This is a genomic window from Streptomyces sp. ICC4, from assembly GCF_003287915.1.
GTDB lineage: Bacteria > Actinomycetota > Actinomycetes > Streptomycetales > Streptomycetaceae > Streptomyces > Streptomyces tritrimontium.
This window is the reverse complement of the sequence record NZ_CP030286.1, coordinates 5224121-5451915: the sequence shown is the minus strand read 5'-3', so window position 1 is coordinate 5451915 and position 227795 is coordinate 5224121. Positions and strand designations below refer to the sequence as shown.

Below are 227795 nucleotides of genomic sequence, written 5' to 3'. Positions count from 1 at the left end.
CCGGGCATACCCGGGACGGGCAAGTCCTGGTTCCAGGGGCTGAAGGCCCACGAGATCCTGGAGCCGCTCATGAAGAGCGGCAAGGTGCAGCCGTTCATCCTGGTCTCGCCGCGCGCCATGCTGCTCGGCAACGCCGACACCGGCTGCGCCAACATCCCCGGCAAGGTCAACGCCGACAGCTGGTTCAGCGTCGACGTCCGCAAGATGGTCGCCGACAACTTCCGGGTGTCGCAGGACGCCAGTTCCTGGGGCGTGGCCGGGTACTCGGCCGGCGCGTACTGCGCCGCCAAGCTGGCGATCAACCACCCCGACCGCTACAGCGCGGCCGTCTCCCTGTCCGGATACAACGACCCGGGCCAGGAGCCCTCGTCGCTGGTCGCCCAGGACCCGGAGCTGCGCCGCACCCACAATCTGAAGTACCTGCTCAAGGCCGCGCCCACGCCCCCGGCGGTCTCGCTGTGGATGTCGGGGGCCGAGCAGGACGGCTACCTGTCCGGCACGGACCTCAAGGCGCTCGCGCAGAGCCCGACGGTGGTGCACGCGGAGAAGGTGACCGGGGGCCACAACCTCGACACGTGGTCGAAGCAGCTGCCGCAGACCTTCGAGTGGCTGACCAAGACGGTCAAGGCCCCGTAGCCGCGGCTACGCCGGCCGCGAGGCGCCGGCCCAGGGCATCGAGTCCACCGGGGCGAGGCGGACCGTGGAACCGGGGCGCGGGGCGTGGATCATCTGGCCGTTGCCGATGTACAGGCCCACGTGGGTGACCCCGGAGTAGAAGAACACCAGGTCGCCGGGGGCCAGCTGATCGCGGGAGATCCGCTGTCCGGCATTGATCTGGGTGTACGTGGTGCGCGGCAGCGACACCCCGGCCGCGCGCCAGGCCGCCTGGGTCAGCCCCGAGCAGTCGAAGGATCCCGGCCCCGTCGCGCCCCACACGTACGGCTTGCCGATCGCCCCGTACGCGAACGCCACCGCACGGGCGGCGCGGGAGCCGTCGGAGGGCGGAGCCGGCGTCCGCGCGACGGCCGGGCCGGCCTCGTAGGCCGCGCGCTCCTCGGCGGTGAGCTTGGCCAGCAGCCGCTGGGCGGCGGTCAGTTTCTCCTCGATCTCGGCCTTGTGGCCGGCGAGTTCGCCCTGCCGGGCGCGCAGGTCGGCGAGGCGGCCGGAGGCCTGCTCCTCGAGCTTCCCGACCTCGTCGAGCCTGCGGCGCATCGTCGCGAGCTCGGCGGCGTTGCGGTTCCCGGCGCGGGTGATGAGGGCGGCCCGGTCCAGGTACTCCTGCGGATCGTCGGACATCGCCAGCTGTACGGCGGCGCCCAGGGTCCCGCTGCGGTACTGGGTCGCGGCCATCGAACCGAGCGTGCTGCGCGCGCTGTTGAGCTGGTCCGTCTTGCGGGCGGTCTCGCCCTGCAGCCCGGTGAGGGAGAGCTGCGCCTCGTCCGCCTTCTCCTTCGCCCCGTTGTACCGCTCGGTCGCGGCCTCGGCCTCCTCGTACAGCCGGTCCACATCGGCCTTGACCTGCGAGGGCGTCGGCTGGGGGTCGGCGTGGGAGGTGCCTTCGAGCGCGGTGGCGGTGGCAGCGCCCGCGAGGGCGAGGGTGGCGGCCGTGGTGCGTACGGTGCTCCGTGCGGCGGTGCCGGCGAGCGGGCGCTGCCTGGGCTTTCGATGACTGGCCACGAGGGCCTCACGTCCTTCCTCTGTCGGTGCTTGGAGGAGGACGCTAGACCCGAAGGTAACGGGCAGATGACGGGATGACCGCAAGTGGCCGGACGCGACCGGAGATGGCCGCCCGTTGGCCGCCGATGGTCGTCAGGTGTCGGCGCGTGTCAGCGCCAGAGGACCGCGATGAAGATGTTGACCACGGTGAGCCCGCCGACCGCGCCGAACAGCGCCTTCTCCACCCGCTCCTCGTCGCGCTTGACGTACACGAGGGCCAGGATCACGAAGAGGATCGCGAGCTTCACGCCGACCTTGACGTTGTTGACGGTACCGCCGTCCATCTCGCGGAAGCCGACCAGCAGTACGCCGGTGACGAGCATCGTCAGCGCGCCGTGCAGCATCGCGGGCACGAAGCGGGCGGTGCCCGCGCCCATCGCCTTCATCTGGGTCAGGAAGCCGCCGAGGAGCGAGGCGATCCCGATGATGTGCAGGCAGAGGAAGACGTTGATCAGTACGGTCATGGCGACGAGCCTAGGGGGCGGCCGTCAGCGGATTTCGGTCAGGCGGGCGAAGACGACGACGTTCCCGTCGTACCCCGTCTTCTTCGAGAAGCCGCCGCCGCAGGTGATCACGCGCAGCTCCGGCGCGCCCTTGGGGCCGTAGACGCGCTCGGCGGGGAAGCCGTCCTTCCCGACGACCTCGATGCCGTACACCGTGAACACGGCGGTGCGGCCGTCCTGCCGGTCCACCTCGACGCGCTGGCCCCGTTCGACCGAGCCGAGGCGGTAGAAGACGGCCGGGCCCTGCTCGTTGTCCACGTGGCCGTCGATCACGGTCGTGCCCCGTGCGCCCGGGGCGGGGGAGCCGTCGTACCAGCCGGCCAGGTTCGCGTCCTGCGGCGGCGGGGCGTCCACCCAGCCCTCGGCGTCGAGGCCGACGCGGGTGACGGGGGCGTCGACCCGTACGGAGGGCACCCGGATCCGGGTCGGCGGAGAGGGCTTCAGGGGCTCCGGGGCCGGCGGCAGGCGGCGGGCGGCCGCGTCGTGGACCGGGTCGCTGACCAGGGCGGATGCGCGGGCCGGCTGGGGCGGGCCGCCGCTCGCGTCGAGGCCGTTGGTCAGGAGGAACGTGCCGCTGAGGGCGACCAGGGCGACGACGCCCCAGCCGCCGCGGGGCTTCGTACGCTCCTGGTGGCGGTGCATGACGTGCTCTCCTCGGATGCTCGGATGCTCGGATGGGATCGGACCTGGACCGGGCTCGGCCGACCGCCAAGGGCGGGCCGGCCCAGCCCGGTCCCGGCCCGATCCTCTCTCTCATACACATCTCCGCGCCCCCGACACCGGCCGAAACCTCGTCTGCCGCGCCCGCAACTTCGCGGTGCTCGGCTCGATCATCGGCCACGAGATGTCGCACGCCTTCGACAGCAAGGGCTCGCGCTACGACGGGCGGGGCCGGCTGCGCGACTGGTGGGCGCCGGCCGACCGGGCCGGAATCACCCGGCGCCCCGCGCCCCTGGTCGCGCAGGACGGCGGCGCTCCCGTAGCCGACCCGGCGGGCGATCTCCTCGACGGGCAGGTCCGTGCTCTCCAGGAGCTCCTCGGCGCCGCTCAGTCGCAGGTTGCGCAGCCAGGCGTGCGGGGTGGTGCCGGTGGCGGCGGTGAAGCGGCGGGCGAAGGACCGCTTGCTCATCACGGCGCGCCGGGCCAGTTCCGCGACGGGCAGCGGCTCGTGGAGGTGCTCGCGGGCCCAGGCCAGCACCTCGGAGAGGCGCTCGTCCTCGCAGTCCTCGGGGACGGGGGCGGCCAGGTACTGGGCCTGTCCGCCGTCGCGGTGGGAGGGCAGCACCATGTCCCGGGCGACGGCGTTGGCCATCGCCGCTCCGTGTTCCCGCCGCAGCAGGTGCAGGCACAGGTCGAAGCCGGCGGCGGCTCCGGCACCCGTGATGATCCGTCCTTCGTCGATGTAGAGGGCGTCGGGCTCGACGGTGACCTCCGGGTGGCGGCCGGCCAGCAGTTCGGCGAACCGCCAGTGGGTGGTGGCCCGCCGCCCGTCGAGCAGCCCGGCTTCGGCGAGCGCGAAGGTGCCGACGCAGTGGGCCGCGACGAGCGCGCCGCCCTCGTGCGCGGCCGCCAGCGCGCCGAGTACGGCGGGGCCGGGCGGGGTGCGGAAACCGGCCCCGGGCAGGGCGATCACGAGATCGGCGGCGGCCAGCCGGTCGAGGCCGTGCGCGATGGCGAGCGGCACGCCGATGTCGGTGGGGACCGGCCCGGGCCGGTCGGCGCACAGGGCGAAGTCGAAGCCGGGCAGCCCCTGTCCGTGGGGGCCGAAGACCTCGGTGACGATGCCCACGGCGAGCATGCCGACACCGGGCGGGACGTACGCGGCGACGGTCGTGAAGGGCGGCACGGGGGCAGTCTGACACGGTGGCACGAATCCTGCGATCACTGGCAGGTGTGCCACTCGTGGGCGGTGGACCGGCGCGGAAGGATCGCAGCCATGACGAACACGAAGAACAACACCGCCCCGGCCGCCGCGACGCTCACCGCGCAGGCCACCGCGACGCTCACCGCGCAGGCCACCGCGACGCTCACCGCCCCGGCCGCCGCGACGCTCACCGCCCCGGCCGCCGCGACGCTCACCGCCCCGGCCGCCGCGACGCTCACCGCGCAGCACCTCCGCACCGACGCGCCGCTCGGCCGCAGCGCCGTGTACACGATCCTGACCACCGGCTACGTCGGCTCCACCGGCCCCGGCGTCGCCGCCACCGTCTCCTACGTCTCCGACGGCGGCCGGCACGTGATCTTCGACCCGGGCATGGTGGCCAGCCGCGAGGACATCCTCGGCCCGCTCGCGGAACTCGGCCTCGGCCCCGACGACATCACCGACGTCGTGCTCAGCCACCACCACCCGGACAACACCATGAACGCGGGCCTGTTCACCCGGGCCCGGGTCCACGACCACAAGGTCGAGTACCAGGGCGACCAGTGGGAGAACCGGGACGCGGAGGGCCACGAGCTCACGCCGTCGCTGCGGCTGATCCGCACGCCGGGCCACAGCCTCGAGGACATCACCCTGCTGGCCGGCACGGACACGGGCGTGGTGGCGTTCGCCGGCGACCTGTGGTGGCACTCGGCCGGACCGGCCGACGACCCGGTGGCCCCGGACCGCGATGTGCTGCGCGCTTCCCGGCTGCGGGTGCTGGCCGCGGCGGACCTGATCGTGCCCGGTCACGGCGGCGCGTTCGCGGCCGACGGCAATGTGCCGATCTAGCCGGACATATCCGGGCCGATGATACGGTTTGGCTTCAACCCTGCTTTATTTTTGGCGGGTTGTCGCCGTACTGACCTATGTTCTGGGGCGTACAAGTTCGCTCCAGGAGGTCAGATTGCAGTCCAGGCGCTTCCTCGCCTTTTCCCGCGTGCTACGCCGATCGCGGCTGCTCATAGCCTTCGGCCTCGGCTCGCTCCTCCTCGGCTTCACGCCGTGGCTGGGGGTCGCGAGCCCGGCCGCGGCGGTCCGCGCCCCGGCGCCCCGGCCCACACCCGTGGCCGGCGACGGGAAGGCGGCGGTGCAGTCACCGCACCACGGCATCGCACCGGCGGGTGCGATGGAACCCACGGCTCCGGTTCTCGACCGGGCCGGTTGGACGGCCGCGGCGAGCGACGAGGAGACGGCCGGCGAGAACGGCCGCGCCGTCAACGTGCTCGACGGCGACGTCAACACCATGTGGCACAGCCGGTGGACGGCCCCGGCCGCTCCGCTGCCGCACACCATCACGATCGACATGCACCGCACGGCGGTGGTCTCCGCGCTCGTCTACGTGCCGCGCACCATCGCCTGGGCCAACGGGCGCATCGGTGAGTACAGCATCAGCGTCAGCACGGACGGACAGAACTGGGGCAACCCGGTGGCCACCGGCACGCTCGCGGACGACGCCGCCACCAAGACGCTCGGATTCGCCCCGACCGGCGCCCGGTTCATCCGGCTGACGGCGGCCACCGAGGCCGGCAACCGAGGTCCCTGGACCTCCGCCGCCGAGATCAACCTGCTCGGCGACCCCGGAACCCCGGCGGCCACCGTCGACCTGCCCCGGACCGGCTGGACGGCCGCGGCGAGCGACGAGGAGACGGCCGGCGAGAACGGCCGCGCCGTCAACGTGCTCGACGGCGACGCCAACACCATGTGGCACAGCCGCTATGCGGGCACCCCGGCTCCGCTGCCGCACACCATCACCATCGACATGCACCGCACGGCGGCGGTCTCCGCGCTCGTCTACCACTCCCGCGCGAGCGGGGTCAACGGTCGGGCCGGCGGATACACCATCACCACCAGCACGAACGGCACCACGTTCGGCTCGCCGGTCGCCGTCGGCACCTGGAAGGACGACAACACGGTCAAGACCGCGACGTTCATCCGCACCGAGAACGTCCGCTTCGTCCGCCTGACCGTGACCTCCGAGGCCGGCAACCGCGGCCCGTGGACCTCGGCCGCCGAGATACGGCTGAGCGGACCGGCCAGCCCGGCCCTCCACGGATCCTGGAGCCAGATCACCGGCTTCCCGCTGGTCCCCGTGGCCACCGCCGTCCTGCCGGGCGACAAGCTCCTCGCCTGGTCGGCGTACGCGGTCGACCGCTTCGGCGGCAGCAACGGCTACACCCAGACCGCGATCCTGGACCTGAAGACGGGCAAGGTCACCCAGCGCCGCATCGACAACACCGGCCACGACATGTTCTGCCCCGGCATAGCCATGCTGGCCGACGGCCGCGTCCTCGTCACCGGGGGCAGCAACGCGGAGAAGGCCAGCATCTACGACCCCGCCACCGACGCGTGGTCCTCCACCACCAGCATGAACATCGCCCGCGGCTACCAGGCGATGACGCTCCTCTCCACCGGTGAGGCCTTCGTCCTGGGCGGATCCTGGAGCGGAACCCCGGGCGACAAGGCCGGCGAGGTCTGGTCCCCGGACACCCGCACCTGGCGCAAGCTCCCGGGCGTCTCGGCCGTCACGGCCATGACCGCCGACCCGGCCGGCGCCTACCGCGCCGACAACCACATGTGGCTCTACGCCACCGCGGGCGGCAAGGTGCTCCAGCTCGGCCCGAGCAAGCAGATGAACTGGATCACGACCAGCGGCCAGGGCAGCATCACCGCCGCCGGCACCCGGGCCGACAGCCCGGACGCGATGACCGGCAACGCCGTCGCCTACGACATCGGCAAGCTGCTCACGCTCGGCGGCTCGCCCGCCTACGAGAACACCCCCGCCACGCCGCGCGCCTACACCGTGAACATCACGGGAAGCCAGGTGCAGGCCGCCCGTACCGGCGACATGGGCAACGCCCGCGGCTTCAGCAACAGCGTCGTCATGCCCGACGGCAAGGTGGTCGTCTTCGGCGGCCAGGCCGTCCCGGTGCCGTTCAGCGACGCGACCTCCGTCCTGACCCCCGAGGTCTGGGACCCGGCCACCGGCGTCTTCACCCCGCTCGCCACCATGGCGATCCCGCGCAACTACCACAGCGTGGCCAACCTGCTGCCCGACGGACGGATCTTCTCCGGCGGCGGCGGCCTGTGCGGCGAGTGCGCGACCAACCACGCGGACGGGGCCATCTTCACCCCGCCCTACCTGCTCAACGCGGACGGAACGCCGAAGCCGCGTCCGGTCATCACCGGCAACGTACCCGCCAGGACGGCCCCCGGTACGGCGCTCACGGTGACCACTCAGGCTCCGGTCTCGTCCTTCGTCCTGGTACGGGCGGCGGCCGCGACCCACTCGACCGACAACGACCAGCGACGGGTGCCCCTCGTGTCGACGCCCGCGGGAGCCGGCACGTACACGGTGTCCGTACCCGCCGACACCGGTGTGGTCCTGCCGGGCACCTACATGCTCTTCGCCCTCGACGCCCAGGGCATACCGAGCATCGCCCGCTTCATCACCATCGCCTGACCCGCACCACCTGACACCGCACAACGGTCCCGCCGGTCCTGTGAAGGACCGGCGGGACCTTTTTCATGAGCCGGAGGCGGGGCCCGCGGGCCCGACCAGGGCATGGTGCACGTCCTGGAGGGTCGCCGCGGTCGTGAGCACCTGTCGGATCCCGTCCGCTCGCGCCGTGAGGCCGAGCCTGCCCAGCACGGCGGCGTAGCCGACCAGGACGCCGCGCAGGTCCCCCGCGTACGTCCGCGGCTCGCGCGCGGCCAAGTCCAGGAGGAGGAAGGCCGCTTCCTCCAGCGCCGCCCGCGCGTGGGGAAGCCCGCCGGGATCGGCGGCCCGCCGGCCGGCCATTCCCGCGAGGGCCTTGGCGAGCTCGGCCCGGTGCGCCCCGGGGTCGGTCTGGGCCAGCCGCCTGCGGACCGCGACGGCCTCCTGGAGGGCGGGCAGGACCTCGGGGAGATCCAAGGCGGTGAGCAGGACGACCAGGTTGTCCACCGCGCGGGCGAGGTCGAGGAGGTGGGCGCGCGGATCCGCGGCGGCCAGCCGGCGGCCGATGCCCGTGCCCTCCCGGAGGGCGGACAGGGCCTCGGCCAGCCGTCCCAGGCGGGCGTACCCGGCACTGAGGTTGCCCAGGGCCTTGGCGAGATCGGGCTCGCGGGCACCGGGGTTGGCTTCGGCCAGGCGCCGGAAGAGGGCGACGGCTTCCTCGAACGCCGGGACCGCCTCGTCGGGGCGCTCCGTGCCGATCAGGTACGCGCCGAGGTTGTCGAGCGACGCGGCGAGGTGGGCCTGGTGGGCACCGGGGTTGGAGGCGGCCAGCCGCCTGTCGATGGCGACCGCCTCCCGCACGGCCCGCAGCGCCTCCTCCCGGCGCCCGAGTTGCGACAGCCAGTGCCCCCGGTGGTGCAGCGCCCTGGCGAGGTCGGGCAGGCAGGCGGCGGAGTTCCTCTCGACGATGAGCCGGAAGAGGGTGACGGCCTGCTCGGAGGCCTTCAGGGAATCCTCCGGCCGCCCCAGGTCGGAGAACACGCGGCCGAGGTTGTCCAGGGTCGTGGCCAGGGGGAGCAAGTGGGCCGCCGGTTCGGTGTCGGCCAGCCGCATCAGGATCGCCGTCGCCTCCAGAGTGACCCGCAGAGCCCGTTCCTGCTCTCCCTGTGCGGAGAGCAGGCTGCCCAGATTGACCAGGGCCCCGGACAGACCGGGCAGGTGGCGGGCCGGATCGGCGGCCACCAGCTGCCGGAAGATCCCGGCGGCCTCCTCGGCCGTCGCCAGCGCCTCGGCGCGGCGGCCCCGCGCGGAGAGGTAGCCGCCGAGGTGGGTCAGCGTGCCGCCCAGGCCGGCCAGGTTGGCGTCCGGGTCGACCGCCGCCAGTCGGCGGAAGATCCTGGCGGATTCGTCGGCGGACGCCACGGCCTTGCCGACCAGGCCGGCGTGGTCGTACCGCGTGGCGAGCCGGCTGAGCAGAACGGCCTGGTCGCCGTGGTCATCGGCGTCGGCGAGCCGCCGGGCGGTGAGCCGCTCGGCGACGGAGGCGATGCCCGGGTCGAGGTCGACGTGGCGCAGGCCGGGCAGCACGGTGTCGATCGACTCGAGGACGCCCAGCAGGTCCCCGTCCGCCAACTCCCCTTCCCCGATCCGGGCGAGCGCGGTCAGGGCGGCCGAGCCCGCGTCCAGCGCGAGCCGGGGGTCGGCCCGCACCACGGGGTACAGGTGGCCGTCCCCCACATGGGGCCAGCGGTCGGCGGCGGCCGCGAGGTAGGCGAGCGTACGGGGGGCCCAGGGCGGCGCCGCGCCGTCCTGGCCGCGGCGGAGCAGGGCTGCCGGGACGGCGGCCGCCCACGTGTCCGTCGGATGCCCGGACACCGGGCTGCCGGGCAGCATGAGGGCGAGGAAGTCCTCGGCGAGCCGATCGGGCAGCAGGGGTTCGAGGGTGTTGGCCCGGGCCGGGTCGGTGGGCGGGTAGCAGACGGCGTGGTCGAGGAGGATCCGCTCGGCGGGGGCCCGCGGCATGAGCAGTTCGAGGACCCCGAGGGCGGCCTGGCGGTCGGCGGGCCCGGCGAGGATCGCGGCGAACACCGCGCGCGCCATCACGGCGTCGGACGTGCGGAAATCGAGGCCGCGCCCGGAGTTCTCGTACAGCTGCCGCCAGTTCTCGTGCTCCCGGTCCAGCAGGTAGACGGTGAGGCCGACCACGTCGCCGGGCGGGCGGCGGCCGCGGGCCGCCGCGTCCACGGCGACGAGCGCGGCCATGTGGACCACCAGCGTCAGCCCGAAGCCCGGGGTGTTCAAGGGGCCCGGGGGAGCGATCGCGCGCGGATCGGTGACGTCCGGGTAGTGGACGGCGAAGCAGTCGCGTGCGGCGGTGAACATCCGGTCCCGCGCGCTGCCGTCGTCGGGCAGCGGAGCCAGGTACAGGTCGGAGGTGTCGATGCCCTCCCGGAGCTGGTCGAGCTTGCCCCGCAGCGCGGGCCAGCCGCTCGCCGACCGGCCGATCAGCAGGACCCTCACCGGGACCGGCCGGCGCAGCAGCCGGTTGTGGAACAGCCAGCTCAGGTCCGAGAGGGGCCAGCGGTCCGCGTAGTCCACCAGCAGCAGCACGCCCTCGTGCCCGTCCGGGCGCAGGTCCTGGCTGCCCTCCGCCGGCGGGTGGGCGTCCGAGCCGTGCACGGCGCTCACGACCTTCCACCCCGCGCGCCGGGACTCGGCGGCGAGCAGGTTCGCCAGCCGTGTCTTGCCCTGGCCTCCCTCCCCGTGCAGCCACCGCACCGCGAACCGGGCGTCCGCGTCCCGCCACGCGGCCAGCTCCGCCGACTCGGCGGCGCGGCCGGTGAAGCCGACGACCTCCGTGCGCGCGTCGAGCATCCGGCTGGGCTGCGCCCGCAGCCAGGGCGATCGCGCGTCGGTCGCCGGCCGGTGTCCGAACAGCAGGTACACCGGCCGGCCGTCGCCGAAGACGTGGATGTCCGCGCCGACGCAGCCGTACCCGAAACCGTTCTCGACGTGGACGACCTGCCGGACCCCTGCCGGTTCCGGGGACGCGGACGGAGTCACCCGGCGTCCTCGGTCTCCGTACCGGCGGCGGGCCGAGGGGGAGCCGGCGGTTCCGCGGGTCCCTGGTGCACGATCACGTTGCCGCCCAGCGCGGCGAAGACGCGGCCGTTGTCGCGTGCGGTGTTCGTCTGCTGCCAGACCTGCCGCGCCGGCGGCAGTTCGGCCCGGACCTCGTCCAGCAGCTGCTGCAGTTCCTCCGCCGCGTCGGGGTGTTCGCGCAGGAAGGCGGCGAGTTGCAGCCGCCAGACGGGCACCAGGTCCTGCCGGGCGCCTTCGGTGTCGCCGGACCGGGCCACCAGCGCGGCGTGCCCGTCCATCTGCGCCTCGATGGCCGCCTGTTGATCCGTACCGGCGTGCCGGAACAGGCGGGCCACCCGGGCGCGCGCCGTCGTCCAGGCGTCGGTGGCCATTGCCGCCACCACGGTCGTCGCCCCTGTCATGGCGAGGGCGGCCACGTCTTCGAGCACGAGAACTCCTAGCGGCCAGGAATCTGGATGAGTGCAGCAAATATCCCTTCGGGCCCCGTGCGACATGAGGTACTCGGCCACTTCCGCGGCCGGTCTGGCCGAAAGTGCGGGCGGCGAGGGAGGGCGCTGGCGCGCCCAGAGATACCAAGGCCAACTTGTCAGTCACCCTGTTTGTCCGTTATGGTCGGTTCGTGGGAGCGGAGCGACCGCCTGAGGGCGTGGCCGAGGAACTTCAGCTGGTGATCGGCCTGCTGGTACGGCACCTGCGGATGGCCTCCGCGGGGAGCGGGGTGAGCCTCTCGCAGGCCTCGGTCCTCAAACGCCTCGACCGCGACGGCCCCACCACGGTGACGGCCCTGGCGCAGGCCGAGAGGATCCGCCCCCAGTCGCTGACGGCCACGGTCGGCAGCCTGCGGAACTCCGGACACGTCGTGAGCACCGCACATCCCACCGACGGCCGCCGGAAGGTGATCGCACTGACCGAGCGCGGCCGGGACTTCGTGCGGGAGCGCAAGGAGGCCGGCCACGGACGCCTCGCCGAGCTGATGGCCGAGCGGCTCACGCCCGAGGAGCGGCGGACGGTGGCCGAGGCGATCCCGCTGCTGCGGCGCCTCGCCGAAGCCTGACCGCGGGCCGCCGGAGTCCCGGGGCCGCCGAAAAGAGCAAGGAATGGGGTGCCCATGACCGGCCTGACCCTCGACACCGACACCGCCCTGGTCCTGATCGACCTCCAGAGCGGCATCCTGGCCCTGCCCACGAACCGGCCCGCCGACGAAGTCCTCAAGCGGGGCATCGCGCTCGCCGAGGCCTTCCGCGCCCGGAAGTTGCCCGTGGTCCTCGTACGGGTCGCCTGGTCGCCCGACGGCGGGGACCTGCCGACCACCGATGTCGACCGCCCCGGCCCGGCCGCGGCCCCGCCCGCCGCGTTCTCCGAGATCCCCGCCGAACTCGCGGCCCTCGGCGACGTCGTCGTCACCAAGCGGCACTGGGGTGCCTTCACCGGCACCGAGCTCGACCTCCAGCTCCGCCGGCGCGGCATCCACCGCATCGTCCTGGCCGGCATCTCCACCAGCATCGGCGTCGAGTCCACCGCCCGCACCGCCTGGGAGAACAGCTACCAGCTCGTCTTCGCCGAGGACGCCACGGCCGACACCGATCCGGACTCCCACGCCCACAGCTTCGGCAAGATCTTCCCGCGCATGGGCAAGGTCACCACCACCGAGGAGATCCTCTCCGCCCTCGGCGCGGAGTGAGGCGCCGGAAGCCCTTCGGACCCCTCCCGGGCCGGCGCGTTGCGGTCCGGACCGCTCTCAAGTCACCATGAGCACGGGGACGTTGGCGAAGGAAGCGAGGGCGGCGAGGCGGCGGGGCCGGCGGCTGCCGGCCGCGGCGGGCACGGAGACGGCCCGCCGCCGCAGCCCCCCGCCCGCCGGTCTTCGCCCCGGCGTCCGCCGCCGAAGGGACCCGCACCTTCACCGAGAAGCGCCCGCCCCACTGGAAGTCCTGATCCACGAGAAGTCCTGATCCGCCGGCCCGCGGGCGTCGCGACGCCCGCCGCGATCAAAGGCGTTGTCCGGGGACGGCGGCGGGGGCATGCTCCCCGGATGGACGACACACCGAACCGGTTCCCGGATTCCCTGCCCGCCCTGCGCGCCGCGGCGCACGAGGCGGGCTTCAGCATGTCCTGCGAGGAGCGGACCGGCGGTCTGCTGGCCGTTCTCGCGGCCGCCCGCCCCGGAGGCCGCATCCTCGAACTCGGCACGGGCGCCGGCGAGGGCACCGCCTGGCTCCTCAGCGGGATGGACGGCGCCTCCCGTCTGGTCACGGTCGAGCTGGACGAGACCGTGCAGAAGGTCGGCCGCGAGCAGTTGGGCTCCGACCCCCGGGTGACCTTCGTGGCCGCGGACGGCGGTGACTGGCTGGAGGCGTACGGCGGGGAACCGTTCGACCTGGTCTTCGCGGACACCTGGCCGGGGAAGTTCACCCACCTGGAGCGGGCCCTGGACCTCGTGGCCCCCGGCGGGACGTACCTGATCGACGACCTCCTCCCGCAGCCCGGCTGGCCGCAGGACCACGCGCCGTCGGTCGAGCGCCTGCTCGCCGTCCTGGAGCGACGGGAGGACTTCCGCACGGTCCGCATGGCCTGGGCGAGCGGCCTCCTGATGGCGGTGCGCTCCGCCGCCCCGCGCCCGTGACCGGGGCCTCCATCGGCCGCGAGCAGCGTATCGACGCTCCATCGACCTGGGTCCAGGTCGAGGTGCTCGCCGGCACTGCCCAGGCCGAGCTCGGCGCCGTCCCCTCCGAGGCCTTGGCCGACATCCGCCGGGCCCCGGTTCCCTCCGTCGCCCGGATCCGGGAGCTGGAGGCGGAGCGCGACCACGAGATCCTCGCTTTCCTCGCCGCGCACACCGAGGCGATGCCCGCCGAGTCGGCCCGCTGGGTGCACCACGGAATGACCAGCTACGACCTCGTGGACACCGCCCTCGGCCTCGTGCTGGCCCGCTCGTGCGACCTGGTGCTCGAAGCCGCCCGCGCCCTCGCCCGGCTCCTCGCCCAACGGGCCCTCGAACACTGGGACACGGTGTGCATCGGACGCACCCACGGCATCCACGCCGAGCCCACCACCTTCGGCCAGAAGCTCGCCGTCCACGCCCACGCCGTGCACCGCTGCCTGGGCCGGCTCGCCGACGCCCGCACGGCCGTCGCCGTCGGTACGCTCTCGGGCCCCGTCGGCACGTACTCCCACATCCACCCCCAGATCGAGGAACGGGTCTGCGCGGAACTCGGCCTGGGCGTCGAGCCGATGCCCAGCCAGGTCGTGGCCCGCGACCGGCACGCCCAGTTGCTGTCGGCCCTCGCCATCACCGGAGCGGTCGTCGAGCAGTTCGCCCTGGAGATGCGCCTGCTGCAGCGCACCGAGGTCGCCGAGGTCGAGGAACCCCGATCCCGTGCCTACCAGGGGTCCAGCGCCATGCCCCACAAGCGGAACCCCACCACCAGCGAACGGCTGTGAGGCCTGGCCCGACTCCTGCGGGCCAACGCCGGCGCCTCGTACGAGAACATCGCGCTCTGGCACGAACGCGACCTCGCGCACTCCTCCGTCGAGCGGGTCATCCTGCCCGACAGCCTGGCCGTCTCCCACCACCAGCTGGTCTCCGCGACGGAACTCCTGCGCGGCCTGCGCGTCTTCCCCGCACGGATGTCGTCCCACGTCGACGCGACCCGGGGGCTGGTCTACAGCTCGGAGGTCTTCCTCGACCTCGTCGCCCGGGGAACCGGGCGCGAGGACGCCTACCGGCTGGTGCAGGCGGCGGCCGCCGAAGCGTGGACCACCGGCACCGGACTTCCCGCCGCCCTGGCCGCACGCGGCGTGCAAGTGCGCGAGGAACAGTTCGACCCCCACCGCTTCCTCGGCAACCGCGGTCATCTCAAGACCCGACTCGAAGAACTCGGCAAGGAGTTGCACCAGCATGTGGACATGTGGACATGTGAACAGGTCACCGGCGCCGCCCTCGACGTGCAGGAGGTCCTCGCCCTCTACCGGGCGTCCACCCTCGCCGAGCGGCGCCCCGTCGACGACGTCGAACGGTTCACCAAGATGCTGGCCGGGGCGAACCCGGTCGTCACCGCCCGCACCGCCGACGGCCGCCTCATCGGCATCTCCCGCTCCCTCACCGACGGCGCGTACTCCACGTACCTCGGTGACCTCGCCGTGGACCGGGAGTTCCAGGGCAAGGGCATCGGCCGCGACCTGATCCGCACCACCCAGGCGGCCGCCCCCCAGGCCAAGGTGATCCTCCTCTCCGCCCCCGCGGAGGTCGACTACTACCCCCACACCGGATTCACCCGCCACGAATGCGCCTGGGTCCTCGACAAGCCCATCGGCCGGCCCCTCGCGCGCTGACCTCCGGCCCCGGAGCCGCGCCCCCTCAGCCGCTCGGCCGCCCCGAGCGCGCCGGGCGGGGGCGCGGCTTCCGTGCCGCGAGGGCGAGGGCGAGTGCGACGAGGACCAGGACGCCGGCCACCGCGAACGTGACCCGCATGCCCGTGGCCACGGCCCCAGGGGGCGCCGTGGCGACGTCCGTCGCCGCCGAGGCGGAGGCGAACACGGCGCCCATGACCGACGTACCGGTGATGAGTCCGAGATTGCGCGCCAGGTTGAGCAGGCCGGAGGTGACGCCCCTCCGGTCCGGGCGGACGTCCGCCATGACGGCGGTGTTGTTGGCCGTCTGGAAGACCGCGTAGCCCGCCGTGACGACCGCGATGGGGGCGACGTAGCCGGGGATGCCCAGACTCCCCGCCGTCACCGACAGGGCGAAGGTGCCGACCGCCATCGCGCCGAGTCCGGCGACCGCCATGCGCGGTGCGCCGAACCGGTCAGCGAGGCGCCCGGCCGGTACGCCGGCCAGCGCGGCCACGAGGGGACCGGCCGACAGGACGAGTCCGACCAGCGCCTCGTCGAGCCCGAGGGAGCGGGAGAGGTAGAACGGGCCGACCACCAGCGTCGCCATCATCACCGTCGAGACGAGGGTGCTCATGGCCAGGCTCGCGCGCAGCGCCGGATCGCGGAACGTCGCCGGCCGGATCAGGGGTGACGCCGCCCGCGATTCGGTGCGTACGAAGAGCCCGGCTCCGAGCACGGCGCCCGCCAGGAGGGCCGCGTTGAGCGGGCCGAAACCGCCGTGCCCGGTGGTCATGGCGAGGGCGTAGGCGGCGAGCGTCAGAGCGAGCAGCAGGGTGCCCGCGTGGTCGAAGCGGGCCCGGCCGACCTCCTCAGGCCCCTGCGCCCGCTCCTGCCCCTTCAGACGCTCCAACCCCTCCTGCCCCTTCCGGCGGTCGTCGGGCAGGTGGCGGTGGGCGAGGAAGAGGGCCAGGGCGCCCAGGGGAGCGTTGACGAGGAAGATCGCCCGCCAGCCGGGTCCGGCGATCAGCACGCCTCCCAGCGACGGACCGAGAGCGGTGCCGATCGCGGACATCGTGCCGAGCAGCCCCATGGCCCTGCCGGTCCGCGCCTTCGGCACCGTCCCGCCGACGAACGCCATGGCGAGGGCCATCATGACGGCGGCCCCGAGGCCCTGCGCCGCCCGGGCGGCGATCAGCAGCCACAGCGTGGGCGCGAGGCCGCACAGGACCGAGGCCGCCGTGAACAGCAGGATCCCGGCCAGGAGCAGGCGTCGGCGGCCGATCAGGTCACCGAGCCGTCCGGCGCCGACGATCAGGGTGGTGACGGCGAGGAGATAGGACAGGACGATCCACTGGACCTCCTGGAAGGAGGCGGAGAACGCCTCGGCCAGGGTCGGCAGTGCGACATTGGCGATGCTCGTGCCGAGTGAGGACAGGAGCATCAAGAGTGAGAGGGCGGCGAGCGCCCAGCGGACCGGAGCGGTGCCCCGTCCCGTGGCGGCGGCCGGTGGCGCGTCCTGCTGTCCTGCGGTGCTGGGTCTCACAAGGGACTCCGTTCTCGGGCGACTCCCGCGGCCCCGGCCCACGTTCGGCGGCCCTTGCCGCCGGCGGCCGGATCCCGCTCGTGCCGGGAGCGTGTACCGGCCCGGCCGCCACGGCAACTCTTGTTGCCATTTCCGGGACAGCGGGATGGAATGGCCGGATGGACGACACACCGCCCTACCAAGCGGTTCTCGCGGAGGTGGCACCCCGGCTGCGCCGGCTGCGCGCCCAACGCGGCCTCACCCTTGCCGCCCTCTCCGAGGCCACGGGCATCTCCAAGAGCACCCTCTCCCGGTTGGAGTCGGGGCAGCGCCGCCCCAGCCTGGAACTGCTGCTCCCGCTCGCCGGCGCCTACCGGGTTCCCCTGGACGACCTGGTCGGCGCCCCGGAAGTGGGGGATCCCCGGGTACGGCTGACCGCCCATCCACTGCCGAGCGGCGGCACGTTCGTCCCCCTGACCCGGACCCCCGGGCCCCTCCAGGCATACAAGATGATCATCTCCGACCGCGGTCCCGAGCCGGACCTCCGCACGCACGAGGGCTACGAGTGGCTGTACGTGCTCAACGGCCGGCTGAGGCTCGTCCTCACCGACCACGACCTGGTCCTCGGACCGGGCGAGGCGGCCGAGTTCGACACCCGCCTGCCGCACTGGTTCAGCAGCGCGGACGGCCGGCCGGTCGAGCTCCTCAGCCTGTTCGGACGGCAGGGGGAGCGCATGCACGTCCGCGCGAAGCCCACTCCCGCGTAGCGGTCCCGCACCCGCACCGGCACCCGCACCCGTCACCAGGTGACGGGGAGCTCCCGCAGTCCGTAGACGATGGTGTCCCGCTGGAAGACGAGCCGGTCCTCGGGTGCGGCCAGCCGCAAGCCGGGCAGCCTGCGCAGTAGGGTCTCCAGCACGATCTGCAGCTCGACGCGCGCCAGCGTGTGGCCCAGGCACTGGTGCACGCCGTGCCCGAAGGCCAGGTGGCGGCGTGCGTCCCGGGTCACGTCGAGCTCGGCGGGGCAGGCCGCGACGCCGGCCGGAACACGGTGGGCACTCGGGGTGTCGGCGGTTGCCGGAGCTCCTGCGGCTCCTGCGGCTTCCGAGGCTTCCGAGGCTCCCGGTCCGAAGAGCTCCGGCTGGCGGTTGGCGGTGGACAGCATGCAGATCACCGCGTCACCGGCCCGGATCGGCGCCCCGCCGACGGTGACGTCCGCCGTGGCGGCGCGGCCCAGACCGAGGTGGATGATGGTGAGGTAGCGCAGCAGCTCTTCCACCGCCCCGGGGATCAGCGCCGGGTCGCTCCGCAACAGGCCGGCCTGGTCGGGGCGGCGCAGCAGGGCCAGGACGCTGAGCGCGGCCATGTTGGTGGTGCTCTCGTGCCCGGTGATCAGGAGCATGAAGCCGAGCGAGGCCGTCTCCTGTGCCGTCAGGTCGGGCCGGACGGCGAGCCGGCTGAGGATGTCGTCCCCCGGCGCTTCCCGCTTCCGCTCCGCCAGCGTCGCCAGGTAGTCCATCAGCTCGCGGTGGGCCGCCGCCGCCCGGCCGGGGTCGGTGGTGTTGTCGAGCAGGGTCCGGCTGAGCGACTGGAACAGCGCGTGGTCCTCGTACGGCACCCCCAGCATCAGGCAGATGACCAGCGACGGGACGGGGAGCGCGAAGTCCGCCACGAGGTCGGCGGACCGGCGGCCGCCGGCGGCCATGGCGTCGACGGCGCTCTCCACGACCTCCGCGATGGCCGGGCGCAGCTCCTGGATCCGGCGGGTCAGGAAGTCCTTGGCGACCATGCGCCGCAGGCGGGCGTGCTCGGGGTCGTCCATCCGGATGAAGCTCGGCTGGGCGGTGGCCAGTTGGCGCTGGCCGGGGGAGAGGAAGGGGAAGCCGGGGGTGCGGGCGTCGGCACTGAAGCGGGCGTCGGCGAGCACCGAGCGCACCTCCTGGTGGCCGGTCACCAGCCAGCAGGGCGAGCCGTCGGGCAGCTCGGCGCGGCTGACCGGCGCCTCGGCGGCGGCCGCCGTGTAGCCGGGCGGCGGGTCGTAGGGGCAGGACCCGTAGGCGGCGGGCAGGGCGAGCGCGGGCGCGGCCGCGCCTTCGGTGGAGCTGCCGATGGCGGCGCCGGTGGTGGTCAGGGTCATGGCGGGGATCTCATCCGGAGGGGGTTCGGGCGCCGTCGGGCGGCGTGTGGAGGGCGCCGAGCGTGGCGCACATCGTGGCGCACTGCCCGGCGAGGATCAGGAGTTCGACGAGCTGGTCGGGACGCAGCACGTCCGCGAGCCGGTCCCACAGCGGCTGGGGCAGCGGGTCCCCGGCCGCGAGCGCGTCGGAGGCCTCCAGCAGGGCCAGATCGCCCGCGTCCCAAGGGTGTTCGCCGAGTGCGGCGGCCGTGGCCGCCACCTCCCGGGCGTCCAGGCCGGCTTCGGCGGCGACCTGGCGGTGGCGGTCGTACACGAAGGAGCCGCCACGCCGGTGCGCGGTGCGCAGCACCACCAGTTCACGCTGACGGTCCGTCAAAACCCCTTCGTGGGTCAGGACCCGGGCGAGGGAGAGCCAGGCCCGCGCGAGTTCCGGATGGTGGGCGAGGGTCCCGAAGAGGTTCACGCGGCCGGGGCCGTCCTTGGCGGAGCCGGCCAGCAGTCCGCGCAGCGCGGGCGTCCACCGCTCGGGCGGCAGCGGGGTGATGCGTGCTCGTACGGGGTCGGTGCGCACCGGGTCACCACCTGCAGACGACGACGCCGGCGCTCGCGCCGCTCGCGAACCCGAACATGCCCACCAGGTCGCCCCGGTGGAGCCGGTCCGAGCCCAGAGCGGTGGCCAACTGCAGCGGGATGGTGTTGGTGGCGACGTTGCCGTGCGCCGGGAAGGTGGAGAGGATCCGCTCCGGGTCCACCCCCACCCAGCCGCACGCCACCCGGGTGAAGGGCACGGACGGCTGGTGGACGCAGACGAGGTCGAAGTCCTCGACGCTCACCCCGAGCTCGCGCACCGCCCCGCGCACCTTCGCCGGCATACCGTCGAAGGAGGCCACGAGCTGCGCCGAGTCGATCTCCAACTGCCCCATCCTGCGGTGGTTCGCGTACGGATTGGGCAGCGTCGCCGCCCGCCAGCCCCAGGAGTTGGCGAAGAACCGGCTGCCCACGATCCCCGGCCGGGCGCTCGCGGCGACGAGCACCGCCGAGCCCATGTCCCCGGTGCTCAGGCTCGGCAGGGCGTTCAGCACGTCCTCGGGATCCGTGACGCTCCAGCGGCTCTCGCGGGTGCTGACCTCGGCGCTGGTGATCAGCACCCGCCGGTACTGTCCGGTCCGGATGAGGGAATCGGCCACCTCCAGTGCGTTGAGCACCCCGTTGCAGGCGTTCTTGAGGTCGAACACCGGGCATTCCAGGCCGAGTTTGGCCGCCACCACATGGGCTGTGGCCGGCTCCTCCATATCGGCGAGGATGCCCGCGTACAGCAGCAGGTCCACGTCCCGCGGGAGGGTGTCGCTCTCGTCCAGCAGGCTCCGGGCCGCGTGCACCGCCAGATCGGAGGGCTGCTCCTCGGCCGGCGCCACCGTGCGCTGGGCGAGCCCGTACATGTGCTGGAGCACACCCCGCGACATCGGGATGCCGGGACTGCTCGCCCGGAAGCGGTCCTCGACCGCGGAGACGCTCTGCCGCTCCCGCGGTACGTGGACGGTGGCGTGGACGATGGCGCTGTGAACGGCCAAGGGTACGAAGCCTTCTGCTGGTGAGGGGGGCGCCGGTCGGGGGCGGGCCCGGTGCGGTCAGGGCGCGGTGAGGAGGAGCACCACGTTGTGCCCGCCGAAGCCGAAGGAATGGCTGACGGCGGCGGTCACCCGCTGCTCGCGGACCGCGCCGGTCACGCAGTCGATGCCGAAAGGAGTGTCGGAGCCGGAGCCGGAGCCGGAGCCGAAACCGGAGCCGGAGCCGAAACCGGAAGCGGAGCCGCCCGCACCGAGGTTGGCGATCGGCGCGACCTGGGAGTCCCGGATGGTGAGCGCGGTGAGGGCGGCCTCCACGGCCCCGGCGGCGCCGAGACTGTGGCCGAGGACCCCCTTGGCGGCGGTCACGCTGGGCCCGTGCGGCAGGACGCGGGCGATGAGCTCGCCCTCGGTGCGGTCGTTGAGGGGGGTGGAGGTTCCGTGGGCGTTGACGTGGTCCACGTCCGCCGGGGACAGGCCGGCCTCGGCCAGCGCCGCGCGCAGCGCCGCCTCCGCGTACTCCCCACCGGGGGAGGGCGCCGTCGGGTGGTGGGCGTCCGAGGTGAGGCCGGCTCCGGCGAGGTGCGCGTAGCCGCGCCTCCCGCGGGCCGCGGCGTCCGCCGTCCGTTCCAGTACGAGTACGGCGGCCCCCTCGGCGATGACGAAGCCGTCGCGGTCCGCCGCGAACGGCCGCGAGGCCAGCTCGGGTCGGTCGACCCGGCCGGACAGCGCGCCCATCCGGGCGAAGCCGGTGGTGACGACGGGGGTCACGGCGGCCTCCGCACCCCCCGCCAGCGCGATGTCGCAGGCGCCGGAGAGCAGCAGGTCGCGGGCGACGGCCAGAGCCGTGGCACCGGAGGCGCAGGCCGTCTCGGTGGCCAGGGAGGGCCCGTGGGCTCCGAGGTCGGCGGACACCTCGCCGCAGGCCATGTTGGAGATGAGCATCGGGACGAGGGCGGGCGAGACCAGGTCGGGCCCGCCCTGGTGGTGGCGCAGCGTCTGGGTTTCCAGGTGGGCGGCACCGGCCAGTCCGGAGCCGATGACCACGGCGACGCGGGCACCGTCCCAGGAGGCGGGGTCGAGCCCGGCATCGGCCACGGCTTCCCGGGCGGCCAGGACCGCGAGCTGTGTGAAGCGGCCCATCCGCCAGGCCTTGCCGCCGCCGATGCGCCCCTGCTCGGGGGACATGGCGGGGATCCGGCAGGAGATGTCGACCGGGCAGCCCTTGAGCTCGGGATCGGTGGCCGCCGTCGAGCGGGCCCGCCGTACGCCGGCCCAGGTGGCCTCCCGGCCGATCCCGGCCGGGGTGAGCATCCCCAGACCGGTGACGGCGACGGCGGCGCGCCGGTGCGGGGGAGCCGTCACCGGGCGTCCTGCGCGGTCCGCTTGGAGTGGAGGACGGCGACGAGCTCGGCGATGGTGGTGCGCTTGGCGGCCTCGTGCTCCTCGACCTTGACGCCGAGCTCCTCCTGTAGGGCGAGGGCCAGTTCGGCGAGGGCGAGGGAGTCGAGGTCGAGGCTCTCGAGGGTGGCGTCGGGCAGGACGCTCTCGGGGGCGACCTCGAACTTCTCGGTGAGCACGGTGGTGACGACGTTCTGGACAGGGGGCATGGCGGTGGGTCCTTTCGGGACAGGGGGCATGGCGGTGGGTCCGGTTCCTCGCGACCCGCACGACGTCCTCGCGGAACTCCTGGGGATAAGGCTTGGGCACAGCGACATCCTTCCCACCTGCCATGCAAGGCAAGCCAGTTCAGATGTCACCCGATCGTGCGGCAGACCCAACTGGTCCCGGCGAAGATCGAAGGGGTGCGGTCCAAGACGAAACGCCTGGCCGCACGGGGCTGGCTCGTTGAGGAAACCCCGGGCTTCTTCAGCGTCGCCGCTTCGCGAGGCGGCGGCTCATGACCATGGTCATCGACCACAGCACCATCGCCTCGGCCGTTTTGGTCCGCCTCTCGTAGTCGCGGGCCAGGCGGCGCGAGCGCATCAGCCACCCGAACGTGTGAACTCGCATGACGCGGGCGCGATGCAGCTCAGCGAGCGCCGACATCAATGGCCGAGGCCACGGCCCCCGAGAAGCCGCTCGGCAACGTCATCGCCGACGCCCAGCTCGAAGGTCTCGCCCCTGCCGACAAGGGCGGAGCGGAAGTCACGTTCATGAACCCGGGCGGCATCCGCGCGGACCTGGTGCACAAGGCGTCCGGCAGTGAGGGCGACAGGGTCGTCACCTACGGCGAGGCGTTCACCGTGTAGCCGTTCACCAACATGATGAACGTCGTCGACCTGACCGGTGCCCAACTGGTCACCGCGCTCCAGCAGCAGGTCAGCAGCTCCAACGGGGCCAGCCCGAAGATCCTCCAGGTCTCCGAGGGCCTCACCTACACCCTCGATCTGACGAAGAGCGGCGCGGACCGCGTGGTCGCCGACACCATCAAGCTGAACGGCGAGGCGATCGCCCCGGCGCGCACCTACCGCGTCGCGATGAACGAGTTCCTCGCGGGCGGCGGCGACGGCTTCGCGGCCCTCGGCCAGGGCACGAACAAGCTGGTCGGCGCCTTCGACCTGGACCTGTCCAACGCCTACCCGGCGGCCCACTCCACGGCCGCCGCACCGCTGACCCCGCCGGCGACGGACCGGATCACGATCATCCAGTAACTCCCCCTGGACGAAGGGGCGGTGGGCCTGCGGGCCTGCCGCCCCTTTCTCATCGGCTCCCGCACGGGCCAGCCGACCCGATCCGGCCGACCGACCGACCAGATCCAGCCCATAGAGTAGGCAGCTGATAGCTGGACGCACCCCCTTAGCAGCCCTTGAGGAGCCCGCCGGGTGAGCAACGTACTGAGTATGAACTGCGTCCGGGGAAGGGTCCAGGACCCGGGGACGGTCAGGGATTCGATCGACTTCACCGACGGTTCGGGACCGGCCCGCATGGTCGCGTACCCGGAGCGCGAGCTGCCGCCGGGCGGCATACCCGCCTATCTCGCGGCCCGCAAGAGCGGCGCCCGCGCCTTCGTATTGTGGGCCGACGAACACCGTCGGGAGCGGGTGGCCACGGTGGTGACCCAGTCCGCCGCCGGCGGTGTCGCCACCTTCCAGGTCCTCGGCGCGCACGGCGAGCACATCGGCACGATCGTGCGCGAGAAGACGTTCCGAGGCAGGGGCCTTCGCACGCGCTGGACCGTGACCCCGCCCGGCGCCCCCGATGCGGTGGGCTACAAGGGCCGGATCGTGTGGTGGTTCGTGTGGTGGCTGTGTCTGCCCCTGATGGTGCTGATCGTCCTCTTCTCCATCCTCGACAGCTCCCCGAGCGTGGGCGGTGCCGCGCGCGGCCCCCGGCGCATCCGATGGCGTGCGGGCGGCAGGATGCCCCTGGAGTTCAGGTCCGGCGGCGACAAGCTGCACCTGCACGAACCGGACCTGGACTGGCGGCTCGGGGCCGCACTGGTCGCCCTGGTACGCAGCTTCAGCTCCATCAGGTGGGACGCCATGAAGAAGTGAAGGGTGGTGTTCCGGGGCCGCGCACAGTAGAACTGGTCCCATGTCCGACCAGCAGCCTCCCTCCCACTGGCCCTGGCCGCCCGGTGCGCCCGGCGTGTACGCGCCACCGCAGGCCCGTGAGGTCACCGCTTCCTACCGGCGGTGGGCGGGCGTTCTCACCTGGACCGTCGTCGTCGTCGCCGCCCTCATGGCAGTCGCGCTCGTGGTGAGCATCGTCTTCCTCGTATGGGCGGACCAGGACACGCGGAACGCCGCCTACGGCTACCTCGCGCTCGTTCTCTGGGTCGGGATCGCCGCAGGGGTCCCGGTCCTGATCGGGGTCGCGGTCCCCGCCCGAGGCATGAGGCGTCGGGTGCGGCAGCAGAGCCGGGAGGGGAACGCGCCTTCGTAGGACGCCGCCGGGTGTGCAGGCCGGGGCCGGTGCTCCCGGACCTCCCGGTCAGGTCGCGTGTCCTCGGTTCGGCGCGTGCGGTCCAAGGCGAAGCGTCTGGCCGCGCGGGGCTGGCTTGCCAAGGACACCTCGGGCTCCTTCAGCGTCGCTGTTTCGCGAGGCGGCGGCTCATGACCATGGTCATCGACCACAGCACCATCGCCTCGGCCGTTTCGGTCCGCCTCTCGTAGTCGTGTGTCAGGCGGCGCGAGCGCATCAGCCACCCGTACACCACATCCCCGGACGTGACCCTGGGCCGCGACGAAGGCCCGCCAGCCCGTGAGGGCCGTCAGATGCCTTCGGTGAGAAACCTAGCCCTCACCAACCTTCGATGACAACGCTCAACCTTCGCTGCGAGAGATCACCTGTGCCGAGTCGCTGACCGCTGTCATCCAATCCAGGCGTTTGACAGCGAACCCAGTCGTTTCGCCTTCCTTGCCAGCGAACCTAGGAGCTGTCCGGTCGATCATTGCGCTGCCTCGTGCTCGGGCTCCTGTCTGCGCCGGGTGCGGATTCAGGCAGCGGTGATCGGCCGCAGCTTCTCGCCGACGGCGCGGCCCGCGACAATGTGGGTATGGATGCTGCTGAAGACCCTGTAGCCGTGGTTGCATGCCTGCTGGATGAGCCGTGGGACGGCAGGTGGAACAGCCTTGAGGTGGCGGGCGTCGATCTAGTGTCGATTTACACCAGGATGGAGGGCTGCACGTACACGTGGATCACCAATGGCGGCTCCCTCCACGAGCGGGGGATGGCGACCGTGAGGTTCATCTCTGACGAGATTGAGAGGGTCCTTCCCGAGCTGGCTGAACATGACAGCGTGCACGTATGGCATCGGTTGCACCGGATGGCTCAGCTGATGGTCGCTCACAACAACGCACCGGTTGAGGAGAGTTCCTAGGAACTCTCCGGTCGGTCATGTGCGGAGCCAGATGACGAGGCTTGCCGCCGTGATGGTGCCGAGGAAAACGTAGCCACGCTTGTCATAGCGGGTGGCCACTGCTCGGTGGTTCTTGAGCCTGTTGATGGCTCGTTCGACGGTGTTGCGCTTCTTGTAGCGGTCCTCGTCGAACCCCGGTGGCCGGCCGCCGTGTGCGCCTCTTCGCAGGCGGGCGGCCCGGCTGTCGGCCTTCTCCGGGATCGTGTGCGGGATGCCCCGGCGTCGCAGGTACTCCCGACACGGCCGGTTGCTGTAGGCCTTGTCAGCGGCGATGCTGTCCGGCCTGTTGCGGGGCCTGCCCGGCCCGAGACGGGGAACGCGGATCTTCTCCAGCACCGGTCGGAACTGGGGGCTGTCACTCCGCTGGCCGGCAGTGATGAGCAGGGACAGCGGGCGGCAGCGACCGTCGGCGCTCAGGTGGATCTTGCTGGTGAAGCCACCCCGCGAGCGGCCCAGTCCCTCACCTGCTGCACCACCTCCGCCAGCCGGCCGACCAGGCTCTGCCACGGAGGTTCGGCCAGGTGTTCCGCCGCGTCGCCCCCCTTTGGAGCGGCCGTGGTAGGTGGCGGGTCGTTGCGGGCGCCGGCGGCATGCTGATGAGCGCGCACGCTCGTCGAGTCGACCGAGACGTCCCAGTCCACGTCACCCGCGGCGTCGGCTGCGGCTTGGATCTGCTGCAGCAGATGTTCCCAGGTGCCGTCTGCGGACCACAGCCGGTGGCGCTCGTAGACCGTCTTCCAGGGCCCGAACCGCTCGGGAAGGTCGCGCCACTGCACACCGGTCCGCACTCGGTGCAGAATCCCGTCGATTACCTGCCGATGGTCTCGCCATCGGCCACAACGACCATTGCTCACCGGCAGGAACGGCCAGAGCCGTTCCCACTCGGCATCCGACAAGTCACCACGCTGATCCCGCCCCATACCCCGACCAACGAGTCAGGAGCGAGCCAGTCACATGATCGGCCGGACAGCTCCTAGGTCGTACGAGGTGACATGCTGGGGGTGCTGGGTGGCTGATGGGGCTCGATGAATCTCCCCACCCGACGCTCGGGGGTGGGACAGACCTGCTCGCCCAAGTTTCCCACCATCGGGGCTACGGTCGGGCACCACAGCGGACGGGCTGCCCGATAGCCAGCCATGTCCAGGGGGCAGCCTCGTAGTCCCAGCTTGGACGCAATAAGCGGTGTTGGTGTGAAGGGCACAGGCGAACGAATAGCCGTGCGCCGGCCGTCGTTCCTGGAGATGGGACAAGGCCCCGATCTCAGCCTTGAGACAGGGGCCCTGTGTTCTCGTCGGCCGGTGGGTGGCCGATTTGCCGGTCTACGGGATGCCGTTGACCATCTCGCACCGCAGGGCGGTGTCGCCGTCGCCTGCTTCGCCGTCACAGTCGTCGGTCTGCGGCCCGCCGTCGAGGTGGTCGTCGCCGGGGCCCGCCCGGAGCGTGTCGTCCCCGTTGCCGGCCTTGAGCCGGTCCTTCCCGCCCGCGGTGCCGATGGTCTCCGTGGCGTCGAAGTTGGTGTTGTCGCCAAAGAGCGTGTCGTTGCCCCCGCGGCCTTCGATCAGATCGCGGCCGGCAGTCGTGACGGTGGCGTCGACGACGGCGCTGTCACCGATGAGGACTTCGTCCGCGCTGCCGCCGATGAGCCGGTCGTTGCCTGCGCCGGTGGCGCTCCCCCCTGCAGGGTCAATGATGTTGTGGTCCCCGACCGCGGCGAAACCGCCGTCGGGCCCCAGGTTGGTCAGGTCGTCCCCACCACTGCCCTTTGCATCACGGGCGGCCTCACTGTCGCCGACGATGAATTCCAGACCGGGGCCACCGAGGAGGACGTCATCACCGGCGCCCGTAGCGGATCCTTCGATGGCCAGCGAATCCCCGGTGAGGTGGTCGTCCCCTGCGCCACCTTCCAGTCGGTCATCGCCACCGCCGCTGGCGTCGCCTCCCGCAAAGCTGACGCTGTCGCCGTACAGGCCGTCGTTGCCGTTGCCTCCGAAGACCTGGTCCTTCCCTCCCCCCGTGGCATTGCCCCCGTCAGTGCTGGAGTCGCCCACGAGGTTGTCATCGTCATCACCCCCGAACAAACGATCGTCGCCGCCGCCCACGACGTTGCCGTTGTCGGCCCGCAGGTCGCCACGGATGATGTCGTTACCCGGCCCACCGTCGATCCGGTCGTCGCCGAGTCCACCAAGCAGACGGTCCTCTCCAGCCAGCCCGCAGATGCGGTCGTTGCCGCCCATGCCGTCGATCCTGTCGGCGCCCAGCGAGCCGATGATGACGTCATCTCCCGGTGTCCCATTGATCGTCCCCGAACCCGTGATGGTCGCCGAGCGGCCAAAGCAGTCGGCCTTCACCGGGCCCGCAGCGACCGCGGGAAGCCCGAGCGTGAGCACTGCCGCCGCAGTGAGTCCGGCTGCAAAGGCCTTCCGAAATGCCGGACGGCAGGACCTGCCCAGACGTTGAGGCCGAGGAGCGCGATGTGCAGTCATACAAAACCTCCTGGCTGATGGCTCCCGGTGATGCTGGGCAGGGCCGGATCCAACAGCGTGTGTCTCCCAAGACGGGGCAGAGGACAGCTCTTCATGAAACACATCGAACCGTATGGGCCGCTCTCCACGAGGACCGCCGGGCCCAGCATCCGGGTGAGGCCACTCGCAACCCGCAAGGCGCCAAAAGCTACTGACAGGCCATTTGTTCCCTGGCGTCCGAGCTGCGACTACAAGGCCGGGTCGAGCTGTCGCCGGTTGGCGAGGCCCAGCGCATTGCACCGCCGACGGCGCCCTTGACTGCTCCGCAGCCCGCATACTCCACGAGCGGGCGGCCCCGACCCCCGTTGCCGACAGCAACCGACCGGGGAACGAAGAGCAGCTCTGGGGAAAATTCGGGATCCGCATCATGGCCGTACCGGTTGGGGTGAATCTTGCGGAGCCGTACTCGCCCCTGAGTCTCTCTCGCGCATAGTCACTGAAGGGGCCCTCAGTAACCTCCGTATCTTGGTGCCATGACGGACGAGGATGAACCAAGGCTCTACGTGAACCGCTGGGGCGACACATCAGATCCAGCCCCGGAGCGGCGGGGGCCCCGCCAGGACGCGTGCTCGTGCTTCGATCAGTCCAGGCCTCAACCGCGAGCCCGCGTCGGTTTCCACACCGAACGGCAGGACACCTCCGCCCCGGGCTGGCAGCACCTGCTGGAGCTGGTCGATGAGGCCGAAGCCGACGGGCGCGAAGAGTTCCGTCCCCTCACCGAGCTGAGCCCAGAAGAACGGCGGCAGGTCATCACCCTGCCGCCGAGCATCGCCAGACTTACGGCGGTCAAACACTTGGTTCTCTACGGCAGTAACTTGGTCCGGATCCCGCCCGAGATCGGATCCATGGCCAGCCTGGAGGAGTTCACCCCCTACACCTCCTACCGGCTGCACTGGTTCCCCTACGAGATCACGCGATGCCGGAAGCTGACCCGCAGCACAGTGAGCACACGCGCGTTGTTCGGCAACGAGAAGCAGCGGCCACCCTTCCCGAGGCTTCAGCCTGCCCAGGACTCCGTCGTGGACCTCGATCTGGAGAACCTGGATCCCCGGCGATGGGGAGACACCGCCATCCATCGCTGCAGTGCCTGCAACCATCCGATCGCACAGGGCGGACTCCATCAGGTGTGGATCTCGCTACGCGTGGCCACCGACGTGCTTCCTTTGCTGGTCAGCGCCTGCTCGTCGGCGTGTGTCGCCGACCTCCCCGACGGTGCGAAGGGCTACATCCCCACACCGCACACAGGCGGCCGAGTCGATCAGCCGGCGTCCGACTGAGACTGACCAGCCGACGTGTCGCCAACGCCACGACCGATCTCACGTGATCGTTTGCCAACCAACTTAGTCGTGGCAGGTCAGCGCGACCCAGGCGACTAACTTCAGTGTCAAAGGACAGTCGCACTTCAAAGATCACCTGACAGTCGATTCTACTGGCGGTAGAATCGACTGTATGAGCAGCAGCAAGCCCACGAGCATCAAGACGACGGAAGCGACACGCGACCGCCTGCGGATTCTCGCCCAGGAGCGCGGCACGACCATCACCGAACTCCTGGAGGACCTCGCCGCGGCGCAGCTGACTGTTGCCGAGCAGGAGGAGCGCGCCCTCGAGGCAGCTTCTGAGCTCGGGCTGGAGTACACCGAGCAGCTCCAGCGGACCGGGCAGTCGGCGTGGGAGAAAGTCCGCGCCCATCAGGACGGTGCCGCGGCGTGAGCCTGACGGTGGTCTTCGACCACACGGCCCTGGTCGCCCTGTACAGGGCGGACCCGTTCCTCACCGGGCTCTACATCGAATCGTCTCGGGGCACGGGCCGTGTTTTGATCCCGGCCCTGTCCCTGCTCGCTGCCGAACGTACGACGCCCGGGGCCGGCGCCCACGCCGCGCGCCTGCGGTTCGCCGAGACCGTCGCGTTCACCGGTGCGCACGCACTGGACTCGAGCTCGTGGCCGGCCACCGACTGGGCGATCACGCACCCGGCGGCCATGGCCTGGCAAGCCGCGAAGGACGGGGAGCCCGTCACCGTCCTCTCCCTGAGCCCGCAGGCGTACGAGGGCACCGGTATCTACCCGCTCAACCCCTCCTGACGACTGACCGCAGCGCCCTACAGCAGCCCGCCAAGCGGCAGAACCCGTTCGGTCAGCTGCCCGCGCAGCCTCCCACGGGCGGTGTCGGCTGAGGTCAGCCAGCCGGCGGCGACCAGCAGCGCGGTGTGCTCCGCGATGTCCCCGGGTGCCAGGGCGCAGAACCCGCCGGCCTTGTCGAGTGAGAGCCCGTCGTCGCCGGAGTGTCCGAGGCGGCCGTCGGGCTGCGTGTGGGCGGCGGTGTACACGGCGAGAAGCCTGGTCGCGGCGCCGAGTTTGTTCTTCCGGAGATTCCGGTCTCCGACGGCCCTCTGAGCCCAGCCTGAGACCCTGCCGCGGGCGTCCTTGCCGAAGGAGAAGGGTCGGCCCTGTTCCGGCAGGAGGGCGGGGACGGTGAAGGTGGTGTAGTTCTCGGGCCGGGAGACCAGGGCTTCGGCAACGCTGCCCGGAAGGTGCAGCCAGCCAGCTGCGACCAGTTGGTCGAGTGCCTGGTCGGCTCCGTGCGGGAGCCAGCCGGTGATGTCCTGGCCGGTGATGTTCCCGGTGCCGTCCCGGGCCGCCCGCAGGGTGAGCAGGAGCACCATGAGGTGTACCTGCGGCTCAGGGCGCGGGGCGTGGGCTTGGACGTACTCAAGGACGACGCGGGCGTGCGCAGCGTGGTTACGGGTCAACAGCCTCTCCACCACAGGCACATTCGCGTCGCCGGCGGGGAGCCCGGTGCGGTTGGCATGCATGTCCCGGGTGGTCAGCGCGGCGCTCTCAGCCCGCTGCGCCTCGTGGCGCAGTGAGGCGTCGCCCGTGGCGTCGGCCCACTGGGCAAACGCCCGTGCCTTGCGGTCGTGGAGATCGGCCAGCAAGACGAGGTCGGGTTCGGGGTTGTGCTGGTAGGCGCGAAACGCGTCGCCGAGCTCGATGAGCTCCACACGCAGTGTGTCGGGCTTCAGGTCGTACGGCACGGTCCGCTGAGCGATCTTCCCCCACCGCTTGGCCCGGCGCGGCGCCGTGGTGGCAGTGCGGGCCGCGGGCACGGACGACAGTCCGGCAGCTTCGGGTGCTTCGCCAGCCTCGAGGGTGGCGGGGGAGGAGGTGCGGTCGGAGAACACGGCCACCGCTCCCACGGGGTCGCCGACCGCCGGCTGTCCGGGTACCTGCCGGCCGGCACCGCTTGCAACGGGCTGAGGCGGGGCGGTGTCGAGGACGCGGCAGCCAGCGGTGGCGGCCGCGCAGCGCGCGCACACCTCCGCGATCCGCCACAGCCGTCCGGCACGGTCCGCGGTTACCGCCAGGACCACCGGGCCCCCGCACGTCCCTGGGGCTGTCACCAGCCGCTGTTCGGCCCGCCGGGCCGGGCGGGTGGTGGGGTCGGGGGTGTGCCACGCGCAGTCGGCTGTGCGGCAGGCGCACCAGGCCGTGGGGCGCGGGCCGCCGCCGGTACGGATCTGGGCCAGGTGTGTGTTGACGTGCCTGATGGCGGCCTTGCGTCCGTCGGCAGCACTGGGCAAGCGCTGTTCGCTGCAGGCTGGGCGGGAGCAGGTGAGCCTGACCGTGCCAGCGGAGGGACGGCCGTGGGGATCCAGCCGCACGAGCCACACCCGTCCCGTGACGCGGTGCTCCTCCTGCTGCGTACCGGCATCCACCGCCATGCGTGTGCTCCCCACGTTGGTCGCTCCGTTGCCTGGGCGGCCCCATCATCAGGGATATTCACCGGTCGCCTACGGAAGTAGGCCCAGGTTTCACCCGGCGCGCCGGATGACCAACCGCAAGGCCGGAGAGGTCCGTGAGGACGACGTGGCCAAAGGGGTCAACGGCGGAAGGCTGCGTGTGAAGCCGGCGCCCGGCGGCACGGGAAGCAGTCAAGAACGGACACCGGCTCCGGCCGAGCCGTCCCCGGCGAAGAGATCTCACGCATAGGGGGTGCCAGCACGGGTGGGCGGTCGCCTGGTGAGGATTCTGGTGAGTGAGTGGTGAGTTGCGCCAGTCCTCGACATTCCGGGCCCTGACCACAGCTGGTGACGGGGCTCTACCGATGCCTCCACATGCTCTGACCTGGGATGGGGAGTGGCGCGGCGAGTTCACCAGTTCGTGCTTCCATACGCCCTGGACGGGCCCTGCCGGCGCGCAGGACGATGAAGGCATGAGCGGGCAGGACCAGGGCCAGGACGTCGTCGCTGAACCGCGGCGGCAGCCGCTGACTGCCGAGCAGGCGCGTGCGGTGACGGCTGGGCTGCTTGAGGCGATGGAGGACGTCCGCCGTACGGTCGCGGTGCTCGCTGCCCGGGTCCGTGATGCGCATACCGCCCGCGTCTGGGTCCCGCTGGGAGAAGGCTCGTGGGAGTCGTACTGCGCCACGGAGCTCGGCATCAGCCTGTTGAGCGACGCTGAAGATGAGCATGAGGGCGACGTGCTGGTTGTCGATGGGGCGGGATGAAACGACCCCGGCGGCCGTTAGGCCGCCGGGGTCGTCGTGAACACGGTGTCGGCTTCGTGCTCACTCTGTCGCGTGGGTCTCGGTGATGGCGGTGCGGGTGGAGGACTCGTCGACGATGCCTTTCTCCTCGGTGAAGGCGGCGATGAGGGACTGCCAGGCGATGTTGTTGACCGAGCGGGGCAGGCCGCGGCTGGTGAGGTGGATCAGTTCGACGGCGTCGTCGGAGAACAGGGTGTCCTCTCGTCCGGCGATCGTGAGGTGGTGCTTGATGTAGCTGGCGGTCTCCTCCTTGCTCATCGTGGGCATCTGGTAGCTGATCGAGATCCGCTGGTCCAGGGCCGCCAGGACGCCGTGTTTCATCCGTTTGCGCAGGGTGGGCTGGCCGATCAGCAACACCGCGAACGGCGTCGTGGAGTCCATGTCGTAGTTGGTGAGCATGCGGATCGCGTCCAGCTCCTGGTGGTCGAGGAGGTGCGACTCGTCGATCACCACGGCCGGCGTTCGTCCCCGTTCGTCGACCTCGGCGGCCAGCGCGGCAGACGCCTGGGTGGCGAGAGCGGCCAGGTGGAACTTGGGGGTCCCGCCCAGGCTGGTGACGATGCGGTCATAGAGGCCGCGCATGCCGACCTCGGGATTGGGCTGGTAGATGACCGTGAACCGGGCCGGGTCGAGCGAGGCGACGGCACCTTTGAGAGCGACGGTCTTTCCGGATCCGACCTCGCCAGTGACCACGCCGATCGCCCGGTTGTTGATGCACCACGCGATCCGGGCGGCAGCTTCCCGGTGGGAGTGGTGCTGGTGAAGCATGGACGGAGCCAGGTTCCGGCCGAAGGGGACGCGGGTGAAACCGAAAACCCCTGAACGCGGTCGATCATCGCGGTCCCCGCCCGTCGTCCATCAGGGACGAGTAGTTGATGCCTTTCGCGGTGTTCGCCGTGTGCGTCTCGTCGAGGATCTTCAGGTAGTCGATTCCAGTCGGCGGGGCCGACTCCGGTGGTGTCTCCGGCCTCGCCTTCGGATGGGTGTGCCGGCCCACCCGGTGCGGGACGGCCTTGCCCGCCGTCTTCCCCGAGGCCCTCACCTCGATCTCGGTCAGGTCGAACGGGTCGAAGACCAGCTCGACCTTCATCCCGACCAGCATCGGGTCGGCCTCGTAGCTGTTGCCGTGCAGGCTGACCGTCGCGGTCTTCGTCACGGTCCGGAACTCCGACCACAGAAACGCCTCCCGAAGATCAGCGGGGCTGGGCAGCGGCAGCGGCCGGGGAATCGAACCCAGCCACCGTTCGATCGGAGGCTGCCCCGTCTCCGAGTGCACGGTGCGGTGATAGACCGTCTCCACCCACGCGGTGAAAAGCCTGTTCAGCTCGGTGAGATGCTCAATCTGACCGACACGTTCCTCGTCGAGCTCGACCAGGAACTGATCACGGACCGTGCGGAAGAACCGTTCGATCTTCCCCCTGCCCTGAGGCCGTCCCGGCTTGGAGTGCGTGAGCCGAACGGCCAGAGACGCGCACGCTCGCAAGAGCCACGTGTCGACGAAGGCACTCCCGTTGTCGACGTAGATCGACTCCGGGACCCCGCGGGCAGACAGCGCCGGCCGCAGGGCGGCGGCCAGGCGGACGGTGTCCTCCGCGAACCCGAACCGATGGCCTACGATCGCCCGGCTGTGATCGTCGATGAACGCGAACAAGTACGTCTTGCGCCCTCCGATCTTCGGTCCGTGGAGGGCGTCCCCGGTCCACAGCTCGTTGCCGCGGGTGGCCTCGAACCGGCCGAACACGCTCTTCTCACTGCTGGCGCCGGCGCCGGTGAGGCCGGCGTCCGCGAAGTGCCGCTGCAGCGTCCGGTCGGTCGGCGACCACCCCTGCGTGGTCCGCAGGATCCGCTGGATCTGAGCCGCGGTGCGGGCAGGGTTCTCCTTCTTCAGTGCCGCTGCCAGGTCCAGCACCTCCACCGGCGTCCGCGGGGTGACCTGCCGCTGGGCCGGTACCAGCGCGGGAAACCCGCCCGCGCGGTAGTGACGGGCCCAGCGGTCCAGGGTGCCGCGGGCGACCCTGACCTGCCGGCCGAACGGGTCGGTGTGCTCCTTCGCGGCCAGTTCACGGGCGAGTTTCCCGCGCTGGCGTGTCGTGAGCTTCGTATCGATCAAGTCCTGGATCAGGCCGTAACGGAACAGGCCCACCTGCCGGGCCCGCTCCGCCCGGCGACGGTCCTCGTCCTCACTCGGTGACATAGGCAACCCACCTCGCGTCTCGAACAGAGCCCGCCGCTTCGCCGGCGGACACGATCAAGACTTCCGGCGCCCTCCGATCCCGCCCAGGGGCGGCCCGTGTTGATCAACTAGCTGTAGAAGGTGAGGTCAGAACGCTGCCACTTATCGCCCGGCCGGCGAACTCCCACCGCGACACCGTGAGCATGTGCGGCCACTTCGTCGCGGCCGCCCGATGGGCGACCGCGACCGCAGAGACGGCGTCGGCGAACATCGAAGGCGTCACTTCCGGCATCACCGGGTCGTCCGCGAGCGCGACCAGAGCGATGGTGAAGTGCCGGCGCACGTCCTCGGCTCGCCTGGCGAACGCCCGCAGCCAGCCACGGACCGTGCCCTCGGCCAGGCCCAGACGGACGGCGACTTGGCGGTGCCCCATGCCCAACGCGGCTATCTCCAGACCCGCCCCGATGACCTCGGCCGCATCCGCCCGCCGCGGCCAAAACGCCTCCGCCAGCAGCACGTGGGTAACCTTGCAGGCTGAGCAGCGCGTACGGCGCGGCAGCAGAAACAACCGGGCTCCCAGATCACCCCGGATCGACCGCGGCCGGCCATGACCCCACGGCGCCAAAACCGCCTCACACGCCGGACAAATCAGTCGACCCTGCCGAAGCTGACGCTCCACCAACAGCCCGTCCGAGTCGACAACCAGCACCGACACCTCCACCTGACCTGCAACGATCAGCCGGAATCTCTCCAAACAGGTGGGTGATCATGCCCGGATCAACCGGTCAAGTCGCCTAGGGCCTGTCTCTCAGATCGAACTCGGCCGATTTCAGGTCGCTGTGGGCAGGCCATTTGCCCAGCAGATCTCCAAGGGCCGCGGGTCCGTGCACTGCGCCGAGGTGAGGGGGAAGGCTCCCCGCCTAATGGGGCGGCCGCAGCAATCGCAGAGCAGCGTGGTGCGGGCGCCTACGTCCTCAAGGGTCCGAGCCGCCTCGACAGCGGCTTCGAACCAGCCGGCTGCCTCGACCTCTACGGGTGCGTCGGCAAGCAGAAGCTTGCTGTTCCACAGGCTGAGGCCGGTGATCGTCCGTATCGCACGGACTGCCTCCATTTTCCGGTCTCCTGCTTCTGTCAGCAGCACACGGAATCCTGGCTCTTCCACACACCCTCCCCGGCCGTCCACGAGCTGTGCGGCAAGTGAACCATCATGGCAACTGGTGAGTGCCGTGGGCGGGTGGACGATAGGCGCAGCGGGCTATCGCCGGACCCGGATCAGGATGGCGGCGAGGTGGAGGGCGGCCTGGTAGGCGATGGCGCTTCGTGTTCACCGTGTCGTCGCACACGAAGCGCCATCAGACTGCCCGTCGAGATCAACGTTCGTGTTCACCAGCAACGTCGCGAGCCGTCACGTACGTGCTCACGTTGAGAGTCGCTCAACAGGGGGTGCCCCTATCACTTTGGTCAAGGTGGATGGGTGTTGCTTCGGGGCGTCTGGAACGATGTGACCGTGGATGCTGATGATCAGGCGGTGGCAGTGGGCGGGAACGGACCGGAGTGGACGGGCGGGCTGAGCCAGCGTCTGCGTTGCTGCGTCTGTGGCGGGTCTACTGATGGCTCCGAGGATTACGTGCTCGTTGAGCTGACGGCACAGTTCTCTGGCGCTCGCCAATGGCTGGGTGCGCATGCGGAGCACCTGAACTCCGTTCTTGGAGAAGGGTTCTCCGTGGAGGTCCACTTGATGTAGTGGTTCCGCTCGCAGACGGGATTGTTGCCTTCAGCTGGCGCCCGGCGTCTGGGGTTCGTAGAAGGTCCCATCGCGGAGCATCGCGAAGAGGACGTCGGCCCCTCCCGCACCGTGAACAAGGAACGCGCGCGGTCCGGAGAGAGCAAGACGGCCAGCCGCAGCTCCACACAGGGCAAGTCGGCATCGCAGCGCGGAGGCGAGAAGTCCCACGGGGGCGGCGGCTCTTCCGAGCGCACCAAGGAGGACCTCTACCAGGAGGCGAAGAAGCGCGGCATCGAAGGCCGCTCGTCCATGACGAAGCAGCAGCTCAAAAGCGCCCTCGGCCACTGACCTCGCACCCGGCCGGCTTCATGCGGCAAGCGGGTGTGGGTGTCGGCGCCTTCCGAGGGTGCGCCACTGCCCCACAAACAGAGCCCGGCCGAGACCGTGACCACCCTGCCGGGCTCTCTCACGCCTCCTCGGCCTGGCAGGAACCGAGGGCGCGTCCCGGTCAGACCCACTCGCCCCCCGCGCTGTGCATCCGGTGCGCCTCCCGAAGGGGGCGTGCGTCCATCACCTCCAGGGCATGCCGGTCAGGCACCGGGAAGGAAGAGACAGAGCAGGTGACCGTGCGGGTCATCGTAGGACGCGTACACCCTGTTGAGGCTGGTGCTCCTCCACCGTCGCACCCAGAGCGCGCCTGTCCAACGACGAGATCGCAGACCGCATGGTGATCAGCCCACTGACCGCGAAAACCCACGTCAACCGGGCCATGACCAAACTCCGCGCCCGCGATCGCGCCCAGCTCGTGATCCTCGCCTACGAATCCGGCCTGGTAACCCCACGCAACTCCTGACACCGAGCCTGGTCGGCGGAGGCCGAGCCGTGCGGCCGGATCGGATCGTACGATGACCGCATGACCAGCACGTTGCAGCCGTCGAGCCGTCGCCTTGCCGGGCGTGGCTTCGTGCCGCTGGTGCTGGCGGTGCTGGCCGGTGTGCTGGCGATGCACGGCCTGGGGCCGGGACCTGCGCCCACGAAGGCATCGGCAACTGCCGATGGCCACGTCATGGCAATGGTCCACGACGATGCCGCCCAGCAGGTGGCTGGTGACTGCTCGCACACTGACGGTGGAATGGGCCACGCGGAGCACGCGGATGCCACGTGTGCGGCGGCCGCTGTCGGCGCCGCGTACGCGCCTCCCGTCCTCGCCGCGGCTCTCGATACCGGGCCCGCACCGGTGGTACTGACCGGCAGTGCGGCCGGGACCCCGGAGAGCGGGCGTGCGCCGCCCGATCTCGCTGATCTGCAACTCCTGCGGATATAGGACCGCCCGTACGGCACCCCCTTGTCCCGGCTTGGCCGGCGGGGGGATGCCGCGCTCCGGCACGTCCTCGTTCCGTATCGGCGCCTGCCCGCTCGGGCGGCGCATCAAGGAGTCGCACCACCGTGAACAAGAACCTCATCCGCCGGACCGCCCTCGTCGCCGTCGCGGGCGCCGCCTCCCTCGTGCTCGCCGCGTGCGGATCGAGCAACGACACCTCCGCCGGGCACAACGGCCACAGCCCGTCGCCCTCGGCCTCCCCGTCCGCTCCGACCTCCCAGGGCCAGCACAAGGCGGCCGACGTCGCGTTCGCCAAGGGGATGATCCCCCACCACCGCCAGGCCGTGGAGATGGCCGACCTCGCGCCCACCCGGGCCGAGTCCGCCGAGGTCAAGAAGCTCGCCGACGAGATCAAGAAGGCCCAGGACCCGGAGATCAAGACCCTCTCCGGCTGGCTGACCTCCTGGGGTGAGCAGGTTCCCGCCGACGGCGCCATGGACCACTCCGCGCACGGCGCCGACGGCGGAATGATGACGCCCGAGGAGATGGACAACCTGCAGAAGGCGTCCGGCAAGGCGTTCGACACCGCCTTCATGCAGCTCATGATCAAGCACCACGAGGGCGCGGTGGCGATGGCCAAGACGGAGAAGGCCGACGGTTCCTTCCCCGAGGCCAAGACGATGGCGGACGCCATCATCACCTCGCAGACCGCCGAGATCACCAGGATGAACGACCTGCTCGGCAAGAACTGACCCACCCGGGCGGAGGGATGTGCCGGGGCCGTACGGGCCCGCACACCCCTCCGCCCTTTGCTGGGTTCAACACCGCGGAATACCCTGGGGGGGTATATGGTTGTGGTGTGGGTCCGCGGGAGCGGGGTCACACTTGACGGGATTGGGGATGACGGTCATGGACCACAGCGCACACCACACCGGCACCGCTCACGACCACAGCGCGCACCAGGTGCACGCGGATCATGCCGGGCAGCAGATGGGCGGGGTGACCTGGGGGGCCGCCGTGAAGGCGACGCTGCACTGCCTGACCGGATGTGCGATCGGCGAGATCCTCGGCATGGTCATCGGTACCGCCCTGATGTGGGGCAACGTCCAGACGATGATCCTGGCGATCACGCTGGCGTTCGTCTTCGGCTACTCCTTCACGCTGTTCGCGGTCCGCCGGGCCGGCCTGGACTGGAAGAGCGCGATCAAGGTGGCGCTGGCCGCGGACACCGTCTCGATCGCGGTGATGGAACTCGTCGACAACGGCATCATCGCCCTGACGCCCGGGGCGATGGACGCCCACCTGTCGGACGCGCTGTTCTGGACGGCGCTGATGGGCGGTTTCGCCGTGGCCTTCGTGATCACGACGCCGGTGAACAAGTGGATGATCGGCCGCGGCAAGGGTCACGCCGTCGTCCACGCCTACCACTGACCGCAGTCCCACATCAGGAACGAGGCTGGCCACATCGCGAAGGTGCGGCCGGCCGCGTTCGCGCGGAGGGCGCCGAACTTGGCCCGGCTGAACGGTTCAGCGCGGCGGAGAGTTCTGCTCGCACCGGCGGCGGCGTCCGTGGCGCGTCACTCCACGCGGCTTGAACACCGACAGGGTGACCGCCGTGAGCAGCACCAGCAGGGCGGCGGCCGCGTCCGCGAGGTGGCCGACGGGCTGCATGTGGACCAGCAGCAGCACGGTCGCGGCCACGGTGATCAGCAGTTTCGTGATCACCCAGTAGTGCCGCAGCAGCCCCCACACGGTGCCGAGCGACTGCACCAGGCCGGTCAGCAGGCAGGCGACGCTGAACGGGACGATCACATACCAGCCCAGCACGTCCATGGCCAGATAGGCGCCCCGCACCGTCTGAGGCGCGCTGCTGGTGAGGCCGGCGACGGCGAGGGCGAGGAACGCTGCGACCGCGCCCAGCCAGCCGACCGAGGAGGTGACATGGAGCGTGAGGGTCAGCTTGCGCAGCCGCGGCGGGAACTGGGTCACGGCGCGTGGCCCGCCATGCCGCCGCCGGCCAGGTGCACGATCACGAACACCACGACCAGCACGACGGCGATCGCGGCGGAGACCTTCACCCAGCGCGGCGCGCCCTCGCCGTCGTCATCGTGACGGTCCGGTGAGCCTGCCACGACACCTCCCGTTTTTTCGAGACACTCTGTCTCTATCTGAAACCGAGTGTATGCCCTGTGGACGTCCGTATCCTGGGTGGGTGCCGAAGCTGTGGAACGAGACGATCGACGCGCACCGCGCCGCCGTGCGCGAGGCGATCCTGGACACCACCGCGAAGCTGGTGGCCCAGGGCGGCCTGCGGTCGGTGACCATGTCCCAGATCGCCGAGCAGACCGGGATCGGGCGGGCCACGCTCTACAAGTACTTCTCCGACGTCGAAGCGGTCCTGTCGGGCTGGCATGAGCGCCAGGTCGCCGCCCACTTCCAGCAGCTCGCGGGCATCCGCGACCAGGACGGCACGGCCGTGGAGCGCCTGAGGGCGGTGCTGGAGGCGTACGCGGGCATCGCCCGGCAGCGGCACGGCGGCGAACTCGCCGCCCTCCTGCACCAGGGCGAGCAGGTCACCCACGCCGAGCGGCACCTGCACGGCATGCTCCAGCACCTCCTCGCCGAAGCAGCCGAAGCCGGCGACCTGCGCTCCGACATCCCACCCGCCGAGCTCGCCCAGTACTGCCTCCACGCCCTGACCGCTGCGGCCGCCCTCACCTCGGAGGCCGCGGTGACCCGTCTGGTCGCCGTCACCCTCGACGGCCTGCGCCCGGTTCCCTGAACCCACCCGGACCACCACTTCGTGTGATCAACAACGGGGCCACTGGACAGCGCCTACCGGACGCCGGATAGGGTCACGGCGTGATCACGGCCCGCCCTGCGCTCAGCACCACGCGGACCCGCCACCAGGCGGGCCCGCTGCGACTGCTGTGGCTGACCGCACTGCTGTTTGCATTCCTCTACACCCACGCTGCCGGAGCCGACAGCGCCTCCGCGCACGTCACCGGCGGCGCCGTCCCGGTGTCCCACCTGGCGCTCGCCGACACCGGCGGCGCACATGACCACGATGCCCAGCAGTACGACCGCCGTGACGACGCCGGCGGAGGCGGCGGCCACTCGCACCCAGCGGAAGCGTGCGCCTCCGGCCATCCGAAGCAGAGCTGCGACCTCCCGCACCCGACCGCCATCGCCGTGCGGACTCCCTTCTCCGCCGCGACGGCGCCGCAACCCTGGACCCAGCCCCCGCCCTGCGGCCTTCCTCCCCTGCACAGTTCCCTCAGTTCAGTGGTGCAGCAGGTATAGATCCGGGCTTTTGTCCCGATCCGTCCTGACTCTCATCGCCGATCCCGGACCGATGCCACTGCGGCACGCCGCGAACCCGGACCGGTTGCGCCATCCCGCCTCCCCACGCTGATTGGAGACCTCCTTTCCAACCAGCACCACGAGCAACCCGGCGAACCTTCCCGGTCACAGCACTAGGTCCGGGGGCGGGGGCCGGGGCCGGGGCCCGGGTCCGTCTCCCAGCCGGGGAGGTCGGTCCAGGCCCGCAGGGACAGGGCGCTCCCCAGTCGGTGCGCGATCCCGGTGACGGGGTCGGTGAACTCCAGTGTGCGGGCCAGTAGTTGCAGCGGGCGGCGGTAGTCGTCCGGCGCCGGATCGCGGACCACCGGATAGACCGGGTCGCCCAGGATCGGCAGGCCGAGACTGTTCATGTGCACCCGCAGCTGGTGGGTGCGCCCGGTGTGCGGGGTCAGCCGGTAGCGCCCCAGGCCGCCCTTGACCCCGACGAGTTCGGCCAGCGTCTCGGCATTGGGCTCGGCGCCCTCGACCTCCGAGGCCGCCATCACGCCGCGCACCTTCTCGATGTGGCTGCGCAGCGTCCGGGGGAACTCCACCGCCGGGTCGTGGGGCGCGAGCGCCTCGTACTCCTTCTTGATCCGCCGCTCCTGGAAGAGCAGCTGATAGGCCCCCCGGTCCTCGGGGCGGACGCTGAACAGCACCAGCCCGGCCGTCATCCGGTCCAGCCGGTGCGCCGGGCTCAGCGCGGGCAGGCCGAGCTCCACCCGGAGCCGGGCCAGGGCCGTCTGGAAGACGTGGCTGCCGCGCGGGGTGGTGGCCAGGAAGTGCGGCTTGTCGGCGACCAGCAGGTGCTCGTCGCGGTACACGACCCCGATGGGGAAGGGCACCACCGGCTCGGCGGGCATGTCCCGGTGGTACCAGAGGAAGGCGCCCGGCTCGTACGGGTCCCCGGCGCCCAGCACGCGCCCGCCGGCGCCCAGCACCCGGCCGTCCCGCAGCAGGCGGGCCATCGACTCGGCGCCGCGCGTGCCCTCGTAGCGGGCGGTGAGGTACGAGCCGAGGTCCGGCCAGCTGCCCTCCGGGTCGGGGGGCAGCCGCATGCGGACCGGATCGATGCCGGAGACCTGGGGCAGGGGCGCGGGGGGGATGTTGCGTTTCATCGGTCCCCACCCTAGGCCGACCGGCTACTGCCGGGTGAAGGTCCCCAGGTGGTCGGCGTCCAGGTACTCGACGCGCAGGGTGCCGTCGGCGAAGGTGACCCCGGTGCGCCCGACGGCGTTCTCGCCGGCCGTCTCGAAGCTGAAGACGTCTCCGTCGTAGTGGGTGAGCGGGTAGCGCTGGGGTCCGGGCCCGAGCGCGAGGGTCAGGGCGCCGTCGCGGTCCGCGGTGACGGCGGCCTTGCCGTAGAACGGGTTGTCGTACGTCCCCGTGTACGCGGAGTCGGCCCGGGCCGCCTTGGCGGCGGCGGGCGGGCGCGCGTAGTCGGTGGGGGAGCGGCCCTGGTCGTCGAGCTGCGCGTAGAGGGCCGAGACCAGCGGGAACCAGTCGGTGGTGTTCTTGCCGTGCTCGGCGAAGTCGAAGAAGTCCAGGGCCACCGTGTCGGCGACGCCGATGGGGGCGCCGTTGGTCAGGACGACGATGCCGAGCTTCTCCCGGGGGAGCATGGTGACGTTGGTGTTGGCGCCGAGGTCGAAGGCCCCGGAGTGGCTCAGGCGGACCCGGCCCGCGGAGTCGTAGGAGACGTTCCAGCCCAGTCCGTAGAAGTCGGTCGAGCCCGTGGCGTTCACAGGCTGCGACACGATCTCGGGGAGGTGGGTGCGGGCGAGGGTGTCGGCGGGGACGATGCGCTTGCCGTCGAGCGTGCCGCCGGCCAGCTGGAGCCGCAGCCAGCGGGACATGTCGCGGGCGGTGGAGCTGACCCCGCCGGCCGGTGCCTGGGCGTCCGGATCGCGGACGAAGCGGGGGCTCCAGGTGCCGTCGGGGTTGCGCACGTGGGTGGCGGCGTGGTCGGGCGCCTTGTCGAAGGCGGCGAACTCGGTGCTCGTGCGCGTCATGCCGGCCGGCTTGAAGAGGGTGTCGTCGGCGAGCTTCTGCCAGCTGGTGCCGTGGGCCTTCGCGACGGCCTCGGCGGCGGCGGTGAAGCCGAAGTTGGTGTAGGCGTAGCTCGCGCGGAACGCGCTCAGCGGCTCCAGGCGCAGGTGGTCGAGGATGTACGGCTGGTCGTAGCCGAGGTCTTCGAGCAGGTCGCCGGCGTGGTCGGGCAGGCCGCTGCGGTGCGAGAAGAGGTCGGCGGTGGAGACGTGGCCGGTGACCCAGGGGTCCTTCAGCGCGAAGCCGGGCAGCTCGGCGTGCCGGTCGAAGTCGGCGGGGTCCTTGAGGACGCCGGCGACGACGGTGGAGGAGACCGGTTTGGAGAGGGAGGCGATCTGGAAGACGGTGTCCGGGCCCACGGCGTCCTTCTCGCCGACCCGGCGCAGGCCGAAGCCCTTGAGGTGCAGTACGCGGTCGTCGTGGACGACGGCGACGGAGACGCCCGGGACACCGGTGCGGCGCATGAGGTCCTCGACGGTTGCGTCGAGGTGGCGCACGGCCGCTTCGACCTGCGCGTCGCTGATCTGGGGTTTCGGCGCGGGCGGCGGACCGGGCGCGGCCGCTGCCGTCCCGGTGGTCGCCAGGAGGGCGGCTGCTCCGGCCGCCGTCAGCGCGCGGAGCGTACGCATGCCCCCATTGTGGCGCCGACCGGGCGGCCCCGCCTCGCGGGCCGGGGCACGGCGGTCCGGGGGCTCAGCGCGAGGCGCCGACCGGTTCCTGCTCGGCCTCGACCCCGGCGTTCCAGTCGCGCTTGATCGCGCGCCAGCCCTCGTCCGTCTCGCCCAGGCGCCAGTAGCCGGAGATCGACAGGCGCTCGCGCGGGATCTCGCGCTCGACGCGCAGGTGGCGGCGGAGCTCCTTGACGAAGCCCGCCTCGCCGTGGACGAAGGCGTGGACGTCGCGGGAGGGGAAGGCCAGCGCCCGCACGGCCTCGGTCAGCGCCTCGCCGACGGGGCGGGAGCCGCGGTGGACCCAGATCGGGGTGGTGCCGTCCGGGGTGGCGGTCTTCAGCTCGTCCCGGGGGCCCTCGACCTCGATGAACGCGTGGACCAGGGAGCCGTAGGGCATCCGCTCCATCGCGGCGCCGATCGCCGGCAGGGCGCTCTCGTCACCGACCAGCAGGTGCCAGCCGGCGACCGGGTCCGGGGTGTAGGCGCCGCCCGGTCCCAGGAAGCGCACGAGTTCACCCGGTTGGACGCGGGCCGCCCAGGGGCCGGCCAGGCCCTCGTCGCCGTGGACCACGAAATCGAGGGTCAGCTCGCGGTGCGCCGGGTCCCAGGCGCGGACCGTGTACGCCCGCTGGCGCGGCCATTCCTCACGGGGGTGGGCCGACCGGATCTGCTCCAGGTCCCACGGGGAGGCGTAGCGCACGCCCTCCGGTGCGAACAGGATCTTCACGTAGTGGTCGGTGTACGCGCCCGCTGCGAAGCCGGCCAGCCCGTCACCGCCCAGAACGATCCGCACCATGTGCGGCGTCAACCGCTCGGTGCGCACGACGACTGCGGTGCCGACCTTGCGGGCGCGTCCTTCTGCCACGACGTCTCCCTGACTTTCCGACCCTGACTTTCGTGAAGCTTAGGATTACCTAAGTTAGCACCTCAAGGGCGCAGTGTGCTGCTCAGGCGTTCAACTGCTCCCCCCAGGCCCCAGCGCCGGGCGAGTGCCGCGACCAGGTCGGGCCGGGCCGGAGCGGCCGGGAGCGCCGGATCGAACGGCGGCAGTTGAACATCGGAGGCGACCTGGACGACCTTGGGGGCGACCGCCAGATACGGCCGGGATGCGTCGAGCCGCTTGCGCTGGGTGGGGGTCAGGGCCGACTTCGGGTCGTCGATCGCCGCGATGATCCCGGCCAGGTCCCCGTACGCGTGGAGCAGCTTCGCCGCGGTCTTCTCGCCGATCCCCGGGACGCCCGGCAGGCCGTCGCTCGGATCGCCGCGCAGCAGGGCCAGGTCCGCGTAGCCCGGGCCGTCGACCCCGTACTTCTCCAGCAGCCACGCCTCGTCGGTCACCTGGAGGGTGCCGACCCCCTTCAGCGGGTAGAGCACGCGCCGGTACCGGGAGTCGTCGACCAGCTGGTACAGGTCCCGGTCGCCGGTGACGATGTCCACCGGGCCGGTGGCGCGGGTGGTCAGCGTGCCGATCACGTCGTCCGCCTCGTAGCCGGCGACCCCCACCCGGGCGATCCCGAAGGCGTCCAGGGCCGCCTCGATGATCGGCACCTGCGGGGCCAGGGTGTCCGGGGTCTCCTCGAGGTCGGGGCCGCTCGCGGACTCCTGCGCGACCCGGTGGGCCTTGTAGGAGGGGATCAGCTCCACCCGCCAGTGCGGCCGCCAGTCGGCGTCCATGCAGGCCACGAGATCGTCGGGCCGGTGGTCCTGTACGAGGCGGCCGATGAAGTCGAGCAGGCCGCGCACGGCGTTGACCGGGGTGCCGTCGGGGGCTTTCACGGATTCCGGCACGCCGAAGTACGCGCGGTAGTAGAGGGAGGCGGTGTCCAGGAGCATCAGGCGTCGTGTCGTCGTCACGATCACGATGATGCCTTGGCGCCACGGGCAAAGTGGCGCAGGTGCGGTCTCTCGGCTCTTGAGCGCGAAACCGGGGCCGGTTGCTGCGTAAGGTGCTTACAGCACACCGATGCGCGATGGACCAGGACAAGGGGAGGGCAGCCCCGCCATGGACGACAGGGATGGCACGGACGGCACGAAGAGCGTGAGCGGTACGAGCGGCAGCGGTACGGACGGTACGAGCGGCACCCGCCGTGCGGGCGCCGCGAACGGCGCGGGCGGCCCCGACGAGAAGGACCGCGACCGGGACAAGGACGCCAAGGAGCCGCTCCGGGTGGGCGTCGCCGTGCGCAAGAGACGCCGGGCGCTGCACCTCACGCTCGCCGCCGTGTCCGCGCGCAGCGGCCTGTCGGTCCCCTTCCTCAGCCAGATAGAGAACGAACGGGCCCGCCCCAGCATGCGGTCCCTCGAACGGGTCGCCGACGCGCTGGAGACCACGGCCGTCGAGCTGCTGGCCGCCTCCGACACCGCGCGCACCGTGGACCTCGTCCGGGCCGGCGACGACTCGGGGCTCACCCCGGTCCCCGGCGTACGGCCCCTCGTACGCGGGCACCACCAGCTGCACGCACTGGAGTTCACCGGGGACCAGGACGCCGGCCGCGAGTACCAGCACCGCAACGACGAGCTGATGTACGTGGTCTCGGGCGCCTGCCAGGTGGAGGCGGAGGGCCGGGCCTACCGGCTGGAGAACGGGGACGCGCTGTTCCTGTCCGGCGGGGTGCGCCACCGCTGGCGGGCCGTCACCGAGGACACCCGGATCCTGATCGTGGCGGTCGGCGACCACATCCACGCCACCTCCGAACCGCCCTCGCCGGGACACTGAGGAACCGGGTGCGCACGCCGGAGCGGATCGTCTCGCTGGTGCCCTCCCTGACCGAGGCGGTGGCGGTGAGCGCGCCCGGAGCGCTGGTCGGGGTGACCGACTGGTGCACGCACCCGGCCGCGCTCGGGGAGGCGGCGCGCGTCGGGGGCACCAAGAACCCCGACGTCCGGGCGATCGTGGAGCTGCGCCCGGACCTGGTCATCGCCAACGAGGAGGAGAACCGGGCCCCGGACCTGGCCGCGCTGCGGGCCGCCGGGCTGGACGTGCTGGTCACCGAGGTACGGGACCTGCCGCAGGCCTTGAGCGAGCTGGAGCGGGTCCTGGTGGGGGCGCTGGGGCTGGAGCGGCCCGGCTGGCTGGCGGACGCCGAGGCCGCGTGGGCCCGCGTGGAGCCGCTCCCGCCCGCCCTGGCCTTCGTACCGGTCTGGCGGCGGCCCTGGATGGTGCTCGGGCGGGACACCTTCGCGGGAGACCTGCTGGCCCGCCTGGGCGTCCGCAACGCCTACGCCGGGCACGCGGAGCGCTATCCGCGGATCGGGGCGGCCGAGCTGGCCGCTTCGGGCTGCGACCTCGTCGTCCTCCCGGACGAGCCGTACCGCTTCACCGCCGGTGACGGGCCCGAGGCCTTCCCCGGGATCCCCGCCGCGCTCGTCAGCGGACGGCACCTGACCTGGTACGGGCCCTCGCTGGCCGAGGCCCCGGAGGTCCTGGCGCGGGCGCTGCGGGCGGCGGGCCCGACCCCGTAGGAGATGGGCACGGCACTAGCGGGGTGCGGCGATCAGGCGGCCGGTGAACAGGCCCCGCAGGGTGTTCGCGGCGGCGAGCAGCCAGGCGGTCAGCAGGGCCAGGAAGAGGGCCGCGGCCAGCCAGGAGAAGGCGGTGAGCCCGGTGTGGCGGGCCAGCCCGGCGGCGCCGGTGACGCAGGTGCCGACGGGGAAGGTCAGCGCCCACCAGGTCATCGCGAACCCCATGCCGTCGCGGGCGGCCCGCACCAGCATCGCCGCGGCCAGCGCCAGCCACAGCAGGGCGAATCCCATCACGGGGACCCCGTAGACGACGGCGAAGGCGGCGAAGGCGCCGGAGTACGCGCCGGATATCGACTGGGGGGCCATGTCCGCGAGGGAGTTCACGGCGGTGGTGGACTGGCCCAGGGGGCCGAGGACCAGGAACAGGGTCGGGGTGAGCGCCAGGGGCAGGGGGCCGCTCACGATCAGCCGCCCGAAGACCAGGGGGAGCATCAGCAGGGTGGCCAGCAGGCTGATGCCGAACATGGCGTAGCAGCCGAGCAGCATGGCCTCGCGGGCCTGGCCCGCGGCCAGGTGGGGGATCAGCAGGGGGCCCAGCGCGGCGGAGACCATCGGGGCGACCAGGGGGAGCAGCCAGACGGGGGTGGCCTGGTGGGCCTCGACCTTGTGGCGGACCACCATCAGGTACGGCACGGCCACGGCCGCGACCAGGCCGATCGCGGTGCCCGCGGTGAACAGGACCGTGTCGGCGGCGACGGCGGCGCGGACCCCGATCAGGTCCTTGCCGACGATCAGGGCGCCGCCGCCGACGGCCAGCAGGGCCATCGAGAGGCAGCCGTAGAACGGGGCCACGGCGGGGTCGAGGAGGTGGGCGCGGGCCTGGTCGCGGTGGTGGAGCCAGTGGCCGGCCCGGGCGGTCAGGAGCACGGCGAGGGCGGTGGCGGCCAGGACCCAGAAGAGCTGGCAGACCACGCGCTGGCCGGGGAGCTGGTAGGGGAGGGTCGCGCCGGCGTTGGCGATGATCGCCGTGCCCATGACGGCGGCGTACCAGTTGGGGCCGAGGTGGCGCAGCGCGGGAGCCTTGTGGGTCCGCTGGATCCCGGGGGTGGCGGGACGGGGTCGTACGAGGGTGGTGGCCATGGGTCCAGCCTCGTGCCGGGCGGGGCCGGACGGCAGGGGGCAGTGTCCTATGAGGGCATAAACTGAATTTATGGGCAATGGGTACGGCAGTGGCAGCGGATACGGCAGTGCGTACGGCAGCGAGGAGCGGCCCGACGCGCTGGTTCCGCTGGCGCACCGGGTCCCCGACCTGGGCGCCATGGAACTGCTGATCGCGGTCGCGCGCCTCGGCAGCCTGAGCGGCGCCGCGCGGCGGCTCGGGATCACCCAGCCCGCCGCCAGCAGTCGGATCCGGGCGATGGAGACCCGGCTCGGGGTCGCGCTGGTGGACCGGTCCCCGCGCGGGTCGACGCTGACGGCGGAGGGTGCGCTGGTCACGGACTGGGCGCGACGGGTGGTGGAGGCGGCCGAGGCCTTCGACGCGGGCGCGCAGGCGCTGCGGGGCCGCCGGGACTCCCGGCTGCGGGTCGCGGCGAGCATGACCATCGCGGAGTACCTGCTGCCCGGCTGGCTGATCGCGCTGCGCGGACAGCGCCCCGGTACGGCGGTGTCGCTGCACGCGGGGAACTCGGCGGTGGTGGCCGAGCGGGTCCTCGCGCACGAGGCGGACCTCGGCTTCGTGGAGGGGCTGAGCGTGCCGGAGGGACTCGACTCGGTGGTGATCGCGCAGGACCGGCTCGTGGTGGCAGTGGCCCCCGGGCACCCGTGGGCGCGGCGCTCGCAGGGGGTCTCGGCGACGGAGCTGGCGGCGACGCCGCTGATCCTGCGGGAGTGGGGATCGGGGACCCGGCAGGTGTTGGACGCGGCGCTGGCCGGGTGCGGGGGGCTGGCGGAGCCGCTGCTGGAACTGGCTTCGACGACCGCGGTGAAGGCGGCGGCGGTGAGCGGGGCGGGGCCGTGCGTGCTGTCGGAACTGGCGGTCGGGGACGAACTCGCGGGCCGCAGGCTGGTGTCCGTGCCGGTGATCGGGGCGGGGCTGGCGCGGGAGCTCCGGGCGGTCTGGCCCGCGGGGGCCCGGCCGGCGGGCCCGGCGCGGGACTTGCTCGCGCTGACCCGCCACTGACCCCGTGGCGCGGGACCGGGGGCTGTCCCCGGCCACCGCTGGGAGGTGGCCCCGGGCGGGGCCGATGCGGTCGGCGGGACCGGATTTCACCCGGGTGGGGTGGATGCCGCGGTGATCAGGGCTGACATGACGCGGGTGTCCTTGTCGCGTTCCGGGTGCCATTGGACGCCCACGGCCCAGTGGGCGGGGTCGGCCAGTTCGATCGACTCCACCGTTCCGTCGGCGGCGTGGGACGAGGCGATCAGGCCGCGGCCCAGCCGGTCGGCGGCCTGGTGGTGGTAGGTCGGGACCTCCGACTCCTCCGGGACCAGCGCCGCGTACCGGGTGCCGGGGACCGGACGGACGGGGTGCCAGGAGAAGACGCCGTCGCCCACCACGTGGCCGTCGATGTGCTGGATCAGCGTCCCGCCCAGGGCCACGTTCAGCGCCTGCATGCCCCGGCAGATCCCGAGCAGGGGCTTGCGGGAGGCCAGCGCCGCGGCGATGAGCGCCAGTTCCCACTCGTCGCGCACCGTCGCCGGCGCTCCGGTGCGGGGATCGCGCGGAGCCCCGTACCGGACCGGGTCCACGTCCGGGCCGCCCGCGACGACCAGGCCGTCCAGTCGGGCCAGCACCTCCTGCGCCGCCTCCGGCTCGTCCGGCGGGAGCAGCACGGCCGTGCCGCCCGACGCCTGGACGAGTTCGTAGTACCGGGTGGGGACGAGGGCCGTCGGGAGGTCCCACACGCCGTAGCGGGTGGACTCCTCGACGTAGGTGGTGATGCCGATGAGCGGCCTGGGCACGGTGGGTACCTCCGGGGAAGGGGCGGGGGATCCGGGGATCAGTCGCGGGAGAGCTCGGCCTCGGCTTCCGCCAGCGCCGCGAACTCCTCCTCCGGCGCGGAGGCCACCAGGTGGTGGCGACTGTAGAACGCGAAGTAGGCGAGGGCGACGGCGTACACGCCCAGGGCCATGAACGCCGCGTCCTTGTCGACGAGGAAGGTGGCGACCAGGGCGGAGAGGGCGAGCACGAAGGCCACCGTGGAGGTCGCGATGCCGCCGGGGGTGCGGTACGGGCGCTCCAGGCCGGGCTCGCGGCGCCGCAGCACGATGTGCGACAGGGCCATCAGCGCGTACGAGATGGTCGCGCCGAACACCGCGATGTTCAGCATGCGCGGGCCGTTCCCGGTGGCGGCGGCCAGCGCGAAGCCGATCGCGCCGGGGATGAGAAGGCCGAGGTACGGGGCCTTGCGCCGGGAGGTCAGGGACAGGAAGCGGGGCAGGTAGCCCGCCCGGGAGAGGGCGAACAGCTGGCGCGAGCCGGCGTAGATGAGGGAGAAGAAGGAGGCCACGAGCCCGGCCAGGCCCGCGTAGTTGACGAAGGTCTTCAGCCAGGAGAGGCCGGGGTCGCCTTCCAGGGCGACGACCAGCGGGTTGCCGGCGTCCTTGATGGCGTCGGCGCCGCGCGCTCCGGTCGAGGCGAGGAAGGTGACCAGCGCGAGCAGGACCAGGATGCCCATGGAGATCGACAGGGCGCGCGGCACGGAGCGGACCGGGTCCTTGGCCTCCTCGGCGGCCAGCGGAACGCCCTCGACGCCGAGGAAGAACCACATGCCGAAGGGGAAGGCGGCCCAGATGCCGAGGAAGCCCAGCGGCAGCCACGAGCTCGCGCCGGCGGCGGAGGTGTCGACGGCGATGTTGTCGAGGTTGGAGGCGTCGAACTGGGTGAACGCGCCGACGGCGAAGACGATGAGGGCGATCACGGCGATGGCGGTGACGACGAGGGAGAAGCTGAGGGCCTCGCCGACGCCCCACAGGTGGATGCCGATGAAGATCGCGAAGCAGGCGAGGTAGACCGGCCAGCCGGAGGTGAGGCCGAAGAGGTTGAGGGACTCGACGTAGTCGCCGATGAAGATGGCGATGGCGGCCGGGGCGAGGACGTACTCGATGAGGATCGCGGTGCCGGTGAGGAAGCCGCCCCAGGTGCCGAGCGCCCGGCGGGCGAAGCCGTAGCCGCCGCCGGCGGTCGGCAGGATCGCGGACAGCTCGGCGAGGGAGAAGACCAGGCACGCGTACATCGCGCCCATCAGGACGGTGGCTATGGCGAGGCCGCCGAAACCGCCCTGGGCGAGGCCGATGTTCCAGCCGGAGAAGTCGCCGGAGACGACGTACGCGACACCGAGGCCGGTCAGGAGCAGCCAGCCGGCGCTGCCGCGGCGCAGGGTGCGGCGCTCCAGGTAGCCGTCGCCGCCGTTCTCGGGGGATGTGGTGGGTTCGGGCACGGCTGCCAGCCGTGCGCCGGTGTCGTCGGCCATGTGCGCTCCTGCCTAGGGCAATGGTTGTGGGGCGTACCTTTGCTGCTCCGGCGTGGCGGGCGCAAGACCCCTGCGTTAAACAGGGGTTACGAAAACCTCCCGGGGGCTTCCGCGGCCCTCCCCGCCGCTCCCGCGCGCCCGCCCCGCTCAGGCCAGGAACCCCCGCAGCAGCGCCGCCGTGCCGCAGCAGTGCTCGCGCATCACCTCGCGCGCCGCGTCCGCGTCCCGCTCCAGCACCGCCTCCACCAGCGTGCTGTGCTGCTGCTGGGAGTGCTCGAGGTTGCGCACCAGCAGCGGGATGCAGTCCAGCAGGTCGTTCACGGTCGCGCGGACGGCCGCGTACTGGGCCGTCAGGGTGGCGGATCCGGCGAGTTCGCACAGGGTGAGGTGGAAGAGCGTGTCCTGGCGCCGGTAGGCGGCCAGCGGGGCGTCGTGGGTGGCGGCCAGCGCGCCGAGCAGCCGGTCCGTGTCCGGCTCCGACAGCCCCTGGGACGCACACAGTCCGGCCGCGCCCACCTCCAGGACCTCGCGGAAGCGCAGGACGTCCTCGATGTCCACGCCCGCGACGCGCCGGCGCAGCTCCTCCTCGGCGCCCCCGGCCGGGGTGTCGGGGCGGGGCAGCACAAACGTTCCGCCGTACCGCCCGCGCCGGGCCTCCACCAGGCCCTGGTCCTGGAGCACCTTCAGCACCTCGCGGAGCGTGACCCGGCTGATCCCCATCCGCTCGGCCAACTCGCGCTCGGGCGGCAGCCGTTCCCCGCCCGGCACCAGGCCGAGCCGGACGACCTGGAGGATCTGCTCCAGCGCCTCCTCGAAACCGTTGCCCGCCCGCACCTGGCGCAGCACGGGATTGAGCCGCGCGACGGAGTCGCCCTCGCTCGCCGTATCGGTCATCTCGCCTCCTCCCCTTCCCAAGCAATGGTTCTGTTCAATACCTTAGGCGTATTCGGCTCACCGAAGGAGAGATTCCCGTGGTAGACCGCAAGCCGCCGCTTTCGACGGAAGAGCTCCGAGCTCTCGTCGCCAGCGGTGAGATCGACACAGTGGTCCTGGCCTTCCCCGACATGCAGGGGCGGCTCCAGGGCAAGCGGTTCGCCGCCCAGTTCTTCCTCGACGAGGTCCTCGAGCACGGCACCGAGGGCTGCAACTACCTGCTCGCCGTCGACACCGACATGAACACCGTCGACGGATACGAGATGTCCTCCTGGGACCGGGGCTACGGCGACTTCGCCATGCACCCCGACCTCGCCACCCTGCGCCGGATCCCCTGGAACCCGGGCAGCGCCTTCCTCCTCGCCGACCTCGCCTGGGGCGACGGCTCGCCCGTGGTCGCCGCACCCCGGCAGATCCTGCGCCGCCAGCTGGAGCGCCTCGGCGAACGGGGCTACACCGCGATGGTGGGCACCGAGCTGGAGTTCATGGTCTTCCAGGACACCTACGAGCAGGCCTGGAACTCCAACTACCGCGGCCTGACCCCCGCCAACCAGTACAACATCGACTACTCCGTCCTCGGGACCGGCCGCGTCGAACCCCTGCTGCGCCGCATCCGCAACGAGATGCAGGCCGCGGGCCTGGTCGTCGAGTCGGCCAAGGGCGAGTGCAACCTCGGCCAGCACGAGATCGCCTTCCGCTACGACGAGGCGCTGAAGACCTGCGACCAGCACGCCGTCTACAAGACGGGGGCCAAGGAGATCGCCGCCCAGGAGGGCGTCTCGCTCACCTTCATGGCCAAGTACGACGAGCGCGAGGGCAACTCCTGCCACATTCACCTCTCGCTGGGCGACGCCGACGGGCGCAACGCGATGGCGGCGGACGGCCCGGACGCGCACGCCCACGGCGGTATGTCACCGGTGATGCGCCACTTCCTGGCCGGCCAGCTCGCCGCGCTGCGCGACTTCTCCCTTCTCTACGCCCCCAACATCAACTCGTACAAGCGTTTCCGTCCGGGATCCTTCGCGCCGACCGCCGTCGCGTGGGGCGTGGACAACCGGACCTGCGCGCTGCGCGTCGTCGGCCACGGCCGCTCCATGCGCTTCGAGAACCGCCTCCCCGGCGGGGACGTCAACCCGTACCTCGCCGTCGCGGGCCTGGTCGCGGCCGGGATCTACGGCATCGAGCACCAGCTGGAGCTGCCCGAGCCCTGTGCAGGCAACGCCTACACCGCCGACTTCGCGCACGTCCCCACCACCTTGCGCGAGGCCGCCGAACTCTGGGAGAACAGCGAGATCGCCAAGGCCGCCTTCGGCCCCGAGGTCGTCGCCCACTACCGGAACATGGCCCGCGTCGAACTGGACGCGTACGACTCCGCGGTGACCGACTGGGAACTGCGCCGCTCCTTCGAACGCCTGTAGAACCCGAACCCGAACCCGAACCCGAACCCGAACCGGAACCGGAACCCGAACCGGAGCCGTCCCACGGCACCGCATTACCGGATCCACCGCACCCACCGCACCCGAACGTCTGAAAGGCCACCACGTGTCCGACGCGCTGGAAGTCTTGAATCCGGCCACCGAGGAACTCGTCGCCATCGTCCCGGCCGCCACACGGGACGATGTCGACGCCGCCGTCGTACGGGCCGCCGCGGCCCAGCGGACCTGGGCGGCCGCCGCGCCCGCCGACCGGGCGAGACTGCTGCGCCGGTTCGCCGCCGTGGTCGACGGGCACATCGAGGAACTGGCGCAACTGGAGGTCCGCGAGGCGGGCCACACCATCGGCAACGCCCGCTGGGAAGCCGGCAACGTGCGCGACGTCCTCGACTTCGCCGCCGGCGGAGTCGAGCGGCTCTCCGGCCGTCAGATCCCCGTCGCCGGGGGCATCGACGTCACCTTCCTCGAACCCCTCGGCGTCATCGGCGTGATCGCCCCGTGGAACTTCCCCATGCCGATCGCCGCCTGGGGCCTGGCCCCGGCCCTCGCCGCCGGCAACGCCGTCATCCTCAAGCCCGCCGAGACCACGCCGCTCACCGCGCTGCGGCTGGCGGAGCTCGCCCTGGAGGCCGGACTCCCCGAGCACCTGCTGCAGGTGCTGCCCGGCCGCGGGACGGTCGCGGGCGACGCCCTCGTCGAGCACCCGGGCGTGGCCAAGATCGTCTTCACGGGCTCCACCCGGGTCGGCAAGCAGATCATGGCCAAGTGCGCCGACCGGGTGAAGCGGGTGACCCTCGAACTCGGCGGCAAGAACCCCAACATCGTCTTCGCGGACGCGGACCTGGAGGCCGCCGCGGCCGCCGCTCCGATGTCCTTCCTGGACAACACCGGGCAGGACTGCTGCGCCCGCACCCGGATCCTCGTCCAGCGCTCCGCCTACGACCGGTTCATGGAGCTGCTGGCCCCCGCGATCGAGAGCGTGGTCGTCGGGGACCCGAACGACGAGAAGACGCAGATGGGGCCGCTGATCTCGCGGGTGCAGCTGGACCGCGTACGGTCCTACGTCACCGACGACCTCACCGTGGTCCGCGGCACCGCCCCCGAGGGCCCCGGCTTCTGGTACCCCGCGACCCTCGTCACCGGCGTCGGCCCCACCGCGCCCGTGGCCGCCGAGGAGGTCTTCGGACCCGTCGCCGTCGTCCTGCCCTTCGAGGACGAGGAGGACGCCGTACGCCTGGCCAACGCCACCGAGTACGGCCTCGCCGGCTCCCTGTGGACCCGCGACGTGGGCCGCGCGCTGCGCGTCTCGCGTGCCGTCGCCGCCGGCAACCTGTCGGTCAACTCCCACAGCAGCGTCCGCTACTGGACGCCCTTCGGCGGCTACAAGCAGTCCGGGCTCGGCCGCGAGCTCGGACCCGACTCCCTCTCCGCTTTCACCGAGACCAAGAACGTCTTCATCAGCACGGAGGCCTGAAAACATGTCCACTGAGTCCACCGAGATCGTCTGCCGCCGCCTGGTCGGCCGTACCGCCGTCATCACCGGAGCCGGCAGCGGCATCGGCCTGGCCACCGCCCGCCGCCTGGCCTCCGAGGGCGCCAACATCGTCTGCGGCGACATCGACGAGACCGCCGGCAAGGCCGCCGCCGAAGAGGTGGGCGGCACCTTCGTGAAGGTCGACGTCACCAGCCCGGAGGAGGTGGAGGCGCTCTTCAAGACCGCCTTCGACACCTACGGCTCCGTCGACATCGCCTTCAACAACGCCGGCATCTCGCCCCCGGACGACGACTCGATCCTCACCACCGGGCTGGAGGCCTGGAAGCGCGTCCAGGACGTCAACCTCACCTCCGTCTACCTGTGCTGCAAGGCCGCCCTGCCCTACATGCAGCGCCAGGGACGCGGCTCCATCATCAACACCGCCTCCTTCGTGGCCATCATGGGCGCCGCCACCTCGCAGATCTCCTACACCGCCTCCAAGGGCGGCGTACTGGCGATGTCCCGCGAACTCGGCGTGCAGTTCGCCCGCGAGGGCATCCGCGTCAACGCGCTGTGCCCGGGGCCCGTCAACACCCCGCTCCTGCAGGAGCTGTTCGCCAAGGACCCGGAGCGCGCCGCCCGCCGGCTCGTGCACATCCCGCTGGGCCGGTTCGCCGAGCCCACCGAGATCGCCGCCGCCGTCGCCTTCCTCGCGAGCGACGACTCCTCCTTCGTCAACGCCACCGACTTCCTCGTTGACGGCGGCATCTCCGGGGCGTACGTCACCCCCCTCTAGGCCCCACCCCCGCACCTCCCGCACCTCCCGCACCTCCACGGCAGCCGGGCGTCCCACGACGCCCGGCTGCCGTGCTCCAGCGCCGTGACGATCTTGTAGAGAATGAGGAGGGTCCACCTCAGTGACCCAGCCCAGCTCCCTGCGACGGCTCCAGGCCGTCGGCGCCGCCGTCGCGATAGCCGCCGGCACCCTCGTGGCCGCCGCGCCCGCCGCCCAGGCGGCCCGACCCGGCCCGCACTGCACCACCCCCCGGCTCGCCGCCGGCTGGTACGGGGACAACCGGGCCCGGCTCCAGCAGCTGATCGACGAGTACGGCAGGTGCAACCCGTACCGGCCGAACCGGGCCAAGCCCGTCGCCGTCTTCGACTGGGACAACACCGTCGTCAAGAACGACGTCGGCGACGCCCAGATGTTCTGGCTGCTGCGCAACGGCAAGATCCGCCAGCCGGCCGGCGGCGACTGGACCACCACCAGCCGCCACCTCACCCCGGCCGCCGCCGAGGCCCTGGCCGGCGCCTGCGGCGCGCTCGCCCGGCCGGGCGCCCCGCTGCCCACCGGCACCCCCGAGGGCGCCGGCTGCGCCGACGAGCTGAACGCCGTCTACGGCACCGCCGCGACCCGCTCGGCCGCCCCCGCCTTCGCCGGCTGGGACCGCCGTACGACCGAGCCCGCCTACGCCTGGCTCCCGCAGCTCATGCAGGGCTGGACCGCACGCGAGGTCCGCGGCTTCGCGGCCGCCGCGCGGGCCGAGAACCTGGCCGCGCCCGTGGGTGCCAAGCAGCAGGTCGGCACCTCCACCGCCACCGGCTGGGTGCGCTACTACGACCAGCAGAAGGACCTCATCGGCGGCCTGCAGAAAGCCGGTTTCGACGTCTGGATCAGCTCGGCCTCGCCGCAGCCGGTCGTCGAGGTGTGGGCCGAGGGCGTCGGCATCGACGCCCGCCACGTCATCGGCATCCGCAACACCACCACCCGCGGCGGGAAGTTCACCTCCCACCTGCAGGGCTGCGGATCCGTCAAGGACGGCGCCGACACGATGATCACGTACATCGACGGCAAGCGCTGCTGGATCAACAAGGAGGTCTTCGGGGTCCGCGGCGCCGCGGCCGAGAAGATCCAGCCGGCCGCCCGCCGCCAGGTGTTCGCCGCGGGCGACTCCGACACCGACATCTCGTTCCTGCGGGACGCGACCGCGCTGCGGCTCGTGGTCAACCGCAACAAGAACGAGCTGATGTGCCGCGCCTACGACAACAGCGACGGCAAGTGGATCGTGAACCCGATGTTCATCGAGCCGAAGAAGCAGAAGCCCGCGCCGTACCCGTGCGCGACCACCGGCTTCACCGGCCGCGACGGCACGCCGGGGCCCGTCCTGCGGGGTGACGCCAGCGTCATCCCCGACCAGGCGGACTCCGTTTTCCAGTAGGCCTCAGAGGAAGGTGCGGCCCTCGCCCCGGTAGGTCGGGGCGGTGGCCGTCACCCGGTCTCCCTCGACGAGGTGCAGCTCGTCGAAGCGCTCGCACAGCTCGCCGGCCTTCGCGTGCCGGAACCAGACCCGGTCGCCGATCAGCAGATCGTCGGCCGGGCTGCCGAGCAGCGGCGTCTGCACCTCGCCGGCCCCCTCCTGGGCGTCGTAGCGCAACCCCTGGGGCAGGTACGGGACCGGCAGCCGGTCCGGGCCGGGCGCCCCGGAGGCCGGGTAGCCGCCGCCGAGGACCGTGACGACCCCGACGCCGGGCCGGCGGACCACCGGCTGGGCGAAGAGCGCGGCCGGCCGGCCGCTGAACGAGGTGTAGTTGTCGAACAGGCGCGGGACGTAGAGCCCCGAACCGGCGGCGATCTCCGTGACCGCGTCCTCGGCCGCGGTCTGCTGGACGCTGCCCGTGCCGCCCCCGTTGACGAACTCCAGGTCCGGGACCACGGCGCGGACGGCCCGTACGGCCTCGGCCCGGCGGGCGGCCAGCTCCTTGCGGGCGGCGCCCTGCATCAGGCGGATGGCGCGCGAGCGCACCGGACGCCCGGCCAGCGCGTCGCCGACCCCGGCGAGGTGGCCCTCGTAGCCCATCAGTCCGACGACGCGGAAGCCCGGCCGGGCGCTCACCGCGCGGGCCAGCGCGGCCAGCTGGGCGGGCTCGCGCAGCGGGGAGCGGCGGGCGCCGACACGGACCCTGCCGCCGAAGAGGTGCAGGGCGGTGTCCAGTTCCAGGCAGACCCGGATCTCCTGGTCGCCGCCGTCGCGGGCCCGGTCGATGAGCTCCAGCTGCGCGACGTCGTCGACCATGACGGTCACCGCACCGGCGAGCTTCGGGTCGCCGGCGAGCTCCGCGAAGCCGGCCCGGTCGGCGGACGGGTAGGCGAGCAGCACGTCCTCGAAGCCGGAGCGGGCCAGCCAGGTCGACTCGCCGAGGGTGTACGACATGATCCCGGCGAACCCGGGGCGGGCGAGGACCCGTTCGAGCAGCACTCGGCACCGTACGGACTTGCTCGCCACCCGGATCGGCTTCCCGCCGGCCCGGCGCACGAGGTCGTCGGCGTTGGCGTCGAACGCGTCGAGGTCCACGATGGCGAGCGGGGCGTCGAGATGCGCGGTGGCCCGGTCGTATCGGGCCCGGTCGGCGGCGGGGGAGTTCATGGGCGGCAGCCTGCCAGATGGGTGTACCCGTGGGTAGGGGTTTCGTCGAGCCCGGGCCCTCCCGGGCAGGTCAGCGCCCCGAGAAGAGGTTCCCCGCCGGGGACGGCCCCCGGCGGGGAGAAGCCGACCCGCCCTCGGCGTGAACCGCTGCCCGCGCACCGGGTCCGACCGCTCCGTCCCGGCCCTGACGGGCAGTCGGCCCGCCCGGTGGCCGTCCGTGGGCGGGCCCGGGCGAGAACGCCGGGGCCCGCCCGCGGACGCGTAAAGTAGGAGCAGGCAGCCGGACGGAACGGGGGGCGGAGCCGCCGGATGAGCACGTCCACACCGCACAGCGAGGTCCTGACCGCGCCCGACCTGCCCCCGGCCCCACCGCGGCGGCGCCCCGGACGGGTCTTCGCGGCCGCGCTCAGCGCCCTCCTCGGTCTCGGAGCCACCGGCGCCGCCGGCTACACGGCGTACGCCGGGCACCGCGACGCCCACCGGCCCGTGGCCGCCGACGCCTCCTACCGCAAGGCGGCCGCGCTCTGGCGCTCCGCCCCGGTCGACGCGCTCTTTCCGCCCGTCCTCGACGGAGCCGGCGCCGGGCCCGGCGGCGCCGACCGCACGTGGACCCGTATCGCCCTGGCCCCCGACGCCGAATGCGCCGCCTCGCTCGCCGCCGACTGGCAGGCCCTGCTCGCCGAAGCCGGCTGCACCCGCGTGCTCCGCGCCACCTACACCGACGCCACTCGCAGTTCGCTCGTCACCGTCGGCATGGTCTTCACTCCCGCCGACGGCCCCGCCGACGGCCCGGCCCGGACCGCCCTGCGCGGCCGGCTGACCGCCCCGCCCGGCTACGGCTTCCCGGACGACCGGCGCGCGGCCTGGACCGCCTCCGTGCTCCCCGAGGCCCCCGTCGTCCTCTACGCCGTCTCCGCCTTCACCGACGGCCGGGCCCTGGATGCCCCCCGCCCCGCGGAGGAGGCGATGCGCGAGGAGGCGACCGGACCCGCGGCGCAGGCCGGCCTCGGCCACGAGGCCAAGGGCGTCGCCGACCGCGTCGAACGAGGCCTCATGTTAAAAGTCACGGGGACCACAGAGATCTACACGGGGTGGATCGTCGGCAGAGTCAGATGTGTATAAGAAGCAGGGGTTAGGTGGATGGGAATGACGATGACCGCGCCCCAGATCGTCAGCAGGACGTTGCTGATCGCGTAGGGGATCGTGTAGCCGAGCGTCGGAACCTGCGATTTGGACTGCTCGTTGACCGCGCCGATCGCGGCCGTGGTGGTCTGGCCGCCCGCGAGCACGCCCATCAGGATCGGGAACCTGATCTTCTGGACGTGATGGCCGACGAAGAAGCCGACCAGCAGCGGGATCAGCGTGGCGATGGCGCCGAAGAGCAGCAGCCCCCAGCCGGCGGTGGCCAGCCCGCTGGTGAAGCTGGGCCCGGCGTTGATGCCGACGACCGCGACGAAGAGGCAGAGCCCGAGGGTGTCCATGAACCACTGCGCGCCGGGCGGGACGTTGCCGTACGTCGGGTACTTGCCGCGGATCCAGCCGAAGACCAGGCCCATGATGAGCGCACCGCCCGAGGTCGACAGCGAGATCGGGACCCCGCCCGCGGTGAGCGCCGGGATGCCCAGGCAGCCGCCGAGGAAGATGCCGAGGCCCACCCAGATCATGTCGGTGGCGAAGCTGGTGGGCACCGGCTTGCCGATGGCCTTGCCGGCCGGGTCGACGAGCCGCTTGGGGCCGGACAGGATCAGCGTGTCGCCGCGCTCCACCGGGGTGGAGAGCCGGTAGGGGAACTCCGTTCCGGAGCGGAAGAGTTTGTCGATGTAGACCCCGACCATGAAGGGCTCGGCGCGCAGTTCGGCGATGGTCTTGCCCATCTGCGCCTTCTCCGAGGCGACCACGTGCAGCGTCTCGGTCTGGTAGCCGAGGAGTTCGACGTCGTCGGTCTCGGGTCCGATGTGGGTGCGGGCGTCGAAGTCGACGAGGGATCCGCGCAGGGCGCTGACGGCGACGACGTCGCCCGCGAGCAGCGCGGTCTGCTGGGTGTGGTCGAGGATCTTCCCGTCCCGGCGGATCCGGGTGAGGTAGATGCGGTGGCCCAGCGCCTTCTGCTGGTTCTCGAAGTCGTCGATGGTCCGCCCGACGAGATCGGGCCGCTGGATGGTGTAGGCCCTCAGGACGATCTCGTAATAGCCCTCGTGCAGGTCGGGGTTGTCGCTGGGCGCGTCCATCTCCTTGGCGATCTGGGCGCTCTCGGCCGCCAGGTTCCGCCGGTAGAGCCGGGGCAGCACGTTGGCCAGGAGCATCGCGCAGAGGATGGTGCCGAGCGGGTAGGTGACCGCGTAGCCGACGGCGACGAGGTTCTCCTGCTCCTTCATCTGGTCGGGCGAGAGGCCCGGCAGGTTCCCGATGGCGTCCTGGGCCACGCCGATGACGGCGGACTGGGTGAGCGCGCCGCCCAGCAGACCGGCGCTGAGCCCCGGCCCGTAGCCGAGCAGCGTGGCGAACCCCCAGGAGACCAGCAGGCCCGTGACGCAGACGATGACCGCGTTGAGGACCTGCGGGAGGCCGTCCTTCTTCAGTCCGCGGAAGAACTGCGGGCCGACCTTGTAGCCGAGGGCGAAGAGGAACATCGTGAAGAAGAGGTTCTTCACGGTCCCGTCGATGGTGATCTTGAACTGTGCGCCGAGGACGAGGCCGGCGATGAGGCAGCCGGTGACGGCGCCCAGCCCGATGGCCTTCCAGCGCAGCTTCCCGACGAGGAAGCCGAGCGCGACGGTGATGAAGACCAGGAGTTCGGGATGCGGCTGGAAGATGTTCCTGTTCAGGAAATCGATCATGTGCGGACGCCGTCCAGGTCGAGGGGGCGGGTACGAGTACGGGTACGCGTACGCGTGCAGGCACGGGTACGGGTACGGAGGGGAACGGGGCTACGCGTCGGGAGGATGGGCGCCGTCAGGCGCCGAGGACACCGACGAGGATCGGCCCCGTCAGTGGGAGCAGGAAGTTCGACAGGGCGTAGGTGATCGTGTAGCCGAGCATCGGCACCGAGCTCTGGGCCACCTGCGTGATCGAGGTGATGGCCGGCGTGGAGCACTGCTGCCCGGCGATGGCGCCGATCAGCAGCGGCTTCTCGATCTTCAGGAGCTTGCGTCCGACGAACAGCGAGATCGTGGCCGGTACGAGGACCATGGCGATCCCCGCGAACGGCAGCAGGGCCCCGTACTCCTTGAGCAGCGGCCAGGCCTGCGGTCCCGAGGTCAGCCCGGTGCAGGCGATGAAGACCGCGAGCCCCATGTCCTTGATGGTGGTGGCGGCTTGCGGCGGGAAGGCGCCGAAGGTCTGCCGGCGGGAGCGGAACCAGCCGAAGAGCAGGCCCGAGATCAGGCAGCCGCCGCCGGTGCCGAGCGAGAGCGGTACCCCGCCGAGGCGGACCACGATCTGGCCGATGAGCGAGCCGAGCGCGATGCCGAGACCGAGGTAGATGAAGTCGGTGGCGTCGTTCTTGGCCACCGTGCCGATCTTCTCGACGATCCGGTTCAGGCCCGAGCGGGCGCCCACGAGGGTGACGACATCACCGCGCTCGACGACGGTCTCCGGGTTGGCGGGCAGGTGCTGCTCGCCGCGGAGCACGTCGGTCACGTACACGCCGCTGCGGCCGAACTCCGCGTGGGTGGCCCGGATCTGCTCCAGCGACTTGCCGGCGACCGCCCGGTCGGTGACCGCGACCTGCCGGGTGGCGAGCGGGGTGTCCACGCCGGGGATTCCGGGGGTCTCCGGACCGATGGCCCGGCCGGCGGCGATGGCCTCGGAGCGCCGGCCGACGACGAGGACGAGGTCGGAGAGGGTGAGGACGAGGTCGGGGGCGGGGGTCAGGTCCTTGGATCCGCGCCGGACGGCCTCCACGGTGACCCCGCCGCCGAAGGCCGCTTCGAGGTTCCCGACGGTGCGGCCGTCGGCGAGGGTGACCAGGTGGGTGCGCCCGACCAGGCCGGGCAGCGCCTCGCGCTCGTCGCTCTCCAGACCGCCGCCGGCGCCGCCGCCGCGCATCTTCTCCCACAGTGCGCGCGAGGCGTCCTGCAGGTTGATCCGGAGCATCATCGGCATGATCTGGCTGGTGTAGATGACGATGGTGACGAGGCCGAAGAGGTAGCAGACCGTGTACGCGGTGGCCACGTGGCCCTGGTAGGTGGCGATCTGCTCCGCCGTCAGGTCGGGCAGCTTGCCGATCGCCTCGGTGGCGGTGCCGACGACGGCGGACTCGGTGGCCGCGCCGGCGAGGATGCCGGAGGCGGTGCCGACGTCGAGGTCGAAGGCCTTGGCGAGCAGGTAGGCCAGGCAGAGCACGCTGACGAGCTCGATGAAGCAGAGCGCGAAGAAGCGCATGCTCTTGCGGTTGAGGTTGGCGAAGAACTGCGGTCCGGCCATGTAGCCGAGGGCGAAGATGAAGAGTGCGAAGAAGATCGTCTTCACATCGGCGTCGATCTCGATCTTGGCCCAGGCGCCGAGCAGCAGCGAGACGATCAGCGTGCCGCAGATGCCGCCGAGGGTGATCGGGCCGACGCGTATCTTGCCGACGAGGTAGCCGACCGCGAGGCAGAGGAACAGGGCGAGTTCGGGGTGGTCACGCAGCACACCCATGGGCGGTCAGCCGCCCTTGCCGGGCGAGGGAATTGGTTCGGCGTTTGTCCGCATCACCCCACCCTTGTCCGGCGGGCGGCGACCCGCCCACCGGACAGGGCCGTACGGGTTACTCCGTACCGTCGCCCGGCTCGTCGTACAGCCCGTCGATCAGGGCCCCGTACTTCTCCCGGACCACGCGCCGGCGCAGCTTCAGCGAGGGGGTCAGCTCCCCCGACTCCGGGCCCCACTCCTCGGTCAGCAGCCGGTAGCGCTTGATCTGCTCGGTGCGGTTGAGCCGCGCGTTGGCGGCCTCGACGGCGCGGGCGACCTCCTCCCGCACGGCCGGGTGCGCGGCGAGGTCGGCGAGGCCGGCGGGCCCGGCCGCCTCGATGCCGCGGGCCGCCGCCCACGCCGGGGCCAGCTCCGGGTCCAGGACGAGGAGGGCGACGAGGTAGGAGCGGCCGTCGCCGTGCACCAGCGCCTGCCCGATCAGCGGGTGCTCCTTGACGGTGTTCTCCACCAGGGCCGGTGAGACGTTCTTGCCGTTCGAGGTGATGATCAGCTCCTTCTTGCGGTCGGTCAGCCAGAGGAACCCGTCCTCGTCGAGCCGGCCGACGTCCCCGGTCGGGAACCAGCCCTCCCCGTCGGAGGCGCTCTCCACCGTCCCGTCCGGGAGCATGTAGCCGCCGAAGACCGTCTCCCCGCGCGTGAAGATCTCGCCGTCGTCGGCGAGCCTCAGCTCCAGCCCTTCGATCGGGCGGCCCACCGAGCCCAGCCGGAAGCCGTCCGGGCTGTTGACCGTGCACACGCCCCCGGTCTCCGTGAGCCCCCAGGCGTCCATGATGGTGATCCCCCAGCCCGCCCAGAAGCGGACCACGTCGATCGGCATCGGCGCGGTGGCGCTCGCCGTCCAGACGAGCCGGTCCAGTCCGGCCAGGATGAGCAGCGGGTCCAGCACCCGCTCCTTCGCGGAGGCGTACGAGGCTTCGAGCGCCGCCGGGACCTCCTGCCCGCGCTCGCGGTGGCCGGCGCGGGCCCGCGCCAGGTCGTTCGCGGCTTCGATGGCGAGCCGCTGCTCCTCGGGGAGGCGCCCGAGCACCGCCCGTACGGAGGCGGCCAGCTTCTCCCACACCCGGGGGACGCCGAAGAACTGCACCGGGTGCAGCTCGCGCACGGCCACCGAGACGGCGGCCGGGTCGGCGCACAGGCGGACGTGGGCGGCCCGCAGCAGCGGCAGGTAGATGCCGAGGATCCGTTCGGCGATGTGCGCGAAGGGGAGGTAGCAGATGTGCTCGACGTGCTCGGGCAGCTCGATGTGCCGGTCGAGCCGGACGGCCTGGAGCATGATGTTGCGGTGGGTGAGGCGGACGGCCTTGGGGTCGCCGGTGGTGCCCGAGGTGTAGACGACGGTCAGCGGGTCCTCGGGGCGCGTCTCCCGCCAGGCCTTCTCGAAGGCGTCGGGCCGGTGGAGGCGGGCCCCGCTCGCGTGCAGGGAGCCGTAGGTCCGGTGCGGGCCCGCTTCCGAGGCCTCGGCCACGACCAGCCGCTCCAGCGGGACCCCGGGGTCGGCCAGCAGCGGCTCCCACCGGGCCAGTTCCCGGGCGCCCTCGACCACGGCGAGCCTGGCCCGGCTGTGGCGGGCTATGTGGGCCACCTGCTCGGGCGCGGAGGTCCCGTACACGGTGACGGGGACGGCGCCGAGGTGGACGAGCGCGAGGTCGGTGAGCCAGTGCTCGGGGCGGTTCCCCATCATCAGCAGCACGTGCTCGCCGCGCTCGACGCCGAGGGCGGCGTAGCCGGAGGCGAGGACGGACACCTTGCGGCGCACGTCCGACCAGCTGAGGGTGGACCAGCCGTCACCCTCGCGCCACGACAGGGCGGGCAGATCACCGTGCTCGGCGGCGTTGCGCGCCAGCAGCTCGGGCAGGACGAGCTCTTCGGGAGGTGAGGGCAGTTGTGACCGTTCGCGATAGTTGGCGGATGCGTGGAGGCATTGGCGCTGGTCGCTCGCCAGCTGTTCAACGTAGTTGGCGGAGCCTGTTCCCGATAGTTGGCAATTCCGGGGCTTAGCTGCTCACGGAGCGTCGCTGCTGGTGCCGTCTCTCCCACGAGGCGAGGTTTCTGTGGGCTGCCTGCCGTAGGAGGTCAGCCACCGCCTTCCAGGTGCGATCGGGTGGGCAGGAGAGGCGTTGGATGATCTTGGAGTCCTGTTGCGTGAACGTCCGACCCTCGGGCGAGTGAGGCGGCAGGAAGCATGGGGCGAGTTTCCATTCACTGCCCGTGAGGAGTGACCAGACGAACGCGGAGGAGCACTCGCGGAACTGGTCGTCTGACCGAACGATCCTCGTGGTGGGGACGGTGCGGCAGATCTTGTTCCAGGTAGCGGTGGAGAGGTTCCAGGGCTGGAAGGACTCGCGGCGCTGCCTGTAGTCGACCTGCTGAGGCAGAGCGGCGATGTGTTCGGCGAGCTGTTCAAGGGCGCCGGCCAGGTCGTAGGGCTTCTTCTGGAAGATCAAACGGAGGGGATGTAGCGGGGCGGGGAACGGGCCGAGCCAGTTGGTGGGGATGCCGAGGAACCGGGCGGCTTCGTCCATGCGCATGCCGGTGACAGCTTGGACGAGTTGAACCGCGACTGCTCTTCGCAGCCCATTGGTCTGCGGTGATCGTGGCAGGAACTTCGGACGGGAGGCCTGGCTGAGGAGGGTGAACCACTCGTCAGGGAGGTGCTGAGGGATGTTCTCGGCCTGGTAGCCACGTGCGCGGACGGGGATGACGCAAGCGGTCCGATCGGCTTGATCGGACGAGCCGGGAGGATGTTGCGCGGGGAAGCGCCGTCTGAAGGCGTTGTCGATCTCGTGCCGGATCAAGGGGGAAGCGTCGCGTTGCAGGGTGACCCATGTTGCGCCCCAGCGGCGATCGGGGGTCTCCGGTGCGTGCTCAAGCAGGGAGGTCAGGGTCTCTCGCAGTTGGTGGACGGGTTGCCGGAGGTGGGTGTGAGCGATGGTGAGCAACGCGGCCGTGGCCGCTGAGGATCTCGGTTCGGTGCTCCAGAGGCTGGGGTGGCGGCTCCCTCGGTGGGGTGGTTTGCCGCCAACGGATTCGGCTGCCTGCTGCTGGGCGGCGTGCTGCTCGTCAAGGGCTGCCGTCAGCACGTGGGGAAGGTGGGTCGCGTCTGCAGTGTGTGGCCAGGTCGCGTTGACGATCGAGGCCATGACCTGCAGGTCCGCGAACCTATGGAAGGCGGTCTGGGGAGTCGCGGACGGGCTGAGCCAGTCGAGGATCGTGCGCTGCAAGCCGTCCAGTTCAGGGCTGAGGCGGATCTGGTTGAGGCCGCTGCCGTCGTCGAGCCGGTGACCACAGAATGCTCTCCCGGCGCTTGTGCTGATGCTGCTGTTGCGGCATTGAAGTGGGTGGAGGCCTGCTGTCGATGGAGACGGAACGAGTTTGAGACGGCCCTCGGGGTGCCGGCTCTGGGCAGCATGCTGGCAGGCAGGGCATGTGTCTTGGAGCAGGACCTGGTGTTCCAGGCATGCGAAGACGACGGGCAAGTGCCAGAGCAATCGCCAGGCACCTCCGTGTCGTTCCTGGATCACTGATCCGTCGCCCTTGAGGCAGGCCGGGCAGTAGCGAGTGGAACCGACGAGGAGCCAGGAAGGGAAGACGTTCCGGGCGCGGGGCGGGTCGTTCGGTTGTCGTGTGAGGGCTTCGGCGACGGGGGGATAGCGGCCGAGATAGGGCAGGAGTGTGAGCCGTTCGACGGTCGCGGTAGGCATGCGGGTCGCGTGCGCGAACGCGGACGCCCCAGGGGGCTCCATCATGAGCAGGTGGCGGACGGGCGACATTCCGCCTGTGACGCGGTAGGGGGTCAGGCCCGTGCGCCACGTGACGTTGCTGGGCGCGACGTGCAGTCGATGGGACAGCCGCAGGATGAACCCGGCCATGCTCTCTCCCGGCAGTGGGATCAGGCTGCGGGGCATGGGTTCGGCGGGCGGTCGCTGCATCAACTCGCTGCTTCGGCAGGAGCTTCGGGGTCGACTCGTGGCCCGCGGTCGTCGAAGACGGTATTGCGTGCCCTGCGTGTCTTCCTGGTGACCTTCTTGCCGTCGTCCGGCTCGGCAGGGACAGCTGTTGGTGCCGGCCCGGCCTCCTCAGCGGGGATATCCCGGCCGATGATGATCTCGTCGAGCAGGTTCTCGGTGATGTTCTCTTTGCCGGTGGCCATGGCTTCCTGAGCGCCCTCCTCAAGAAGCCGGCCGAGTAGACCGATGACCCCTCCGGTGCGGTTCATCAGGTATTCGGGCATCGAGCCGTTTGTGAGCATGCCCTTCTTCGCCTTCAAGAGCCGCAGGTGGGCCTCGGCTCCTCGCAGGTGCTTCACGAACGCCTGGATCTGGGAGGGCGTCGAGTAGGAGAAGTGGTCGAGTTCCACGAGTTCGAAGCGCCGCTCGATCTGGGTGACTTCGAGGCCGTGGACGCGTGTGGTCTCCAGCGGTGGCAGCACCCATTGGCGGTCGCGGCGGCTGAAGTGGGCTTCCCGCAGCAGGCCGGTGCCAGGGATGTTGACTCCGGTGAGGATGAGCGTGACGTTGAAGCTCATCAGGGCCCGGATGAGGTCGAGAACGTCCTGATCGTCGGCGCGGTGCATCCGCAGTCGGTTGATGTCGTCGATGATCAGAACCTTGACCCCGTGGTCTCGCAGGCAGTCGGCGACCAGTTGGATCAGTTGAGGGAGCGTGAATTTCCAGCGTTCGGGCCCGAAGAAGTTCAGGATCGACTCGCAGAGACTCTTCGGGGTGGCGGTGACAGGCGTTTGGACATAAACGACCGGTGCGTGCAGGTCCGACGTGCCCGGGACGGATTCCGGGTTGAGGTGGTGGTGGAAATCCAGCCACTGATCCTCGAATGCCGCGGCAACCGAGCAGACCGTGGCGGTCTTGCCGTGATTGCCCCAGCCGCTGACCATCACGCCCGGCATCGTGGGGCTGTTGCGTCGCAGCGTGTTGCCCTGCAGGCGCCGGTCGATCAGCCGCGTCACGCCTTCGAGCATCGGCGTTTCCTGGACCGGCAGGTTCACGTTGGTCAGACGCCGGTAGATGTCGTAGTCCGAGCGTCTTTCGGTCGGCAGCATCTGGTACTGCCTGATGGTGAGCCGAGGCGGCGGGATGAACTGGTCGCGGGTGGTGCGGTAATGCTGCCAGCCGGTGAAGGAGTGCCGGTGCGACTCGGGGCCAAGGATCATGGCGGCGATCTGGCGGCGGGAGGGCAGGCCGTCCAGCCGCCCTGCCGGGAGGTCGTCGAGCCTCACACATTCTCCTCGGTGTCGGCCGTGTCCTCATCCACGTCTTCGTCGCCCGCCAGAACGGACGGCATCAGGAACAGGTGGCGGCTTTTGAGAGATTCGTTCAGGAGCCGGGGCACGGACGTGTCGGCGGTCACGGCAGCCTCGCGGCGGCGGCGCCGGTCGGCGGTCACGGCCTGACCGACCGTGCGGGCCTGTTCCTGCCAGTCCTGCGGCTCGGCAGGCCGGCCCGCGATCCGGTCGGCGGCGGCCGTCTCGGCGCGGGAGATCTCGCGCGAGCGGGCGATTCGGGCTCGCTTCTGCGATTTCTTCTTCGCCGCTTTCCCCTTCTCCTGCTTTTCGTCTCGCTGGGTCGGCCACTGATCGACGGGTGCCGCCTCGCCGAGGATCTCCAGCAGCAGCGACAGAAGGTCGGCGTCCGAGCGAGGAGCGAGTCGGCGCTGACGTGCGGTGGCCAGCACTTCGGCTGCGGTCTTGTCGGAGAAGGCCGGGACTTCGCCTTCCGGGGGAAGCCCGGTCCATCGCAGCACATGCCAGGATTCGTGATCGTCCGGGTCCTGGAGGAAGACCCGGCGCCGGTCCCGGCGGTCGCTGCTGACGACCCACTTGTCGGCGTGTCTGCCGCCCCGGCCCGAGGGCCGCAGGAATCGGGACTCCTGCAGAAGGTCTGCGTAATACCAGAGCCCGAGGATCTTCACTCCGCGGCGGGGGTGAACTTGGACGTGGTGCTTGGGCAAGACCTTGTAGTAGAGCTCAGGGCCGGGAATCTGCATCGACCAGCCGCCCTGGTGCATGGCCGCGGCGAACAGTGAGTTGGGGCTGTGGTCCTCTTCCGGCCCCCAGGACGGCGCGTATTCACCGAGCCGGTGGTTCTGCCAGACCTTCACGATCCAGGTCGCGATGACGTGTTCCATCTGCGAGCGGGTCATCACCGCGTCAGCCTCCGGGTCGGCGCCGCGGTCAGCGACGTCCGTGCCGGTGAAGCCCAGCAGATGCTCGAACAGCATGGTCTTGAACGCGGAGAAGGCGCGCTCGACGGCGAACTTGTCGCTGGCCCGGAAGGCTCGGGCCGGAAGGATGTTGCAGCCCAGGCTCCGTTCCGCCTCCACCAGGTCGTGGTTCTTGTAGACGCTTCCGTGGTCGGTGGTCACCGTCTCGGGTGCGAAGAAGGGAAGGGCGGCGACGTCGTGTCCGGCGAACTCCGCGATCACCTCGGATGGCACCCCTGGATAGGGCCATTCCATGTCCTGGCCCCAGCCCTCGCGCATCGGCAGGGGCAGCATCACGTCTCTGAGCAGCATCGCGACATCGACCGACGTATCGGACTCCAGCGTCAGTCTGAAAGCCGGGGCAGAGTGTGTGTAGAGATCGAGCCCCAGCGTCAGGGTCGCCGACACCGCCTCGCCGAACACGCTCTCCCGCAACTTGACCGGCAGCGGCGTGGAGTCCAGAGCGATCACCTGCCCCGGGCGGTGGACGATCAGTCGCCGTCCGACGTCCGCGTCCTCGGCGTCCTCAGCCGAACGGGCGTAACGGGCCCGAGCCCCGCCGCTTCCGAACCATTCCCGCCAGACTCGCATCAAGGTGATCCGCGACGGGATGTCCTTGACAGGAAAGGACGGGAAGGTCTCCCGGATGTACTGGTGCATAAGGCGATGCCGGGCGGCCATGGTGATCGAGGACCGGTTTCTGCACTCCCGCTTCACCGCGAAGATCGCTTTGCGGACTTCCTCAGTGACACTGGGATGGCCCCCGCTGCGGCGGGTCCAGCGGCCGTCTGCGCAGGCCAGCAGCAGGCTGTCCCCGGATCTCGCGGACAGCCGTTCCAGCGTTCGCTCGCTCATGAACCGAAGCCCCAGCATCTCGGCCTCCTGGCGCGGCAGGGCCTTCAGCTCGGACGCCTTCGCTCGCCGGCGCTCGCTCAGCAACGTCCGCTCGGGATCGTAGGCAGGCCGTGGTTCACCGGGCCGGGCCCGGTCGGCCCGGCCGTCCCGGAAGCCGGTCTCCGCCTCCAGCACGTGCTCAGCCCTGATCCGGGCCCGCTTGCGCTGTCCTTCGGTCAGGTCGTCCAGCGACCTCGCCTGCCGGCCGACGGGGACGAACGTCGTCGGCCGGTTCGCCGCGGCCTTCGCATCCGGGTGGTGGATCAGCCAGCGGATCGACCTCGTCTCCTCCCGGCCCTCACCATCCGTCAGGACGAACCGGCTGAACTGAGGCTCCGCTGCTGTCACCGTCCACTCGACGCCGTTCAACTGCAGCACGCTGCCGATTTCCATGTCCAGCAGACCGTGTCCCGCAGCCATCACGACCCCCCGGCCGATGCGCGGCCCCGCCAGATCAGCGAGCCATCCCCCAGCGGACTGCCCAGATCAACACCGAGCCTCCGCCACCACAGCAGATGAGTAGCGTGAGCACGAGCGACGGCCGGAAGGCATGTTCCCTCCACCAGGTCGCCGAACCTGTCCACCCCGCGTGCAACAGCGTCCTCAAGCTCCCGCTGGAGGCCCAGCTGATCGACCAGCGGCCGACGCTGCGACGACAGGTGGTCGAGCACGCTGTGGACGTGAGGCCGCCAGCCAACTGCGACCGAATATCGCCAGCCGCAGGCCGATGCTGACTGTGCCGTTGCCGCGAACTTCATCGCGTCGTCATCCTCGATCAAGCCCTCGGGGCGGACGTCGAACAGCCACAGCCCTCCGTCGGGCATTACCGCAAGAAAGTCCGGGACGTGCCACCTCTTGCCTTCGCTGCTGTCAAAGTCGAGGCGGAACGGCTGCGGCAGGACTTCAGCGACCCCGAAGTAGTCCAGCGCCAGCAGAAGCTGTTGCTCTTCCAGCGACTCGAACCCGTGAAGCCGACCCGTCGACACCATGAACTGCAGACCTGGCCGGTGCCCCTGGCCAGCTCGCCACGTAAACCCCCGGATCACCCTGGACGACAGCACCGGCACCGAGGCCATGTCACGAACAGGCCAGGTCACCTTGCCCTCCCCGACCCGCCACGTCACTGTCCACCGACGCGGCCACCCGTCGTCCGTAACCAGCCTTGACTCGAACTCGGCGAGACCGACGTACGGAGTGAGTAGATCACTGAGTACGCACGAATCGGAACGGATCAAGACAGGCGATGGACGGAGCACCCATCCAGAGCAGCACGGAGTCCCCTGCAGTCGGCACGGATCACCGCAGTTGTCCGTAACTGTCCTTTCTCCGAACTACTGAGGGTGTCTCGTGATCAGGTGACGGAACGATCAGTCCCGAGGGGAAGGGTAGGTATGGGGCCGGGCAACGGCTGCGAACGGCACGGGTGTTAGTTTCCTTCCCGTGTTGGAACACCAGGGCGAGACCAGGACGGCCTACGACGGGGTTGTCGAGCTGTATGCGTCGATGTTCGCTAATCGGTTGGAGACGCAGCCGTTCGCGCGGAACATGATCGGCACCTTCGCCGAGCTCGTGCGTGGGACGGGGAACCTGCGGACAGCCGACGTCGGGTGCGGGCCCGGACATCTGACGGCCATGCTGCACGACTTGGGGCTGGACGCCTTCGGGCTCGACCTCTCCCCGGCCATGGTCGACCACGCCCGGCGGGCCCATCCGGCGCTGCGGTTCGACGAAGCGCGAATGGAGGCCCTGCCGGTCGAGGACGGCGCGCTCGGCGGAGTGCTGGCTCACTACTCGATGATCCATACCCCGCCTGGGGAACTGCCCGCACTGCTCGCCGAGCAGGTGCGTGTCCTGGCACCAGGGGGCCTGCTCCTGGTGTCGTTCTTCGGGACCGAAGGACCGGAGCCGGTCCGCTTCGATCACAAAGTGACGCCCGCCTATAGCTGGCCGGCCGAGCGGTTTGCCGAGTTGCTGGCCGGGGCCGGGCTCGTCACGGTTGCTCGGTTGCTCCACGACCCGGCCTCCGAGCGGGGCTTCCTCGACGCCCATTTGTTGGCCCGCCGCCCCTAGAGCGTGCCCCGTGGCCTGGGACGGAGTGGTGTAGATCCGCGTGGATGAAGTTCGTCTGAAGCGCCACGTGCGGGACTGGTTCACTGCTCGCCGATAGCCTCCAGGATCGCGCGGAGACGCGACAAGCATTCGCTGACGAAAAGGGGATAGGTGCCCCAGTAGTACGACACCCCGCTGACTCCGACAGCGATGGCCCACGCCCGGGCACGCAGCCATGTCACGTCGTCGAGGCTTGTGGCGTCCCAGTACGCCTGTCGGGCCCCGGGTGGAAAATCCCACAGAGGCGAGTGCTCGGCGTCGGGAAAGCCGACTGAGAGGCCTCCGAAGTCGATGACGGCGTGCAGCTTCCCCTGCTGGACCAGAAGGTTGGTGGGTTTGAGGTCTCCGTGGAGCCACACATGGCGGGCAGAAGGCTCGGGCAGGGTGAGCGCGCTCTGCCACAGGTGTTGCAGATGCGCGATGTCGAGGTCGAGGCCCTGGATCGTTCGGCAGTTGTCGAAGCACCCGCTGATCCACCGGTCACAAGCGTGCAGGCCACCTCCGCGGTACCAGCTGAGCCCGCCCTGGCGAGTGGCTCCCATGAGGGGGATGGAATGCAGGCTCTGCACGATCGTCGCCAGGTCACCTCCGAAGGCGGCCCAGTCTCTGACCGATCCCGGACCGGCTTCCTCGCCATCGATCCAGCGGTACACCGACCAGGCGAGCGGGAATGCGGAACTCGGCGTGCCGTTGTGCACCGGCTCCGGGATGCGACAGGGAAGATCTGGCGCCAGCCGTGGCAGCCAGGTCTGCTCTTTCCGTACGGCCTTCGCGTTGTCCGGGGTGCGCGGTAGCCGCAGGAGCAGTTGGTCGCCGAGCCGGTACATCGTGTTGTCCGTGCCCGCACCGGCCGGCGAGATGGGGAGGTCGGCCCACTCCGGTCGCTGTTCCCGCAGCAGTGACCGGACGACCGTCTCATTCACACGGATCTCGTTCTCATGAAGTGTCACGGTGAGAGCCTTCTGCCCGGGCTTCGCCGCCGCCAGTCATTTTCCCGAGGCGACCGCTGTACGTACCTCGATCCCTTGAGGATCTGCCAGGCCAGGTGAGACCGAGTGAGACTCTGCCAGCTTCAGCTCGACCGGACAGTAACTCTGCGTGATCGCTCTCTGACGTCGGCTCGCCAACTATCGCGAACATCCGCCAACTATCGCGAACGGTCACAGCAGTCGCAGTTTCGTGGGCATGGGCAGCTCCTTGCCGTTTCACATCGTTGGTGCGACAGCAATACTGTTGAACACGAGACGCGCTGATCAGAGAGCGAGCGGAGAGCCCATGACCACCCAGGCACCGGACCCGGCGCTCACCGTCGACGAGTTGGCCGCCAGGGCGGGCGTGACCGTCCGCACCGTACGGTTCTACAGCACCCGCGGGCTTTTGCCCCCTCCCGTGATCGGACCCCGTCGAGTGGGCCACTACGGCCCCGAGCACCTGTCGCGCCTCGCGCTGATCGAGGAGCTGCAGCACCAGGGCATGACCCTGTCGGCCATCGAGCGCTACTTGGACGCCCTGCCCGACGACCTGAGCGCGCACGATCTGGCCATCCACCGGGCGCTGGTGGCGACCTGGGCCCCGGACGCGGCGCTCAAGGCCTCGCGCGCGGAGCTGGAGAAGCGGGCCGGGCGGGCCCTGACGGAGAACGACATCCGGCGGCTGACGGCGATGAACGTGCTGTCGCCCGATCCGGAGGGCTTCCGGGTGGACGTGGGACTGCTGCGGCTCGGGGTCGCGCTGCTCGACGTGCCGATCGCGCACGAGACGATCCTGGTCGCGCGCAAGGTGCTGCTGGAGCACGCGCGGACGGCCGCCCACGAGCTGACCGCGCTGTTCCGGGACGAGGTGTGGGGGCCGTTCACGGAGGGCGAGAGCGATCCCGAGCGGGTCGAGTCGATGAAGGCGCTGTCCGCGCACATGCAGCCGATGGTGGTGCAGGCCCTGGTGACCGCTTTCCAGCGCTCGCTCAAGGAGGAATTGCGTGCCGCCTTCGTCCCGGAGGGGTAGTTTCGGGCCATGGCGATGATCTACAACACCACGATGGAGCCGGGCAAGCTGGAGCTCGTCTCCGCCTGGCTGCCGACGCGGCCGTGGTACGTGTCCACGGGCCCGGAGCCCGCGCTGGCGCGGTCGGGCGGATTCCGGCTCGACGACCCGGAGGGCGAGGTCGGCATCGAGTTCATGGTGCTCACCGACACCTCGGGCGGGCGCGAGACCTCGTACCTCGTGCCGCTCACCTACCGCGGCGGCCCGCTCGCGGGTGCCGGGGCGGGTCTGGTGGGCACGTCGGAACACGGGGTGCTCGGCAAGCGGTGGATCTACGACGGCGCCCACGACCCGGTGCTCGTCGGCCAGTTGCTGGCGCTGCTCCAGGGACGCGCCGTGGCGCAGGACCAGTGCGACAGCGATGTGCCCGACCCGTCCGTCACGGCACTGTTCGACGGGCCGGAGATCCCCGCGCCGCTCCCGGGGGAACGGCCCGAGGTCCGCGACACCGCGCGGGGCACGGACGTCGTCGTGGCGGGCGCGCGGGTGCTCGGCCTGACGCGCCTGCTGCGGCCCGGGGCCGAGGCGCGGGGAAACACGGACGGGCACGGGAACGGGCACGGGCACGCGGATCCGGACGCGGCCTTCGGCCGGCTGACCGCCGGCTGGACCGCCCCGGACGGCGCCGCGCACCGGGGCCTGTTCGCGACGCTGCGCTCCTGCGCGACCGACACCGCCTGACCCGTCCCGCACGCGTTCCCGGGGCTCGCGGGCCCCGGGAACGCGCGACGCGCGGTGCGGGTCAGTCGGTGCGGGTCAGTCGGCGTACGTCTCGCCGCGCCCGGCCTTCTCCACCAGCGAGGCCGGCGGGGTGAACCGCTCGCCGTAGCGCTCGGCCAGCTCTCGGGCGCGGGCCGTGAAGCCCGCCAGGCCGCCCTCGTACCCGTTGATGTACTGGATGACCCCGCCGGTCCAGGCCGGGAAGCCGATGCCCATGATCGAGCCGATGTTGGCGTCGGCGTACGAGGTCAGGACGCCCTCGTCGAAGCAGCGGACGGTGTCCAGCGCCTCGGAGAAGAGCATCCGCTCCTTCATGTCCTCGAACGGGATCTCGACGGATCCGTCCCCTGGCGCCTTGGTGAAGTGCTCGCGCAGGCCCGGCCAGATCCCGGCGCGCTTGCCGCTCTCGTCGTACGCGTAGAAGCCGCCGCCGCCGCTGCGCCCGGGGCGCCCGAACTCGTCGACCATCCGGTCGATGACCCCGTCGGCCGGGTGCTCGGGCCAGGCCCGCCCCTCGGCCTCGAAGGCCTTGCGGGTCTCGTTGCGGATCTTGCGGGGCAGGGTGAGCGTCAGCTCGTCCATCAGGGAGAGCACCTTGGCCGGGTAACCGGCCTGCGCGGCCGCCTGCTCGATCGAGGCGGGCTCGATGCCCTCGCCGACCATCGCGACGCCCTCGTTGATGAACTGGCCGATGACGCGCGAGGTGAAGAAGCCGCGCGAGTCGTTGACCACGATCGGGGTCTTGTTGATCTGCCGTACGAGGTCGAAGGCGCGGGCGATGGCCTCGTCGCCGGTGCGCTCGCCCTTGATGATCTCGACCAGCGGCATCTTGTCGACCGGCGAGAAGAAGTGCAGGCCGATGAAGTCGACGGGGCGCGAAACCCCCTCCGCGAGGCCCGTGATGGGCAGCGTGGAGGTGTTGGAGCAGAGCAGCGCGTCGGGGGTGAGGAACTCCTGGATCTCCTGGAACACCTTGTGCTTGAGGGCGGTGTCCTCGAAGACGGCCTCGATGACGGCGTCGCAGCCCGCGAGGTCGGCCGCCTCGGCGGTCGGGGTGATCCGGGCGAGCAGCTCGGCGCGCTTGGCCTCGGTCGTGCGGCCCCGGGACAGGGCCTTGTCGAGCAGCTTCTCGGTGTACGCCTTGCCCTTCGCGGCGGCCTCGGGGGTGACGTCCTTGAGCACCACCTCGATGCCCGCGCGGGCGCAGGAGTAGGCGATGCCGGCGCCCATCATTCCGGCACCGAGGACGGCGACCTTGGTGACCGTGCGCGGTGCGACGCCCTGCGGGCGGCTGCGGCCGGCGTTGACGGCCTGGAGGTCGAAGAAGAACGCCTGGATCATGTTCTTGGCGGTCTGCCCGGTGACCAGCTCGGTGAAGTAGCGGGCCTCGATGGTCAGCGCGGTCTCGAAGTCCACCTGGGCGCCTTCGACGGCGCAGGCCAGGATGTTGCGCGGGGCCGGGTACGGGGCCCCGTTCAGCTGCTTCTTCAAGTTGGCGGGGAAGGCCGGGAGGTTGGCGGCGAACCGCGGGTTGGACGGCGTACCGCCCGGGATCTTGTAGCCGGGGACGTCCCACGGCTGCTTCGACTCCGGGTTCGCGTCGATGAAGGCGCGCGCCTTGGCGAGCATCTCCTCCGGCGTGGCGGCCAGTTCGTGGACGAGGCCGTTCTCCAGGGCGCGCCGCGGGTTGTACTGGGTCCCCTGGAGCAGGACCTTGAGCAGCGCGTCGGCGATGCCCATCAGGCGGACGGTGCGGGTGACGCCGCCGCCGGCGGGGAGCAGGCCGAGGGTGACCTCGGGCAGGCCGATCTTGGAGCCGGGCGCGTCGAGGGCCACGCGGTGGTGGGAGGCCAGGCAGATCTCGTAACCGCCGCCGAGGGCCGTGCCGTTGATCGCGGCGACGACGGGCTTGCCGAGGGTCTCGATGCGGCGCAGCGAGCGCTTGATCTCGGTGCCGGTGTCGAAGGCCAGCTGCGCGTGCTCGGGGCGCAGCCGGATCATGTCCTTCAGGTCGCCGCCCGCGAAGAAGGTCTTCTTGGCGGAGGTGAAGATGATGCCGCGGATGGAGTCCTTCTCGGCCTCGGCGCGCTCGGCGACCGCGGCGATGGAGTCCTTGAAGGCCTGGTTCATCGTGTTGGCGGACTGGTTGGGGTCGTCGAGGACGAGGGTGACGACGCCGGTCTCGTCCTGTTCCCAGCGGATGGTGGTGGACTCGCTCATGTCGCTACTTCCGTGTCAGGGGTGGGATCAGGGATCAGGACGGATCAGACGCGTTCGACGATGGTCGCGACGCCCATGCCGCCGCCGACGCAAAGGGTGACCAGCCCGTAGCGCTTGTCCTGGCGCTCCAGTTCGTCGACGACCGTGCCGAGGATCATCGCTCCGGTGGCGCCGAGCGGGTGGCCGAGCGCGATGGCGCCGCCGTTGACGTTGACCTTGTCCAGGGAGACGCCCATGTCCTTGACGAAGCGGAGCACGACGCCGGCGAAGGCCTCGTTGATCTCGATCAGGTCGATGTCGTCGATGGTCAGCCCGGCCTTGGCGAGGGCCTTGCGGGTGGCCGGGGCGGGGCCGGTGAGCATGATGGTGGGCTCGGAGCCGGAGACGGCGGCCGAGACGATCCGGGCGCGCGGCGCGAGGCCGCCCCGCTCCCCCGCCTCGCGGGAGCCGATCGCGACGAGCGAGGCGCCGTCGACGATGCCGGAGGAGTTGCCCGCGTGGTGGACGTGGTCGATCTTCTCGACCCAGTGGTACTTCTGCAGCGCGACGGCGTCGAAGCCGCCGAGGTCGCCGATGTCCGCGAAGGAGGGCTTCAGCCTGGCCAGGGTGTCGGCGGTGGTGCCGGGGCGGACGAACTCGTCGTGGTCCAGGACGACCAGGCCGTTGCGGTCGGTGACCGGGACGACCGACTTGGCGAAGCGGCCGTCCTTGATGGCGGCGGCGGCACGCTCCTGGGACAGGGCGGCGTACTCGTCCACGTCGCGCCGGGAGAATCCCTCGATGGTGGCGATCAGGTCGGCGCCGATGCCCTGCGGGACGAAGTCGGTGTTCCAGCCGGTCATCGGGTCGTTGAACCAGGCTCCGCCGTCCGAGGCCATCGGGACGCGGGACATGGACTCGACGCCGCCCGCGAGGACCAGGTCCTCCCAGCCGGAACGGACCTTCGCGGCGGCCAGGTTGACGGCCTCCAGGCCGGAGGCGCAGAAGCGGTTCTCCTGGAGTCCGGCCACCGTGTCCGGCAGCCCGGCGGCGATCGCCGCGATCCGCGCGATGTCGGAGCCCTGGTCGCCGACCGGGCTGACGACGCCGAGCACGATGTCGTCGATGGTGGCGGGGTCCAGGCCGGGGTTGCGCTCGCGCAGGGCGTGGATGAGGCCGACGACCAGGTCGATCGGCTTGGTTCCGTGCAGGGAGCCATTGGCCTTGCCGCGGCCGCGCGGAGTGCGGATCGCGTCGTATACGTAAGCTTCGGTGCTCACTGGTCAAGCCTTTCGGGGGTGCGGAGGCGAGGTCGGGATGTGTAGAAGACACAGCCGTCACCACCCTCACCCTCGACTCCCCGGCCAACCGCAACGCCCTCTCCACCGCCCTCGTCGCAGACCTGCGCGCAGCCCTCGCCACCGCTTCCGCCGACCCGGACACCGCGGCCGTGGTCCTCACCCACACCGGCAACACCTTCTGCGCCGGCGCAGACCTCAAGTCCCCCTGCGACCCGGCCGACTTCCTCGCCCTGCTCCGCGAGATCACCGGCCTCGCCACCCCCGTCGTCGCCCGCGTCACCGGCCACGTCCGCGCCGGAGGCCTCGGCCTGCTCGGCGCCTGCGACATCGCCGCCGCCGGCCCCGCGTCCACGTACGCCTTCACCGAGACCCACATCGGCGTCGTCCCGGCCGTCATCTCGGCCCCCCTGCTGCCCCGCCTCGACCCCCGCGCGGCCGCCCGCTACTTCCTGACCGCCGAGGCCTTCGACGCCCCCGAAGCCACCCGGATCGGCCTGCTCACCCTGCACGGCGAGGACGTGGACAAGGCCCTCGCCCCCGTCCTCGAAGGCCTCCGCAAGGCCGGCCCCCGGGCACTGGCCGCGACGAAGCACCTGCTCACCGCCCCCGTACGGGAAGCCCTGGAGCGGCACGGCCCCGCCCTCACCGAGCTCTCCGCCCGCCATTTCGCCTCGGCCGAGGCCCGCGAGGGCATCACCGCCCGCTTCGAGCGCCGGGACCCGTCATGGCGCCGGTGACCACGACGAACGGCCCCAAGCAGGCCCGCAGCCGGGTCACCCGCCGCCACCTCCTGGAGGCGGCCGTCTCCTGCCTGGCCGAACACGGCTGGGCCGGCTCCACCGTCTCCGTCGTCGCGGAACGGGCCGGGGTCTCCCGGGGCGCCGCCCAGCACCACTTCCCCACCCGCGAGGACCTGTTCACCGCGGCTGTCGAGTACGTGGCCGAGGAACGCTCCACCGCCCTGCGCGAGCTCTTCCAGGCCGGTCCGGCGGCCCGCCACACCGTCGTCGAAGCCCTCGTGGACCTGTACACGGGCGTGCTCTTCCGGGCCGCCCTCCAGCTGTGGGTGGCCGCCTCCAACGAGGAGCAGCTGCGCCCCCGCGTCACCGAGCTCGAAGCCCGCGTGGGCCGCGAGACCCACCGCATCGCCGTCGAGCTCCTCGGCGCCGACGAGTCCGTCCCCGGGGTCCGGGAGACCGTCCAGGGCCTCCTCGACATGGCCCGCGGCCTGGGCCTGGCCAACGTCCTCACCGACGACACCGCCCGCCGGGCCCGCGTGGTCGCCCAATGGGCCCGCATCCTGGACGCGGTGCTCACGCCGGGGCCCTGAAACAACGCCGGCGAGGCTGGGCCCACGACGGTAGCCACCCACGACGCTCACAGACGACGACGCTCACAGACGACGACGGGCGCCGCACCCCGTGAGGGATGCGGCGCCCAGTCCCACGATCCGGCGGCCCTGTGCGGTGGCAGCCGAGGAGGAAACCTCAGCCGCGCGTCAGGTCGGTGATGTCGGCGTAACCCTCGATCCCGCTCGGCTTGCGCAGCCCCGGCCCGGTGTAGCGGGCCGAGGGCCGCACCAGGCGGCCCGTGCGCTTCTGCTCCAGGATGTGCGCCGACCAGCCGGCGGTACGGGCGCAGGTGAACATCGAGGTGAACATGTGCGCCGGGACCTCCGCGAAGTCCAGCATGATCGCGGCCCAGAACTCCACGTTGGTCGCGAGCACCCGGTCGGGCCGCCGAGCGTGCAGCTCCTCCAGCGCGGCCTTCTCCAGCGCGGCCGCCACCTCGTAGCGCGGGGCGTCCAGCTCCTTGGCCGTGCGCCGCAGCACGCGGGCGCGCGGGTCCTCGGCGCGGTAGACGCGGTGGCCGAAGCCCATCAGCCGCTCGCCCTTGTCCAGGGCCTTCTTCACGTACGCCACGGCGTCGCCGGTGCGCTCGATCTCCTCGATCATGCCGAGCACCCGCGAGGGCGCCCCGCCGTGCAGCGGCCCGGACATCGCGCCGACCGCACCCGACAGCGCGGCAGCGACATCGGCACCGGTCGAGGCGATCACCCGCGCGGTGAACGTGGAGGCGTTCATCCCGTGCTCGGCGGCCGAGGTCCAGTACGCGTCGACGGCCTTGACGTGCTTCGGGTCGGGCTCGCCCCGCCAGCGGATCATGAACCGCTCGACCACGGACTCGGCCTTGTCGATCTCGCTCTGCGGGACCATCGGCCGGCCCTGGCCGCGGGCGGACTGGGCGACGTACGAAAGGGCCATCACGGCGGCGCGCGCCAGATCGTCGCGCGCGGTCCGCTCGTCGATGTCGAGCAGCGGTTTCAGGCCCCACACGGGGGCGAGCATGGCGAGCGCCGACTGCACGTCGACCCGGATGTCACCGGAGTGCACCGGGATCGGGAAGGGCTCGGCGGCCGGCAGGCCGGGGTTGAAGGCACCGTCGACCAGCAGACCCCAGACGTTCCCGAAGGAGACGTGGCCCACGAGGTCTTCGATGTCGACACCCCGGTAGCGCAGAGACCCGCCTTCCTTGTCGGGTTCGGCGATCTCCGTTTCGAACGCGACGACTCCCTCGAGCCCGGGTACGAAGTCGGACATCAGGCAGCTCCTCAGATAGTGCGAACACGCGCGGCTCCCGGCGTGATTCGCGGTCCGGCGCGGTCATCCCCGTTGATGCCCGGCACGGCCGATGGTCACCCCTGTGGAACCGTCGGACCGGCCCCAAGATTTTGTCCGTTCCCCAAGGCGCGGGGAAGCGTGACATACGGCACACCCGTCGCGCGTCCGCTGGGGGAGGATGGCCGGGTGAACGCTCAGCACCTTGACCCCGCCGTCATGCGCAAGCAGTACCGCTCGCAGCTCGTCACCGAGGAGAGCCTCGCCGAGGAGCCGATGGACCAGTTCGCCCGCTGGTTCCGGGACGCCGCCGAGGCGCACGTCTTCGAGCCCAACGCGATGATCGTCTCGACCGCGACCCCCGACGGCCGGCCCAGCTCGCGCACGGTGCTCCTGAAGCAGTTCGACGAGGGGGGCTTCGTCTTCTTCACGAACCACGAATCCCGCAAGGGCCGCGAGATCGCCGCGAACCCGTACGTCTCCCTGCTCTTCCCCTGGCATCCGATCGCCCGCCAGGTCGTCGTGACGGGCACCGCCTCCCGCATCGGCCGCGAAGAGACGGCCGCGTACTTCCGCTCCCGCCCGCACGGCTCGCAGCTGGGCGCCTGGGCGAGCGAGCAGTCGGCGGTCATCGCCTCGCGCGATGAGCTGGACCGCCGCTACGCGGAGCTGGAGGCCCGCTACCCGGAGGGCGAACAGGTCCCGGTGCCGCCGCAGTGGGGCGGCATCCGCGTGGTCCCTGACGCGGTGGAGTTCTGGCAGGGCCACGAGAACCGCCTGCACGACCGCCTGAAGTACGTCCTGGAGGCCGGGAAATGGCGGGTGGAACGCCTCTGCCCGTAGCGGCGCGGGGCCGACGGGAGGCCCGGGGAGGCTCCGGGAACGCAGACGACCCGCGGGCTCGGGTCTCTCCCCCTGCAGTGGGGAGAAGCCGGCCGGACGTACCGGCGAGCCCGCGGGTCGGGTGACTGCTTGGGATTGGCGCCGGCGACTCCGCCGGGCACCGCACTGGGTGCGTGCGACAGCGGGCGCTTTAGCCCGCAGCCACCTCACGCGTCCGGTTTCCGTACATTTCGGTAACCACCTCCCTTCTGTGTGCCGCCACTGTAGGCACCCCCGCGGGAGCCCCTCAAGTGAATTTCGCCGAAGGTCGGGACTCAGCCGCGGACGGCCTTGCGGCGGCGGGCGCTGAACCAGGCGGCGGCGCCGCCGAGGGCGATGCACGCGGCGGCCGGACCGGTGTACAGACCGGTGGCGGAGTCCGAGCCGGTCTCCGCGAGGGAACCGGCCGGGGCGGGTGTGTTGGCCGCGGAGGGGGCCGCCGGAGCCGGCGCGGCCGGCGCGGAAGCCGCCGGCGCGGAGGGCGCGGGGGAGGCCGGTGCGGGAGAGGGGGGCGCCGGGCCGAGTGCCGCGGGCCGGGGTGGCAGCGGGATCCGGAGACGGAGGGGCGCATCGCCCGGGCCGCCGCGCGGCGGGACCGGTGGCTGCGGGCCAGTACGGGATGGGTGGCCCCCACCGTCTTCGTGGTCGTGATCATCGCCGTCGTCGTGCTCTGCGTGGCGCTCTTCGACTGACCGCCACCCCCGCGGCCGGGACAAACCGGGAGGATTGCGGGAAGCGGGTGTGGGCTGCGTCACGTTCGAGTTCAATGCTGTGACGTGCCGCACACGCGAACACCTGCAGGGGGCCCAGGTGACTGCTTCCGGACGTAGTGAGACCACCGACGATCTGCTCGCAGCGCTGCTCGACGGGATGGACGCCGCTCTGTGCGCGTTCGACTCCGACGGCGTGATCACCCACTGGAACCGCGAGGCCGAGCGGATCCTGGGCTGGTCCGCGGGCGAGGCCGTGGGGCGCAAGGGGTTCGCGGGGTGGGCCGTACGGGCCGCCGACGCGCAGGACGTACAGGACAGACTCATGGCCGCCCAGGAGGTTCCCGGGCGGCAGGTGCACGAGTTCGCGCTGCTGACCAAGGACGGCGGACGGGTGCTCGTACGGACCCAGTCCGCCGGGGTGCCCGGCGCCGACGGCAAACCGGCCGGGGTGTACTGCGCCTTCAGTGAGGTGCACGCGCAGATCGACCTGGAGCGGTCCATCGCCCTGAGCGAGGCGCTGATGGAGGACGCCTCCTGGGGCGTGGTCCTCGTCGACGTGGACCTGCGCCCGGCCGTCGTCAACGCGCACGCCGCCCGCGCCTTCGGCTCCGGCCGCACCGTCCTGCTCGGCCGCCCGCTGGGCGAGCTGCTGGCGCAGGGCGTGGAGGAGCTGGAAGGGGCCCTGCAGCACGTACTGGCCGAGGGTGCGCCCCCGGCCCCGGTGGAGCTGTGGGTGTCCGTACGCACCCCTGAGGGCGCGCGGCGGCGGTGCTGGCGCTGCGGGTTCCTGCGCCTGGCCTCGCCGCTCGCGGAGGAGCCCGTACCGCTCGGCGTCGCCCTGCTGTTCCAGGACGTCACCGAGGCCCGGAAGGCGCAGCTGGACACGGCGCAGCTGCGGTTCCGCTCCCATCAGCTGTACCGGGCCGGGCGGGCGGCCGCCGAGTGCGAGGACCCGGCGGAGGCGGCGGCCGTACGGCTGGAGTTCGCCCTGGCGGGCTTCGCCGAGCACGCCCTCCTCGACGTGGCGGACCCGGGGCGCGGGCGGCTGCTGCGCTGGGCGGCGACCCCGCCGGGCCTGCCGGGGCTCCCCGAGCCCGGGGCGATCCCCGTGCGGTACGAGGCCGGGCACCCGGCGCTGCAGGCGCTGGACCGGAACGGGTCGGTGCGCGCCAGCGCGCCGCCCGGCGGGGCGGCGGGGGACTGGGCGCGCGCCCGGCGCTGGCCGGAGGGCGCGGCGCACGCGCTGTGCGCGGTGCTGCGCAGCCGGGGGCGGAGCCTGGGGACCCTGACGTTCCTGCGCGGGCCCTCGCGGGCCGCCTTCGATCGGGCGGACGCCGTGTACGCGGAGGAGGTCGCGGCCCGGGTCGCGGCGGACCTGGACCTGGCGGGTGGCGGCGGTACGGGTCCGGGCGCGGGACTGGGGCCGGACGGTCAGTGACAGCGACCGTCCGCGCCCGATCCGGCCCCGCGCCCGCGCAGCGAGCCCGGCAAGATTCGAAAGCGACGGCCTAATGGCGGAAGAAGATCCGGTCGCCGTACTCCTGCATCACGCGGCCGTTCCACTCGTGGCCGCCGTCGACGTTGCCCGAGCGCAGCAGCGGGGGCTCGACTCCGCGGGCGGCGAGCTCGCCGGCCGCGGCGGCCATGACCGCCTGCATGATCGCGCTGGTCACGACGGTGGAGGCGGGGGCGAACGGGGCTTCGATGCCGTCGAGGGTGAGCTCGGCGTCGCCGACCGCGATCTTGCTGTCGAGGACGATGTCGCAGTGGTCCTTGAGGAAGGTGCCGGAGACGTGGCGGGACTTGGTCTCGGTGGAGTAGGCGACCGAGGTCACGCCGATGACCTTGAGGCCGATCGCGCGGGCGTTCATGGCCATCTCGACCGGCAGCGCGTTGCGCCCGGAGAGGGAGATGATCACGAGGACGTCGCCGTCGCCGGCGGGGCTGCTGTCCAGGACGGCTCCGGCGAGGCCGTCGACGCGCTCCAGGGCGCTGCCGAGGGTGGCGGGCATGACGTCGATGCCGGCGGTGCCGGGGACGGCGAGGAAGTTCATCAGGGCGAGTCCGCCGGCCCGGTACACGACGTCCTGGGCGGGGAGCGAGGAGTGGCCGGCGCCGAAGGCGAAGAGCTTGTTCCCGGCGGCGACGGCGTCCGCGATGACCGTGCCGGCCTCGCCGATGCGCCCGGACTCCTCGTCCCGCACCCGCTCCAACAGGCCGATCGCGGCGTCGAAGAACTGACCGGCCAGCTTGCTCTCGCTCATACGCCGATGGCCTTCCGGGGTGGGAGTGGGGTGAGGGTGAAGTCCGTGTCCGCCGCTCACCGTGCGGTCTGGACCAAGGGCCTGTCAATACGAACGTCCATCCAAGGGACGAAAGGCCCGGGGGCATCCGGAATGAGAGGGGCGGGAGGGGTCCTGGGGCACGTTTCGGACAGTCCGGAACGGGCCTTGCCCTCCGGCACGGGACGGTTGTCGGCCTGATGCGTCAGAATTGGGGGCAGGGCCAGCGCACGCAATCCGAGGGGCACGAATGTCCGGACTGATCGATACCACGGAGATGTACCTCCGCACCATCCTCGAGCTGGAAGAGGAAGGTGTGGTCCCCATGCGCGCCCGCATCGCCGAGCGGCTCGACCAGAGCGGCCCGACGGTGAGCCAGACGGTGGCGCGGATGGAGCGCGACGGCCTGGTGGCCGTCGCGAGCGACCGGCACCTCGAGCTGACGGAGGAGGGCCGGCGGCTGGCGACGCGCGTGATGCGCAAGCACCGGCTCGCCGAGTGTCTGCTCGTCGACGTCATCGGCCTGGAGTGGGAGCACGTGCACGCCGAGGCCTGCCGCTGGGAGCACGTGATGAGCGAGGCCGTGGAGCGGCGGGTGCTGGAGCTGCTGCGCCACCCGACCGAGTCTCCGTACGGCAACCCGATCCCGGGCCTGGAGGAGCTGGGGGAGAAGGCCGAGGCGGATCCGTTCCTGGAGGAGGGCATGGTCAGCCTCTCGGAGCTCGACCCGGGCGTCGAGGGCAAGACCGTCGTCATCCGCCGGATCGGCGAGCCGATCCAGACGGACGCGCAGCTGATGTACACGCTGCGGCGGGCCGGCGTGCAGCCCGGCTCGGTGGTCAGCGTGACCGAGTCGCCGGGCGGAGTGCTCGTCGGCAGCGGTGGCGAGGCCGCGGAGCTGGAGGCGGAGGTCGCCTCCCACGTGTTCGTGGCCAAGCGCTGAGGACAGGAGCCGAGCTCGACCGAGTCGAGCTGACTGGAGCACCGAAGGCCCGAAACGCGTGCTGACGCACGCGCGTTCGACTGGGTCGCCTGTGCGAGCGAATCCGGCCGGTGTCGGTCGGTCTGGAGCGGTGCGGATCGGTATGGATGTGGATGGTCCCGGCGCCTTGCGGCGCCGGGACCAGTCCTCCCCTGTCTGACCTGGAGCCCCGAGCTCTCAAGGTCATCCCCTTCGGACCGTCTTCCCCGAGCGGCCCGCCTCCCTGTTGAAAGGATCTCCATCGGCAGCGGCGGCCAATCCTTGAGCAAGGTCACTCGAAAGAGCGGTGTTGTCGGTGAGAACCCCGTTTTCGAATGGGGGTTCGATACTGTGGCCGGGAGCGAAGGGGGTGCATCTGCGGTGGTACAGCGCTTCGATGTGACAGGGGCCGATGGCGTGCGCCTGGCCGCCTGGGAGTTCCGGGCAGCGGCCGCGGAGCCGCCGAGGGAGCCCGCGGAGCCGTCGAGGGAGCCCGCCGCCCTCTTACTCCACGGTCTGATGGGCCGCGCGTTCCACTGGGCCGGCACCGCCCGCTGGCTCTGCGCCAACCGTCGCGTCGTGGCCCTCGACCAGCGCGGGCACGGCCAGAGCGCCCGCCCGCCGGTCGGCTCCGGCGGCTCCGCCTCCTACGGCCGCGAAGCCTTCGTGGCCGATGCCGAAGCCGTCATCGAGCAGCTCGGCCTCGCCCCCGTGACCCTGATCGGCCACTCCATGGGCGCCCTCACCGCCTGGCAGCTCGCGGCCCGGCGCCCCGACCTCGTGGCGGCCCTGGTCATCTGCGACATGCGGGCGTCCGCCCTCGGGGAGGCCTCGCAGCAGGAGTGGGAGGACTGGTTCCGCCGCTGGCCCCTGCCCTTCCCCACGCAGGACGCGGCCCGCCGCTGGTTCGGCGAGGACGATCCGCGCGTGGAGCGCCCCGATCCCGGCCGGGGCGCGTTCTTCGCCGAAGTGATGCACGAGGCCGATGACGGCTGGCGCCCGCTGTTCTCGCGCAGCCAGATGCTGACCGCGCGCGAGACGTGGGTCCACGACGCGCACTGGGAGGAGCTCGCGCAGGTCCGCTGCCCGACCCTGGTCGTCCGCGGCCTGGACGGCGAACTGGGCCGCGCCGAGGCCCAGGAGATGGTCCGGGTCCTCCCGGCCGGCCAGTACGCGGAGATCCCGGACGCCGGCCACTACCTCCACTACGACCAGCCGACCGCCTGGCGCGAGGCCGTCGAGCCCTTCCTCGACGGCATCAAGACCTCGGCCTGAAGGCGGTCAGGAGAGCCGGTCAAGAGCCGGTCAGGAGCCGGTCAGGAGCCGGTCAGGAGCCGGTGTCCAGCAGCGCGAGCTGCTCCGCCGGGGCGAGCTCCCCGCCCGCCCTGAACGCGGCGGCGAAGGCCTCCGCGCCCAAGGCCACCCGGGCACGGGCCGCCGCCCGGTCGGAGTCGGTGCGCTCCGCCGCCGGGAGCGGGGTGCCCACCGAGGCGCGCAGGGCCTCGGCCGTGCCCAGGAGGGACGCCGCCCGGTCGGCCGGGAGGATGCCCGCCAGACCCTCCAGGGCCAGCGCGAGGGCCCGTGGGTCCCCCGTACGGCGGGCCGCCGCCAGGCCCTCGCGGTGCAGGGACTCCGCCGCGGCCGGGTCCGCCCGCAACTCCGCCGCGTAGCCCAGCTCCGCCAGGACCAGCGCCGCCCCGGAGTCCACCCCGAGCCGCCGGTTCCACGCGAGCCACGGCCGCAGCCGGGCCTCGGCGCCGTCCAGATCGCCGGCCCGCCGCGCGCCCAGCGCCAGCCCGAGCTCCGCGAACTGCTCCGCCGGCCGGTGGCACTGCTCCACCGCCAGCCGCAGGGCCCGCCCGTGCAACTCGGCCGCGCCCGCGAGATCGCCGGTCAGCAGCGCGATCCGCCCCTGCCGGGCCAGCCGGAACGAGGCGTGCGTCCACAACTCCAGCTCCTGCGCGTCCCGTACGCCGTCCTCGTGCAGCCGGGCCGCCGCCGCGTAGTCACCGGTCACCTCGGCGAGGATGCCCAGCTGCTCGGAAGCCTGCAGCTGCCCCCACCGGTCCCCGAGCTCGGCGAACATCGCCGCTGCCGCCTCCGCGTTGCGGCGCAGCTCCACGAGGTCGCCGTCGTAGAGCGCCCGCGTCGCGAGCGTGAGCAGCGCGACGGCCTCGCCCCACCGGTCGCCGGCCTCGTGGAACTGCCCGGGGAGCAGGGTGAGTTCGCCGCCCGGGCTACCGGACCCGAAGCCGCACCGCGCGTAGGCCAGCAGCCAGCGCCCCCGCAGGTCGGCCCCGGAGAAGTCCCGGTCCAGCAGGCTGTCGTCCCCGCCGAGCAGCGAGAAGGCGGCGTGCCGGACCGCCGAGCCCGCCGCCCCCGTGGCCTCGACGGCCTCCCTGACACGGCCGCGCAGGAACCAGTACCAGGTCTGCGCCTCGACCAGCCGCAGCCCCAGGGCGCCCGGCCCCGCGTGCTCCAGTGCGGCCCGGGTGTTGGGGCCCTCCCGGTCGAGCCGCCGCAGCCATTCGCCCTGCTCGGGCCCGTGCAGGCGCTCGGCCGCGCGCTCCGCGAGCCCGGTGTGGTACTCCGCGTGCCGCTGCCGGGTCGCCCAGGTCTCGCCGGCCGCGTCCAGCCGCTCCAGCCCGTACGCCGCCACCGACTCCAGCAGCCTCAGGCGCGAGTCCCCGTACGCCGAGGCCACCAGCGAGCAGTCCACCAGCCGCGTGACCAGGTCGAGGACCTCCTCGGCGGCCACCTCCCCGCCCGCGCACACCTCCTCGGCCGCCTCCAGCGTGAACCCGCCCGCGAACACCGACAGCCGGCGCAGCACCGTCGATTCCGCCGGGGACAGCAGCTCCCAGCTCCAGTCGATCACCGCGCGCAGCGTGCGCTGCCGGGCCGGGGCGTCCCGGCGCACCTGGTTGAGCAGCCGGAACCGGTCGTGGAGCCGCTCGGCCAGCGCCTCCACCCCGAGCACCCGCACCCGTGTGGCGGCCAGCTCCAGCGCGAGCGGGATGCCGTCCAGCCGGCGGCAGATGAGGGCGGCGGCCTCGGCGGTGGCGGGGCCGAGGGCGAAGCCGGGGGCGGCGGCCGCGGCGCGGGCCGCGAACAGCGCCACGGCCTGGGCCTCTTCGAGCGGTGCGACGGCTTGGAGCACCTCGCCCGAGAGTGCGAGCGGCTCCTGGCTGGTGGCGAGGATCCGCAGGCCGGGGGCGCGGCGCAGCAGCCGCTCGGCGAGGGCGGCGACGGCCGGGACGAGGTGTTCGCAGTTGTCGAGGACGAGCAGCGCCGTACGCCGCCGCAAGGCCTCGGCGAGCCGGTCCTCCAGGGCGCCGCCGCCCGCGTCGTCCTCGCGCACCCCGATCGCGGCGGCCACCGTGTCCGGGGTCAACGGGGCGGTCGTGCCCGCGAGTTCCACGAACCACACGCCGTCGGGGTACGCGTCCTCCAGCCGGGCCGCCGCGGCGAGCGCGAGCCGCGTCTTGCCGACGCCGCCGGGCCCGGTGAGCGTCACCAGCCGGCCGGCCCCGAGCGCCGCGCACACCCGGTCGACGGCGTCCTCGCGGCCCACCAGCGAGCTGACGGGGGCGGGCAGGTTCCCGCCCCGCGGCCGGCCGTCCGGGCCGCGCCAGCCGTCCGGGCCGCGCCACGCGTCCCGTCCCGCCCGGGCTGCCGGTCCGGCCTGGGCTGTCGGGTCCAGAGGCATCGCCGGGGTCACGGCCGCTGCCGGGCCCGACAGTTCGGGGTCCTGCCGCAGGATCGCCCCGTGGAGCGCGGCGAGCTCCGCCCCCGGGTCGATGCCGAGTTCCTCGGCGAACAGCTCGCGCAGTTCCCCGTAGACGGCGAGCGCCTCGCTCTGCCGGCCCGCGCGGTACAGGGCGCGCATCCGGCTGCCGCGCAGCCGCTGGCGCAGCGGGTACCGCTCGACCAGGCCCGCCAGCTCATCGGCCAGCGCCTGGTGTCCGCCGAGTTCGAGGCGGGCCTCGGCCAGGTCCTCGTACGCCGTGATCCGCTGCTCCTCCAGCCGGGCCGCCGCCGCCCGGGCGAACTCCGCGTCGCGGAAGTCGGCGTAGGCGTCGCCCCGCCACAGCCCGAGCGCCCCGGCCAGCAGCTCCGCCCTGGTGCCCGGCTCCGCCTCCGTGCGGGCGGCCGCCGCCAGCTCCGTGAACCGGGCCGCGTCCACGGAGGCGGCGGGCGCGTGCAGGGCGTAGCCCGCCGGACCGTACGTGACCAGGGCGCGGGCGCCCTCCTCGGCCGCGGCGAGGGTGCGGCGGAGCTGGGAGACCTTGGTCTGCAGGGTGTTGCCGGGGTTGCCCGGGGCGGCGCCGCCCGCATCGCCCCACAGGTCCTCGATCAGCCGGTCCACCGGCACGGGCCGCCCGTCGCGTACGAGGAGGGCGGCGAGCAGGGCCCGTACCTTCGGCTCCCGCACGGGGACCGGGGTCCCGTCATCGGTCCGCACGGTCACTGGCCCCAGCACCTCGAAACGCATGCGCCCCACGGTACTTCGGGCCCGTCAGAGGGGCGCGGGCGGACGGCCGGTGGCGCACGGGCGGCCCGTGCGTGACGCGTGCGCGGCCCGTGCGCGGCACTGGACAGGGTGTTCCTGTGACCGCGACCGAGCGGCCGCCACCGCCACCGCCACCGGAAGGAACAGTCGGATGACCAGCACCGAGACCGCCGCCGAGATCCGCGCCGCGATCCCCACCGGGACCGCCTCCGCGATCCCCGCCGAGATCCGCGCCGCGATCCCCGCCGAGACCGTCTCCCGTGAGATCCGCCTCGCCGCCCGCCCCGTCGGCGAGCCGGGCCGCCACCACTTCGACCTGGTCACCACCGAGGTCCCGGAGCCCGCCGAGGGACAGATCCTCGTCCGCAACACCTGGATGTCCGTGGACCCGTACATGCGCGGCCGGATGGACGACGCCCCCTCCTACATTCCGCCGTTCGCCCTCGGCACGGCCCTCGAAGGCAGCGCGATCGGCGAGGTCGTCGCCTCCCGCGCGGCCTCGGTGCCGGTCGGGGCGACCGTCTCGCACTTCCTCGGCTGGCGGGAGTACGCGGTCCTCGACGCGGCCGCCGCCACCGTCGTGGACCCCGCGATCGCCTCGCCGTCCTCGTACCTCGGCCCGCTGGGCACCACGGGTCTGACTGCGTACGCGGCGCTGACCCGCACCGCCCCGGTCAAGGAGGGGGACGTCGTCTTCGTCTCGGCGGCGGCGGGCGCGGTCGGCAGCGTCGCCGGGCAGCTGGCGCGGCGCCTGGGGGCCTCCCGGGTGATCGGCTCGGCGGGCGGTCCGATGAAGACGAGGAAACTGCTGGACGCGTTCGGCTACGACGCGGCCGTCGACCACCGCCGCGGCGACCTGCCCGGCCAGCTCGCGCAGGCGGCCCCCGAGGGCATCGACGTCTACCTCGACGCGGTCGGCGGGGACCACCTCCAGGCGGCCATCGGCGCGATGCGCCAGGGCGGCCGGATCGCCATGGTCGGCGCGATCAGCGGCTACAACGCCACCGCTCCGGCGGTGGGCCCGGACAACCTCTTCCGGGCCGCGGCCCGCGAGGTGACCCTGCGCGGGATGCTGGTCTCCAGCCATTTCGACCTGTTCCCGGAGTGGATCGGGCGGGCGGCGGGCTGGCTGGCGGACGGCAGCCTGCACGCGGAGGAGACCGTCGTGGACGGCATCGAGCACGCCGCGGAGGCCTTCCTGGGCATGATGCGCGGCGCGAACACCGGCAAGATGCTGGTCCGCCTGGCCCCCGCGGCCCCCGCGGCCGCCTCCGCCGCAACCGCCACCGCCGCCGGTACCCGGTGAGCGCCGCCCTGGTGGTCGTGGCCCACCCCCGCGCCGACTCGCTGACCGTCCAGTTGGCCCGCCGCGCCGTGGCCCGGCTGGAGGCCGAAGGCCATACGGTCGACCTGCTCGATCTGCACGCCGAGGGCTTCGACCCCCGGATGGGCCCCGAGGACGAGCCGGACTGGTCCGACCCGGACAAGGAGTACTCCGCCGAGACCCGGGCCCACATGGCCCGGATCGCCGCCGCCGACCTGCTCGTGGTGGTCTTCCCGCTCTGGTGGTTCGGCCTGCCGGCCCTCCTGAAGGGCTGGATCGACCGGGTCTGGAACAACGGCTTCGCCTACGGGCGCCCCCGCCCGGCCCTGAAGGGCAAGCGGATGGTCTGGATCCCACTGGTGAGCTACCCGCGGGCGAAGTTCGAGGAGTTGGGCTGGGACGGGCCGGTGGAGCGCCTGCTGCGGGTCGGCATCTCGGAGTACTGCGGCATCGAAGGGGCCACCGTCCACTTCGTCCACGACTCCCTGACCGCGGGCGCGTCGGCCCTCGCCGAGGCCGACGCCGCCCTGGCCCCGGCGCTGGCCCCGGCGTTGGCGCAGGCGTTGGCCCCGGCCCCGGCGTTGGCCCCGGGCGGTACCGCTTAGGCCGTCTCTTTCGGATCTTGTCGGCCGAGCCCGCGGCGTCTGGTGCCGTGCATGGCAAGGCGGAGGGGCGCTGCGTGTACTGGACGTACTCGGGCGTCCCGACAACGCGGCCAGGCGCGGTGCCGGGCGTCGCGGGCCCGGCAAGATCCGAAAGAGCCGGCCTAGCCCTTGCTGACCGCCACCAGGATCTCCGGGAGCTTGCGCGCCACCGTGGGGGCCGCGATGCGCAGGCCCGCCCAGGCGGCCAGCGTGCCCCAGGCCACGCCCAGGGGGAACAGGATCCAGCTGAGCGACTGCTGGTCCGTGACGCTGAGGTAGATGGTCAGGGCGATCACCGGGGCGCAGACCAGCGCCGAGGCGAACAGGCCGCCGACGATGCCCATCCACGCCAGGGCGCCCTGGCCGGGGGCGGCGTTCTTGAAGGCGCCGTCCGTCGGGATGGAGTACGGGAAGCGGGCCGAGGCCACGGCCCCCGTGCACAGCATCGAGCCGAGCAGGGCCAGGGCCAGGCCCAGGACGGCGAGGAAGCCGGGCCAGTCGTCGACCAGGGCGGCCGTCGCCGCCGTGACCAGCGCCGTGTAGGGCACGGTGACCAGCGCGAGGGCCAGGGCGCGGGCGCGCAGTTCCACGTACGCCTCGCGGGTGCTCGAAATGGTCTGCGCGACCATCCAGAACGCCGAGGTGTCCTGCCCGAACTGGTTGTACATCTGGGCGCCGATCATGCCCGAGCCGAAGCAGGCCAGGTAGAGCGAGCCGCTGCCCTGCAGGGCGTTGGCGACCGGGATGATCAGGCCGATCGCCAGGGCCGACACCCAGGCCGACTTGGTCTTCGGGTCGCGGACGATGTAGCGCAGCGTGCGCTGCATGGCCGCGCCCGTACGGTTGTCCGGCAGGAACGACCACACTCCGCGGGCGGTGGCGCCGGCTCCCGCCCCCCGGTCCTTCTTCGGCTTGGCCGCCGAGATCGTCGAACCGTCCGGGGTGACCATGAGTTTGGTCAGGCCGCGCTCCCAGAACCACAGCAGCAGGGCCAGGGCGGCGACGGTGACGGCCAGTTGGGCGGCCGCGACCGCGTACGCGCCCTCGCTGGCGGAGTCCACCATGCCGACGGCGGTCGCGGGCGGCAGCCAGCGGACGACGGCTTCGGCGGGCTCCAGCTTCTCCAGGCCGCCGTTCTGGAACAGTCGCTGGGCGGCGAAGTTCGCCACCTGCGCGCCCACGGCGATCAGCAGACCGCTGAGCAGGGCGAGGTCGCGCCCCTTGCGGCTGGTCAGCAGCCGTACGTTGGCCGTCGCCACCGCCCGGGCGAGCGCGACGCAGCAGAGCAGCAGGAGCGGCACGGCGAGTACGGCGGCCACCGCGCCCGCGGCGCCGTGGGCGAGGGCGATGGCCGAGCCGACGGCCAGGCACAGGGTGAACAGCGGCCCGATGCCGACGAGCGAGGAGGCCAGCAGGGCCCGTACGAGCGGACGCGGGCGCAGCGGCAGCATGACCAGCCGGCTCGGGTCGAGCGTCTCGTCCCCGGTGGGGAAGAACAGCGGCATGAACGTCCAGCCGAGGGCGAGGACCGCCGCGAGCAGGACGACGACCGAGCTCGCGTGCGCGTTGCCGCGCAGCAGGGCGAGGCTGAGCGTGACGAAGAAGGCGACGACGACGGCGAAGGCGAGGGCGCCGAAGTAGGCCGCCTTGCGCTTCGAGGAGCCCTTGAGGCCGTTGCGGAGGAGGGAGAGCTTGAGGCGGACGAAGACGGGGGTGAGGGAAACGGCCGGGACGGCCGAGGTGGCGCCGGTGCCGGTGCCGGTGGACGGCGGGGCCACGGCCGACGCCGTGCCCTGTCCCGTTCCCGGTCCCGCGGGTGCGGACGTGTTCATCGCAGGACCGCCCCGCTGCCCGTGCCGTTCGCGCCCGCGCCGCCGCCGAGCCAGTCCAGCGACTCGCCCGTGGCCCGGCCCTGCGCCCCGACCAGCTCCAGGAACGCGGCCTGCAGCGAGGGCGCGTCGCCCCGTACGTCGGCCAGCGGGCCCGCGGCCCGGATGCGGCCGGCGGCCATGACGGCCACCCAGTCGCACAGCGATTCGACGAGCTCCATGACGTGGGAGGAGAAGACGACCGTGGCCCCGGAGGAGGTGTAACGTTCCAGCACTCCGCGGATGGTCTGCGCGGACACCGGGTCGACGCCCTCGAACGGCTCGTCCAGGAACAGCACTTCGGGGTTGTGCAGCAGCGCGGCCGCCAGGCCGATCTTCTTCCGCATGCCGGTGGAGTAGTCGACGATCAGCTTGTTCTGCGAACCGGCCAGGTCCAGCACGTCCAGCAGCTGCGTGGCCCGGCTGTCCGCCTCGTGGCCCGGCAGCCCCCGCAGCCGGCCCATGTAGCCGAGCAGTTCGCGCCCCGAGAGCCGCTCGAAGAGCCGCAGCCCCTCCGGCAGCACGCCGATCCGGGACTTCACCTCGACCGGGTCCGCCCACACGTCGTGCCCTGCGACGATCACCCGGCCCATGTCCGGGCGCAGCAGCCCGGTCACCATCGACAGCGTGGTCGTCTTGCCGGCGCCGTTCGGCCCGACCAGGCCGATGAACTGCCCGGCGGGCAGCACCAGATCGATCCCCGCGACGGCCACCTGCTCACCGAACCGCTTCCACAGGCCTTCCACCCGCACGGCGGCCGCACCGGACGGCGCGGATCGCGCACCGCCACCCCTCGTACCGTCGGTCCCACCCGTCGCAACGCCCTGGTCCGGCATGCGCCCGCCTCTCGTTCTGTTCCCCGTGTACTGCTTCCTTCACCATAGGAGGGGGCCGGCGGGCGGGGCAGTTACGTATGTCATGAGTTTCCCGGCGGTTCCGTTCCGCCCGCCCCGGTGGGGAGGGCGGAACGGAACCGCCGGGGCAGGCCGCGGGACGGGCGGGTCAGCGCCCCGGGGCTACGCGCCCCGCCGGGTGCGCTCCGCCGCCGCCTCGCGGCCGCACGCGTACGCGAGCGCGTCGATCAGCTCCTCCACGTCCGGCAGCCACCGGTTCGCCGCCGTCGGCGGCTGCGCCCACTGCACCGACCCGCGCCCGCCGATGCGGGTCGGGGGCGCGGCGACGAACTCGCCCTCGCCCCGCGCGGCCAGGTCGAGTTGGGCCGGCTGCCAGCCGATCTTGCGAAGCAGGTCCGGCACCTTCGCCCCGGCGCCCGGCAGGACGAAGAACAGCATCCGGCCGGCCGGGGTGGCGATGACCGGCCCGAGGGTGCGCTGCATGCGCTGGAGCCGGGCGAGCGCCAGGAAGCCGGCCGCGTCCGGCACGTCGAGCGCGTCGAAGGTCCGGCCGGTCGGCAGCAGGATGGAGGCCTTCGGGTTCTTGCCCCAGAGCCGCCTGACCTGCACGGCGCTGCCGGAGGCGTGCGAGGTCCACTCCTTCACCGCGGGGTGCGCACCGGGGGCCGGGCAGTCGGCCGCCCCGCAGGAGCACCGCTCCCGCCCGTCGACGGACTCGAGCCAGGCGCCGGCGAAGACGTCCCAGTGCCGTTCTTCCGTGTACCGCACGGCATGGTCCAGCAGCGGCTCACTGCGCTGCAGGGGGACGGGCGCGGTCTCCGTGACTCCGATGGTCTTTTCCACGTGCAACACAACTCTTGCGGTCACCGGGGGTTACGGGCGTAAACCAGCCGGGGACGGGAGCATCGATCCTGCATACGGGGCGCATCGGTGCATCGCGGGGGGCGCGTGGGAGGCCGGGGCGCCGGAGGTGGGTAGCGACACGACGCAATGGGGAAGATTCCCCGCACATCAGGCGGGAAGTGATCAATCCATCGGTCACCCGCGGCCTCTGGGGGTTTTTCATGGCAGCCAGGCCTCTCGTCGCCCGCCAGCCGAACGAACGGCTGCAGGCGCTCATCCAGGAAGCCGGGTGCTCCAATGCCGGGCTCGCCCGGCGCGTCAACATGTGCGGGGCCGAGCACGGCCTCGACCTCCGCTACGACAAGACCTCCGTGGCCCGCTGGCTGCGCGGCCAGCAGCCGCGCGGCCGGGCCCCCGGCATCATCGCCGAGGCGCTCGGGCGCAAACTCGGCCGGACCGTCACCATCGACGAGATCGGCATGGCCAACGGCAAGAACCTCGCCTCCGGCGTCGGCCTGCAGTTCTCCCCGACCGTGGTCGGCGCGATCGAGCAGGTCTGCGAGCTGTGGCGCAGCGACGTCGGGCGCCGCGACTTCCTGTCCGGATCGAGCGTGGCCTCCTCCGCGCTGGTGGAGCCGAGCCGCGACTGGTTGATCACGGGTGCCGACGCGCAGGTCGCGCGCAGCGGCGGCTCGCGCGTGGGCATGTCGGACGTGGAGGCGGTCCAGGCGACCACCGAGGCCCTCAAGGACCTCGACCACCGCTTCGGCAGCGGGCACGTGCGGCCGGTGGTCGTGCACTACCTCAACTCGGTGGTGTCCGGGCTGATCGGCGGCTCGTACCGGGAGCCGGTGGGCCGCGCGCTGTTCGCGGCGGTCGCCCGGCTGACGGAGCTGGCGGGCTACATGGCCGTGGACACCGGCCAGCCGGGGCTCGCGCAGCGCTACTACATCCAGGCCCTGCGGCTGGCGCAGGCGGCCGGGGACCGTGCGTACGGGGGCTACGTCCTGGCCGCTTCGATGAGCCACCTCGCCGCCGAACTGGGCAATCCGCGGGAGATCGCGCAGCTGGCCCGGGCCGCGCAGGAGGGGACGAGAGGGCAGGTCACCCCGCGCGTGGAGGCGATGTTCTACGCGGCGGAGGCGCGGGGCCACGCGCTGCTGGGCGATGTCCGGGCCACGGCGGTGCTGTCCTCGCGGGCGGTGACCGCGCTGGAGCGGGCGGAGCCGGAGTCGGGCGACGACCCGGCGTGGATCCGGCACTTCGACCAGGCGTACCTGGCGGACGAACTGGCGCACTGCCACCGGGACCTGGGCCAGGCGGACGCGGCGGCGAGGCGGGCGGAGGAGGCGCTGCGGGAGCTACCGGCGACGAAGGCGCGGCGCCGCGCGATCGGCCTGCTGCTGCTGGCGGCGGCGCGGGTGCAGCAGCGGGAGGTCGAGGCCGCCTGCCAGACGGCCGCGCAGGCGGCGGACGCGCTGTCCGGGATCCGCTCGAACCGCGGGGCGGTGTACCTGGAGGACTTCCGCTCCCGGCTGGACCCCTACCGAGAGGAACCGGCGGTCCGCGAGTTCACGGCCCGCCTGGAACCGGTCTCCTGACCGGGGTCGGAATCCGGACCGGCTCCGGCCCGGCGGCCGTCCGGCGGCCGCTCGGGGAACGGTGGGGGGAGGCCGCCGGGTAGGGGCCGGGGCGGGGCGGAAGCGGCGGCCGAGGGTGCGCGGCGGGCCGGGGCGGGGCCGGCTCCTCTCCGCCCGGCTCCTCTCCGCCCGGCTCCTCACCGCGAGGGTCTTCGCCGCGCGGCTCGGTCTCGGCTGGGTCCACCTCATACTCGGCGGGGCTCTGCTGATGCCGTACTTCCTGCTCGCGCAGGTGGCGGTCGGCGTGGCCGCAGGAGAGGGGACCACCGCGTTCAGCTCCTTGCCGTCCAGCCTCGGCGCTTACGCCGTCAGTCTCCCGCTCGTGGCCGTGACCGGGCTGTTCGGGCTGGTCCGGCCGCTGTCGGTGGCCGCGGTACGGGCCCTGTGCGCGGTGCCGGGGGAGCGGCTCGCCGAGGGGCGGGCCCGGAGCGGGGCGGCCCGGGGACGGGCCGCGGCCTGGTGGACCGTGCACCTGGGGGTCGGTGCGCTCGTCAGCGGGATGACCCTCGCGGTGCCGCCCATGGCCGTGGTGCTGATCGCCCTGCCGTTCGTGAGCGCGCTGCGGGAGCTCCCGCTCGGGCTCGGCTTCCTGAGCACCCGGGCCCAGTCGTACGCGGCCCCCGGGCTGGGGATCGGCCTGCTGGTGGCGCTCGCCCTGTGCGCCGCCGGGGCCGCGGCGCTGCTGGCCCGGCTGGCGCCCGTGCTGCTCGGGCCGACGGCGGCGGACCGGCTGGCGGCGGCCGAGGAGCGGGCCGCCGACCTGGCGGTCCGCAACCGGCTGGCGCGCGAGCTGCACGACGCCGTCGGGCACGCGCTGAGCGCGGTCACCCTGCAGGCGGGCGCCGCCCGGCGGGTGCTCGACAGCGACCCCGGCTTCGTACGGGAGGCGCTGGCCGCGATCGAGGACACCACCCGGCGCACGGTGGGGGAGCTGGACGCGGTCCTCGGCCTGCTGCGCGAGGGGGACGCCGCCGGGCCCGGGGCGGCCGGCCCGGCCCCGACGCTCGCCGCCGACCTGGACGGGCTGCTGGCGCGCAGCCGGGCCGCGGGGACCCCGATCGGCGTGCACGAGGATCCGGGGCCGGCCGGGGACTGGGCGCGGCTGCCGGCGATCGCCTCCCGCGAGGCGTACCGCATCGTGCAGGAGGGGCTGAGCAACGCACTGCGGCACGGGTCGGGCCCGGTCGCCCTGCGGATCCTCGTACGGGAACGGAGCGGACGGCGTGAACTGGAGATCACCATGACGAACGGACCGGCCGCCGCACCCGGGGCGGGGGAGGCCCGGGAGACGCGTATGACCGGAGGCCGGGGGCTGCGGGGCGCCGCGGAGCGGGCCGCCCTGCTCGGCGGGCGCCTCGAGGCCGGACCACACGGGGGCCACTGGCGGCTGCGGGCCGTCCTCCCCCTGGGCGGAGCGGCCCGGTGAACGGGCTGCCCGCACCGGAGCCCCGGGCGAAGCTGCGCGTCGTGCTGGCCGATGACGAGCGGATGGTGCGCACCGCCCTGCGGGTCATCCTCGAGGCCGAGCCCGACATGACGGTCGTCGGGGAGGCGGCGACCGGCACCGAGGCCGTGTCCGTGGTCCGCGCGCTCGCCCCCGACATAGTGCTGATGGACGTCCGGATGCCCGAGATCGACGGCATCCGGGCCACCGAGCGGATCCTGGCCACCATGGCGCGGCCGCCGCGGATCGTCGTGGTCACCACCTTCGAGAACGACGCGTACGTCTACGACGCGCTGCGCGCCGGAGCCGCCGGGTTCCTCCTCAAGCGGGCCGGCGCCGACGAGCTGACCGGCGCGGTCCGGCTGGTGGCCCGGGGCGACTCGTTGCTGTTCCCGGCGGCCGTCCGCTCCCTGGCCGCGGCCCGCACCCCGACCGGCGCCGGGCCCGGCGCCGCGCCCTGGGTGGCGCGGCTGACCGACAGGGAGGCCGACGTACTGCGCCTGATGGCCACCGGACTTTCCAACCACGAGGTGGGCGAGCGCCTGGGCGTCGGCCCGCAGACGGTCAAGACGCACGTGGCCTCGGTCCTGGCCAAGACCGGCTCCCGGGACCGTACGCAGGCGGTCATCGCGGCGTACGAGGGAGGTTTCCCCATGAGGAAAGGCTGAGAACTCCGCCACAATCGGGGCAGAGCGGAACGGCTGGGGCGGCCGGGACGTCCTTCTGGGGGATGAACAAGACGATCAGGCGTGCGTCGGTCTTCTGTCTGCTTCTGGTGCTGGCCCTCATGGTGCGGGTCACCTGGGTGCAGGCGTATCAAGGCCAGGCCCTCGCAGACGACGACAACAACAAGCGGAACCTCATCGGGCAGTACGAGAACCCGTTGGGGAACATCATCGTGGGCGGGGAGGCGATCACGGGCTCCACGAAGACGGACGGCAAGACCTACGGGTACAAGCGGACCTACACCGACGGACCGCTGTACGCGCCGATCACCGGCTACAGCTCGCAGGCCTTCGGTTCGAGCATGCTGGAGGGCGTCTACAAGGGCATCCTCAACGGCTCCGACAACCGGCTCAAGACGATCATGGACACGCTCACCAACAAGCGCGCCGCCCCGGGCAACGTGCTGACCACGATCGACAAGAACGTCCAGAAGGCGGGCTACGACGCGCTGAACGGCATGCAGGGCTCCGCCGTCGCGATCGATCCGTCCACGGGCGAGATCCTGGCCGTCGTGAACAACTCGTCCTTCGACCCGGGCAGCTTCGCCGGCGCCACCGACGCGGACCAGAAGGCGTGGGACGCGCTCAACGCCGACAAGGGCAAGGCGATGGAGAACACGGCGCTGCGCAAGCCGCAGGCGCCCGGCTCGACCTTCAAGCTGGTCACCCTGGCGGCGGCCATCGAGAACGGCCTGGTCACCAACATCGACACGCCCACCGGGATCCCCGGCGACTACACGATCCCCGGCACGCGGACCAAGCTGCCCAGCGAGGCGGGCAACGAGGCCTGCAACAACGTCTCCCCGCGGACCGCGCTGCGGCTGTCCTGCAACAACGTCTTCGCCGAGTTCGCCCACAAGCTGGGCCAGGACAAGATGCGGGCGATGGCGGAGAAGCTCGGCTTCAACGTCGTGCAGAAGACCCCCGTCTGGGCCAGCCCGGCCAGCAAGTACCCGAAGGACAAGATGTCGGTCGACCAGGTCGCGCAGACCGGTATCGGCCAGTTCGACGTGCAGGCGACCCCGCTGCAGATGGCGATGGTGACGGCCGCGATCGAGAACGGCGGCACGCTGGTCTCCCCGCACGCGGTCTCGGAGGTCACCGACTCCAACGGCAACGTGCTGGAGAGCTTCAAGGACCCCAAGTCCCAGCAGGTCATGAACGGAAAGACCGCCTCGATGATCCAGGACGCCATGAGGACGGTCGCCACCGAGGGCGGCGGCAAGACCGCCCAGGTCCCGGGCGCCGAGGTGGGCGCCAAGACCGGTACCGCCCAGCGCGGCGTGAACAACAGCCTGTCGCCGCTCGCCTGGTTCACCTCGTACGGAAAGCTGAACGGCAAGCAGATCGCGGTCGCCGTGGTGATCGAGCGGTCGGACACCGACCGCTCGGAGATCGGCGGCGGCAAGCTGGCCGCCCCCGTCGCGCAGAAGATGATGGAGGCGTGGCTCAAGAAGTAGCCGCGCCGGACGCGCCGGGAACCGGGCGGGTTCCCGGCGCGTTTCCTTCTCCATGATCCGAACCGCGCAGCCCGCCGACCTCGACGCGATCGCCGCCCTCCACACCCGGGCCCGCGCCACCTACTACCGGGGCCGGATCCCCGAGGAGGCCTACGGCGGCGCGGCCGAGCTGGCGCGCACCCGCGAGGGCTGGTCCCTGGCGGTCGCCCGGGCCGGAGCCGACGGCGGGGTGCTCTGCGCCGAGCGGGACGGCGAGCTCACCGGGGTGGCCGCCTTCCGCACCGCCGCCGGCGAGACCACCCTCACCCAACTGCACGTGGACCCCGCGCACTGGCGCCGGGGCACCGGTGCCGCCCTGCACGCCGCCTGCCTGGACGCCTGGCACCGGGCAGGGGTCCGCAGGGTCCGGCTGGAGGTCTACGGTCACAACCTCCGCGCCCAGGCCTTCTACGCCACCCACGGCTGGCTCGCGGATCCCGCCGGGGCCCAGGCCGGCTCCCACCTCACGCTCTGGCTCACCGTGCCGGCGGCGGGGGACGCCGGCGGCCGGCGCGGGCCCCTGTCCGGGGAATGAGACCGGGCGGCGATTGGTTGAAGCCGGAACAGTTGATTCCGTGGAGAGAAGAAGGAACATGCGCGTCGAGATCTGGAGCGACATCGCCTGCCCGTGGTGCTACATCGGCAAGGCCCGCTTCACCCAGGGGCTGGCCGACTTCGCCCACCGTGACGAGGTCGAGGTCGTCTTCCGCTCCTTCGAGCTCGACCCCAACGGCCCCAAGGGGCAGGTGGCGCCCGTCGTGGAGATGCTGGCCAAGAAGTACGGCCGCACCCTCGAGGAGGCGCGCGGCATGGAGGAGCACGTCGCCGCGAGCGCCCGCGCCGAGGGGCTGACGTACCGCACCGAGGGCCGCGACCACGGCAACACCTTCGACATCCACCGCCTGCTGCACCTGGCCGCCGCCCGCGGCCGCCAGGAGGAGCTGCTCGACCTCGCCTACCGCGCCAACTTCGGCGAGGAGCGCTCCGTCTTCGACCCCGAGGTGCTGGCCGCGCTCGCCGTCGAGGCCGGACTGGACGGCGCCGAGGCCCGCGCCGTGCTGGCCGACGAGTCCGCCTACGCCACCGAGGTCCGCGCCGACGAGCGCGAGGCGGCCGAACTGGGCGCCAACGCCGTGCCGTTCTTCGTGCTCGACCGCCGTTACGGGATCTCGGGCGGCCAGCCCGCAGAGGTGTTCACGCGGGCGCTGGAGCAGGCGTGGGCCGGGCGCGAGGTGCTCGCACCCGCCGCCCCCGAGGGCGAGGCGTGCGAGCCCGACGGCGCGTGCGCGGTGCCGCAGCCGTAACCGCTATTCATAAGTAATCCTTTGGGTGGACCCGCGGAACTCGCCAATGGACTTTGGTTTCCTCCTGGCGCAGAGTGGACGGCATGGATCTCCTTCCGCCCGAGGCCGTCCTCGGCGAGTTCGCGCATTCCACCACCTACCTCAACACCGCCACCTGCGGCGTCCTCCCGCGCGGAGCCGTCACCGAGGTGCGGCGGATGGCCGAGGCCGCCGGGGACGGGGACCCGGCCGGCTTCGGCGACTTCGACCGGGTGAACCGGGCCCGGGAGGCCTTCGCCCGCCTCGTCGCGGTCGCCCCGGATCGGGTGGCCGTCGGATCGGCCGTCTCCACGCACGTCGGCCTGGTCGCGGCCTCGCTCCCGCCCGGGTCCGAAGTCCTGTTCCCCGAAGGCGACTTCGCCTCCGTCATCAACCCCTTCGTGGTGCGCGGCGACCTCAAGATCCGCTTCGCCCCGCTGGAATCCCTCGCCGAAGCCGTCGGGCCCGGCACCGCGTTGGTCGCGCTGAGCGCCGTGCAGTCCGCCGACGGGCGCGCGGCCGACCTCGCGGCGGTCCGCGCCGCGGCCACCGCCCACGGGGCGCGGATGCTGGTCGACGCCACGCAGGCGGCGGGCTGGGCGCCCTTCGACGCCGCGCCGTACGAGTACACGGTCGCCGCCGGCTACAAGTGGCTCCTGGCGACGCGGGGGGTCTCCTACCTCACGGTCTCCGAGGAGGCCCAGGACACGCTGACCCCGCTGCACGCGGGCTGGGTGGCGGCCGAGCCGATGTGGGACTCCATCTACGGCCCGGTGAAGCAACTGGCGCCCGGAGCGAGGCGGTTCGACGAGTCCCCGGCCTTCCTGGCCTACCACGCCGCCGAGCCGGCGCTGGCGCTGCTGGAGCGGGTCGGCATCGCCGCCGTCGGCGCCCACGACACGGCCCTGGCCGCCCGCTACCGCGCCGGCCTCGCCCGGCTCGGCCACGAGCCGGTCCCCGGCTCGTCCCCGATCGTCTCGGTCCCGGGCCTGGCCGACCGCCGGGGCGCCCTGCTCGCCGCGGGCATCGTCACCGCCGCCCGCGCCGGGAGCCTGCGGGCCTCCTTCCACCTCTACAACACCGAGGCGGACGTGGACCGGCTGCTGAACGCCCTGGAGGGCTGACTCCCTCGGGAAACGCCCGGCCGGGGTTTTCAGCGGCTCCCCGGCCCGGCGGCGTCCGCCCCCGTCAGGCGGACGGGGCCGCCGACCACGCCGCGGCCGCCGCCGCCAGGGCCCCGGCCGGGGGCAGCCCGAGAGCCGCCGCGAGGGCCGTCAGACAGGAGTCGACCGTCTCCGGGGAGGCCGCCGTGCCGTAGTGGTTGACCCGGACCATCTCCCGGGCCAGGGCGCCGCCGCCCGCCGCGAGGGGAGCCGCCGGATCGGCCGCCAGGGCCTTGGCCACCACCAGGGAGGCCTCCGGGACCCGGAGCGTCGTGGCCACCGGGGCGGCCGCCGCGACCCGGCCGACGTACGGGGCGATGCCCAGCGCCAGCGCGCCCGCGCGGGTCGCCGCCGCGGCGGCCGCGTGGCGGGCCGTCACCGCGGACAGGCCCTCGGCCGCGATCCGGTCCAAGCACGCCTCCAGCGCCAGCATCTCCAACTGCGCCGGAGCGTGCGGCAGCGCCCCCCGCCCCGCGTCGATCCAGCGCTCCTTCCAGTCGAGGTACCCCCCTAAAACACACATGCACGTGTGAGACAGGTCGGGTAAAGATGGACCGCATGATCACGAGTGAGTACGACGGATGTGGAAAGTGCCTGGTGGGGGTGCGTCGGCTCAGTCGCAAGACGGACGCGACGAACAGCCCTGAGCGTCAGATGAACCAGGTGCTGAGCGCCGTGGAGACCCTCGGCGGGCATGTCATCGCGTGGGCCGATGACTGGGAGGTCTCGGGCGCTACCGACCCGCTGACGCGTCCGGGGCTCGGGCCGTGGCTGCGTAACGAAGCCGGTCCGTACTCCGGCATCGTCGGGGCAGCCGTCGACCGGATCGGCCGCAACCAGCGGGACGTATTGAACACCGCGTACATGATCCACGAGTCGGGGCGGCTGCTGGTCACGTTCGGCCACGTCGGACCCTGGGACCTTGCTGACCCTAACGACGAGATGCGTCTGTCCATGGAGGCTTTCGGGGCTCAGATGGAGCTGCGGGCCATCCAGAAGCGCAACCGGGACGAGACGCTCCGAGCGCGGAGCGCAGGGCAGCCGCACCAGAAGAACTCCTACGGCTACCAGTTCGTTCGGCTCGTTCCCACGGGCAAGGTGGACCATGTCGACGTTGATCCCGTGGCGGCACTGATCATCCGGGACGTGGCGGAACGTATCCTCGCCGACGAAACAGACACCGTCACGTGCTCCACCGAGGCGGCCCGTCTGACGCGCGCCGGAGTGCTGTCCCCGGCGGACCACCGGGCGGTGATGTACGGACGCAGTCCCAAAGGCTCCCCGTGGCGGGCCAAGACGCTGAAAGGCATCCTCACCAGCGAGGCGGCTTTGGGGTTCCTCATGCACGGCGAGCGGGCCGTGCTCGGCGGGGACGGACACCCGGTACGGCTCGCAGACCCCCTCTGGGACCGTGCAACCCGTGACGCGCTGATAGCCAAGACCGCACCGAAGCGGAACCACAACGTCTCCCGCGCACCGAAAAGCGTCAACCTCCTTTCGGGACTGGCCTTCTGCGGAAACTGCGGTCAGCGCCTGTACGTGACGGGGCGCACCGGTGGCCCCATGGCTTACGCGTGCACGGGACGGGTTCGAGGCATACCGGCATCGTCGGCGTGTAAGCCTGCCCCGACCAGCTCGATTTCCCTGGCGAATGCCCATGTCGCAGGCTGGTTCCTTGCACACTATGGATCTCAGCAGGTCACCCGCCGCGAGTACGACCCTGGCACTGGATACGCGGCCCGCATCCTGGAGTTCGAGGCGGACCGGAAGCGACTCCGGGACGACCGTGCGGCGGGGTTGTACGACTCTGCTGATGACGCGGAGTGGTTCAGGACCAGGTACGCGCAGATGGGCCGTGAGATGGACGAACTCCGTGAGCTCCCGGAGCGTCCGGCTGGTATGCGCTCGGTACCGACAGGGAAGAGGGTCGAGGACCTGTGGCACTCTGCGCCCGATGATGCTGCCCGCAGGGAGATCCTGACGGAGTTCGAAGTGAGGGCGACCGTGTTCCCCCGAGCCGCCAAGCATCGAATCCGAGTGACCGGTCTCATCCCGGAGCAGCAAGCAGCGAAGCGCAAAGCGGCACACGAGCACGCGGAGGAGGCCGTGTTGGCCGAGCTTGAAGACACCCACACCGACCGCTGACAGCTACTCCTGAGCCCGAACGCCCCGGCTGGACCCAATGTGGACCGCCGGGGCTTTCTCATGCCCGCAGACAGGCGTCCAGGTCCGTTCTCGCCCCCGCTCGCCGGCTGCGCCCTCGGGGCTTGGGCTCCGGTTGTCCTACAGCGGGGCGAGCGGTGTTGGAGTGACGGTTACAACCGGTTTTTTAGTAACACGTAAAAAAATATAGAAGAAGAGAGACAGCCGTCTTCTTCGGCACCGCATCACCGGACGAGCCGTAGGCAAGCTCTGCTCCCCACTAGGACCGGGACAGCGAGCCGCTCGGAGGCATGGGCAAGGCTTGCTCTCCCCATGTGTCAGGAGGAAACCGGTTGCTTCGCGCGGGCGAGGGGAAACCTCCGCCTTCCACTAGTGCGAGCCCAGATGGCCGCCTCGTTCGGCACCGCATCACCCGAACCGTTCGACTGCGCAACCACCGAACTCCACGACCCAATAGAGAGAGGGACTACCGCGCACCCCACCGCAGAGTGAACGGCGGACCGAGTGCCCACTCTCCCGCGTTGGAACCCGCGCGCACTCCGCGTTCTAGCCCAACAACCGCATGAGACCGCTGCGCCCCTTTGGCAAGTCACGGGGGCTTTTCGCATGCCAGAAAACACCTGGAGTGATCGTGTACGACAACAGCAACCGGTACGGCTCAGTTGACCGCCAGACCAAGAAGGAACAGCGCCGCGCCGATGCGTGGAAGTGGAACGAGTCCATGGAGCGCGTCGCGTCGCTCCGCTCGTCCGACCCGGACGCGTACGACCGCATGGGACCGCTGATCCGCATCAGCCTCGGCCATTACGAGAACGACAAGAAGATTGCCGCGCAGTACGGGCGTGACGTGAACAAGGGAGGCAACTAATCATGTCTGCTGAGATCGAGAAGGCCGCTGCACAGGTCGCGAAGCTGCGAGCACAGGCGGAAAAGGTATCGGGTCCGCTCGCGGACGCTGAAGCGCTGTTGCAGGCAGCACAGGAGTCCGAATCCGCTCGGCGTGCTGAGCGTGCGATGGACTACAACCGTGAGGTGGTAGCGACGTACCGGGAGCGCGCGGAAGCCGTTACCGCATCCGCCGAGCCCGCTCAGCAGCAGTTCCTTGACGCACTGTCTGCCGAGCCGTGGTTCGCGGCTTACGTTGAATGCCGGGCAACCCGCCACAAGCGTGGACACGTCATGACCGAGGCCCAGCGGGCGCAGTCGGCATTGGGTGAGGTGTCCACCGTTCCCGAGCAGCGCTGGTACGGCTCGCGCCTCTTGGAAGACATCGTGTCGCACGCTGACAGGAAGGCTGAGGAACTGGCCGCCGAGTTCGACCAGGAACTGAGCGCCAAGCGGGACGCCTACATTGCGGGCAAGGACTAGCCGTGGCTGTTGACGCTCTTGACCCTGGACCGGAAGGGAACTACCCGTACTTCCCTCGCGACGTCATGGGTCGTCCGGTGTGGTCCGATGCCCCAACGGGCCTTCCCGTGGTGAATGGCGGGGCACCCATGCCGCGCGGAATTCAGCGGATGAAGGACCCTGGGCATCCTGGCCGGCTGGTGACTGTTGACGTGACGCCCCGGCATTCGAACGGGGAGCCGATCAACCCGCCCGTAAACTCTCGAAGGGTAGGCGATGCGACGTAAACCGGACGGCATGCCGTCCATTCCTCACTCGGCACGCGCGGTAGGTGCCGGACCGGGCTGGATTGATATTCGCCGCAGATTTCTCGCCATGTATCCAATGTGTCAAGTGTGCGGCGAGGGGCGGGCAGAATTGGTGCAGCATTTCCCTCGAACTCGGCAGCAGCTAACGGAAGATGGAACATCCAATCCGGATGCGCCGACTCATCTTCGGGGGGCGTGCACGTTCTGTCACTTCACAGCGTGAGAAGCGCCGGGAGATCCTCGCGCGGGGCAACAGTGCTGCCGCTCGGCTCCGCCGGATCGTCCGTAAGGCAGGCCGTTGGAAGTGCGTGCGCTGTGGTCGGCATGTCCTCGCGTCAGCCATCGACATAGACCACGTACAGCCGCTCGCGTTGGGCGGGACGGACACGGACGGGAACGTTCAGAGTCTGTGTCGCCCGTGCCATCGGCTCAAGACTCGCGAGGACTTCGGGGCCGCTGGTACCCCGTTCTGAGCACCGCCCCGTACCGGTCCTAACCAGGCCTGTACGGAGCGGAAGGGGTGCGGTGTAGCGGACATGGCGGGGTCAGGCACAAGTCGGATCGCAATGCTTTCGCACGCAATTGAGCCACGCGAAGAAGTTGGTCCTGTCCGGACAGTGCACGTGCATACAATTTGCACATTGGCTAGCCGGGGGATTGCCGTATGCATCCCCTCCCGTGTCATCCATTCTGAGCTTCATGGACCGCTGCTGATATTCCACGACTAGGCGAGCAAGCACACTCGCCTCATCGGATTCGGGCTCCTTAAGGCAGATTTGAGCCACTTGATGCGTATGGTCTTTACATGCAGCGGGACCGAGAGGTGCGACGTCTTCAATCATTGCGAGTGGGATTGAAATCCAGCTGATTCAGTCGAAAGTGAACTCGAACCGGTCGTCACGCTCTTCAACCTCTCGCACCATGCCGACAATTTGAATCGGTGCGCCGAGCGTGCCGCTTCGCAGCTTGCCGAGAAACTCGCTCGGGCTCTGAGTTCCGGATACGGACATCGTCTCTCCCTGGCTTGGTTCTACGAATTTACAACTCAAGGTATGCAGCCACACCTTGCGTGGCGAGCTGGACTGCTGCGAACGGGTGTTGCCGCCGATTCCGCTTGGAGGCGTATGCCTAGACGACCCCGCCCCCCGTGCTCGGTACCCGGCTGCCCTGAGCTCACCCGAGCCGGCGGACGCTGTGCCGAGCATGAGAGGGAGGCGAACGCGGACCGTGCTTCACGGGGTGCTGTCTATGACACACGGTGGCAGCGCATCCGCAGGGCCTACCTCTACAAGCATCCGTGGTGCGTGCTGTGTGGTCGCCTCGCGAACGTGGCGGATCACTTCCCGCTGTCCCGCAGGGAGTTGCTCGCACGGGGCGAGGCGAACCCTGACGGGCCGAGACATCTGCGCCCGTTGTGCGTCGCGTGCCACAACCGAGAGACCGCGAAGCATCAACCGGGCGGGTTCGCTGCGGAAGCGCGTTCGCGGCTCCAATCCGGCGAGCGTCCGCCGTTCTGACCAGGGGGGTACCCCCTTCCCCTCTCACGCCCGAGCGGCAGGGAGGCGCCGCCAGCATGCCGGGGCTGTGGACGTTTTTGGAGGCCCGCAGAGGGCCCGTAATCAGAGGGTGTGAATAGGTGGCAGACAGATATAGAACGAAATCAGCCGTCCAGCGGGCGCGGGAAGGTAACCCTTCAAAGACCGCAATCAAGGAAGGCGTGATTGTCCCGCGCGCCATCCTCACCGAGCCGGATTGGTCCGAGGTGTTCAAGTCCTCACCCGACCCCGAAGTTGAGCCGGCGAACGTCCGCTGTCGTGCTGTCGCGTCGGAGGAGTGGCGCCGGATCGTTCCGATCCTGGAAGTGGCAGCGGGGATCGGGGAGGTGGACCACACGACGGTCAAGGACCTGTGCGTGTGTGTCGCCCGCATCGACCAGGCGGAGCGGGACCTCTCCAAGCGCGGGCTGATCGTGACCGCCGAGCGTGGGACCGTGAAGAACGGCGCCGCCACGATCGCCGGTCAGTACCGCACGCAGCTCGCCCGATACATCCGCGAACTCGGACTGTCTCCGAGCGCCCGAACCAGCATCACCCTGCCGGAGCCCGAGGACGACGACTCGGACGTGTGGGACTAGCCCAGAGCACAACCCCACAACAGAGCCCCCGCGCTCGTCTCCTTCTCGGGGGCGGGTGCGGGGGCTTTCTGCATATGGCCTCAGCGCCGTCGCAGTGTCTGTATGCGCCCTTGCGCTGACCGGTCGGAGGGGTGAGGCTCGTGCACGTCGATGCAATCCATTCGGTAGAGGAGTGCTCAATGGCCCTAAAGTTCCTGGGGATTTGGCCGAACACCCCGGACGACGGATCGCCCACGATCTGGCTGGACGACACGACCGGCGACCTGATCATCCAGTCGTGGAAAGCCGACGAGCAGACCATTCGGCAGGCGCAGGAGGTCGGCTCGGTGCCCGGCCACTCCACGGACGTACCGGACCACGAGACCGTGATCCGGCTGCCTGCGAACATGCTCCAGTTCATCCCCCGCCCGGACAGTGAGGACAACGGTGGCAACAGCGGTACGTGAAGCACTCGCCAAGGCGCAGCGGTCAGCCATGCACCTTGAGATGCGGGACAGCTACATGCGGGATGACCCGGAGTTCATCCGCTGGCAGGAGGGGCACCGGTACGACCCTGCCGACCGCGAGTCGTGGTGGCGGTCGTGGCTGGACGTGGTGGCCGAGACGACCGGCCGAGGCGTGGTCATGCGGCGCCTGCGCGTCGTCTCCGAGCCGTTGAGTGACTACGTGCGGTACGAGTACGACGGCACGTTCTCGAATGTTGCAGCGGGGGAGGATGTGCGCTGGCTGCCGCGATCCCGTGCCCGTGATCTGTTGCTTCCCGTGCTGGACGGATGGGTTGTGGACGAGGAGACCGTGATCCTGCACCACTTCAGCGGCGAGGGTCAGTGGACCGGTCCGCGCATGGAGGTCCACCACGACCCGGCGTTGGCCACCCAGTACGCGACGGCGTACGAGGCGGCGTGGGAGCGGGCCGTCCCGCACGCGGAGTACCGGCCGGTCTGACGAATACGCACCATGGCTCTTTCTGCATACTCCAATGCCCAGCAAGCCCGGCAGGCTCTAGCGGATCGTCTCGCTGAGCTGTGCCGGGATGCCGGCCTGTCCGGGCGCGATATCGCCGAGCGCTGCGAGTGGCACCCGTCCAAGTCCTCTCGAATCATGAATGCCCGTACGCCCCCTTCCGCTGATGACATCCGGGCGTGGTGCCAGGCGTGCGGGGCCGAGGATCAGACCGAAGACCTGATTGCCTCGCTGCGGACTGCCGAGGGCATGTGGGTGGGATGGCGGCGCATGGAGCGGGCCGGACTCAAGCAGGCTCAGGAGGCCCGCCTACCGCTGTACCAGCGGACCCGCCGTTTCCGTTCGTACTCCTCGTGGCTGGTACCCGGCATGATCCAGACGCAGCCCTACACAACCGCAGCACTGCAAGCGATCCAGCGACGGCGCGGCCTGGTCGACGACGTGGCTGACGCGGTGGCCGCCCGGATGGAGCGACAGCGGGTCCTGTACGAGGGTGACCGGCGGTTCGCTTTCCTCGTGGAAGAGTCGGTGTTGCGGTGCGGGATCGGGGGCGCGGAGGTCATGACCGGGCAGCTTGGCCACTTGATCTCGATTGCCTCGCTTCCCAATGTGAGCTTGGGGGTCGTGCCCATGCGGCCGGATCGGGAGCGGTGGCCGGCTGAGGGGTTCTGGATCTACGACACCGCACAGGTCAACGTGGAGCTGATCTCTGGATACCTCACCCTGACGCAGCCGAGCGAGGTGGCCATGTACGCCGAGACGTTCACCGAACTGGCAGAGCTGGCCGTCTACGGCGCACAAGCGCGCGTTCTGATCACTTCTGCCATGAGCGCCCTCGGGTAATTGGCGTGCAACCCTGTGCAATCTCCTGTGAGTTGAGATTGTCATCTCCCTAGCGTTGTCATCGTCCGGCAGACGACGCGGAGGGTGCGGCATGGTGATGGCAGCGCAGCAGGAGACACCGCGGGTCAATCCGCTTTCACGGGACCGCTTCTATCTGCGAACGATCCGGGCGGTAGCCGGGGCGCGGGGCTTCACGCGGGCAACCCTGGAGGAATGGAAGCTGGACGGCCGCACGGAGGACATCGTTCAGTGCGTGAGTGAGCTGGCCGCGAACGCCGTCCTGCACGGGGTGCCGCCGGGGCGCGGCTTTTTGCTCCGGCTGGTGTGCGTCGAAGACGGCCTGCGCATCGAGGTGCACGACAGCGGCAGGCGTATGCCGCAGCCTCCGCAGACCAATGTGAGACGCGACGGGCGGGCGCGGGCTGGCTCTCGTCATGGCCCTCTCGGACTCGTGGGGCGTGCGCGAGCGGAATCCCGGCAAGGCCGTGTGGGCTCAGTTCAGCCGCTGACCTCTCGACTCGACCCCGTAACCACGACTGAAAAGGGGTTTCCATGGAAACAGCCGATCGCGCGCGGCTCGACACGTACTTTGGCAAGGTCGCCGAGGCGTTCATGCCGCACGAGCGTCCGTCCTCGCTGCTGATCACTCATCTGCTGCCCGAGCGGCCCGCGTTCGTCGGGGCCGTGGGCAAGGTGTCGCACCTGCGTGCCGTTCTGCCCAAGCCCAAGTCCATCCACGCGAGTGCCCGCCGGGAGATTGAACGAACGGTGGCGTGCGACGAGCTGTCCCGCGACATGTTCAGCGACCCCGACACCGCCGTGACGTACCTGGAGACCAGGGCAGCCGGCGAGAGTGTCGTGTTGCTCGACGTTGGCGGGTACTTCGCTCCCTCGCTGGACGCGCTGTGTGAACGGTTCTCGGGAACCATCCTCGGAGTGGTCGAGGACACCGAGAACGGTCACAAGCGCTATGCCGAGCGGGACAAGCTGCCGTGCCCGGTCGTTTCGGTGGCCCGGAGCCCGCTCAAAGATCCGGAAGACTTCTTGGTCGGGCAGTCCGTGGTGTTCTCCGCCGAAGCGCTGTTGAGGCAGCGCGGGGACATCCTGCACGGGCGTCCGGCTCTGGTCCTCGGGTTCGGCAAGCTCGGGTCCAGCATCGCCCGTCTGCTGCACGTCAAGGGTGTGCGGGTCATCGTCTACGACATCGACCCTGTGCGGCGTGCACAGGCCATGTCACAGGGTTTCGAAGTGGCCCGGGACCGAGACCAGGCCATAGCCACAGCCGGACTCGTCCTCTGCGCAACAGGGTCACTGTCCCTGCGCGGCGAGGACTTCCCGCAGCTCAAGAACGGGGCCTACGTGGCGACCGTGACCAGCTCGGAAGACGAGTTGGAGTTGAGCGGACTGCCCTCGGGCTACATCCGGGACAGCGCCGGCGAGCACGTGAGCCGCTACAGCACGACCGGGCATTACTTCTATCTGCTGAACGGGGGCGAGGCGGTCAACTTCATCCACGGCGCGAGCGTTGGACCGTTCATCTTCCTCGTTCAGGCCGAGATCCTCGCAGGCGCGGCCATGCTGGCTCGCGGCGGGCTGGATGCCGCCATGTACGAGGTGCCCACCGCAGACCGGGAAGCCATCGCGGCGACCTGGCTCCACTACTACAACAGGTGATCGAATGCCCATCACGGCAGACCACATCCGCACGACCCTCGCCGAGTACGCCGATGCGCACCCCGAGGACAAGCACGCGCTCGCCCCTCTGGCCGAGCTCCTGGACCAGGATGCAGACGTGACTAGCCGGAAGGAGTTCCGTGGGCACGTCACGGCGGGCGCTGTGCTCGTCAACGACCGGGGCGAGGCGCTGTTCATCCATCACAACGCGCTCGACAAGTGGCTGACCCCGGGCGGGCACCTTGAGCCCGAGGACGTGAACCTGTTGGGCGCAGCGCTCCGCGAACTGGTCGAGGAGACGGGCGTGACGCTTAGCCTCGCCCCCGTTCAGGCGACGCCCGTGCACATCGACGTGCACCCGATCCCGGCGAACGATGCCAAGGGCGAGGGCGCCCACTGGCACGCGGACTTCCGGTACGTCTTCCGTGCTACCGGCGACCAGGCCGTGACGCTCCAAGAGGAGGAAGTAAGCGGCTACGCGTGGCGCAGCGTGGACACGATCGCTGATGAGACGCTGCGGGCGCGAGTCGTCGCAGCGCTCCGATAGTCCCGCCTCACGCCCTCGGCCCGAACAGCAAAAAGCCCCGTTCGCCTGCCACTTCGTTCGGCAGGTGGGCGGGGTCTTACGTCGTGTCTCGGGGTGCGGCTAGGGTGTGTTTAGAGCGGGTACCTGTCGAGGAGCGAGAGGTACGAGCGGCGGGGCGCCGAGCCGTTCGCGGCGAAGCGGGCCCACGCCCGGTCCGACACCGACACGGCCGAGACGCCCGCCGGGCCGCCCATCGCCTTCTGCGCGCCGATCACGCACAGGTCCACGCCCCACTCGTCGGGCAGCAGCGGCTCCGCGCCCACCGAAGCCACCGCGTCCAGCATGAACAGCGCCCCGTGGGCCCGTACCGCCTCGCCGATCTCCGCGACCGGGTTGGTGTTCCCGGTGGCCGCTTCCGCGTGGACCAGCGAGACGAAGTCGATCTCCGGGTGCGTGTCCAGGGCGGCCGCCACCTGCGCGCCGCCGACGGCGGTGTCGAAGGGGACCTCCAGGTCCACCACGGTCGCCCCGCAGTCGCGCAGCCAGTTGCCGAAGGTGGTCCCGTAGGGGCCGGTGACCACGTTCAGCGCGGTGGAGCCGGGCCGCGCACCCGACCGGATGCAGCCCTCCAACGGCAGCAGCGCCTCGCCCTGCGTGATCACCACGTCCGCCCGGGTGCCGAGCAGCTCCGCGACCCCGCGCTCGATCGACGCGAACCGCGCGGCGGTGAGGGGCGGAAGGTCAAGGAGGGGGTGGTTCACGGCGGCGCTCTCTTCGTCCGGGGTCGTCCGGGATCGTCCCGAGTGACCTGGAGAGCCTACCGAGCACGCACGTACAGTGCCGACATGAGCGACGACAGCGGTGTGCTGCATGTGAAGGGGCGGGTGCTGGTCGGACCCGAGGAGGTGCGGGACGAGCTCTGGGTGATCGGCGGCCGGGTCTCCTACGAGCGCCCGCGCGGGCCCGCGGACACCACCGAGATCACGGGCTGGGTGCTGCCCGGACTGGTGGACGCCCACTGTCACGTGGGGCTCGACGCGCACGGCCCCGTCGACGCGGACACCGCCGAACGCCAGGCGCTGACCGACCGCGACGCGGGCACCCTCCTCATCCGCGACGCCGGATCTCCGTCCGACACGCGCTGGATCGACGACCGCGAGGACCTGCCGAAGATCATCCGGGCCGGGCGGCACATCGCCCGGAGCCGCCGCTACATCCGCAACTTCGCCCACGAGATCGAGCCCGCCGACCTCGTCGAGTACGTGGGCCGCGAGGCGCGGCGCGGGGACGGCTGGGTCAAGCTGGTCGGCGACTGGATCGACCGCGAGGTCGGCGACCTGACCGCCTGCTGGCCGCGCGCCGAGGTGGAGGCCGCCATCGCCGAAGCGCACCGGCTCGGCGCGCGGGTCACCGCGCACTGCTTCGCCGAGGACTCCCTGCGCGACCTGGTCGAGGCGGGCATCGACTGCGTCGAGCACGCCACCGGGCTCACCGAGGACACCATCCCGCTGTTCGCGGAGCGCGGCGTCGCGATCGTCCCCACCCTCGTGAACATCGCGACCTTCCCGAAGATGGCGGCCGGCGGCGAGGCCAAGTTCCCCGGCTGGTCGGCGCACATGCGCAGACTCCACGAGCGGCGCTACGACACCGTCCGGTCCGCCTACGACGCGGGCATCGGGGTCTACGTCGGCACCGACGCGGGCGGCTCCCTCCCGCACGGCCTGGTCGCGGCCGAGGTCGGCGAGCTCGTCAAGGCCGGCATCCCGCCGCTCCAGGCCTTGTCGGCGACGACGTGGGCGGCGCGCGCATGGCTCGGCAGGCCGGGCCTGACCGAGGGGGCGCCGGCCGACCTGGTCGTCTACGCGAGCGATCCGCGGGCCGACGTACGGGCGCTGGCGCGGCCCTCGCGGGTGGTGGTGAACGGCAGGGCGGTGGCCTGAGCGCCGGGTTGACGGGGCGTGACGCCGACGGCCGCACGGTCGTTGTGCACGCCCTTCCCGGGGGAGGGTGTCCGCAATGCCTGGGGTGGGTGAGAACTCCCGTTCCGCAAGAGGTGTATTGATTCGAACCCATGCATGGAAACCACCCTTTGGGGTGAACTCACGCCGGGTTGGCACCCGTTCACTCTCAGTGCGTAAAGATTCCGGGGTCGAGGCCGTCGGCGCGCGCAATGTCCCCCATTGGCGGCGCGACGGCTCCCATCTCCCTGGGGGTTCCACCAACTTGAACAGCAACACCTTCCGCATGCCCGTGGCCGCGCTGTTCGCCACGGGAGCGGTTGCCCTGCTCGCCGCTCCGCCCGCCTCCGCCACCGGTTCCCACCCGGGCGAGGGCAAGGCCAGTGCCGTCGTCCTGCGCACCGGACTGGACGTGCGCCTGCTCAACAAGACCGTGCAGATCCCGCTGAAGGCGACCCTCAACGAGGTGAGTGCCCCGGCGGACGCGGCGAAGACGGCGCTGACGGTCACCCTCGACGGGGTCGAGGGCGGCCGGCCGGTGAGCGTCCTGCGCGCCGATGTCGCCACCTCCAAGGCCACCGCGGACAAGAGCCGGGCCGAGGCCGAGGCGAACCTGGCCAAGGCCCGCGTACACGTGCCGGGCCTGCCCGCCCTCTCCCTCATCGAGGTGGAGAAGGTCACCTCCAAGGCCGTCTGCGCGGCGGGCGAGAAGCCGGTCGCCACCTCGAACGTCCTCGGCGCGGTGACCGTCCTCGGCAAGAGGGTCACGCTCTCGGCGGGGGGCCCGACCAAGGTCGAGGTGCCGGAGGTCGGGCTGGTCAGCCTGGAGCTCTCCGCCACCGAGACCACCTCCACGACGGCCGCCGCGACCGCGCTGCGGCTCAAGGTGTCGGTGAACCCGCTCCACCTCAACGTCGCGGAGGTGGACGGCGAGGTCGTGCTCGCCGACCGGCGCGGCGCGGGCCTCGTTCATGGCGTACGCGTGGAGCGGCCGCGGGAACCAGAGCACGGGGCCGCGGCGCGGGGGGTGGACCCGGGCCTGTTGGGCGCCGACGCGGTAGGCGAAGCGGCGCCAGATCGCGGAGAACCGCGCGTTGAAGCCGGCGGGGGCCGCGAAGGCCTGCCACACCCGTGCGTCGTGCGGCGGCCGCCCGGCGAGGCGCCCGCCGGCTTCAACGCGCGGTTCTCCGCCCGCGGTTGTGGCCGGCGCCGGTGGGGGAGAGTGCACGTGCGGTGTTCGTCGGCGTGGCCGCGTCCCCGTGCGGGAGGATGCCCCGATTACGGATGGGGGCGAGGGCGGGGGTGGTGAGGGCGGCGGAGGCGGGGGAAGCGGTGGGGAGGGGTCGCTGGTGGGTGCGCATGGCCCGGTGGCCTTTCGTACGGTGAGGAGGAGGGCAGCGCGATTCCCGGACGCGGCGGGCTTCGGTCGTCGGTCCTGACGGCCGGGGTGCGGCTCCGGAAGGGAGCCGTCCGGAGGCGGCCGCGCCGTGCACCGCCGGACGCGCGCCGCGGCCGGGCCCCTGTGTGTCGGGGCCGGGCGGGCGGCGGGCGCGGGCGGTCGGCGGGCGGAGCCCGGAGGTCAGGCGTGCGTCACGGGCATACGGTGGCGGCCGCGCGGCCGGCACCGTGCGATCCGGGACACCGGGATCACGTCGTAGCGCGCGGGGGGAACGAAGGCGGCGGTGCGGTGACGGCACATGGCCCGGTTCCCCTTTCCCCAACTCGGCGACGGACGCGCCGTGATGTGCTGCGGCGCATGAAGGCGAGTGTAATGAGCCCGGCCTGCCGGGGCACCGGATTATTCGCCCGGCAGGCCTCTCCCGGCCGTCTCGGCGGGACCGGCGGGACCGGCGCCCGTCAGAGGTGGCGCAGGACGGCGGCGGTGAACTCGGTGGTGGAGGCGCGGCCGCCGAGGTCGCGCGTGCGCACGGGGGTGGTGGCGAGCACGCGGGCGATGGCGCCGGTGATGTCGGCCGCGGCCCCGGGGTGGCCGAGGTGGTCGAGCATCATGGCGGCGGACCAGATCGCGCCGATCGGATTGGCGATGCCCTGCCCGGCGATGTCGGGGGCCGAGCCGTGGACCGGCTCGAACATGGAGGGGTGCTCGCCCTCCGGGTTGAGGTTGGCGGACGGTGCGATGCCGATGCCGCCGGCCACCGCAGCCGCGAGGTCGCTGAGGATGTCCCCGAACAGGTTGGAGGCGACGACGACGTCGAAGCGGGCGGGGTCGAGGACGAACTTGGCCGCCAGCGCGTCGATGTGCTCCTGGTTCCACTCGACCGCGGGGTGCGCGGCGGCACGCTCGGCCACCAGCTCGTCCCAGAACGGCATGGTGTGCACGATGCCGTTGGACTTCGTGGCCGAGGTGAGGGGGCCGCCGCGCCGTTCGGCGAGGCGGAAGGCGTAGTCGAGGACCCGGGTCACTCCCGCCCGGGTGAACACGGCTTGCTGCACGGCCATCTCGTCGGGACGCCCGCGGTTCATCCGGCCGCCGATCTCGCTGTACTCGCCCTCGGTGTTCTCCCGTACGACCACGAAGTCCACCTCGCCGGGCACGGCCGCGCGCACGGGGCTGGGCAGGCCGTCGAACACGCGGATCGGGCGGAGGTTGACGTACTGGGCGAAGGCCCGGCGGATCGGGATGAGCAGCCCCCACAGGGACACGTGGTCCGGCACGCCCGGGTGGCCGACCGCGCCGAGCAGGATCGCCTCGTGGCGGCGGAGCCGGTCCAGACCGTCCTCGGGCATCATCGATCCGAGGCGCAGGTACCGCTCGCAGGACCAGTCGAACTCCTCGTAGGCGAAGGTGATGCCGTGGCGGTGCCCGAGGGTGTCGAGGACCTCCCGTGCCGCCGGGAGGACTTCGGTGCCGATGCCGTCACCGGGTATGAGGGCGATGCTGTGGTGCGTCGTGGTCATGGCTCGCATTCCAGCAACCGGGCGCCGTCCGGGTCCAACACGTATCCCCGATGTGCCTCATAGGCTGCTCCTATGGGTCGGGGACGGGGACGGCGATCTCCAGGAAGGCGCGGGCGGCGGGCGTCAGCCGCGCCTTGCGGCTGACCAGGACGTTGTGCTGGAGGGAGGCCGGTTCCAGGTCGAGGACGAGGGCTCCGGCCCGCCTGGACAGGTCGGCCCAGGACTCCGTGACCACCGCGAGTCCGACGCCCCCGAGCACCAGGGGCAGGAAGGCCATGCGGTGTTCGCTCTCCACCGCGATGCGGATGTCGATGCCGCGCTCCGCCAGGTCGTCGACGTAGGCGCGGATCCCGGTCCCCCGCTGCCCGACGATGAGCCGCTGCCCCTGGAGCTGCTCGCGCCGCACCGCCGTTCCGGCCGGGAAGGGGCCGTCCGCCGGGGTGACCAGGACGAGCCTGTCGTCTCCGACGTGGTGCGCGAAGACGTCCCGGCTCGACAGCGGCGCCGGGGTGGTCAGCAGTCCCAGTTCGCAGCCTCCCGTGCGCACCGTCTCGACCACGTCCTCGCGGGTGAGGGCCAGGCGCAGGCTGAGCGAAACCGCCGGATGACGCTCGGTGAAGTGCCGGATCATGGTGCTGAGGGGTTCGACCGTGGGTGAGGCCATCGCGGCGATCTCCAGGCGCCCGGCCCGCAGCTCGCTGACGGCGCCGACGCTGGCCCTGGCCAGTTCCAGGGCGTGCAGGGCCTCCCGTGCCCGTGGCACCAGTGCACCGCCGGCCTCGGTCAGGACCACCCTCCTGCCCAGCCGGTGGAACAGGGTGTCGCCGAGGTCGCGCTCCAGGGCCTGGATGGCCTGGGACAGGGAAGGTTGCGACACGTAGAGTGCCGCGGCCGCGCGGTTGAAGCCGCCCTGGTCCACGATGGCGAGGAAGTACGTCAGCTGCCGGAAGTCCACGGTTCAGCCTACGGGGTGCCGTCCATCGCCTGCTCCGTCCAGATGGTCTTGCCGTCGGGGGTGAACCGGCTGCCCCAGCGGTCGGTGAGCTGGGCGACGAGGAACAGGCCCCGCCCGCCCTCGTCCGTCTCCCGTGCGCGGCGCAGGCGCGGCTGGGTGCCGCTGGGGTCGGACACCTCGCAGACGAGCACCCGGTCGCGGATCAGCCGGAGCCCGACCGGGCCGCCCGCGTAGCGGATGGCGTTGGTGACGAGTTCGCTGGCGACGAGCTCCGTCACGAAGCCCAGTTCGTCCAGTTGCCAGTCGGACAGCTGGCCCACCACCAGTTCGCGGGCGTGCGCCACGCGGGACAGGTCGGCTTCGATCTGCCACTCGGCGACCTGGTCGGACGAGAGCGCGCGGGTGCGGGCGAGGAGCAGCGCGACGTCGTCGGTGGGCTCCGGGTCCAGCACCTTGTCGCAGATGACCTGGCTGATCTCGCCCAGGGGCCGGCCGGGGCCGGCGCCGGCGAGCGAGCTCCGGAGTCTTTCGAGCCCCTCCTCGATGTCAGCGCCGCGGCGCTCCACGAGGCCGTCCGTGAAGAACGCCAGCAGGCTGCCGGGTCGCACCTCGAACTCCGTCACCTCGAAGGGCATGCCGCCGACGCCCAGCGGTGGTCCCGGCACCATCTCCAGGAAGAACGGCTCCTCCCCCGGTGGCAGCAGGGCCGGCGGCGGATGCCCCGCGGTGGCGGCGGCGCACCGCCTGGTCACCGGGTCGTAGACGGCGTAAAGGCACGTCGCTCCGAGCACCGCGGGCTCCGCGCGGGACTCGCCGGCCATCTGCTCGTTGGAGAAGCCGAGCACCAGGTCGTCCAGGTGCGTGAGCAGCTCCCCAGGATCCAGATCGAGGTCGGCCAGGGTCTGCACGGCGGTCCGCAGCCGTGCCATGGCCGCGGTGGCCTCGAGTCCGTGCCCGACGACGTCGCCGACGACGAACGCGACGCGCAGGGACGGCAGCGGGATCACGTCGAACCAGTCCCCGCCGACCCCGGCGCCGCCGCCCGCCGGCTGGTAGATCCCCGCGGTGTCGGCGGCCGCCGTGTTCAGGACGGAGTGCGGCAGCAGGCTTCGCTGCAGGGCCACCACCGACCGGTGCTCCTTCGTGTAGCGGCGCGCGTTGTCCACGCCGAGGGCGGCCCTCGAGGCGACGTCGTGCAGGACGGCGGCGTCCTCCTCGTCGAACGCGGCGGGCAGCTGGCTGCGCCAGACCGTGACGCAGCCGAGGATCAGGCCCCGTGCGTAGAGCGGCACCGCCACGGAGGAGTGGGCCCCGCTCGGGACGAACTGGCGCAGGGTCTCGGGGTCCACCCCGAGCGTCGCGCGCAGGACGGCGACGTCGGGCACCAGGACCGGCCGTCCCTCCATGAGGGGGCGCATGACCTCGGCGTCCGGGACGGGCGGGAGCGCCTCTCCGACGGGCAGGAGGTCCTCCGCGGAGATCCCCGGGCTCTGCGCGGTCGCGGTCCGGCGCAGGCGGACTTCCCCGCTGGTGTCGTGGTGCGGCGGCTCGTCGCCCACCAGCACCGGCTCGGCGAGGTCCACGGTCGCCAGGTCGGCGAAGTCGGGGACGAGGAGGTTCACGAGGATCTGGGCCATGTCCGTCACGTCCAGGGAGGCCCCGATGCTCGCGGCGGCCGCGTGGGACAGCGCGGTCCGGCGGCCCTCCGCGTCGGACGCGGCGGCCTCCACCGCCGCCGCCGCCGCGTCGGACGCCGCCGGGGTGCGCGTCGGTTCGACCAGGACGAGCCACCGCGCCCCGGCGTCGCGATCGCCTCGGGTGTGGGCCGTGAGCCGGACGAGCGTGCAGTCCAGGGGGATGCTCTGACCTGCGTGTTCACCACCGGTGATGGTCGTGCGGGTCGTGCGGGTCGTGCCCGCCGTACGCGTCGTGCCCGTCGTACGGCGCCCGGCCGGTCCCGGCTCGGTTCCGGCGCGCGACAGGAGCTCCAGCAAGGGGGCGCACAGCTGCCCCGGGGAGCACTCCAGCAGGGTCGCGGCCGACTCCGAGCGGGCGATCACCACGCCTTCGGCGTTCAGTACGACCGCCGCCGTCTCGCCGGCGGGCACCGAGGCCGGCTTCGGGCCGCGCTCCTCCGGTTCACGCATGTCGCCTCCACGCACCGTGACCTTCAGTATCGTCCCGGAGGGGAGACCCGGCGACCCGCACCGCGCGTGCGGGACGGACGGCCGGCGACCCGAAAACCAATCAAGGAGCGGAAACCCCTGTCTGAGTCCGGCTCCGGATGGCAGGCTCTACTCCTCGAAGCGTTGTCCTGGGGGGGATCACACGTGATGGAGCCGGGTACGGGCATGGGCCTGCGGGGCCGCAGCGGCATCCTGTCGCTGGTCGACTCGTGCCTGAAGGAGAGCCCGGCGGCCGAAAGGCCCCTGACCATGCTCCTCGGCCCGGCCGGCAGCGGAGCCAGCGAGGCGCACAGCGCGCTCATGGAACGCTTCGGGCCCGACTACCCCTTCGCCTTCGTCAACTTCGGCGGGGCCCAGTCCCTGCTGCCGCGCTACGCCCTCGGACTCCTGGCCCGCCAGCTCGAACGCAAGCTGCCCCGGTACGGCCGCTCCCACTTCCCACTGCTCAGCCTCGGCCTGCTCGCCTCCGACCAGGAGCTGCGCATGCGCAGCCTCGCCGAGGGCCGGCGCGCGGTGCAGCAGCAGCTCGACCGGTTCCAGGAGGAGAACGAGGCCCGGCACGGCGACTACCTGGCCGCCTTCTTCGAAGTGGGCATGGGCGCGGTCGGCATGCCCGAAGGCGCCTCCAGCGCCGCCCTCGCCCTCTTCCAGGACGCCCTGCGGCGCGGCCGGCGCACCATGCCCGGGCTGCTCGGCGGCAGACTGGGCAACCGGCTCACGGCCGGGGCCCAGTGGTACGGGCGCCACCCCATGACCCGAAGCGCGGACCCCATGGAAGCCCTCGTGGAGCTCAACCTCTGGCGCCACGAGGGGGACGAGAACGAGCAGGAGCGGCTCGACCTCGTCCTCTTCTCGGCCTTCCTCGAAGACCTCCGGCGCAACACCGCCCGCAATTTCATGCCCCGCTCCTACCTGCTGCTCCTGGACAACTCCCACACCGAGTACGGCCGCCGCTTCCTCGACCTGCTGCTGCGCTCCCGGCACGACCAGACGGTCGTGGCCGGGCACGCCAGCGACCCGCTGACCGTCGTCGCCAGCTCCAACCGCTGGCTGCCCCGCTGGGGTCCGGCCACCGGGGACTCCTGGCCCTGGCAGCTGCGCGGCCCCGACCGTGCCTCCCTGGCCGACTGGAGAACCCACCGGCCGCCCCGCGACAGCGAGGACAGCTGGTGGTACCCGTTGCGCCTGCGCGACCTCAACCTGGACGAGGTGCGGATCCGGATAGAGCTCCAGCTCGGCGGGAACAGCGACCTGGCCCCGCTGACCCGGCTCACCCCCTTCGTGCACCGGCTCACCGGAGGGCTGCCGCGCGCCGTCCACCAAGTCCTCGACGTGCTGCGCCAGGCCGGGCCGCCCCCGGACTCGGGCCCCCAGCAGGACCGCTGGCTGCGCACCCTGCCCGACCGGCCGCTGCGCACCGGGGAGCACTCGGCCACCCTCGCCGACACCGCCCTCGGCCATCTCCTGCGCGATTTCGACCCCACCCGGCGCGCGGCCCTCGCCGAGTGCGCCGCCGCCCGGGACTTCTCCGTCGCCACCCGGCTGCTCAGCCCCGACGACTCCCTGTTCGGCGACGTCCGCGCGCGCTGGCTGCTGACCGGGCCCGTCGCCGTCGTCCCCGTACTCCATCCCTGGCTGCGCCGGCTGCTCCTGTGGCGGCTGGCCGCCCGCCCGGACGGGTGGGACGCCGCGCACGAGCTCCTCGCGGAGTACTACCGCGACGAGGGCAAGCCGGTGCAGGAGATGTACCACCAGCTCGCCCTCGGCAGGACGGAGGAGGTCACCGCCCACCTGACCCGGCGCTTCGCCGCCGTACCGGCCGGGCAGTGGATCTCGGAGTTCGACACGATCACCGCCGCTCCCAACCGCCTCCCCGCCGACGGCGGACCCCTCGAGCTCCTCGGCCGGCTCGTCCCGCGCCGGCCCGGGCGCGTCGTGGACACCGAGTCCGTGATCCACACCCTGGTGACCACTCGCTGGGTGTGGAGCGATCCGCTCGCCGACCCCGCCATGCGGCTGGGCGACATCATCGCCGACGGCTACACCCAGCTGTCCCAACTGCGGAGGAACGACATCGTGGCCCTGTTCAACGAGTCGGAGCGGTACCGTCACTGGCGCGATCCGCAGACCGCCGGCTGGGAGGCCTGAGCACATGCCCAGACTCGAATGGCCCCTGCACGTCGTACGCCGCGTCGCGCTCGCCACGGCCGCGGTCGTCGCCCTGGCCGCGGCGCTCTGGGTGGGCGTCGGCTGGTTGCAGGAACGCCAGGCGAGGTGCGCCGACGGGGTCGTCGAGCAGGGCCCGGCCGACGAGTGCGTCGGGGTGAGCGACGGCTCGTACGTCTTCGCACCGCACCTCGACTCCGTCAGCGGGAAGATCGAGGCGGAGAACCGCCGGGTGCTCGCCAACGCGGACAAGGAACCGTACGTCAGCGTCGCCTACTTCACCTCGTTCACCACCACCGCCGAGGACAGCAACTCCGCCGAGGGCGTCCGCCACGAACTCCAGGGCGCCTACCTCGCCCAGTACCGGCACAACCAGGGCGACCTCGCCGCGACCCCCAAGATCCGCCTGCTGATCGCCAACCCGGGCAGCGAGTCCACGCAGTGGAAGCACACCGTCGACGAGCTGATCGCCCGCAAGGACTCCCCGGACCGGCTCGTCGCGGTGACCGGCCTCGGTCCCAGCACCGACGAGAACCTCGCGGCCATAAAGCGCCTCTCCGAGAACGGGATCGCGATGGTCGGCGCCACCCTGACCGCCACGGACATCCAGAACATCAACGGCTTCGTGCGCATCGCCCCCACCAACGAGGACGAGGCGTACGCGGGCGCCGGCTACCTCAAACGGCGCGGCGTCTCCACCGCCGTCGTCATCCAGGACGTGGCGCAGGGGGACCTGTACGCCTCCACCCTCGGCACCGCCTTCACCAAGGCGTTCCAGGACGGCGACAAGCACCGGCTCGTCGCCGAGCGGATGACCTACGACTCCTCCGTCAGCAGTGCCTGGCAGAACGAACTGCGCTACATGCCGGGCCAGTTGTGCCAGCAGCGCCCCCAGCTCGTCTACTTCGCGGGCCGCGGCCTGCACCTCACCCGCTTCCTCGACGCACTCGCCAACCGCAGCTGCACCGACCAGCGGTTCACCGTGTTCACCGGGGACGACACGACCAACCTGAGCGCCGAGCAGCTCGCCCGCGCCGCCGGGACGGGCATCGAGGTGCTCTACACCGGCCTCTCCCACCCGGACATGTACCGCTCGGCACCGCAGGCGGTGTCCGCGCCCTCCGCGAAGAACTTCCAGCCGGGCGGGCTGCTGGACCAGTGGTTCCCGCACGATCCCCGGGAGGACGGCGGGGCCCTGATGGGCCACGACGCGGTCCTCGCCGCGGCGCACGGCATCCAGATGGCCGCGCGCTGGCAGGGCCAGGTCGTCGGCGACGCGGTGGCCCGGATGTTCCACCAGATGGACGGCACCCAGCAGGTGGCCGGGGCCAGCGGGTTCATCTCCTTCCAGAACAACGGCAATCCGCGCAACAAGGCCGTCCCGATCCTGCGCCTCAACGCCAAGGGCCAGGTGGAGTTCGTCGAGGTGTCCGCGGCGGAGGGCAAACCTCCACAGGAGCAGTGACGCGGCCGTCCGCACCACGTACGATGCGTCTGCCCGGTCGTACGGGCGACAACTGAATCGCCGTGTGACCTGGGGGAAGTCGGTGGGAATCCGGCGCTGACCTGCAACCGTGTGGGGCGCATCCGCGCTCCGAGTCGGAGAGCCCAGCACGCGGTCCGTACCGCTTCCCACTGCCATGGTCTGCAGCGCGGAGCCTTGAGCCGCCGGCCCACCGGCGGCCGCTGCCCGCCACTTCCGGGCACCGGCGCCGGTGGCAGTTGCCGTGGCGGACGGGCGCGCGCTGTGAACCGGCCCAGCCCGAAAGGCACTTCATGCGCCCGAACCTCGCCCGCCGCACCCTCGTCACCTCGGCCGTCCTGGGGCTCGCGCTCGCCACGGCGCCCGCGGTCGCCCAGGCCGGGCCGGTCCCGAACACGAACGCCCCGGTCAAGGTCAACGTCACGGTCCAGGGTCCGAACGGACTGCTGTTCAAGGGCAAGATCAAGACCAAGGGCCACGACGTGACCACGGTCACCGGCGGCACCCACACGTGCGACGGCACCAACGGCTCGGCCAACCCGAGCGCCGTGCCCACGCCGACCGCCGCCCTGGACGACGCCGCCAAGAAGAAGCACTTCACCTGGGACGGCACCTGGTACGCCTCGTTCGACGACTTCTCCGTCGACACGATAAAGAACGTCAACGGCGGCGGCTCCGCCTACTGGAGCATCTCCGTCAACGGCACCCCGACGCCCGTCGGCGGCTGCCAGTTCAAGCTGAAGGCCGGCGACAAGGTCGCCTTCACCTGGACCGCCTTCTAACCGCGGGTCTTCAGGCCGCAGTCGGGGTTGACCCAGAGCCGTTCGGCCGGGATCGCCTCAAGTCCCTCGCGCAGCAGGGGCCGCGGCCTCGGAGGTCGAGGGGACGCGCGGCGCGTGGATGTCCCACACGCCGGGTCCGGCCTCGCGCGGGTAGCCGTGCGCGGCGAGCGCTCGGGCGACCTGCACGTGCGAGCGGGCCGCCTCCAGGTCGTTGACCTCGTCGCGTACGAAGGACCAGGCGAGCATGGTGACCGGGCCGGTCAGCATGCCCTTGACCGGCTTGGCCGTCTGGGCCTGCGCGTACGCCGTCCAGCGCGCGTCATCGGATCGGGGCGGGAGATGTCCCCGGCCAGGACCGGCGGGCGCACGTAACGGGTGCCGTAGGACTGGACCCAGCCGTGCTGGGTGGCGAGGTAGCCCGTCAGCTCCTCGGCGAAGTACTGGACCATGTCGTTGCGTTCGGGCTCGCCGTGCACGAGCACCTCGATGCCGGTCTCCTCCTGGAAGGCGAGGACCTCGCGGATCTCGTCCTCGATGCGCTCCTCGTACCCGGCGGTGTCGATGAGGCCGGCCCGCAGGTCGGCGCGGGCCGCGCGCAGTTCGTCGGTCTGCGGGAGCGAGCCGATGGTCGTGGTGGGCAGCAGCGGGAGCCCGAGGTGGGTGCGCTGGGCGGCCGCTCGGTCGGCGTAGGGCCGGGCGCGGCGGCCGTCGGCCCCGGTGATCGCCGCGGCGCGGGCCCGGACGGCCGGGTCGTGGGTGATCGGGGAGTGCGCCCGGCAGGCCAGGTCGGCGCGGTTGGCGGCCAGTTCGGCCGGGATGGCGTCGGCGCCCTGGGCGATCGCGCGGGCCGGCGTGGTGACCTCGGCCGTCTTCTGGCGGGCGAAGGCGGGCCGGCGCCGGATCTGCGGATCGATGTCGCGCTCGGCATCGGCGTCCAGCGGGACGTGCAGCAGGGAGCAGGACGCGGCCACGTCGACCCGGTCCACCCGGTGGGGGCCGAAGACGCGAAGGGTGCCGGCCGTCGCTTCCCAGACCCGTCCGGGCCCGGTGCGTATGACGGCGGTCGTTCCCAGACACGGCGGGGGTGCGGCGACACCACTCGCCACGCCCCCGCCGGGTCCGCTCGTCTCCGGCGCACCCTCGGCGCGGAGACCTGCCGGGGCCCCTCAGCCCCGGCCGTACGTGTGGAACCCGCGGCCGCTCTTGCGGCCCAGCAACCCCGCCTGCACCATCCGCCGGAGCAGCGGGGGCGGGGCGTAGAGCGGTTCCTTGAACTCCTCGTACAGCGACTCGGCGATCGCCGCGACCGTGTCCAGTCCGATCAGGTCGGCGAGCTTGAGCGGCCCCATCGGGTGGGCGCAGCCCAGCTCCATGCCGGCGTCCACGTCGGCTGCGCTCGCGAACCCGGATTCGGCCATGCGAACGGCCGAGAGGAGGTAGGGGATCAGCAGGGCGTTGACGACGAAGCCCGCCCGGTCCTGGGACCGGACCGTGGTCTTGCCCAGCGTCTCGCGGGCGAAGGCCTCGACCGCGGCCAGGGTGTCCGCCGACGTGTGGAGGGAGGGGACGACCTCGACCAGCGGCAGCACGGGGACGGGGTTGAAGAAGTGCAGGCCCACCACCCGGTCCGCGCGTCCGGTGGCCGTGCCCAGCCGCATGACCGGGATGGCGGACGTGTTGGTGGCCAAAATGGCTTCGGGGTCCTCGACGGTCTTGTCGAGGCGGGTGAAGACCTCCGTCCTGGCCTCGGGGTTCTCGGTGACGGCTTCGATGACGAGCTGCCGGTCGGCGAGGTCCCCCAGGTCTCCGGTGAAGACGAGCCGGGCCAGGGCGTCCTCGGCGGAGATCCGGTCGAGCTTGCCCCGCTGGACGGCTCGCTCCAGGGAGTCGGCCACGCGTCGGCCGGCGGCGCGGGCGGCGGTCGCGTCGGCTTCCGCGACGACGGTGTCGAGTCCGGCGCGGGCGCACACCTCGGCGATGCCCGCGCCCATCTGGCCGCCGCCGACGACTCCGACGCGCCGGATGCCGGCGGGCGCCGCGGGGGCGCTCACGCGCTCACCCGCACGCCGGTGCGGCGGACGAGGTGGCGGGTGTAGGCCTCGGGCGTGAAGAAGGCGGGGAGGTGGACCGAGAGCGCGGTGTCCACGAAGACCTCCCGTGCTTCGAGGGCGAGCGCCCGCGGGTCCTCGGCCTCCAGGGCCGCGCATTCGGTGTCGAGGAGGTCGATGACGGTCCCGCGCTCCACCCGGTCGTGGCGGAGCCACTGCCAGATCTGGACCCGGGCGATCTCGGCGGTGGCGGCGTCCTCCATCAGCCCGTTCAGGGCCACGGCGCCGCTGCCGCGCAGCCAGGCGTCGAAGTAGCGCAGGGCCACGGCGACGTTCGAGCGGATGCCCTCGGAGGTCGGCGGGGCGGCGGTCCGGCGGACGGACAGCAGCTCGGCGGCCGTGACCTCGACGTCTTCGCGGGTGCGCTCCCGCTGGTCCGGGCGGTCCCCGAGGACTCCGTCGAAGGTCTCGCGGCAGGCGGGGACGAGCCCGGGATGGGCGACCCAGGAGCCGTCGAAGCCGTCCTCGGCCTCGCGCTCCTTGTCGAGGCGGACCTTGGCCAGGGCGGCGGCGTTGGCCCCCGCGTCCCGGCTCGGGACGTGGGCCGCCATGCCGCCGATGGCGTGGGCGCCCCGCTTGTGGCAGGTGCGGACGAGGAGTTCGGTGTACGCCCGCATGAACGGGGCGGTCATGGTGACCTTGGCCCGGTCGGGAAGCTGGAAGTCGGTGCGGTGGCCGAAGGTCTTGATCAGGCTGAAGAGGTAGTCCCAGCGGCCCGCGTTCAGTCCGGCGCTGTGTTCGCGCAGCTCGTGGAGGATCTCCTCCATCTCGAACGCGGCGGTGATCGTCTCGATGAGGACGGTCGCGCGGACCGTGCCCCGCGGGATGTCCAGCAGGTCCTGGGCGAAGAGGAAGATGTCGTTCCACAGCCGGGCCTCGTACCGGTTCTCCAGTTTGGGGAGGTAGAAGTACGGGCCGTGCCCGGCGTCGATCTGGCGCCGGGCGCAGTGGAAGAAGTACAGGCCGAAGTCCACGAGCGAGGCGGACACGGGCCGGCCGTCGATCTCCAGGTGCTCCTCGGTCAGGTGCCAGCCGCGCGGGCGGACCATGATGGTCGCGAGGTCCGCGCCGAGCCGGTACTCCTTGCCCTCGGGGGTGGTGAAGTCGATGCGGCGTTCGATGGCGTCGAGCAGGTTGAGCTGGCCGCCGATGACGTTCTCCCAGGTCGGGGCGGTGGCGTCCTCGAAGTCGGCCATCCAGACCTTCGCCCCCGAGTTCAGGGCGTTGACCGCCATCCGGCGCTCCGGCGGGCCGGTGATCTCGACCCGCCGGTCGGCCAGTCCCGGTGCGGGCGGGGCCACCCGCCAGTCGGGGTCGGCGCGGACGGCGGCGGTGGTGCGGGGGAAGTCCAGGGGCGATCCGGAGACCAGGTGGGCGGAGCGGCGGCGGCGCTCCTTGAGGATCTCCCGGCGGCGGTCCGCGAAGGCGGCGTCGAGCCGTCCGATGAACTCCAGGGCCTCGGGGCTCAGGATCTCCTCGTGGCGCTCACCCGGCGCGCCGAGGACCTTGACGCTGCTGGTCAGTGGCTTGAGTGACATGCGGTTCTGCTCCTCGGCGGGGGCGTCGGGCGTGGGGCGTCGGGCGTGGGGCGGTCGGCGCACGGGGCCGGCAGGGGCCCGGGGCACCGTCGGACGGCGGGCGCGCGGCGCCGGTTCGGACCGGTGCCGGGTTCGGACCGGCGCCGGGCCCGAACGGGCCTAGTGGAACTGCTCTTCCTCGGTGGAGCCGGAGAGCGCGGTGGTGGAGGAGGCCGGGTTGACGGCGGTGGAGACCAGGTCGAAGTAGCCGGTACCGACCTCGCGCTGGTGCCTGACCGCGGTGAACCCCTGGGCCTGGGCGGCGAATTCGCGCTCCTGAAGGTCCACGTACGCGGTCATGCCGTGCTCGGCGTAGCCTCGGGCGAGGTCGAACATGCCGTGGTTGAGGGAGTGGAAGCCGGCCAGCGTGATGAACTGGAAGCGGTAGCCCATGGCCCCCAGCTCGCGCTGGAACTTGGCGATCTGGTCGTCGTCCAGGGCCGCCTTCCAGTTGAAGGAGGGCGAGCAGTTGTAGGCGAGCATCTGGTCGGGGTACCGCGCGTGGATCGCCTCGGCGAACTCGCGGGCCTGTGCCAGGTCCGGGGTTCCGGTCTCCACCCAGATCAGGTCGGCGTACGGGGCGTAGGCGAGCCCGCGGGCGATCACCGGGGCCATCCCCGGCTCCACCCGGTAGAAGCCCTCGGCCGTGCGCTCCCCCGTGGTGAACCGTGCGTCGCGCTCGTCGACATCGCTGGTGAGCAGGTTCGCCGCGAGGGCGTCCGTGCGGGCGATGATCAAGGTGGGGACATCGGCGATGTCGGCGGCCAGCCGGGCCGCGTTGAGCGTGCGGACGTGCTGGGCCGTCGGGACGAGGACCTTGCCGCCGAGGTGGCCGCACTTCTTCTCGGAGGCGAGCTGGTCCTCGTAGTGGATGCCGGCCGCGCCCGCCGCGATCATGGCCTTGGTCAGCTCGAAGGCGTTCAGCGGCCCACCGAAGCCGGCCTCGGCGTCGGCGACGATGGGCGCCAGCCAGTCCGTGCGGTCGTGGCCGCCCTCGGCGGTGGCGATCTGGTCGGCGCGCAGCAGCGCGTTGTTGATCCGACGGACCACCTGGGGAACCGAGTTGACCGGGTAGAGGCTCTGGTCCGGGTAGGTGTGCCCGGCCTGGTTCGCGTCGGCCGCGACCTGCCAGCCCGAGAGGTAGATCGCCTGGAGGCCGGCCCGCACCTGCTGGACCGCCTGGCCGCCGGTCAGCGCGCCCAGCGCGTGGATGTAGTCCTGCTCGTGCAGCTGCCGCCACAGCCGCTCGGCGCCGCGCCGGGCCAGGGTGTGCTCCTCGCGGACGCTGCCCGAGAGCCGGACCACGTCCTCGGCCGAGTGGGTGCGCTCGATGCCCGCCCAGCGCGGGTCGTCCGCCCAGCGCTGTTCGAGCTGCTTGGCCGCCGCCGTGTTCGCCTCTGCCATGACCGTCACCGTTTCCGTCGTCGCTTGTCTTGCCAATGCCGTCGCCGATGCCCCGACAGGCATCCACGCATTGGCACTCTGTGCCTGGATAAGAGGGTGCGGCCACCGGACCCGCCCATGGGCCGGAGCTGAGCAATGCTGCCGATCTACCGGGAGCGGGCTGACCGGATCACCGCAATCAGGGCATGAATCGGTGGTCCGGAGTCCGTTCCGGCCACCGGTTCCGGCTGGCCGCAGAACAGACTCTGGCATTGGCACTGGGTGCCAACAAGCGGGTACGTCTGCCAAGATGTGCGAATCTTCGAGGCTGAAATTGCCAAGTTTGCGAAGGCTCGTGGCACGTGCGGTCCTCGTATGCTGACCGGGCCCGTCCGACGGTGGAGGAGTCCGGTGAGCAAGACGTACGCGGGGGTGCGGCTGCGGCGGCTGCGCGAGGAGCGGCGGATGACGCAGGCCGACCTGGCCAGGGTGCTGGGCATCTCGCCCAGCTATCTGAACCAGATGGAACACGACTCCCGGCCGCTGACCGTCCCGGTGCTGCTGCGGCTCACCGAGGCCTTCGGGGTCGATCCGGGCTTCTTCTCGGAGCGCGACACCAGCCGCATGGTCGCGGACCTGCGCGAGGCCCTGGCGACCGAGGTCGCCGAGGCCCGCGTCTCCGCCTCCGACCTGGCCGAACTGGCCACCCGGATGCCGGCGGTCGCCGCGGTCCTGCTGGACCTGGGCCGGCGCGGCCAGCTCCTGTCGGAGCGGCTCGCCGACGCGGCCGAAGGCCGGGGCGGCCCGGCGCAGGCCCCGCGTTCACCCCACGAGGAGATCCGCGAGTTCTTCTACCGCCGGCAGAACTACCTCCACGACACCGATCTCGCGGCCGAGGAGCTGGCCCGCGAGATCGGCATCCGCCCCGGGGACGTCATCCGCGCCCTGACCCGCCGCCTCGCGGACCGGCACGGGGTCAGGACCGCCGCGGACTGCGACCGGCTGCACCACTACGACGCCGGCTCCCGCGTCCTGCACCTGTCGAACCGGCTCCGCCCCGGGCAGCAGGCCTTCCGCATGGCCACCCAGCTCGCCCTCCTGGAGTACGGGGACGAGCTGGACCGGCTGGCCGCGGAGGACTTCCCGGCCGGGTCCGAGGCGCACCCCCTGGCCCGGATCGGCATCGCCAACTACTTCGCGGCCGCGCTGGTCCTGCCGTACCGCGCCTTCCACACGGCCGCCGAGGAGTTCCGCTACGACATCGAGCGGCTGACCGACCACTTCGGCCTCGGGTACGAGACGGTCTGCCACCGGCTCAGCACCCTGCAACGCCCCAGGTTGCGCGGGGTTCCGTTCTCCTTCGTCCGTGTGGACCGGGCCGGGAACATGTCCAAGCGGCAGTCCGCCACCGGATTCCACTTCTCCCGCGCGGGCGGCACCTGCCCGCTGTGGAACGTGTACGAGTCCTTCGCCGCTCCCGGCCGCATCCACGTCCAGGTCGCCGCCATGCCCGACGGTCAGCGCCACCTGTGGACCGCCCGCGCCGTCACCCGGCACCGGGGCGGCTGGGGCGAGCCGGGCAAGACCTTCGCCATCGGCCTCGGCTGCGAGATCCGGCACGCCTCCCGGCTCGTGTACGCGGACGGGCTCGATCTGGACAACACGGCGGCCGCCACCCCGATCGGCATGGGGTGCCGGCTCTGCGAACGCCTGGACTGCCCGCAGCGCGCGGTGCCGCCGCTGGGCCGACCCCTGGCCATCGACGAGAACAGCAGCACCTTCGTCCCGTATCCCGTCGCGGAGCGGTGAGCGCTGACCGGGGCGCGGCAGGGGGTCTGGATTTACTAGGACGTCCAACTACATGTTCGTGGGCAAAGGTCCGCGGTACAGGGAAGCCGGTGTGAATCCGGCACGGTCCCGCCACTGTGACCGGGGAGTGTGCTGCCATCCACACGCCGCTGACGAGGTCTGCCGGGAAGGCGGGCGGCACGCGGGGATCCGGGAGTCGGGATACCGGCCGCGGAACGTTCCGTGTTGTCCACGAGGATGGAGCAGACACGCACGGCACCGGTTTGTACCCACGACCCTGGTGATCCGGCGGAGCGCGCGCACCACCTGTCCGCGCGCTCGTAGTTCTCACGATCCCTCCCAGCGGCACACCCGACCGGGTCCGTCCGTCCGTACCCCTGCGCGTCGGCCGCTCCGACGATCCGGAGGCCGACTTCGGGCCGCTGGTCAGCCGTGACGCGCTCGACCGGGGGGAGCGCTACGTCGGCATCGGAGCCACCGAGGGCGCCGAACTCGTCGTCGACGGACGGGGGTTCACCCTGCCCGGGCGTTCGCGGACAAGCGCCCGCCGCACTTCACCCACGGCTGAGCGCCGGTGCCGGGTGCGGCCCCGTCCGCGGGGCCGCACCCGGCCGCGGATCAGGCGCCCCAGCGCAGGGCGATGGTGTCGCCCACGTTGATGACCTTCTCGCGCAGCGCGCCGGCGGAGGCGGAGCCGTCGACGCTGACCTTCCAGGTGTTCGCGCCGTTGTTGGCCTTGCCGTTGACGTGGGTGATCGTCCCGGTGCCCGAGGACGGGGTCACGCTCGTGACGCAGCCGGACGGGGTGGCGGCGCCGGTCGCGGCGGCGAGGACGTCGCCGAGGGTGGTGGTCGCGGCGGTCGGGGTGAAGGCGACCGAGCAGACCTTGAGGCCGCCCGCGCCGTCGTCGACGGTCAGCGCCAGCTTGGTGGCCGTGCCGGCGGTGAAGGCGGACTGCGCGACCCACTGCGGGGCGCCGGGGGTGACCGGGACGGGCGGGGCCGCCGTGAAGCCGCCGCCGGCCACGGCGCGCAGGGCGTCGATGGAGGCGTAGGCCGACGGGACGGCGTCCGAGGGCTTGTACTTGAAGCCGCCGGCCGGGTTGTACTGGTTGGCGATCAGGAAGTCGATCGGGGTCTTGCCGCTGCCGGTGAGGAAGTCACCGGTCTGCGGGTTGAATCCGCAGGCGTTCAGGCCGGCGACGCCCCAGCCGTTCGAGCTGGTGTTGACCCCGTAGAGGGAGTTGAAGGCGCCCGTGCCCGAGACGAGCGTGCCCTTGAGGAAGTTCTTCGCCTGGACGACGTCCGCGTCGGTGTTGGGGACCCCGGAGACGCAGAGGGCGGCCATGGCCGCGCCCGTCATGTCGACGTCGCTCGCGGAGTTGAGGACCGTCGGGTTGCCCTCCGCCTTCTGGAAGGTCCAGCCGCCGTCCACGTGCTGGTTGGCGCGGATGCGGGTGACCATCGAGTCGGTCAGCGCCTGCGGGATGCGCTGCGCGCCGCCCTGGGTCTTGGCCCCGCGCAGCGAAAGGGCCGCGAAGACGGTGCCGTTGAAGTTTCCCGACGGGCCGAAGTAGCCCGCCTCGGCCGTCTGCCAGTAGGAGTAGACGTTCGCCACGAGGTTGCGCGAGGCCGAGACGCGGGCCGGGTCGATGCCCGCGGCGTACGCGTTCAGGGTGCCGCGCTCGTAGTCGGTGACCACCGGGGAGGCCTGCGGCCAGCCCGCCGTGGAGAGGAGGTTGCGGTAGACCGTGCGGGCGTTCTTCGTGGTGTCGCCGCCGGGGTAGACGTCGACGACGGCGGTGCCGGAGGCGGCGAGGGCGCTGAACGCCCACTCGTTGGACAGGCCGGAGCCGGCGTACGAACCATCGGCCGCCTGAAGCGACTTGAGGTGGGCGACACCGTTCGTCTTGGACGTGGCCAGCTGCGCCGGCGACGAGGTCGCGGAGGCGGGCAGCACCGTGAGGGCGAAGGCGCCGAGTGTGGCGGGCACCGCGAGCGCGAGGCGGCGGGAGGTGCGGGGACGGGACATGGCCTGCTCCTGGAATCGGCGGACGCCGGCTCCTCCCGCGCAGGCCGCACGTGACCACCGCAGGGCACGGCGGGGCACGGCAAGGGCCCGGTCGGAGAGCCGCCGTCCGGAACGCGTGGTACGGCTTCCTGTAGTGCATCGCCGTTTGGGCATTCGGGCTCGGAGACGGCCCCCGCCGTCCCACACCGCTGCGCGTCAGCTCCGGCATCTCACCGGATTCCCCCATGTGGCAGCCCTGGACGCTACCCGAGTGATCAAGGGACCGCCAGCCGCCGGGAACCGGGGCGCGCGGCGGGCGTCCGGGACGGGCCGGCTGAGGTTCGTGCCACCTTGACGCGTCGGCGAGATCCGTGTTGCACTCCGGCTGATAACTGCTCAGCACCAGGGGAAGCCGGTCGAATTCCGGCGCTGACCCGCAACCGTAGGCCCGGGCTCGTTCCGGGTGAGCCGGAATGCCTGGAGCCGGGCCACAGTACGAAGAGCGCCGTCGCGGATTGCGGTGTGGTCGTCGCAGCCTCCCCACGGCGCAGGAAGCCGTGCGGGGGCAGTTCGCCACGCACGCAGCCGCCCGGCAGAGACGAGGGCCGCGGTGGGGACCGAACAGCAGGCGAAACGGCAGTCGGGGACGAGGCGGCGGTTCCTCTCCCTCGTGACCGCGTCCCTCCTGACGCTCGGTGCGGGAGTGGCCTTCCTCACGGTTCCGTCCTCCGCGAACGCCGATCCGATCGAGCAGTGCACGGCCACCACGGGCGCCATCGTGGCGGTGGACTTCGGCCCTTTCGGCGGCAAGGTCGAGCGCGGCTGTGACACCACCCCGACCACCGGGTTCGAGCTGCTGCGCACCGGCCGCTTCACGACCGAGGGCACCGTCCACGACGGCGACGGGTTCATCTGCCGGATAGGCAACGCCTCCTTCAACTCCGGTACGCAGTACCCCACTCCGGACAAGGAGGAGTGCGTCCTCACGCCGCAGGCCACCGCCTACTGGTCGTACTGGATCGCCTCCCCGGGGCAGAAGAACTGGACCTACAGCTCGCTCGGCGCCATGTCGCGCACCCCGAAGGCCGGCGACGTGGACGCCTGGGTCTTCGGCGGCACCGACACCGGCGGCACCCAGGGCAAGCCCTCCTTCTCCCCCGACGACGTCCGGGCCGCCGGCGGCCCGGACGTCGTCGGGGGAGAAGGAGGGCGGCGTGCCCGCGCGCGGGAGGCAGGACCGCGGTGACGCCGGGCAGGGCGGCGATGAGGGCCGTGCGGCGGAAGATCATCATGCCATGTGACATTACACAGAAGGGGTGTTGGCAGGGCAGGCGATTTCGGGGCAAGCGCGGGACACGACCGGCCAACGCCGGCCGCCGGGCCGCGTCCGGCTCCCCGGTTCCCCGACGGCCCGGGCGGGGGAGAGGGTGTGGGGTAAGACGTCGCCGCTACCGGGGAGCGCTGACCGCCGGGTCTACGGGGCGGGCTTGTCAGGCGGTGGCACCAGCGCGGGCAGGAGCGTGGCGATGACCGTCTCCATGTACGCCTCCGGCAGGGGGCGGGTGCGCAGGAGCCAGGTGTGGTAGATCGGCCCGTAGAGGAGTTCGACCGCCATTTCGAGGTCGAGGTCGGCGCGGATCTGCCCGGAGTCGCGGGCTTTGGCGAGGCGGGCGACACACGCGTCGATGGAGACCCGCAGGATGCGGGTGACCCCCTCCGCCGCGTCCTCATCGGATTGTGCGGCGCCGATCAGCCCGCGCCAGATCGTGCCGAACGCCGTATTGAACAGTTGCATGACGCTTGAGGTTTGAGCGACCAGATCCGCACGGATGTCACCGGTATCGGGAAAGCCGGCGGCGGCATCCCGAGCATTCTCGACACCCTCGATGAGGATGGCGGCTTTGGACGGCCACCACCGGTAGATGGTCGTCTTGCCGACACCCGCTCGGGCCGCGATCCCCTCGATCGTGATCGAGGCGAAACCCCGCTCGGCGCAGAGGCCGACAGCGGCCTCGATGATGGCCTGACGGGACTGTTCGCTGCGGATCGCGGGGGGCACGGACCGACTCTATCCGAGTGCAACGCTACGTCTCGTGTTGACAGCGTCCCGGTCCAGCCGCACACTGATGACGCAACGATCCGTTTCGTATCGATTGCTTAGCGGGGGCGCCCCCGGTACCCGTACCCACGGGTACCGGAACGGCGCCCACCGGATCTGACACCTCAAGACGCCGTGCAACACAGCTGCTCCAAGACCATGACCTCGGCGCTGATCCAACTCCTCGTCCAGGACGGCAAGGTCCGCCTCACCGACCCGGTGTCCGACTACGTGCCGGGTGTGCCCAACGGCGCGAGGATCACCCTCGCCGAGCTGCTGGAGATGCGCAGCGGGCTGTACGACTACACCGACGCGCCCGAGTTCCGGCGGCCGCCCGCTCGCCCAGCAGTTCAGGGACGGGCTGTTCACCCCGCTCGGCCTATCCGGCACCTCGCTCCCGGGTACCCGTGACACCTCCCTGCCCGCGCCGTACGCGCACGGCTACATGTCCGGAGGTTCCGCGCACGCCGTGACCGACGAGCCGTACCCCGCCGACGTACGGGCCGCGGCCCGCTCGGGGAAGCTGAAGCCGCTGGACTACACCCACCAGAACCCCTCCTACGCCACCGCCGCGGGCGGCGCCCTCTCGACGGCGGACGACATGGCCGCCTGGATCAAGGCGCTCGCTACGGGCGAGGTCGTCGACCCCGCCTCCCAGAAACGCAGGCTCGACAGCCCGCGGCCCCAGGATCCGGCCGCTCCCGAAGCAACCAGGTCTACGCGGGGGTCTCCTACCCCACCGTCACCGACCACGACGACCCCGGCCGGCAGGGGCCGGGCGGTTCCTGACCGCCCTCGAGCCGTCCCTCAGGTCAGGCGCGTCGTGTCGCGTAGCAGAAGAAGTGCTCCTCGGGCCCCGCGAGGGGGTCTGCGGGTACGAAGGACGAGGTGTGATGGTGGAGCACCTCCAGGCCGGCCGCCGTCAGCTGCCGCAGGTGCTGGTCCGCGGACAGGCTGCTGACGGTCACCGGATGGCCCATCCACTCGATGTCCAGCTCCCGGATGTCTCCCGGGACCGTGGCCAGCACGAGGTACCCGCCCGGCGCGACCCAGGACGCCATCCGGTCGAGGGCCGCCGCGATGTCCGGCTGGTCCATGACCAGGAGCGGGAAGAAGGAGCACACGGCGTCGAAGCCGACCGCCTGGGGCACGTACGTGCGTACGTCGGCCTGCTCGAAACGCGCCCCCGGAATCCGGGCACGGGCCGTCTCGACCATGGCCGCCGAAACGTCGATCCCGGTCACGGCGTGCCCGGCACGGACGAGCACCTCCGCCGTGGGCCTGCCGGTGCCGCTGCCCACGTCCAGCACCCGGGCCCCGGCGGGCAGCCGCCCCACGAGCCAGTCCAAGGCCTCCAACTGATCGGGCACGGTCCCGAACAGGTCCTCGTACCGTTCACCCAGCGCATCGAACACCTCGGCCGCGCTCTTGCGTCGGGTCATGTTCCCCACCTCGTCTCGGCTGCTGCCACGCTACCCGCGGGCCACCTCGACCCGGCACCCCCGCTCTCCCCCTTTGTCCCTGTCGGCCGGTCGGCCAGACCGGGTTGTGAGTTCATCGTGCCGCGGCCCCCGGCGCGGACCGCCGGGGGCCTCTCGGGGCCGCTCAGCGCAAGGCTGTGGTCCGGCTCGGCGCGTGGACCAGCCTGGTGTACGCCTCCGCCAGAGCGGTCGTCGTCCTGCCCACCGTGAACTCGTTCGAGTCGATGGCGCGGACGGGCTGAACCTCGTAGGCGGTGCCCGTGAGGAAACACTCGTCGAAACCGCCGAGTTCCTCGGGGCGGATATGCCGTTGCACCACGCGGATCCCGAGCTCACACGCCAACCCGAGCACGGTCGCCCGGGTGATGCCCGCGAGGAAGCAGTCCGCGACGGGGGTGTGCAGCTCATCACCGTCGACGAAGAAGATGTTGGCTCCCGTGGCCTCGGCGACGTGGCCGCGGTAATCGAGGAGCAGCGCGTCGTCGAAGCCGGCGGCGTCGGCAGCGTCCCGTGCCATGGTGCAGATGTTGTACAAGGACGCCGCTTTGGCCCGGACGGGCGCGGTGTCCGGATGGGGGCGCCGCCAGCGGGAGGTGCCCAAACGGATGCCGGCGTTCTTGGCATCGGCGGAGAAGACGTGCGGCCACTCCCACGTGGCGATCGCCACGTGGACGGAGACGCCGGCGCCGGACACGCTGATCTGCTCGCTGCCGCGCCATGCCACCGGCCGGACGTAGCCGTCGCGGATGCCTTGTCTGTCGACGAGTTCGAGCGTCGCCTCCTCCAGCTCGGTGACGGAGAAGGGGATGCGGAAGCCCAGCTCGAGCGCTGACTCGTGAAGCCTCTGCGAGTGCTCGGTCAGCTTGAAGACGTGGCCGTCGTAGACCCGTTCCCCCTCGAATACCCCACCGCCGTAGTGGAGTCCGTGGGTCAGTACGTGCAGGCGGGCGTCCCGCCAGGGTACGAAGCGGCCGTCGAGCCAGATGTGTCCGTCGCGGTCGTCGAGCGCCGCAGCGGTCACTGCTGTCCCTCCACGGGTGCGTAGTCGATACGGACGGTCTGCTCGATGGTGCGGTGGAACTCCTCGGCGTCCTCGGCGCACGGGTGGTGCGAGAGGATGAACGCCGGATAGCCGGTGAACTCCGGATAGGGCCGTACGACGTCACCCGGGTGCAGCATCTGGAGAACGTGGTCCACCCGGGGGTCCTCGGCCAGTTCGTCGAGGCCGTGGATGGCCGTGATCCGTCCGGAGCCGCCGCAGGGCACGATGTAGTTGGCCGCGGCCCCGGTCGCCCGGGCGGGTTGCGCCGGCGGTCCGGGCAGGGGGCAGGGGTCGAGTCCCGCGGCAATGCGTAGTGAGTCCGCCGCCAGGTCGGCTCCGGTGACGTGTGCGGCGATGTAGTGGGAAACGCCGGAGCCGCCGACCCGGGCGCCGAGTTCCAGCAGGTAGGGACGTCCGCCGTCGCGCAGCCGCAGTTCGGTGTGGGTCGGGCCGTCGGTGACCCCGAGGGCGCCGTGGGCGGCGACGACCTCGCGCACCAGGTCTTCCTGCACGTGGGGCGGGAGCGGAGCCGGTGCCTGGTAGATGCCCTCTTCGAAGTGCGGGCCGACCGGCTGGCCCTTGTAGCCGATGGACAGCACCTGCACCTCGCCGCGGTGGGCGAGGGACTCCACGGCGAATTCCGGGCCGTCCAGGTACTCCTCCACGACCAGACCCGCGACGTGGCTCAGGTTGTCCCGGCAGATCTGCCAGACCTCTTCGACGACGGCACGGAGCTGCTGCGGGCCATCGGCCTTGGTCACGCCGAGGCTGGAGAAGCCGTTGGCCGGCTTGACCACCACCGGAAACGTGAGACGGGCGGCGTCGGCCCACTGGCCCGGGTCGTCGAGGACGACGAAGTCCGGTACGTTCAGCCCCGCTTCGGCCAGCCGGCGACGCATGATCCGTTTGTCCTGCACGGCCCTGGCCGTCTCGCTGCCGAGCCCCGGAAGGCCGAGTGCTTCGGCCGCGTCAGCGACGAAGGGCACCGCGGGGTCGTACAGCGTCGTGATGCCGTCGAACGGGGCGTTCTCGTGACGTTCCCGCAGGATGCCCAGTGCCTTGGCCGGATCGCCCTCCACGTCCAGGGGGAGGACCTCCACCACGGCGGGAGGCAGCCGGTCCGGGGACACGGACTCGTCGGGGCGCGGGACCAGCACGATGTCGATGCCGGCCCGGTGCGCGCCTTCGAAGATCCAGGGCAGCGAAAGTCGCTGGTAGACCAAGACGATGACGGGGCGTGAGGGGTGCAGTTTCGTCACGGCGTACTTCTTTCGGGCTTGGTCGGGATCGGGGGCTGGTCGTGCTCCGCGGCCGGCACGCGGACCGGTGCGACCGTCATCCACACCCCCGCCGAGCACAGTGCGAGGAAGAGGAGGGAGACGAGTCCGGGGGCGTCCGCCGCGCCTCGTGCCCACTCTCCGAGGCGCACCAGGAACGGCACCACCAGTGCGACGGACGAGGTGAACAAGGGGCCCTTGCGCAGGATCAGTTCATGGGAGATGACGAAGACGGGGGCGGTGAGCAGCGCACCGAGCACCGCGACTCCCGCCCACTGGGCCGCGCTGATGGTGCCGAGCGGCACGGATACGGATGCGGTCAGGCCGAGCATGACCGTGGCCGCGCCGGTGACCGCCGGAAGGCCGGCGAGCGGCGGGACGTCGGCCATGTGCTTGCGGTAGACGTAGCCGTACAGGGCGTACGCGAACGTCCCGGCCAGGGCGAGGGCGACCCCGGACACGAGGAGTCCGCCTCCGCCGCCGGTACTCGCCGGGCCGGCGTCCAGCGCATAGCCCAGGGCCGCCGCCACGGCGAGCACGGTGCCCAGGACCCGGCGGACGCCTGCCTGTTCGCGGAAGGCGACGATGCCGATGACGAAGGTGATGCAGGGCAGGAGGGACACCACGAGGCCGACCCGGGAGGCGCCGATCCGGTCGACGCCGAGCAGCGTTCCCGTGTAGTACGCGAAGAAGCCCAGGAACGCCAGCAGCACGACGGCCCGGTGCCGGCCGCCGGTGAGCCGTATCGCCGTCCACGTCCGCGGCCGCAGCGCGGCGATCGCGCCGATGACGAGGAAGCTCGCCGCGGTGCGGCCGGCCGCGACGGCCAGGGGCGGGGTGTCGCTGACCAGCTTGCCGGAGACCACCCATCCCGCGGCCAGGAGCAGCACCATGAGGCAGGACAGGGCCGGGGTGCCGAGGCGGGCGCTCCAACGACTCTCACCGTCATGAGGCGGGCTCACCATTCCGCGCCCGCGAACCGCAGCGCGGGCAGGCCGGCCAGCGTCCGCTTGGCCCTCAGGAGGACGCTCTGATCCTCGGTGAAGCCGAATCGCTGCTTCGCTTCGCCGGGGGGCAGGTACGCGCGCACGAGTTCCTTGGCCGCGGCACGGTACTCGTCGTCCGTGCGGACCCGGTCCTCAAGCTGCTCCACGGCAGCGACGTACGCGCGCAAGGCGTCGAGGGTCTTGTCCCAGTCCAGCTGGAGCAGGCCGTCGGCCTCCGGCGATTCGGTCAGCGCATGGTGGCGGCGCAGCCAGGAGTAGAGGAAGACACCGGTGCCCGAATCGAAATTGCGGGTCGCGTCGTCGGCCTGCGGGTAGCGGAAGACGCGCTCCAGCAAGATCATGGCGATCTGTTCCCGCGCGAAGGGGACTCCGCCGTCCGCGCAGGCGAGGACGGTCTTGGCGTCGACCTTGGTCTCCTCCAAGAGGCCGACGAACCAGTTCATCTTCAACGTGATGTGCTGGTCGAACGGCCAGCGCCCCTGGTAGTGCATGGAGTCGTGCAGGTATCCCCAGATCGCACGGGCCTCGTAGCAGACCTCCGGCGCCAAGCCGGACGAGGCCCTCGGTACGGAACCCGCCGTGAGTACCGCCTCGGCTCCCGGCAGGGCGTAGGTCTCGTGGATCTTGCGCATCTTGTTGTAGAAGAACATCGCGTACGGCTGGTCTTCCACCTTGTCGCGCGCGGCCACGTTCTCGGGAAAGAACACGAGGCAGTTGCCGTGTGCGAACCCGTGGCTCCCCGCGACGAGCACCAGGGACTGGCAGTTGTTCTTGGGGTGGGGGAAGGACGTGGCCAGTTGCGGGAGGGCATCGGGTTCCTTGCGCAGTGCGAGGAAGCAGTCGAGCCGTTTGCCGACGGGCGGCACGCTGTTGGTGGTCTGCGCGGGAGCCAGGAAGAACACGTGCCCGCCGTCGGCCGGTGGTGTGAGCGCGTCCCGGGAGCGGGCGAAGTCCGGCGCGCTGTCCAGACCTTCGCAGAGCCAGCCGTCCACGTCCGCCGCCAGCGCGGCGGCCTGACCGGGCTGTCCGTTGCGGACGTACCAGGCGGTGGCCTCGTCCCGGATCTCGGCGAGCAGTTCCCCATCGGCGGTCCGCGGTGCCGTCACCGTACCGTTGTCGGCCTGCCGGAGGCGGAAGTGATTGACCTTGGGTATGAGGGATCCGGCGAGTTCCCTCGCCTCGGCGCGCAATGCTGCGCTGAGCGGGGCGGTGGCGGTGGAGGTCACAGCGCTGCTCCCGCGCCGTCCGGCCGGCCGTCCGCGGCAAGTACCTGGTGGATGGTGAAGACCATGGGCACCGGCCCGAAATCGCGAAGAATGCGCATCCCGTGCCGCTCGGCGGCGACGAGGGTGGTGATGCAGCCTTCGCTCAGGTCGGCCGCGCAGTCGATGGCGGCCTGGGAATTGCTCAGCACCAAGCGGGGCTCGGCTTCCCGCGGGACCAGTCCGATCGGGGCAGGATGCGTGGAGACGGTGCCGGGAGCATCCGCCCCCATGCTGGCCAGGACCATGTTGTGCGTCGGCATGATGAAGCTGTCAACCATGTGCAGCCGGTGCAGGTTCCCGAAGGTCAAGGTATGGAGCGCCGGATAGACGGCGCAGGCCACGAGCGCGTGCTCCCCGTCGTGCGGGACCGCCTCGAGGGCGTCCTCGAGTGACGCGTGGAGTTCGACCGTGCCGGCGGTTCCCCGGCGCCGCAGCCATTCATGGGCGGCGGCTTCGAGGTTCGTCCCGTGCGGGCCGAGCGTGTGGACGTGACGGATGCCGTCGGGACCTAAGCCCGTGCGCCGGCGGGGCTCAGCAGTCGTAGTCAAGTTTCCTCCTGGATGCGTCCCGGGCCATCACCCGGAACGGCCGTTCGTCGGGGCTACGGATCTCGCCCGTCCAAGCGATCAAACATCCCGGCGCTCTCGCACACAAAGCAATTCGCGTGTGCTTTTCGCAAGCCAAGACCCAAGTCGGCGCAATCTCGGACGATTACGACCACCAGCCCCCCCGCCGTCACGGACCTCGTCTCCTGGCTCGGAAGACCGGGTCCCTGGTCGGCAGTCGGCCCCGCGGCGGCAGCTGCCCCGCGGCGGCCGACTTTCCCCGGGAGACGGCGAGAGCGGTGCCGGCGAGGAGAACCAATGCCCCCGTTCCCCGCAGCCAGCCGAAAGACTCACCGGGCAGGATCGTGCTCAACCTCGCGGTGGGTGGCGACTGGCCAGGTGACCCGAAGGCTCGATCGTCTTCCCGAACCGGCTCGTCGTCGACCACGTCCGGGTCACCACCTGGGACGACGGGAACGGCGGCGCAAGCGGTGCGTTCGTCGGCCCGGCCGGCAAATGCCTCGACGTGGTCGGCGCCCAGACCGCCAACGGCACAGGTCCCAGCTCTGCACCTGCAACGGCACGGCCGCCCAGCGGTGGACTCTGCCCGCCTGACCCATCGGACGGAGGCCATGCCAGGGCCCGACTGGCGTCCGTGCCCGGGCCCGGGCGCCGCCTCGCCACTGAGCCCCTTCCGGCAGAGTGCCATTGGCCGATGCCGTACACGACCGGGGGAAGTCAAGGGGGGCGTGCTCCCACTCCCGCAGGTGGCGGCGTTCACGGCGTGAAAGGCCGCTGTGAGACGGGCACTTGAGTACGGCTCCCAGCGGTTGGCCCGGACTGCGATGCTCCGTCTCACAGCCGTCGGGGGCCGACACCGTCCTCAGCGAGCGTGTCTCCGGGGTTCAGCAGAGCGCACGCCTTCATCGAGAGACATCCGCAGCCGATGCACCCGGTGAGCTCGGCCTCAAGCCGCTCGATGGTCTGTCGGCGCTCCTCCAGTCGACGCTTCCAGCTCCGCGAGGCGCGCTGCCACTCCTGGTGACTCGGTGGGCGGTCGAGCGGCACGTCGGCGAACGCCTCTCGAAGGTCCTGCAACGGGATGCCGATCCGTTTGGCCACCGAGATCAATGCGACACGGCGCAGCATGTGCCGAGGGTAACGACGCTGGTTGCGATCGTCACGTTCGGACGCGATCAGGCCGAGCTCTTCGTAGAACCGCAGGGCGGAGACGGCCGCCCCGGTTCGTGCGCTCACCTCGCCGATGCTCAGCCAGTCGTCCGGGGTGGCCCGGACGTCGCCGGAACGGTTGCTCGTCATGAAATGCCTCCTGTTGACCTCAAGGCTACTTGAGGCCATACGGTCGGCTGCGTCGGAACGGCAGGCAGGAACCACCTGGAGAGGACGGCAGTTCGATGACGTTTGTGATCGCTTTGCCCTGTGTGGATGTCAAGGACAGGGCATGCATCGATGAGTGCCCTCTCGACTGCATCTACGAGGGCGAGCGCATGCTCTACATCCAGCCGGACGAGTGCATCGACTGCGGTGCCTGCGAGCCGGTGTGCCCGGTCGAGGCGATTTTTTTCGAGGACGACACCCCGCAGGATTGGCAGCACTTCAACACCGTGAACGCCGAGTTCTTCTCCGACCTCGGCGCCCCCGGCAGCAGCGCGAAACTCGGTCCGATCGGACGGGACCATCCGATCGTGGCAGCACTCCCGGCTCAGGGGGCCGTCCCTTCAATCCTCGCGATACCGCCCAATGCCTGACGGCCGCTCACGTGAAGGACAGCGGGCGGCTATCGGTACGTGCCGCGGCAGATGCCCTGTCTCAACGAAGCAAGTCGCGCCGATTCGTCTCAACGAATTCAGTCGCCGCAGGTGAGCCCGCCGCGAGGGCGGGTAACTCCCCAGGTTCTCATAGCCGGGCGCGCCCCGGGGGAGCGGTGGCACAGGCGTGGACCGCCCGGGAGGCTGGTCCAGCGGCACAGGCGGGCCGGGGCAGACAGCTGATGTTGCGTCAGCCCGTGACCCCGGGCACGACCAGGCCGGTTTCGTACGCGATCACCACCGCGTGGGTCCGGTTCTGCGCGCCGAGTTTGGTCAGCACGTTCCCGACGTGCGTCTTCACCGTCTCCAGGCTCACCCTGCACGACTCCGCGATGTCCGGGTTGGACCGGCCGGTGGCCATCAGGCGCAGCACCTCCTCCTCCCGGCCCGTCAGCGCCGCCTGCGGCAGCGCCTGGACGGATGCCAGTGGGCGGGCGGTGACCATCTGGCGCAGGGCCGCCGGGAAGAGGATCGCCTCGCCCGCCGCGACCACCCGCACCGCCTCCGCGATCTTGGCGACGGGGAGCCGCTTGAGCACGAAGCCGCTGGCCCCGGCGCTGAGTGCGGCGGTGACGTAGTCGTCGTTCTCGAAGGTGGTGATCATCACGACTTTCGGCGGGTCGGCCGACCCGGCGAGGAGCTGCCGGGTGGCCTCAATGCCGTTGCGGCGCGGCATCCGTACGTCCATCAAGACCACGTCCGGCCGCAACTGCCGCGCCCGCTCGACCGCTTCGATGCCGTCGGCGGCCTCCCCGACGACGGCGATCCCGGGCTGCATGGCGAGCAGCGTGCGCAGACCGCTGCGGGTCACCTCGTCGTCGTCCGCGATCAGGAGGGTGGTGCAACTGGAGGCGCCGGCGGTGTCAGTGGTGACGGCTGGGCTCGCGTCGGGGCCGGTCGCGACCGCTGCGCTCGCTTGTGAGCCGATCATGCGGGCAAGCGTACCGGCAGCCGGACCGCGAGCCGCCAGTGCTCCGGTCCGTCCGGACCGGCCTCGATTTCGCCGTGCAGGAGCCGCACGCGCTCCAAGAGGCCGGGCAGGCCGTGCCCGGACGTCGGGAAGGGACCCGGGCTCCTTCCGCTCCCGGCTCCGGTCCGGTTGACCACGCCGAGCTCCAACGAGTCCGGCGCGGTCGCCACCGTGACCCGGATCGGACCGCCCGCTCCGTGTCGCAGCGCGTTCGTCAGGCCTTCCTGCAGGATCCGGTACGCCGCCCGGGAAAGCGTCCCCTGCACCTGCGCACAGTCGCCCGACAGCTCCGGCTCCACCACCGCGCCCGCGTGCCGCAGCCGGTCGAGCAGCTCGGGCAGGTCGGCCAGGGTTCGGGCCGGTGCCCTCCCCACCTTCTCCTCGCGCAGCATGCCCAGCACATAGTCCAGGTCTTCAAGGGCGGCCCGGGTCGACTCCTCGATGGTGCGCAGGGCGGCCCGCGCCGCCGCCGGGTCGACGCAGAGCACCTCGCCCGCCACCGCTGCCTGGATCGTGGCGGCCGTCAGGGTGTGCCCGATCGAGTCGTGCAACTCGTGGGCCAGCCGGTTGCGTTCGGCCAGTACCCGCTCCCGCTCGGCCGCCAGCGCGAGCCGCTCGGCCGACGACGGACCCAGCAGCCTGGGCGCCAGCCACCGCAGGGCGTGCGTCACCGCCAGGCACAGAGCCGCCGCCAGCAGCAGGCAGCAGAGCGCCGCTGCCCAGCTCTGCCAGCCGCTCTCCGCCCGCAGCGACCAGCCGTTCACACTCACCCCGACCTCGGCGCCGGCCCAACCACCGGGAAGGAGCAGGCCCGCGACGAACAGCAGGATGCTCAGCTGCGCCCCCGCCCACCCCAGCACCACATGCGACAGCAGCCAGAGCGGGGTCCGCAGGCGGTCGGCGCCCGATGCCGTGGAAGGAGCCGCCCCGTCTCCGGGCGGCCGCGCACGCCGACGCTCGCCCACGGGATCCGGCAACGGCACCACCAGCATCCGCCGGGCGCAAGCGATCAGCACCCGCCGCGTGGTACGAGCCAGCCCGATCACGCCGATCAGTACGGACCAGACCAGCACGGTCAGAGCGAACTGCACTCCCGAGGAAGCGGATGGCCACGCCACCGCCGGCAGGGCTGCGAAAGGCAGCAATGGAAGGCTCGCCAACGCGCCGCAATAGGCGAAGAGCGCACCCGAATACGTGGAGCCGCGCAGCAGCGGCCGGATTCCTCTGAACATGGCCAGGCAAGTATGACCGGACGGCTCACCGGCGGCCTCCCCCGATCGGGGGAGCGAACTCTCCCGCCTTCCCGCGATGTGTCCGTGGGTTCCCGAAACCAGAATCGTGGTCTCACCAGTTGACGGGACGGAAGGACGGGCTGATGAACGCTCAGGAGATCGAGACGACGCTGAATCACACGGTGTCCGCGCAGGACCAGGCCGTACGGACTCAGACGGCACCGAACGCAATGGCGCCGGGCCTGACAGCACCGAAGAACGGGCTGGCCACAGCCGCCATGACACTGGGCATCATCGGCCTGTGCACCTCGGTCGTCTTCGTCGGCGGCCCGCTCGCCGTGATGGGCCTGATCCTGGGCATCGCCGCGCTGATGGCGGCCAAGCGGACAGGTGTGGGCCGGGGCAAGGCCGTCACCGCCGTGGTGACGTCGTCCCTCGCGATCGTGGTGTCCGGGCTGGTCGCCGTGTTCATGCTCTGGTATGCGAACACGACGCAGGAGTGCTACCAGCCCGACAGCTTCCACCAGTACACGCAGTGCGTCCACGAGCACCTCGACGGAAACTGAACGGCCTTTCCGTTCCCTCACCGGTGCACCGGCTGCCCGCTTTCCCCGACAAGGAGGCGATGTTCACCTCGTCCGATGCGCCTTCGATGCTGGCCGACGCCGGGAAATGGTCGCTGTCCTCCGGAACTTCCTCAAGTAGCACTTGGTCCCGGCCGCGGGCATCGGTCTGGAGCCGGCAGGCGAATGCGCGTGACACGGCCCGACCGGCGCGTATCTCACACCCCCAGGAGTGCCGGAATCGAGAACTGACGGCGCTGGGCCTTCCGCCCCGCCTGGCCGTCGGTGAAGCGTGATGGGCTCCTGATCTTCATCTCTGCGCGGTGCCCCCTTCGTGATCGTCCTATGAGTCAGCACTCGGTAGCCTTGGACAAGATCGTTTTGGGGGACTGGCCGGCCGTTCACTCGTGGGCGTGTCTCCCGGAGGTGTGCCGCTATCAGTCCTGGGGGCCGAACACGCAGGTCCAGACGCAGGACTTCGTGGACTCCGCGGTCAAGGCCTGGTCGGGCACCCCACAGCACCGGTTCCCCTGCATCGCCCGCGTCGGGCGGGATGTGGTGGGCATGGGTGAGTTGCATGTCCGCAGCCACAAGCAGCGCCAGGGCGAGATCTCCTACATCGTGCATCCCCGGGTATGGGGACAGGTCATCGGCATGGAAATGGGTCGGCAGCTGCTCGCGCACGGGTTCGGCGAGCTGGGCTCCATCGCATCCATGCCACCTGTGACCCGAGGAATCTCGGCTCCTCCCGAGTGCTGTCCAAGATCGGTATGACGCACGAGGGACGTCTGCGCGACACGGCTCTGCTCCACGACGGCTGGCGAGACTCCGTGATCTTCAGCAGCCTCGAAGGGGAATGGCGCTCCACTGCGTAGACCCGCCTGTGGGGTGCTGTCGAGTTTCGGGTTCCACTTGTGGGACGTGTTGCGGGCTTCCTTCCGGTCGGGCAGAGCTTCGCCCTTGCGCCGGCGGTGGGGCATGAGGAGTCCGGTGTCGGGACAGCCGCCGTCGGCAGCTTTGGCGCCGGATTCCTCCCATGCCTTGCAGTCGTTGCGGTTGCCCGGGGGTGGGGCCGGTCGACCACCACGACGAGCCGGGTATCGGCGTCGATGACCACCTGGTGGTTGGTGGAGTACCGATGGATGGTTCTTCGATCGTCGGCGATGGTGTGGTTGCGGGTGGGTACCAGGGACGCCGTGATCACACCAGCCACAGCGAGAGCATCTCAGTTGCCGGCGCCATTCGCAGTGGCCTCGAGCGGCCGGCTTCGTTCGCTTTCGGCAGCAGAGTTCGTCTGGTTGCTCGAGTGGCGGTGAGCCAGGAGCGCGGGCTGAGGAAACGGTTGTGCGCCCCGTGTGATCGGCGTGGATGCTGACTGGCCGGAGGTACTGAAGATGATCGATGTTGTACTGAAGCTGTCAGCCCGTGATCTGGTGCATGCCGATCTGGCGTCGTGCGGGTGGGCAGGTTCTGACCACCACTTGGCCGGCGTTGCCAAGCAGTTGGAACGGGCCCGGACCGGTGAGGTCGACTACCTCGCGGTCTGCCCTGCAACGGACATCCCCGTGGCGAAGGGCGGCGTCGACTACCAGGTCAAGGAGGGCGCCGGTACTTTGTGGCAACTGGCAGTCCACCCCGCCTTGCAGTCGTGCGGGATCGGCACGTTCCTTGTCGAAGCCGCAGAACTGCGGATCAGGGAGCGTGGTCTGCGGCAGGCCGAACTGGCCGTGGAAGAAGGCAACCCCCGGGCGCGTGCGCTGTACCAGCGACTGGGCTATGTCGCGTACGACCGTCAGCCGGACTCGTGGGACCAACAAGCCCCTGATGGATCGTTGCGCCGCTACGAAACGATGTGCATGCTGATGCGGAAGGAACTCTCATAGGCCCCAGCCTCGAGCGCCCCTCTGCGTCGACCCCACGTGGACCGTGTGGGAGGGTTCGCCCGGCGACGAGAGCGTGCGGAACCACCCGAGGACCACCAGCTGGCGCATCTCGACCGAATTCCGAAGACTTGCTACGGGACGGGACGGGACAGCCCTTAGCGTGCGAGCGCGCGGAGCAGGCGTACGTACGGAGTCCAGCGGGCCGGGCGGGCCACCGTGCCCGTGCAGGCGAGCTCGGCGCAGTCCAGGCTGTCCTCCAGGCAGGCGTCGTGCATCGGGCGATAGGCCACGGGCCAGGTCAGGCGCGCCAGGCCGCTGGTCTTCATCGCGAGGGTGTGCCGCAGCACGGTGCGTTCTTCATCGACGGGCAGCACCGCGAACTCGTGGAAGCCGTGGAATCCGCGCGGCCCGCTGAAGGCGAAGCGGACCCAGGTCCCGGGCACGTACGCCGTGACCGTGTAGCGGACCGGGCCGTGGCCGCCGGTCGCGCCGACCGCCAGTGGACGGTCGAACTCCACCGCGGGCCAGTTCGGGTGCGGCCAGAGCCGGTCCGCCACGCCGCCGGACAGACTGTCTATGAGCGCGCCCACCTCACTGCCCTTGGCGGCCAGCAGGCGCTCGTGCACGTTGTAGACGCCCATGCGTCCTCCCCTCCAGATTATTAGAGAGCAGTCTCTAATAATCTGGAGGGTACTCTCTGATTCATGGCGAGACCACCCCGCTTCCACACCGACCAGATCCTCGACGCCGCCGTCCGGCTGGCCGCCTCTGCCGGCCCGGCAGGCGTGACCATGTCCGCCGTCGCCCAGGCGATCGGCGCGCCGAGCGGGTCCATGTACCACCGCTTTCCCGGCCGTACGGCACTGCTCGCCGAGGTGTGGCTGCGTACCGTAGAGCGCTTCCAGGAGGGGTACTTTGCCGCGCTGGGCAGCGCCCCCGACCCCCGCCGGGCCGCCCGCGCGGCCGCCCGGCACGTCGTCTCCTGGAGCCGAGCCCACCCACAGGAGGCCTCGCTCCTCCTCTACGGCGCCGAGGAGTTCGGCCGCGCCGACTGGTCCGAGGAACACAAGGAGCGCGCGGACCTGGGCAACCAGCGCGTGTTCGGCTCCCTCGGCTCCCTCGCCAAAGCCCTCGGCGCGGCGGCCCCCCAGGACCATGAGCGCATCACCCTGGCCCTGATCGACCTGCCGCTGTCCCTGGTCCGCCGCCATCTGCGCGCCGGGCAGCCGCTGCCGCCGCACGCAGAGGACCTCGCCGAGGAATGCGTGGCGGCTCTGCTGGCTGCCGGGGGGACCGGGAAGACTTCGCCACACCACCAGCCACACCACACCTCCACCTGAATCAGCCACCCGCGAAGTACGGTCTGGCCGGCCAGCGCCTCCCAGTCCTGTTTGAGCACTGGGGCCAGGGCTGACCGGCCGGCTATGACTCAGCGCCGCCGTACTTGGATCTCGGCCCGGAGCGTTCTGGTTGGCCCGCCCGCTCCTTTGCGGACAGAAACTGTCCGCAAGCCCGTGCACTCTGAAGTTGCTGGTGCGGCTACCCGGGCTTCGACTGGGTGCTGGAGCCGACTGGCGAGCCCTGCGGCTACGCGGCCGCAGGCTCCTCACCCCCGAGAAAGGCGCAACCGTGTCCGAGATCGTGCTGCTGGAGAAGGCCCTCAACCACACCACCGGGCTGCTGGGCAACGTCACGCCCGACCAGTACGGCCAGCCCACCCCCTGCGAGGACTTTGACGTGCGGTCCCTGGCCAACCACCTGGTCGCCGGCAACCCCTACTACGTCACCCTCGCCCAGGGCGGCGGCCCGGACTTCTCCCTCTTCGCCCGCGACCAGATCGGCGACGAGCAGCCCGGCGACCTGCTACGCACGCGGCGCCAAGGAAGTGCTCGCCGCCTGGCAGGCCGACGGCGCCCTGGAGCGGCAGATGCCGCTGCCCGGCGGCGGCACGGGTCCTCGGATCGTGGACCTGCACCTGCTTGAGGCCGTCCTGCACAGCTGGGACTTGGCCACCGCCACCGGCCAGGACCGTACCGGCGACCCCGACGCCGTCCAGGCCGCCGTCGCCGGCTGGTACGGGAACTTCCCCGACGAGATCCGCGCCGTGACCGGCATGTTCGGCCCCTCCAAGCCCGCCGCCGACGACGCCCCGGCAGCCGACCGGCTCGCCGCCTACTTCGGCCGCACCGGCTGACCCCGAAAGTCGAAGGCCGGCCGGTGGCTGCACGCGGCCGCACGGAGGTCCAGGTGCCGTGCCAGCAACGTGCGCCATGGACAATCACCGGGTACCGGACGCCTGATCCCCCGATACGAGGCTCCGCCCCGGACCGCCCCCGGTCCGGGGCGCAGCCCCTTCTCCCGTCCGCACCAGCGAAAGGACGGCACCAGGCGGCCGCGATGGCCGTCGGCCCTTGCCATGACCAATGTCCGAGCGAAGATCACCGACGAGTAGCGGCGCGCCCGCGTCACCACCGCCCACCTCCTCACACCGGCGTCCCGCGCACGCACACCAGAGCAGGTCGCCGCCGCGCTGCTCGCCCTGCACGCCACCGACCCCGCCACCGTCTACCTGTCGGTGGCCGCACGCACGGCAGACCCGGCGCCGGCGCTCCTGGAGCAGGCCCTGTACGAGGATCGGTCTCTGGTACGGATGCTGTGCATGCGCCGCACCATGTTCGTCGTCCCCCGCGACCTCGCACCCGTCGTCGACGCCTCCACCGCCCGGGCCGTCGCGGCCCGCGAACGCAGGAACCTCCTCAAGGTCCTGGGCGAACAGCACGGCCACGGCGAAGCCTGGCTGGCCACCACCGAGAACGCCGTGCTCGCGGCCCTCGCCGACCTCGGTGAGGGCACCGCTGCCCAGCTCGCCGACGCCGTACCCGCCCTGAGGACCCAGATCTCCGTCTCCCCGGGCAAGCCGTACGCGGCCACGCCGCGCATCACCAGCCGCGTACTCGGAGTGATGGCCGCCGAGAGCCGCATCCGCCGCGGCCGCCCCCTGGGCACCTGGGCCTCCTCCCAGTTCCGCTGGACCACAGCCGAACCCCACCCCGATCTCGACGCCGAGGACGCCAGAGCCGAGCTCGCCGCCCACTACCTGCGGGCTTTCGGACCCGCCACCACCGATGACGTCAAATGGTGGACCGGCTGGACCCTCACCGACACCCGAAAAGCGATCGCCCGCACCGGTGCCGCGGACGTCGACCTCTCCCACGGCCCCGGGCACGCGCTGCCCGAGCACCTGGACCCGCCCACCCGGACCGAACCCGCGGCCGTCCTGCTTCCCGGGCTCGACCCCACCCCTATGGGGTGGCGTCACCGCGACTGGTACCTCGACCCCGCCCTCGTTCCCGAACTCTTCGACGCCTACGGCAACATCGGACCTACCCTCTGGTGGAACGGGCGCATCGGCGGCGGCTGGGCCCAACGCCCCGACGGCGACATCGCGACCCACGCCCTCACCCCCGAAGGCCGCGGCAACGAGGCCCAAGCAGCCATCACCGTCGAGGCCGCCCGCATGGCCACCTTCCTCGGCGACATCCGTATCCGCCCCAGCATGCGCACCCCCCTCGAACGCCGCCTCGCCACCAGCCAAGTCTCCCGTCGGCGGCATGGGCAAGTCCGGCGGCCCTGGGCAAGCCTAGATAGTCGGGGTGGCTGGGAGCCGGGACGCATGGACACAGATGAGAGACTGCTGCGCGGCCGGATCTACGGCAAGGACCAGGAATCCCCGGCCCGGCCCCCAACCAGGCCGCACCTGCGCCGAATTCGTCGGCGGCCGGTAGGCGGACTGCTCTTCGTCGTCACCGGCTGGACAGCGGACGAGATTGCGACAGGCGTCGCGCTGAGGACCGAGATCGGGCAGTTCGGCCCCAGCGGTCGGGCCCTGTCCGGCCCGTGCCCGGGGGAGCGGCGTCGCTGGGACTGGTCCGGCTACACGCCCTGACCGGAAACGACGACGGGCCGCACCGAGGATGCCGTGCGGCCCGTCGCCGTCTGCTCGAGCAGGTCAGTTGCCGAGCCGGCCCTGCCGGCCCCCGGCGCAGTCCGGTTGGGCGGGCCTCGTCTGATCATGTGGGCCGTGGCCGAGCGGCTCGTTGCGGCTGGCCAGTGACGTCTGGAGGCCGCCTACTGGCGGTGGAGGTTGTCCACGATGGTCAGGAATACGAGCAGGTTCGGCACCTTGTGTGCCTGGGACGCTGCCCAGGCCTTCGTCCGTCCGGTTCGCCAGACACAGACGATGCCCCCGCGCACGGCCACCTCGTTCACATCTCGCCACGGCAGGACCTCACCGGCGGCGTTCGTGACGCCGGCGCCGGATATCTTGTAGGGGCCGAAGGCCACTGTCTTGCCCTCCCCGACGAGCTTCCACACCTTGTCGACCTGGGCGCGGGCGACGGCCTCCGCGATCAGCGGGGCCCAGGTAGGTGAGTCGGCGTAGACGTCCGTGATCTGGGCTTTCTGCCCTCCCGGGGCGACCAGTTGGGAGTTGTGCGTGCGTCCGACCGGCGTCTGTGTGCCTTTGTAGTCGATCACCTCCTGGACGGTCTGCTGGTAGAGCACCGCCTGCTCCCAGCGCACCGCGAACAGTCTCCTGCCACTCGTGTTCACGACCAACCCATGCTCGTGCAGGTGCAGTCGCCTGGCCGCGAGGCCTCTGCGGTAGAGAGGGCTCTGGCTCGCCACCCCAGCTGCGACCACGCCGATCCACAAGGGGAAGATGGCAACCCCCCAGTGCACGTTCACCCATAACAGGACGCCGCCGCCCAGCAGTGCGGCTATGCCGACCAGCGAGCCGACGATGAACCAGATCCGGTACTTGCCCTGGACGCCGAGCTCGCTCTCGGGGCGGAAGGTGTACTTAAGGCCGCCCAGGCGGTGGCGGGTGGCCAGCGCGGTCGCGGCAGGGGAGGGCGACGTCGGAACCGTCATGCGCAGCCTCGGCTTCAAGGTCACGGCGGACCAGTAAGGCCGCCTGATCGAGGGGGAGTTCACCGGGCAATTGTGTGTCGGCGCCCGAGTTGCCCCAGCAGCCAACACCACGATCAGCATCCGGGCAAGCCTTCCGAGCCGCTCCGGCACTCTGTGGTGACAGCGCTCCAGACATCGATCCGGAATCTCGCCGGGCCTCCACCCAGCCCGCGGTGGCACGGCTTAGAAGTCATCTCATTTGGGCTTCGCGGTAGGCTGTCGGCCATGGTGGGGATCGTTGAACGGCTGGTGCCGGACGAGTTGTGGGAGCTGTTCCAGCGGGTGGTGCCGGAGGCGCCGTCGCGGCCGCAGGGCGGTGGTCGGCGCAGGCACGGCGACCGGGAGGTGCTTGCCGCGATCGTGTTCGTGGCGACGTCGGGTTGTACCTGGCAGCAGGTGCCTGCGGCATCGTTCGGGCCGTCGGGGGCGACAGCTCACCGGCGGTTCACCGAGTGATCCCCGTCCCACCCCCCTCGGGAGCGCTCTCCCGTACAAATGAAGTACTTTCGCTCTATGTCCCAGCCCGCCAAGACCTCGCCCCGTGCCTCCTCGGCCTCCGACGCCCCGGAGAGCCCGGCCGGCACCAAGGCGGCCGCGCAGCGGCTCAAGATGCGCCGGGAGCTGGCGGCGGCCGCGATGGAGCTGTTCGCGACCAAGGGGTACGAGGCGACGACGGTCGACGAGATCGCCTCGGTGGCCGGGGTCGCGCGGCGGACCTTCTTCCGGCACTTCCGGTCCAAGGAAGAGGCGATCTTCCCGGACCACGACGACACCCTGACCCGCGCCGAGGCCGTCCTGGACGTGGCCCCGGCGCACGAGCACCCGCTCGACACGGTGTGCCGGGGGATCAAGGAAGTCATGAAGATGTACGCCGCCTCGCCGGCGGTGTCGGTGGAGCGCTACCGGCTCACCCGCGAGGTGCCGGCGCTGCGCGAGCGGGAGATCGCCTCGGTCGCCCGCTACGAGCGGCTGTTCACCCGCTACCTGCTGGCCCATTTCGACGAGCAGGACCACCACGACGGCAACGACGACCCGCTGCTGGCGGAGGTCGCCGCCTCGGCGGTGGTCACGGCCCACAACCACGTGCTGCGGCGCTGGCTGCGGGCGGGCGGCCAGGGGGACGTGGAGGCGCAGCTCGACCACGCCTTCTCGATCGTGCGCAAGACCTTCGGCAGCGGGATCGGCGCGGGGCGCACGCTCAGCGCGGTGCCGGCCGCCCCGGCGGCTCCCGCGGCCTCGGTCCGCACGCAGGGCGAGGTGCTGGTGGCGGTGGCCCGTACGGACGCGCCGCTGGACGAGGTCATGCGGACCATCGAGGAAGCGCTCAGAAACAAGCAGTAGTACCCGTCGCGGCGCGCGTGCACCTCACGCGCGGCTCGCGTGTAGCTCGCGTCACAGCGGCCGCTCCCGTTCCGGGTGCGGCCGCTTTCGTTTGTCCGGGTTGCCCCTACTCGCCGGTAACTCTGATCGATCATCGCTCATCGGTGCAGGTCAATCGGCAAATGAGAGAAAGTTTTGGCACCCGGTGCCTTGCTGAGTGACACGGGGTGCCATACGTTGAATCTCGTCCGGATGTCCCCGCGGCCCAGCCCACTCGGCACGGAACGCGCCCCGGACGCCTGCGTCACCAGGCACCCGCAACGCCCCACCACAGGCAACGCGCAGCAGCACCCCAGCCGAATCGACGGCGCCCCAAAACATCTCTCCACCGCTCCACGCAACCCGTTTCCCTCAGCGCACCCTCATCAGCGCACGGCCGGAGGCAACACCGTGAAGGACATCCTGGACGCGATCCAGTCGCAGAGCGCCACGTCCGCCGACTTCGCGGCCCTGCCGCTCCCCGACTCCTACCGCGCGATCACCGTGCACAAGGACGAGGCGGAGATGTTCGCCGGGCTCACCACCCGCGAGAAGGACCCGCGCAAGTCCCTGCACCTGGACCAGGTCCCCGTGCCGGAACTCGGCCCGGGCGAAGCCCTGGTGGCCGTCATGGCCTCCTCGGTCAACTACAACTCCGTGTGGACCTCGATCTTCGAGCCCGTGTCCACCTTCAGCTTCCTGGAGCGCTACGGGCGCCTCTCGGAGCTCACCAAGCGCCACGACCTCCCGTACCACGTCATCGGCTCGGACCTCGCGGGCGTCGTGCTGCGCACCGGCCCCGGCGTGAACGCCTGGAAGCCCGGCGACGAGGTCGTCGCCCACTGCCTCTCGGTCGAGCTGGAGTCCTCGGACGGCCACAACGACACGATGCTCGACCCCGAGCAGCGCATCTGGGGCTTCGAGACCAACTTCGGCGGCCTGGCGGAGATCGCACTCGTCAAGTCCAACCAGCTGATGCCCAAGCCCGGCCACCTCAGCTGGGAGGAGGCCGCCTCCCCCGGCCTGGTCAACTCCACGGCCTACCGCCAGCTGGTCTCCCGCAACGGCGCCGGCATGAAGCAGGGCGACAACGTCCTGATCTGGGGTGCGAGCGGCGGCCTCGGCTCGTACGCCACCCAGTTCGCGCTGGCCGGCGGCGCCAACCCGATCTGCGTGGTCTCCAGCGCGCAGAAGGCGGACATCTGCCGGGCGATGGGCGCGACCGCGATCATCGACCGCAGCGCCGAGGGCTACAAGTTCTGGAAGGACGAGCACACCCAGGACCCCAAGGAGTGGAAGCGCTTCGGCAAGCGCATCCGCGAGCTGACCGGCGGCGAGGACATCGACATCGTCTTCGAGCACCCCGGCCGCGAGACCTTCGGCGCCTCCGTGTACGTCACCCGCAAGGGCGGCACCATCACCACCTGCGCCTCGACCTCGGGCTACATGCACGAGTACGACAACCGCTACCTGTGGATGTCCCTCAAGAAGATCATCGGCTCGCACTTCGCGAACTACCGCGAGGCGTGGGAGGCCAACCGCCTGGTCTCGAAGGGCAAGATCCACCCCACCCTCTCGAAGGTCTACTCCCTGGAGGAGACCGGCCAGGCCGCCTACGACGTCCACCGCAACCTCCACCAGGGCAAGGTCGGCGTCCTCGCGCTGGCCCCCGAGGAGGGCCTGGGCGTCCGGGACCACGAGATGCGGGCGACGCACCTCGACGCGATCAACCGCTTCCGTAACATCTGAGACGCCTCAAAGGCCAAAGGGACAGCCTGAGATGACAGAGCGCCAGAAGGACCGTCCGTGGCTCATGCGGACGTACGCCGGCCACTCCACGGCCGAGGCGTCCAACGAGCTGTACCGCCGCAACCTCGCCAAGGGCCAGACCGGCCTGTCGGTCGCGTTCGACCTGCCGACGCAGACCGGCTACGACCCCGACCACATCCTCGCCCGCGGCGAGGTCGGCCGGGTCGGGGTCCCGGTCTCCCATCTGGGCGACATGCGGCGGCTGTTCCAGGACATCCCCCTGGAGCAGATGAACACCTCGATGACGATCAACGCCACCGCCATGTGGCTGCTGGCGCTCTACCAGGTGGCCGCCGAGGAGCAGGGCGCGGACATCGCCCAGCTCCAGGGCACCACCCAGAACGACATCGTCAAGGAGTACCTCTCGCGCGGGACGCACGTCTTCCCGCCCGGGCCCTCGCTCCGCCTGACGACGGACATGATCGCGTACACGGTCAACCACATCCCGAAGTGGAACCCGATCAACATCTGCAGCTACCACCTGCAGGAGGCCGGGGCCACGCCCGTCCAGGAGATCTCCTACGCGATGGCCACGGCCATCGCCGTCCTGGACTCCGTGCGCGATTCGGGCCAGGTCCCGCCGGAGCGCTTCGGCGAGGTCGTCGCCCGCATCTCCTTCTTCGTGAACGCGGGCGTCCGCTTCATCGAGGAGATGTGCAAGATGCGCGCCTTCGGCCGCATCTGGGACAAGGTCACCCGCGAGCGCTACGGCATCGAGAACGACAAGCAGCGCCGCTTCCGCTACGGCGTCCAGGTCAACTCGCTCGGCCTGACCGAGGCGCAGCCGGAGAACAACGTCCAGCGCATCGTGCTGGAGATGCTGGCCGTCACCCTCTCCAAAGATGCCCGCGCCCGCGCCGTGCAGCTGCCCGCCTGGAACGAGGCGCTGGGCCTGCCCCGGCCCTGGGACCAGCAGTGGTCGCTGCGCATCCAGCAGGTCCTGGCCCTCGAGAGCGACCTGCTGGAGTACGAGGACATCTTCGCCGGCTCGCACGTCATCGAGGCCAAGGTCGAGTCCCTGGTGGCCGAGTGCCTGGCGGAGATCGACCGGATCCAGGAGATGGGCGGCGCTATGGCGGCCGTCGAGTCCGGGTACCTGAAGGGCGAGCTGGTCTCCTCGCACGCCGAGCGGCGGGCCCGGATCGAGACCGGCGAGGACAAGATCGTCGGCGTCAACTGCTTCCAGCAGACCGAGGAGAACCCGCTCACCGCCGACCTGGACGGGGCCATCATGACGGTGGACCCGGCGGTCGAGGCGCTGACCGTGGAGCGGATCGGCCGCTGGCGGGCCGAACGCCAGGAGTCCGCGGACCGGCAGGGGGGCGGCGACCCGTTCGTCTTCCCGACGGTGATGCAGGCCCTGGACCGGCTGAAGGAGGCCGCCGCGGGGGACGAGAACCTGATGGAGGCCACCTTGGAGTGCGCCCGCGCGGGCGTCACGACCGGCGAGTGGTCCACCGCGCTGCGCGAGGTGTTCGGGGAGTTCCGGGCGCCGACCGGGGTCTCCTCGGCCCCGGTGGCCGTGACCGCCGAGGAGGGGACCCCCATGGCCCTCGTCCGCGCGAAGGTCTCCCGCACCGCCGACGAGCTCGGCTCCGGCCGGCTGCGGCTGCTGGTCGGCAAGCCCGGCCTGGACGGGCACTCCAACGGCGCCGAGCAGATCGCCGTACGGGCCCGCGACGCCGGTTTCGAGGTGGTCTACCAGGGCATCCGGCTGACGCCGGAGGAGATCTCCTCCGCGGCCCTGGCCGAGGACGTGCACTGCGTGGGCCTGTCCATCCTGTCCGGCTCGCACAGCGCGCTCGTCCCCGACGTCCTGGAGCGGCTGCGCGCGGCGGGGGCGGGTGACATCCCCGTCGTCCTCGGGGGCATCATTCCGAATGCCGACGCCGTGGCGCTCAAGGCCGCCGGGGTGGCCGCGGTCTTCACCCCGAAGGACTTCGGCATCACGGAGATCATCGGCCGTATCGTCGACGAGATCCGCAAGGCGAACAAGCTCCACCCGCTCGGCGACGCCGACGACACCGCTACCGAAACCAGCGACACCAAGAACACCGCTGCAAGCACGGAGGTCCCCGCATGACCACGCCCTCTTCCCCGGTCGACCGGCTGCGGCCGCGCCGCTCCTGCCTCGCGGTGCCGGGTTCCAACCCCCGGTTCCTGGAGAAGGCCCAGGGCCTGCCGGCCGACCAGGTCTTCCTCGACCTGGAGGACGCCTGCGCCCCGCTCGCCAAGGAGGGCGCCCGCCACACCATCGTGGACGCGCTGAACAACGGCGACTGGACCGGCAAGACCCGCGTGGTGCGCGTCAACGACTGGACCACGCACTGGACGTACCGCGACGTGATCACGGTCGTCGAGGGCGCCGGCCAGAACCTCGACTGCATCATGCTGCCGAAGGTCCAGGACGCCCAGCAGGTCGTGGCGCTCGACCTCCTGCTGACGCAGATCGAGAAGACCATGGGCTTCGAGGTCGGGAAGATCGGCATCGAGGCGCAGATCGAGAACGCCAAGGGCCTGGTCAACGTCGACGCGATCGCCGCCGCCTCGCCGCGGTTGGAGACGATCATCTTCGGGCCGGCCGACTTCATGGCCTCGATCAACATGAAGTCGCTGGTCGTGGGCATGCAGCCGCCCGGCTACGGCGCGGACGCCTACCACTACATCCTGATGCGGATCCTGATGGCGGCCCGCATGCACGACCTCCAGGCGATCGACGGCCCCTTCCTCCAGATCAAGAACGTCGACGGCTACCGCGAGGTCGCCGGGCGCGCGGCGGCCCTGGGCTTCGACGGCAAGTGGGTGCTGCACCCGGGCCAGGTCGACGCGGCCAACGAGGTCTTCTCCCCCTCGCAGGAGGACTACGACCACGCCGAGCTGATCCTCGACGCCTACGACTGGTGCACCTCCGAGGCCGGCGGCAAGAAGGGCTCGGCGATGCTCGGCGACGAGATGATCGACGAGGCCAGCCGCAAGATGGCCCTGGTCATCTCCGGCAAGGGCCGGGCGGCCGGGATGCGGCGCACCACCAAGTTCGAGATCCCGGAAGGCTGATCAGCATGCAGTTCGGACGCACCTACGAAGAGTTCGAGGTCGGGGCGGTCTACAAGCACTGGCCCGGAAAGACGGTCACCGAGTACGACGACCACCTCTTCTGCCTGCTGACCATGAACCACCACCCGCTGCACATGGACAGCAACTACGCCGAGAACACGACCGACTTCGGCAAGAACGTCGTCGTGGGCAACTACATCTACTCGCTGCTGCTGGGCATGTCCGTGCCGGACGTCTCCGGCAAGGCGATCGCCAACCTGGAGATCGAGTCGCTGCGCCACGTGGCGCCGACCTTCCACGGCGACACCCTCTACGGCGAGACCACGGTCCTCGACAAGACCCCGTCGAAGTCGAAGAACGACCGCGGCATCGTCTACGTGGAGACCAAGGGCTACAAGCAGGACGGCACCCTCGTCTGCGTCTTCCGGCGCAAGGTGATGGTCCCGACCGAGACGTACATCAAGGAGCGCGGCGGCGAGCAGCCCGGCCGCCCCACGCTGAAGGAACAGGGGAAGTAGAACCATGAGCCGACTTGCCCAGACCGCCGGCCTGACGGACGACCAGAGGGACATCCTCAAGACCGTCCGGGAGTTCGTCGACAAGGAGATCATCCCGGTCGCGACCGAGCTGGAGCACCGCGACGAGTACCCGCAGGCGATCGTCGACGGCCTCAAGGAACTCGGCCTCTTCGGCCTGATGATCCCGGAGGAGTACGGCGGCCTGGGTGAGTCGCTGCTCACCTACGCGCTGTGCGTCGAGGAGATCGCGCGCGGCTGGATGTCCGTCTCGGGCATCATCAACACGCACTTCATCGTGGCGTACATGCTCAAGCAGCACGGCACCCAGGAGCAGCGGGAGTACTTCCTTCCGCGGATGGCGCTGGGCGAGGTGCGCGGCGCGTTCTCGATGTCCGAGCCGGGGCTCGGCTCCGATGTGTCGGCCATCACGTCCAAGGCGGTGAAGGACGGCGACGAGTACGTCCTGAACGGCCAGAAGATGTGGCTGACGAACGGCGGCACGTCCACGCTGGTGGCCGTCCTGGTCCGCAGTGACGAAGGACACCCTGAGGGCACGGCGCCCCACAAGTCGATGACGACCTTCCTCGTGGAGAAGGAGGCCGGCTTCGGTGAGGTGCGCCCCGGCCTGACCATCCCCGGCAAGATCGACAAGATGGGCTACAAGGGCGTCGACACGACCGAGCTCATCATGGACGGACTGCGCATTCCGGCCAATCGGGTCCTTGGCGGCCAGACGGGCCGAGGGTTTTACCAAATGATGGACGGGGTCGAGGTCGGCCGCGTCAACGTGGCGGCCCGTGGCTGCGGCGTCGCACAGCGTGCGTTCGAGCTGGGTGTCACTTATGCCCAGCAACGTCACACTTTCGGCAAGGCCATCGCCGAGCACCAGGCGATCCAGTTCAAGCTGGCCGAGATGGCTACCAAGGTCGAAGCCGCCCATGCGATGATGGTCAATGCAGCACGCAAAAAGGACTCCGGGGAACGAAACGACCTCGAAGCAGGGATGGCGAAGTACCTCGCCTCCGAGTACTGCAAGGAGGTGGTGGAGGACGCGTTCCGAATCCACGGTGGCTACGGCTTCTCGAAGGAGTACGAGATCGAGCGCCTCTACCGCGAGGCGCCCATGCTGCTGATCGGTGAAGGTACCGCCGAGATCCAGAAAATGATCATCGGGCGACGCCTGCTCGAGGAGTACCGACTCCAGGGCTGAAAGTCCCTTTTGCGGGGAATCATCCAGCGGTTTTCCGCAAAAGAGTCACTAGCAGTCACTGGCTGGCGGTCATCGACTCGGCTTCTGGCTTGCCCAGTTGTTGCGTGCAACCGATAGCATTCCAGTAAAGCCGCCGTCCCGTCCCCCCGTTTGCGGCGCGGCACCACCCGCTACGAAGGTCATCCATGCCCCACAGCCAAACCTCTGCACCTCGCGTCGGCCTCCTCGGTGGACGCCTCGCGCGCGGAGCATCGCCGTGGCTTCTGCCGACCGTCGCCACCGCCGCCCTCAGCCTCGCCCGGGCCCGCAAGTCCGGCCGCTGGGCGGCAGTAGCCGTGCCCACCACCGCGCTCGCGGCGGGCATGCTGTGGTTCTTCCGCGACCCCGAGCGTGAGATCACGCAGGGCCGGGTCATCTCGCCCGCCGACGGTGTGGTGCAGAGCATCATGCCGTGGAAGGACGGGCGGACCCGGGTCGCGATCTTCATGAGCCCGCTGAACGTCCACGTCAACCGCGCGCCCCTCGCGGGCACGGTGACGTCCGTGGAGCACGTCCCCGGCGGATTCGTTCCGGCGTTCAACAAGGAGAGCGAGAACAACGAGCGCGTTGTCTGGCACTTCGACACCGAGCTCGGCGACATCGAGATGGTGCAGATCGCCGGCGCCGTCGCGCGCCGCATCGTCCCCTACCTGCCGGCCGGCTCCAAGGTGGAGCAGGGCGAGCGCATCGGTCTGATCCGCTTCGGATCGCGCGTCGACATCTACCTCCCGGAGGGCGTCGAGGTCGCGGTCGAGGTCGGTCAGGCCACCACCGCGGGGGTGACCCGAATTGACCGTGACTGACCCTGAAACCCCGGCCAACCCGTCGGCCGGCTGGGTACCCGAGGCTCCCGAGGAGGAGTCCGCCGAAGACGACATGCCGCTCTCACTGCGGCTGTCGATAGCGGACACCCTCACCCTCGGCAACGCGACGTGCGGATTCATGGCGGTGTACTTCACCACCACCGGGATCCTCATTCCGCACCTGACCGGCAGCGGCGAGTCCGGCATGGCCCGCAGCAGTGCGGCCACGGCCGTGATACTGATGCTGCTCGCCGCGGTCTTCGACCTCTTCGACGGCATCGTGGCCCGCAAGCTGCGCAGCTCCCCGATGGGCGCCGAGCTGGACAACCTGTCCGACCTGATCAGCTTCGGACTGGCTCCCGCCTACTTCGTGCTCGTCTACGGCATGGTCGCCGTGGACGCCGTCCAGAAGATGTCGGCTCTGGCCGCGATCGTGGTGCTGCTGGCCGTGGTGCTGCGCCTGGCGAGATTCAGCTGCGTGACGATGAAGGACGGCATGTTCCAGGGCATGCCGAGCCCCTTCGGCGCGCTGACGGTCGTCTCGATCGTGCTGCTGGAGCTGCCGTTCATCCCGACGCTGCTGGCGATCATCGGGGTGGCGTGGCTGATGGTGAGCCGGGTCGAGTACCCCAAGCCGCGGGGTGTCCTCGCGGTGGCGATGCTGAGCTGGATCGTCGGGGCCATGGGCCTGCTGGCGGCGTGGGCGTTCGACGCACCGGGCGGCGGGCTGCTGCTCCAGACCGGGTGCGCCCTCCAGATCGCCCTGGCGGCGACGATCCCGCTGTTCGCGACGACCCGTCGCGCGAACACGTTCCGCCACAACCGCCGCGAGGCGAGGGCCACGCAGGCCCCGTAGCGCGGCTGTACACGTACGACAGGGCCCCCGGCCGCCACCAGGCGACCGGGGGCCCTGTCGCGTCCGCGGGCCTGCCGGGGGCCCGTCCGCGGCCGCGGAGCCCGGGCCGGTCCGCCCGGGCCCCGGTAGCCTTGGTGTCGGAAAACCGCCAGCCCGGACCGGACCGGCCCGGGAGGATGGAGCCATGCACACCGACACCGAGCGCTGCGTGAGGGCCGTCCAGTCCAAGGACGCTCGCTTCGACGGCTGGTTCTTCACCGCCGTCAGGACCACCGGCATCTACTGCCGGCCGAGCTGCCCCGCCGTACCGCCCAAGGTCGAGAACATGACCTTCCTGCCCAGCGCCGCCGCCTGCCAGCAGAGCGGGTACCGGGCCTGCAAGCGGTGCCGGCCCGACACCTCCCCCGGCTCCCCCGAGTGGAACGCCCGCGCCGACACCGTCGCCCGCGCCATGCGCCTCATCCAGGACGGCGTGGTCGACCGCGAGGGCGTCCCGGGGCTGGCCTCCAGGCTCGGCTACTCCTCCCGTCAGGTGGAGCGCCAGCTCAACGCGGAGCTCGGCGCCGGGCCGCTCGCCCTCGCCCGGGCGCAGCGCGCGCAGACCGCCCGGCTGCTCATCGAGACCTCCGGGCTCCCGATGGGCGACGTCGCCTTCGCCGCCGGCTTCTCCTCGATCCGGACCTTCAACGACACCGTCCGCGAGGTCTTCGCGCTGGCGCCCAGCGAGCTGCGGGCCCGGGCCGAGAAGGGGCCAAAGCAGGCCCAGGTGCCCGGCACCATCAGTCTGCGGCTCCCCTTCCGGGCCCCGCTCAACCCCGACAACCTCTTCGGCCACCTCGCCGCCACCGCCGTCCCCGGGGTCGAGGAGTGGCGGGCGGGCGCGTACCGCCGCACGCTGCGGCTCCCGTACGGCACCGGCGTCGTCGCCCTGAGCCCGCAGCCCGACCACATCGACTGCCGGCTCGCCCTCACCGACCTGCGCGACCTCACCATCGCCATCAGCCGCTGCCGGCGGCTCCTGGACCTCGACGCCGACCCCGAGGCCGTCGACGAGCAGCTGAGCGCGGACCCGCTGCTGGCGCCGCTGGTGGCCAAGGCCCCCGGGCGCCGGGTGCCCCGTACGGTCGACGCGCAGGAGTTCGCCGTACGGGCGGTCCTCGGCCAGCAGGTGTCCACCGCGGCGGCCCGTACGCACGCGGCCCGGCTGGTGCGCGCGCTGGGCGAGCCGGTGGCGGACCCCGATCCCGAGGGCGGGCTGACGCACCTGTTCCCGTCCTCGCAGGCGCTGGCCGGGCTCGATCCGCAGTCGCTGGCCCTGCCGCTCAGCCGGCGCACCACCCTGACCACGCTCGTCTCGGCGCTCGCCGACGGCTCGCTGCCGCTCGGCACCGACAGCGACTGGGACAGCGCCCGTGCGCGGCTGGCCGCGCTGCCCGGTTTCGGGCCGTGGACCACCGAGATCATCGCGATGCGGGCGCTGGGCGACCCGGACGCCTTCATCCCCTCCGACCTCGGGATCCGGCGGGCCGCGAAGGGGCTGGGGCTGCCGTCGACGCCCGCCGCCCTGACGGCCCGCGCGGCGCACTGGCGGCCGTGGCGCGCCTACGCCGTGCAGTACCTGTGGGCCACCGAGGACCACGCAGTCAACTTCCTGCCCGCCTGACCTCCGAGGAGTACGAGCACCATGAGCAGCGGCAAGCAGCACACCGTCATCGACAGCCCCTACGGGCCGCTCACCCTCGTCGCCACCGGCGGCGTCCTGAGCGGGCTCTACATGACCGGGCAGCGTCACCGGCCCGCCGAGGAGTCCTTCGGCGAGCGCGTCGCGGCCGGCGAGGAGCCCTTCCCCGAGGTGGCGCGGCAGCTGACCGCGTACTTCGCCGGGGAGCGGACCTCCTTCGACCTGCCGGTCCGGCTGGAGGGCACCGACTTCCAGCGCAGCGTGTGGGAGCAGCTCGTCCGGATCCCCTACGGGAAGACCTGGTCGTACGGGGAGCTGGCGGCCAGGCTCGGCAAGCCGAACGCCTCGCGCGCGGTGGGCCTGGCCAACGGCAAGAACCCGGTGGGCATCATCGTGCCGTGCCACCGCGTGATCGGGGCGTCCGGCTCCATGACCGGCTACGGCGGCGGCATCGACCGCAAGGTGCGCCTGCTCGCCTTCGAGTCCGGGGCGGACGCGCTCTAGATCACGACGAGCGGGACGAGGAGGGCGAAGGCGGCGCCCGCCTCGACCGCGTAGGCGTACAGGGAGGGGTGCTGGACGGGGGCCGCCAGCAGGACCACGCTCTGCCGGGCCGCGGCCGCCCCCACCCACTCGGCGTCGGCACCGAGGCCGCCCTCGTACCAGCCCGCGCAGGCGCCGGGGCCGGTCACGGCGAGGACGTCGTCCTCGCGGCGGTAGAAGGCCTGCCAGCCGGCGGCCGGCACGGACCAGGCGTCGAAGTCGGTGAACAGGGCCCAGCCGCCGTCGCGGATCGCGGTGTCGAACATCCAGACCGGCACCCCGTCGGGGGTGACCTCGCCGCCGGCCTGCTGGTCGGTGGTGAAGTGGACCATGGGCAGGGCGTCGGGCCCGTCGGCGGTGCTGGGCCAGGCGTACATCGTGATCATCTGCTGAATTCTGTCCTGCCCGGTGTAGGCGCGAAATAACGAGCGGGGCGGGCTACGAGAGGTGCGGGGGGCGCCCGTTCTCCAGCTCGGCGGTGCCTTCTCCGGACCGCAGGACCCGGTACGCCTCCGCGGTGCGCAGGCCGAGCGATCCCAGCAGATAGTCCGTCAGCTCGGCCGGCTCCACCAGCCGCCACGAGATCAGCTCCTCCTCCTGGAGCTTGACGGAGGCGAGCTGTCCGGCGTCGAGGACGCCGCCGTCGTAGAGGTACGCGACGAGCGGGGGCCGGTCCGGGCCGAGCGTCCAGTCGACGGCGAGCAGCCGGCCGAGCGGTACGTCGATGCCGATCTCCTCGGCGCTCTCGCGGCGGGCGGCCGTGCGCGGGGACTCGCCCCCGTCCGACTCGATGGTGCCGCCCGGCAGGGCCCAGCCCTCGCGGTAGTTGGGCTCGACGAGGAGCACCCGGCCCTCCGCGTCCCGGTAGAGGGCGGCCGCGCCGGCCAGCACCCGGGGCAGGCTCGCGATGTAGGTGGCGTAGTCATCCGTGGTGGTCACCCGGCAACCCTACCCAGGCGGTCCGGAGAGGCCGGGGAAAGGCTTCGCGCGGACCCCGCGCCGACCCCGCGCGGACCCCGGTGCAGGCTCCGCGCAGGCGGCCGCCGGCTGCGCCGGATCCCTTCGGCGGCGGTCCCCCGCGGCCCCGCACACACGCACAGACGGTCGAATAACAGGTCAGTCAAGATGATATTCTGGCCGACCGTCCGGCCCGGCCGCACCGTTTCCGATTTGGCCGCGATCACACCCGGTCAGACCTTCGGCTCGTTCGCCCGGGGTCTTTTACGCTCTCAGGTATTGGGGACAGGCGACCAGCCATGCACAACGCAGCAGCCTCGACGCACAACGAGGCCAACCATCCCGTTCCCGTGTTGTCGGTCGTCATCCCGATTTACAACGAGCAGGAGGCGCTGCCGCTGACGGTGGCCCGTCTGCGTCCGATCCTGGACGGGCTCGGTGTGGACTACGAGGTCGTCGGCATAGACGACGGCAGCACCGATGCCACCCCGGTCATCATGCAGAAGATCCGCCAGGACTGGCCCGAGCTGCGCATCGTCCGCTTCGCCCGCAACTCCGGACACCAGGCCGCGCTCACCGCGGGCATCCACCGGGCCTACGGCGAGTACGTCGTCAGCATCGACGCCGACCTCCAGGACCCGCCGGAGAAGATCGCGGAGATGTTCGCGCTCGCCCGCGAGAAGGACCTGGACATCGTCTACGGCGTGCGCGGCGACCGCGGCACCGACACCTTCTTCAAGCGGCGCACGGCCGGCGCCTACTACTGGCTGATGCGCAAGCTCGTCGGCAAGAACATGCCCAACCAGGCGGGCGACTTCCGCCTCCTGAGCCGGGCCGCCGTCGACGCGCTGAAGTCCCTGCCCGAGCACCAGCCGGTCTACCGGCTGCTCGTGCCGTGGCTCGGCTTCAGCAGCGGCGAGGTCGTCTACGTCCGCGAGGAGCGGGTCGCCGGCAGCACCCACTACCCGCTGTCCAAGATGGTCCGCCTCGCCCTCGACAGCATCACGAACTTCTCCGCGGCCCCGCTGCGCCTCGCCACCTGGCTGGGCCTGCTGAGCTTCCTGGTCTGCTTCTGCCTCGCGGTCTACACGACCCTGCAGTACGCCTTCGGCTCGACCGTGCCGGGCTGGTCCTCGCTGTTCATCGGCATGCTCTTCATCGGCGGTGTGCAGCTCGTCTGCGTGGGCCTGCTCGGTGAGTACATCGGGCGGATCTACTCGGCCGTCCAGGCCCGGCCGGCCTACTTCGTCGGCTACGACTCCGCCGAGCAGGACGACGCGGCGCGCGGCGCCAAGACCTCCGAGTACGCGGCCTGATCGCGCAGCCGGCCGACGCACAGCAGGCAGGAAGAACCAACTCCATGAGCACAACTGGAAACGCCGTCTCCGAGCGGTCGGCCCCCTCGGGGGATCGGCCCGCCGCCGCCCCGGCGGGCGGGGACGAACGTCCCCCGGCGCACTGGTTCTGGCGGTTCCTGCCGGGCGTAGCCGCCTACCTCGCGCTCGTCGCGCTGCTGCTGCTCGCCGACACCCCGGTCAGCGCCATCGCCCGGTACACCGGCTACGCGCTCTGGGGCGTCATGCTCCCGGGCACCTTGGTGTTCCGGGCGCTGCGGCGCCGACCGCACACCCTGGTCGAGGACCTCGCGTACGGGGCCGTCACCGGCCTCGCGCTGGAGCTGGTCGCCTGGTTCGTGCTGGTCTCCCTCGGGGCCCAGTCCGTCGCCACCGTCTGGCCCCTCGCCGTGGTGATCCCCTTCCTCGCGGTACCGGCCCTGCGGCGGCACTGGCGTCCGAGCGGCTACACCGCCCGCACCCCGCTCGGCTGGTCCTGGTCGGTCTCCGGGCTGGTCATGCTCACGGGCGCCTACTTCTACCAGGACTTCCTGTCGAAGTACCCGGCGCTGTCGGACAGCGAGACCTCGCGGATCTTCGGCGACATGCCGTACATGCTGTCGCTCGCCGCGAACGCGAAGCAGAACGTCCCGCTGACCCTCCCCCAGGCCTCCGGCGAACCGCTGTACTACCACTGGTTCTCCTTCGCCCACATGGCGATGACCTCCATGGTCGGGCACATCGACCTGCCGATGGTCGAGACGCGGCTCATGGTGCCGGCGCTCGCCGCGCTCGCCGTGGTGCTCACCGCGGTGGTGGCCCGGCGGCTCACCGGCCGCGCCTGGGCCGGCCCGCTGGCCGTCGTCCTGCTCTTCGTCGTCACCGAGTTCACGGCGATCTACCCGAACAACGTCAACACCTGGATCCTCGGCGCCCCGTCGATCCGGCTGATGTACTGGTCGAGCCTGTCCTACACGTACAGCCAGCCGCTGCTGATCGCGCTGCTGGGCGTCGTCGGCGAGGCACTGCGCCGGCTCCGCATGACGGGTGCGGGCGAGAACAACCCGGCCCCCCTGTTCGGCCGCGGGGTCTTCGTCCTTGTCGCCCTCTTCGCGGTGGGCTCCAGCGCGGCCAAGGCCAGTACGCTGCCGGTCACGCTCGCCGGACTGGTGGTCGCCGGACTCGTCGTGCTGATCGCGACCCGCCGCGTCCCGTGGACCGTGGTCGGGCTCGGCGCGATCCTCGCTTCCGCCCAGCTCTTCGCGACGGCGGTGATCTTCAACTTCGAGAGCTACGGCCTGGAGATCATCCCGCTGGGCAACCTCCAGCCCTTCTGGGGCGATCCGGACCACAAGCGCTCCGCGCTGTTCCAGGCCCTGCTGATCGTGTCCGCGCTGTCCGCCTTCGTGCTGCACCACCACCTCAAGCTGGTCGGCATGATCCCGCTGATCTGGCGGCGGCGGTTCAAGCTGGACCCGCTCCAGTGGTTCCTGCTGGGCGCGGCGGTCGCCGGGCCCTGCGCCTACCTGGTGGTCAACGGCTACAACTCCAGCTACTTCACGCTGGCCGCCCTGCCCTTCGGGGCGGTCCTGTCGGCCTGGGGCTACTGCGAGGCGTTCGAACGCGCCGCGCTGCCCCGCCGGGCCAAGGCGGCGCTCGCGGTGGGCACGGTGGCCTTCGTCGCCCTGCTCACCTACGCGATCTACCACTACTCGGCCGAGTGGCAGGCCTACGTCCTGCGCGAGGTCGCGGGCGGGGACGCGCACAAGTCGTACTTCCTCCTGCTGCCGCTCGTGCTCGCGGGCGCGGCCCTGGCCGCGATCGCGGCCGTCTGCGCCTTCCTGTGGTGGGCCGGCGGCCGGGTCTGGCCCGCGCTGCGCGGCCGGGGCGCCGTGGTGCTGATGACCGCGGTCCTCGCCATGGGCGCGCCTGGCGTCTTCCACGACGCCGTCCAGGCCCGGGAGGACGTGTGGGCGGGCACCTGGTCGATGCCCGTCTCGCAGGTCGACGCCGCGCGCTGGGTGCGGGCACACAGCGACCCGGCGGACGTGCTGGCCACCAACAGCCACTGCTGGGAGTTCGACAACTACGCCTACGGCCGGCCCTGCGAGAACACCCGCTCCCAGTGGCTCAGCGGCTACTCCGAGCGCTCCGTGCTGATCGAGGGCTGGGCCTACGCGCCCCGGATGGTGGCGCTGACCCGCGGCGGCACCGCGTACGGCGGCCCGTTCTGGGACCAGGACCTCTTCAAGCTCAACGAGGACGCCGTGTACCGCCCGACGGAGGCGGTCCTGCACCGGCTGCACGACGAGTACCGCGTGCGCTACGTCGTGGTGCTCCGGCCGGCGGGCGCCGAGTCCCCGCGGCTGGGAGAGCTCGCCGAGAAGGTGTTCGACAACAAGCAGGTCGGCGTCTACCGGATCAAGTGACCGGCTGACAGCACGTACGGCATGGGCGAAGGGCCCCGGCAGACAGCCGGGGCCCTTCGCCGTCGCGGCGCCGTACGGTGGTCAGCTCCGGCTGTGGTCAGTTCCGGCTGTGGTCAGCTCCGTACGGTGGTCAGCCCTGCCCGGGGCCCTGGTCGCCCTGGTCGCCCGGGGAGTCGTCGCGGTCGCGGTTCTTCGACTCCGCGACCCGCCGCAGCCTCGGGTGGCGGGCCGGCCCCTGCTCGGTGATGGCGTCGCCGACCATGGCCTTCACCGCGTCGCGCATCCCGTGCAAGGGGTGGTGGCGGACGGGCCCCGCGCCCGGGTCCTCCCGCAGTTCCTTCACCAGGGCCCAGCAGAGCACCAGCATCACGATCACGAACGGCAGCGCGACCAGGATGGTGGCCGTCTGGAGGGACTTCAGACCGCCCGCGACGAGGAGTACGGCGGCCACCGCGGCCATCAGCACGCCCCAGGTGACCACGAGCCAGGTCGGCGGGTGCAGGGAGCCCCGGCTGGTGAGCGAGCCCATCACGAGGGAGGCGGAGTCGGCGCTGGTGACGAAGTACGTCATCACCAGGGCCATCGCGATCCACGAGGTGAGCGAGCCGAGCGGGAGCGCGTCGAGCATCGCGAAGAGCGAGGCCTCCGTGCCCTCCTTGGCCTTGGCGGCCATGTCGGCGACGCCGGTGGAGTCCAGGCGGATCGCCGTGCCGCCCATGACGCAGAACCACACGACGGTGGCGCCGCTGGGGACCAGGAGCACGCCGACGAGGAACTCGCGGATGGTGCGGCCGCGCGAGATCCGGGCGATGAAGGTGCCGACGAACGGCGCCCAGGAGAGCCACCACGCCCAGTAGAAGATCGTCCACGCGCCGAGCCACGTGCTGTCGGTGAAGGCGCCGGTCCGGGTGGCCATCGGGAGCAGGTCGTGCAGGTAGCTGCCGACGCTCGCCGGGATCACGTCGAGGATGTAGACGGTCGGGCCCAGGACGAAGACGAAGAGCATCAGGGCCCCGGCGAGCACGATGTTGATCGTGCTGAGCCATTTGACGCCCTTGTGCAGGCCGGAGAAGGCGGAGAGCACGAAGGCGGCGGAGAGGGAGACGATGATGATCAGCTCGACGGTGGTCGAGTCCTCGATCCCCGTGGTGATGTTCAGCCCCTTGGAGACCTGGAGCGCGCCGAGGCCGAGGCTGGTGGCGGTGCCGAAGACGGTCGCGAAGACGGCGAGCAGGTCGATGGCCTTGCCCTGCCATCCGTTGGCCCGCTCCTCGCCCAGGAGCGGCACGAAGGCGGAGCTGAGGCGGTTGCCGCGGCCCTTGCGGAAGGTCGCGTAGGCCAGCGCGAGGCCGGCGATCCCGTAGATCGCCCAGGGCGTGAGGGTCCAGTGGAAGAAGGAGTAGTCGAGCGCGGCGCGGGCCGCGTCCCCGCTGCCGGGGGCGGCTCCGCTGGCGGGCGGCGGGTTCAGGTAGTGGGTGAGCGGCTCCCCCACCCCGTAGAACATCAGACCGATGCCCATGCCCGCGCTGAACATCATCGCGATCCACGAGAGGTTCGTGAACTCGGGTTCCGAGTCGTCCCGGCCGAGCCGGATCCGGCCGAACCGGCTGATCGCGAGCACGACGCACATGACGAGGAACACATCGGCGGCGATCACGAACAGCCACGCGAAGTTGTTCAGCACCCAGGCCAGCGCGGTGCCCGACACCGAGTCGAAGGAGTTCTTGCCGAGCGCGGCCCAGCCGACGACGGCCAGGACGGAGATCACTCCGATGGTGACGACGGCGCGGTCGGGAGTGCCGTCAGTGCCCTCGCCCGGTCCCGCGGACCCGCCACCTGGGGAATCCGGACGTGGCTGTTCCAGTGAATCCGTGCTCATGCGGCCACACTATGCAGGCGTATATCCCTATTTAGGGGCATGGCGCGCCGGGTGTGGCCCAGGCCACGCATGGGCATAGGAGGATCCTCCGGATAGGCTCAGGGGTGGCGCGACTGCACTGTTCGATAGCAAGGGATTAGCAAGGTGACGAACGGAGCAGTAACTGAGACCGCGCGCGTGCTCATCGCCGCGGACAAATTCAAGGGCTCGCTCACGGCCGTTCAGGTCGCGGAGCGGGTGACGGCCGGCCTTCGCAAGGCCGTACCGGGCGTGGAGATCGAGACCCTCCCCGTCGCGGACGGCGGCGACGGTACGGTCGCGGCCGCCGTGGCCGCCGGTTTCGAACGCCGGGAGGTACGGGTCACCGGACCGCTCGGTGACCAGGTCACGGCCGCTTTCGCACTGCGCGAGGGCACCGCGGTGGTCGAGATGGCGGAGGCCTCCGGCCTCCAGCTGCTGCCGGCGGGTGTCTTCGCCCCGCTGACGGCGACCACCTACGGCTCCGGCGAACTGCTGAAGGCCGCGCTCGACGCGGGAGCGCGCTCGATCGTCTTCGGGGTGGGCGGCAGCGCCACCACCGACGGCGGCGCCGGCATGCTGGCCGCGCTGGGCGCGGTGTTCCTGGATGCGAACGGTGAACCGGTCGGTCCGGGCGGCGGCGCGCTGGCGGCCCTGGCCTCGGCCGACCTGTCGGGCATCGACCCGCGCATCAAGCAGGTCGACTTCGTCCTCGCGAGCGACGTGGACAACCCTCTGACGGGACCGAAGGGCGCTCCGGCGATCTACGGCCCGCAGAAGGGGGCGTCGCCCGAGGACGTGGCGACGCTCGACGCGGCGCTGGCGCACTTCGCGGTGGTCCTGGAGAAGTCGATCGGCTCCCTGGCCGCCGAGGCGGCGGTCTCGCCCGGCGCGGGCGGCGCGGGCGGCATCGGCTACGGGGCGCTGCTCCTCGGCGCCTCGTTCCGTCCCGGCATCGAGCTGATGCTCGAGGTGCTCGGCTTCGCGCCGGCCCTGGAGCGGGCGACGCTGGTCATCACCGGCGAGGGCTCCCTGGACGAGCAGACCCTGCACGGCAAGGCTCCGGCCGGTGTCGCGGCGGCGGCCCGCGCGGCGGGCAAGCCGGTCGTCGCGGTCTGCGGCCGCCTGCTGCTCACACAGGAGGCCCTCGAGGCCGCCGGCATCCAGCGGGCCTACCCGCTCACGGACCTCGAGCCGGACCCGGCGGTGAGCATCCCGAACGCGGGGCCGCTGCTGGAGCGGGTGGCGGAGAACATCGCGGCCGACGTGCTCTGACCCGGCGTCCGCCCTGCCCGGCGGCCCGGACCCCTCAGGGGGTCCGGGCCGTCGGCGTGTGCGGGGCCGGGCGGACGGGGCCTTGCCCCAAAGGGCAGGGGCGCGGTGCCGCGGGCTCGGAGAGTGGTAGAAGAGACAGGTGATGATCCGCCCCCAGGCGGCGGTGATCGCCGTCGGCGATCAGGCCCGCGAGGACCGCCTCGCCAACGGCGATCACCGCCGTCTGGGGGCGGATCATCACGGTGATCTCGCTGATCAGGCCCCCGGGCGCGAGGTGCAGCATGTCGATGCCGTGCACCTGCCTGCCGGTCACGACGGTACGGAAGGGCAGCACGGTCGCGGGGCCCTCGGCCCCGTCCGGGCCGGTCTCGGCGCTGCCCTCGAAGCGGCCGACGTAGTGGAAGTCCTCGAAGGTGCGCAGCAGGACGCGGAAGAGGGCCAGCACCGCCGGCTTGCCCTCGAACGGCTTCGACTTCACCGGGCTGTTGAGCCGGACGTCATCGGTGAACAGCAGGTCCAGGGCGGCGAGGTCCTGGCTGTGGACGGCGGAGCGGAACCGGTCGGCGGCGCTCGTGCCCGTGTCTGTGCCCGGGTCCGCGCTCGTGTCCGCGCTCGTGTCGGTACTCATGAGGACTCCTCGATAGTCACCGATGTGATTAGTCAGATTCTTGACTATCATGGCCGGGGCGTCCTGAGAAGACGCCGCCGTGCACAGACCCCGACCCGAGGAGGCGGACCGATGGCTTTGCGTCACGCCGTACTGGCGGCCCTGCTCGACGAGGAGCTGAGCGGCTACCAGCTGGCCAAGGCGTTCGGCACGGGCGTGGCCAACTTCTGGCACGCCCTGCCCCAGCAGGTCTACGCCGAGCTGGCCAAGCTGGAGCAGGACGGGTTCATCGCCGGCCGCGAGGTGGTCCAGGACACCCGGCCCAACAAGCGCCTGTTCCAGGTCACCGCCACCGGGCTGGCCGAGTTGGAGCGGTTCACCGCCACCTCCACCAAGCCCTCCTTCATCCGCGACGACCTGCTCGTGAAGGTCCAGGCCGCCGACCACGTCGACACGCAGTCGTTGATCGACCAGCTCGCGGAGCGGACCGCCTTCGCCGACTCCAAGATCGAGCTGTTCGGCGCCCTGCTGCGCACGATGCGCGCAGAGCGGTCCGAGGAGGAGTTCCTGCGCCACGGCGAGCGCATCGGCCCGTACCTCACCTGCCTGCGCGGCCTGGAGTTCGAGCGGGCCAACCGGGCCTGGTACGAGCGCACCACGACCATCCTGAACGAGAGGCGGAGCGACCGTGCCGGTCGATGAGTGCAACCAGCGGAACCAGACGGACCGGCCGGACCCGAGCGGGGACGGCCGCCGCGGGACGCGCTACGTGGCTCTCGGCGACAGTCAGACCGAGGGCGTCGGCGACGGCGACGACCGCACCGGCCTGCGCGGCTGCGCCGACCGGCTCGCCGAGCTGATCGCGGCGTACGAACCCGGTGCCCACTACGCCAACCTGGCCGTACGGGGCCGGCTCGCGGCGGGGGTGCGCGAGGGCCAGCTCGGGCCCGCCCTCGCGCTGCGCCCCGACCTGGCGACCGTGGTCGCCGGGATCAACGACGTGCTGCGGCCCCGGTTCGACGCCGACGAGACCGCCGGGCACCTGGAGGCGATGTTCGCCGCGCTCACCGCGCAGGGCGCCCGCGTCGCCACCGTCACCTTCCCCGACATCGCCAAGCTCGTGCCGATCGCCAAGGGCGCGGCCCCGCGCGTCGACGCCCTCAACGAGCGGATACGGCAGGCGGCGGGCCGCCACGGGGTGGCCGTCGCCGACTTCGCCCGGCACGAGGCGTCCACCGACCCCCGGATGTGGAGCCAGGACCGGCTGCACGCCTCGCCGCTCGGCCACGCGATGATCGCCGGCGGTGTCGCGCACGCCCTGGGGCTGCCCGGCAGCGACGACTCCTGGACCCGCCCGCTGCCCGGTCCGCCGCCGGCCGCCCCGGCGGGCCTGCGGGGCATCGCCGGGGGGCTGCGGTGGGCCGTCGGGTTCGCCGGGCCCTGGATCGGCCGCCGGCTGCGCGGGCGCTCCTCCGGCGACGGGCGCACGGCGAAGCGTCCCGACCTGCTTCCCGTCCGCGGCAGCCGCGTGAGCCCCTGACAGGGGTGATGGTGCGTCAGGCGCGGGCGATGACCTCGCCGTTCAGGACCGAGAACCAGGCGTCGGGGGACGCGCCCCACGTGTGCCAGGCCTCCGCGACGGCCGTCAGCTCCGCCTCCGTCGCGTGGCCGCCGCCCGTCGCGATCCCGGCGTACGCCGAAGCCGTCGTGCGGTCCGCCCACAGCGAGGACCACCACGCGGCCTCCTCCTCGGTCGCGTAGCACCACGAGGTCGCCGTGCAGGTCACGTCCGTGAAGCCCGCCGCCCGCGCCCACGCGCGCAGGCGGCGTCCGGCGTCGGGCTCGCCGCCGTTGGCGCGGGCGACCTGCCGGTACAGGCTCAGCCACTCCTCCAGCCCCGGGGTCCGCGGGTACCAGGTCATCGCCGCGTAGTCCGCGTCCCGCACGGCCACGATCCCGCCCGGCCGGCACACGCGGCGCATCTCGCGCAGCGCCTGGACGGGGTCGCCGACGTGCTGCAGCACCTGGTGGGCGTGGACCACGTCGAAGGAGTGGTCCGGGAAGTCCAGCGCGTGGACGTCGGCCGTGGCGAACCCGATGGTGGCCAGGCCCCGTTCCTTCGCGTACGCGGCGGCCTGCTCCACCACGTCCGGCGCCGCGTCCACCGCCGTGACCCGGCCCCCCGGGCCCACCAGCTCCGCCAGGTCGGCCGTGATCGTGCCCGGACCGCAGCCCACGTCCAGGACGGCCATGCCCGGGCGCAGCTCGCCGATCAGGTACGCGGCGGAGTTCCGCGCGGTGCGCCAGCGGTGCGAGCGCAGCACCGACTCGTGGTGTCCGTGGGTGTAGACCGCGGTCTCGTGCGCGGCGGCCGTGGCATCAGTGGCATCCGTGGCGTTCATGGGCCGTGGCTCCTTCGTCGTCGAAGTGCTGTCGAATCCGTTGGTGCCACCGTAAGTGATCAGTTCGCCATCTGAGATACGCGTTTTGACATGTGGACACCGTCCTTGCGGGACAAGGCGATGGGGAAGGTCGGTGGCAGGGAACGGCAGGTGCGAGGAGAGTGAAGCCCGGGGGAGTGGACCACCCCGGCGAAGGACGGTGAGATCGATGCCGGACCCGCTGCTCGACACGCACGCCGAAGCGCTCAGGCTCTTCGGCGCGTACGTGCACGCAGTCTCGGAGACCCAGTGGGACGCGCCGACCCCCTGTGGTGAATGGAGCGTGCGCGACCTGGTCAACCACGTCACCGCCGAACAGCTTTGGATACCGCCGCTGGTCACCGACGGCCGCACCGTCGAGGACATCGGCAGCACCTACTCCGGTGACGTCCTCGGCACGGACCCGGCCGAGGCCTGGGACCGGGCCTCGGCTGCCGCGCACGCCGCCTTCGAGATCCCCGGGGCGCTGGAGCGCACCGTCCGGCTCTCGTACGGGCCCGCGCTCGGGTCGGCGTACTGCTCGGAGCTGACCGCCGACTGCGTCGTCCACACCTGGGACCTCGCGCGCGGCCTGGGCGCCGACGACCGGCTGCCGGACGGCCTCGTCGAGTTCTCCATCAAGGAGGTCATGCCCTACGCCGACGGGCTGGCGTCGAGCGGCATGTACGCGCCGCCGCTGGACGTGCCGGCCGGGGCGAACGCCCAGACCAGGCTGCTCGCGCTGCTGGGGAGGGACGGCTGACCGCTCCGGCTGGCCCCTCCGGCTGGCCGGTCGCCCCCCGGCCGCCTTCGGCCACGACGGGCGACTGCGGACAAATAACCGTATAAAGGCAGGGTTGGCGAGCGCGGGACGGCAGGAAGAGGTGGCGCGCGGTGTCGGGGATCCAGCGCACGACGGCCGAGGGCCGGGGTCCGGTCCGCTACGGCCCGCCCGCGCCCCAGCCGGGCCTGCCCGTCCTGCCCGAGCTCACGGCCGTCCTCGCCGCGGCCGCCTGGCGTTCGGCTCCGGAGCCCCCGGGCGGCGGAGTCCCCGTACGGGCCGCCGCGGCCCGGCACTGGGGCCGGCGCGGCCTGCCGACCGACCCCGACCACGTGGCCGCCGGACCCGGGGCGCCGGCGCTGCTGCTCGCGCTGCTCGGCGCGTACGGCGGCGACGTCATGCTGCCCCGCCCCTGTCCCGCCTGGTGGACGCCGCAGGTCCGACTGCTGGGACGGCGGGCCTATCACGTCCCGACCCCGGCCGAGTGCGGCGGCGTACCCGACCCGTACGCCCTGCTGGAGACCGTGCGCCGGGTGCGCGCGGAGGGCGGCGACCCGAGGGTGCTGCTGCTGTCCGTGGCCGACGACCCGACGGCCACCGTGCCGCCGCCCGAGCTGGTGCGGGAGGCCTGTGAGGCCGCCGCGGCGGCCGGGCTGTTCGTCGTCAGCGACGAGACCTGGCGCGACACCGTCCACCGGCCGCACGACACGCTCGTCCTCAGCCCCGCCGAGATGCTTCCCGCCGAGACCGCGGTCCTGCTCGACCTGTCCGGCGCGCTGCTGCCCGCCGGCTGGCCCGCGGCCGTCGTCCGCTTCCCCGGCACCCCGCACGGCACCTGGCTGCGGGCCCGCACCCTCGACGTGCTCACCGCGACCGGCGGCTTCGTCGCGGGCCCCGTCGCCGGAGCCGCCGCGCACGCCCTCGACGAGCCCGCCGCCGTCGCCGGGCGCGCCGCCTCGGCCGCCGGCCTGCACGGTGTGGTGGCCGCCGCCGCGCACCGGGAGCTGCTGGACGTCGGCGCGCTGGCCAGGCCCCCGCAGGCCGGCCGGCACCTGTACGCCGACCTGACGCCCCTGCGCGCGGGGCTGGCCCGCCTCGGCGTCGGCGACGCGATGGAACTGGAGGACTGGCTGGGCGGCCGGCTCGGCGCGCCCACGCCCGGCGGGCAGCGGTTCGCGGACGAGCCGGTGGCCCTGCGGGTCCGGCTGTCGACCGGGCCGCTGCTGGGCGCCGGCCCGGAGGAGCGGCTCGCCGCGCTCACCGCCGCCGACCCCCTCGAACTTCCGCACGTGCGGGGCTCGCTGGACCGGCTCCGGGCGGTCCTGGCCGGGCTGTCCGACTGACGCACCCGACCGCACCGCACCGCACCCGACCGAACCGCACCCGACCGCACCCGACCGCACCGCACCCGACTCCCGCCGGTGAACGGAGACTTCTCGATGAGGGATCAGACGGACGCACCCGCGGCGGCCGCCCGTACGGGTTCCCGCGCGGCCGGTCCCGCCGCCGGAGTCCCGGGCGCCCCGGTACGGCCGGCGCCACCCGGACCGGTGGCGCGCCCGCCCGGCGAACACCGGCTGTGGCCGCGCTCGTTCGCGGACCGGCTGACCACACCGCTGCCAGGGCTCCGCGCGTTCGCCCGCCTCGCCCGCGAGGGCGCCTTCCGGCCCGGCCCCGAGGGGCTGCGCGGCATCCCCGACCTGCCGTACGAGCCGGCCCCGCTGCCCGCCGTCGCGGCCGGGACGGTGTCCGTCACCTGGGCCGGGCACGCCAGCTGGATCCTGCGGATCGGTGGCCTGACCGTACTGACCGACCCCGTCTGGTCGCGGCGGATCATCGGAACCCCGGCGCGGATGACCCCCGTCGGGGTGCGGTGGGAGGAACTCCCGCCGGTCGACGCCGTGGTGATCAGCCACAACCACTACGACCACCTGGACGCGCCGACGCTCAAGCGGCTGCACCGCCACACCGCCCTCTTCGTCCCGGCCGGGCTCGCCCGCTGGTGCCGGCGCCGCGGGTTCACCCGGGTCACCGAGCTCGACTGGTGGGAGTCGGCCGAACTGTGCGGCGTGCGCTTCGAGTTCGTCCCGGCGCACCACTGGTCGAAGCGGTCCCTGATCGACGCGTGCCGCACGCTGTGGGGCGGCTGGATCCTCACCGAGCCGCGGGCCGGGACGCCGAAGAAGGTGTACTTCGCGGGCGACACCGGATACGGGCACTGGTTCGGCGAGATCGGCCGCCGTCACCCGGGGATCGACCTCGCGCTGCTCCCCATCGGGGCCTACGCGCCGCGCTGGTGGCTGCGCGATGTCCACGCGGATCCGGAGGAGGCGGTGCAGGCCCACCTCGACCTCGGGGCGAAGCGGATGGCTCCCATGCACTGGGCGACCTTCGCCCTGTCCGCGGAGCCGGTGATGGAGCCCCTGCACCGGGTGCGGGCCGCCTGGGCGCGTGCGGGGCTGCCCCGCGAGTCCCTCTGGGACCTTCCGATCGGGAGCTCCCGAGCCCTGTGCTCCTGACGCGCACCGGCCGGCCGGAGCCCGCGGAGCCCGCAGGACCCGCGCCCCGCGTCAGCCGTGGAGGCGGCGCCACAGGGCGGGGGCCGTGCTGACGAGGAGGGTCAGGGCCACCGCCAGGGCCACGCCCTTCCAGGGGTCCGAGAAGAGGGAGCCGCCCAGGATGCCGATCAGGCCGTAGGACGCCGCCCAGGCCAGGCAGGCCGGGGCGTCGCCGCGGGCGAAGCGGCGGAGCGGGAGCTCCGCCAGGAGGCAGGCCAGCATCACCGGGATCCGGCCCGCCGGGACCAGGCGGGAGACCACCAGGACCAGTACGCCGTGCTCGTCCAGCTTCCGCTGGGCCTGGGCGAGGCGTTCGGGGGTCGCTCGGCGGCGCAGGTCCTCCAGCCGGCGCGAGCCGCCCCGCGAGCGCACCCCGCGCCCGCCCAGCCAGTACAGCGCCAGGTCCCCGGCGAACGCCGCCAGGGAGGCGACCAGGAAGACGAGCGAGAGCGTCAGGGCCGGAGTCCCCTGGTGGAGCGCGACCACCGCCGCCGAGCTCACCAGCGCGCCCGTGGGAATGACCGGGACCAGCGCCCCGACCGCTACCAGCACGAACAACGCCGGGTATCCGACGGCCTGTTGCGTCGTCTCCGGCGGGACCTGGCCGGCCGCCGCCGCGAAGCCGTGCAGGGTCGAGGACACCGTCACGGCAGCCGCATCCGCTCGCCGTGCGCCGGAACGCGTACCGTCACCTTCGGCGCCTCGCGCCGCGCGCACCGCACGAACTCCTCGCCCGGCGCGTGGAACTCGTGCGGCCGCACCGCGTCCATGCCCACCGGCCAGTACGTGCCCCAGTGCACCGGAACCGCCGCCGCCGGCGCCAGCAGCGCCAGCGCCCGCGCCGCGCCCGCCGCGTCGAGGTGCCCCGGACCCAGGTACGGCCCCCAGCCGCCCACCGGCAGCAGGGCCACGTCCACCGGCCCGACCTCGCCGGCCATCGAGTCGAACAGCCCGGTGTCGCCGGCGAAGTAGGTCCGGGCCGATCCTTCGACCACGAAGCCGAGCGCGGGCGCGCGCTGCGGGCCGAGCGGCAGCCGCCGCCCGTCGTGCCGCGCGCTGACCGCCCGGACCCGGACCCGCGCGCCCCCGGCTCCACCGCCCACCGTCACCGCGTCGCCCGGCCCCATCTCCGTGACGGCCAGCCCGCGCACCCGCGCGAGCCTGGCCAGCCCCGGCACCGCCCGCGGCGCCCCGCGGGGGACCAGCAGCCGGGTTCCGGGCGCCAGTCGCGCCAGCGACGGCAGGTGCAGGTGGTCGGCGTGCAGGTGCGAGACGAGCACCGCGTCCGCGACCGCGGCCTCCGGCGGGGGCACCGCCCCGCGCCGCCGCCGCAGGTGCGCGAGCCGGCGTGCGAACAGCGGGTCCGTCAGCAGCCGGACGCCGGAGTCCTCGACGGTGCACGTGGCATGGCCCCACCAGGTGATCTCCACCGGTACCCGGTCTCCCTCCCTCGTCCCGCTCCCGTCGAGCCTAAAGGCTGCCCCGCGGATCCGCCCGGAACCGTCGGATCCGCCCGGAACCGGGACTCCACGCCCCCTCCTCCCCGGCGGCGGATCGGAGTAGGGTCGGGCGGCATGGATGAGCTGCGCGTGGCCGCGATCGCCAGCCTGGCCCCGCTCGAAGATCTGGACGCCGATCCCTTCGCCGTCGACACCCGGAGCCAGCACGCCATGTGCGCCCGCTGGGCCGTCGGCCGGGGCTACGTGGTGACCCGCCAGCTCCTGGTCTACGGGCTGCGCGCCGACCACTGCGGGCTGTGGAACGACGTCGACGCCGGCCGCGTCGACCTGTTCGTCACCGCCAACCACCGGGTGCTGGCCCGCGCGCTGCGCTCCGTGGAGGAGTTCACCGCCGAGTGCGAGCGGCGCGGCGTACGGCTGGAAACCGCCGGTCTCGCCGAGCCGCAGTACACCTCCGCGATGAAGGCCGAGGTGCACCGCCGGCTCTCCATGCCGACCGCCGGCTACGACGGCACCTAGTGCTGTGACCGGAAAGGTCCACCGGGTCGCGGCGCCCGGCGCACGACCGGCCTCCCGCCGCGCCCGCAGCCGCCTCCCGTACGCACATCCGCCACCCGTGTCATCCGCACGGGCGGGCCCCGTTGTGCGAGCCTGGAAGCGTGGGACGGGGGCCCGGCGGCGCGGTGCGGGCCACGGCGTGAGGCGGGTGCGGGCGTGTCGCGAGGCCGGTGGCGGAATGCGGGCAGCGCCCTGGTGCGGGTGCTCATCGTGTGGGCGGTGTCCACCCTGACCATGCTCGTCCTGGCGGGCGGCCTCCCCGATTTCCGGCTCCAGGCCGGCGGCGACCAGGACAGCATCACGCAGATCGGCCTGACGGCCGCCGTCGGCGCCGGCGCGTTCGGTCTGCTGAGCGCGCTCGTGTGGCCGGTTCTCGTCCGTGCCCTGCTGCTCGTGCCCGCCCTGGTGCTCGGCCTGCTGGTCTTCTTCCTCAACGGCTCCCTGCTGCTGATAGCGCTCAGCCTGATCCCCGACGGGCGCGGCCAGGTCGCCCCCGAGACGGCGGTCGTCGTCGCCGCCGTGATGTCCGCGGTCGCGTCCGCGACCTCCACCGCGCTGGCCGTACGGGACGACGGCGCCTACCGGCGCAGGCTGTACCGGCTCGCCGACCGCCGCCGACGCCGCCAGCGCCGCGAGGGGCGGCCCGGCGCCGGCGAGGCCGCGCCCGGCCTGGTCTTCCTCCAGCTCGACGGGGTCGGGTACGAGGTGCTGCGCCACGCGGCGGGCAGCGGTTTGATGCCGACGGTGGCCGACTGGCTCGACCGCAGCCACCGCGTCACCTCCTGGCGGACCGACTGGTCCAGCCAGACCGGCGCCAGCCAGCTCGGCATCCTGCACGGCTCCAACTTCGACGTCCCGGCTTTCCGCTGGTACGAGAAGGACACCGGCGAGGTGGTGGTCTGCAACCGGCCCACCAGCGCCGCCGAGCTCCAGCGGCGCGCGATCGAGCGCACCGGCGACGGCGGCCTGCTCACCCTCGACGGCGCCAGCCGCGGCAACCTCTTCAGCGGCGGCGCGGACCAACTGGCCCTCGTCCTGTCCGTGTCCGCGCGGCGGGGTCGGGACAACCGCTCCCGCGCGGGCTACTTCGCGTACTTCTCCGACCCGGCGAACGCGGTCCGCACCGCGCTCTCCTTCGTGGCCGAAGTGGCCCGGGAGATCACCCAGTCGGTACGCGGCCGCCTGCGCGGGGACATGCCGCGCATCGCCCGCGGCGGGCTCTACCCGCTGATCCGGGCCTTCGCGACGGTGGTCGAGCGGGACGTCGTCGTCGCCGCGGTGATCGGCGACATGCTCGCCGGGCGCGCCGCGGTCTACGCCGACCTCGTCGGCTACGACGAGGTCGCCCACCACTCGGGGCCGCGCGCCCGCGACACCGACCAGGTGCTCGCCCGCCTCGACCGCAGCCTCGCCCTCATCGCGCGGGTCGCCGAGCACGCGCCCCGGGAGTACCGGATCGTGCTGCTCTCGGACCACGGCCAGAGCCCGGGGGAGACCTTCCTGGGCCGGTACGGCCTCACCCTGAAGGACCTGGTGCGGGCCGGCTGCGGGCTGCCGGTGTCCCGGCGGGCCGGCCGCACCCACAGCGGGGCGGAGGCGCGGGCCGCCGTACGGGCCGCCCTGCACCGGCCGGTCGAGGAGGAGGGCGAGGAGGCGCACCCCGGGCCGGGCCCGGACCCGGTGGTGCTCGCGTCCGGCAACCTCGGGCTGATCTCCTTCCCGGACCTGCCCGGGCGGGCGTCCCGGGCGCGGATCGAGCGGGCCCACCCGGCGCTGCTGACGACCCTGGCGAACCACCCCGGGGTCGGGTTCCTGCTGGTCGACGGGGTGGTGCTGGGGCCGGCCGGGGCCGAGGCACGGTTGGACGAGCCCGGTGCGGCGGAGGAACTGCTGGCCCGCTTCGGGCCGGGCGCGGCGCGGGCGGTGCGGCGGACCGACACCTTCCCGCACGTGGCGGACGTGATGGTGAACTCGGCGTACGACCCGGAGACGGGCGCGGTGCACGCCTTCGAGGAGCAGATCGGCTCGCACGGCGGCCTCGGCGGGGAGCAGGGGCACCCGTTCCTGATGTGGCCGGTGGAGCTGTCCGAGCCGGTCCGGGAGCCGGGCGGCGAACTGGTGGGCGCGGAGGCGGTGCACGGGGTCCTGCGCCGCTGGCTGCGCGAGGCGGACGGCCCGCAGGTCCCCGTGTCCGTGTCCGAGGAGCCGCGGCGGACGGCCCCCACCGCCGGGGTGCTTCCCTCCGCGGCCCTGCCCGTACCGGACGAGAACCGCTGATCCGGTGCGGCCCGCGGGAGCCGGCGGGCGCGTTCACCCGGATGGCCACGGTCCGGATGCCGTCCCCGCGCCGCCGGGGCAGGCTGTGGCCATTGACAGCCTGCCACCGCACAGACGAGGACCGCGCCATGACCCACATCCGGCGTACCGGCGTCATGACCGGGGCCGCAGCACTGCTGCTGACCGCCACCGCCTGCTCGGGTCTGGGCCGGAGCACGGTGGGCATGCTCAGCTTCAGGGCCCATGACTCGCCGATCGAGGTGAGCTACTCCAACACCTCCGTGAGGGGGTGCCAGAGCATCGGTCTCCCCCACGGGGCCGCGCACGTCGAGAACAACACCCTCGTCGACGTCGTCCTGTACCGGACCGAGGACTGCCGCAAGGGCGACCGCGAGGACGGCACCTACGTCGCCACCTCCCTCTCGGACGTGACGGCCCCCGCCAGCCTCCCCTGGCGCAGCTTCCGGGTCATCCACTGACCGGTTGAGCCGCGGACCGCTCCCTCCCCGGGCCCGCACGGACGAAATTCGGCTGCGGCCGGGGGCCGGGTGCACCGACACTGGGCGCATTCCACCCCTCGCGCCGAAGGACGTCCGTGCAGGCCGCCGTCACCGTCACCCCCGCCCAGCTCCCCGAACTGCTCCTCGGGCTCGCCACCGTGCGGCCCGTCTTCCTCTGGGGGGCGCCCGGCATCGGGAAGTCCTCGCTCGTGCGCAAGTTCGCCGACTCGCTGGGGCTGGAGTGCGTCAGCCTGCTCGGCACGCAGCTCGCGCCCGAGGACCTGATCGGCGTACCGCAGATCCGCGACGGCCGCTCCGTGTTCTGCCCGCCCGAGGCCATCGCCCGCGAAGAGCCGTACTGCCTGTTCCTCGACGAGCTCAACGCGGCGGGCCCGGACGTGCAGAAGGCCTTCTACTCGCTCATCCTCGACCGGCGGATCGGCTCCTACGAGCTGCCCCCGGGCTCCATCGTCATCGGCGCGGGCAACCGCGCCACCGACAACGCCCTGGCCCGGCCCATCGCCTCCGCGCTCGTCAACCGGCTCACCCACGTCCACCTGCGGGCGTCCGCCGGGGACTGGCTGGTGTGGGCCGGCGAGAACGGCATCCACCCCTGGGTCGCCGACTACCTCGCGGACCGCCCCGACCACCTGTGGTCGCAGCCGCCCAAGACGGAGGAGCCCTTCTCCACGCCCCGCTCCTGGCACATGCTCTCCGACGCCCTGCACTCCTTCGGGCCGGACCTGGACGAGCAGACGCTCGGCGTGCTCGCGCACGGCACGCTCACCCCCGCGCACGCCGTCTCCTTCCGCGGCTACGCCAAGATCGTCCGCCACACCTTCGGCATCGAGGCGGTCATCAAGGGCGAGGCCTCCTGGCCCGCCCGCATGGAGGACCGCGACCTGCTCTACTACCTCGCCGAGGCCTTCCGGGGCCGCCTCGTCAAGGAGCTGCCCGCCCGCAAGGAACACGTCTCGCCCGGGGTCCGCCAGACCGCCTACCGCGCCAAGTCCCTGCTGGTGCAGCTCGCCGAGATCTCCGTCGAGGTGGCCCAGACCGTCATAGCCGACGACGCCGACGGCCAGCCCGTGCTGCCCGCCTGGTTCCTCATCGAGGCCGCCCGCGACATGCCCCGCCTGGTCGAGGCCCGCCGGTGACCACCCGCAAGCCGTCCAAGCAGCAGGCCAAGCAGGCCAAGCAGGCCAAGCCCGACCCGGCCACCCTCGCCTACGAGGCCGGGCGGGCCGCGATCCGGCAGAACCCGGCTCTGAACGCCGTCTCCGCCTCCCACTGCCGCAACCCGCGGTGCGATCTCTGCGTCGCCGCCGGCCTCGCGGTGGTCACCTCCAACGGCGTGATCCACGCCCACCCCGCCCGCCGCGCCGAGCCCGCCGAATGGGCCTGGACCCTGGCGCACTGCCTGCTCCACCTCGGATTCGGGCACGTGCCCGCCGCCAAGGAGGAGGACCGGCCGCAGCCCGACCGCGCCGAGCTCGCGGCCCGCTGCGTCGTCGTCAACCGCTTCCTGCTGAACTTCCCCGTCGGCCGGGCCCCCGACCGGCTGCCCGACGCGTACCCGGGCGGCGACGAGGAGCAGCTCACCGGCGCCTGGCGCCAGGACGGGGTCCCGCCCCGCTACGAGGACTGCGGCACGAGCGCCGCCGGCGCCCCCGACCAGATCCTGGAGCCCTGGCGGAACTGGAACGCGGCCCCCGACTGGCAGACCGGCTTCGCCCACGCCCTCACCCGGTCCGTCTCCGCCACCATGGACCTGGCCGCCGGCCGCGAGGGGCACCGGCCGCAGCCGTGGGAGCGGGCCCTGAGCTGGTTCGTCTCCTCGTACCCGCTGCTGGGCGGCCTCGCCGCGGGACTGCGGCTCGTCGCCGACGCCGAGCTCGCCCGCGCTGACGGCATCGACATCGCAGCCGTCAGCGCGAGCGCCGGCGAGATCTACGTCAACCCGCTGCGCACCTTCGCCGACGAGGAGTGGCGGTTCATCCTGGCCCACGAGATGCTGCACGCCGCCCTGCGCCACGGAGAGCGCCGCGGCGCCCGGGACCCGTACCTGCACAACGTGGCCGCCGACTACGTGGTCAACGGCTGGCTCGTCGAGATGGGCGTCGGAGAGATGCCCGAGGGGCTGCTGTACGACCCGGAGCTGCGGGACCTGTCCGTCGAGGAGGTCTACGACCGGATCACCGGCGACCTGCGCCGGATGCGCCGGCTCGCCACCCTGCGCGGCAAGGGCCGCGGGGACATCCTCGGCGAGCCGCTGACCCACCCTGGGAGCGGACCGTACACCGACCTGGACGAGTTCTACCGGCGCGGCCTGGTCCAGGGCTTCGACCTGCACGAGCAGGGGAAGCGCGGGCTGCTGCCCGCCGGGCTGATCGAGGAGATCCGGGCACTGGCCCACCCCCCGGTGCCCTGGGACGCGCGCCTGGCCCGCTGGTTCGACGAGTACGTGCCGCGCCCCGAGCCGGTACGCAGCTTCGCGCGCCCGGCCCGCCGGCAGGCCTCCACCCCGGACATCCCGCGGGCCGGCCGGTACTTCCCCGCCGAGGAGACGGCCCGCTGCACCTTCGGCGTGGTCCTCGACACCTCGGGGTCGATGGACACCGCCCTGCTCGGCAAGGCGCTCGGCGCCATCGCCTCGTACGCCGAAGCCCGCGACGTACCGGCCGCCCGCGTCGTGTTCTGCGACGCGGCGCCGTACGACGCGGGCTATCTGCCCCCGACCGAGATCGCGGGCCGGGTGAGGGTGCGCGGCCGGGGAGGGACCGTCCTGCAACCGGGCATCGACCTGCTGCAGCGTGCCGAGGACTTCCCGCCCGGGGCCCCGGTGCTGGTGATCACGGACGGGTGGACCGACACCCTGCGGATCCGGCGCGAGCACGCCTTCCTGATCCCGCAGGGTGCCTCCCTGCCGTTCACGCCCCGCGGGCCGGTCTTCCGACTGACCTGAGGGGCGCGACCCGATTTTTAGTCGAGGTAGTCGCGCAGCACCTGCGAGCGCGACGGGTGACGGAGCTTCGACATGGTCTTCGACTCGATCTGGCGGATGCGCTCACGGGTGACCCCGTACACGCGGCCGATCTCGTCGAGGGTCTTCGGCTGGCCGTCGTTGAGGCCGTAGCGCATGGAGACCACGCCCGCCTCGCGCTCCGAGAGCGTGCCCAGGATCGACTGGAGCTGCTCCTGAAGGAAGGTGAAGCTCACGGCGTCGGCCGGGACGACCGCCTCGGAGTCCTCGATGAGGTCACCGAACTCGCTGTCGCCCTCCTCACCCAGCGGGGTGTGCAGGGAGATCGGCTCGCGGCCGTACTTCTGGACCTCGATGACCTTCTCGGGGGTCATGTCGAGTTCCTTGCCCAGCTCCTCCGGAGTGGGCTCCCGGCCGAGGTCCTGGAGCATCTGGCGCTGGACGCGGGCCAGCTTGTTGATGATCTCGACCATGTGGACGGGGATGCGGATGGTGCGCGACTGGTCGGCCATGGCGCGCGTGATCGCCTGCCGGATCCACCAGGTCGCGTACGTGGAGAACTTGAAGCCCTTGGTGTAGTCGAACTTCTCCACGGCGCGGATCAGGCCGACGTTGCCCTCCTGGATCAGGTCCAGGAAGAGCATGCCGCGGCCGGTGTAGCGCTTGGCCAGCGAGACCACGAGGCGGAGGTTGGCCTCCAGCAGGTGGTTCTTGGCGCGGCGGCCGTCCTCGACCAGGATCTCGAGCTCGCGCTTGAAGGCGGGCTTGTGGTCCTCCTCCTCTTCGAGCTTGTACTCGGAGAAGAGACCGGCCTCGATCCGCTTGGCGAGCTCGACCTCCTGCTCGGCGTTGAGCAGCGGCACCTTGCCGATGAGCTTGAGGTAGTCCTTGACGGGGTCGGCGGTGGCGCCGGCGACCATGACCGTCTGCGCCGGAGCGTCGTCCTCGTCGTCGTCGGACAGGACGAAGCCGGCGCTGCCGCCCGTCTTGGGCGTCTCCTTCTCGTCGCCCTCGTCGAGGTCCTCGGCTGCCCAGTCCTCGCCCAGGGCCACGGGGGCGTCGCCCTCGTCGCCGTCCTTGGCGGTCTTCTTCGTGGCGGCCGTCTTCTTGACCGCGGTCTTCTTCACGGCGGTCTTCTTGACCGTCCGCTTCTTCGGCGCGGCAGCGGCCTCGGCCGCCACCTCCTCCTCGGTGCCGGAGGCCGACGGGTCGGATATCGCCGCGGCGGTGGCGGGGGCCGCCGTCTTGCGCGCGCCGATGAGGCGCGGCGGGGCGGCGGCCTTCTTGGTGACGGCACGCGCCGGGGCGGCGGCCGCCTTGCGCGGCTTCTTGGCGGCAACCTTCGTGGCGGGCGCGGCGCTGACGTGCAGCGCGACGCCCTCCTCGTCCAGGACCTGGTTCAGGCTGCGCAGGACCCGCTTCCACTGGTCCACCGGGATGCGGCCGGCCTCGAAGGCCTGGCGCACGTCATCACCGTTGATGTGACCCTGCTCGCGGCCGCGCTCGACAAGCGCGACCAGGGCCTCGGATTCGGCGATCTCCGTGGGGAACGTACGGGACGGGCTGAGCGACACAAGGAGCCTCTCGTTGCGAACAGATAAAGGGATGGCGGGACATCATCGCGCGAACTTGGGAAACAGACCCGAGGGGGGTCTGTATTCCGGGCCGCACGAGGACACCTGTCGGTTCATCGCATGCCCGAGTCGATTCGTTACGCGCTCAATTGAGTGACCTGCGCCACGCTGTGACCGGGCAACCGATCGGCGGTGGTCGCGTCCGCCCGATTTGTCAGCCCGTTTTGCGGGCCTCGATGAGGAATCGGGCGGTGTGCGCGACGAACGGGCCGTCGCGTTCGATCTGTTCGTGCAGCTCGCGCAAGCGGTCCCGGTAGTGCCCGACCGTGAAACCGGGCACCATCCAGATCACCTTCCGGAGAAAGTAGATCACGGCTCCGATGTCGTGGAACTCCGTCCGCAGCCGCTCCGAGCGCAGATCGACGACTTCGAGCCCGGCCTTCGTGGCGTCGGCGACCGCGTCGTCGGGGTGCCGGCCCCGCCGGACCTCCTCCGGCTGCGGGCCCAGGAAGTACTCGACCAGCTCGAAGACGCTCGCCGGACCGACCTGCTGGGAGAGGTACGTGCCGCCCGGCCGCAGCACCCGCGCGATCTCCTCCCACCAGATCGTCACCGGATGCCGGCTCGAGACGAACTCGAAGGCCTCGCCGGCGAACGGCAGCGGGGGCTCGTCGCAGTCCGCGACCACCACCGCGCCCAGCGGGTGCAGCAGTCGCGTCGCCTTCTCCACGTTCGGCGGCCAGGACTCGGTGGCCGCCATGAGCGGGGGCAGGGGGCCGGCCCCGGCGAGCACCTCCCCGCCGCCGGTCTGGATGTCCAGGGCGGAGCGGACCGCGGCCAGGCGCTCCCCGAGGAGGCGCTGGTACCCCCAGGAGGGGCGCTGCTCGCTGGCGCGGCCGTCGAGCCAGGAGAAGTCCCAGCCGTCCACGGACACGGAGTCGGCCTCCGCGACGAGATGGTCAAAAGTGGGCGTCATGTCTCGATCGTCCCAGGTCGCGCCCCGGTCATCCACCGGATTCCCGGGCCCGGGGATCCCGGCGGGGGGCCCGGCAGCGATCCCCGGGCCCCCCGCCGGGGTCCCCGGGGGTTCGCCTACACTGGCGGCGGGCCGTGACTGGCGTTCGGGTGGATCACCACCGGGGAGCGGCCCGGCGTGCTCCGTACGTCGACTGCCGCGCGCCTGGGCGAACCGCGATCCCGCAGCGACGCTCAGGAGACCCCATGACGACTGCCCAGACCGTTCCCGCGGCCCAGACCGACGGCCAGGCCCCCACCGCCCGGCTGATGGACGGCACGGCCCTGGCACGCCGCATCTCGGAGCGGACCGCCGACCACGCCGCGAAGATCACCGAGCGCACCGGCACCGCGCCCTGTCTGGCGACCGTGCTGGTCGGCGAGGACCCCGCCTCCGTCACCTACGTGCGGATGAAGCAGAACCGCTGCGCCAAGGCCGGGATCACCTCCCGCCACGTGGAGCTGCCGGCCGCCACGACCACCGAGGAACTGGTGGCCGCCCTCACCGCGCTCTCCGAGGACCCGGAGATCAGCGGAATCCTGCTCCAGCACCCCGTCCCGCACCACATCGACGAGCGCGCCGCCTTCGAGGCCATCGCCCCCGGCAAGGACGTCGACGGGGTCACCATGCACTCCTTCGCCGCCATGGGCTTCGGGCTGCCCGGGTTCGTCTCCTGCACCCCCGGCGGCATCATGCGGCTGCTGGAGGCCTACGACGTGGACCTGACCGGCAAGCACGCCGTGGTCGTCGGCCGCAGCGCGATCCTGGGGAAGCCCGCGGGGATGCTCCTCCTGGAGCAGAACGCCACCGTCACCTACTGCCACTCGCGCACCGTGGACCTCCCGTCCATCGTCCGCCAGGCGGACGTGCTGGTCGCCGCCGTCGGCAAGGCCGAGTTCATCCGCGGCGAGGACATCAAGCCGGGCGCCGTGGTCCTGGACGCCGGGTACAACGAGGGCAACGTCGGCGACGTCCACTTCGAGTCGGCCGCCGCCCGCGCCTCGCTGATCACCCCCGTACCGGGCGGCGTCGGCCCGATGACCATCGCGGTACTGCTCGAGCAGACCGTCCGGGCGGCCGCGGCCCAGGCCGGGCTGGCGCTCGCGGACCTCTGACCCGCACCGGGTCCCCCTCCGCGTGAGGAACGCCCCGGGCCCTTGGGCCCGGGGCGTCTGCTTTCCGCCGGTAACGGCCGAAAGGACGATCCGTGCGCCCCGACCCGAGGCTCCAATGAATATGTGAACGCATCGATGGATATGCAGAAGGCCTCGGGACCGGACACCGCGGGGACGGGCCGGGAGCGCCACCCGCGCGGGCTCGCCACCCTCGTCCTCGCCGAGCTGTGGGAGCGCTTCAGCCTCTACGGCATGGTCGCCATCCTCGTGCACTTCCTGGCAGCCTCCCGCGCCCACGGCGGCATGGCCCTCCACGAGGGCACGGCCGAGGCCGTCGAAGGCGTCTACATGGCCATGATCTCGCTGCTGGCACTGCCCGGCGGCTGGATCGCCGACCGGTTCCTCGGCGCCCGCCGGGCCGTCCTGTGGGGCGGCGTGGTCATCATGGCCGGCCACGTCCTGATGGCCGTCCCCGACCCGGTCTTCGTCTGGCCCGGCCTGGTCCTCATCGTCATCGGCACCGGGCTGCTCAAGCCGAACATCTCCGCCCTCGTCGGCCGGCTCTACGCCCCCGAGGACGACCAGCGCCGCGACGCCGGCTACTCGATCTTCTACATGGGCATCAACCTGGGCGCGGTCATGGCCCCCCTCGTCGTCGGCTACCTCGGCGAAGAGGTCAACTGGCACCTCGGATTCGGCGCCGCCGCCGTCGGCATGGCCCTCGGCCTGGTCCAGTACGTCCTCGGCGGCCGCAAGCTCTCCGGGCAGCTGCGCGCCGAGCCCGTGGTCCGGCTGACCGCCGCCGAGCGGGCCAAGCTGCGCAAGTCCTCCGCGTACGGCCTGGTCTTCACGGCCGTCCTGATCGGCCTGCTCGGCGCCTCGCACGCCCTGAGCATCGACAACATCACCTTCGTGCTCACGGTCGTCGCCGTCGTGGTCCCGGCGGGCGTGCTGTACTCCATGTACCGCAGCCCGAAGATCGACCGGGTCGAGAAGACCCGGCTGCGCGCCTACGTCTGGCTCTTCCTGGCCGCCACGCTGTTCTGGCTGGTCTACGACCAGATGGGCAACGAGCTGAACCTGTTCGCCGCCCAGAAGACCGACCTGTCCCTGCTGGGCTGGCACATCCCGGCCAGCTGGACCCAGTCGCTGCCGTCCCTCTTCGTGATCGTCCTGGCCCCGGTCTTCGCCGCCTTCTGGGTCCGGCGGGGCAAGCACATGAGCACCCCGTTCAAGTTCGGCCTGGCCCTGCTGCTGACCGGCGGCTCCTTCGTGGTCATGTCGGGCGCCGCGGCCATCGCCTCCAACGGCGTGAAGGTCTCGCTGATGTGGCTCGTGGGCGTGTACGTGATCCAGGTCATGGGCGAGATGTGCCTGAGCCCGGTCGGCCTGTCGGTCACCACCAAGCTCGCCCCGCGCGCCTTCACCAACCAGATGATGGGCGTCTGGTTCCTGGCCGCCGCGACCGGAGACGCGATCGGCGCGCAGCTGCCCCGGCTCGACGCGGTCATCGGGCAGAGCTGGAACTTCCTGTGGCAGGGCGCGATGGTCATCGCGGCCGGCGCGGTGATGGTCTTCTTCACCAAGCGGCTCAAGGTCCTGACGGGCGAGGCGGCGGCGGTGGCGGCGGCCTGAGCCGCCTGCGACCCCCTACGGCCCCCTGTGGCCCGTCTGCGGCCCGCAGGGGGCTCAGAGGCGGCACCGTGAGCCGATGCGGTGGGGGGGGTGAGAGCGGGGGGAGCGGGGGGTGTGGGGCCTGGCGGTGGGCGGGGTACCGGGGGGGGTGTGCGTGGGGGTGGTCATGGCGCTGCTCCTCCTTCAGCCCGCGAACCAGCGCACGGGGCGCGGGGCGAGGTTCTGGTACACGTGTTTGGTCTCGCGGTACTCGGCCAGGCCCGACGGGCCCAGTTCGCGGCCGGTGCCGGACTTTCCGAAGCCGCCCCACTCGGCTTGCGGGAGGTAGGGGTGGAAGTCGTTGATCCAGACGGTGCCGTGGCGCAGCCGGCCCGCCACGCGGCGGCCGCGGCCCGGGTCCGAGGTCCACACCGCTCCGGCGAGTCCGTACTCGGTGTCGTTGGCGAGCGCGACGGCCTCGGCCTCGGTACGGAAGGTCTCGACGGTCAGCACCGGCCCGAAGACCTCCTCCCGCACGACGCGCATCCGGCGGTGGCAGCGGTCCAGCACCGTCGGCCGGTAGAAGTAGCCGGGCGCGTCGGGGCGCATCCCGCCGGAGCGGAGTACGGCTCCCTCGGCGAGGGCGGAGGCGACGTACTCCTCGGTGCGTTCGCGCTGGGCGGCGGACACCAGCGGTCCGCACTCCACGCCCGGGTCGGTTCCGCGGCCGAGGCGGATCCGGTCGGCCCGGCGGGCGAGTTCGGCGACGAAGCGTTCGGCGACGCTCTCCTCGACGATGAGCCGGGAGCCGGCGGAGCAGACCTGGCCGCTGTGCATGAAGGCGGCGTTGAGGGCCTGGTCAACGGCGGTGTCGAAGCCCTCCTCGGTGGCGCAGGCGTCCGCGAAGACGACGTTGGGGTTCTTGCCGCCGAGTTCGAGGGCCACCTTCTTGACCGTGTCGGCGGCCGCGCGCATCACCTTCGTACCGCTGGTGAGTCCGCCGGTGAAGGAGACGAGGTCGACGTCGGGGTGGGCGGCGAGGCGCGCGCCGACGGGTTCGCCGGGGCCGGTGACCAGGTTCGCGACGCCGGCCGGCAGGCCGGCCTCCGCCAGCAGGCCGATGAGGGCCACCGTGGACAGCGGGGTGATCTCGCTGGGCTTGAGCACGAAGGTGTTGCCCGCAGCGAGGGCGGGGGCGATCTTCCAAGAGGCCTGGAGGAGCGGGTAGTTCCACGGGGCGATCAGGGCGCAGACCCCGACGGGCTCGTGGACGACGACGCTGTGGACGTCGGGGGTGCCGGCGTCGATCACACGGCCGGCGCTCTCGCCGGAGACGAGGTCCGCGAAGTAGCGGAAGGCGTCCGCGACGCAGTCCACGTCCACCCGGCCCTCTTCCAGGGTCTTGCCCGCGTCGCGGCTCTCCAGCAGCCCGAGGGGTTCGCGGTCGCGCTGGAGCAGGTCGGCGACGCGGCGGAGCAGGGCGGCCCGCTCCAGGACGGGGGTCTGCGGCCACTCCCCGCCGTCGAAGGCCGCGCGGGCCGCGCTGACGGCCGCGTCGGTGTCCGCGATGCCGCCCTCGGCGACGACGGCGAGGACCGTGGCGTCCGCCGGGTCGAGGACCTCTCGGGTGGCTCCTGATACCGCTGAACGCCAGGTCCCGGCGATGTGGATGGTCGTCTGCTCGGACACGACGCGCTGTACCTCCGATTCCGCCACCGCGGCGTGCCCGCGGTGGTACTGCTCGTGCCCGGTTGCCCAGGTCCGCGGAAGCCATGTCCCAAACGTCACCGGAAGTGACGGGAGTCACTCCCCGTCGCCACGGGGAGAGACGAGACAGATCGGTATATATCGGATGCCACTGGAGGGCCTCCCCCGGCCGGTTCGGCGCAGCACGAGGGTCGGCCCGCACCTGCGGGTGCAGCGCGGCCGACCGCGGCACCGCCTCCCGGCACTCGGCGTCGCCGGTCCTCCCGGCCGTCCGGTGAAGACGCAGGTCATCCCGGCCGGCCGGTGCCTGAGAGCGCGGAGACGGCCGGGCCGTCCGGTCGGGCCGGACGGGACGAGGCGTCCCGCCCGCGGCCCTTCCCTTGTCGGCCCCTCCTGCGTACCTTCGCCGCTGCCGAGCGCACCGCCCGGCAGCATCGACACGGGGGAGAGCGATGAGAGGCACACGCAGAACACGCACCGCGCACACCACACACACCACGCGCACCGTACGGGGCCGCCTCGCGGTGGTCGCCGCGGCCGTCCTGGTCGCGGCCACGGGCCTGCCGTCCACACCGGCCGCCGCGCACGCCGGCCACGAACCGCTGCGCGCCGCCATGCGCGCCGCCATGCGCGCCGAGGCGGGAACGGCCGTCGGCGGCGACGGGATCCCCGGGGTGATCGCCCGCACCTACAAGGACGGCGTCTCCTGGACCGGTACGGAGGCCACGGACGCGGGAACACCCGTACGCGATCCGGACGGCCCCTTCCGGGCCGCCTCGATCACCAAGATCTTCACCGCGACGACCGTGCTCCAACTCGTCGCCGAGGGCCGGGTCCGCCTCGACGACGACGTGTTCGGCCTGCTGGGCCCGGTCCTGAAGACCAACCCCGCCGCGGGCTGCAACCTGGGCACGGGACAGTGCTTCAACCCGCCGCCCGGCAGCCCGCCCGTCACCGTGCGGAACCTGCTCCAGCACTCCAGCGGCGTCTTCGACTACCTAGGCGACCTGGGGGTGCTGGCGAGCGCCGGCAGCAGCTTCCCCCACCTCCCCGAGTACTCCGCACAGCAGCTCGTCGACGAAGGCGCCTCCCACGGACCGCAGTTCGCGCCGGGCGCCGGGATGCACTACAGCAACACCAACTACGTCCTGCTCGGCATGGTCATCGAGCGGGTGACCGGACAGCCGTGGGCGGACGAGATCACCCGCCGGGTCATCCAGCCGCTCGGCCTCAGCCACACCGTGCTTCCCGGATCCACGGCCACCCTGCCGACTCCGCACGACCAGTTCTTCACCAACTACCTTCGGCCGCGCGGGCTGTTCGGGCACTTCTCCGTCCCGGCAGCCGACTGGAACCCGTCCATCGGCGGCGCGGCCGGAGCCGTCGTGTCCACCAGCGGCGACCTGGTCACCTTCATCCGCGCCCTGCTCGGCGGCCGACTCCTGCCCCCGGCACAGCTCGCGCAGATGATGACCGACCTGAACCCCACCGGGGCCGGAGCCCCCGGCCCGCTGCCCGGCATCCCCTGCGACCCGGCCCGCGCCTGGCCCGAGTGCATCGTCAACCCGGCCATCAGCACGGCCAGTTCGGGCGACAGGGCGACGCCCGGTTACTGGTACGCGAGCCGCCCCTGGAAGGCCGTCCAGGCCGATTACGGACTCGGCCTCACCCGCCGCACGATCACCTGTGCGAACGGCTCCACCGTCACGCTGTACGGGCACAACGGGGGCGGATTCGGCTCGTTGAGCTACCTCTACTCCACGGCGGACGGCAGTCACGCCATCGCGCTCAACATGAACGGCGACTGGCCGCTCTGGGAGATGTACAGCCTGAACGGCATGCTGGCGGCCGAATTCTGCACCGCCTGACGGCCCCCGACCCCAGGTGCGCGAAGCTCCCCCGACACCGCGCGCACGGAGGGAGACACCGGGGGCGAATTCAACCCGGCCAAGGGCGTCTACGTCGGCCTGTGCGCGGTCACCGGTGCGCCGGCGCCGCCAAGCCCACGCCCTGCCTGGGCGGTTCGGACCGGGCAGGGCACCACCGGCGCCTCTCGCACTGGGTCAACAACACCTTCGGCGGCACCCTGCCCAACACCTCCGCCTTCGGGGCCGGCGGAACCTTCAACGTCACCATCCACGTCAAGGCCGACCTCGGCAACGGCCAGATCTGCGGCGAGACCGTCGAGTGCGCGATCGTCACCCGCGCGGACCACTTCAACTCGAGCAACCGCAAGTACGACGTCCACGTCCCGATGACCTTCAACTAGTGCTGTGGAGCCCCGTCCCACCCACTCCCCCAGGTCACGCCACGAGGATGTCATGACACCCCAGCGCCCCGTCACCCCCGCCCGTGCGGGCGCCGCCTCGGCGGCACCCGCGCTCGTGCTCGCCTCCGCGGCCTCGGCCTCGACCTCGGCAGCCTCCCCGGTGAACGCCGCCGGCACGGAGCGCACCGCACTGGGACCGGGCGGACAGCGGTTGGCCGTGTCCGCCGCGTCCGGTCTGGATCCGCGCGGCCAGACCGTCCGCGTGACGGGGGCGGGGTACGACCAGGCGAAGGGCGTGTACGTCGCCCTCTGCAAGGACAACGGCGACAGCCGGGTCCCGGCCCCCTGCGCCGGGGGCGCCGACACGTCCGGCGGCGCCAAGTCCTCGCAGTGGTTCGTGCCCAAGGGGGATCCGCACGCAGGGGCGTTGGGGGTCCCGTATGGCGAAGGGGGCCGCGCGACATGCTGCTGCACCCCGACTCCCGCAAGCTGTACGGCGGTTCGGAGGACCGGCCGGACACCGCCGACGCCAACGAGAGCGGGCTGCACGTCCTCGACCCGGCCGACGGCACACTGCGCGGCAGCGTCACGCAGGCGCCCGGGCCCACGGGTGCGCCGGGCCGGCGGGCCGTGCGGCAGCTGATCGCCCCGCTGCCGGGCGACGGGGTGGTCTTCTCCTACCCGCTGCGCGGGATCGGCACGGCCAAGGACGGGGACGCGGCCGCCGCGGGCGCGTGGGTGCCGGGCGGCGGCGTCACCGACGCCGCACCCGGGGTGACCCCCGGCACGGTACTGGTCGCGCAGGGCTCCGTCCTGTCCGAGGTCGACATCGCGACGGCCGCGGTCAGGCGCACCCTCACCCTGGACGGCGGAGACGGCTTCGCGGTGGACGCGGCCCGACGGTCTCGGTCTGGTTCACCGACGCCGACCACCGCAAGGTGTACCGGGTCGACACCGCCACCTTCCAGCTGACCGCCACCGTCGAACTCCCGCCGGGCGAGGGCTACACGGGGTTCACCGAGGTGGATCCCGCGGCGGGCGCGGTGTGGGTGGGCCTGGACACCTCGGTCGTCGTCCACGACGCCGACAGCAGGCGGACGGGCGTGATCAAGGGCACCGACCTGCCCCGCGCGGCTCGGTTCGACGCCGCCACGCACCGGGCGTACGTGGTCTGGCAGGACTCCGGGGATACGTCGCAGCCGGGCAGCGACAACAACGGGGTACCCGCTGTGTACCACGCCACCGACCTCAAGGAGGCAGCGGCGACGACCGTACTGCCCGCAAACCACGGCCAGTTGGGCTTTGCCTCGCTCGCGGTCGCGCCCGGCGGCGCGGTGGTGTTCGTGTCGAACCCGGCCGAGGGGCGGATCGCCCGGCTGGAGCGGTCCGTCTCCCCCACCGTCACGCAAGGTCCCACCGACCGGACGGTGACGGCGGGCGAGCGGGTCGTGCTGACCGCGGACGCGTACGGCACCCCAAAGCCCGCGGTGGCCTGGCAGGTCAGCGCGGACGCGGGCAGGACCTGGCAGCCGGTGGAGGCGGGCACCTCCGTCCACTCCTTCACGGCCCAGGCCGCCGACAACGGCCGTTGCTACCGGGCGGAGTTCCGGAACACGGCGGGCACCAGCCGCACCAAGCCGATCACCCTCACGGTGACCGCGGCCGGGACCGGCACCGACGGCGGTACGGGCACTCCCGGCACTCCCGGCACCTCCGGCTCCACCGGCGGTGCCACCACCGCGGCCGCGAGCACGGGCGCCGCCTCCGCCTCCGGCTCCGGCTCCGGCGGCACGGTCGGCGGCACCGGCGCCACGGCCAACGACGGCTCCCTCGCCTCCACCGGCGCCGGCGCTGCCACCCTCGCCACCGCCGCGGCCGCGCTCACCGCCACCGGCTGGATCCTCGTACGCCGACGACGGCGCACCGGGTCACCGCGGGCCGCGTCATGACGTCTTGTACGCCACCGGCAGCTCGACGAGGCCCCGCGCCCGCAGGGACGGCCTCCACCGGGCGTCGGGCTCGGCCAGGTCCAGGCCGGGGAACCGGTCGAGGAGCGCGGCCAGCGCGATCTCGACCTCGGCGCGGGCCAGGGGTGCGCCGATGCAGTAGTGGATGCCGTGCCCCAGCGCCAGGTGGCCCGAGGTGTCGCGGTCGAAGTCGAGCTCGTCCGGGTGCGCGAAGCGCGCGGGATCGCGGTTGGCGGCCGAGAGGGACAGCAGGACCGTTTCACCCGCGGGTACGCGGACCTCTCCGATGGTGACGTCGACGGTGGGGAAGCGGCGGATCGCAAGGAGCGCCGACCCGTCGTAGCGTGCGAGTTCCTCGACCGCGGCCGGGAGCTTCGAGGGATCGCGGCGGAGTTGTGCCAGGCGTTCGGGATCGTCCAGGAGTGCGTGGATCGCGTTGCCGATGAGCTGGACGGTGTTCTCGTAGCCGGCGACGAGGATGAGGAAGGCGAGCGAGGTCAGCTCGTCCTCGCTGAGCCGGTCCCCGTCGGTGTCGCGGACCGCGATCAGGTCGGAGAGCAGGTCGCCGGCCGGGTTCTCCCGCTTGTGTGCGATGAGTTCGACGAAGAAGGTCAGCATCGACCCCACCGCGTGCTTCGCGGCCTGGGGTCGGCTGGGGTCCGGCGCGATGAGTGCGTCGGTCCAGGAGCGGAAGTCCTCGCGCCGGTCCTCGGGGACTCCGAGCAGGTCGCAGATGACGGTGATCGGCAGTGGGGCTGCGTAGGCCGCGATCAGGTCGGCGGTGCCGTCCGGGCCGAGCGCGTCGAGGAGCCGGTCCGCGGTCCGGCGGATGGGGGCCCGCAGCCCCTCCACCCGGCCGGGGGTGAATGCGCGGCTCACGAGCTTGCGCAGGCGGGTGTGGTCCGGCGGATCCATGTTCAGGAGGTTCGCGTCGAGGGCCGGCGGCAGTGACAGCCCCCGGTAGCCGCCCTCCCCCGCGTTCTTCTTGTCGAGGGACAGGCGTGGGTCCGCGAGCGCCGAACGGACGTCGTCGTACCGCGTGACGAGCCATGCCGGCTCACCGCCGGGCCCCGCGATCCGATGCACCGGCTCCGTGTCACGCAAGTACCGGTAGGCGGCGTGCGGCTGGTTGATGAGCTCGCCCTGAAGATCCATAGGGTCACCCTAATGCCGTGATCGGAACGGTCTTCTTGGAACTCATCTCATTTGGCCAGTCTGCGGTAGCAGATAAGGGTGCAGGCGATGCCGGCGAAGGCGAGAAAATGCTCGGCCTCGCGTTCGTAGCGGCGGTGCGGCCGTCGACAGCCGGCGAGCCAGGACATGGTCCTTTCGACGACCCATCTGTGGCGACCGAGCCGTTGTGAGGACTCGACACCTCTGCGGGCGATGCGGTGCTTGATGCCACGTCCCGCGTAACCATCTCCGCAGGTGGGCAAAGTCGTATCCCTCACTGTCGTGCGGGTTCGCACCCGAAATCCTGACCGACAGGGGCAGACCGGTCCGCTCCGTGATCAAGTAGATCTTCGACCCGAACTTGCCCCGGTCCACAGGATCCGGACCTGTCAGGTCCCCCTTTTCAGAGCCCGCATGTTCACCGATTCGATCGCACAGCGGGACCAGTCCAACTCGCCGCGGGCGCCGAGCTCGTCGAGGACCAGGCGGTGGAGCTTGGCCCACACCCGGGCCCTGCTCCACTCGGTGAACCGCCGGTGAGCTGTCGCCCCCGACGGCCCGAACGATGCCGCAGGCACCTGCTGCCAGGTACAACCCGACGTCCCAACGAACACGATCGCGGCAAGCACCTCCCGGTCGCCGTGCCGGCGCCGACCACCGCCCTGCGGCCGCGACGGCGCCTCCGGCACCACCCGCTGGAACAGCTCCCACAACTCGTCCGGCACCAGCCGTTCAACGATCCCCACCATGGCCGACAGCCTACCGCGAAGCCCAAATGAGATGACTTCTTAGACCGTGTCCTATGTGGTGAGGCGTCGTTGACCTCTATATGGGGCGGGGTACTTGGAGTTGGATTGTTCCGGACGGGTTGTGGGAGATCGCGGAGCCGCTGATCCCACCATCGAAGGTGCGGTCGCAGGGCGGCGGGACGCGGGACACGCCTGATGAGACGCTGTTCGCGGCGATCATCTACGTGTTGGTCAGCGGGTGTGCCTGGCGGGCTCTGCCACCGTGTTTCGGGATATCGAAGTCGACGGCCCACCGCAGGTTCCTGATCTGGTCACGGGCCGGAGTGTGGGGCCGGCTGCATGAGGAGATCCTGCACCGCCTCGACGACGCCGGCCTCCTTGACCTCTCCCGCGCGGTCCTCGACTCCGCCCATGTGCGGGCTAAAAAGGGGGCGAACTCACAGGTCCGAGCCCCGTGGACCGGGGCAAATCGGGCTCCAAGATACACGTCCTGTCGGACGCGAACGGCCTGCCCCTCCTCGTCGGCGTCGCAGCAGCCAACACCCACGACAGCCTCGCGCTGAAGCCCATGATCATGGGTCACCAAACGAGACACGACCCCTACCGGGGTCGCCACTTCAAACCCCACCGCCTCCACGCCGACAAGACATACGACGTCCCCCACCTGCGAAAATGGTTACGCGGTAAACGGATCGGGGTCCATATCGCACGCAAGGGAGTCGAGTCATCGGAACGGCTCGGACGGCGAAGGTGGGTGATCGAGCGGACCATGTCCTGGCTGACCGGCTACCGCCGGCTCAACCACCGCTACGAACGCCATCCCCGCAACTACCTGGCATTTCTCGGCCTCGCGGCAGCCCTCTGCTGCTACAAGCGCCTCGTCCGCCTCACCACATAGGACACGGTCTTATTCGGAGGCGGTGGGCACGTCGGCCGTCGATGATGTGCCGATGAGCCAGAACCAAGTCGACGCACTGCGACGGGCCGGATCCGCCACCGGACACCCCGAGTTCGCCGAGCGCATGGTGGAGGCGCTGCGGGAGGGATTCCGGGTCCTCGAAGCCCTGCCACCAGAGGATGCGTTCTGGCGCGGCTGGGCGAATGGGCACGCAACGGTCCACAAGCTCGGCGTCCTCGCCGAGGAGCGGCTGCGGCGCGATCCCGCGGACCGGACGGCGCGGTGGACGCTCGTCGCCCTCGCGCTCGCCCACGGCGCCAATGACGGCGGGCTGTCTCTGCTCGGTCCAGCCATTGCCGACGATCCGACCGTCGTGGCAGACGCGCTGGTCATTGCGGACTGGGCCGGTCAGGAGATCGGACTCGACCTCACCGCCGAGTTGCGCGAAGCGTGTGGGTGGGGGGATCGCAACGCGCTGGAGTCGCTGGGACGGGTGGAGGGCGGGGAGGCCGCGCGGGTGGCGTTGCGTGTTCTGGAGCCGCTGGCTGCTCTTCCCGGCTCTGCCGGTTCCGGCGGAACGGCAGTGACATTCCGCGGAGTTGGCGGAACTGCGGACGAACTTTTCGCCGGGGCATTCCGTGAGATCGCCGCGGATGCGGATGCCGTGCCCTGTCTGATCGCTCTGCACGGCCGCCCCACGCGGGAGGTCTTCGAGCGCGCCGCGCGCCTCCTGGCCTGCGAGGATCCGGTCGAACGGGAACTGGGAGCAAGGGTCTTGCGCGAGCTGGGCCCGTACGACGCCGAGGGCCGTCGGCCGTTCCACACGGAAACCGTCGATGTCGTCGTGGCCGAGATGGGCGACGAGCCCGATCCGGGGGTCCTCGGCTGGATGATCTCGGTGCTCGGGTACCACCGTGCCCGCCGGGCCCTCGACCTGGTGCTCGACCTCCAGTCTCATCCCGCGCAGCCGGTACGGTTCGCGGTCGCCGCCGCGCTGCCCGGACTGGCGGATCCGGAGCGGACGGAGCGTCGAGTCCTGGAGGCGCTCCTGCGGCTGGCCGAAGACGACAGCGGCGCTGTGCGCTGGTACGCCCTGTACGCGTTGTTCAACGAGACGGCCGGGGTCGGCTCCGCGCAGCGCAGAACGTGGGCCACTCACTTGACCGGGCGAGCCGACGCCGACATCGACATCGACTCGAACTCCGGCCCCGAGCGCCGCGCAGAGCTATCGCAGTTGGCCACGGCCCTTGACGACCAGGCCGATGCCGCCCTGCTCGACATCCTCGCGCAGACGACCGGCCCGACCGGCCCGTGAGGACGGCCGGCTCCTCGGCGGTCAGTCGGCCCGGCGACCCCGTCCGGTCACCGCACCGGACACGACTTCGGGAGCACCCCGGTGGGCGCTCCCGAAGTCGGCGGGACCGGGGTCAGTGGAGTCGGATGGCGTTCCAGTCCCAGCCCGCGCCGGCCGGGACGACGGCGCTGACGGTGAAGGGCTGGATGTGGCCGGCGGAATCCGCCCGGCCGGTGAACATCCGGATGGCACCATCCCCGAACCGGTACATCATGCCGATGTCGGTACGCCGGTCGCCGTTCAGGTCACCGGCGACGAGCTTCATCGACGCGCGGTCCCAACTGTTCACCGGAACCGTGTAACCGAGCGTGAAGTCGTCGAACCCGCCCGAGGAGTTGCCCAGCGAGGTGTAGAAGCCGATCGCACTGTTCGCATGGTGGTAGACCATCACCGCGTCCGAACGGCCGTCACCGTTGAAGTCCCCGGAGTGCAACTCGATGGCGTTCCAGTCCCAACCCGCACTCGCCGGAACGACAGCACTCACCGTGAACGGCTGGATGTGACCGGCCGCATCGGCCAGGCCCGTGAACATCCGGATCGAACCATCCCCGAACCGGTACATCATGCCGACGTCGGCACGCCGGTCGCCGTTGAAGTCACCGGCGACGAGCTTCATCGACGCACGGTCCCAACTGTTCACCGGAACCGTGTAACCGAGCGTGAAGTCGTCGAACCCGCCCGAGGAGTTGCCCAGCGAGGTGTAGAAACCGATCGCACTGTTCGCATGGTGGTAGACCATCACCGCGTCCGAACGGCCGTCACCGTTGAAGTCCCCGGAGTGCAACTCGATGGCGTTCCAGTCCCAACCCGCACTCGCCGGAACGACAGCACTCACCGTGAACGGCTGGATGTGACCGGCCGCATCAGCCAGGCCCGTGAACATCCGGATCGAACCATCCCCGAACCGGTACATCATGCCGACGTCGGCACGCCGGTCGCCGTTGAAGTCACCCGCGATGAGCTTCATCGACGCACGGTCCCAACTGTTCACCGGAACCGTATAGCCGATGGTGAAGTCGTCGAACCCGCCCGAGGAGTTGCCCAGCGAGGTGTAGAAACCGATCGCACTGTTCGCATGGTGGTAGACCATCACCGCGTCCGAACGGCCGTCACCGTTGAAGTCACGGGGGGTGGTCGTCCGGACCGTCTCCTGGATCCAGCCGTTCAGGTCGTCGGCACGCGCGCTGAAGGCACCGGTGCGCGCTTCCGTGGCGGGGGCGCCGAGGCACCCTCCCTGCCAGGAGCGGCTGTTGATCCCGATCAGTTCGCCCGCGGGGTTGAGCAGGGGGCCACCGGCATCCCCTTTGCAGATCACGTCGGCGCCCTTGCCCGTGAGGGTGAGGGACGTGGCGTCCTTGGTGCCGAGGGTGAAGGTGCCGGTGTGGATCTTGTCGGGCACCCACTCGGTCTTGGTACGGCCGAACCCCGCGGCCGTGAGGTCGCCGGTGAGGGCGGGCGCCGCGGCGCGTTTGACGGGCGCGATGCCGTCGACGGGTGTGGCGAGGCGGGCGAGGGCCAGATCGCGGTCGGTACGGGGCGCGAGGTCGGCGACCTCGACGGTGCGGCCGTCGCCCAGTGTCGCGGTGCCCTTGAGCACGGGCCTGCCGGCCGGGACCGACGCGCCGGGGGTGGCGGCGAAGCAGCTGGCGGCGGTGGCGATCCATGACCGGTCGACCAGGACGCCGGTACAGGAACGGGAGCTGCCCTCTTCGCCGATGGTGAGTTTGACGAGGGAGGCGAACTGCCCCGTGGCGGCTTCCGGGCCGGTGGCCGCAAGGGCGGGGGACGAGCTGAGCAGACCGGCCGAGACCGCGAACGCGGTGACGAGCGGCCCTGCGATCCGCGTGGGGCGCGGGCGGGGAGCGGGCATCAGGTTTCCTTCGCTTGTGCAGAAACGTGGGACACCGTTCGGCATGAATGCCAGGGCGGGACGGAAGTCTCCGACAGATCCGATGCGGGGAGTGTGGGGAGTGTGGGGAGCGTTGAATTGCAGGAGAATTGAACCGGCTCACACGGCGCTGCTACTTCACCGTCTTTATTTCCATGAGCATGAAGTCGCGCCCCTGTTCGTCCGCGCTCTCACCCACCGGCGTCCACGCGTTCTTGTTCACGTCGTACGCCTTTTCTTCGTCACCTGTGACCATGTCGACGTGGGTCGAGTAGCTGTTGCCCTTGATCGCGAATACCGCGGGAATCTCCAGCGCCAGGTAACCGGTGGTCCCGGTGGCGCGGAAGCAGATCTTGTCGTTGGCGCGGGACCAGACCTCGAGCTGATCGGCCGCGCTCCCGCAGTCGGCGAGGAGGATGTGGCCGTCACCGCGCTTGAGCGTGATGCCGCGCTCCGCGAGGATCCTGTCCGCATGGGGATAGCCGAAGTCCTCGATGGCATAGCCAGGGCCTTCGTCGGCGACGGCCGTCATCGCGGAGCCGTGCGGGGAGGCCCCGCCGGTCGAACCGCCGGCGAACTCGATCGCGACCAGGGCGCCCGCGCCCACGGCCGCTCCAAGGCCCCGGACAATCTTCTTCTTCCGTACCCTCATCACCTTCATCGCTGTCCCAGTCGTCGGTTCGGGAGAACCCGAACGAGTGTCATCGCGGACGTGAAATCCTCCGCTCAGCCAAGGAGGGGGAAGGACCCGTCCGAGAGTTCATTCCCCAGGGGGGGAGCCCCCGCTGTCGAATGGATCCTAGCCTCGCTCTAGCGGGTTCTGAAACGATCGAAAACGGACACCGGGATAGGACTGTAGGCCCTTTATGGGCCGCGTCGAGGCATCCTGTACGGACTACTGAGTTCCGCATCGAAGGCCGGACGGCCACCTGTGTATTCGGCTGAGGATTCGGTCGAATCCGCGGATTCACGGAATCCCTATTCAGGGCAATGCTTTCGCTGTATGGTCGCGCTGCGCCCCCTTTCACCCTCCCCGACTTCCCTGCGGGGTGAGGGACTTGGGCGTGGCGAAGCCCCCATTCCGTCCGGCGATGTGTCGCCGCGCGTGCGCGGCTCGGCGGGCGCTGACACCGAAGGACCGCTTTGGACACCATCTTTTGGAGCAGGCGTCGTATTCTCGGCGCCGCCGCGGCCACCATGACCGCCGCCGCCTCTTCCAGCCTCGTGCTCAACCCCTCGACGGCCTGGGCCGCGACGCCCTCGCAAGCCGCCGACGACGGCGACCCGTTCGGCCTGCCCGACACCGATCGGGCCAAGGCGGTCAGGGCCTGGCTGCTGGGCGGCCGGGCAGTTCGCGCCTCCGCCGCGACGGCGCTGGCCGGCACGGACGCCGACGTGAGGAACTTCCTGGCCGTCAGGCTCCCCGCGGACACGGCCACGGACAACCGCGCGGCGATCGTCACCTCGCTGGCGGTGGCCGGCAGGGGGAACCGGCGCGAGGCGACCGCCGCGCTGGGCGGCGGGGACTCCGCCATCGCCGGCTATCTCGCGGGCGGGTACAAGTCCGCCCTGATGGAGGACTTACGGGTGGCCACCACCACGGTGATGGCCGTGGGCGGCAAAGCCGTCAACCGCGAGGGCAACACGGCCCTGAACAACGGTTCCCAGTCGGCGCTGGAGTCGTTCCTCGGCGATCGCGAGTACCCGGCTCGCGTCGAGGACATGCGCGTGGATGCCTCCAAGCTCTCCTTCCAGGCGGGGCCTGAGGTGCAGAAGTACGCCTCCCGGGCGCTGTCCGGCAGCGACAAGGACCTCGAGTGGTTCCTCGAGACGGGCCAGCACATCGCACGCGCCCGGGACCAGGAGGCCATGAAGATCCAGGAGCTCGTCGCCGTCGTCCAGCGCGAGGGCAAGCGGGCCGACGCCATGACGAAGCAGGCCGAGGAGGCCTGCGCCCGCGCGGTGACGGCCGCGGCCCAGGCCAGGGAGATGGCGGAGCGGGCCGCCGCCGAGGCCCGCGCGGCTCAGGAGGACGTGGCCAGGGCCGCCGGCGCGGCACGCAAGGCGGCCGAGGCTGCCTCCGGGGCCGCCCGCGCCTCGCGCGTCGCCATCACCGCCTCGCAGGCCGCGGTGCAGGCGGCCCGGCGCGCCGGGTACGCGGCGGCGGCCACGAGCGCGGCGGCCGCCAACGCCGGAGCCGCCGCGACCCGTGCCTTCAACGCGGCCCTCGACGTGTCCCGGGACGCTTCCCAGGCGCAGAAGGCCAGGGAGGCAGCGGTCGCCGCCCGTACCGCCGCGGCCCAGGCACGCAGCGCGGCCGTGGCCGCCGAGGGCGCGGCGGCGGCCTCGGACCAGGCCAGGATCGCCGGCGACTGGGCCGCGGCGGCGGCCCGTGACTCCGCCGCCGCCGCGAGGGCCTCTGCGGACGCGGCCGACGCCTCCGGCGCGGCGCAGCACGAGGCGGCCAACGCCCGGCGCGAGGCGCAGATCGCGAGCGCCAACGCCCAGATCGCCACCAACGCGGCCGGCAACGCGGTGCGGCTGGCCAACACCTCCGCGCAGGCGGCGCGCACCGCACGCGACGCCGCGAACGGCGCGGCCGGACATGCCGAGAAGGCCGCGGCCGCGGCCGACTGGGCGGTCCAGTACGCGGGCCAGGCGGTGGACTACGCGAACAAGTCCACCGAGTTCGCCAACGAGGCCAGCAAGGCCGCCGACCTCGCGACCGACGCCGTCACCCAGGCCGTGGCGGTGGAGAAGGCCGCGCGGGACGCCGAGGGGCAGCGCCTGGAGCAGGACCTGCGGCAGGCGGTCGAGGAGATGCGCCTGCTCGCCCGGTTGGACGCGGAGCAGCGGGCGGAGTACACGGGCAAGCGCACCGAGGCCGAGCAGACGACCCAGGCCGCGAGGGATCTGGTCGCGCGTGCCGGGGCGGCGCTCCGGGCCGGTGACACGGCCCTCGCCACCACGACGGGACGTCAGGCGGCCGTGGCCGTCATGGATGCGCGCGGTACCTGGTCGCGGCAGGCGGCCCGGTTCGCCCTGGCCGGCACGGAGGCGGACGTCCACATCTGGATCGACGCCGACCGGCTGATCGCGGAGCGCCTGGACGACCGGGAGCGCGCCCTCTACCTCGCCAGGAGGAGTTCCCCGGGCGTCATCGACGCGGCGGGCAAGGCCCTGGCGAGCACCGACCCCGACGCCACGGCGACGTTCCTCGGCACCGGCGTCGTACAGGCCGCGGCCATGGACAACCGGGTCGCGATCTCCCGCATTCTGGCCGGCCGGCCCGGCCGGGCGGTGGCGAAGGCGGCGAACGAGGCGCTGGACGCCGGGTCCGCCCAGGCCCTGTACGGGTTCTTCAGCGCCTCCTTCGAGGCGGCTCAGCGGGAGGACGACGCGGTCGCCACCGCGACCCTGCTCGGCACCGCCGGCCCCTACACCAAGGCGCACGCCCAGGCGGCGCTCGAAGGACCGGCGTGGATCCGCCGCAACTTCATCGCCTCGGTCCAGCACCGGACCGCTGAGCTCGACCACGACTCCGCCACCCACATCGCCGCCATGCAAGGGGCGATCAGCGCCGCCGCGAAGATCGCCCACAAGGCGCAGGAGGACGCCGCCCGCGCCCAGGAGGCGGCGGCCAGGGCCCGCAACGCCGCGGCGGAAGCGGTCACTTGGGCGGACAAGGCGCTGAACTGGGCGGCGCAGGCCGCCTCCGCCGCGCGGCAGGCGGACTCCTACGCGGACTCCGCCGAGAAGTCGGCCCAGGACGCGCGGGTCTCGGCCGGCAAGGCGACCCAGGCGGCCGCCACCGCCCGGACCGCCATGCGCTCGGCGAACTACTCCGCGAACCGCGCGGTCGAGTCCGCCCGCAGCGCCGTCGCGTCCGCCAACGCCGCCCAGGCGTCGGCTGCTTCCGCGTACGCGACCTCCCTGCACGCCGACGGGGACCGCGTGGCCGCCGCGGAGGCAGCGAGTGCGGCGCAGACGATCGAGAAGGACAAGCGGAGGAACGAGATCGGGGAGGAGGTCAGGAAGGCGCTCGAGGAGGCCCTCAAGGCCCGGGCGGAGGGGAAGAACCCGGCGGACAGCCCTGAGAACGACTCCGTGGGCGGTGGTCTTCCCCAGTGGCAGCAGGACGCCCGGACGCTGGCGAACATTCTCGAATGGGCCTCACTGGCCACCTCGGTGGCCGGCACCGGACTGGAGATCGCCGGCGTGTGGTTCCCGCCCGCCGAAGTGGCGGGCCTCTACTTGAGTTTCACGTCTGTGGGCCTCTCCCAGCTGTCGACGCTGTTCACCGGCATCGGCTACGGGTTCACGAGCAGCGAGTTCCAGCACGCGATCGGGAACTCGGTGCTGCACCTCGTGACGTTCGGCCAGTCCCAGTGGATCAAGAAGCTCGACGCCGGCAAGGTCCTCACCGCGATCGAGGTCGGCGTACACGGGTCCCTCTCGGTGATCACCAGCGGCCTGCACCTCTTCGGCTGAGACCCGACCGCTCGGTTCGCCGTGTCCGGTGTCCCAGAAAGGCAAGGCACAAAGGCCCCAAAGAAGGGACCAATGCCCGGCCGGGGCACCGGAGAGCCGTTGTTAGGGTCGCCTTACCAGTCGAACGCAAAGGGGTTGGGTGCTGCCTTCCCGAGCAAAGGAGCAGGTGGGGCATGCACGGACGCCATCGGGCCCGAGGGGCCGCCGTTCGCGCGTTGGGCCTCGTCGCGCTGCTCGCCCTTCTCCTCCTCACGGTCTGGGCGAGCCTGATGGTCGGCTCCGGGCGGGTCGCCGCCGCGGACCTGCTGCCCGCGCTCCTGCACCCCGACCGGACGGACAAGGCGCACCTGATCCTGCTCGAGGTCCGGATCCCCCGGACCGCCGCCGGCGTACTGGCCGGAGCGGCCCTGGGGCTGGCCGGCGCGGTCATGCAGGGCATCGCCCGCAACCCGCTCGCGGACCCGGGCATCCTCGGCGTCAACGCGGGCGCTTCCGCCGCCGTCGTCTTCGCCCTCTCCGTCCTGGGCATGACGGATCCCGCCCACTACATCTGGTTCGGGTTCCTCGGCGCCCTCGTCGCCTCCCTCCTCGTGTTCGCCATCGGCTCCCTCGGCCGCGACGGTGCCACCCCCGTCAAACTGACGCTGGCCGGCGCCGCGACGAGCGCGGCCCTGCTCTCGCTGACCACGTCCATGCTGCTGACCGACTCCAAGTCCTTCGACCAGTACCGGTTCTGGCAGGTCGGTTCACTGACCGGCCGCGAGCCCGCCGTCCTGTGGCAGGCCCTTCCGTTCATCGTCGCCGGCGCCCTCCTCACACTGTTCCTGGGCTCACGGCTGAACGCCCTCGCCCTCGGCGACGACATCGCCCGGGCCCTCGGCCAGCGCGTGGGCCCGACCCGTGTCGTCTGCGCGGTGGTCGTGGTCCTGCTGTGCGGCGCCGCCACCGTCGTCGCCGGTCCCATCGCCTTCCTCGGCCTGGTCGTCCCGCACGCCGTCCGCCTGTGCACCGGCCCCGACCACCGCTGGATCCTCCCGTACAGCGCTCTGGCGGCTCCCGTACTCCTGCTGACGGCCGACATCGTCGGCCGGCTCATCGCCCGGCCCGGCGAGGTGCAGGCCGGCATCGTGACGGCCGCCATCGGCGCCGTCCCCTTCGTCCTGCTGGTCCGCCACCGGAAGGCGGCCGGACTGTGACCGCGTCCCCGAACCTCCCGACGGAGGCCTCCGTGTCCCACGCCGATCCGGCGTCCCGCGCCGCCGCCGTCGCCGGCCTGCGCACGATCCGCCGGGCACGGCGGGCCCGCGGCCTCACGGTCGGGCTCGTGCTGGCGGCCGCGCTCCTCGCCGTGTCCTGCGTCGCCCTCAGCGTCGGTGACCTCGACGTGCCCCTCCGCGACGTCATCGGCGCCCTCACCGGTGCGGCGGATCCCGGCGTCCACTTCATCGTGATCGAGCTGCGCCTGCCCCGGGTACTGCTCGGCTTGCTCGTCGGCGCCGCGTTCGGCCTGTCCGGTGCCCTCTTCCAAGCCCTGCTGCGCAATCCCCTCGCCAGTCCGGACGTCATCGGGATCAGCCAGGGCGCCGCCGCGGCGGCCGTCATGGCCTCCCTCGGGTTCGCGGTCAGCGGCATCGCCCTGTCCGCCGCGGCCCTGGCCGGAGCGCTGCTCAGTGCCGCCGCCATCCACGCGCTCGCCCGCCGGGGACACGTCAGCGGCGCGCGCTTCGTCCTCGTCGGGGTCGGCATCGGCGCCGCCTTGTCCAGCATCACCTCCTACCTGCTGACCCGGTCGCAGGTGGCCGAGGCCCAGAACGCCCTCCTCTGGCTCACCGGCAGCCTCAACGGCAGCACCCTGGCCCAGGTGTGGCCGCTCCTCGGCGCCCTCCTCGTGCTGCTGCCGCTCACCGCCGTCGCCGCGCGCGATCTGGAGGCGCTGCGTCTGGGCGAGGACACCGCCGCCGGTCTCGGAACCCCCGTGGCACGCTCGCGCCTCGCGCTGCTCGGCTGCGCGGTGGCCCTCGCGGGGGTCGCCACGGCCGCCGCGGGACCCGTGGCGTTCGTCGCGTTCGTCTGCGCCCCGATCGCCCGGCGCCTCGCCCCGGCCTCCGGCGCCGCGCTGGTGCCCGCCGCGCTCACCGGAGCGCTGCTGGTGACCGTCGCCGACTTCGCCGCGCAGCACCTGCTCTGGTCGAGCCAGTTCCCCGTCGGGGTCGTCACCAGCCTCATCGGGGCCCCGTACCTGCTGTGGCTGCTGGCCCGCGCCAACCGGACCGGGCGCCTCGGATGACTCCCGCCGCCGCCACGAAACCGCCCGCCCCCGAGCCCACCACGGCCGCACACCACGACGAGGACACCGACATGCCCTGCGGCGGACCCACTCTGGGCACCCGTGACCTCCGCCTCGGCTACGACGGCCGCGAGATCGTCCACGGCCTGACCCTCGACATCCCGCCGGGCCGGATCACGATGATCGTCGGCCCCAACGCCTGCGGGAAGTCCACGCTGCTGCGGTCCATGGCCCGCCTGCTGCCCCCGCTCTCCGGCAGCGTCCTGCTGGACGGCCAGGACATCCACACGCTGGCGACGCGCGAGGTCGCCGCACGCCTCGGCATCCTGCCGCAGACCCCTGTCGCCCCCGACGGCATCACCGTCGCCGACCTCGTCGGCCGCGGCCGCTATCCGCACCAGGGCTGGTTCCGCCGGTGGACCTCCGAGGACGACGCGGCCGTCGCCGAGGCCCTGCTGGCCACCGACGTCCTCGAACTCGCCGACCGGTCCGTGGACGAGCTCTCCGGCGGCCAGCGCCAACGCGTCTGGATCGCCATGGCCCTGGCCCAGCGCACCGACATCCTCCTGCTCGACGAGCCCACCACCTACCTCGACGTCAGCCACCAGCTCGACGTCCTCGACCTCCTCGTCGACCTGAACCGGGACCACGGCACCACGATCGCCGTCGTCCTCCACGACCTGAACCTCGCCTGCCGCTACGCCGACCACATCGTCGCGCTGCGCGACGGCCGCGTCATCGCCGAAGGCCCTCCGGCCGAGGTGGTCACGGAGGAGTTGGTGACCCGTGCCTTCGGCATGCGCTGCACCCTCGTGCCCGACCCCGTCTCGGGAACCCCCCTGATCGTCCCCATCGGCCGCCACCGCACGGACCGGATGGACCTGACGACCTGACGGACCTGACGGACCCGGGCAAGGGCCTGAGCCCTGCCCCGACCGCTCCTCCCTCCGTCCCGCCGTCGGGCACCCCCGGGTCCAGGGCGGCTCTGCATCACCCCTGCTCGCTCGCTGGGTGGGACTGGTTCGGGTGTGGGGTCCAGGCGTGACGCGTCACCCGGTCACTGCCCTCGACCTTGCAACTTAACCCCGTCCCGGCCGCGTTCCCAGTTCAACCCCTGGGCCCCGCCAGGCCGGCCGCCCCGCCGGCCCGGCCGAGCGGCGCGTCAGCCCGCGACGCCGAGATCGGTCCGCATCGCGCCCCGCATGCCCTCCCAGCGCACCGTGAGGGCGATGAGCTCGGCGTGGATCTCCTCGAACGACCCGCGCGGCTCGGGCGTCCCCTCCGCCAGCCGCATGGTCCGGGAGTAGGCGCCGGCCATGCGCTTCGTCATCAGGTCCAGTTCCACGAGCACGGCGGCCGAAGCGATCATCTGCGCCTCCGCGAAGGCGGCGTGGTGCGCGTTGCGGGCCTCCTCCACCGCCGCCCGCTCCTGCGGCTCGACCTGCTCACGGTGGACGACCCACAGGAAGTACATGAGAGCGATCCGGTACCGCCGGTACGCGGCGTTCGCCGCCGTGTAGCACTCGCGCCGGCGGGCCAGGTCCGCCAGCTCCTGCTCCCGCACCCACGAGGTGTGGGCCACCTGCTGCTCCCGCTCGAACTGAGCCGCCTGCAGGCGCGACAGCATCCGCTGCGACAACAGGGTCGCCAGCAGCGTTCCGGCCACGCCGACGACGGCGGCGCCGAGCGCGATCAGTCCGTTGTCCATGCTCCCCCCACCTTTTCCTCCCACCGCGGCCGCAGCCCCCCGGCCGCTCCCCGTCGGCGTCAGCGTCATCCTGCCGTGCGAGACGGGGCCCGCGGGGCCCTTTCGCCGACCCCGCCCGCACCGAAAACGCGTGGCGGGCCCGCCCCCGGTCGGGCAGGGTGCCCGGTGATGAGCGAAGAAGACGCAATGCCCCACGCCCCCTCCGACTCGGTCGAGGGCCTGCTGCAACGGGGGCGCGGCCTGGGCGCGATACGGGCGCTCCGGGATCCGAGCGGTGCCGCCGCGGCCGTGTACGACGGGATCCGCCGGGACTGGAAGTGGGACTGCCAGACCGACACCCGCCACCTCTACCAGGCACGGCTCGTCCGGGACCTGGAGCTCTCGCCGACGCCGGTCGTCGACCAGCTGGCGGGGGACGAGGAGGCGACGTTCCGGGCCGTCTACGTGCTGGAGCTGCTGGCCCTCGCCGGTTCGGACGAGGCCCGGGAGGGACTGCGGGCGTACGTCCGGGAGGGCGAGCACTGGGTCCGCGTACTGGAATCCGTCGCGGTCACCTGGCCTGTCGAGTGGTGGGAGGACCTGGGCGACATCGCGCGGGCCCGGATCGGCGGGGAGGAGGACCTCCCGTGGTCCTACGAGCCGTGGGCCCGGTTCGGGATCGAGGTGCCGGGCCTCCGGCACCCTCCGCGGCCTTCGCTGGACGGGCTGGGCGACGGGGAACTGCTCGCCCTGCTGGCCGCCGACGGCACGGAGTTCCAGACGAAGATCGACGCGCTGCGCGTGCTGGCCGGGCGGGAGCCCGCCGAAGGGCTGATCCCCCTGGTGCCCTCACTCGGCACCGGGAACGGCCTCAGGCCCCTGCCCTTCCTCCTGCGGGCGGTCGGCCGCCTCGGAGCCCTCGCCGTGCCCGCGGCACCCGGCTGGGCGGCGGACGACCGCGAGTGGCTGGCCCGGCTGGGCGCCGACGTCCTGGCCGACCACCCCGGCCCCGAGGCGCTGCCGGGGCTCGTGGCGGAACTCGCGGGTCAGTGGGAGGCGCGCACCTGGTGCGGCCCCGACGTCACCGCGAAGCGGCTGGCCGGCCTCGGGCCCGCCGCCGCCGGGGCCGTCCCCGTGCTGCGCCGGTTCTGGCTGCACACCCCGCACTCGTACGAGCGGGCCGACTACCTGGGCGCGCTCGCCGCCATCGACCCGTCCGGGCTGGATGACGCCTACACCGAGTCGCTCTGGGACTGCGAGGAACGGACCCGGCTGCTCGGGATCGCCTCGGCGCCCCCCGGTCCGGAGAACCTGGCGCGGATCGCGGTCCTGCGCGACGATCCGATGGAGCTGCCCGCAGTACGGGCGGCGGCCGGCGCCCGCCTGACCGCCGCCGCCCGGCCACAGCACTAGCTAGTGCTGTGACCGGAAAGGTTCACCGGGTCGCGGCGCCCGGCACGGCACCTCGCCGCGTTGTCGGACCACCGAAGTACGTCCAGTACAAGCGGCGGCCCTCCGCCTTGCGAGGCACCGCACCGGACACCGCGACCCGGCAAACCTTTCCGGCCACAGCACTAGACGGCGTCGTTCTCGGCCTGCACCCAGGCCAGCTGCTCAGCGCTCAGCGGGGGGTCGAACCCTTCCGGGAACAGCAGCATGAGGGGCTGCGGCCACACGTTCTCCGGTCCGTGCTCCTCGCAGTGCGAGACGACGAGGTGGGGCCCTCCCCGGCAGGGCTCCTCACGGAAGAGGCTGTCATGGGCCTGGCAGAAGTACCAGAAGTTCCAGCAGTCATCCTCATCGGCCGGCTCGTGGAAGCCGGGATCGCGGACGACGATGGTCACTGGTTCCTGCAGGTTGAACCGGGGGATGGGCCGGGGGTCGCACCACAGCAGTCGGGGAGGGAGCACGTCCCCATCCTGCCCGTGGCCCGACCGGCTCGGGCCGTCGGGCCGGGTCATCAGGGCGGGCCCGCCACCTGCGAGAACGGGACCCACGGTGGGTGCCGCCGGGCCGTCCGCAGGGCCGTCCCCGGGCCGTCCGCAGGGCCGTCCGAGGGGGCCGGGGACGGCCCGGCGGCAAGCCATGACGGCCACGGTCGTCCGTCCCCTCCAGCCGCCGCGCAGGTCAGAGCGCCGGGACCATACGGGTTTCCCCCGGGGGATGGACGTCAGGCAAGATGGGGTGTATCTGCCCACCCATCGATCTGCCGGACGGTTTCTCTTGGCTGAGTTCATCTACACCATGCGCAAGACGCGCAAGGCGCACGGCGACAAGGTGATCCTTGATGACGTCACCTTGAACTTCCTGCCCGGCGCGAAGATCGGTGTGGTCGGCCCGAACGGCGCCGGCAAGTCCACCGTTCTGAAGATCATGGCGGGCCTGGAGCAGCCGTCCAACGGCGAGGCCTACCTCTCGCCCGGCTTCACCGTCGGCATCCTCATGCAGGAGCCCAAGCTCGACGAGTCCAAGACGGTCCTGGAGAACGTCCAGGACGGCGCCGCCGACATCATGGCCAAGCTGAAGCGCTTCAACGAGGTCGCCGAGGAAATGGCGACCGACTACACCGACGCGCTGCTGGACGAGATGGGCAAGCTCCAGGAAGTCCTGGACCACTCCAACGCCTGGGACCTCGACGCCCAGCTGGAGCAGGCCATGGACGCCCTGGGCTGCCCGCCCGGCGACTGGCCCGTCACCAACCTCTCCGGTGGCGAGAAGCGCCGCGTCGCGCTCTGCAAGCTGCTGATCGAGGCCCCGGACCTGCTCCTCCTCGACGAGCCCACCAACCACCTCGACGCCGAGTCGGTGAACTGGCTGGAGCAGCACCTTTCGCAGTACAAGGGTGCCGTCGTGGCCGTCACCCACGACCGGTACTTCCTGAACAACGTCGCCGAGTGGATCCTCGAGCTCGACCGTGGCCGCGCCCACCCGTACGAGGGCAACTACTCCACCTACCTGGAGAAGAAGGCCACCCGCCTCAAGGTCGAGGGCCGCAAGGACGAGAAGCGCCAGAAGCGCCTCAAGGAAGAGCTGGAGTGGGTCCGCTCCAACGCCAAGGGCCGCCAGACCAAGTCCAAGGCCCGTCTCGCTCGCTACGAGGAGATGGCCGCCGAGGCGGACAAGATGCGGAAGCTGGACTTCGAGGAGATCCAGATCCCGCCGGGCCCGCGTCTGGGCTCGATCGTGGTCGAGGTCAACAACCTCAACAAGGCGTTCGGTGACAAGGTCCTGGTCGACGACCTGTCCTTCACGCTGCCGCGCAACGGCATCGTCGGCATCATCGGCCCGAACGGCGCCGGCAAGACCACGCTCTTCAAGATGCTCCTGGGTCTGGAGGAGCCGGACTCCGGTTCCGTCAAGATCGGCGAGACCGTCAAGATCTCGTACGTCGACCAGAGCCGCGCCAACATCGACCCCAAGAAGTCCCTGTGGGCCGTCGTGTCGGACGAGCTGGACTACATCAACGTCGGCCAGGTCGAGATGCCTTCGCGCGCGTACGTCAGCGCCTTCGGCTTCAAGGGCCCGGACCAGCAGAAGGCCGCCGGCATCCTGTCCGGTGGTGAGCGCAACCGCCTCAACCTGGCGCTGACGCTCAAGGAGGGCGGCAACCTGCTGCTCCTCGACGAGCCCACCAACGACCTCGACGTCGAGACCCTGTCCTCGCTCGAGAACGCGCTCCTGGAGTTCCCGGGTGCGGCCGTGGTCATCTCCCACGACCGGTGGTTCCTGGACCGGGTCGCCACGCACATCCTGGCGTACGAGGGCGAGTCCAAGTGGTACTGGTTCGAGGGCAACTTCGAGTCGTACGAGAAGAACAAGGTCGAGCGGCTCGGCGCGGACGCCACCCGTCCGCACCGCGCCACCTACAAGAAGCTCACCCGAGGCTGAGGACTGAGGTCGCGTCGCCATGGCCAGACACCACTACCGGTGCCCCCTGCGCTGGGCGGACATGGATGCCTTCGGGCACGTCAACAACGTCGTCTTCCTCCGCTATCTGGAGGAGGCGCGGATCGACTTCATGTTCCGCCTCGCGCCGGGGGAGGGCAGTGAGTCCTTCACGGGCGGTTCCGTCGTGGCCCGCCACGAGATCGACTACAAGCTGCCCCTCGTGCACCGCCACGAGCCGGTCCTCATCGAGTCCTGGGTGACCCGCATAGGCGCCGCGTCCCTGACCATCCGCTACGAGGTCAAGGACGAGGCGACGGCGGACACGCCCGAAACGGTCTACGTGCGCGCCGAGACCGTCGTCGTGCCCTACAACCTCGCCGAGGGGCGGCCCCGCCGCATCTCGGCCGAGGAGAAGCTCTTCCTCCAGGAGTACCTGGACGAGCCGCAGGCCGGTGCCGCGGCCCCTGCCGGGGGCATCGCGGCATGAACGAGCAGTTGCACTTCGCCGATTCCGGGGAGGCGGCGGACCTCGCCGCCTTCCTGGGCCGACTGGTGCACTACGACCGCGCCGCCGCCGTCCGCCTGCAGGCGCAGGCCGGCGGCGGCGCGCTCGCCGTCTTCGGGCGGCCCCCGTCCTTCGACGTGCTGGCCGTCCGCACGGTGCGGCTCGCCGCGCCCGTCTCCGTCCCGCTGGACCTGACCGTCTCGGCCGGCGAGCTCCTCGAGTCCGTGTACGAGGGCCGGGAGGCCGGCGCCGGCGTACCCGCGCCCGTCACCGGACCGCCCTGGGCCGGAGTGCTGCCGCCCCGCGCGGGCTGGCGGCAGGTGCCCGGGCTGCCCGGCCCCGAGGCCGTACGGGAGGCCCTGGCGGCCTGCGTCGCCGAGTTCCGGGCCCGCGACGAGGCACTGCCCCCGCAGCACCGGACCCGCTCCGAGCGCGACCGCATCGGCCGCGAGATCTGGTCCCGCACGCTGGGGGACACCGAACTTCCACTGCGCGCCGCGCACGCCGCGCAGTCCCTGGGCTTCCTGCGGCCCGTACGGTCCCCCGTGCCCGCCGCCGCGCTCGCGGCGTCGGCTCCGCACGACGCCCCCGAACCGCTCGCGCTGTTCGCCGCCGGGGGCTGGCTGCGGCTGCGCACCCCGTACGGCTCGATCGTCGCGCGCCGCCCGGGCGGCCTCGGGGCCCTGCTGGTCCGGCCGGTCTGACGGAGCCGCCCGCAGGGGCTCCCGTACGGGAGCTCTTACGGGCTCCCGTACGGGCCCGGCCGGTCAGCCCGCCGTATTGATCATCGACGCCGCCGCGTACGTCAGGTAGCGCCACAGCTGCGCCTCGAGCTCCGGGGCGAGGCCGATCTCGTCCACGGCGACCCGCATGTGGCGCAGCCACGCGTCGTGGGCCGCGGAGTCCACCTGGAACGGCGCGTGCCGCATGCGCAGGCGCGGGTGGCCGCGGTTCTCGCTGTAGGTGTTCGGGCCGCCCCAGTACTGCATCAGGAACAGCGCGAACCGCTCCTCGGCCGGTCCCAGGTCCCCCTCCGGGTACATCGGACGCAGCAGCGGGTCTTCCGCGACCCCCTCGTAGAAGCGGTGGACCAGGCGGCGGAAGGTGGCCTCGCCGCCCACCTGTTCGTAGAAGGTCTGCTCCTGGACCGTGCCCCGCGGAATCTCATTCACCCGACCATCGTCTCAGACGCCCGGACGGAGGACCCCGGCCCTAGGCCCCCCCAAGGGGGTCCCGGCGGGAGTCCCAGGGGAGTCCCTGGCGAGTCCTGGGGGAAGCCCCGGGGGAGTCCCCGGGGTCGCCCGGCGGCGAGGTCCGCAGGACAGTGGATGCATGGGCGCACAAGCCGAGGTCCGCGACGTGCTGGAGACCGCGCACGCGGCGCAGGTCCGTGAGCTGACCGCCGCCGGGGCGCTGGAGGATCCGGCCTGGCGGGCGGCCTTCGCCGCCGTGCCCCGGCACGTCTTCGTCCCGTACTACTTCACCGGCCGCGGCGCGGGCCACGAACGGCTCTGGGCCGAGGACCCCGACCCCGCGCAGCGCGCCCGCTGGCTGCGCGGGGTCTACACCGACGCCCCGCTCGCGACCCGGCTGCGCGACGGCGAGCTGGTCTCCTCCAGCAGCCAGCCCTCGCTGATGGCGAAGATGCTCCACGCCCTCGACGTGCGCGACGGGGACCACGTGCTGGAGATCGGCGCGGGCACCGGCTACAACGCGGCCCTGCTGTGCCACCGGCTCGGCGACGACCTCGTCACCACGGTGGACCTGGACGAGGAGATCACCGAGTCGGCCCGCGCGCACCTCGCCCGGCTCGGCCACCGGCCTGCCGTCGTCACCGGAGACGGGGCGCGCGGCTGCCCCTCGCGCGCCCCCTTCGACCGGATCCTGGTGACCTGCACGCTCCCGCTGATCCCGTACGCCTGGCTCGCCCAGTGTCGGCCGGGGGCGCGGATCCTGGCCCCGCTGTCGACCGGGCTGATCGCGCTCACGGTGCGGGACGAGGAGCTCGCGGAGGGCCGCTTCCTGCACACCTCGGCATATTTCGTGCCCCTGCGCGGGGCCACGGCGGCGCCGCCGGGCACGTACGGGATGCCGGAGGGGCTCCCGTACGAGCTGGTGGAGAACGAGCGCTTCCAGTTCATGCTGCTGCTGACCTCGGGCGCGCTGCACACGAGGGAGGCGCTGGACCTGTGGCGGCGCGAGGACCGGCCGGCGCGCGAGCGGTTCGGGGTGACGGTCAGCGCCGAGGGGCAGTGGTCGTGGCTGGACGATCCCCAGGGGCCCTACGTGTGGCCCCTGGGGGAGACCCGGGCTCCATAGGTCGGCTATCGACATATGTCGGCTGCCGAGCTATGGTCGGTGTGTGAATGATCAAGCTCTCCGCGAGCCGACCCTGCTGATCCTCACGGCGATCGCCGATGCCCCGCGGCACGGCTACGCGATCGCCCAGGAGGTCGAGAAGATTTCGGAAGGCCGCACCAAGATGCGCACCGGAACGCTCTACGGAGCCCTGGAGCGGCTCCTGGAGCAAGAACTCATCGCCGTCCACGAGGAAGAGGTGGTCGACGGACGCAGGCGGCGCAGCTACGCGCTCGCCCCCCGCGGGCGGGAGACCCTGGCCGCCGAGGCGGCCCGGCTCGCGCGCACCGCGCAGGAGGCGACCCGGCGGCTGGGACTCGGCGGGGCGGGAACCTCCGTCGGCGCCTCCTTCCGCGCCTCCTTCCGTGCCTCCTCCCGTGCCTCCGTCCGCGCCTCCTTCCGCGTCGGCGGAACGGTGGTGGGCTCGTGACCACGCTGCTGAGGCTGTATCCCGCCGCCTACCGGCGGGAGTTCGGCGACGAGATCGCCGACGCGTACCGGGAGGCCACGCGAGGGGCGGGGGCGCCCGCCCGGCTACGGGAAGGTGCCGACGTGGCCGGACACGCCCTGCGCATGCGGCTCGGCCTGGGCTCCACGGGTCGGCCCGGCCGACTCCTGGCGGCGCTGGCGCCGTTCGCCTTGGTCGTGGTCGGGGCGACCGCGTCGGGATGGGTCGGATTGATGCGCTACGCCCTCTTCGCCGGGGGACAGGTCGGCGCGGGTTTCGTGACGCTGGTCGCGGGATACCTGGTCATGCTGCTCGGCGTGTTCCTCGCACTGGCCGGCCGCTGGCCGGTGGGCAACTGGATCGTGCTGGTGGGAGTGGTCGTGGAGATCGCCGCCACTACGTTCCGGACGGGCATCGGTGGCATCGGGATCTCGGCGCTCTTCACCACCCCGATGCTCGTCCTGGCCCCGACCCTGGCCCTGGCCCTGGGGGCGGTGGCGTGCCCGCCGGACCTGCGGCCGGCTCCGCGGATCCGCACCCGGGCCGGGGTGGCCGCCGTGATGGCGTGGACGCTGGTGCTGGAGGGTGCGGTGCTGGTGGTCCCGCTGGAGTACCCGTTCACCCAGCTGCGCTTCGTCGTGCCGGTGGCCGCCGGACTGCTGTTGGCCGGACGCCCGGCGTTCGCCCGGCTGTGCACCGCACCCGCCGTCTTGCTCGCGGGACTGCCGTTCCTGTACTTCGGTGCGACGCCCGGGTCGCTGCTCCCGCTCACGCTCGCCGTCCTGCTGGTCCTGCTGCTGGTCGCCGCAGTGGTGGTGGGCGTGCGCCGTCGGCGGGGTGCACGGGACCCCCTGGTCGGCGGCTGAGCATCCCCGGTCCGAAAACGGAGCCCTCCGGTGTGTCGCCGGAGGGCTTCGCCGCGTTCAGGACCCGCGGCCGCGCCGGGTCAGACGCGCCCGGTCAGCCGCGCCGGACGGTGATCGTGGTCCAGGCGCCGACGTGGACGCGGTCGCCGTCGCCGAGGGGGACCGGCACGTAGGGCTGGATGGACTCCTCGCCCCCGTTGATGGTCGTCCCGTTGGTGGAGTTCTGGTCCACCACCGCCCAGCTGCCGTCGGGCTGCTGGACGAGCACCGCGTGCTGGTGCGAGACGCCCGGGTCCTCCGGGGGCACCGACAGGTCGATGTCGGGGGACTCGCCCGTCGAGGCGCGGCGGCGGCCGATGGTGATCTGGCCCCCGGTGAGCGGCAGGTGCTGCTCGGGGGAGTACGCGGGCAGGCTGAGCCCGGCGGCCTCGGGACCGCTGCGGTGCATCATCGCCATGAAGTACGAGCGGTCCGGGCCGATGGTCGCGGTCCAGGCGCCGCCGCCCTGCGGCTGGGGCGGGAAGGGCTGGTGGGGCTGCTGGTGGTGCCCTTGCGGCTGCGGCGGCGGGTACTGCCCCGGTTGCTGGTACTGAGGCTGCTGCTGCTGGGGCGGCGGGGGCTGCTGCTGGTACTGGGGCTGCTGGTACTCCTGGTGCGCCGGGGGCGGCAGCATCCAGTCGTCCTCGCGCTGCAGCGGCTCGGCCGGCCGGTTGACCCGGGAGGGCCGCGAGCCCTGGTAGTCGAAGTGGTCCTGGGAGTACGCGGGCGGGGCCGACGGCGCGCCCGGAGAGGGCGGCGGCGGGCCCGGCGTGCCCATGGTCCGGGTCCCGGCGCCGCCGGGGCCGCCGTGCGCACCCTGGCCGGCGCCCTGGCCAGTGCCCGGTCCCGCGCCCGGTCCCGCGTCCGGGGCGAGGGGCGTGTACGAAGTCGCCGTACGGGTCAGGAAGTTGTACCGGCACTCCTCGCAGAACGGGGCCATGGCCTCGCGCGGGGTCCGGCACTGCGGGCAGAGCTCGGCCTGGGCGGTCGGCTCGCCGGTGGGAGGGTAGCCGTAGCCGTAGGAGGGCGCCCCGGGGTTGCCCGTGGGGGCAGCCATGCGGTGGCCGCAGACCTCGCACCAGTCGTCGGAGGCGGACTGGTGCCCGTTCGGGCAGGTCGGCATCGCGGCGCTTCCTCCTTCTTCCCGCCCGGTCGAGGCGGGTCCACTTCTTCGTCTTCGGCTTGTCCAGCGTGCGGGCCCGACCTGGCGGTCAGGCTTTCTTCACTCGAACGGTTTGGGTCGAACGCGTTTCAAGGGTCATTTCGTCAGCGTCGGCGACCTTGGCCTTCAGCCGCACAGTACCCGCCGCCGCATCGACGACATCGACCACCTTGGCCAAGAGCTTCGCGGTGTCCGCGTTGCCCGAGGCGCTCGCGAGCTGGACGGCTCGGCCGAGTTTGGCCGTGGCGCCACCGACATCGCCCATTTTGCGGGCTTCCAGGCCCTGTTGGATAGCCTGCGCGAGCTCCGCCTGCCCGGTGTAGTGCGCCACCTGCGGGTTGATGGCGGTGGACGCGGCGAGGTCGTCCGTCCACACGGCGCGGACCAGGCCCTGGGCGAGGACGGCCGGGGCATCGCCCGGCGCCCCCGGCATGACGAGCGTGGCGCGGGCGGCCAGCATCTCCTGGCCGACGGACGCGCTGGGGACCCGGACGCACACGTGGTACTCGCGGGACTCGTCGCCCCACGAACCCGTCGGGTAGTCCCCGGCGCGCGGGCCCGCCTGCGTGCGGCGGTCCGTCACGTCCTGGACGGCCGGGGCGACCTGCTTGACGTACTGGATCTCCACGCCCACCGGGGTCCACAGGCGCAGCGCGACGTCCGCGACCTCCTTGCCCATGGCGTTCTCCATCATGAGCGTGAAGTCCTCGGCGAGGTGGGCCGGGTCGGCCACGATGTCGGCGGTGCCGAGCAGCGCGCTCGCGATCCCGGTGACCTCCTTGACCTCCCAGTCGGTTCCCACGCCGCGGGCGTCACAGGTGAACCGGCCCGCGCAGGCGTCGAGGGCGGCGCGCAGGACGGCCGGCTCCTCGTGCTCGTTGCGCCCGTCGGTCAGCAGGATCCCGTGCTTTATCGTGGCGCCGGCCCCGCGCAGCAGGCCGTCGGCCAGGCGGAGCCAGGTGCCGATGGCGGTGCCGCCGCCGGAGGAGAGCCCGCGCAGGGCCCCCTTGGCCTGGGCGCGGGTGGCCGCGTCGGCGGTCGCGAGGCGGCCCTGGCCCGGGTAGACCTCCTTGGCCACGTGCGTGCCGGCGATCACGGCGAAGGCGGTGCCGTCGCGGAGCGTGTCGATGGCCGCGGCGGTGGCCTCGCGGGCTCCGCGCATCTTGTCGGGCGGGTACTCCATGGAGCCCGAGCAGTCGACCATGATCACGACGGCGGCGCCGCCCGCGGCCACGGGGGTCCGGGCGGCGGTGGCCCCGCCCGTGGACGTGACCGTGACGATCGCGTGGACGTCGCGGCCGCCCTCGGGGAGGAACTCGTTCTGGTACACCTCCACGCTGAAGCGCGGGGCACTCGGCTTGGCGAAGTTCGCCATCGGTCGGTACTCCTCGGGGACGGGTGTCAGGCCTGGGCCTGCGGGGCGGCGGGGCTCGCGGACGGGCTCTGCGGCGGCGCGGAGAACGGGACGACGGCCACGGTGACGTTGTCGTGCCCGCCGCCGTCGAGCGCGTGGCCCACCAGGACCTGCGCGCTGTGCAGGGGCCGGACGGCGGCGTCGGAGGGGAGCACCTGGGCCAGGTCCCGCGCCGACTCGGCGTAGTTCCACAGTCCGTCGGTGCACACCACGACCACGCCGTCGTGGTCGGGCTTGAAGGTGGCGGTGTGCGGTTCCAGGTCGTACGCGTCGGCCCCGAGCCAGCCGGTGATGGCGTGCGCGCGGACGTCGGCGTAGGCCTCGGCCTCGCCCATCAGGCCCGCCGCGACCATCTGCGCGGCCCAGGAGTCGTCCTCGGTGAGCCGGCGGGGGAGCGCGGCACGGTCGTCCGGGACCCAGTAGGCACGGCTGTCGCCGACCCAGCCGATGGTCAGCAGGCCGCCGCTGACGACGGCGCCGACCAGGGTGCAGGCGGGGGCGTTCTGGGCGCCGGGCACCTCGGGCGCGAGGGCGTTGACGGCCGCGGCGGCGGCCAGGATCGCCTCGTGCATGGCCTCCTGGGGGTGGGCGCCGCGGGGGAGCGCCTCGAGCAGTGCCTCGTTGGCGGCGCCCGCGGCGGCGGCCGAAGCCTCGTCGGGGCGGCTGGCGGAGGACACGCCGTCGCAGACGATGGCCACGGTGGCGGCGGACCCGTCGGGCAGCGCGGTGGCCGCCACGGCGAAGGAGTCCTCGTTGCGGTGGTGGCGCAGCCCGCGGTCGCTGACGGCGGCGACGCTCCCGAGCTCCTCTTCGAGGTGGTCACGCTCCCGGGGCTGCGCGTGGCCGCAGTGCTCGCAGTAGCCGTCGGTGTCCACCCGCCCGGCGCGGCACGCGACGCAGGTCTTCCCGCCGGACTCCGGCTCGCCGCCGCCGTACGGGGCTTCGTGCGCGGAGCCGTCGCCCTGCGGGGCGGGAGCGCCGTACGGGGCCTGGTCCGCGGAACCGGAACCGGAAGTGGAACCGGGACCGGAACCGGGACCGGGGTCGCCGTACGGGCCGTCCGGCTCCGGAGCGTGCCCGGAGCCCTCGTGTCCCGAGGCGCCTGCGGGGCCCGAGGCGCCTGCGGAGCCCTGGCCGAGCGGGACGGTGGGGCCGAAGGGGTCCGGGCCCTGCGGCGCCGCGGCGCCGTACGGGGCTCCGCCCGCCGGGTGCTGGGGCTGCGGGACGGGGCCGTCGTACCGGGACCGGGCATCGGGCGCCGGGTCGGGGCCGCCGTCCGGTGCCGCGGAGCGCGGAGCCGTCGCGTGGGCGTCCGCCGGGGCCGGGTCGGTCCAGCCGGCGACCCCGGAGACCAGGGTGGGTGCGGCCGTGGAGGTGCTGCCCCAGCCGGGCGCGGGCTCGCCGCCCGGGTACCCGGCGGCGGCCGGCGCGCCGTACCCGCCGGGGGCGGAGCCGCCGGAGGACAGGGGTGCGAGCACCTCGTCGGGCGCCGGTCGGCCGCGCGTGGCCGGAACGCCGGCCGGAATCCCGCCGGCCGCGATCCCCGCGGCCGGATCCGCCGGTTCCGCGGCAGGGGCGAGCGGAGCCGGAGCCGGTGGCGGAACCGGAGCCGAGGCCGGAGCCGGGGCGGTCACGGCGGCGGCCGGCCCGGTGGGGGCGGAGGCCGCTGGGCCGGAGGCCGTGAGGGCGTGTCCGCAGAATCCGCAGAAACGGTCACCCTCTTCCAGGGGTTCCGCGCAGCTGGGGCAGCCCGACGGCCGATGCATCGACATCAATCACACCCACGTCCGTGGACGGAAACGGTTTGCCCGCTCCACCAGTTCGATCCTCTCCTCGCCCCGCTGTGC

General features: G+C 71.8%; 196 protein-coding genes, 19 pseudogenes and 5 riboswitches (2 of these 220 running past the window's edge). Of the genes and pseudogenes, 123 read left to right on the top strand and 92 right to left on the bottom strand.

All coding sequences use genetic code 11. From position 1 onward, the window contains the following. Positions 1–636 carry the 3' portion of an alpha/beta hydrolase-fold protein gene (locus DRB89_RS25450; RefSeq protein ID WP_112450337.1) on the top strand. 477 nt of this gene lie to the left of the window's left edge, so 636 of the gene's 1113 nt are visible here — the last part of the coding sequence; its start codon lies beyond the left edge, outside the window; the stop codon is at positions 634–636. Positions 637–642: 6 nt separating this feature from the next. On the opposite strand, the gene DRB89_RS25445 is transcribed toward DRB89_RS25450, so the two are convergent. The 3 genes from DRB89_RS25445 to DRB89_RS25435 all read right to left on the bottom strand — a co-directional run bounded on the left by DRB89_RS25445 (position 643) and on the right by DRB89_RS25435 (position 2861). After that, positions 643–1677, bottom strand: a complete 1035-nt coding sequence (locus tag DRB89_RS25445; protein WP_112450336.1) for a C40 family peptidase — start codon at positions 1675–1677, stop codon at positions 643–645. Positions 1678–1826: 149 nt separating this feature from the next. After that, complete coding sequence (locus tag DRB89_RS25440; protein ID WP_112450335.1) at positions 1827–2180, bottom strand: hypothetical protein; 354 nt, start codon at positions 2178–2180, stop codon at positions 1827–1829. Positions 2181–2204: 24 nt separating this feature from the next. Beyond that, positions 2205–2861, bottom strand: a complete 657-nt coding sequence (locus tag DRB89_RS25435; protein ID WP_112450334.1) for a class F sortase — start codon at positions 2859–2861, stop codon at positions 2205–2207. Between DRB89_RS25435 and DRB89_RS46385 the strand changes: the two are divergent. Then, a pseudogene (locus DRB89_RS46385) lies at positions 2860–3117 on the top strand (M13-type metalloendopeptidase); the annotation flags it as partial. The gene DRB89_RS25435 and the pseudogene DRB89_RS46385 sit on opposite strands and share 2 nt — an antisense overlap. 54 nt (positions 3118–3171) lie before the next feature. Here the strand turns inward: DRB89_RS46385 and DRB89_RS25425 are convergent. Beyond that, positions 3172–4017: pseudogene (locus DRB89_RS25425) on the bottom strand (helix-turn-helix domain-containing protein); the annotation flags it as partial. Positions 4018–4365: 348 nt separating this feature from the next. On the opposite strand from DRB89_RS25425, the gene DRB89_RS25420 reads away from it, so the two are divergent. Then, positions 4366–4929, top strand: coding sequence for an MBL fold metallo-hydrolase (locus DRB89_RS25420; RefSeq protein ID WP_112449441.1), 564 nt, complete (start codon positions 4366–4368; stop codon positions 4927–4929). 115 nt (positions 4930–5044) lie between these two features. Beyond that, on the top strand, positions 5045–7600 hold the full coding sequence (locus tag DRB89_RS25415) for a discoidin domain-containing protein (protein WP_239516333.1): 2556 nt from the start codon (positions 5045–5047) through the stop codon (positions 7598–7600). Positions 7601–7663: 63 nt separating this feature from the next. Here the strand turns inward: DRB89_RS25415 and DRB89_RS25410 are convergent, their stop codons facing one another. Together DRB89_RS25410 and DRB89_RS25405 are read right to left on the bottom strand one after the other, a co-directional pair. Next, a complete protein-coding gene (locus DRB89_RS25410) occupies positions 7664–10639 on the bottom strand; it encodes a tetratricopeptide repeat protein (protein WP_112449440.1) in 2976 nt (991 codons plus the stop codon). Further along, positions 10636–11106, bottom strand: coding sequence for a hypothetical protein (locus DRB89_RS25405; protein ID WP_112449439.1), 471 nt, complete (start codon positions 11104–11106; stop codon positions 10636–10638). The genes DRB89_RS25410 and DRB89_RS25405 overlap by 4 nt, the downstream gene beginning before the upstream one ends. Before the next feature lie 218 nt (positions 11107–11324). Here DRB89_RS25405 and DRB89_RS25400 point away from each other — a divergent pair, with 218 nt between their 5' ends. The 5 genes from DRB89_RS25400 (at position 11325) to DRB89_RS44905 (ending at position 15010) form a co-directional block, all read left to right on the top strand. Further along, the gene (locus DRB89_RS25400) at positions 11325–11732 is read left to right on the top strand and encodes a MarR family transcriptional regulator (protein WP_112449438.1); all 408 of its coding nucleotides are present in this window, start codon (positions 11325–11327) and stop codon (positions 11730–11732) included. Positions 11733–11786: 54 nt separating this feature from the next. Further along, positions 11787–12359, top strand: a complete 573-nt coding sequence (locus DRB89_RS25395; protein ID WP_112449437.1) for a hydrolase — start codon at positions 11787–11789, stop codon at positions 12357–12359. A gap of 351 nt (positions 12360–12710) precedes the next feature. After that, positions 12711–13301, top strand: coding sequence for a class I SAM-dependent methyltransferase (locus tag DRB89_RS25385; RefSeq protein ID WP_112449436.1), 591 nt, complete (start codon positions 12711–12713; stop codon positions 13299–13301). Beyond that, the gene (locus DRB89_RS25380) at positions 13298–14119 is read left to right on the top strand and encodes a lyase family protein (RefSeq protein WP_239516332.1); all 822 of its coding nucleotides are present in this window, start codon (positions 13298–13300) and stop codon (positions 14117–14119) included. Before DRB89_RS25385 ends, DRB89_RS25380 begins: the two co-directional genes overlap by 4 nt. 186 nt (positions 14120–14305) lie before the next feature. Next, positions 14306–15010, top strand: coding sequence for a GNAT family N-acetyltransferase (locus DRB89_RS44905; protein WP_239516331.1), 705 nt, complete (start codon positions 14306–14308; stop codon positions 15008–15010). Positions 15011–15035: 25 nt separating this feature from the next. Here the strand turns inward: DRB89_RS44905 and DRB89_RS25370 are convergent, their stop codons facing one another. After that, the gene (locus DRB89_RS25370) at positions 15036–16553 is read right to left on the bottom strand and encodes an MFS transporter (protein ID WP_239516330.1); all 1518 of its coding nucleotides are present in this window, start codon (positions 16551–16553) and stop codon (positions 15036–15038) included. A 158-nt stretch (positions 16554–16711) separates the two neighbouring features. Between DRB89_RS25370 and DRB89_RS25365 the strand changes: the two genes are divergently transcribed. Beyond that, positions 16712–17299, top strand: coding sequence for an XRE family transcriptional regulator (locus tag DRB89_RS25365; protein WP_112449435.1), 588 nt, complete (start codon positions 16712–16714; stop codon positions 17297–17299). Between the two features lie 32 nt (positions 17300–17331). Here DRB89_RS25365 and DRB89_RS25360 read toward each other — a convergent pair whose 3' ends face one another. The 6 genes and pseudogenes from DRB89_RS25360 to DRB89_RS25335 form a co-directional block, all read right to left on the bottom strand. After that, positions 17332–18669, bottom strand: coding sequence for a cytochrome P450 (locus DRB89_RS25360; protein WP_112449434.1), 1338 nt, complete (start codon positions 18667–18669; stop codon positions 17332–17334). 10 nt (positions 18670–18679) lie between these two features. Further along, a complete protein-coding gene (locus DRB89_RS25355) occupies positions 18680–19240 on the bottom strand; it encodes a carboxymuconolactone decarboxylase family protein (RefSeq protein ID WP_239516329.1) in 561 nt (186 codons plus the stop codon). Positions 19241–19244: 4 nt separating this feature from the next. Further along, entirely contained in the window at positions 19245–20240 is a 996-nt protein-coding gene (locus DRB89_RS25350; protein WP_112449433.1) for a 3-oxoacyl-[acyl-carrier-protein] synthase III C-terminal domain-containing protein, read from the bottom strand. A gap of 57 nt (positions 20241–20297) precedes the next feature. Continuing rightward, positions 20298–21599 carry a beta-ketoacyl-[acyl-carrier-protein] synthase family protein gene (locus tag DRB89_RS25345; protein ID WP_112463423.1) on the bottom strand — a complete coding sequence of 434 codons (1302 nt, stop codon included), beginning with the start codon at positions 21597–21599 and terminating at the stop codon, positions 20298–20300. Continuing rightward, a complete protein-coding gene (locus DRB89_RS25340; RefSeq protein WP_112449431.1) occupies positions 21596–21844 on the bottom strand; it encodes a phosphopantetheine-binding protein in 249 nt (82 codons plus the stop codon). The genes DRB89_RS25345 and DRB89_RS25340 overlap by 4 nt, the downstream gene beginning before the upstream one ends. A 259-nt stretch (positions 21845–22103) precedes the next feature. Next, positions 22104–22235: pseudogene (locus DRB89_RS25335) on the bottom strand (IS5/IS1182 family transposase); the annotation flags it as partial. 37 nt (positions 22236–22272) lie between these two features. On the opposite strand from DRB89_RS25335, the pseudogene DRB89_RS25330 reads away from it, so the two are divergent. The 4 genes and pseudogenes from DRB89_RS25330 to DRB89_RS25315 all read left to right on the top strand — a co-directional run. Beyond that, a pseudogene (locus DRB89_RS25330) lies at positions 22273–22888 on the top strand (5'-nucleotidase); the annotation flags it as partial. Between the two features lie 171 nt (positions 22889–23059). Next, entirely contained in the window at positions 23060–23731 is a 672-nt protein-coding gene (locus DRB89_RS25325) for a hypothetical protein (protein WP_204357767.1), read from the top strand. Between the two features lie 40 nt (positions 23732–23771). Next, complete coding sequence (locus DRB89_RS25320) at positions 23772–24122, top strand: hypothetical protein (protein WP_112449521.1); 351 nt, start codon at positions 23772–23774, stop codon at positions 24120–24122. 613 nt (positions 24123–24735) lie between these two features. After that, on the top strand, positions 24736–25059 hold the full coding sequence (locus DRB89_RS25315) for a hypothetical protein (protein ID WP_162688715.1): 324 nt from the start codon (positions 24736–24738) through the stop codon (positions 25057–25059). Between the two features lie 15 nt (positions 25060–25074). Here DRB89_RS25315 and DRB89_RS25310 read toward each other — a convergent pair. Continuing rightward, positions 25075–26018: pseudogene (locus tag DRB89_RS25310) on the bottom strand (IS5 family transposase). A gap of 399 nt (positions 26019–26417) precedes the next feature. Then, positions 26418–27485, bottom strand: coding sequence for a calcium-binding protein (locus tag DRB89_RS44900; protein ID WP_275431931.1), 1068 nt, complete (start codon positions 27483–27485; stop codon positions 26418–26420). A 608-nt stretch (positions 27486–28093) separates the two neighbouring features. Here DRB89_RS44900 and DRB89_RS25300 point away from each other — a divergent pair. The 3 genes from DRB89_RS25300 to DRB89_RS25290 all read left to right on the top strand — a co-directional run bounded on the left by DRB89_RS25300 (position 28094) and on the right by DRB89_RS25290 (position 29701). Further along, entirely contained in the window at positions 28094–28897 is an 804-nt protein-coding gene (locus DRB89_RS25300; RefSeq protein WP_112463422.1) for a leucine-rich repeat domain-containing protein, read from the top strand. A 172-nt stretch (positions 28898–29069) separates the two neighbouring features. Then, the gene (locus DRB89_RS25295; protein ID WP_112449525.1) at positions 29070–29330 is read left to right on the top strand and encodes a hypothetical protein; all 261 of its coding nucleotides are present in this window, start codon (positions 29070–29072) and stop codon (positions 29328–29330) included. Next, positions 29327–29701: a PIN domain-containing protein gene (locus DRB89_RS25290; protein ID WP_204357768.1), complete on the top strand. Its 375-nt coding sequence runs from the start codon at positions 29327–29329 to the stop codon at positions 29699–29701. Before DRB89_RS25295 ends, DRB89_RS25290 begins: the two co-directional genes overlap by 4 nt. 17 nt (positions 29702–29718) lie before the next feature. Here the strand turns inward: DRB89_RS25290 and DRB89_RS25285 are convergent, their stop codons facing one another. Next, positions 29719–31200 carry a hypothetical protein gene (locus DRB89_RS25285; protein WP_239516328.1) on the bottom strand — a complete coding sequence of 494 codons (1482 nt, stop codon included), beginning with the start codon at positions 31198–31200 and terminating at the stop codon, positions 29719–29721. A 632-nt stretch (positions 31201–31832) separates the two neighbouring features. Between DRB89_RS25285 and DRB89_RS25280 the strand changes: the two genes are divergently transcribed. Continuing rightward, entirely contained in the window at positions 31833–32126 is a 294-nt protein-coding gene (locus tag DRB89_RS25280; RefSeq protein WP_204357769.1) for a hypothetical protein, read from the top strand. Between the two features lie 60 nt (positions 32127–32186). On the opposite strand, the gene DRB89_RS25275 is transcribed toward DRB89_RS25280, so the two are convergent. From DRB89_RS25275 to DRB89_RS25260, 4 genes are all read right to left on the bottom strand, one after another. Further along, positions 32187–32933 (bottom strand): AAA family ATPase, encoded by a 747-nt coding sequence (locus DRB89_RS25275; RefSeq protein WP_112449527.1) that lies wholly within the window; start codon positions 32931–32933, stop codon positions 32187–32189. A gap of 64 nt (positions 32934–32997) precedes the next feature. After that, positions 32998–34359, bottom strand: a complete 1362-nt coding sequence (locus tag DRB89_RS25270) for a DDE-type integrase/transposase/recombinase (protein ID WP_112449528.1) — start codon at positions 34357–34359, stop codon at positions 32998–33000. Between the two features lie 103 nt (positions 34360–34462). Beyond that, on the bottom strand, positions 34463–35047 hold the full coding sequence (locus tag DRB89_RS25265; protein WP_162688714.1) for a DUF6431 domain-containing protein: 585 nt from the start codon (positions 35045–35047) through the stop codon (positions 34463–34465). Positions 35048–35167: 120 nt separating this feature from the next. Then, on the bottom strand, positions 35168–35479 hold the full coding sequence (locus tag DRB89_RS25260; protein ID WP_275431934.1) for a ribosomal protein L7/L12: 312 nt from the start codon (positions 35477–35479) through the stop codon (positions 35168–35170). A 651-nt stretch (positions 35480–36130) separates the two neighbouring features. Between DRB89_RS25260 and DRB89_RS25250 the strand changes: the two genes are divergently transcribed. The 5 genes and pseudogenes from DRB89_RS25250 (at position 36131) to DRB89_RS25230 (ending at position 38816) form a co-directional block, all read left to right on the top strand. Then, positions 36131–36412, top strand: coding sequence for a plasmid stabilization protein (locus DRB89_RS25250; RefSeq protein WP_112453547.1), 282 nt, complete (start codon positions 36131–36133; stop codon positions 36410–36412). A 343-nt stretch (positions 36413–36755) separates the two neighbouring features. Then, positions 36756–36917: pseudogene (locus tag DRB89_RS25245) on the top strand (helix-turn-helix transcriptional regulator); the annotation flags it as partial. Positions 36918–36977: 60 nt separating this feature from the next. Continuing rightward, positions 36978–37388: a DUF6153 family protein gene (locus tag DRB89_RS25240; RefSeq protein ID WP_112449531.1), complete on the top strand. Its 411-nt coding sequence runs from the start codon at positions 36978–36980 to the stop codon at positions 37386–37388. Between the two features lie 122 nt (positions 37389–37510). After that, a complete protein-coding gene (locus DRB89_RS25235; RefSeq protein WP_162688713.1) occupies positions 37511–38137 on the top strand; it encodes a DUF305 domain-containing protein in 627 nt (208 codons plus the stop codon). Between the two features lie 157 nt (positions 38138–38294). Then, positions 38295–38816, top strand: a complete 522-nt coding sequence (locus tag DRB89_RS25230; protein ID WP_112453549.1) for a DUF4396 domain-containing protein — start codon at positions 38295–38297, stop codon at positions 38814–38816. 96 nt (positions 38817–38912) lie between these two features. On the opposite strand, the gene DRB89_RS25225 is transcribed toward DRB89_RS25230, so the two are convergent. Beyond that, positions 38913–39374 carry a hypothetical protein gene (locus tag DRB89_RS25225; protein WP_112449532.1) on the bottom strand — a complete coding sequence of 154 codons (462 nt, stop codon included), beginning with the start codon at positions 39372–39374 and terminating at the stop codon, positions 38913–38915. Continuing rightward, positions 39371–39517 carry a hypothetical protein gene (locus DRB89_RS43130; RefSeq protein WP_162688712.1) on the bottom strand — a complete coding sequence of 49 codons (147 nt, stop codon included), beginning with the start codon at positions 39515–39517 and terminating at the stop codon, positions 39371–39373. Before DRB89_RS43130 ends, DRB89_RS25225 begins: the two co-directional genes overlap by 4 nt. A gap of 80 nt (positions 39518–39597) precedes the next feature. Between DRB89_RS43130 and DRB89_RS25220 the strand changes: the two genes are divergently transcribed. Beyond that, positions 39598–40167: a TetR/AcrR family transcriptional regulator gene (locus DRB89_RS25220; protein ID WP_112449533.1), complete on the top strand. Its 570-nt coding sequence runs from the start codon at positions 39598–39600 to the stop codon at positions 40165–40167. Between the two features lie 80 nt (positions 40168–40247). After that, positions 40248–40688, top strand: coding sequence for a hypothetical protein (locus DRB89_RS25215; protein WP_112449534.1), 441 nt, complete (start codon positions 40248–40250; stop codon positions 40686–40688). 173 nt (positions 40689–40861) lie between these two features. Here DRB89_RS25215 and DRB89_RS25210 read toward each other — a convergent pair whose 3' ends face one another. From DRB89_RS25210 to DRB89_RS25195, 4 genes are all read right to left on the bottom strand, one after another. Then, entirely contained in the window at positions 40862–41845 is a 984-nt protein-coding gene (locus DRB89_RS25210; RefSeq protein ID WP_112463421.1) for an RluA family pseudouridine synthase, read from the bottom strand. A gap of 24 nt (positions 41846–41869) precedes the next feature. Continuing rightward, positions 41870–43405 carry a serine hydrolase gene (locus tag DRB89_RS25205; RefSeq protein ID WP_112450586.1) on the bottom strand — a complete coding sequence of 512 codons (1536 nt, stop codon included), beginning with the start codon at positions 43403–43405 and terminating at the stop codon, positions 41870–41872. Between the two features lie 64 nt (positions 43406–43469). After that, entirely contained in the window at positions 43470–44312 is an 843-nt protein-coding gene (locus DRB89_RS25200; RefSeq protein ID WP_112450585.1) for a siderophore-interacting protein, read from the bottom strand. Between the two features lie 62 nt (positions 44313–44374). Then, positions 44375–45280 (bottom strand): 5'-3' exonuclease, encoded by a 906-nt coding sequence (locus tag DRB89_RS25195; RefSeq protein WP_112450584.1) that lies wholly within the window; start codon positions 45278–45280, stop codon positions 44375–44377. A 334-nt stretch (positions 45281–45614) separates the two neighbouring features. Between DRB89_RS25195 and DRB89_RS25190 the strand changes: the two genes are divergently transcribed. Beyond that, positions 45615–46163, top strand: coding sequence for an XRE family transcriptional regulator (locus DRB89_RS25190; protein ID WP_112453705.1), 549 nt, complete (start codon positions 45615–45617; stop codon positions 46161–46163). An 8-nt stretch (positions 46164–46171) separates the two neighbouring features. After that, a complete protein-coding gene (locus DRB89_RS25185) occupies positions 46172–46909 on the top strand; it encodes a helical backbone metal receptor (RefSeq protein WP_112450583.1) in 738 nt (245 codons plus the stop codon). 15 nt (positions 46910–46924) lie between these two features. On the opposite strand, the gene DRB89_RS25180 is transcribed toward DRB89_RS25185, so the two are convergent. Beyond that, a complete protein-coding gene (locus tag DRB89_RS25180) occupies positions 46925–48049 on the bottom strand; it encodes a TDT family transporter (RefSeq protein ID WP_112450582.1) in 1125 nt (374 codons plus the stop codon). A gap of 70 nt (positions 48050–48119) precedes the next feature. On the opposite strand from DRB89_RS25180, the gene DRB89_RS25175 reads away from it, so the two are divergent. After that, positions 48120–49091 carry a LysR family transcriptional regulator gene (locus tag DRB89_RS25175; RefSeq protein WP_112450581.1) on the top strand — a complete coding sequence of 324 codons (972 nt, stop codon included), beginning with the start codon at positions 48120–48122 and terminating at the stop codon, positions 49089–49091. 86 nt (positions 49092–49177) lie between these two features. Here DRB89_RS25175 and DRB89_RS25170 read toward each other — a convergent pair whose 3' ends face one another. The 3 genes from DRB89_RS25170 to DRB89_RS25160 all read right to left on the bottom strand — a co-directional run bounded on the left by DRB89_RS25170 (position 49178) and on the right by DRB89_RS25160 (position 52278). Further along, entirely contained in the window at positions 49178–49873 is a 696-nt protein-coding gene (locus DRB89_RS25170) for a gamma-glutamyl-gamma-aminobutyrate hydrolase family protein (RefSeq protein WP_112450580.1), read from the bottom strand. A gap of 38 nt (positions 49874–49911) precedes the next feature. After that, a complete protein-coding gene (gene eat / locus DRB89_RS25165; protein ID WP_239516327.1) occupies positions 49912–51384 on the bottom strand; it encodes an ethanolamine permease in 1473 nt (490 codons plus the stop codon). Positions 51385–51531: 147 nt separating this feature from the next. Then, positions 51532–52278, bottom strand: a complete 747-nt coding sequence (locus DRB89_RS25160) for an FCD domain-containing protein (RefSeq protein ID WP_112450579.1) — start codon at positions 52276–52278, stop codon at positions 51532–51534. A 77-nt stretch (positions 52279–52355) separates the two neighbouring features. Between DRB89_RS25160 and DRB89_RS25155 the strand changes: the two genes are divergently transcribed. The 4 genes from DRB89_RS25155 (at position 52356) to DRB89_RS25140 (ending at position 57443) form a co-directional block, all read left to right on the top strand. Then, positions 52356–53735 (top strand): glutamine synthetase family protein, encoded by a 1380-nt coding sequence (locus DRB89_RS25155; protein ID WP_112450578.1) that lies wholly within the window; start codon positions 52356–52358, stop codon positions 53733–53735. 124 nt (positions 53736–53859) lie between these two features. Then, complete coding sequence (locus DRB89_RS25150) at positions 53860–55224, top strand: aldehyde dehydrogenase family protein (protein ID WP_112450577.1); 1365 nt, start codon at positions 53860–53862, stop codon at positions 55222–55224. A gap of 4 nt (positions 55225–55228) precedes the next feature. After that, complete coding sequence (locus DRB89_RS25145) at positions 55229–56020, top strand: 3-oxoacyl-ACP reductase (protein ID WP_112450576.1); 792 nt, start codon at positions 55229–55231, stop codon at positions 56018–56020. A gap of 121 nt (positions 56021–56141) precedes the next feature. After that, entirely contained in the window at positions 56142–57443 is a 1302-nt protein-coding gene (locus DRB89_RS25140) for a haloacid dehalogenase-like hydrolase (protein ID WP_112450575.1), read from the top strand. Positions 57444–57446: 3 nt separating this feature from the next. Here the strand turns inward: DRB89_RS25140 and DRB89_RS25135 are convergent, their stop codons facing one another. After that, complete coding sequence (locus DRB89_RS25135; RefSeq protein ID WP_112450574.1) at positions 57447–58649, bottom strand: amino acid deaminase/aldolase; 1203 nt, start codon at positions 58647–58649, stop codon at positions 57447–57449. A 309-nt stretch (positions 58650–58958) separates the two neighbouring features. Between DRB89_RS25135 and DRB89_RS25130 the strand changes: the two genes are divergently transcribed. After that, positions 58959–59771: a hypothetical protein gene (locus tag DRB89_RS25130; RefSeq protein WP_239516326.1), complete on the top strand. Its 813-nt coding sequence runs from the start codon at positions 58959–58961 to the stop codon at positions 59769–59771. Here the strand turns inward: DRB89_RS25130 and aspT (DRB89_RS25125) are convergent. From aspT (DRB89_RS25125) to DRB89_RS25095, 7 genes are all read right to left on the bottom strand, one after another. Further along, entirely contained in the window at positions 59732–61486 is a 1755-nt protein-coding gene (gene aspT / locus DRB89_RS25125) for an aspartate-alanine antiporter (RefSeq protein ID WP_112463420.1), read from the bottom strand. The genes DRB89_RS25130 and aspT (DRB89_RS25125) overlap by 40 nt on opposite strands. 115 nt (positions 61487–61601) lie before the next feature. Further along, entirely contained in the window at positions 61602–63287 is a 1686-nt protein-coding gene (aspT, locus tag DRB89_RS25120) for an aspartate-alanine antiporter (protein ID WP_112450565.1), read from the bottom strand. 109 nt (positions 63288–63396) lie between these two features. Beyond that, complete coding sequence (locus DRB89_RS25115; protein ID WP_162689002.1) at positions 63397–65223, bottom strand: AMP-dependent synthetase/ligase; 1827 nt, start codon at positions 65221–65223, stop codon at positions 63397–63399. A gap of 112 nt (positions 65224–65335) precedes the next feature. Further along, on the bottom strand, positions 65336–67246 hold the full coding sequence (locus DRB89_RS25110) for a TniQ family protein (RefSeq protein ID WP_275432084.1): 1911 nt from the start codon (positions 67244–67246) through the stop codon (positions 65336–65338). Positions 67247–67269: 23 nt separating this feature from the next. Then, a complete protein-coding gene (locus DRB89_RS25105; RefSeq protein ID WP_239516325.1) occupies positions 67270–68574 on the bottom strand; it encodes a TniB family NTP-binding protein in 1305 nt (434 codons plus the stop codon). Then, entirely contained in the window at positions 68571–70871 is a 2301-nt protein-coding gene (locus DRB89_RS25100) for a transposase (RefSeq protein ID WP_112450568.1), read from the bottom strand. Before DRB89_RS25100 ends, DRB89_RS25105 begins: the two co-directional genes overlap by 4 nt. Beyond that, positions 70871–71548 carry a TnsA-like heteromeric transposase endonuclease subunit gene (locus DRB89_RS25095; RefSeq protein ID WP_239516324.1) on the bottom strand — a complete coding sequence of 226 codons (678 nt, stop codon included), beginning with the start codon at positions 71546–71548 and terminating at the stop codon, positions 70871–70873. The genes DRB89_RS25100 and DRB89_RS25095 overlap by 1 nt, the downstream gene beginning before the upstream one ends. A gap of 343 nt (positions 71549–71891) precedes the next feature. On the opposite strand from DRB89_RS25095, the gene DRB89_RS25090 reads away from it, so the two are divergent. Then, positions 71892–72521, top strand: coding sequence for a class I SAM-dependent methyltransferase (locus DRB89_RS25090; RefSeq protein WP_030587128.1), 630 nt, complete (start codon positions 71892–71894; stop codon positions 72519–72521). Between the two features lie 80 nt (positions 72522–72601). On the opposite strand, the gene DRB89_RS25085 is transcribed toward DRB89_RS25090, so the two are convergent. Then, entirely contained in the window at positions 72602–73510 is a 909-nt protein-coding gene (locus tag DRB89_RS25085) for an aminoglycoside phosphotransferase family protein (protein ID WP_030587125.1), read from the bottom strand. Positions 73511–73835: 325 nt separating this feature from the next. Here DRB89_RS25085 and DRB89_RS25080 point away from each other — a divergent pair, with 325 nt between their 5' ends. After that, entirely contained in the window at positions 73836–74561 is a 726-nt protein-coding gene (locus DRB89_RS25080; RefSeq protein WP_112450569.1) for a MerR family transcriptional regulator, read from the top strand. A gap of 9 nt (positions 74562–74570) precedes the next feature. After that, positions 74571–75281, top strand: a complete 711-nt coding sequence (locus DRB89_RS25075) for a 1,4-alpha-glucan branching protein (RefSeq protein WP_112450570.1) — start codon at positions 74571–74573, stop codon at positions 75279–75281. 75 nt (positions 75282–75356) lie between these two features. On the opposite strand, the gene DRB89_RS25070 is transcribed toward DRB89_RS25075, so the two are convergent. Both DRB89_RS25070 and DRB89_RS25065 read right to left on the bottom strand, forming a co-directional pair. Further along, positions 75357–77540 carry a 3-hydroxyacyl-CoA dehydrogenase NAD-binding domain-containing protein gene (locus DRB89_RS25070; RefSeq protein WP_112450571.1) on the bottom strand — a complete coding sequence of 728 codons (2184 nt, stop codon included), beginning with the start codon at positions 77538–77540 and terminating at the stop codon, positions 75357–75359. 44 nt (positions 77541–77584) lie between these two features. Then, positions 77585–78799 (bottom strand): acetyl-CoA C-acetyltransferase, encoded by a 1215-nt coding sequence (locus DRB89_RS25065; RefSeq protein WP_112450572.1) that lies wholly within the window; start codon positions 78797–78799, stop codon positions 77585–77587. On the opposite strand from DRB89_RS25065, the gene DRB89_RS25060 reads away from it, so the two are divergent. After that, a complete protein-coding gene (locus DRB89_RS25060) occupies positions 78799–79557 on the top strand; it encodes an enoyl-CoA hydratase family protein (protein WP_112463418.1) in 759 nt (252 codons plus the stop codon). The genes DRB89_RS25065 and DRB89_RS25060 overlap by 1 nt on opposite strands. Further along, a complete protein-coding gene (locus tag DRB89_RS25055) occupies positions 79554–80150 on the top strand; it encodes a TetR/AcrR family transcriptional regulator (protein WP_112454243.1) in 597 nt (198 codons plus the stop codon). The genes DRB89_RS25060 and DRB89_RS25055 overlap by 4 nt, the downstream gene beginning before the upstream one ends. A 157-nt stretch (positions 80151–80307) precedes the next feature. Here the strand turns inward: DRB89_RS25055 and DRB89_RS25050 are convergent, their stop codons facing one another. After that, a complete protein-coding gene (locus DRB89_RS25050; protein WP_112452454.1) occupies positions 80308–81420 on the bottom strand; it encodes a citrate synthase 2 in 1113 nt (370 codons plus the stop codon). A gap of 237 nt (positions 81421–81657) precedes the next feature. Between DRB89_RS25050 and pdxH the strand changes: the two genes are divergently transcribed. Both pdxH and DRB89_RS25035 read left to right on the top strand, forming a co-directional pair. Further along, positions 81658–82281, top strand: a complete 624-nt coding sequence (pdxH, locus tag DRB89_RS25045) for a pyridoxamine 5'-phosphate oxidase (protein WP_112454245.1) — start codon at positions 81658–81660, stop codon at positions 82279–82281. 849 nt (positions 82282–83130) lie between these two features. Beyond that, positions 83131–84471, top strand: coding sequence for a PAS domain-containing protein (locus DRB89_RS25035; protein ID WP_112454247.1), 1341 nt, complete (start codon positions 83131–83133; stop codon positions 84469–84471). Between the two features lie 70 nt (positions 84472–84541). Here DRB89_RS25035 and DRB89_RS25030 read toward each other — a convergent pair whose 3' ends face one another. After that, a complete protein-coding gene (locus tag DRB89_RS25030; RefSeq protein ID WP_112452455.1) occupies positions 84542–85297 on the bottom strand; it encodes an SIS domain-containing protein in 756 nt (251 codons plus the stop codon). Positions 85298–85565: 268 nt separating this feature from the next. On the opposite strand from DRB89_RS25030, the gene DRB89_RS25025 reads away from it, so the two are divergent. Both DRB89_RS25025 and DRB89_RS25020 read left to right on the top strand, forming a co-directional pair. Further along, positions 85566–86258 (top strand): metal-dependent transcriptional regulator, encoded by a 693-nt coding sequence (locus tag DRB89_RS25025; RefSeq protein ID WP_112451466.1) that lies wholly within the window; start codon positions 85566–85568, stop codon positions 86256–86258. Positions 86259–86657: 399 nt separating this feature from the next. After that, positions 86658–87551 (top strand): alpha/beta hydrolase, encoded by an 894-nt coding sequence (locus tag DRB89_RS25020; protein ID WP_112451467.1) that lies wholly within the window; start codon positions 86658–86660, stop codon positions 87549–87551. Positions 87552–87603: 52 nt separating this feature from the next. Here DRB89_RS25020 and DRB89_RS46040 read toward each other — a convergent pair whose 3' ends face one another. Further along, positions 87604–90771, bottom strand: coding sequence for a BTAD domain-containing putative transcriptional regulator (locus DRB89_RS46040; RefSeq protein WP_112451468.1), 3168 nt, complete (start codon positions 90769–90771; stop codon positions 87604–87606). A 169-nt stretch (positions 90772–90940) separates the two neighbouring features. On the opposite strand from DRB89_RS46040, the gene DRB89_RS25010 reads away from it, so the two are divergent. Together DRB89_RS25010 and DRB89_RS25005 are read left to right on the top strand one after the other, a co-directional pair. Next, entirely contained in the window at positions 90941–92095 is a 1155-nt protein-coding gene (locus DRB89_RS25010; RefSeq protein ID WP_112451469.1) for an NADP-dependent oxidoreductase, read from the top strand. Then, positions 92092–92718 carry an NAD(P)H oxidoreductase gene (locus DRB89_RS25005; RefSeq protein WP_112451470.1) on the top strand — a complete coding sequence of 209 codons (627 nt, stop codon included), beginning with the start codon at positions 92092–92094 and terminating at the stop codon, positions 92716–92718. The genes DRB89_RS25010 and DRB89_RS25005 overlap by 4 nt, the downstream gene beginning before the upstream one ends. Before the next feature lie 161 nt (positions 92719–92879). Here DRB89_RS25005 and DRB89_RS25000 read toward each other — a convergent pair whose 3' ends face one another. From DRB89_RS25000 to DRB89_RS24990, 3 genes are all read right to left on the bottom strand, one after another. Then, positions 92880–94589, bottom strand: coding sequence for a transporter (locus DRB89_RS25000; RefSeq protein ID WP_239516323.1), 1710 nt, complete (start codon positions 94587–94589; stop codon positions 92880–92882). Continuing rightward, positions 94586–95461 carry an ABC transporter ATP-binding protein gene (locus DRB89_RS24995; protein WP_112451472.1) on the bottom strand — a complete coding sequence of 292 codons (876 nt, stop codon included), beginning with the start codon at positions 95459–95461 and terminating at the stop codon, positions 94586–94588. Before DRB89_RS24995 ends, DRB89_RS25000 begins: the two co-directional genes overlap by 4 nt. 180 nt (positions 95462–95641) lie before the next feature. After that, entirely contained in the window at positions 95642–96322 is a 681-nt protein-coding gene (locus DRB89_RS24990; protein WP_112451473.1) for a bifunctional DNA primase/polymerase, read from the bottom strand. Between the two features lie 221 nt (positions 96323–96543). Between DRB89_RS24990 and DRB89_RS24985 the strand changes: the two genes are divergently transcribed. The 7 genes from DRB89_RS24985 (at position 96544) to DRB89_RS24955 (ending at position 104076) form a co-directional block, all read left to right on the top strand. After that, positions 96544–97923 (top strand): transcriptional regulator, encoded by a 1380-nt coding sequence (locus tag DRB89_RS24985; protein ID WP_112453912.1) that lies wholly within the window; start codon positions 96544–96546, stop codon positions 97921–97923. Positions 97924–98149: 226 nt separating this feature from the next. After that, positions 98150–99388: a histidine kinase gene (locus DRB89_RS24980; RefSeq protein ID WP_239516853.1), complete on the top strand. Its 1239-nt coding sequence runs from the start codon at positions 98150–98152 to the stop codon at positions 99386–99388. 32 nt (positions 99389–99420) lie between these two features. Continuing rightward, positions 99421–100074, top strand: a complete 654-nt coding sequence (locus DRB89_RS24975; RefSeq protein ID WP_112453501.1) for a response regulator transcription factor — start codon at positions 99421–99423, stop codon at positions 100072–100074. 62 nt (positions 100075–100136) lie between these two features. Next, entirely contained in the window at positions 100137–101591 is a 1455-nt protein-coding gene (locus DRB89_RS24970) for a penicillin-binding transpeptidase domain-containing protein (RefSeq protein ID WP_112449297.1), read from the top strand. Positions 101592–101643: 52 nt separating this feature from the next. Next, positions 101644–102165, top strand: a complete 522-nt coding sequence (locus DRB89_RS24965; protein WP_112449296.1) for a GNAT family N-acetyltransferase — start codon at positions 101644–101646, stop codon at positions 102163–102165. A 58-nt stretch (positions 102166–102223) separates the two neighbouring features. Next, entirely contained in the window at positions 102224–102934 is a 711-nt protein-coding gene (locus DRB89_RS24960) for a DsbA family oxidoreductase (RefSeq protein WP_112449295.1), read from the top strand. Positions 102935–103017: 83 nt separating this feature from the next. Further along, positions 103018–104076: an aminotransferase class V-fold PLP-dependent enzyme gene (locus tag DRB89_RS24955; protein ID WP_112453500.1), complete on the top strand. Its 1059-nt coding sequence runs from the start codon at positions 103018–103020 to the stop codon at positions 104074–104076. 64 nt (positions 104077–104140) lie between these two features. Here DRB89_RS24955 and DRB89_RS24950 read toward each other — a convergent pair. Then, positions 104141–104617, bottom strand: a pseudogene (locus DRB89_RS24950) (alanine--glyoxylate aminotransferase family protein); the annotation flags it as partial. 56 nt (positions 104618–104673) lie between these two features. Here DRB89_RS24950 and DRB89_RS24945 point away from each other — a divergent pair. From DRB89_RS24945 to DRB89_RS24935, 3 genes are all read left to right on the top strand, one after another. Next, a complete protein-coding gene (locus DRB89_RS24945; RefSeq protein ID WP_112453499.1) occupies positions 104674–106260 on the top strand; it encodes a recombinase family protein in 1587 nt (528 codons plus the stop codon). A 649-nt stretch (positions 106261–106909) separates the two neighbouring features. Next, entirely contained in the window at positions 106910–107146 is a 237-nt protein-coding gene (locus tag DRB89_RS24940) for a hypothetical protein (RefSeq protein ID WP_162688710.1), read from the top strand. A gap of 2 nt (positions 107147–107148) precedes the next feature. Then, complete coding sequence (locus tag DRB89_RS24935; protein WP_112449293.1) at positions 107149–107646, top strand: hypothetical protein; 498 nt, start codon at positions 107149–107151, stop codon at positions 107644–107646. A 1156-nt stretch (positions 107647–108802) separates the two neighbouring features. Here DRB89_RS24935 and DRB89_RS43125 read toward each other — a convergent pair. Next, positions 108803–108943: a hypothetical protein gene (locus DRB89_RS43125; protein ID WP_162688708.1), complete on the bottom strand. Its 141-nt coding sequence runs from the start codon at positions 108941–108943 to the stop codon at positions 108803–108805. A gap of 707 nt (positions 108944–109650) precedes the next feature. On the opposite strand from DRB89_RS43125, the gene DRB89_RS24920 reads away from it, so the two are divergent. The 7 genes from DRB89_RS24920 to DRB89_RS24890 all read left to right on the top strand — a co-directional run bounded on the left by DRB89_RS24920 (position 109651) and on the right by DRB89_RS24890 (position 114094). Then, on the top strand, positions 109651–110067 hold the full coding sequence (locus DRB89_RS24920; protein WP_112449290.1) for a phage terminase small subunit P27 family: 417 nt from the start codon (positions 109651–109653) through the stop codon (positions 110065–110067). A 179-nt stretch (positions 110068–110246) separates the two neighbouring features. Next, positions 110247–110513, top strand: coding sequence for a hypothetical protein (locus DRB89_RS24915; RefSeq protein ID WP_112449289.1), 267 nt, complete (start codon positions 110247–110249; stop codon positions 110511–110513). Continuing rightward, positions 110494–111012 (top strand): DUF6879 family protein, encoded by a 519-nt coding sequence (locus tag DRB89_RS24910; RefSeq protein WP_343234528.1) that lies wholly within the window; start codon positions 110494–110496, stop codon positions 111010–111012. Before DRB89_RS24915 ends, DRB89_RS24910 begins: the two co-directional genes overlap by 20 nt. A gap of 12 nt (positions 111013–111024) precedes the next feature. After that, positions 111025–111873, top strand: coding sequence for a helix-turn-helix transcriptional regulator (locus tag DRB89_RS24905; RefSeq protein WP_112449287.1), 849 nt, complete (start codon positions 111025–111027; stop codon positions 111871–111873). 91 nt (positions 111874–111964) lie between these two features. Further along, positions 111965–112516 (top strand): ATP-binding protein, encoded by a 552-nt coding sequence (locus DRB89_RS44870; protein ID WP_343234527.1) that lies wholly within the window; start codon positions 111965–111967, stop codon positions 112514–112516. Further along, on the top strand, positions 112426–113547 hold the full coding sequence (locus tag DRB89_RS24895; protein WP_112449286.1) for an adenosylhomocysteinase: 1122 nt from the start codon (positions 112426–112428) through the stop codon (positions 113545–113547). Before DRB89_RS44870 ends, DRB89_RS24895 begins: the two co-directional genes overlap by 91 nt. A 4-nt stretch (positions 113548–113551) precedes the next feature. Further along, complete coding sequence (locus tag DRB89_RS24890) at positions 113552–114094, top strand: NUDIX hydrolase (protein ID WP_112449285.1); 543 nt, start codon at positions 113552–113554, stop codon at positions 114092–114094. Between the two features lie 125 nt (positions 114095–114219). On the opposite strand, the pseudogene DRB89_RS24885 reads toward DRB89_RS24890, so the two are convergent. After that, positions 114220–114834, bottom strand: a pseudogene (locus DRB89_RS24885) (aminotransferase class V-fold PLP-dependent enzyme); the annotation flags it as partial. Between the two features lie 84 nt (positions 114835–114918). Here DRB89_RS24885 and DRB89_RS24880 point away from each other — a divergent pair. Next, positions 114919–116013 (top strand): amidohydrolase family protein, encoded by a 1095-nt coding sequence (locus DRB89_RS24880; RefSeq protein WP_112449284.1) that lies wholly within the window; start codon positions 114919–114921, stop codon positions 116011–116013. Between the two features lie 283 nt (positions 116014–116296). Continuing rightward, entirely contained in the window at positions 116297–117340 is a 1044-nt protein-coding gene (locus DRB89_RS24875; protein ID WP_239516322.1) for an SCO1860 family LAETG-anchored protein, read from the top strand. A 548-nt stretch (positions 117341–117888) separates the two neighbouring features. On the opposite strand, the gene DRB89_RS24865 is transcribed toward DRB89_RS24875, so the two are convergent. The 3 genes from DRB89_RS24865 to DRB89_RS24855 all read right to left on the bottom strand — a co-directional run bounded on the left by DRB89_RS24865 (position 117889) and on the right by DRB89_RS24855 (position 122052). After that, entirely contained in the window at positions 117889–118950 is a 1062-nt protein-coding gene (locus DRB89_RS24865; RefSeq protein ID WP_112451465.1) for a tartrate dehydrogenase, read from the bottom strand. Between the two features lie 70 nt (positions 118951–119020). After that, on the bottom strand, positions 119021–119905 hold the full coding sequence (locus tag DRB89_RS24860; protein ID WP_112451464.1) for a LysR family transcriptional regulator: 885 nt from the start codon (positions 119903–119905) through the stop codon (positions 119021–119023). A gap of 8 nt (positions 119906–119913) precedes the next feature. Beyond that, entirely contained in the window at positions 119914–122052 is a 2139-nt protein-coding gene (locus tag DRB89_RS24855) for a SpoIIE family protein phosphatase (RefSeq protein WP_112463417.1), read from the bottom strand. Positions 122053–122238: 186 nt separating this feature from the next. Between DRB89_RS24855 and DRB89_RS24850 the strand changes: the two genes are divergently transcribed. The 3 genes from DRB89_RS24850 (at position 122239) to DRB89_RS24840 (ending at position 126522) form a co-directional block, all read left to right on the top strand. Continuing rightward, the gene (locus tag DRB89_RS24850; protein ID WP_112451462.1) at positions 122239–124239 is read left to right on the top strand and encodes a hypothetical protein; all 2001 of its coding nucleotides are present in this window, start codon (positions 122239–122241) and stop codon (positions 124237–124239) included. Positions 124240–124243: 4 nt separating this feature from the next. Continuing rightward, positions 124244–125722, top strand: a complete 1479-nt coding sequence (locus DRB89_RS24845; protein WP_112451461.1) for a branched-chain amino acid ABC transporter substrate-binding protein — start codon at positions 124244–124246, stop codon at positions 125720–125722. Positions 125723–125749: 27 nt separating this feature from the next. Then, positions 125750–125888: riboswitch (cobalamin riboswitch) on the top strand. 145 nt (positions 125889–126033) lie between these two features. Then, positions 126034–126522, top strand: a complete 489-nt coding sequence (locus DRB89_RS24840; RefSeq protein ID WP_112451460.1) for a DUF4430 domain-containing protein — start codon at positions 126034–126036, stop codon at positions 126520–126522. Here the strand turns inward: DRB89_RS24840 and DRB89_RS44865 are convergent. The 4 genes and pseudogenes from DRB89_RS44865 to aceA form a co-directional block, all read right to left on the bottom strand. Then, positions 126522–127505, bottom strand: a pseudogene (locus DRB89_RS44865) (5-methyltetrahydropteroyltriglutamate--homocysteine S-methyltransferase); the annotation flags it as partial. The gene DRB89_RS24840 and the pseudogene DRB89_RS44865 sit on opposite strands and share 1 nt — an antisense overlap. 183 nt (positions 127506–127688) lie before the next feature. Next, complete coding sequence (locus DRB89_RS24830) at positions 127689–128573, bottom strand: 3-hydroxybutyryl-CoA dehydrogenase (RefSeq protein WP_112451459.1); 885 nt, start codon at positions 128571–128573, stop codon at positions 127689–127691. Then, positions 128570–130168 (bottom strand): malate synthase A, encoded by a 1599-nt coding sequence (gene aceB / locus DRB89_RS24825; protein ID WP_112451458.1) that lies wholly within the window; start codon positions 130166–130168, stop codon positions 128570–128572. Before aceB ends, DRB89_RS24830 begins: the two co-directional genes overlap by 4 nt. A 159-nt stretch (positions 130169–130327) precedes the next feature. After that, complete coding sequence (aceA, locus tag DRB89_RS24820; protein WP_112454259.1) at positions 130328–131611, bottom strand: isocitrate lyase; 1284 nt, start codon at positions 131609–131611, stop codon at positions 130328–130330. 390 nt (positions 131612–132001) lie between these two features. Here aceA and DRB89_RS24815 point away from each other — a divergent pair, with 390 nt between their 5' ends. Then, positions 132002–133399, top strand: a complete 1398-nt coding sequence (locus DRB89_RS24815) for a short-chain fatty acyl-CoA regulator family protein (RefSeq protein WP_112452491.1) — start codon at positions 132002–132004, stop codon at positions 133397–133399. A gap of 49 nt (positions 133400–133448) precedes the next feature. Then, positions 133449–133627: riboswitch (cobalamin riboswitch) on the top strand. Between the two features lie 128 nt (positions 133628–133755). Further along, a pseudogene (locus tag DRB89_RS24810) lies at positions 133756–133926 on the top strand (aldehyde dehydrogenase family protein); the annotation flags it as partial. A gap of 91 nt (positions 133927–134017) precedes the next feature. On the opposite strand, the gene DRB89_RS24805 reads toward DRB89_RS24810, so the two are convergent. Beyond that, positions 134018–135430 (bottom strand): hypothetical protein, encoded by a 1413-nt coding sequence (locus DRB89_RS24805; RefSeq protein WP_112452492.1) that lies wholly within the window; start codon positions 135428–135430, stop codon positions 134018–134020. A gap of 147 nt (positions 135431–135577) precedes the next feature. Further along, positions 135578–135653, bottom strand: a riboswitch (cobalamin riboswitch). A 162-nt stretch (positions 135654–135815) separates the two neighbouring features. Next, positions 135816–135887, top strand: a riboswitch (cobalamin riboswitch). Positions 135888–136019: 132 nt separating this feature from the next. Between DRB89_RS24805 and DRB89_RS24800 the strand changes: the two are divergent. Then, a pseudogene (locus DRB89_RS24800) lies at positions 136020–136592 on the top strand (peptidase); the annotation flags it as partial. A gap of 291 nt (positions 136593–136883) precedes the next feature. Here the strand turns inward: DRB89_RS24800 and DRB89_RS24795 are convergent. Continuing rightward, on the bottom strand, positions 136884–137468 hold the full coding sequence (locus DRB89_RS24795) for a TetR/AcrR family transcriptional regulator (protein ID WP_112450463.1): 585 nt from the start codon (positions 137466–137468) through the stop codon (positions 136884–136886). A gap of 198 nt (positions 137469–137666) precedes the next feature. On the opposite strand from DRB89_RS24795, the pseudogene DRB89_RS44860 reads away from it, so the two are divergent. Then, positions 137667–138150, top strand: a pseudogene (locus DRB89_RS44860) (serine hydrolase domain-containing protein); the annotation flags it as partial. Positions 138151–138319: 169 nt separating this feature from the next. Here the strand turns inward: DRB89_RS44860 and DRB89_RS24785 are convergent. The 6 genes from DRB89_RS24785 to DRB89_RS24760 form a co-directional block, all read right to left on the bottom strand. Beyond that, positions 138320–138949: a class I SAM-dependent methyltransferase gene (locus DRB89_RS24785; RefSeq protein ID WP_112450464.1), complete on the bottom strand. Its 630-nt coding sequence runs from the start codon at positions 138947–138949 to the stop codon at positions 138320–138322. A 163-nt stretch (positions 138950–139112) separates the two neighbouring features. Continuing rightward, on the bottom strand, positions 139113–140009 hold the full coding sequence (locus DRB89_RS24780) for a branched-chain amino acid aminotransferase (RefSeq protein WP_112450465.1): 897 nt from the start codon (positions 140007–140009) through the stop codon (positions 139113–139115). Continuing rightward, positions 140006–141289: an ATP-grasp domain-containing protein gene (locus tag DRB89_RS24775; protein ID WP_239516321.1), complete on the bottom strand. Its 1284-nt coding sequence runs from the start codon at positions 141287–141289 to the stop codon at positions 140006–140008. The genes DRB89_RS24780 and DRB89_RS24775 overlap by 4 nt, the downstream gene beginning before the upstream one ends. Further along, on the bottom strand, positions 141286–142200 hold the full coding sequence (locus DRB89_RS24770; RefSeq protein ID WP_162688707.1) for a DMT family transporter: 915 nt from the start codon (positions 142198–142200) through the stop codon (positions 141286–141288). Before DRB89_RS24770 ends, DRB89_RS24775 begins: the two co-directional genes overlap by 4 nt. A gap of 65 nt (positions 142201–142265) precedes the next feature. Further along, positions 142266–143540, bottom strand: coding sequence for a DUF6421 family protein (locus tag DRB89_RS24765; RefSeq protein WP_112450467.1), 1275 nt, complete (start codon positions 143538–143540; stop codon positions 142266–142268). After that, a complete protein-coding gene (locus tag DRB89_RS24760; RefSeq protein WP_112450468.1) occupies positions 143537–144127 on the bottom strand; it encodes a bacilysin biosynthesis protein BacA in 591 nt (196 codons plus the stop codon). Before DRB89_RS24760 ends, DRB89_RS24765 begins: the two co-directional genes overlap by 4 nt. Before the next feature lie 359 nt (positions 144128–144486). On the opposite strand from DRB89_RS24760, the pseudogene DRB89_RS44855 reads away from it, so the two are divergent. After that, positions 144487–144730 (top strand): annotated as a pseudogene (locus DRB89_RS44855) (RICIN domain-containing protein); the annotation flags it as partial. Positions 144731–144979: 249 nt separating this feature from the next. On the opposite strand, the gene soxR reads toward DRB89_RS44855, so the two are convergent. Next, positions 144980–145444 carry a redox-sensitive transcriptional activator SoxR gene (soxR, locus tag DRB89_RS24755; RefSeq protein ID WP_112450469.1) on the bottom strand — a complete coding sequence of 155 codons (465 nt, stop codon included), beginning with the start codon at positions 145442–145444 and terminating at the stop codon, positions 144980–144982. 95 nt (positions 145445–145539) lie between these two features. Between soxR and fdxA the strand changes: the two genes are divergently transcribed. Continuing rightward, positions 145540–145893: a ferredoxin gene (gene fdxA, locus DRB89_RS24750; protein WP_112450470.1), complete on the top strand. Its 354-nt coding sequence runs from the start codon at positions 145540–145542 to the stop codon at positions 145891–145893. Between the two features lie 250 nt (positions 145894–146143). Here the strand turns inward: fdxA and DRB89_RS24745 are convergent, their stop codons facing one another. Both DRB89_RS24745 and DRB89_RS24740 read right to left on the bottom strand, forming a co-directional pair. Then, positions 146144–146884 (bottom strand): response regulator transcription factor, encoded by a 741-nt coding sequence (locus tag DRB89_RS24745; protein WP_112450471.1) that lies wholly within the window; start codon positions 146882–146884, stop codon positions 146144–146146. Further along, on the bottom strand, positions 146881–148155 hold the full coding sequence (locus tag DRB89_RS24740) for a histidine kinase (RefSeq protein ID WP_112450472.1): 1275 nt from the start codon (positions 148153–148155) through the stop codon (positions 146881–146883). The genes DRB89_RS24745 and DRB89_RS24740 overlap by 4 nt, the downstream gene beginning before the upstream one ends. 143 nt (positions 148156–148298) lie before the next feature. On the opposite strand from DRB89_RS24740, the gene DRB89_RS24735 reads away from it, so the two are divergent. The 3 genes from DRB89_RS24735 (at position 148299) to DRB89_RS46380 (ending at position 149593) form a co-directional block, all read left to right on the top strand. Beyond that, a complete protein-coding gene (locus DRB89_RS24735) occupies positions 148299–148721 on the top strand; it encodes a DUF4190 domain-containing protein (RefSeq protein WP_239516320.1) in 423 nt (140 codons plus the stop codon). Positions 148722–149084: 363 nt separating this feature from the next. After that, entirely contained in the window at positions 149085–149492 is a 408-nt protein-coding gene (locus DRB89_RS24730) for a GNAT family N-acetyltransferase (RefSeq protein WP_239516319.1), read from the top strand. Then, the gene (locus tag DRB89_RS46380; protein ID WP_343234704.1) at positions 149429–149593 is read left to right on the top strand and encodes a GNAT family protein; all 165 of its coding nucleotides are present in this window, start codon (positions 149429–149431) and stop codon (positions 149591–149593) included. Before DRB89_RS24730 ends, DRB89_RS46380 begins: the two co-directional genes overlap by 64 nt. A 36-nt stretch (positions 149594–149629) precedes the next feature. On the opposite strand, the pseudogene DRB89_RS24725 reads toward DRB89_RS46380, so the two are convergent. Beyond that, positions 149630–149922: pseudogene (locus DRB89_RS24725) on the bottom strand (IS5/IS1182 family transposase); the annotation flags it as partial. A gap of 190 nt (positions 149923–150112) precedes the next feature. Here DRB89_RS24725 and DRB89_RS24720 point away from each other — a divergent pair. Further along, positions 150113–150601, top strand: a complete 489-nt coding sequence (locus tag DRB89_RS24720) for a GNAT family N-acetyltransferase (protein ID WP_112453692.1) — start codon at positions 150113–150115, stop codon at positions 150599–150601. Between the two features lie 155 nt (positions 150602–150756). Here DRB89_RS24720 and DRB89_RS24715 read toward each other — a convergent pair whose 3' ends face one another. Continuing rightward, the gene (locus tag DRB89_RS24715; protein WP_112450473.1) at positions 150757–151242 is read right to left on the bottom strand and encodes an SRPBCC family protein; all 486 of its coding nucleotides are present in this window, start codon (positions 151240–151242) and stop codon (positions 150757–150759) included. A gap of 63 nt (positions 151243–151305) precedes the next feature. Between DRB89_RS24715 and DRB89_RS24710 the strand changes: the two genes are divergently transcribed. The 4 genes and pseudogenes from DRB89_RS24710 (at position 151306) to DRB89_RS24700 (ending at position 154547) form a co-directional block, all read left to right on the top strand. Then, on the top strand, positions 151306–151941 hold the full coding sequence (locus DRB89_RS24710; RefSeq protein WP_112450474.1) for a TetR/AcrR family transcriptional regulator: 636 nt from the start codon (positions 151306–151308) through the stop codon (positions 151939–151941). A gap of 193 nt (positions 151942–152134) precedes the next feature. Further along, on the top strand, positions 152135–152584 hold the full coding sequence (locus DRB89_RS44850) for a maleylpyruvate isomerase N-terminal domain-containing protein (protein WP_343234848.1): 450 nt from the start codon (positions 152135–152137) through the stop codon (positions 152582–152584). Beyond that, positions 152484–152795: pseudogene (locus DRB89_RS24705) on the top strand (TIGR03086 family protein); the annotation flags it as partial. The gene DRB89_RS44850 and the pseudogene DRB89_RS24705, both read left to right, overlap by 101 nt. A gap of 336 nt (positions 152796–153131) precedes the next feature. Continuing rightward, positions 153132–154547 (top strand): winged helix DNA-binding domain-containing protein, encoded by a 1416-nt coding sequence (locus DRB89_RS24700; protein ID WP_112463415.1) that lies wholly within the window; start codon positions 153132–153134, stop codon positions 154545–154547. A 182-nt stretch (positions 154548–154729) separates the two neighbouring features. Here the strand turns inward: DRB89_RS24700 and DRB89_RS43120 are convergent, their stop codons facing one another. Beyond that, entirely contained in the window at positions 154730–155533 is an 804-nt protein-coding gene (locus DRB89_RS43120) for a DUF6585 family protein (protein WP_162688705.1), read from the bottom strand. A gap of 264 nt (positions 155534–155797) precedes the next feature. Here DRB89_RS43120 and DRB89_RS24685 point away from each other — a divergent pair. The 11 genes and pseudogenes from DRB89_RS24685 to DRB89_RS24635 form a co-directional block, all read left to right on the top strand. Continuing rightward, a pseudogene (locus tag DRB89_RS24685) lies at positions 155798–156025 on the top strand (transposase); the annotation flags it as partial. Positions 156026–156085: 60 nt separating this feature from the next. Next, complete coding sequence (locus DRB89_RS24680; protein WP_112450496.1) at positions 156086–156913, top strand: TetR family transcriptional regulator; 828 nt, start codon at positions 156086–156088, stop codon at positions 156911–156913. Between the two features lie 429 nt (positions 156914–157342). After that, positions 157343–158680 carry a crotonyl-CoA carboxylase/reductase gene (gene ccrA, locus DRB89_RS24675; protein WP_112450495.1) on the top strand — a complete coding sequence of 446 codons (1338 nt, stop codon included), beginning with the start codon at positions 157343–157345 and terminating at the stop codon, positions 158678–158680. Positions 158681–158711: 31 nt separating this feature from the next. Then, complete coding sequence (locus DRB89_RS24670; protein ID WP_112450494.1) at positions 158712–160823, top strand: protein meaA; 2112 nt, start codon at positions 158712–158714, stop codon at positions 160821–160823. After that, positions 160820–161794 carry a CoA ester lyase gene (locus DRB89_RS24665; RefSeq protein WP_112450493.1) on the top strand — a complete coding sequence of 325 codons (975 nt, stop codon included), beginning with the start codon at positions 160820–160822 and terminating at the stop codon, positions 161792–161794. The genes DRB89_RS24670 and DRB89_RS24665 overlap by 4 nt, the downstream gene beginning before the upstream one ends. Positions 161795–161799: 5 nt before the next feature. After that, a complete protein-coding gene (locus DRB89_RS24660; RefSeq protein WP_112450492.1) occupies positions 161800–162312 on the top strand; it encodes a MaoC family dehydratase in 513 nt (170 codons plus the stop codon). Positions 162313–162316: 4 nt separating this feature from the next. Further along, on the top strand, positions 162317–163522 hold the full coding sequence (locus DRB89_RS24655) for an acyl-CoA dehydrogenase family protein (protein ID WP_112450491.1): 1206 nt from the start codon (positions 162317–162319) through the stop codon (positions 163520–163522). Positions 163523–163707: 185 nt separating this feature from the next. After that, the gene (locus DRB89_RS24650) at positions 163708–164364 is read left to right on the top strand and encodes a phosphatidylserine decarboxylase (RefSeq protein ID WP_112450490.1); all 657 of its coding nucleotides are present in this window, start codon (positions 163708–163710) and stop codon (positions 164362–164364) included. A gap of 73 nt (positions 164365–164437) precedes the next feature. Beyond that, positions 164438–165220 carry a CDP-diacylglycerol--serine O-phosphatidyltransferase gene (gene pssA / locus DRB89_RS24645; RefSeq protein WP_204358069.1) on the top strand — a complete coding sequence of 261 codons (783 nt, stop codon included), beginning with the start codon at positions 164438–164440 and terminating at the stop codon, positions 165218–165220. Between the two features lie 184 nt (positions 165221–165404). Then, complete coding sequence (locus tag DRB89_RS24640; RefSeq protein ID WP_112450488.1) at positions 165405–166883, top strand: AlkA N-terminal domain-containing protein; 1479 nt, start codon at positions 165405–165407, stop codon at positions 166881–166883. Positions 166884–166904: 21 nt separating this feature from the next. Next, positions 166905–167405: a methylated-DNA--[protein]-cysteine S-methyltransferase gene (locus tag DRB89_RS24635; protein ID WP_112450487.1), complete on the top strand. Its 501-nt coding sequence runs from the start codon at positions 166905–166907 to the stop codon at positions 167403–167405. Here DRB89_RS24635 and DRB89_RS24630 read toward each other — a convergent pair. Together DRB89_RS24630 and DRB89_RS24625 are read right to left on the bottom strand one after the other, a co-directional pair. Next, positions 167402–167830: a hypothetical protein gene (locus DRB89_RS24630; protein WP_112450486.1), complete on the bottom strand. Its 429-nt coding sequence runs from the start codon at positions 167828–167830 to the stop codon at positions 167402–167404. The genes DRB89_RS24635 and DRB89_RS24630 overlap by 4 nt on opposite strands. A 52-nt stretch (positions 167831–167882) precedes the next feature. Next, positions 167883–168383: an NUDIX hydrolase gene (locus DRB89_RS24625; RefSeq protein WP_112450485.1), complete on the bottom strand. Its 501-nt coding sequence runs from the start codon at positions 168381–168383 to the stop codon at positions 167883–167885. Between the two features lie 317 nt (positions 168384–168700). Between DRB89_RS24625 and DRB89_RS24620 the strand changes: the two genes are divergently transcribed. Then, positions 168701–169717 carry a glycosyltransferase family 2 protein gene (locus DRB89_RS24620; RefSeq protein ID WP_112450484.1) on the top strand — a complete coding sequence of 339 codons (1017 nt, stop codon included), beginning with the start codon at positions 168701–168703 and terminating at the stop codon, positions 169715–169717. Between the two features lie 44 nt (positions 169718–169761). Next, complete coding sequence (locus tag DRB89_RS24615) at positions 169762–172164, top strand: hypothetical protein (protein WP_112450483.1); 2403 nt, start codon at positions 169762–169764, stop codon at positions 172162–172164. A gap of 130 nt (positions 172165–172294) precedes the next feature. Here the strand turns inward: DRB89_RS24615 and DRB89_RS24610 are convergent, their stop codons facing one another. Continuing rightward, on the bottom strand, positions 172295–174043 hold the full coding sequence (locus DRB89_RS24610) for a BCCT family transporter (protein ID WP_112450482.1): 1749 nt from the start codon (positions 174041–174043) through the stop codon (positions 172295–172297). Between the two features lie 144 nt (positions 174044–174187). Here DRB89_RS24610 and DRB89_RS24605 point away from each other — a divergent pair, with 144 nt between their 5' ends. Continuing rightward, a complete protein-coding gene (locus DRB89_RS24605; RefSeq protein WP_112450481.1) occupies positions 174188–175336 on the top strand; it encodes a glycerate kinase in 1149 nt (382 codons plus the stop codon). 169 nt (positions 175337–175505) lie between these two features. On the opposite strand, the pseudogene DRB89_RS24600 reads toward DRB89_RS24605, so the two are convergent. After that, a pseudogene (locus DRB89_RS24600) lies at positions 175506–175964 on the bottom strand (nuclear transport factor 2 family protein); the annotation flags it as partial. 111 nt (positions 175965–176075) lie between these two features. Here DRB89_RS24600 and DRB89_RS24595 point away from each other — a divergent pair. Further along, a complete protein-coding gene (locus DRB89_RS24595) occupies positions 176076–176645 on the top strand; it encodes a PadR family transcriptional regulator (RefSeq protein WP_112448965.1) in 570 nt (189 codons plus the stop codon). 67 nt (positions 176646–176712) lie between these two features. Continuing rightward, positions 176713–177483, top strand: a complete 771-nt coding sequence (locus DRB89_RS24590) for an SGNH/GDSL hydrolase family protein (RefSeq protein WP_239516849.1) — start codon at positions 176713–176715, stop codon at positions 177481–177483. Positions 177484–177499: 16 nt separating this feature from the next. Here DRB89_RS24590 and DRB89_RS24585 read toward each other — a convergent pair whose 3' ends face one another. Beyond that, positions 177500–178345 carry a methyltransferase domain-containing protein gene (locus DRB89_RS24585; RefSeq protein ID WP_112448963.1) on the bottom strand — a complete coding sequence of 282 codons (846 nt, stop codon included), beginning with the start codon at positions 178343–178345 and terminating at the stop codon, positions 177500–177502. Between the two features lie 208 nt (positions 178346–178553). Here DRB89_RS24585 and DRB89_RS24580 point away from each other — a divergent pair, with 208 nt between their 5' ends. From DRB89_RS24580 to DRB89_RS24570, 3 genes are all read left to right on the top strand, one after another. Beyond that, positions 178554–179126, top strand: coding sequence for a TIGR03086 family metal-binding protein (locus DRB89_RS24580; protein WP_112448962.1), 573 nt, complete (start codon positions 178554–178556; stop codon positions 179124–179126). A 140-nt stretch (positions 179127–179266) separates the two neighbouring features. Continuing rightward, positions 179267–180487, top strand: coding sequence for an aminotransferase class I/II-fold pyridoxal phosphate-dependent enzyme (locus DRB89_RS24575; protein WP_112453434.1), 1221 nt, complete (start codon positions 179267–179269; stop codon positions 180485–180487). Positions 180488–180583: 96 nt separating this feature from the next. Beyond that, a complete protein-coding gene (locus DRB89_RS24570; protein ID WP_112448961.1) occupies positions 180584–181663 on the top strand; it encodes an MBL fold metallo-hydrolase in 1080 nt (359 codons plus the stop codon). 51 nt (positions 181664–181714) lie between these two features. On the opposite strand, the gene DRB89_RS24565 is transcribed toward DRB89_RS24570, so the two are convergent. Both DRB89_RS24565 and DRB89_RS24560 read right to left on the bottom strand, forming a co-directional pair. After that, the gene (locus DRB89_RS24565; protein WP_204357730.1) at positions 181715–182350 is read right to left on the bottom strand and encodes a VTT domain-containing protein; all 636 of its coding nucleotides are present in this window, start codon (positions 182348–182350) and stop codon (positions 181715–181717) included. Continuing rightward, on the bottom strand, positions 182347–183132 hold the full coding sequence (locus DRB89_RS24560) for an MBL fold metallo-hydrolase (RefSeq protein ID WP_112448960.1): 786 nt from the start codon (positions 183130–183132) through the stop codon (positions 182347–182349). Before DRB89_RS24560 ends, DRB89_RS24565 begins: the two co-directional genes overlap by 4 nt. Positions 183133–183276: 144 nt before the next feature. Between DRB89_RS24560 and DRB89_RS24555 the strand changes: the two genes are divergently transcribed. From DRB89_RS24555 to DRB89_RS24535, 5 genes are all read left to right on the top strand, one after another. Continuing rightward, complete coding sequence (locus DRB89_RS24555; RefSeq protein WP_112448959.1) at positions 183277–183681, top strand: hypothetical protein; 405 nt, start codon at positions 183277–183279, stop codon at positions 183679–183681. 195 nt (positions 183682–183876) lie between these two features. Continuing rightward, positions 183877–185997 (top strand): phage holin family protein, encoded by a 2121-nt coding sequence (locus DRB89_RS24550; RefSeq protein ID WP_112448958.1) that lies wholly within the window; start codon positions 183877–183879, stop codon positions 185995–185997. Positions 185998–186125: 128 nt separating this feature from the next. Next, positions 186126–186476, top strand: a complete 351-nt coding sequence (locus tag DRB89_RS24545; protein ID WP_112448957.1) for a hypothetical protein — start codon at positions 186126–186128, stop codon at positions 186474–186476. Between the two features lie 116 nt (positions 186477–186592). Further along, positions 186593–187654 carry a MoxR family ATPase gene (locus DRB89_RS24540; RefSeq protein WP_112448956.1) on the top strand — a complete coding sequence of 354 codons (1062 nt, stop codon included), beginning with the start codon at positions 186593–186595 and terminating at the stop codon, positions 187652–187654. Further along, complete coding sequence (locus tag DRB89_RS24535) at positions 187651–189462, top strand: hypothetical protein (protein WP_112448955.1); 1812 nt, start codon at positions 187651–187653, stop codon at positions 189460–189462. The genes DRB89_RS24540 and DRB89_RS24535 overlap by 4 nt, the downstream gene beginning before the upstream one ends. A 17-nt stretch (positions 189463–189479) precedes the next feature. Here the strand turns inward: DRB89_RS24535 and DRB89_RS24530 are convergent, their stop codons facing one another. Together DRB89_RS24530 and DRB89_RS24525 are read right to left on the bottom strand one after the other, a co-directional pair. Continuing rightward, on the bottom strand, positions 189480–191054 hold the full coding sequence (locus DRB89_RS24530; protein ID WP_239516318.1) for an RNA polymerase sigma factor: 1575 nt from the start codon (positions 191052–191054) through the stop codon (positions 189480–189482). Positions 191055–191268: 214 nt separating this feature from the next. Continuing rightward, positions 191269–192030 carry a methyltransferase domain-containing protein gene (locus DRB89_RS24525; RefSeq protein WP_112448953.1) on the bottom strand — a complete coding sequence of 254 codons (762 nt, stop codon included), beginning with the start codon at positions 192028–192030 and terminating at the stop codon, positions 191269–191271. Positions 192031–192154: 124 nt separating this feature from the next. Then, positions 192155–192247, top strand: a riboswitch (ZMP/ZTP riboswitch). A gap of 28 nt (positions 192248–192275) precedes the next feature. On the opposite strand from DRB89_RS24525, the gene DRB89_RS24520 reads away from it, so the two are divergent. Both DRB89_RS24520 and DRB89_RS24515 read left to right on the top strand, forming a co-directional pair. Further along, on the top strand, positions 192276–193184 hold the full coding sequence (locus DRB89_RS24520; protein ID WP_112448952.1) for a bifunctional 5,10-methylenetetrahydrofolate dehydrogenase/5,10-methenyltetrahydrofolate cyclohydrolase: 909 nt from the start codon (positions 192276–192278) through the stop codon (positions 193182–193184). Positions 193185–193307: 123 nt separating this feature from the next. Further along, a complete protein-coding gene (locus DRB89_RS24515) occupies positions 193308–194819 on the top strand; it encodes a peptide MFS transporter (protein WP_239516317.1) in 1512 nt (503 codons plus the stop codon). A gap of 183 nt (positions 194820–195002) precedes the next feature. On the opposite strand, the gene DRB89_RS24510 is transcribed toward DRB89_RS24515, so the two are convergent. Then, positions 195003–196487 carry an aldehyde dehydrogenase family protein gene (locus DRB89_RS24510; protein ID WP_112453684.1) on the bottom strand — a complete coding sequence of 495 codons (1485 nt, stop codon included), beginning with the start codon at positions 196485–196487 and terminating at the stop codon, positions 195003–195005. A 470-nt stretch (positions 196488–196957) separates the two neighbouring features. Between DRB89_RS24510 and DRB89_RS24505 the strand changes: the two genes are divergently transcribed. The 4 genes and pseudogenes from DRB89_RS24505 (at position 196958) to DRB89_RS44840 (ending at position 200723) form a co-directional block, all read left to right on the top strand. Further along, entirely contained in the window at positions 196958–198373 is a 1416-nt protein-coding gene (locus DRB89_RS24505) for a serine hydrolase domain-containing protein (protein WP_112450447.1), read from the top strand. A gap of 57 nt (positions 198374–198430) precedes the next feature. Continuing rightward, a pseudogene (locus tag DRB89_RS24500) lies at positions 198431–198774 on the top strand (hypothetical protein); the annotation flags it as partial. A 462-nt stretch (positions 198775–199236) separates the two neighbouring features. Next, a complete protein-coding gene (locus DRB89_RS44845) occupies positions 199237–199746 on the top strand; it encodes a hypothetical protein (RefSeq protein ID WP_239516316.1) in 510 nt (169 codons plus the stop codon). Then, positions 199713–200723, top strand: coding sequence for a hypothetical protein (locus DRB89_RS44840; RefSeq protein ID WP_239516315.1), 1011 nt, complete (start codon positions 199713–199715; stop codon positions 200721–200723). Before DRB89_RS44845 ends, DRB89_RS44840 begins: the two co-directional genes overlap by 34 nt. Here DRB89_RS44840 and DRB89_RS24490 read toward each other — a convergent pair. After that, entirely contained in the window at positions 200718–201896 is a 1179-nt protein-coding gene (locus DRB89_RS24490; protein WP_112450449.1) for a cytochrome P450, read from the bottom strand. The genes DRB89_RS44840 and DRB89_RS24490 overlap by 6 nt on opposite strands. A 47-nt stretch (positions 201897–201943) precedes the next feature. Then, a pseudogene (locus tag DRB89_RS24485) lies at positions 201944–202663 on the bottom strand (IS5 family transposase). Positions 202664–202743: 80 nt separating this feature from the next. On the opposite strand from DRB89_RS24485, the gene DRB89_RS24480 reads away from it, so the two are divergent. Together DRB89_RS24480 and DRB89_RS24475 are read left to right on the top strand one after the other, a co-directional pair. After that, positions 202744–203561, top strand: a protein-coding gene (locus tag DRB89_RS24480) for an IS5 family transposase (RefSeq protein ID WP_112450450.1) whose coding sequence is annotated in 2 segments (ribosomal slippage) — positions 202744–203086 and positions 203086–203561 — 819 coding nt in all. Because the reading frame shifts where the segments join, the coding sequence is not laid out codon by codon here. A 22-nt stretch (positions 203562–203583) separates the two neighbouring features. Continuing rightward, positions 203584–204876: a HEAT repeat domain-containing protein gene (locus DRB89_RS24475; RefSeq protein WP_162688704.1), complete on the top strand. Its 1293-nt coding sequence runs from the start codon at positions 203584–203586 to the stop codon at positions 204874–204876. Positions 204877–204988: 112 nt separating this feature from the next. Here DRB89_RS24475 and DRB89_RS24470 read toward each other — a convergent pair whose 3' ends face one another. Together DRB89_RS24470 and DRB89_RS24465 are read right to left on the bottom strand one after the other, a co-directional pair. Beyond that, positions 204989–206785, bottom strand: coding sequence for a trypsin-like serine protease (locus tag DRB89_RS24470; protein WP_162688703.1), 1797 nt, complete (start codon positions 206783–206785; stop codon positions 204989–204991). Between the two features lie 151 nt (positions 206786–206936). Then, on the bottom strand, positions 206937–207335 hold the full coding sequence (locus tag DRB89_RS24465; protein ID WP_112453685.1) for a hypothetical protein: 399 nt from the start codon (positions 207333–207335) through the stop codon (positions 206937–206939). A 611-nt stretch (positions 207336–207946) separates the two neighbouring features. Here DRB89_RS24465 and DRB89_RS24460 point away from each other — a divergent pair. The 4 genes from DRB89_RS24460 to DRB89_RS24445 all read left to right on the top strand — a co-directional run bounded on the left by DRB89_RS24460 (position 207947) and on the right by DRB89_RS24445 (position 214474). Next, positions 207947–211294, top strand: coding sequence for an ALF repeat-containing protein (locus DRB89_RS24460; RefSeq protein WP_112450453.1), 3348 nt, complete (start codon positions 207947–207949; stop codon positions 211292–211294). Between the two features lie 173 nt (positions 211295–211467). After that, the gene (locus DRB89_RS24455) at positions 211468–212490 is read left to right on the top strand and encodes an iron chelate uptake ABC transporter family permease subunit (protein WP_112450454.1); all 1023 of its coding nucleotides are present in this window, start codon (positions 211468–211470) and stop codon (positions 212488–212490) included. An 86-nt stretch (positions 212491–212576) separates the two neighbouring features. Further along, positions 212577–213581 carry an iron chelate uptake ABC transporter family permease subunit gene (locus DRB89_RS24450; protein WP_112453686.1) on the top strand — a complete coding sequence of 335 codons (1005 nt, stop codon included), beginning with the start codon at positions 212577–212579 and terminating at the stop codon, positions 213579–213581. Positions 213582–213652: 71 nt separating this feature from the next. After that, a complete protein-coding gene (locus DRB89_RS24445; RefSeq protein WP_112463885.1) occupies positions 213653–214474 on the top strand; it encodes an ABC transporter ATP-binding protein in 822 nt (273 codons plus the stop codon). A 269-nt stretch (positions 214475–214743) separates the two neighbouring features. Here the strand turns inward: DRB89_RS24445 and DRB89_RS24440 are convergent, their stop codons facing one another. Beyond that, entirely contained in the window at positions 214744–215289 is a 546-nt protein-coding gene (locus tag DRB89_RS24440; protein ID WP_112448861.1) for a hypothetical protein, read from the bottom strand. Positions 215290–215457: 168 nt separating this feature from the next. On the opposite strand from DRB89_RS24440, the gene DRB89_RS24435 reads away from it, so the two are divergent. Further along, the gene (locus tag DRB89_RS24435) at positions 215458–216681 is read left to right on the top strand and encodes a hypothetical protein (protein ID WP_162688702.1); all 1224 of its coding nucleotides are present in this window, start codon (positions 215458–215460) and stop codon (positions 216679–216681) included. 161 nt (positions 216682–216842) lie between these two features. On the opposite strand, the gene DRB89_RS24430 is transcribed toward DRB89_RS24435, so the two are convergent. Continuing rightward, complete coding sequence (locus DRB89_RS24430; RefSeq protein WP_239516314.1) at positions 216843–217178, bottom strand: hypothetical protein; 336 nt, start codon at positions 217176–217178, stop codon at positions 216843–216845. Positions 217179–217491: 313 nt separating this feature from the next. On the opposite strand from DRB89_RS24430, the gene ettA reads away from it, so the two are divergent. The 3 genes from ettA to DRB89_RS24415 are packed head-to-tail and all read left to right on the top strand — an operon-like array spanning position 217492 to position 220365. Then, positions 217492–219156, top strand: coding sequence for an energy-dependent translational throttle protein EttA (gene ettA, locus DRB89_RS24425; protein WP_112448858.1), 1665 nt, complete (start codon positions 217492–217494; stop codon positions 219154–219156). Positions 219157–219175: 19 nt separating this feature from the next. Beyond that, a complete protein-coding gene (locus DRB89_RS24420) occupies positions 219176–219643 on the top strand; it encodes a thioesterase family protein (RefSeq protein ID WP_112448857.1) in 468 nt (155 codons plus the stop codon). Then, on the top strand, positions 219640–220365 hold the full coding sequence (locus DRB89_RS24415) for a hypothetical protein (RefSeq protein WP_112448856.1): 726 nt from the start codon (positions 219640–219642) through the stop codon (positions 220363–220365). Before DRB89_RS24420 ends, DRB89_RS24415 begins: the two co-directional genes overlap by 4 nt. A 63-nt stretch (positions 220366–220428) precedes the next feature. Here DRB89_RS24415 and DRB89_RS24410 read toward each other — a convergent pair whose 3' ends face one another. Beyond that, positions 220429–220833, bottom strand: coding sequence for a globin (locus DRB89_RS24410; RefSeq protein WP_112448855.1), 405 nt, complete (start codon positions 220831–220833; stop codon positions 220429–220431). A gap of 160 nt (positions 220834–220993) precedes the next feature. Here DRB89_RS24410 and DRB89_RS24405 point away from each other — a divergent pair, with 160 nt between their 5' ends. The 3 genes from DRB89_RS24405 to DRB89_RS24395 are packed head-to-tail and all read left to right on the top strand — an operon-like array spanning position 220994 to position 223333. After that, entirely contained in the window at positions 220994–221980 is a 987-nt protein-coding gene (locus tag DRB89_RS24405; protein WP_112448854.1) for a methyltransferase domain-containing protein, read from the top strand. Positions 221981–222023: 43 nt separating this feature from the next. Continuing rightward, positions 222024–222449, top strand: a complete 426-nt coding sequence (locus tag DRB89_RS24400; RefSeq protein WP_112448853.1) for a PadR family transcriptional regulator — start codon at positions 222024–222026, stop codon at positions 222447–222449. Beyond that, positions 222446–223333, top strand: coding sequence for a hypothetical protein (locus DRB89_RS24395; RefSeq protein ID WP_112448852.1), 888 nt, complete (start codon positions 222446–222448; stop codon positions 223331–223333). The genes DRB89_RS24400 and DRB89_RS24395 overlap by 4 nt, the downstream gene beginning before the upstream one ends. Before the next feature lie 94 nt (positions 223334–223427). Here the strand turns inward: DRB89_RS24395 and DRB89_RS24390 are convergent, their stop codons facing one another. The 4 genes from DRB89_RS24390 to DRB89_RS24375 form a co-directional block, all read right to left on the bottom strand. Further along, a complete protein-coding gene (locus tag DRB89_RS24390; protein ID WP_112448851.1) occupies positions 223428–224495 on the bottom strand; it encodes an FHA domain-containing protein in 1068 nt (355 codons plus the stop codon). 88 nt (positions 224496–224583) lie between these two features. Beyond that, positions 224584–225909, bottom strand: a complete 1326-nt coding sequence (locus DRB89_RS24385; protein ID WP_112448850.1) for a VWA domain-containing protein — start codon at positions 225907–225909, stop codon at positions 224584–224586. 26 nt (positions 225910–225935) lie between these two features. Continuing rightward, positions 225936–227720 carry a PP2C family serine/threonine-protein phosphatase gene (locus DRB89_RS24380; RefSeq protein WP_112463884.1) on the bottom strand — a complete coding sequence of 595 codons (1785 nt, stop codon included), beginning with the start codon at positions 227718–227720 and terminating at the stop codon, positions 225936–225938. A 3-nt stretch (positions 227721–227723) separates the two neighbouring features. Then, positions 227724–227795, bottom strand: partial view of a serine/threonine-protein kinase gene (locus DRB89_RS24375; protein WP_162689001.1) — the end only. Its footprint extends 2733 nt past the window's final position; the window shows 72 of its 2805 coding nt (coding positions 2734–2805); its start codon lies off the right edge, out of view; the stop codon is at positions 227724–227726.

Excerpts from the sequence above, each read along its gene's own strand:
- DRB89_RS25440 (WP_112450335.1), bottom strand. The coding sequence starts at position 2,180 with ATGACCGTACTGATCAACGTCTTCCTCTGCCTGCACATCATCGGGATC.
- DRB89_RS25435 (WP_112450334.1), bottom strand. The coding sequence starts at position 2,861 with ATGCACCGCCACCAGGAGCGTACGAAGCCCCGCGGCGGCTGGGGCGTC.
- DRB89_RS25395 (WP_112449437.1), top strand. The coding sequence starts at position 11,787 with ATGACCGGCCTGACCCTCGACACCGACACCGCCCTGGTCCTGATCGAC.
- DRB89_RS25385 (WP_112449436.1), top strand. The coding sequence starts at position 12,711 with ATGGACGACACACCGAACCGGTTCCCGGATTCCCTGCCCGCCCTGCGC.
- DRB89_RS44905 (WP_239516331.1), top strand. The coding sequence starts at position 14,306 with ATGTCGTCCCACGTCGACGCGACCCGGGGGCTGGTCTACAGCTCGGAG.
- DRB89_RS25365 (WP_112449435.1), top strand. The coding sequence starts at position 16,712 with ATGGACGACACACCGCCCTACCAAGCGGTTCTCGCGGAGGTGGCACCC.
- DRB89_RS25360 (WP_112449434.1), bottom strand. The coding sequence starts at position 18,669 with ATGACCCTGACCACCACCGGCGCCGCCATCGGCAGCTCCACCGAAGGC.
- DRB89_RS25340 (WP_112449431.1), bottom strand. The coding sequence starts at position 21,844 with ATGCCCCCTGTCCAGAACGTCGTCACCACCGTGCTCACCGAGAAGTTC.
- DRB89_RS25320 (WP_112449521.1), top strand. The coding sequence starts at position 23,772 with ATGTCCGACCAGCAGCCTCCCTCCCACTGGCCCTGGCCGCCCGGTGCG.
- DRB89_RS25315 (WP_162688715.1), top strand. The coding sequence starts at position 24,736 with ATGGATGCTGCTGAAGACCCTGTAGCCGTGGTTGCATGCCTGCTGGAT.
- DRB89_RS25300 (WP_112463422.1), top strand. The coding sequence starts at position 28,094 with ATGACGGACGAGGATGAACCAAGGCTCTACGTGAACCGCTGGGGCGAC.
- DRB89_RS25295 (WP_112449525.1), top strand. The coding sequence starts at position 29,070 with ATGAGCAGCAGCAAGCCCACGAGCATCAAGACGACGGAAGCGACACGC.
- DRB89_RS25280 (WP_204357769.1), top strand. The coding sequence starts at position 31,833 with ATGAGCGGGCAGGACCAGGGCCAGGACGTCGTCGCTGAACCGCGGCGG.
- DRB89_RS25275 (WP_112449527.1), bottom strand. The coding sequence starts at position 32,933 with ATGCTTCACCAGCACCACTCCCACCGGGAAGCTGCCGCCCGGATCGCG.
- DRB89_RS25270 (WP_112449528.1), bottom strand. The coding sequence starts at position 34,359 with ATGTCACCGAGTGAGGACGAGGACCGTCGCCGGGCGGAGCGGGCCCGG.
- DRB89_RS25240 (WP_112449531.1), top strand. The coding sequence starts at position 36,978 with ATGACCAGCACGTTGCAGCCGTCGAGCCGTCGCCTTGCCGGGCGTGGC.
- DRB89_RS25230 (WP_112453549.1), top strand. The coding sequence starts at position 38,295 with ATGGACCACAGCGCACACCACACCGGCACCGCTCACGACCACAGCGCG.
- DRB89_RS25210 (WP_112463421.1), bottom strand. The coding sequence starts at position 41,845 with ATGAAACGCAACATCCCCCCCGCGCCCCTGCCCCAGGTCTCCGGCATC.
- DRB89_RS25205 (WP_112450586.1), bottom strand. The coding sequence starts at position 43,405 with ATGCGTACGCTCCGCGCGCTGACGGCGGCCGGAGCAGCCGCCCTCCTG.
- DRB89_RS25195 (WP_112450584.1), bottom strand. The coding sequence starts at position 45,280 with ATGCTCCTGGACACCGCCTCCCTCTACTACCGCGCGTACTTCGGCGTG.
- DRB89_RS25180 (WP_112450582.1), bottom strand. The coding sequence starts at position 48,049 with ATGGCCACCACCCTCGTACGACCCCGTCCCGCCACCCCCGGGATCCAG.
- DRB89_RS25175 (WP_112450581.1), top strand. The coding sequence starts at position 48,120 with ATGGGCAATGGGTACGGCAGTGGCAGCGGATACGGCAGTGCGTACGGC.
- eat (WP_239516327.1), bottom strand. The coding sequence starts at position 51,384 with ATGGCCGACGACACCGGCGCACGGCTGGCAGCCGTGCCCGAACCCACC.
- DRB89_RS25160 (WP_112450579.1), bottom strand. The coding sequence starts at position 52,278 with ATGACCGATACGGCGAGCGAGGGCGACTCCGTCGCGCGGCTCAATCCC.
- DRB89_RS25145 (WP_112450576.1), top strand. The coding sequence starts at position 55,229 with ATGTCCACTGAGTCCACCGAGATCGTCTGCCGCCGCCTGGTCGGCCGT.
- DRB89_RS25135 (WP_112450574.1), bottom strand. The coding sequence starts at position 58,649 with ATGAACTCCCCCGCCGCCGACCGGGCCCGATACGACCGGGCCACCGCG.
- DRB89_RS25130 (WP_239516326.1), top strand. The coding sequence starts at position 58,959 with ATGAGCACGTCCACACCGCACAGCGAGGTCCTGACCGCGCCCGACCTG.
- aspT (WP_112463420.1), bottom strand. The coding sequence starts at position 61,486 with ATGATCGATTTCCTGAACAGGAACATCTTCCAGCCGCATCCCGAACTC.
- aspT (WP_112450565.1), bottom strand. The coding sequence starts at position 63,287 with ATGGGTGTGCTGCGTGACCACCCCGAACTCGCCCTGTTCCTCTGCCTC.
- DRB89_RS25110 (WP_275432084.1), bottom strand. The coding sequence starts at position 67,246 with ATGCCCCGCAGCCTGATCCCACTGCCGGGAGAGAGCATGGCCGGGTTC.
- DRB89_RS25100 (WP_112450568.1), bottom strand. The coding sequence starts at position 70,871 with ATGGCTGCGGGACACGGTCTGCTGGACATGGAAATCGGCAGCGTGCTG.
- DRB89_RS25080 (WP_112450569.1), top strand. The coding sequence starts at position 73,836 with ATGACCACCCAGGCACCGGACCCGGCGCTCACCGTCGACGAGTTGGCC.
- DRB89_RS25075 (WP_112450570.1), top strand. The coding sequence starts at position 74,571 with ATGGCGATGATCTACAACACCACGATGGAGCCGGGCAAGCTGGAGCTC.
- DRB89_RS25070 (WP_112450571.1), bottom strand. The coding sequence starts at position 77,540 with ATGAGCGAGTCCACCACCATCCGCTGGGAACAGGACGAGACCGGCGTC.
- DRB89_RS25050 (WP_112452454.1), bottom strand. The coding sequence starts at position 81,420 with ATGTCCGACTTCGTACCCGGGCTCGAGGGAGTCGTCGCGTTCGAAACG.
- pdxH (WP_112454245.1), top strand. The coding sequence starts at position 81,658 with ATGCGCAAGCAGTACCGCTCGCAGCTCGTCACCGAGGAGAGCCTCGCC.
- DRB89_RS25030 (WP_112452455.1), bottom strand. The coding sequence starts at position 85,297 with ATGAGCGAGAGCAAGCTGGCCGGTCAGTTCTTCGACGCCGCGATCGGC.
- DRB89_RS25025 (WP_112451466.1), top strand. The coding sequence starts at position 85,566 with ATGTCCGGACTGATCGATACCACGGAGATGTACCTCCGCACCATCCTC.
- DRB89_RS46040 (WP_112451468.1), bottom strand. The coding sequence starts at position 90,771 with ATGCGTTTCGAGGTGCTGGGGCCAGTGACCGTGCGGACCGATGACGGG.
- DRB89_RS25010 (WP_112451469.1), top strand. The coding sequence starts at position 90,941 with ATGACCAGCACCGAGACCGCCGCCGAGATCCGCGCCGCGATCCCCACC.
- DRB89_RS25000 (WP_239516323.1), bottom strand. The coding sequence starts at position 94,589 with ATGAACACGTCCGCACCCGCGGGACCGGGAACGGGACAGGGCACGGCG.
- DRB89_RS24995 (WP_112451472.1), bottom strand. The coding sequence starts at position 95,461 with ATGCCGGACCAGGGCGTTGCGACGGGTGGGACCGACGGTACGAGGGGT.
- DRB89_RS24985 (WP_112453912.1), top strand. The coding sequence starts at position 96,544 with ATGGCAGCCAGGCCTCTCGTCGCCCGCCAGCCGAACGAACGGCTGCAG.
- DRB89_RS24970 (WP_112449297.1), top strand. The coding sequence starts at position 100,137 with ATGAACAAGACGATCAGGCGTGCGTCGGTCTTCTGTCTGCTTCTGGTG.
- DRB89_RS24965 (WP_112449296.1), top strand. The coding sequence starts at position 101,644 with ATGATCCGAACCGCGCAGCCCGCCGACCTCGACGCGATCGCCGCCCTC.
- DRB89_RS24960 (WP_112449295.1), top strand. The coding sequence starts at position 102,224 with ATGCGCGTCGAGATCTGGAGCGACATCGCCTGCCCGTGGTGCTACATC.
- DRB89_RS24955 (WP_112453500.1), top strand. The coding sequence starts at position 103,018 with ATGGATCTCCTTCCGCCCGAGGCCGTCCTCGGCGAGTTCGCGCATTCC.
- DRB89_RS24945 (WP_112453499.1), top strand. The coding sequence starts at position 104,674 with ATGATCACGAGTGAGTACGACGGATGTGGAAAGTGCCTGGTGGGGGTG.
- DRB89_RS24935 (WP_112449293.1), top strand. The coding sequence starts at position 107,149 with ATGTCTGCTGAGATCGAGAAGGCCGCTGCACAGGTCGCGAAGCTGCGA.
- DRB89_RS43125 (WP_162688708.1), bottom strand. The coding sequence starts at position 108,943 with ATGTCCGTATCCGGAACTCAGAGCCCGAGCGAGTTTCTCGGCAAGCTG.
- DRB89_RS24915 (WP_112449289.1), top strand. The coding sequence starts at position 110,247 with ATGGCCCTAAAGTTCCTGGGGATTTGGCCGAACACCCCGGACGACGGA.
- DRB89_RS24905 (WP_112449287.1), top strand. The coding sequence starts at position 111,025 with ATGGCTCTTTCTGCATACTCCAATGCCCAGCAAGCCCGGCAGGCTCTA.
- DRB89_RS44870 (WP_343234527.1), top strand. The coding sequence starts at position 111,965 with ATGGTGATGGCAGCGCAGCAGGAGACACCGCGGGTCAATCCGCTTTCA.
- DRB89_RS24895 (WP_112449286.1), top strand. The coding sequence starts at position 112,426 with ATGGAAACAGCCGATCGCGCGCGGCTCGACACGTACTTTGGCAAGGTC.
- DRB89_RS24890 (WP_112449285.1), top strand. The coding sequence starts at position 113,552 with ATGCCCATCACGGCAGACCACATCCGCACGACCCTCGCCGAGTACGCC.
- DRB89_RS24880 (WP_112449284.1), top strand. The coding sequence starts at position 114,919 with ATGAGCGACGACAGCGGTGTGCTGCATGTGAAGGGGCGGGTGCTGGTC.
- DRB89_RS24865 (WP_112451465.1), bottom strand. The coding sequence starts at position 118,950 with ATGACCACGACGCACCACAGCATCGCCCTCATACCCGGTGACGGCATC.
- DRB89_RS24855 (WP_112463417.1), bottom strand. The coding sequence starts at position 122,052 with ATGCGTGAACCGGAGGAGCGCGGCCCGAAGCCGGCCTCGGTGCCCGCC.
- DRB89_RS24850 (WP_112451462.1), top strand. The coding sequence starts at position 122,239 with ATGGAGCCGGGTACGGGCATGGGCCTGCGGGGCCGCAGCGGCATCCTG.
- DRB89_RS24845 (WP_112451461.1), top strand. The coding sequence starts at position 124,244 with ATGCCCAGACTCGAATGGCCCCTGCACGTCGTACGCCGCGTCGCGCTC.
- DRB89_RS24840 (WP_112451460.1), top strand. The coding sequence starts at position 126,034 with ATGCGCCCGAACCTCGCCCGCCGCACCCTCGTCACCTCGGCCGTCCTG.
- aceB (WP_112451458.1), bottom strand. The coding sequence starts at position 130,168 with ATGTCACTCAAGCCACTGACCAGCAGCGTCAAGGTCCTCGGCGCGCCG.
- aceA (WP_112454259.1), bottom strand. The coding sequence starts at position 131,611 with ATGGCAGAGGCGAACACGGCGGCGGCCAAGCAGCTCGAACAGCGCTGG.
- DRB89_RS24805 (WP_112452492.1), bottom strand. The coding sequence starts at position 135,430 with ATGTCCCGTCCCCGCACCTCCCGCCGCCTCGCGCTCGCGGTGCCCGCC.
- DRB89_RS24785 (WP_112450464.1), bottom strand. The coding sequence starts at position 138,949 with ATGACCCGACGCAAGAGCGCGGCCGAGGTGTTCGATGCGCTGGGTGAA.
- DRB89_RS24770 (WP_162688707.1), bottom strand. The coding sequence starts at position 142,200 with ATGGTGCTGCTCCTGGCCGCGGGATGGGTGGTCTCCGGCAAGCTGGTC.
- soxR (WP_112450469.1), bottom strand. The coding sequence starts at position 145,444 with ATGACGAGCAACCGTTCCGGCGACGTCCGGGCCACCCCGGACGACTGG.
- fdxA (WP_112450470.1), top strand. The coding sequence starts at position 145,540 with ATGACGTTTGTGATCGCTTTGCCCTGTGTGGATGTCAAGGACAGGGCA.
- DRB89_RS24745 (WP_112450471.1), bottom strand. The coding sequence starts at position 146,884 with ATGATCGGCTCACAAGCGAGCGCAGCGGTCGCGACCGGCCCCGACGCG.
- DRB89_RS24740 (WP_112450472.1), bottom strand. The coding sequence starts at position 148,155 with ATGTTCAGAGGAATCCGGCCGCTGCTGCGCGGCTCCACGTATTCGGGT.
- DRB89_RS24735 (WP_239516320.1), top strand. The coding sequence starts at position 148,299 with ATGAACGCTCAGGAGATCGAGACGACGCTGAATCACACGGTGTCCGCG.
- DRB89_RS24720 (WP_112453692.1), top strand. The coding sequence starts at position 150,113 with ATGATCGATGTTGTACTGAAGCTGTCAGCCCGTGATCTGGTGCATGCC.
- DRB89_RS24715 (WP_112450473.1), bottom strand. The coding sequence starts at position 151,242 with ATGGGCGTCTACAACGTGCACGAGCGCCTGCTGGCCGCCAAGGGCAGT.
- DRB89_RS24710 (WP_112450474.1), top strand. The coding sequence starts at position 151,306 with ATGGCGAGACCACCCCGCTTCCACACCGACCAGATCCTCGACGCCGCC.
- DRB89_RS43120 (WP_162688705.1), bottom strand. The coding sequence starts at position 155,533 with ATGACGGTTCCGACGTCGCCCTCCCCTGCCGCGACCGCGCTGGCCACC.
- DRB89_RS24680 (WP_112450496.1), top strand. The coding sequence starts at position 156,086 with ATGTCCCAGCCCGCCAAGACCTCGCCCCGTGCCTCCTCGGCCTCCGAC.
- DRB89_RS24670 (WP_112450494.1), top strand. The coding sequence starts at position 158,712 with ATGACAGAGCGCCAGAAGGACCGTCCGTGGCTCATGCGGACGTACGCC.
- DRB89_RS24665 (WP_112450493.1), top strand. The coding sequence starts at position 160,820 with ATGACCACGCCCTCTTCCCCGGTCGACCGGCTGCGGCCGCGCCGCTCC.
- DRB89_RS24660 (WP_112450492.1), top strand. The coding sequence starts at position 161,800 with ATGCAGTTCGGACGCACCTACGAAGAGTTCGAGGTCGGGGCGGTCTAC.
- DRB89_RS24655 (WP_112450491.1), top strand. The coding sequence starts at position 162,317 with ATGAGCCGACTTGCCCAGACCGCCGGCCTGACGGACGACCAGAGGGAC.
- DRB89_RS24650 (WP_112450490.1), top strand. The coding sequence starts at position 163,708 with ATGCCCCACAGCCAAACCTCTGCACCTCGCGTCGGCCTCCTCGGTGGA.
- pssA (WP_204358069.1), top strand. The coding sequence starts at position 164,438 with ATGCCGCTCTCACTGCGGCTGTCGATAGCGGACACCCTCACCCTCGGC.
- DRB89_RS24640 (WP_112450488.1), top strand. The coding sequence starts at position 165,405 with ATGCACACCGACACCGAGCGCTGCGTGAGGGCCGTCCAGTCCAAGGAC.
- DRB89_RS24635 (WP_112450487.1), top strand. The coding sequence starts at position 166,905 with ATGAGCAGCGGCAAGCAGCACACCGTCATCGACAGCCCCTACGGGCCG.
- DRB89_RS24630 (WP_112450486.1), bottom strand. The coding sequence starts at position 167,830 with ATGATCACGATGTACGCCTGGCCCAGCACCGCCGACGGGCCCGACGCC.
- DRB89_RS24620 (WP_112450484.1), top strand. The coding sequence starts at position 168,701 with ATGCACAACGCAGCAGCCTCGACGCACAACGAGGCCAACCATCCCGTT.
- DRB89_RS24615 (WP_112450483.1), top strand. The coding sequence starts at position 169,762 with ATGAGCACAACTGGAAACGCCGTCTCCGAGCGGTCGGCCCCCTCGGGG.
- DRB89_RS24610 (WP_112450482.1), bottom strand. The coding sequence starts at position 174,043 with ATGAGCACGGATTCACTGGAACAGCCACGTCCGGATTCCCCAGGTGGC.
- DRB89_RS24595 (WP_112448965.1), top strand. The coding sequence starts at position 176,076 with ATGGCTTTGCGTCACGCCGTACTGGCGGCCCTGCTCGACGAGGAGCTG.
- DRB89_RS24585 (WP_112448963.1), bottom strand. The coding sequence starts at position 178,345 with ATGAACGCCACGGATGCCACTGATGCCACGGCCGCCGCGCACGAGACC.
- DRB89_RS24580 (WP_112448962.1), top strand. The coding sequence starts at position 178,554 with ATGCCGGACCCGCTGCTCGACACGCACGCCGAAGCGCTCAGGCTCTTC.
- DRB89_RS24570 (WP_112448961.1), top strand. The coding sequence starts at position 180,584 with ATGAGGGATCAGACGGACGCACCCGCGGCGGCCGCCCGTACGGGTTCC.
- DRB89_RS24555 (WP_112448959.1), top strand. The coding sequence starts at position 183,277 with ATGGATGAGCTGCGCGTGGCCGCGATCGCCAGCCTGGCCCCGCTCGAA.
- DRB89_RS24545 (WP_112448957.1), top strand. The coding sequence starts at position 186,126 with ATGACCCACATCCGGCGTACCGGCGTCATGACCGGGGCCGCAGCACTG.
- DRB89_RS24525 (WP_112448953.1), bottom strand. The coding sequence starts at position 192,030 with ATGACGCCCACTTTTGACCATCTCGTCGCGGAGGCCGACTCCGTGTCC.
- DRB89_RS24520 (WP_112448952.1), top strand. The coding sequence starts at position 192,276 with ATGACGACTGCCCAGACCGTTCCCGCGGCCCAGACCGACGGCCAGGCC.
- DRB89_RS24505 (WP_112450447.1), top strand. The coding sequence starts at position 196,958 with ATGAGAGGCACACGCAGAACACGCACCGCGCACACCACACACACCACG.
- DRB89_RS44845 (WP_239516316.1), top strand. The coding sequence starts at position 199,237 with ATGCTGCTGCACCCCGACTCCCGCAAGCTGTACGGCGGTTCGGAGGAC.
- DRB89_RS24490 (WP_112450449.1), bottom strand. The coding sequence starts at position 201,896 with ATGGATCTTCAGGGCGAGCTCATCAACCAGCCGCACGCCGCCTACCGG.
- DRB89_RS24470 (WP_162688703.1), bottom strand. The coding sequence starts at position 206,785 with ATGCCCGCTCCCCGCCCGCGCCCCACGCGGATCGCAGGGCCGCTCGTC.
- DRB89_RS24465 (WP_112453685.1), bottom strand. The coding sequence starts at position 207,335 with ATGACGGCCGTCGCCGACGAAGGCCCTGGCTATGCCATCGAGGACTTC.
- DRB89_RS24455 (WP_112450454.1), top strand. The coding sequence starts at position 211,468 with ATGCACGGACGCCATCGGGCCCGAGGGGCCGCCGTTCGCGCGTTGGGC.
- DRB89_RS24445 (WP_112463885.1), top strand. The coding sequence starts at position 213,653 with ATGCCCTGCGGCGGACCCACTCTGGGCACCCGTGACCTCCGCCTCGGC.
- DRB89_RS24440 (WP_112448861.1), bottom strand. The coding sequence starts at position 215,289 with ATGGACAACGGACTGATCGCGCTCGGCGCCGCCGTCGTCGGCGTGGCC.
- DRB89_RS24435 (WP_162688702.1), top strand. The coding sequence starts at position 215,458 with ATGAGCGAAGAAGACGCAATGCCCCACGCCCCCTCCGACTCGGTCGAG.
- DRB89_RS24420 (WP_112448857.1), top strand. The coding sequence starts at position 219,176 with ATGGCCAGACACCACTACCGGTGCCCCCTGCGCTGGGCGGACATGGAT.
- DRB89_RS24415 (WP_112448856.1), top strand. The coding sequence starts at position 219,640 with ATGAACGAGCAGTTGCACTTCGCCGATTCCGGGGAGGCGGCGGACCTC.
- DRB89_RS24405 (WP_112448854.1), top strand. The coding sequence starts at position 220,994 with ATGGGCGCACAAGCCGAGGTCCGCGACGTGCTGGAGACCGCGCACGCG.
- DRB89_RS24390 (WP_112448851.1), bottom strand. The coding sequence starts at position 224,495 with ATGCCGACCTGCCCGAACGGGCACCAGTCCGCCTCCGACGACTGGTGC.
- DRB89_RS24385 (WP_112448850.1), bottom strand. The coding sequence starts at position 225,909 with ATGGCGAACTTCGCCAAGCCGAGTGCCCCGCGCTTCAGCGTGGAGGTG.
- DRB89_RS24380 (WP_112463884.1), bottom strand. The coding sequence starts at position 227,720 with ATGTCGATGCATCGGCCGTCGGGCTGCCCCAGCTGCGCGGAACCCCTG.